215 protein-coding genes and 12 pseudogenes (2 of these 227 cut by a window edge) are annotated in these 228737 nt (G+C 64.2%); 141 read left to right on the plus strand and 86 right to left on the minus strand.

What is annotated here, in order from left to right:
* The 4 genes in view from AWC31_RS22005 to AWC31_RS22020 are tightly spaced (at most 4 nt apart) and all read left to right on the plus strand, a layout consistent with a single transcriptional unit that may run on beyond the window.
* On the plus strand, positions 1-207 hold the 3' portion of the coding sequence (locus tag AWC31_RS22005; RefSeq protein ID WP_234816970.1) for an MFS transporter. It extends 954 nt beyond the left edge of the window; 207 of the gene's 1161 nt are visible here — the last part of the coding sequence; its start codon lies off the left edge, out of view; the stop codon is at positions 205-207.
* Positions 204-683, plus strand: a complete 480-nt coding sequence (locus tag AWC31_RS22010) for a (2Fe-2S)-binding protein (RefSeq protein ID WP_085146347.1) — start codon at positions 204-206, stop codon at positions 681-683. The genes AWC31_RS22005 and AWC31_RS22010 overlap by 4 nt, the downstream gene beginning before the upstream one ends.
* A 4-nt stretch (positions 684-687) precedes the next feature.
* Entirely contained in the window at positions 688-1671 is a 984-nt protein-coding gene (locus AWC31_RS22015; protein WP_085146095.1) for an FAD binding domain-containing protein, read from the plus strand.
* Entirely contained in the window at positions 1668-3893 is a 2226-nt protein-coding gene (locus AWC31_RS22020) for a xanthine dehydrogenase family protein molybdopterin-binding subunit (RefSeq protein WP_085146096.1), read from the plus strand. Before AWC31_RS22015 ends, AWC31_RS22020 begins: the two co-directional genes overlap by 4 nt.
* A 36-nt stretch (positions 3894-3929) precedes the next feature.
* On the opposite strand, the gene AWC31_RS22025 is transcribed toward AWC31_RS22020, so the two are convergent.
* The gene (locus AWC31_RS22025) at positions 3930-4928 is read right to left on the minus strand and encodes an amidohydrolase family protein (RefSeq protein WP_085146097.1); all 999 of its coding nucleotides are present in this window, start codon (positions 4926-4928) and stop codon (positions 3930-3932) included.
* A 68-nt stretch (positions 4929-4996) separates the two neighbouring features.
* Here AWC31_RS22025 and AWC31_RS22030 point away from each other — a divergent pair, with 68 nt between their 5' ends.
* Positions 4997-5428 (plus strand): MarR family winged helix-turn-helix transcriptional regulator, encoded by a 432-nt coding sequence (locus AWC31_RS22030; protein ID WP_165766027.1) that lies wholly within the window; start codon positions 4997-4999, stop codon positions 5426-5428.
* A 9-nt stretch (positions 5429-5437) separates the two neighbouring features.
* Here the strand turns inward: AWC31_RS22030 and AWC31_RS22035 are convergent, their stop codons facing one another.
* On the minus strand, positions 5438-5803 hold the full coding sequence (locus tag AWC31_RS22035; RefSeq protein WP_234816948.1) for a hypothetical protein: 366 nt from the start codon (positions 5801-5803) through the stop codon (positions 5438-5440).
* A 13-nt stretch (positions 5804-5816) separates the two neighbouring features.
* Here AWC31_RS22035 and AWC31_RS37205 point away from each other — a divergent pair, with 13 nt between their 5' ends.
* The gene (locus tag AWC31_RS37205) at positions 5817-6041 is read left to right on the plus strand and encodes a hypothetical protein (RefSeq protein ID WP_133060205.1); all 225 of its coding nucleotides are present in this window, start codon (positions 5817-5819) and stop codon (positions 6039-6041) included.
* 19 nt (positions 6042-6060) lie between these two features.
* Here the strand turns inward: AWC31_RS37205 and AWC31_RS22040 are convergent, their stop codons facing one another.
* From AWC31_RS22040 to AWC31_RS22050, 3 genes are read right to left on the minus strand one after another with little or no spacing between them, the layout of a single operon-like run.
* Positions 6061-8259, minus strand: coding sequence for a xanthine dehydrogenase family protein molybdopterin-binding subunit (locus AWC31_RS22040; RefSeq protein WP_085146099.1), 2199 nt, complete (start codon positions 8257-8259; stop codon positions 6061-6063).
* Positions 8256-9233, minus strand: coding sequence for an FAD binding domain-containing protein (locus AWC31_RS22045; RefSeq protein ID WP_085146100.1), 978 nt, complete (start codon positions 9231-9233; stop codon positions 8256-8258). The genes AWC31_RS22040 and AWC31_RS22045 overlap by 4 nt, the downstream gene beginning before the upstream one ends.
* 1 nt (position 9234) lies before the next feature.
* On the minus strand, positions 9235-9888 hold the full coding sequence (locus AWC31_RS22050) for a (2Fe-2S)-binding protein (protein WP_110775206.1): 654 nt from the start codon (positions 9886-9888) through the stop codon (positions 9235-9237).
* Between the two features lie 183 nt (positions 9889-10071).
* Here AWC31_RS22050 and AWC31_RS37210 point away from each other — a divergent pair, with 183 nt between their 5' ends.
* Positions 10072-10257: a hypothetical protein gene (locus AWC31_RS37210; protein ID WP_133060206.1), complete on the plus strand. Its 186-nt coding sequence runs from the start codon at positions 10072-10074 to the stop codon at positions 10255-10257.
* 716 nt (positions 10258-10973) lie between these two features.
* Here the strand turns inward: AWC31_RS37210 and AWC31_RS37925 are convergent.
* The gene (locus AWC31_RS37925) at positions 10974-11132 is read right to left on the minus strand and encodes a TetR/AcrR family transcriptional regulator (RefSeq protein ID WP_234816949.1); all 159 of its coding nucleotides are present in this window, start codon (positions 11130-11132) and stop codon (positions 10974-10976) included.
* A 141-nt stretch (positions 11133-11273) separates the two neighbouring features.
* Between AWC31_RS37925 and AWC31_RS37215 the strand changes: the two genes are divergently transcribed.
* Positions 11274-11525, plus strand: a complete 252-nt coding sequence (locus tag AWC31_RS37215) for a hypothetical protein (protein ID WP_133060207.1) — start codon at positions 11274-11276, stop codon at positions 11523-11525.
* A 241-nt stretch (positions 11526-11766) separates the two neighbouring features.
* On the opposite strand, the gene AWC31_RS22065 is transcribed toward AWC31_RS37215, so the two are convergent.
* A complete protein-coding gene (locus AWC31_RS22065; RefSeq protein ID WP_085146103.1) occupies positions 11767-12270 on the minus strand; it encodes a lipocalin-like domain-containing protein in 504 nt (167 codons plus the stop codon).
* A 754-nt stretch (positions 12271-13024) separates the two neighbouring features.
* Here AWC31_RS22065 and AWC31_RS22070 point away from each other — a divergent pair.
* The 3 genes from AWC31_RS22070 to AWC31_RS22080 all read left to right on the plus strand — a co-directional run bounded on the left by AWC31_RS22070 (position 13025) and on the right by AWC31_RS22080 (position 15875).
* A complete protein-coding gene (locus tag AWC31_RS22070; RefSeq protein ID WP_085146104.1) occupies positions 13025-13513 on the plus strand; it encodes a nuclear transport factor 2 family protein in 489 nt (162 codons plus the stop codon).
* Positions 13514-13927: 414 nt separating this feature from the next.
* Positions 13928-14680: an SDR family NAD(P)-dependent oxidoreductase gene (locus tag AWC31_RS22075; RefSeq protein WP_085146105.1), complete on the plus strand. Its 753-nt coding sequence runs from the start codon at positions 13928-13930 to the stop codon at positions 14678-14680.
* A gap of 952 nt (positions 14681-15632) precedes the next feature.
* Positions 15633-15875, plus strand: coding sequence for a serine hydrolase (locus AWC31_RS22080; protein WP_264051777.1), 243 nt, complete (start codon positions 15633-15635; stop codon positions 15873-15875).
* On the opposite strand, the gene AWC31_RS22085 is transcribed toward AWC31_RS22080, so the two are convergent.
* Positions 15861-16598, minus strand: a complete 738-nt coding sequence (locus AWC31_RS22085; RefSeq protein WP_234816950.1) for an FMN-dependent NADH-azoreductase — start codon at positions 16596-16598, stop codon at positions 15861-15863. The genes AWC31_RS22080 and AWC31_RS22085 overlap by 15 nt on opposite strands.
* A gap of 126 nt (positions 16599-16724) precedes the next feature.
* Between AWC31_RS22085 and AWC31_RS22090 the strand changes: the two genes are divergently transcribed.
* Both AWC31_RS22090 and AWC31_RS37930 read left to right on the plus strand, forming a co-directional pair.
* Positions 16725-17204 (plus strand): MarR family winged helix-turn-helix transcriptional regulator, encoded by a 480-nt coding sequence (locus AWC31_RS22090; protein WP_234816951.1) that lies wholly within the window; start codon positions 16725-16727, stop codon positions 17202-17204.
* A 175-nt stretch (positions 17205-17379) separates the two neighbouring features.
* Positions 17380-17838: pseudogene (locus AWC31_RS37930) on the plus strand (Mu transposase domain-containing protein); the annotation flags it as partial.
* Here the strand turns inward: AWC31_RS37930 and AWC31_RS22100 are convergent.
* Positions 17732-18508: a helix-turn-helix transcriptional regulator gene (locus AWC31_RS22100; protein ID WP_085146108.1), complete on the minus strand. Its 777-nt coding sequence runs from the start codon at positions 18506-18508 to the stop codon at positions 17732-17734. The pseudogene AWC31_RS37930 and the gene AWC31_RS22100 overlap by 107 nt on opposite strands.
* Positions 18509-18529: 21 nt before the next feature.
* Entirely contained in the window at positions 18530-19285 is a 756-nt protein-coding gene (locus AWC31_RS22105; RefSeq protein ID WP_085146109.1) for an SDR family NAD(P)-dependent oxidoreductase, read from the minus strand.
* A gap of 638 nt (positions 19286-19923) precedes the next feature.
* On the opposite strand from AWC31_RS22105, the gene AWC31_RS22110 reads away from it, so the two are divergent.
* Together AWC31_RS22110 and AWC31_RS37935 are read left to right on the plus strand one after the other, a co-directional pair.
* Entirely contained in the window at positions 19924-20346 is a 423-nt protein-coding gene (locus AWC31_RS22110) for a pyridoxamine 5'-phosphate oxidase family protein (protein ID WP_085146110.1), read from the plus strand.
* A gap of 319 nt (positions 20347-20665) precedes the next feature.
* Positions 20666-20830, plus strand: coding sequence for a winged helix-turn-helix transcriptional regulator (locus AWC31_RS37935; protein ID WP_234816972.1), 165 nt, complete (start codon positions 20666-20668; stop codon positions 20828-20830).
* A gap of 13 nt (positions 20831-20843) precedes the next feature.
* Here AWC31_RS37935 and AWC31_RS38360 read toward each other — a convergent pair.
* The 15 genes and pseudogenes from AWC31_RS38360 to AWC31_RS22195 form a co-directional block, all read right to left on the minus strand.
* Positions 20844-21380, minus strand: a pseudogene (locus AWC31_RS38360) (ATP-binding protein); the annotation flags it as partial.
* 67 nt (positions 21381-21447) lie between these two features.
* Positions 21448-21597 (minus strand): annotated as a pseudogene (locus tag AWC31_RS38310) (IS21 family transposase); the annotation flags it as partial.
* Between the two features lie 57 nt (positions 21598-21654).
* Positions 21655-22080 (minus strand): annotated as a pseudogene (locus AWC31_RS22125) (transposase); the annotation flags it as partial.
* Positions 22081-22301: 221 nt separating this feature from the next.
* Positions 22302-23771 (minus strand): prolipoprotein diacylglyceryl transferase, encoded by a 1470-nt coding sequence (locus AWC31_RS22130; RefSeq protein ID WP_133060208.1) that lies wholly within the window; start codon positions 23769-23771, stop codon positions 22302-22304.
* Positions 23772-25316: 1545 nt separating this feature from the next.
* Positions 25317-25919 (minus strand): porin MspA, encoded by a 603-nt coding sequence (locus AWC31_RS22145; protein ID WP_085146113.1) that lies wholly within the window; start codon positions 25917-25919, stop codon positions 25317-25319.
* A gap of 81 nt (positions 25920-26000) precedes the next feature.
* Positions 26001-26657, minus strand: a complete 657-nt coding sequence (locus tag AWC31_RS22150; RefSeq protein ID WP_085146114.1) for an MspA family porin — start codon at positions 26655-26657, stop codon at positions 26001-26003.
* 35 nt (positions 26658-26692) lie between these two features.
* Positions 26693-27358, minus strand: coding sequence for a porin MspA (locus AWC31_RS22155; RefSeq protein WP_085146115.1), 666 nt, complete (start codon positions 27356-27358; stop codon positions 26693-26695).
* A gap of 182 nt (positions 27359-27540) precedes the next feature.
* Positions 27541-28413: an NAD(P)-dependent oxidoreductase gene (locus AWC31_RS22160; protein ID WP_085146116.1), complete on the minus strand. Its 873-nt coding sequence runs from the start codon at positions 28411-28413 to the stop codon at positions 27541-27543.
* Between the two features lie 872 nt (positions 28414-29285).
* Positions 29286-30242: an alpha/beta hydrolase gene (locus AWC31_RS22165; RefSeq protein WP_165766028.1), complete on the minus strand. Its 957-nt coding sequence runs from the start codon at positions 30240-30242 to the stop codon at positions 29286-29288.
* 202 nt (positions 30243-30444) lie between these two features.
* Entirely contained in the window at positions 30445-31929 is a 1485-nt protein-coding gene (locus tag AWC31_RS22170; RefSeq protein WP_110775209.1) for a flavin-containing monooxygenase, read from the minus strand.
* Positions 31930-32024: 95 nt separating this feature from the next.
* Positions 32025-33299 carry an aspartate aminotransferase family protein gene (locus AWC31_RS22175; RefSeq protein WP_234816952.1) on the minus strand — a complete coding sequence of 425 codons (1275 nt, stop codon included), beginning with the start codon at positions 33297-33299 and terminating at the stop codon, positions 32025-32027.
* Positions 33300-33336: 37 nt separating this feature from the next.
* The gene (locus AWC31_RS22180; RefSeq protein WP_085146119.1) at positions 33337-33966 is read right to left on the minus strand and encodes a 3-oxoacid CoA-transferase subunit B; all 630 of its coding nucleotides are present in this window, start codon (positions 33964-33966) and stop codon (positions 33337-33339) included.
* Entirely contained in the window at positions 33963-34754 is a 792-nt protein-coding gene (locus AWC31_RS22185; protein WP_085146120.1) for a CoA transferase subunit A, read from the minus strand. Before AWC31_RS22185 ends, AWC31_RS22180 begins: the two co-directional genes overlap by 4 nt.
* Before the next feature lie 509 nt (positions 34755-35263).
* The gene (locus tag AWC31_RS22190) at positions 35264-35887 is read right to left on the minus strand and encodes a TetR/AcrR family transcriptional regulator (RefSeq protein ID WP_085146121.1); all 624 of its coding nucleotides are present in this window, start codon (positions 35885-35887) and stop codon (positions 35264-35266) included.
* Positions 35888-36171: 284 nt separating this feature from the next.
* Positions 36172-37629 (minus strand): APC family permease, encoded by a 1458-nt coding sequence (locus tag AWC31_RS22195; RefSeq protein WP_085146122.1) that lies wholly within the window; start codon positions 37627-37629, stop codon positions 36172-36174.
* A 421-nt stretch (positions 37630-38050) separates the two neighbouring features.
* Between AWC31_RS22195 and AWC31_RS22200 the strand changes: the two genes are divergently transcribed.
* The 13 genes from AWC31_RS22200 to AWC31_RS22260 all read left to right on the plus strand — a co-directional run bounded on the left by AWC31_RS22200 (position 38051) and on the right by AWC31_RS22260 (position 52207).
* Positions 38051-38950, plus strand: coding sequence for a phytanoyl-CoA dioxygenase family protein (locus tag AWC31_RS22200; protein WP_085146123.1), 900 nt, complete (start codon positions 38051-38053; stop codon positions 38948-38950).
* Between the two features lie 37 nt (positions 38951-38987).
* Entirely contained in the window at positions 38988-40523 is a 1536-nt protein-coding gene (locus tag AWC31_RS22205) for a flavin-containing monooxygenase (protein WP_085146124.1), read from the plus strand.
* Positions 40520-41152, plus strand: coding sequence for a hypothetical protein (locus AWC31_RS22210; protein WP_085146125.1), 633 nt, complete (start codon positions 40520-40522; stop codon positions 41150-41152). The genes AWC31_RS22205 and AWC31_RS22210 overlap by 4 nt, the downstream gene beginning before the upstream one ends.
* Positions 41145-42509 (plus strand): glutamine synthetase family protein, encoded by a 1365-nt coding sequence (locus AWC31_RS22215; protein ID WP_085146126.1) that lies wholly within the window; start codon positions 41145-41147, stop codon positions 42507-42509. Before AWC31_RS22210 ends, AWC31_RS22215 begins: the two co-directional genes overlap by 8 nt.
* The gene (locus AWC31_RS22220) at positions 42509-43612 is read left to right on the plus strand and encodes a Zn-dependent alcohol dehydrogenase (protein WP_110775210.1); all 1104 of its coding nucleotides are present in this window, start codon (positions 42509-42511) and stop codon (positions 43610-43612) included. Before AWC31_RS22215 ends, AWC31_RS22220 begins: the two co-directional genes overlap by 1 nt.
* On the plus strand, positions 43609-44370 hold the full coding sequence (locus AWC31_RS22225) for a gamma-glutamyl-gamma-aminobutyrate hydrolase family protein (protein ID WP_085146127.1): 762 nt from the start codon (positions 43609-43611) through the stop codon (positions 44368-44370). The genes AWC31_RS22220 and AWC31_RS22225 overlap by 4 nt, the downstream gene beginning before the upstream one ends.
* A gap of 54 nt (positions 44371-44424) precedes the next feature.
* Positions 44425-45912: an aldehyde dehydrogenase family protein gene (locus AWC31_RS22230; RefSeq protein WP_085146128.1), complete on the plus strand. Its 1488-nt coding sequence runs from the start codon at positions 44425-44427 to the stop codon at positions 45910-45912.
* Positions 45913-45930: 18 nt separating this feature from the next.
* Positions 45931-46959: an NAD(P)H-dependent amine dehydrogenase family protein gene (locus AWC31_RS22235; protein ID WP_085146129.1), complete on the plus strand. Its 1029-nt coding sequence runs from the start codon at positions 45931-45933 to the stop codon at positions 46957-46959.
* A 230-nt stretch (positions 46960-47189) separates the two neighbouring features.
* On the plus strand, positions 47190-48071 hold the full coding sequence (locus AWC31_RS22240; protein ID WP_085146130.1) for a phytanoyl-CoA dioxygenase family protein: 882 nt from the start codon (positions 47190-47192) through the stop codon (positions 48069-48071).
* A 198-nt stretch (positions 48072-48269) separates the two neighbouring features.
* The gene (locus AWC31_RS22245) at positions 48270-49490 is read left to right on the plus strand and encodes an acyl-CoA dehydrogenase family protein (protein WP_085146131.1); all 1221 of its coding nucleotides are present in this window, start codon (positions 48270-48272) and stop codon (positions 49488-49490) included.
* Between the two features lie 26 nt (positions 49491-49516).
* Positions 49517-50521 (plus strand): phosphotransferase family protein, encoded by a 1005-nt coding sequence (locus tag AWC31_RS22250; protein ID WP_085146353.1) that lies wholly within the window; start codon positions 49517-49519, stop codon positions 50519-50521.
* Complete coding sequence (locus AWC31_RS22255; protein WP_085146132.1) at positions 50521-51258, plus strand: SDR family oxidoreductase; 738 nt, start codon at positions 50521-50523, stop codon at positions 51256-51258. Before AWC31_RS22250 ends, AWC31_RS22255 begins: the two co-directional genes overlap by 1 nt.
* A gap of 79 nt (positions 51259-51337) precedes the next feature.
* Positions 51338-52207, plus strand: coding sequence for an FAD-dependent oxidoreductase (locus tag AWC31_RS22260; protein WP_165766029.1), 870 nt, complete (start codon positions 51338-51340; stop codon positions 52205-52207).
* Here the strand turns inward: AWC31_RS22260 and AWC31_RS22265 are convergent.
* The 4 genes from AWC31_RS22265 to AWC31_RS22280 all read right to left on the minus strand — a co-directional run bounded on the left by AWC31_RS22265 (position 52204) and on the right by AWC31_RS22280 (position 55592).
* On the minus strand, positions 52204-53172 hold the full coding sequence (locus AWC31_RS22265; RefSeq protein ID WP_085146134.1) for an aldo/keto reductase: 969 nt from the start codon (positions 53170-53172) through the stop codon (positions 52204-52206). The two genes, AWC31_RS22260 and AWC31_RS22265, sit on opposite strands and share 4 nt — an antisense overlap.
* A gap of 29 nt (positions 53173-53201) precedes the next feature.
* Positions 53202-53864 carry a nitroreductase family protein gene (locus tag AWC31_RS22270; protein WP_085146135.1) on the minus strand — a complete coding sequence of 221 codons (663 nt, stop codon included), beginning with the start codon at positions 53862-53864 and terminating at the stop codon, positions 53202-53204.
* Positions 53865-53996: 132 nt separating this feature from the next.
* Positions 53997-54824 (minus strand): dienelactone hydrolase family protein, encoded by an 828-nt coding sequence (locus AWC31_RS22275; RefSeq protein ID WP_085146136.1) that lies wholly within the window; start codon positions 54822-54824, stop codon positions 53997-53999.
* A 90-nt stretch (positions 54825-54914) separates the two neighbouring features.
* Complete coding sequence (locus tag AWC31_RS22280) at positions 54915-55592, minus strand: TetR/AcrR family transcriptional regulator (protein ID WP_085146137.1); 678 nt, start codon at positions 55590-55592, stop codon at positions 54915-54917.
* A gap of 120 nt (positions 55593-55712) precedes the next feature.
* Here AWC31_RS22280 and AWC31_RS22285 point away from each other — a divergent pair, with 120 nt between their 5' ends.
* From AWC31_RS22285 to AWC31_RS22305, 4 genes are all read left to right on the plus strand, one after another.
* Complete coding sequence (locus AWC31_RS22285; RefSeq protein WP_085146138.1) at positions 55713-56393, plus strand: SDR family NAD(P)-dependent oxidoreductase; 681 nt, start codon at positions 55713-55715, stop codon at positions 56391-56393.
* Between the two features lie 56 nt (positions 56394-56449).
* Entirely contained in the window at positions 56450-56821 is a 372-nt protein-coding gene (locus AWC31_RS22290; RefSeq protein ID WP_085146139.1) for a DoxX family protein, read from the plus strand.
* 547 nt (positions 56822-57368) lie between these two features.
* Positions 57369-58223: an alpha/beta fold hydrolase gene (locus tag AWC31_RS22295; protein WP_085146140.1), complete on the plus strand. Its 855-nt coding sequence runs from the start codon at positions 57369-57371 to the stop codon at positions 58221-58223.
* A 303-nt stretch (positions 58224-58526) separates the two neighbouring features.
* Positions 58527-59210, plus strand: coding sequence for an HAD family hydrolase (locus tag AWC31_RS22305; RefSeq protein ID WP_085146142.1), 684 nt, complete (start codon positions 58527-58529; stop codon positions 59208-59210).
* Positions 59211-59221: 11 nt separating this feature from the next.
* Here the strand turns inward: AWC31_RS22305 and AWC31_RS22310 are convergent, their stop codons facing one another.
* The gene (locus AWC31_RS22310) at positions 59222-60289 is read right to left on the minus strand and encodes a diaminopropionate ammonia-lyase (protein ID WP_234816953.1); all 1068 of its coding nucleotides are present in this window, start codon (positions 60287-60289) and stop codon (positions 59222-59224) included.
* A 106-nt stretch (positions 60290-60395) separates the two neighbouring features.
* Between AWC31_RS22310 and AWC31_RS22315 the strand changes: the two genes are divergently transcribed.
* The 11 genes from AWC31_RS22315 (at position 60396) to AWC31_RS22365 (ending at position 70893) form a co-directional block, all read left to right on the plus strand.
* Entirely contained in the window at positions 60396-61310 is a 915-nt protein-coding gene (locus tag AWC31_RS22315; RefSeq protein ID WP_133060209.1) for a LysR family transcriptional regulator, read from the plus strand.
* A gap of 76 nt (positions 61311-61386) precedes the next feature.
* Positions 61387-62148, plus strand: a complete 762-nt coding sequence (locus AWC31_RS22320) for a LamB/YcsF family protein (protein WP_067848038.1) — start codon at positions 61387-61389, stop codon at positions 62146-62148.
* Entirely contained in the window at positions 62145-62780 is a 636-nt protein-coding gene (locus tag AWC31_RS22325; protein ID WP_264051757.1) for a 5-oxoprolinase subunit B family protein, read from the plus strand. Before AWC31_RS22320 ends, AWC31_RS22325 begins: the two co-directional genes overlap by 4 nt.
* Positions 62780-63655 (plus strand): 5-oxoprolinase subunit C family protein, encoded by an 876-nt coding sequence (locus AWC31_RS22330; RefSeq protein WP_085146144.1) that lies wholly within the window; start codon positions 62780-62782, stop codon positions 63653-63655. The genes AWC31_RS22325 and AWC31_RS22330 overlap by 1 nt, the downstream gene beginning before the upstream one ends.
* 104 nt (positions 63656-63759) lie before the next feature.
* Positions 63760-64713, plus strand: coding sequence for an LLM class flavin-dependent oxidoreductase (locus AWC31_RS22335; RefSeq protein ID WP_084356568.1), 954 nt, complete (start codon positions 63760-63762; stop codon positions 64711-64713).
* A complete protein-coding gene (locus tag AWC31_RS22340; RefSeq protein ID WP_207626403.1) occupies positions 64710-65675 on the plus strand; it encodes a CoA transferase subunit A in 966 nt (321 codons plus the stop codon). Before AWC31_RS22335 ends, AWC31_RS22340 begins: the two co-directional genes overlap by 4 nt.
* Positions 65672-66487: a CoA-transferase subunit beta gene (locus AWC31_RS22345; protein WP_207626404.1), complete on the plus strand. Its 816-nt coding sequence runs from the start codon at positions 65672-65674 to the stop codon at positions 66485-66487. Before AWC31_RS22340 ends, AWC31_RS22345 begins: the two co-directional genes overlap by 4 nt.
* Positions 66484-67380: an FAD binding domain-containing protein gene (locus AWC31_RS22350; protein WP_110775211.1), complete on the plus strand. Its 897-nt coding sequence runs from the start codon at positions 66484-66486 to the stop codon at positions 67378-67380. The genes AWC31_RS22345 and AWC31_RS22350 overlap by 4 nt, the downstream gene beginning before the upstream one ends.
* A complete protein-coding gene (locus AWC31_RS22355) occupies positions 67377-67871 on the plus strand; it encodes a (2Fe-2S)-binding protein (RefSeq protein WP_085146145.1) in 495 nt (164 codons plus the stop codon). The genes AWC31_RS22350 and AWC31_RS22355 overlap by 4 nt, the downstream gene beginning before the upstream one ends.
* A complete protein-coding gene (locus AWC31_RS22360; RefSeq protein WP_085146146.1) occupies positions 67868-70255 on the plus strand; it encodes a xanthine dehydrogenase family protein molybdopterin-binding subunit in 2388 nt (795 codons plus the stop codon). Before AWC31_RS22355 ends, AWC31_RS22360 begins: the two co-directional genes overlap by 4 nt.
* The gene (locus AWC31_RS22365) at positions 70252-70893 is read left to right on the plus strand and encodes an SRPBCC family protein (protein ID WP_067848025.1); all 642 of its coding nucleotides are present in this window, start codon (positions 70252-70254) and stop codon (positions 70891-70893) included. Before AWC31_RS22360 ends, AWC31_RS22365 begins: the two co-directional genes overlap by 4 nt.
* A 39-nt stretch (positions 70894-70932) precedes the next feature.
* Here the strand turns inward: AWC31_RS22365 and AWC31_RS22370 are convergent, their stop codons facing one another.
* Positions 70933-72591: a PucR family transcriptional regulator gene (locus AWC31_RS22370; protein WP_165766030.1), complete on the minus strand. Its 1659-nt coding sequence runs from the start codon at positions 72589-72591 to the stop codon at positions 70933-70935.
* A 140-nt stretch (positions 72592-72731) separates the two neighbouring features.
* Between AWC31_RS22370 and npdG the strand changes: the two genes are divergently transcribed.
* Both npdG and AWC31_RS22380 read left to right on the plus strand, forming a co-directional pair.
* Positions 72732-73472 (plus strand): NADPH-dependent F420 reductase, encoded by a 741-nt coding sequence (npdG, locus tag AWC31_RS22375; protein ID WP_207626405.1) that lies wholly within the window; start codon positions 72732-72734, stop codon positions 73470-73472.
* 199 nt (positions 73473-73671) lie between these two features.
* On the plus strand, positions 73672-74994 hold the full coding sequence (locus AWC31_RS22380) for an MFS transporter (protein ID WP_067848016.1): 1323 nt from the start codon (positions 73672-73674) through the stop codon (positions 74992-74994).
* Between the two features lie 74 nt (positions 74995-75068).
* Here the strand turns inward: AWC31_RS22380 and AWC31_RS22385 are convergent, their stop codons facing one another.
* Positions 75069-77756, minus strand: coding sequence for a molybdopterin-dependent oxidoreductase (locus tag AWC31_RS22385; RefSeq protein WP_085146149.1), 2688 nt, complete (start codon positions 77754-77756; stop codon positions 75069-75071).
* Positions 77753-78586, minus strand: a complete 834-nt coding sequence (locus AWC31_RS22390) for an FAD binding domain-containing protein (RefSeq protein WP_085146150.1) — start codon at positions 78584-78586, stop codon at positions 77753-77755. Before AWC31_RS22390 ends, AWC31_RS22385 begins: the two co-directional genes overlap by 4 nt.
* 121 nt (positions 78587-78707) lie before the next feature.
* Between AWC31_RS22390 and AWC31_RS22395 the strand changes: the two genes are divergently transcribed.
* From AWC31_RS22395 to AWC31_RS22415, 5 genes are read left to right on the plus strand one after another with little or no spacing between them, the layout of a single operon-like run.
* Positions 78708-80612 carry a PbuX/PucJ/PucK family nucleobase permease gene (locus AWC31_RS22395; protein ID WP_085146151.1) on the plus strand — a complete coding sequence of 635 codons (1905 nt, stop codon included), beginning with the start codon at positions 78708-78710 and terminating at the stop codon, positions 80610-80612.
* 5 nt (positions 80613-80617) lie between these two features.
* On the plus strand, positions 80618-81130 hold the full coding sequence (uraD, locus tag AWC31_RS22400; RefSeq protein WP_085146152.1) for a 2-oxo-4-hydroxy-4-carboxy-5-ureidoimidazoline decarboxylase: 513 nt from the start codon (positions 80618-80620) through the stop codon (positions 81128-81130).
* The gene (gene uraH, locus AWC31_RS22405; RefSeq protein WP_085146153.1) at positions 81127-81450 is read left to right on the plus strand and encodes a hydroxyisourate hydrolase; all 324 of its coding nucleotides are present in this window, start codon (positions 81127-81129) and stop codon (positions 81448-81450) included. The genes uraD and uraH overlap by 4 nt, the downstream gene beginning before the upstream one ends.
* 3 nt (positions 81451-81453) lie before the next feature.
* Positions 81454-82353 carry a factor-independent urate hydroxylase gene (gene pucL, locus AWC31_RS22410; protein ID WP_085146154.1) on the plus strand — a complete coding sequence of 300 codons (900 nt, stop codon included), beginning with the start codon at positions 81454-81456 and terminating at the stop codon, positions 82351-82353.
* Positions 82354-82372: 19 nt separating this feature from the next.
* Positions 82373-83737: a guanine deaminase gene (locus AWC31_RS22415; protein ID WP_085146155.1), complete on the plus strand. Its 1365-nt coding sequence runs from the start codon at positions 82373-82375 to the stop codon at positions 83735-83737.
* Positions 83738-83743: 6 nt separating this feature from the next.
* Here the strand turns inward: AWC31_RS22415 and AWC31_RS22420 are convergent, their stop codons facing one another.
* Positions 83744-85138 (minus strand): serine hydrolase domain-containing protein, encoded by a 1395-nt coding sequence (locus AWC31_RS22420; RefSeq protein WP_085146359.1) that lies wholly within the window; start codon positions 85136-85138, stop codon positions 83744-83746.
* Positions 85139-85463: 325 nt separating this feature from the next.
* Here AWC31_RS22420 and AWC31_RS37490 point away from each other — a divergent pair, with 325 nt between their 5' ends.
* Complete coding sequence (locus AWC31_RS37490; protein WP_165766031.1) at positions 85464-85631, plus strand: hypothetical protein; 168 nt, start codon at positions 85464-85466, stop codon at positions 85629-85631.
* A gap of 54 nt (positions 85632-85685) precedes the next feature.
* On the opposite strand, the gene lysE is transcribed toward AWC31_RS37490, so the two are convergent.
* The 4 genes and pseudogenes from lysE to AWC31_RS22440 form a co-directional block, all read right to left on the minus strand.
* On the minus strand, positions 85686-86285 hold the full coding sequence (gene lysE / locus AWC31_RS22425; RefSeq protein ID WP_085146156.1) for an L-lysine exporter: 600 nt from the start codon (positions 86283-86285) through the stop codon (positions 85686-85688).
* 37 nt (positions 86286-86322) lie between these two features.
* The gene (locus AWC31_RS38315) at positions 86323-86817 is read right to left on the minus strand and encodes a class I SAM-dependent methyltransferase (RefSeq protein ID WP_133060210.1); all 495 of its coding nucleotides are present in this window, start codon (positions 86815-86817) and stop codon (positions 86323-86325) included.
* 84 nt (positions 86818-86901) lie between these two features.
* Positions 86902-87120, minus strand: a pseudogene (locus tag AWC31_RS22435) (integrase core domain-containing protein); the annotation flags it as partial.
* 77 nt (positions 87121-87197) lie between these two features.
* Positions 87198-88109, minus strand: a complete 912-nt coding sequence (locus AWC31_RS22440; RefSeq protein WP_085146158.1) for a LysR family transcriptional regulator — start codon at positions 88107-88109, stop codon at positions 87198-87200.
* Between the two features lie 120 nt (positions 88110-88229).
* Here AWC31_RS22440 and AWC31_RS22445 point away from each other — a divergent pair, with 120 nt between their 5' ends.
* On the plus strand, positions 88230-89069 hold the full coding sequence (locus AWC31_RS22445; RefSeq protein WP_085146159.1) for an SDR family oxidoreductase: 840 nt from the start codon (positions 88230-88232) through the stop codon (positions 89067-89069).
* A 1023-nt stretch (positions 89070-90092) separates the two neighbouring features.
* Positions 90093-90212, plus strand: a complete 120-nt coding sequence (locus AWC31_RS38320) for a ClpX C4-type zinc finger protein (RefSeq protein ID WP_085146160.1) — start codon at positions 90093-90095, stop codon at positions 90210-90212.
* A 747-nt stretch (positions 90213-90959) separates the two neighbouring features.
* Here the strand turns inward: AWC31_RS38320 and AWC31_RS22455 are convergent.
* On the minus strand, positions 90960-91538 hold the full coding sequence (locus tag AWC31_RS22455; protein WP_133060211.1) for a TetR family transcriptional regulator: 579 nt from the start codon (positions 91536-91538) through the stop codon (positions 90960-90962).
* 151 nt (positions 91539-91689) lie between these two features.
* Between AWC31_RS22455 and AWC31_RS22460 the strand changes: the two genes are divergently transcribed.
* A complete protein-coding gene (locus AWC31_RS22460) occupies positions 91690-92712 on the plus strand; it encodes an amidohydrolase family protein (RefSeq protein ID WP_165766033.1) in 1023 nt (340 codons plus the stop codon).
* Between the two features lie 252 nt (positions 92713-92964).
* On the opposite strand, the gene AWC31_RS37495 is transcribed toward AWC31_RS22460, so the two are convergent.
* Together AWC31_RS37495 and AWC31_RS22465 are read right to left on the minus strand one after the other, a co-directional pair.
* On the minus strand, positions 92965-93129 hold the full coding sequence (locus AWC31_RS37495; protein ID WP_165766034.1) for a hypothetical protein: 165 nt from the start codon (positions 93127-93129) through the stop codon (positions 92965-92967).
* Between the two features lie 81 nt (positions 93130-93210).
* The gene (locus AWC31_RS22465; protein WP_085146163.1) at positions 93211-93660 is read right to left on the minus strand and encodes a MerR family transcriptional regulator; all 450 of its coding nucleotides are present in this window, start codon (positions 93658-93660) and stop codon (positions 93211-93213) included.
* A 135-nt stretch (positions 93661-93795) separates the two neighbouring features.
* On the opposite strand from AWC31_RS22465, the gene AWC31_RS22470 reads away from it, so the two are divergent.
* The 4 genes and pseudogenes from AWC31_RS22470 to AWC31_RS22485 all read left to right on the plus strand — a co-directional run bounded on the left by AWC31_RS22470 (position 93796) and on the right by AWC31_RS22485 (position 97382).
* Positions 93796-94836, plus strand: coding sequence for an amidohydrolase family protein (locus AWC31_RS22470; protein ID WP_110775212.1), 1041 nt, complete (start codon positions 93796-93798; stop codon positions 94834-94836).
* 35 nt (positions 94837-94871) lie between these two features.
* Positions 94872-95819: an alpha/beta hydrolase family protein gene (locus AWC31_RS22475; protein WP_085146164.1), complete on the plus strand. Its 948-nt coding sequence runs from the start codon at positions 94872-94874 to the stop codon at positions 95817-95819.
* 351 nt (positions 95820-96170) lie between these two features.
* Positions 96171-96356, plus strand: a pseudogene (locus AWC31_RS22480) (IS3-like element ISAar45 family transposase); the annotation flags it as partial.
* A 192-nt stretch (positions 96357-96548) separates the two neighbouring features.
* Positions 96549-97382 carry a DUF1932 domain-containing protein gene (locus tag AWC31_RS22485; RefSeq protein ID WP_085146166.1) on the plus strand — a complete coding sequence of 278 codons (834 nt, stop codon included), beginning with the start codon at positions 96549-96551 and terminating at the stop codon, positions 97380-97382.
* A gap of 106 nt (positions 97383-97488) precedes the next feature.
* Here the strand turns inward: AWC31_RS22485 and AWC31_RS22490 are convergent.
* Positions 97489-97842 (minus strand): annotated as a pseudogene (locus AWC31_RS22490) (Mu transposase domain-containing protein); the annotation flags it as partial.
* A 399-nt stretch (positions 97843-98241) separates the two neighbouring features.
* Here AWC31_RS22490 and AWC31_RS22500 point away from each other — a divergent pair.
* Complete coding sequence (locus AWC31_RS22500) at positions 98242-98619, plus strand: hypothetical protein (RefSeq protein ID WP_133060212.1); 378 nt, start codon at positions 98242-98244, stop codon at positions 98617-98619.
* 13 nt (positions 98620-98632) lie between these two features.
* On the plus strand, positions 98633-100534 hold the full coding sequence (locus AWC31_RS22505) for a hypothetical protein (RefSeq protein ID WP_085146169.1): 1902 nt from the start codon (positions 98633-98635) through the stop codon (positions 100532-100534).
* Between the two features lie 147 nt (positions 100535-100681).
* On the opposite strand, the pseudogene AWC31_RS22510 reads toward AWC31_RS22505, so the two are convergent.
* Both AWC31_RS22510 and AWC31_RS36925 read right to left on the minus strand, forming a co-directional pair.
* Positions 100682-101008, minus strand: a pseudogene (locus tag AWC31_RS22510) (Imm61 family immunity protein); the annotation flags it as partial.
* A 223-nt stretch (positions 101009-101231) separates the two neighbouring features.
* Positions 101232-101360: pseudogene (locus tag AWC31_RS36925) on the minus strand (IS3-like element ISMyma3 family transposase); the annotation flags it as partial.
* A 343-nt stretch (positions 101361-101703) separates the two neighbouring features.
* On the opposite strand from AWC31_RS36925, the gene AWC31_RS22520 reads away from it, so the two are divergent.
* From AWC31_RS22520 to AWC31_RS22530, 3 genes are all read left to right on the plus strand, one after another.
* Positions 101704-102477 (plus strand): SDR family NAD(P)-dependent oxidoreductase, encoded by a 774-nt coding sequence (locus AWC31_RS22520; protein WP_085146172.1) that lies wholly within the window; start codon positions 101704-101706, stop codon positions 102475-102477.
* Between the two features lie 58 nt (positions 102478-102535).
* Positions 102536-103291 carry an SDR family NAD(P)-dependent oxidoreductase gene (locus AWC31_RS22525; RefSeq protein ID WP_085146173.1) on the plus strand — a complete coding sequence of 252 codons (756 nt, stop codon included), beginning with the start codon at positions 102536-102538 and terminating at the stop codon, positions 103289-103291.
* An 83-nt stretch (positions 103292-103374) separates the two neighbouring features.
* The gene (locus AWC31_RS22530) at positions 103375-104208 is read left to right on the plus strand and encodes an SDR family NAD(P)-dependent oxidoreductase (RefSeq protein WP_085146174.1); all 834 of its coding nucleotides are present in this window, start codon (positions 103375-103377) and stop codon (positions 104206-104208) included.
* A 650-nt stretch (positions 104209-104858) separates the two neighbouring features.
* Here AWC31_RS22530 and istB read toward each other — a convergent pair.
* Positions 104859-105656, minus strand: coding sequence for an IS21-like element helper ATPase IstB (gene istB, locus AWC31_RS22535; protein ID WP_085146175.1), 798 nt, complete (start codon positions 105654-105656; stop codon positions 104859-104861).
* Positions 105653-106891 (minus strand): IS21 family transposase, encoded by a 1239-nt coding sequence (istA, locus tag AWC31_RS22540; RefSeq protein WP_085146176.1) that lies wholly within the window; start codon positions 106889-106891, stop codon positions 105653-105655. Before istA ends, istB begins: the two co-directional genes overlap by 4 nt.
* A gap of 294 nt (positions 106892-107185) precedes the next feature.
* Here istA and AWC31_RS22545 point away from each other — a divergent pair, with 294 nt between their 5' ends.
* The 5 genes and pseudogenes from AWC31_RS22545 to AWC31_RS37945 all read left to right on the plus strand — a co-directional run.
* The gene (locus AWC31_RS22545; protein WP_085146177.1) at positions 107186-108034 is read left to right on the plus strand and encodes a helix-turn-helix transcriptional regulator; all 849 of its coding nucleotides are present in this window, start codon (positions 107186-107188) and stop codon (positions 108032-108034) included.
* A gap of 251 nt (positions 108035-108285) precedes the next feature.
* Positions 108286-108603: pseudogene (locus AWC31_RS22550) on the plus strand (transposase); the annotation flags it as partial.
* A 90-nt stretch (positions 108604-108693) separates the two neighbouring features.
* Complete coding sequence (locus tag AWC31_RS36930; RefSeq protein ID WP_165766035.1) at positions 108694-108942, plus strand: IS3 family transposase; 249 nt, start codon at positions 108694-108696, stop codon at positions 108940-108942.
* A gap of 9 nt (positions 108943-108951) precedes the next feature.
* Positions 108952-109437 (plus strand): DDE-type integrase/transposase/recombinase, encoded by a 486-nt coding sequence (locus tag AWC31_RS22555; protein WP_110775214.1) that lies wholly within the window; start codon positions 108952-108954, stop codon positions 109435-109437.
* A gap of 85 nt (positions 109438-109522) precedes the next feature.
* Positions 109523-110084, plus strand: a pseudogene (locus AWC31_RS37945) (integrase core domain-containing protein); the annotation flags it as partial.
* A gap of 266 nt (positions 110085-110350) precedes the next feature.
* Here AWC31_RS37945 and AWC31_RS22565 read toward each other — a convergent pair.
* Positions 110351-111541, minus strand: a complete 1191-nt coding sequence (locus AWC31_RS22565; protein WP_085146179.1) for a 2-methylaconitate cis-trans isomerase PrpF family protein — start codon at positions 111539-111541, stop codon at positions 110351-110353.
* A 46-nt stretch (positions 111542-111587) separates the two neighbouring features.
* On the minus strand, positions 111588-112490 hold the full coding sequence (locus tag AWC31_RS22570; RefSeq protein WP_085146180.1) for a LysR family transcriptional regulator: 903 nt from the start codon (positions 112488-112490) through the stop codon (positions 111588-111590).
* A gap of 116 nt (positions 112491-112606) precedes the next feature.
* On the opposite strand from AWC31_RS22570, the gene AWC31_RS22575 reads away from it, so the two are divergent.
* Genes AWC31_RS22575 through AWC31_RS22585 form a run of 3 tightly spaced genes read left to right on the plus strand, consistent with a single transcriptional unit; the run spans position 112607 to position 116262 of the window.
* Positions 112607-113992, plus strand: coding sequence for an MmgE/PrpD family protein (locus tag AWC31_RS22575; RefSeq protein ID WP_085146361.1), 1386 nt, complete (start codon positions 112607-112609; stop codon positions 113990-113992).
* A gap of 4 nt (positions 113993-113996) precedes the next feature.
* Positions 113997-115364, plus strand: coding sequence for an SLC13 family permease (locus AWC31_RS22580; protein WP_207626406.1), 1368 nt, complete (start codon positions 113997-113999; stop codon positions 115362-115364).
* Between the two features lie 28 nt (positions 115365-115392).
* Positions 115393-116262, plus strand: a complete 870-nt coding sequence (locus AWC31_RS22585) for an isocitrate lyase/PEP mutase family protein (RefSeq protein WP_085146181.1) — start codon at positions 115393-115395, stop codon at positions 116260-116262.
* Here the strand turns inward: AWC31_RS22585 and AWC31_RS22590 are convergent.
* From AWC31_RS22590 to AWC31_RS22605, 4 genes are read right to left on the minus strand one after another with little or no spacing between them, the layout of a single operon-like run.
* Positions 116250-117080: an HpcH/HpaI aldolase/citrate lyase family protein gene (locus AWC31_RS22590; protein WP_165766037.1), complete on the minus strand. Its 831-nt coding sequence runs from the start codon at positions 117078-117080 to the stop codon at positions 116250-116252. The two genes, AWC31_RS22585 and AWC31_RS22590, sit on opposite strands and share 13 nt — an antisense overlap.
* Entirely contained in the window at positions 117077-117664 is a 588-nt protein-coding gene (locus tag AWC31_RS22595) for a MaoC family dehydratase (protein ID WP_085146183.1), read from the minus strand. Before AWC31_RS22595 ends, AWC31_RS22590 begins: the two co-directional genes overlap by 4 nt.
* Positions 117665-117687: 23 nt before the next feature.
* Complete coding sequence (locus tag AWC31_RS22600; protein ID WP_085146184.1) at positions 117688-119016, minus strand: SLC13 family permease; 1329 nt, start codon at positions 119014-119016, stop codon at positions 117688-117690.
* The gene (locus AWC31_RS22605; protein WP_085146185.1) at positions 119006-120196 is read right to left on the minus strand and encodes a CaiB/BaiF CoA transferase family protein; all 1191 of its coding nucleotides are present in this window, start codon (positions 120194-120196) and stop codon (positions 119006-119008) included. The genes AWC31_RS22600 and AWC31_RS22605 overlap by 11 nt, the downstream gene beginning before the upstream one ends.
* A 147-nt stretch (positions 120197-120343) precedes the next feature.
* Between AWC31_RS22605 and AWC31_RS22610 the strand changes: the two genes are divergently transcribed.
* From AWC31_RS22610 to AWC31_RS22620, 3 genes are all read left to right on the plus strand, one after another.
* Positions 120344-121234: a LysR family transcriptional regulator gene (locus AWC31_RS22610; RefSeq protein WP_085146186.1), complete on the plus strand. Its 891-nt coding sequence runs from the start codon at positions 120344-120346 to the stop codon at positions 121232-121234.
* 868 nt (positions 121235-122102) lie between these two features.
* Positions 122103-122510 carry an IS30 family transposase gene (locus AWC31_RS37950; protein WP_234816955.1) on the plus strand — a complete coding sequence of 136 codons (408 nt, stop codon included), beginning with the start codon at positions 122103-122105 and terminating at the stop codon, positions 122508-122510.
* Between the two features lie 545 nt (positions 122511-123055).
* Positions 123056-124375 carry a hypothetical protein gene (locus tag AWC31_RS22620; RefSeq protein ID WP_085146187.1) on the plus strand — a complete coding sequence of 440 codons (1320 nt, stop codon included), beginning with the start codon at positions 123056-123058 and terminating at the stop codon, positions 124373-124375.
* A 74-nt stretch (positions 124376-124449) separates the two neighbouring features.
* Here the strand turns inward: AWC31_RS22620 and AWC31_RS22625 are convergent, their stop codons facing one another.
* Together AWC31_RS22625 and AWC31_RS22630 are read right to left on the minus strand one after the other, a co-directional pair.
* Positions 124450-125670: an MCE family protein gene (locus AWC31_RS22625; protein WP_085146363.1), complete on the minus strand. Its 1221-nt coding sequence runs from the start codon at positions 125668-125670 to the stop codon at positions 124450-124452.
* A gap of 488 nt (positions 125671-126158) precedes the next feature.
* Entirely contained in the window at positions 126159-126758 is a 600-nt protein-coding gene (locus AWC31_RS22630) for a VOC family protein (protein WP_085146188.1), read from the minus strand.
* Positions 126759-127136: 378 nt separating this feature from the next.
* On the opposite strand from AWC31_RS22630, the gene AWC31_RS22635 reads away from it, so the two are divergent.
* The 8 genes from AWC31_RS22635 (at position 127137) to AWC31_RS22670 (ending at position 135270) form a co-directional block, all read left to right on the plus strand.
* A complete protein-coding gene (locus AWC31_RS22635) occupies positions 127137-129071 on the plus strand; it encodes an acyl-CoA synthetase (protein ID WP_085146364.1) in 1935 nt (644 codons plus the stop codon).
* Positions 129072-129130: 59 nt separating this feature from the next.
* Positions 129131-130762: an FAD-dependent monooxygenase gene (locus AWC31_RS22640; RefSeq protein ID WP_085146189.1), complete on the plus strand. Its 1632-nt coding sequence runs from the start codon at positions 129131-129133 to the stop codon at positions 130760-130762.
* Positions 130759-131619 carry an alpha/beta fold hydrolase gene (locus tag AWC31_RS22645; protein WP_085146190.1) on the plus strand — a complete coding sequence of 287 codons (861 nt, stop codon included), beginning with the start codon at positions 130759-130761 and terminating at the stop codon, positions 131617-131619. Before AWC31_RS22640 ends, AWC31_RS22645 begins: the two co-directional genes overlap by 4 nt.
* Positions 131620-131700: 81 nt before the next feature.
* Positions 131701-132276, plus strand: coding sequence for a TetR/AcrR family transcriptional regulator (locus AWC31_RS22650; protein ID WP_085146191.1), 576 nt, complete (start codon positions 131701-131703; stop codon positions 132274-132276).
* Positions 132277-132630: 354 nt separating this feature from the next.
* Positions 132631-133134, plus strand: coding sequence for a VOC family protein (locus AWC31_RS22655; protein WP_085146192.1), 504 nt, complete (start codon positions 132631-132633; stop codon positions 133132-133134).
* Positions 133135-133329: 195 nt separating this feature from the next.
* Positions 133330-134208, plus strand: coding sequence for a fumarylacetoacetate hydrolase family protein (locus AWC31_RS22660; protein WP_085146193.1), 879 nt, complete (start codon positions 133330-133332; stop codon positions 134206-134208).
* 43 nt (positions 134209-134251) lie between these two features.
* A complete protein-coding gene (locus tag AWC31_RS22665) occupies positions 134252-134845 on the plus strand; it encodes a chromate resistance protein ChrB domain-containing protein (RefSeq protein ID WP_085146194.1) in 594 nt (197 codons plus the stop codon).
* Positions 134842-135270 carry a cytochrome P450 family protein gene (locus AWC31_RS22670; RefSeq protein WP_085146195.1) on the plus strand — a complete coding sequence of 143 codons (429 nt, stop codon included), beginning with the start codon at positions 134842-134844 and terminating at the stop codon, positions 135268-135270. Before AWC31_RS22665 ends, AWC31_RS22670 begins: the two co-directional genes overlap by 4 nt.
* A gap of 314 nt (positions 135271-135584) precedes the next feature.
* Here AWC31_RS22670 and AWC31_RS22680 read toward each other — a convergent pair whose 3' ends face one another.
* Positions 135585-136760 (minus strand): RsbRD N-terminal domain-containing protein, encoded by a 1176-nt coding sequence (locus AWC31_RS22680; protein ID WP_133060213.1) that lies wholly within the window; start codon positions 136758-136760, stop codon positions 135585-135587.
* A gap of 104 nt (positions 136761-136864) precedes the next feature.
* Between AWC31_RS22680 and AWC31_RS22685 the strand changes: the two genes are divergently transcribed.
* Positions 136865-140347: an indolepyruvate ferredoxin oxidoreductase family protein gene (locus AWC31_RS22685; protein WP_085146198.1), complete on the plus strand. Its 3483-nt coding sequence runs from the start codon at positions 136865-136867 to the stop codon at positions 140345-140347.
* A 28-nt stretch (positions 140348-140375) separates the two neighbouring features.
* Here AWC31_RS22685 and AWC31_RS22690 read toward each other — a convergent pair whose 3' ends face one another.
* The 6 genes from AWC31_RS22690 to AWC31_RS22715 all read right to left on the minus strand — a co-directional run bounded on the left by AWC31_RS22690 (position 140376) and on the right by AWC31_RS22715 (position 147561).
* Entirely contained in the window at positions 140376-141569 is a 1194-nt protein-coding gene (locus AWC31_RS22690) for a helix-turn-helix domain-containing protein (protein WP_085146365.1), read from the minus strand.
* A 39-nt stretch (positions 141570-141608) separates the two neighbouring features.
* Entirely contained in the window at positions 141609-143003 is a 1395-nt protein-coding gene (gene lpdA / locus AWC31_RS22695) for a dihydrolipoyl dehydrogenase (protein WP_085146366.1), read from the minus strand.
* Between the two features lie 11 nt (positions 143004-143014).
* On the minus strand, positions 143015-144535 hold the full coding sequence (locus AWC31_RS22700) for a dihydrolipoamide acetyltransferase family protein (protein ID WP_085146199.1): 1521 nt from the start codon (positions 144533-144535) through the stop codon (positions 143015-143017).
* Entirely contained in the window at positions 144532-145563 is a 1032-nt protein-coding gene (locus AWC31_RS22705; RefSeq protein ID WP_085146200.1) for an alpha-ketoacid dehydrogenase subunit beta, read from the minus strand. The genes AWC31_RS22700 and AWC31_RS22705 overlap by 4 nt, the downstream gene beginning before the upstream one ends.
* Before the next feature lie 12 nt (positions 145564-145575).
* A complete protein-coding gene (locus AWC31_RS22710) occupies positions 145576-146538 on the minus strand; it encodes a thiamine pyrophosphate-dependent dehydrogenase E1 component subunit alpha (protein ID WP_085146201.1) in 963 nt (320 codons plus the stop codon).
* Between the two features lie 423 nt (positions 146539-146961).
* On the minus strand, positions 146962-147561 hold the full coding sequence (locus AWC31_RS22715; RefSeq protein ID WP_085146367.1) for a TetR/AcrR family transcriptional regulator: 600 nt from the start codon (positions 147559-147561) through the stop codon (positions 146962-146964).
* Positions 147562-147892: 331 nt separating this feature from the next.
* Here AWC31_RS22715 and AWC31_RS22720 point away from each other — a divergent pair, with 331 nt between their 5' ends.
* The 15 genes from AWC31_RS22720 to AWC31_RS22790 all read left to right on the plus strand — a co-directional run bounded on the left by AWC31_RS22720 (position 147893) and on the right by AWC31_RS22790 (position 162724).
* Positions 147893-149092 carry an LLM class flavin-dependent oxidoreductase gene (locus AWC31_RS22720; protein ID WP_085146202.1) on the plus strand — a complete coding sequence of 400 codons (1200 nt, stop codon included), beginning with the start codon at positions 147893-147895 and terminating at the stop codon, positions 149090-149092.
* Positions 149089-149952 (plus strand): enoyl-CoA hydratase/isomerase family protein, encoded by an 864-nt coding sequence (locus tag AWC31_RS22725; RefSeq protein WP_085146203.1) that lies wholly within the window; start codon positions 149089-149091, stop codon positions 149950-149952. Before AWC31_RS22720 ends, AWC31_RS22725 begins: the two co-directional genes overlap by 4 nt.
* Positions 149953-149955: 3 nt before the next feature.
* Positions 149956-150762 (plus strand): enoyl-CoA hydratase/isomerase family protein, encoded by an 807-nt coding sequence (locus AWC31_RS22730; RefSeq protein WP_085146204.1) that lies wholly within the window; start codon positions 149956-149958, stop codon positions 150760-150762.
* On the plus strand, positions 150717-151622 hold the full coding sequence (locus AWC31_RS22735; RefSeq protein WP_085146205.1) for a branched-chain amino acid ABC transporter permease: 906 nt from the start codon (positions 150717-150719) through the stop codon (positions 151620-151622). The genes AWC31_RS22730 and AWC31_RS22735 overlap by 46 nt, the downstream gene beginning before the upstream one ends.
* A complete protein-coding gene (locus tag AWC31_RS22740) occupies positions 151619-152608 on the plus strand; it encodes a branched-chain amino acid ABC transporter permease (RefSeq protein ID WP_085146206.1) in 990 nt (329 codons plus the stop codon). The genes AWC31_RS22735 and AWC31_RS22740 overlap by 4 nt, the downstream gene beginning before the upstream one ends.
* Positions 152608-153393 carry an ABC transporter ATP-binding protein gene (locus AWC31_RS22745; RefSeq protein ID WP_165766038.1) on the plus strand — a complete coding sequence of 262 codons (786 nt, stop codon included), beginning with the start codon at positions 152608-152610 and terminating at the stop codon, positions 153391-153393. Before AWC31_RS22740 ends, AWC31_RS22745 begins: the two co-directional genes overlap by 1 nt.
* On the plus strand, positions 153380-154099 hold the full coding sequence (locus AWC31_RS22750) for an ABC transporter ATP-binding protein (protein ID WP_067859899.1): 720 nt from the start codon (positions 153380-153382) through the stop codon (positions 154097-154099). The genes AWC31_RS22745 and AWC31_RS22750 overlap by 14 nt, the downstream gene beginning before the upstream one ends.
* 28 nt (positions 154100-154127) lie before the next feature.
* Complete coding sequence (locus AWC31_RS22755; RefSeq protein WP_085146209.1) at positions 154128-155387, plus strand: ABC transporter substrate-binding protein; 1260 nt, start codon at positions 154128-154130, stop codon at positions 155385-155387.
* 2 nt (positions 155388-155389) lie between these two features.
* Positions 155390-157297: an AMP-dependent synthetase/ligase gene (locus AWC31_RS22760; RefSeq protein ID WP_234816956.1), complete on the plus strand. Its 1908-nt coding sequence runs from the start codon at positions 155390-155392 to the stop codon at positions 157295-157297.
* An 8-nt stretch (positions 157298-157305) separates the two neighbouring features.
* Positions 157306-158061: a creatininase family protein gene (locus AWC31_RS22765; RefSeq protein WP_067859906.1), complete on the plus strand. Its 756-nt coding sequence runs from the start codon at positions 157306-157308 to the stop codon at positions 158059-158061.
* A gap of 25 nt (positions 158062-158086) precedes the next feature.
* Positions 158087-158608 (plus strand): flavin reductase family protein, encoded by a 522-nt coding sequence (locus AWC31_RS22770; RefSeq protein WP_085146210.1) that lies wholly within the window; start codon positions 158087-158089, stop codon positions 158606-158608.
* A complete protein-coding gene (locus AWC31_RS22775) occupies positions 158605-159717 on the plus strand; it encodes a 3,4-dihydroxy-2-butanone-4-phosphate synthase (RefSeq protein ID WP_085146211.1) in 1113 nt (370 codons plus the stop codon). Before AWC31_RS22770 ends, AWC31_RS22775 begins: the two co-directional genes overlap by 4 nt.
* 39 nt (positions 159718-159756) lie before the next feature.
* Positions 159757-160113 carry a VOC family protein gene (locus AWC31_RS22780; protein ID WP_207626407.1) on the plus strand — a complete coding sequence of 119 codons (357 nt, stop codon included), beginning with the start codon at positions 159757-159759 and terminating at the stop codon, positions 160111-160113.
* A gap of 93 nt (positions 160114-160206) precedes the next feature.
* Positions 160207-161868 carry a long-chain fatty acid--CoA ligase gene (locus AWC31_RS22785; RefSeq protein WP_085146369.1) on the plus strand — a complete coding sequence of 554 codons (1662 nt, stop codon included), beginning with the start codon at positions 160207-160209 and terminating at the stop codon, positions 161866-161868.
* Between the two features lie 40 nt (positions 161869-161908).
* The gene (locus tag AWC31_RS22790; RefSeq protein ID WP_085146213.1) at positions 161909-162724 is read left to right on the plus strand and encodes an SDR family oxidoreductase; all 816 of its coding nucleotides are present in this window, start codon (positions 161909-161911) and stop codon (positions 162722-162724) included.
* Positions 162725-163285: 561 nt separating this feature from the next.
* On the opposite strand, the gene AWC31_RS22795 is transcribed toward AWC31_RS22790, so the two are convergent.
* From AWC31_RS22795 to AWC31_RS22805, 3 genes are all read right to left on the minus strand, one after another.
* Positions 163286-164032 (minus strand): IclR family transcriptional regulator, encoded by a 747-nt coding sequence (locus AWC31_RS22795; protein ID WP_165766039.1) that lies wholly within the window; start codon positions 164030-164032, stop codon positions 163286-163288.
* A 361-nt stretch (positions 164033-164393) separates the two neighbouring features.
* On the minus strand, positions 164394-165455 hold the full coding sequence (locus AWC31_RS22800; RefSeq protein WP_085146215.1) for a 2-oxo acid dehydrogenase subunit E2: 1062 nt from the start codon (positions 165453-165455) through the stop codon (positions 164394-164396).
* Positions 165452-167803, minus strand: coding sequence for a thiamine pyrophosphate-binding protein (locus AWC31_RS22805; protein ID WP_085146216.1), 2352 nt, complete (start codon positions 167801-167803; stop codon positions 165452-165454). Before AWC31_RS22805 ends, AWC31_RS22800 begins: the two co-directional genes overlap by 4 nt.
* 267 nt (positions 167804-168070) lie before the next feature.
* Between AWC31_RS22805 and AWC31_RS22810 the strand changes: the two genes are divergently transcribed.
* The 10 genes from AWC31_RS22810 to AWC31_RS22850 all read left to right on the plus strand — a co-directional run bounded on the left by AWC31_RS22810 (position 168071) and on the right by AWC31_RS22850 (position 176896).
* Entirely contained in the window at positions 168071-168556 is a 486-nt protein-coding gene (locus AWC31_RS22810; protein ID WP_085146370.1) for an Lrp/AsnC family transcriptional regulator, read from the plus strand.
* Between the two features lie 189 nt (positions 168557-168745).
* Positions 168746-168913, plus strand: coding sequence for a hypothetical protein (locus AWC31_RS37500; RefSeq protein WP_165766040.1), 168 nt, complete (start codon positions 168746-168748; stop codon positions 168911-168913).
* Between the two features lie 139 nt (positions 168914-169052).
* Positions 169053-170243: an FAD-dependent oxidoreductase gene (locus tag AWC31_RS22815; protein ID WP_085146371.1), complete on the plus strand. Its 1191-nt coding sequence runs from the start codon at positions 169053-169055 to the stop codon at positions 170241-170243.
* A 257-nt stretch (positions 170244-170500) separates the two neighbouring features.
* Complete coding sequence (locus AWC31_RS22820) at positions 170501-171088, plus strand: type II toxin-antitoxin system RelB family anti-toxin (protein ID WP_067857935.1); 588 nt, start codon at positions 170501-170503, stop codon at positions 171086-171088.
* A gap of 10 nt (positions 171089-171098) precedes the next feature.
* The gene (locus tag AWC31_RS22825; RefSeq protein ID WP_234816957.1) at positions 171099-172232 is read left to right on the plus strand and encodes an ABC transporter substrate-binding protein; all 1134 of its coding nucleotides are present in this window, start codon (positions 171099-171101) and stop codon (positions 172230-172232) included.
* Between the two features lie 14 nt (positions 172233-172246).
* Positions 172247-173146 (plus strand): ABC transporter permease, encoded by a 900-nt coding sequence (locus tag AWC31_RS22830; protein WP_085146217.1) that lies wholly within the window; start codon positions 172247-172249, stop codon positions 173144-173146.
* A 17-nt stretch (positions 173147-173163) separates the two neighbouring features.
* Entirely contained in the window at positions 173164-173943 is a 780-nt protein-coding gene (locus AWC31_RS22835) for an ABC transporter permease (RefSeq protein WP_234816958.1), read from the plus strand.
* Complete coding sequence (locus AWC31_RS22840; RefSeq protein ID WP_085146218.1) at positions 173933-175066, plus strand: ABC transporter ATP-binding protein; 1134 nt, start codon at positions 173933-173935, stop codon at positions 175064-175066. Before AWC31_RS22835 ends, AWC31_RS22840 begins: the two co-directional genes overlap by 11 nt.
* Before the next feature lie 30 nt (positions 175067-175096).
* Positions 175097-176512, plus strand: coding sequence for an NAD(P)/FAD-dependent oxidoreductase (locus tag AWC31_RS22845; protein ID WP_085146219.1), 1416 nt, complete (start codon positions 175097-175099; stop codon positions 176510-176512).
* A gap of 27 nt (positions 176513-176539) precedes the next feature.
* Positions 176540-176896: a cupin domain-containing protein gene (locus tag AWC31_RS22850; RefSeq protein ID WP_234816959.1), complete on the plus strand. Its 357-nt coding sequence runs from the start codon at positions 176540-176542 to the stop codon at positions 176894-176896.
* 27 nt (positions 176897-176923) lie between these two features.
* On the opposite strand, the gene AWC31_RS22855 is transcribed toward AWC31_RS22850, so the two are convergent.
* The 3 genes from AWC31_RS22855 to AWC31_RS22865 form a co-directional block, all read right to left on the minus strand.
* The gene (locus AWC31_RS22855) at positions 176924-177496 is read right to left on the minus strand and encodes a Uma2 family endonuclease (RefSeq protein WP_067857920.1); all 573 of its coding nucleotides are present in this window, start codon (positions 177494-177496) and stop codon (positions 176924-176926) included.
* A gap of 90 nt (positions 177497-177586) precedes the next feature.
* Positions 177587-178387 carry a bifunctional hydroxymethylpyrimidine kinase/phosphomethylpyrimidine kinase gene (thiD, locus tag AWC31_RS22860; protein ID WP_085146220.1) on the minus strand — a complete coding sequence of 267 codons (801 nt, stop codon included), beginning with the start codon at positions 178385-178387 and terminating at the stop codon, positions 177587-177589.
* 45 nt (positions 178388-178432) lie between these two features.
* On the minus strand, positions 178433-179281 hold the full coding sequence (locus AWC31_RS22865) for an alpha/beta fold hydrolase (protein WP_085146221.1): 849 nt from the start codon (positions 179279-179281) through the stop codon (positions 178433-178435).
* Positions 179282-179378: 97 nt separating this feature from the next.
* On the opposite strand from AWC31_RS22865, the gene AWC31_RS22870 reads away from it, so the two are divergent.
* Together AWC31_RS22870 and AWC31_RS37955 are read left to right on the plus strand one after the other, a co-directional pair.
* Complete coding sequence (locus AWC31_RS22870; protein WP_085146222.1) at positions 179379-179801, plus strand: winged helix-turn-helix transcriptional regulator; 423 nt, start codon at positions 179379-179381, stop codon at positions 179799-179801.
* Positions 179786-179923: pseudogene (locus AWC31_RS37955) on the plus strand (IMP dehydrogenase); the annotation flags it as partial. The gene AWC31_RS22870 and the pseudogene AWC31_RS37955, both read left to right, overlap by 16 nt.
* On the opposite strand, the gene AWC31_RS22875 reads toward AWC31_RS37955, so the two are convergent.
* The 5 genes from AWC31_RS22875 to AWC31_RS22895 form a co-directional block, all read right to left on the minus strand.
* A complete protein-coding gene (locus AWC31_RS22875; RefSeq protein WP_234816960.1) occupies positions 179909-181549 on the minus strand; it encodes a glycosyltransferase family protein in 1641 nt (546 codons plus the stop codon). The pseudogene AWC31_RS37955 and the gene AWC31_RS22875 sit on opposite strands and share 15 nt — an antisense overlap.
* Positions 181546-183465 (minus strand): cellulose biosynthesis cyclic di-GMP-binding regulatory protein BcsB, encoded by a 1920-nt coding sequence (locus AWC31_RS22880; protein WP_085146224.1) that lies wholly within the window; start codon positions 183463-183465, stop codon positions 181546-181548. The genes AWC31_RS22875 and AWC31_RS22880 overlap by 4 nt, the downstream gene beginning before the upstream one ends.
* A gap of 20 nt (positions 183466-183485) precedes the next feature.
* Positions 183486-184832, minus strand: coding sequence for a glycosyltransferase family 2 protein (locus AWC31_RS22885; protein ID WP_374214036.1), 1347 nt, complete (start codon positions 184830-184832; stop codon positions 183486-183488).
* A 98-nt stretch (positions 184833-184930) separates the two neighbouring features.
* A complete protein-coding gene (locus AWC31_RS22890; protein ID WP_133060214.1) occupies positions 184931-186376 on the minus strand; it encodes a hypothetical protein in 1446 nt (481 codons plus the stop codon).
* A 573-nt stretch (positions 186377-186949) separates the two neighbouring features.
* The gene (locus AWC31_RS22895) at positions 186950-187234 is read right to left on the minus strand and encodes a hypothetical protein (protein WP_374214033.1); all 285 of its coding nucleotides are present in this window, start codon (positions 187232-187234) and stop codon (positions 186950-186952) included.
* 271 nt (positions 187235-187505) lie between these two features.
* Between AWC31_RS22895 and ripB the strand changes: the two genes are divergently transcribed.
* A complete protein-coding gene (gene ripB, locus AWC31_RS22900; protein WP_234816975.1) occupies positions 187506-188159 on the plus strand; it encodes an NlpC/P60 family peptidoglycan endopeptidase RipB in 654 nt (217 codons plus the stop codon).
* On the opposite strand, the gene AWC31_RS22905 is transcribed toward ripB, so the two are convergent.
* Positions 188160-189131 carry a L,D-transpeptidase gene (locus AWC31_RS22905; RefSeq protein WP_234816961.1) on the minus strand — a complete coding sequence of 324 codons (972 nt, stop codon included), beginning with the start codon at positions 189129-189131 and terminating at the stop codon, positions 188160-188162. It abuts the gene before it with no gap.
* A 128-nt stretch (positions 189132-189259) separates the two neighbouring features.
* On the opposite strand from AWC31_RS22905, the gene AWC31_RS22910 reads away from it, so the two are divergent.
* The 4 genes from AWC31_RS22910 to AWC31_RS22925 are packed head-to-tail and all read left to right on the plus strand — an operon-like array spanning position 189260 to position 192223.
* Complete coding sequence (locus AWC31_RS22910; protein ID WP_085146227.1) at positions 189260-190003, plus strand: DsbA family protein; 744 nt, start codon at positions 189260-189262, stop codon at positions 190001-190003.
* Positions 190000-190887: a cytochrome c biogenesis CcdA family protein gene (locus tag AWC31_RS22915; RefSeq protein ID WP_067857888.1), complete on the plus strand. Its 888-nt coding sequence runs from the start codon at positions 190000-190002 to the stop codon at positions 190885-190887. Before AWC31_RS22910 ends, AWC31_RS22915 begins: the two co-directional genes overlap by 4 nt.
* Before the next feature lie 32 nt (positions 190888-190919).
* Positions 190920-191294 (plus strand): BlaI/MecI/CopY family transcriptional regulator, encoded by a 375-nt coding sequence (locus tag AWC31_RS22920; protein ID WP_067857885.1) that lies wholly within the window; start codon positions 190920-190922, stop codon positions 191292-191294.
* Positions 191291-192223, plus strand: a complete 933-nt coding sequence (locus tag AWC31_RS22925; protein WP_085146228.1) for a M56 family metallopeptidase — start codon at positions 191291-191293, stop codon at positions 192221-192223. The genes AWC31_RS22920 and AWC31_RS22925 overlap by 4 nt, the downstream gene beginning before the upstream one ends.
* A gap of 9 nt (positions 192224-192232) precedes the next feature.
* On the opposite strand, the gene AWC31_RS22930 is transcribed toward AWC31_RS22925, so the two are convergent.
* Entirely contained in the window at positions 192233-192640 is a 408-nt protein-coding gene (locus AWC31_RS22930; protein WP_067857967.1) for a pyridoxamine 5'-phosphate oxidase family protein, read from the minus strand.
* A 191-nt stretch (positions 192641-192831) separates the two neighbouring features.
* Here AWC31_RS22930 and AWC31_RS22935 point away from each other — a divergent pair, with 191 nt between their 5' ends.
* The 9 genes from AWC31_RS22935 (at position 192832) to AWC31_RS22975 (ending at position 200891) form a co-directional block, all read left to right on the plus strand.
* The gene (locus AWC31_RS22935) at positions 192832-193608 is read left to right on the plus strand and encodes an IclR family transcriptional regulator (protein WP_085146229.1); all 777 of its coding nucleotides are present in this window, start codon (positions 192832-192834) and stop codon (positions 193606-193608) included.
* A gap of 205 nt (positions 193609-193813) precedes the next feature.
* Positions 193814-194356 (plus strand): tripartite tricarboxylate transporter TctB family protein, encoded by a 543-nt coding sequence (locus AWC31_RS22940; protein WP_085146230.1) that lies wholly within the window; start codon positions 193814-193816, stop codon positions 194354-194356.
* A 1-nt stretch (position 194357) separates the two neighbouring features.
* Positions 194358-195857 carry a tripartite tricarboxylate transporter permease gene (locus AWC31_RS22945; protein WP_085146231.1) on the plus strand — a complete coding sequence of 500 codons (1500 nt, stop codon included), beginning with the start codon at positions 194358-194360 and terminating at the stop codon, positions 195855-195857.
* A gap of 26 nt (positions 195858-195883) precedes the next feature.
* The gene (locus AWC31_RS22950) at positions 195884-196891 is read left to right on the plus strand and encodes a tripartite tricarboxylate transporter substrate binding protein (RefSeq protein WP_085146232.1); all 1008 of its coding nucleotides are present in this window, start codon (positions 195884-195886) and stop codon (positions 196889-196891) included.
* Positions 196891-197493 (plus strand): RraA family protein, encoded by a 603-nt coding sequence (locus AWC31_RS22955; protein WP_085146233.1) that lies wholly within the window; start codon positions 196891-196893, stop codon positions 197491-197493. Before AWC31_RS22950 ends, AWC31_RS22955 begins: the two co-directional genes overlap by 1 nt.
* Positions 197490-198302 carry an NAD(P)-dependent oxidoreductase gene (locus AWC31_RS22960; RefSeq protein WP_085146234.1) on the plus strand — a complete coding sequence of 271 codons (813 nt, stop codon included), beginning with the start codon at positions 197490-197492 and terminating at the stop codon, positions 198300-198302. The genes AWC31_RS22955 and AWC31_RS22960 overlap by 4 nt, the downstream gene beginning before the upstream one ends.
* A gap of 9 nt (positions 198303-198311) precedes the next feature.
* Entirely contained in the window at positions 198312-199649 is a 1338-nt protein-coding gene (locus tag AWC31_RS22965) for a TRAP transporter large permease subunit (protein ID WP_085146235.1), read from the plus strand.
* Positions 199650-199662: 13 nt separating this feature from the next.
* Positions 199663-199911, plus strand: a complete 249-nt coding sequence (locus tag AWC31_RS22970) for a hypothetical protein (RefSeq protein WP_085146236.1) — start codon at positions 199663-199665, stop codon at positions 199909-199911.
* A 56-nt stretch (positions 199912-199967) separates the two neighbouring features.
* Positions 199968-200891 (plus strand): cyclase family protein, encoded by a 924-nt coding sequence (locus AWC31_RS22975; protein ID WP_234816962.1) that lies wholly within the window; start codon positions 199968-199970, stop codon positions 200889-200891.
* Between the two features lie 94 nt (positions 200892-200985).
* Here the strand turns inward: AWC31_RS22975 and AWC31_RS22980 are convergent, their stop codons facing one another.
* From AWC31_RS22980 to AWC31_RS23000, 5 genes are all read right to left on the minus strand, one after another.
* Positions 200986-204441, minus strand: coding sequence for a serine/threonine-protein kinase (locus AWC31_RS22980; RefSeq protein ID WP_085146238.1), 3456 nt, complete (start codon positions 204439-204441; stop codon positions 200986-200988).
* A gap of 93 nt (positions 204442-204534) precedes the next feature.
* A complete protein-coding gene (locus tag AWC31_RS22985) occupies positions 204535-205278 on the minus strand; it encodes an SDR family oxidoreductase (protein WP_085146239.1) in 744 nt (247 codons plus the stop codon).
* 180 nt (positions 205279-205458) lie between these two features.
* Entirely contained in the window at positions 205459-205659 is a 201-nt protein-coding gene (locus AWC31_RS22990) for a hypothetical protein (RefSeq protein WP_085146240.1), read from the minus strand.
* A 17-nt stretch (positions 205660-205676) separates the two neighbouring features.
* Entirely contained in the window at positions 205677-206888 is a 1212-nt protein-coding gene (locus tag AWC31_RS22995) for an acyl-CoA dehydrogenase family protein (RefSeq protein WP_085146241.1), read from the minus strand.
* Positions 206889-206915: 27 nt separating this feature from the next.
* A complete protein-coding gene (locus tag AWC31_RS23000) occupies positions 206916-207521 on the minus strand; it encodes a TetR/AcrR family transcriptional regulator (RefSeq protein WP_085146376.1) in 606 nt (201 codons plus the stop codon).
* Positions 207522-207825: 304 nt separating this feature from the next.
* Here AWC31_RS23000 and AWC31_RS23005 point away from each other — a divergent pair, with 304 nt between their 5' ends.
* From AWC31_RS23005 to AWC31_RS23070, 14 genes are read left to right on the plus strand one after another with little or no spacing between them, the layout of a single operon-like run.
* Positions 207826-209208: an MFS transporter gene (locus AWC31_RS23005; protein ID WP_085146242.1), complete on the plus strand. Its 1383-nt coding sequence runs from the start codon at positions 207826-207828 to the stop codon at positions 209206-209208.
* A gap of 29 nt (positions 209209-209237) precedes the next feature.
* Positions 209238-210464, plus strand: a complete 1227-nt coding sequence (locus AWC31_RS23010) for a CaiB/BaiF CoA transferase family protein (protein ID WP_085146243.1) — start codon at positions 209238-209240, stop codon at positions 210462-210464.
* A complete protein-coding gene (locus AWC31_RS23015) occupies positions 210461-211252 on the plus strand; it encodes an enoyl-CoA hydratase/isomerase family protein (RefSeq protein WP_085146244.1) in 792 nt (263 codons plus the stop codon). Before AWC31_RS23010 ends, AWC31_RS23015 begins: the two co-directional genes overlap by 4 nt.
* Positions 211249-212472 carry an acyl-CoA dehydrogenase family protein gene (locus AWC31_RS23020; protein ID WP_085146245.1) on the plus strand — a complete coding sequence of 408 codons (1224 nt, stop codon included), beginning with the start codon at positions 211249-211251 and terminating at the stop codon, positions 212470-212472. The genes AWC31_RS23015 and AWC31_RS23020 overlap by 4 nt, the downstream gene beginning before the upstream one ends.
* Positions 212469-213221, plus strand: coding sequence for an SDR family NAD(P)-dependent oxidoreductase (locus tag AWC31_RS23025; RefSeq protein ID WP_085146246.1), 753 nt, complete (start codon positions 212469-212471; stop codon positions 213219-213221). Before AWC31_RS23020 ends, AWC31_RS23025 begins: the two co-directional genes overlap by 4 nt.
* Before the next feature lie 18 nt (positions 213222-213239).
* On the plus strand, positions 213240-214118 hold the full coding sequence (locus AWC31_RS23030) for a 3-hydroxyacyl-CoA dehydrogenase family protein (RefSeq protein WP_085146247.1): 879 nt from the start codon (positions 213240-213242) through the stop codon (positions 214116-214118).
* A gap of 8 nt (positions 214119-214126) precedes the next feature.
* Positions 214127-215008 carry a 3-hydroxyacyl-CoA dehydrogenase family protein gene (locus tag AWC31_RS23035; protein ID WP_085146248.1) on the plus strand — a complete coding sequence of 294 codons (882 nt, stop codon included), beginning with the start codon at positions 214127-214129 and terminating at the stop codon, positions 215006-215008.
* A 1-nt stretch (position 215009) separates the two neighbouring features.
* Entirely contained in the window at positions 215010-215786 is a 777-nt protein-coding gene (locus AWC31_RS23040) for an enoyl-CoA hydratase-related protein (protein WP_085146249.1), read from the plus strand.
* A complete protein-coding gene (locus AWC31_RS23045; protein ID WP_085146250.1) occupies positions 215783-216838 on the plus strand; it encodes an acyl-CoA dehydrogenase family protein in 1056 nt (351 codons plus the stop codon). The genes AWC31_RS23040 and AWC31_RS23045 overlap by 4 nt, the downstream gene beginning before the upstream one ends.
* A 9-nt stretch (positions 216839-216847) precedes the next feature.
* Entirely contained in the window at positions 216848-218515 is a 1668-nt protein-coding gene (locus tag AWC31_RS23050; RefSeq protein WP_085146377.1) for an AMP-binding protein, read from the plus strand.
* Positions 218512-219639: a CaiB/BaiF CoA transferase family protein gene (locus tag AWC31_RS23055; RefSeq protein ID WP_085146251.1), complete on the plus strand. Its 1128-nt coding sequence runs from the start codon at positions 218512-218514 to the stop codon at positions 219637-219639. Before AWC31_RS23050 ends, AWC31_RS23055 begins: the two co-directional genes overlap by 4 nt.
* Positions 219640-219669: 30 nt before the next feature.
* Positions 219670-220653, plus strand: coding sequence for an NADPH:quinone oxidoreductase family protein (locus AWC31_RS23060; RefSeq protein ID WP_085146252.1), 984 nt, complete (start codon positions 219670-219672; stop codon positions 220651-220653).
* Complete coding sequence (locus tag AWC31_RS23065; protein ID WP_067857834.1) at positions 220653-221105, plus strand: MaoC/PaaZ C-terminal domain-containing protein; 453 nt, start codon at positions 220653-220655, stop codon at positions 221103-221105. Before AWC31_RS23060 ends, AWC31_RS23065 begins: the two co-directional genes overlap by 1 nt.
* Positions 221102-221944: a 3-hydroxyacyl-CoA dehydrogenase family protein gene (locus tag AWC31_RS23070; protein WP_067857831.1), complete on the plus strand. Its 843-nt coding sequence runs from the start codon at positions 221102-221104 to the stop codon at positions 221942-221944. Before AWC31_RS23065 ends, AWC31_RS23070 begins: the two co-directional genes overlap by 4 nt.
* 4 nt (positions 221945-221948) lie before the next feature.
* Here the strand turns inward: AWC31_RS23070 and AWC31_RS23075 are convergent, their stop codons facing one another.
* Positions 221949-222638, minus strand: coding sequence for a histidine phosphatase family protein (locus tag AWC31_RS23075; RefSeq protein ID WP_067857827.1), 690 nt, complete (start codon positions 222636-222638; stop codon positions 221949-221951).
* A 96-nt stretch (positions 222639-222734) separates the two neighbouring features.
* Between AWC31_RS23075 and AWC31_RS23080 the strand changes: the two genes are divergently transcribed.
* Entirely contained in the window at positions 222735-223481 is a 747-nt protein-coding gene (locus AWC31_RS23080) for a FadR/GntR family transcriptional regulator (protein ID WP_067857824.1), read from the plus strand.
* A 13-nt stretch (positions 223482-223494) separates the two neighbouring features.
* Here AWC31_RS23080 and AWC31_RS23085 read toward each other — a convergent pair whose 3' ends face one another.
* Genes AWC31_RS23085 through AWC31_RS23105 form a run of 5 tightly spaced genes read right to left on the minus strand, consistent with a single transcriptional unit; the run spans position 223495 to position 226924 of the window.
* The gene (locus AWC31_RS23085; protein ID WP_085146253.1) at positions 223495-224709 is read right to left on the minus strand and encodes an MFS transporter; all 1215 of its coding nucleotides are present in this window, start codon (positions 224707-224709) and stop codon (positions 223495-223497) included.
* Positions 224706-225335, minus strand: a complete 630-nt coding sequence (locus tag AWC31_RS23090) for a GntR family transcriptional regulator (protein ID WP_085146254.1) — start codon at positions 225333-225335, stop codon at positions 224706-224708. Before AWC31_RS23090 ends, AWC31_RS23085 begins: the two co-directional genes overlap by 4 nt.
* Positions 225336-225380: 45 nt before the next feature.
* On the minus strand, positions 225381-225941 hold the full coding sequence (locus tag AWC31_RS23095; protein ID WP_085146255.1) for a type 1 glutamine amidotransferase domain-containing protein: 561 nt from the start codon (positions 225939-225941) through the stop codon (positions 225381-225383).
* 55 nt (positions 225942-225996) lie between these two features.
* Positions 225997-226413, minus strand: a complete 417-nt coding sequence (locus AWC31_RS23100; RefSeq protein ID WP_067857813.1) for a DUF5313 domain-containing protein — start codon at positions 226411-226413, stop codon at positions 225997-225999.
* A gap of 19 nt (positions 226414-226432) precedes the next feature.
* Positions 226433-226924, minus strand: coding sequence for a MarR family winged helix-turn-helix transcriptional regulator (locus tag AWC31_RS23105; protein ID WP_067857811.1), 492 nt, complete (start codon positions 226922-226924; stop codon positions 226433-226435).
* 105 nt (positions 226925-227029) lie between these two features.
* On the opposite strand from AWC31_RS23105, the gene AWC31_RS23110 reads away from it, so the two are divergent.
* Positions 227030-227878, plus strand: a complete 849-nt coding sequence (locus AWC31_RS23110; protein WP_085146256.1) for a class I SAM-dependent methyltransferase — start codon at positions 227030-227032, stop codon at positions 227876-227878.
* An 81-nt stretch (positions 227879-227959) separates the two neighbouring features.
* Positions 227960-228433, plus strand: a complete 474-nt coding sequence (locus AWC31_RS23115) for a DUF4442 domain-containing protein (protein WP_085146257.1) — start codon at positions 227960-227962, stop codon at positions 228431-228433.
* On the opposite strand, the gene crp is transcribed toward AWC31_RS23115, so the two are convergent.
* Positions 228430-228737, minus strand: the 3' portion of a protein-coding gene (crp, locus tag AWC31_RS23120; protein WP_067857802.1) for a cAMP-activated global transcriptional regulator CRP. Its footprint extends 367 nt past the window's final position; 308 of the gene's 675 nt are visible here — the last part of the coding sequence; its start codon lies beyond the right edge, outside the window; its stop codon occupies positions 228430-228432. The genes AWC31_RS23115 and crp overlap by 4 nt on opposite strands.

The following is a 228737-nucleotide window of genomic DNA, read 5'->3' on the forward strand; positions in this document are numbered from 1 at the left end:
GTGAACGTCTCGGCTGCCAACGCCGGTGCCGGTCTCGGCGCGCTGGTTGGCGGTGTGACGATCGATCTGTGGGGAATTCAAAGCCTCGGCTTCGTGGCAGCGGCGATCGCATTGGTTGCCACGCTGTGCGTTCTGGTGGTCGCAATATGCCAGAGGCGACCAGCGCGTTCCGCTGGCATGGCCCCCTCCGGCGGGGTGCCCGCGTGACAACCGGACCTCAGCACGACATCACGGTAGAGGTGAACGGAGTGGCCGCACGGGGTCATGTCGACAGCCGCACCACGTTGGCCGACTTCCTCCGAGACCACCTCGACCTGACGGGAACCAAGATCGGCTGCAACCACGGAACCTGCGGGGCCTGCACGGTCCTGCTCGACGGTAGGCCCGCGTTGTCGTGCCTTCTACTGGCGGTTTCGGTGAGAGATCGCGTGACGACCGTCGAGGGGTTGGCTGCTGCAGGGGAGCCGCATCCGCTGCAGACGGCGTTCGTTGAGCACGACGCACTGCAGTGCGGATTCTGCACCCCCGGCCAGCTCGTCAGTGCCGTCGCATGCGTCCGCGACGGCCACGCGGGCGATTCTGCGAAGATCAAGGAGTTCATGAGCGGTAACCTCTGTCGTTGCGCCGCATATCCGATGATCGTCGAGGCGATCAGATCCGTTGCTGGCGAAGCGGAGGCCTGATCCGATGCGGCCCTTCACCTACCACCGACCGCGGTCGCTGACCGAGGCTCTGACATTCGCCGGTCGTTCGAGCACCGTCGTGCTCGCGGGTGGCACGACGGTCGTCGACCTGATGCGCCAGGACGTGCTCGCCCCAGACGACATCGTTGACATCAGCGGTCTCGGCGAGTTGACGGGCATCGATGTGCACGGCGACCGCATCCGGATCGGTGCCCTCACGACGATGGCGGACGTGGCCAATCACGACATCGTGCGCTCCGACTTTCCGGCGCTGGCGCAGAGCCTCACTCAGGCCGCCTCGCAGCAGTTGCGCAACGTCGCCACCGCGGGTGGCAACGTCCTGCAGCGGACGCGCTGTCCCTACTTTCGCGACGGGCATTCGGCGTGCAACAAGCGTGCACCGGGAACGGGTTGTAGCGCACAGGAAGTGGGTCATCCCAGAAACCGGGCAGTCCTGGGGGCATCACCGCACTGTGCTGCGATATACGCAGGCGACTGGGCGATTGCCCTCGCCGCATTCGATGCCGAGCTCGAACTCCTGTCGATGCGCGGGTCGCGCCGGGTGACCGTGGAGTCGTTCCACCACGAACCGGGTTCGACGCCGGCGATCGAAAACGCTCTGGAACCGGACGAACTTATCGGATCGATCATCGTACCCAGATGTGCGGCCGCCAAGCACTCGTGCTACCGGAAAGTCCGCGACAGAGCGAGTTTCGCGTTCGCCATCGCATCCGCAGCGGTGGGTATCGACATCGACGGCGACACCGTGACTGCGGCGAACATCGCGGTGGGCGGCAGCGCCACGCGACCCTGGCGCTGCCGAGACGCCGAACGCTCTCTCGTCGGTCGGCCATTGACCGACTCCGGAATCCGACATGCGGCCGAACTCGCGTATCTCACCGCACGTGGTCCACGGGTACGAATCGAAATCGGAGTGCGGACCGTCGTGGCGGCCCTGCGCGACCTACAACCGACGGGGACGCCATGAACTACATCGGAACGGCGGTGCCCCGGCGCGGCGGTGGTGAGAAGGCCTCCGGTGACACGCGTTACGCGGCCGACGGGCGTCATTCCGATCTCGCCCATGCGGTGCTGGTGACCAGCACGATCAGCAAAGGGCGGATCACCGCCATGGATCTGACTGCGGCGGAGGCGGTACCGGGGCTGCTGGGCATCATCACGCACCGCAGCGAGGTATCGACGCTTACCGGGCGATTCGTCGGTGAAGGTGGCCAGTTTCACACCAGCCGCAACCCGCTTGGCGGCCCGCTCGTGCACTACCACGGCCAGGTCATCGCGGTGGTGGTGGCCGAAACGCGGGAAGCCGCCGAGGAAGCCGCGAGCCGGATCGCCACGACGTACGTGCAAACGCCCGCGAGGGCGTCCTTGATTGAGAGCATCGATCTTGCGCGTCAGGTTTCGTCAGCGGGTCTGAATATCGGTGACGTCGATCGTGCGATGGCGGACGCTGCGCATGTGGTCACCACCGTGATTGATACGCCGGCGATGCACCATCATCCGATCGAGCCCTACACCACGACGGCACAGTGGTGCGGCGGCCGACTCCGTGTGGAGCTTCCCTCCCAATGGGTCACGGGCGCGCGGACCGGCCTCGCCGAGACGTTCGGCCTGCATCTTGATCAGGTCGAGGTGAGCAGTCCCCACGTCGGAGGGGCGTTCGGTTCGAAGGCATGGCTGATGTGGCACACCGTCTTCGCCGCCGCGGCGGCGCGCTCGCTGCGTCGGCCGGTTCGGCTCAGCGTCTCACGCAGCCAGATGTTCACCGTAGGCCCATTCCGGCCGCAGAGTCGTCAGTTCGTCCGCGTGGGGGCCACCGCCGAAGGGAAGCTGGTCGGATACGAGCACGTGGAACACGTGCAGACCTCGCATGCCGACGACAATCATCTGTCAGGCGCCCGCATCACCAGCGCGCTCTACGACGTCGAGAACATCCGCGTCAGTGCGTATTTGGTGCCGACTGATGTCAACACCCCCGGCTCGATGCGGGGACCACACGAGTACGGTCCGGTGTTCGCGCTCGAATGCGCTGTCGACGAGTTGGCAGAGCGCTGCGGGATGGATCCCGTCGAATTCCGACTGCACAACGACACGCCGGTGAACAGGGCCGACGGACTGCCCTTCAGTAGCCGCTCGTTGGACCGATGTCTGCGTCGCGCATCAGCACTGTTCGGCTGGGGTGACCGGTCGATGGAGCCCGGGACGATGTCTGACGGTGACGCGCTCATCGGATGGGGTTGCGCGACTTCGATTTATCCGGTGCTGCGGACCCCGGTTCAGGTGACCGTCAGGCTGGAACCAGGCGGCACCGTGCGGGTGTCGGCCGGCGGTCACGAACTGGGTACCGGCGCGTCCACGGTTCTGGCCCAGATCCTCGCTGACGCAGTGGGGTGCACGCTGGATGACACCACGGTCGAGCTCGGTGACAGCCGCCTGCCACCGGGGCCGATGACGGCCGGCTCGTCGAACACGGGCTCGATCGGTCCCGCGGTATGGCACGCCGGAGTGAAGGCGCGCACCATGCTGTTGACCGCCTTGGCCCTACGTCTCGGCGTCACCGCGGATCTGCTGAACGCACGGGAAGGGACGATCACCTGTCCCGCGCGGTCGTTCACCTTCGCCGAGGCGATAGCCGAGGCCGGTCTCGGCACGATCTGCGCCGACCACGTCTGGGCCCCACCCGAACTCGACACCGAGAGCGTGGTGTCGGGACTCGGAGGGCGTGAGGTCTTCGCCCCGCCGGCATCGCGCGGTCATGCGCTGTACGCATTTGGCGCGCAGTTCGCCGAGGTGGCCGTCGACCGCGTGACGCGTGTACCGCAAGTTCGAAGGATGGTGGGTGTCTACGACTGCGGCCGTATCGTCAACCCGCGCACCGCGCGGGCGCAGTTGGTCGGGGGCATGATCTGGGGGGCGAGCCACGCGCTGTTCGAGGAGTCTGTACTCGACGCGGCCGGGCGCTTCGCGGGCGCCGACTTGGGTGCCTACCACTTCGCCGTGAACGCCGACGTGGGAGACGTGCATATCGAGACGATGGACAGTCCCGATGAGTTCGCCAACGAACTCGGGGTCAAAGGCGTCGGCGAGATCGGCGTGCTGGGCGCGGCGGCGTCCGTGGCGAACGCGGTGTACCACGCCACCGGGACAAGGGTGCGCAAGACACCGATCCTCGTGGACGACCTCATTCCGTGAAAGGCGTTGCGGTGAGATTGCGCAGCGCGGTCGACCTTAGTTCGGCGCAGCCCGCGAAAGCAGCTCGCGCGCATTGCCTTCCATTACCGCGGCCAGTGTGTCGGGTCGGTCGGCGAAGTAAGCGTCAACGTTGCGTGTGTACCAGGCCGCAGCTGGGGGGCTGACTGCCGGGAAGTCCGTGCCGAACAGGATCTGATTCATCGGTACGAAGTTCTCCAGGGCGACGAGGTTCGTTTCGAATCCCGAGAGCGCGGTCTCGTAGTAGAAGGTGCGAAAGTCGGCGATGATCTCGTCGGCGGTGAGGTCACAGTCGGTGTGGAACGCACACAGTCCGGCCACCCGCGATGCGAGGAACGGCGTGCTTCCGCCGGAGTGCGACAAGATGATTCGCACATTCGGGAACTGACGCTTGCGCCCGCTCGTGACGAGGTCGGCCGCGGCCTTGTACGTCTCGTTGGGAACCTCCACCACCGGAACCGGCAGGAACTCGTTCGGTGCGGGGTTGCGTCCCGGTGTCTGTTCGCCATGGAGGAATACCACCGCGTTTCTGCGGTCGAGTTCGGCCCACAGGGGTTCGAACACGGGGTCACCGAGCGATCGGGCGTTCTCGCCGGTTCCGTAGACGTTGGTCACGGTGACGCCGTCCGCGCCGAGCACGTCCAGCGCATAAGCCACCTCCTCGAGTGCCGCATCCGGGTCGGTCGGTGTCGGCAGATGGGCGAAGAAGCCGAAGCGTCCGGGATTCTCTTCGGCGACCTGGCTGCAGAATGTGTTGATCTCGCGAGCGAACCCACGTCGGGTTGCTGCCGGTAGGTAGGGCTCGATGTCGTTGGGAAGGGACAGGATTGCCGTGGAGATGCCCATGGCGTCCATGAAGGCGAGGCTCGCAGCGGGGGTCCAGGCCGGCGCATCCGCGGTGAACTTCCACCCCGAATTCGCGCCCAACGCACCCGCGACATCTTCGCCGAACAGTTGCGGCGGGAAGGCGTGGTGATGGAGATCTACCCGGGAAGTGGTCGGTGGTGTCACAGACATGCCATCAGAGTGCACATTTAGTTGACAAATGTCAATAGTTGACCAATAGCATTGATATGGTGATGTCGGTGACCAGGGATCAACGTGCCGTCGAGATGCGACTTCTCGATGCGCTGTATCGACTGAACAAATCGGTCCTGGGTGCTGCTCGGACGCACGTTGCGGCAGTGGCGAAACTGGACCTCGTCGACTTCCTGATACTCCGGTCGATCGAACTCGGCGTCGATGGACCTGGCGATCTCGTTCGAGATCTGGGCCTGCACGCATCCGTGGTCAGCCGCGCGGTGACCAAGTTGGCCAAGGCCGGTTTGGTGGTGCGGACGGTAGACGCTGTCGACTCGAGGCGGTCCTACCTCACTCTCACGCCGGCGGCCGAGGTAGCCATCTCCGAGGTGGAGGGGCGTGTGCAACCCATGTTGCAAGATCGACTCGGGCGGCTGACCGCTCAACAGATCACCACCCTGCTGGAGTGCTTCGACATCCTCAACGGCGTCGAGTAGCCACCCGGGTCACATGGCCGGGATGGTCGGCTGCAGTACGGCGCGCGCGACTGCCTCGGTTCGTAAGTGCTCGAAGGCCACGTATTCCGGGTCGTTGACCATGTCGACGAAGCTCTGCCGAGTCGGGTAACTGACCAGCAGCACCATGTCCCAGTCCCCGACTTCCGTTGCCACCAGTGCGGGGTGGCCGGCGCCGGCGTAGATGATCGTGACCCCGTAGCGCTCGTTGAGCCCCGAGGTTGTGAACCGCGCGATGTACTGCAGGTACCGGGCGGTGCCATCCGGTACGAATTGCAACAGGTTCAGCATCACCACCGGGCCGTCGGGATCGGCGGCGACAAAACGCTCGAGATCGGATGCATCGAGAACCGACACGGGAACTCCTCCTTTGGACATCAGCGATGGGTTGACCGACAAGTCGATCCGCCCGGAGACCAACCCGACCGTCACGGCGGTGGCGATCATCGGTCTGTTGCGGGGTACCGCGATGATGGCGTTCTCGACGGCCCGCGATATCGCGGTCGACGAACTCGCTTCGGACGTCGCCAGGGGCGTCGGACGTCGTCTGGCGGCGCAACCGGGGCGCGCTGGTGGTCCCGAATCGAGTTCGTAGCCGCGTTTGGGTGAGGTCATCAGCGCAGCAGGACCTCCGGGTGAATGGGCAAGTCACGGATGCGGATTCCGGTGGCGTTGAATACGGCATTGGCTATTGCCGCGGCCGATCCCACGGCACCGAGTTCGCCGACGCCTCGCGCTCCGACCTCGCTGAAATCGGGGTCGTCGCCGTCGAGGCAGACCGCGTCGATGAACGGAACATCGGCGTTGACCGGAACGACGTAGTCGGCCAGGTTGGTGGCGGCCAAGCGGCCGGAGGGGTCGATCGGATCGGCTTCCAGTAAGGCGTGCCCGATGCCGAAGATGACGCCTCCGACCACCTGGCTGCGGGCCGCCTTGGCGTTGATCACCCGACCGATGTCCACGACGGTGGTGAATCTGGAGACGCGCGTTTCCCCCGTCAGCGAGTTGACCCGCACCTCGCAGAAGTGCGCACCGAAGCCATGTGCCGCGAAACGGGGAGAAATGGTGTCGGCGCTGCTGTGGATGCCGTCGATTCGCGGGATTTGCACCCTCTGTAGCAGATCGGCGAAACCGATGCGCGCGTTGCCCGCTCGCAGCGTGCCGGCAGCGTAAGACACCGGTGTGCCCGAATCTGCCAGCGGCGAAGCAGGATTCGTCGAGGCGGCCTTGACCAGATTGTCGATCGCAGCCCGTGCGGCGGTTCGGGCCGTGGGAGCCATGCTGCCGGTTGCGCGGGAGCCGACGGCGCCGGGCCCGGGCGGCAGGATGGTGTCTCCCACCTCGGTGACGATACGGTCCATCGGCAGGCCCACCGCGTCGGCGATGACGATCGCCAACGCGGTCGCGGCGCCCGTGCCGATGTCCATGATGCTCGTCGAGGCCAGTACGGTGCCGTCGTCGCGAAACCGCACCTGAACCGCGTTCGCGGAACGGCCGGCGGCCGGGTAGATCGCGGTAGCCATCCCCATGCCGATCAGCCACTGGCCGTCGCGGGTGGTTGCGGGGGTGGCGGCGCGGTGTTCCCAGCCGAATCGATTGGCGCCGAGTCGGTAACATTCATCGAGTCTTTTGCTGGTCCAACGGCGATTGGTGCCGGGCAGCGTCGTCGCGTAGTTGCGAAGCCGCAACTGCACGGGGTCGACGCCGGTCGCCACCGCCAGTTCATCCATCGCGGTTTCGATCGCGAACGCTCCGGGCGCCTCATTGGGCGCCCGCATCGCCCAGCTCGGCGGAGTGTCCAGAGTGACCTGGCGTTGGTCCACATGCAGATTCGGGGTGCGGTACAGCGCCGCGGTGGTCTCGGCGGCGGTGCGCATGGGCCAGCCGCCCACCGCCGGAGCCTCGGCGTCGGATTCGTGGCTGACCGCGGTTAGTGTCCCGTCGGCGCGCGCACCCAAGCGCACTCGCTGACGAACCGCGGAGCGGTGCCCGACGATGGTGAAGACCTGGCTGCGGGTCAAGACCAACTTGACCGGACGGTTCAGCTCACGAGCCGCCGCTGCGCCCAGGATGACGTCCGACCACGGGAGCACGCGGCTGCCGAAGCCGCCACCGACGTACGTCGAGATGATCCGCAGCTGCTCGGGCGTCAGCCCGAGCGCACCGGTGATACCGGAGATGGCCCGGCCGGGAAACTGCGTGCCTGTGTAGAGCGTCAGGACGTTCTGGCGCCAGACCGCCACGGACGCATGCGGTTCCATCGCCGCAGCATGCTGAGCCGGTTGGGTGACGGTGGTCTCGACGGTGATCTCACTGTCGCGTAGCGCGGCATCGATCGAGGCGATCCCCGGCGCCAGGATGGTCTTGTTGCCCGATTCCGGCACGCCGATGCTGACCCCTTGCCCGGCATCGGCGAGAGATGTTCTGGGAGTTCGGGACTGATAGTCGACGGTGATCATGGCTGCGGCGTCGCGCGCATGTTCGAAGGTATCGGCAACCACCACACCGATAGCCTGGCCGTGAAAGCGCACTTCACGGTCTTGTAGCGGACGGTACTTCTCGCCGAGCGCATCTTCGGCGACAGGCTGCAGTCGCAGCGGAGCGAACGGGGTGTACACCGCGAGGACACCCGGTGCATGCGTTGCCCCGTCGGTGTCCATCGCGGTGATGGTGCCCAACCCGGTGGTGGCTGACACCAGCACGGCGTGGACCAGATCCGGTTCCCGGTAGTCCGCCGAGTACCGCGCCGCACCGGTTGTCTTGGCCCGCCCGTCGACGCGGGAGATTTCGCCGCCCAGCGGTGACGGAGTCATGCGATGCCCGTGACGTCGGTAAGGGCTCGGACGATCGCCCGGCGCAGCAGATGAGGCTTGAAACCGTTGTGGCTCAGCGGTCGCGCGTCGGCGGCTGCTGCTTCGGCTGCGGCGCCGATGGTGGCTGCGGTCGCGGGCCGGTTCGTCAGCAGCTTCTCCACTTCAGGCAGCCGCCATGGCACCGTGGCCACACCGCCGGCGGCCAGGCGAGCGCGGGTGATGATGTTGTCACGCAGGGTGATTGCGACGGCCACGGAGGTCAGCGCGAATTCGTAGGACTGGCGATCGCGCACCTTGAGGTAGCCCGTCCTGGTGCCCGCGGGAAACCGGGGCGCGGTGATGGCGGTGATCAGTTCTCCCGGCTTCAAATCACTTTCCACCTCCGGCGTCGCACCGGGCGTTCGGTAGAACTGTTCGAGGGCAACGCTGCGCTCACCATCGGAACTGCTCAGTTCCACCGCTGCCTCGGAGGCCACCAGTGCGACGGCGACGTCACTGGCGTGGGTGGCTACGCAGGCGTCACTGGTACCGAGCACGGCGTGGGCGCGGTTGTAGCCGTCGATGGCTGGGCAGCCGGTCCCGGGGTCGCGCTTGTTGCACGGCATCGATACATCGCGGAAGTAGCTGCATCGAGTGCGCTGCAACAAGTTTCCGCCCATGCTGGCCATGTTGCGTAATTGTGGCGAGGCGCTCAGTTCCAGCGCTCGGCTGACCAGGCTGAAATCGCTTCGCACTGACGGATGTTCGGCGACGTCGCTCATGCGCTCCAGCGCACCGATACGCAGGCCGGCGGTGCCGACCGTGATGCCGGTCAAGGGCAAGCCGTTGATGTCGACCACCTGCTCGGGCGTCAGCACCTCCAACTTCATCAGGTCGACCAGGGTCGTGCCACCAGCGAGGTACGCCTTGGTCGAGCCGCCGTGGGTGGTGGCCGCCGCCACCGAATCGACCGCGGTGTAGCCATAGGGTCGCATATCAGGACATCCGATCGCTGGCTGCCTTGACGGCTTCGACAATGAATGGGTAAGCGCTGCAACGGCAAATGTTGCCCGACATCTGCTCGCGGATCTCTTCGTCGGTGGCGGTGTGTCCGCCCTCGATGACGGCGACGGCGGACATGATTTGGCCCGGTGTGCAGAAACCGCACTGAAAGGCGTCGTTGTCGATGAATGCCTGCTGTACGGGATGCAACTCATCGCCGTCGGCGAGGCCTTCGATGGTCATCACCGCGCGGCGTTGTACGGTCGGGGCCAAGGTCAGACACGAAAGTACGCGCCGTCCGTCGACGTGCACCGTGCAAGCACCGCATTGCCCGTGATCGCATCCCTTCTTGGTACCGGTCAGCCCAATGTGATCACGCAGTGCGTCCAGTAACGTCGTTCGCGGGTCGAGGTTGAGCGTGTGCTCGGTACCGTTGACGCGCAACGTCACCGGAATACCGATCGCAGACGTATCGGAATCCGGGCCGCGGTCGACGAGCCGCGAGACTAGGGCGGTGCCGCCGACCGTCACCACGACAGCGGTGCCGGTCCATCCGATGAAGCTGCGGCGCGACACGCCAGATGACTCGTCGGGCGTAGGTGAGTCGGGTCCAAGCTCCGGCGGAACATCAATAGGCTTGTCTGGCATTCCTTCTCCGTCTTTGGCTGCAGCTCGTCGAACTGCTACCCACGATTCCTGCCTGTCGAGCTGTCGTTCAGAGGCGGGTTATCCGCGGATAGCTGATCCTGTGATTGGGCTTCGGCGACGGCCGTCGCCGTCGACACGTATCGATGGGCTGCTGCATCGGCGTCGACTGCAGCAGGTGCCAGGTTGATCTGGCTGGACAGTGGCATTGAATGCCGTCAGGTGTTGAGCCTGGATGGGGTCACGCCGGATTGCCGGCAGTGGGGCGGCCGCCTCGACAAGTTCGTCGGCTTCGGTTCGTCAACCCACATCGTGCGCTCGACAATTGCCGGCCGGGTTCTGACAACGCATCGCGCGAGAGCGGCGACGTAAAGCAGTTGAGTATCGATGCTGCACTGTTGCAATCGCACATGAGAAGACATTGACGACGTGGTGATACCTCCGCTCGGTCTGAGCTGTCACAGTCTGTACGGTATGCGCAGCGTTGCCATGGGGGATGGAATGCATATCGAATTCATATCTACCGACGCTGGACAACACGGATACCCTGCCGATACCGCATTTCACTGTCCGTGAGACTGGCGCATCGTTGGCGTGCAACACTTCTGACAGGCGGTCGGCCGAAATCTGCCTCGCTGTCATGTCAATAGCCGTATCCGGTGCGCAATCTCCACTCATCCGAACTTGGCCTTGGCCCTGCGTTCAGAGACCAGTCCTTGGAGGACGCCGGCCCTTCAATGCACCGTTAGATCCGCTGCCCATCAAAAGCTCTCGAAAGCCCTACCAACGCCACCCCGATGGCATCCATCTTCTTCCGCGACGCGCCCGCGGCGGCGTGCACTGCGAGCCCTAGTCCCACCGTAACGGTGTACCCGGCGAGCGTCGCCGTGTCGACGTCTGCGCCTTGGGTAGCGTGCCCCGCATTCGACAGTGCTTGCGCCACTCGCTCTTCGAGGCCCTCTCGATCGGTTGTGAGAAGTTGCGAAATGCGAGCATTGCTCGGTGCACGGGACAGCCCACCGTGGACAGGCATCCCGGTACGTGCCCGTTTATCGATGACTCCACAACGGAGCGCAAATAGGATTCGATCATCTCCTAATGGTCGGTCTATCCAGCACCGCATCGAGGTGTTCGCTGGCAAGCACCTCGTAACGCTCCAGCGCACGCGCAAACAGGTGTTGTTTACTGCCGAAAACGGCGTACAGACTCGGCTTGTTGATTTCCATCGCCTCGGTCAGTTCGGCCATCGATGCCCCTGGTATCCGAGGCGCCAGAACACGTCGATGGCTTGTCCTTCGATGCCAGCACAAATGCAGGACTCCTCGGCGACCGAGAGTTTTTCGTGCTGCACAGCCGCGGCGGCGGCTATGTTCCTGGCACTTCGCGCCATGGCTGGGGGCCACGCCGAAAGTTGGCTCACGCATGGTGTTTCGCTGACCGGGCTGACACCGCGCTTCATCACCGCCGAACTGACGATGGCGCCGCTGAATCTGGCCATGGCCGAGCTGATCCCGATCTACGAGAAGAGTCTTGCCGACGCTCTGGCCGAGATCGATTCGCTCTGGGCGCAGGCGCAGTCGACACCTGATCGGGCTCACCCGTGGCCGCCCAACCCGCGACGTCCAGAAGAAGTACGCTAACCCCGTGATGGCGACGCCGTAGTGTGCATCGATGCTGAAGCTTGGTTCAGCGTCGTTGCGAACGATGACTTGCGCGCCCGCCGGAGCGGCGCCTTCCCAGTCTCAGTCTGAGACTTTGCCTCCACAGTTGAGCACAACCGCTTTAGTAAGTACGGATTTCAGTGGGCGGCGCGCGCATCGTGCACGTGTCCGACCTGGGCGTCGGCGCAGTCGTAATCTCGCAATCGATGTCGATGACTACTTAGCCGTTCCTGACGCGTTCGAAGATGATCTGGATCGCCGTGCCGTCCGGTCGGGTGAAGTTCTCCGTCATGCGATCACCGTCGACGGTGATGCGCAATTCATCTCGTGTTCGCACGTCTCCGATCCAATTGGGAAACGTCGCCCCTTCCACCCGGTTGGTGCTGAATTCGCCGTTCTCGTCGACGGTGTATGTGCCGAACATTCCTATGCTTCCTGCCATGGCGGCTCGGTTCTCGGCGTCGGTGCCCTCACCGCGAGCCTCGGACGCGAAGGGTGCGATGGTGGAATCTGTGAGGACCTCGACGTAGCGCATCTCTGGAGTGAAAGTGAGCAGACCGCTGGGCCGCTCACCATACGCCGGTCGGGTGGTTCCGCCTCGTTCGATCGTCGCGGAGACCATCTGCCAGGTTCCGACTACCCGATTGGGCGGTGGCGAAGCGGTTGAACAACTTGACAACGTCATTGCTGACAACACTGCAAGAATGGCGGCGAGCGCTTTCATTGGGTGAGCTCCTCTGGCATTGGTGTTGGGAGAGTGTATGTTTGATGATGTTGAGAGGGAGAGCGGTAGTGTAGGATCCATCGGCGGCGCGCGACCTCCTCGACGAGATGTGCCCTACGGTCGACTGTGAACTCTGATTCGAGTGAAGGGCATTTCGCTATCAGGTCAGGTCTGCCAGCCGCTACTGCTGGAAGTTTCGGATAAACAACCTCCTATGTCGGGTTCGTCGGGCCGCAGTTGCAAAAGCCGCGCAATGCTTCTGTCTAGCTGTGGGGTCAACACTTCAACGGTGATCCAAAGGCCGGAGGGAACGATGAATCCCACTGTGTTGCAGTGTATGCCGCACAACTTCGCACGCAACATCGCCGCCGATCAACGTCTGCAAGATCCTGGCTGGGGGAGTGCGACAGGATGATTCGCACACTCGGAAGGGGACGGTTGCGCCCGCTCGCGACGAGGTCGGCCGCCGCCTTGTAGGGACTGCCCGGGTTTGGAAGCCTCCGAGGGGCGCCACGATGAAGGCTCCGGGGAGGGAACCAGCGCGGTGGCTCCGTTCCGCCGGTAAGTCGATCTACGGGCGCGGTGTATCGCGGCGCACGCAAGTGTGCAGTACCTCGGATATCTCCTGTTCCGCCTCGGGCAGGAGTGAAGAATGCGCCTTGTTCCTAGGAGCACTGCGTCCTGGCTGACGCGCAACCGCAGTTATACGGTCGTTGCTATGGCAGATTACGACCGGCGATGGAGCTCGAGGGCGATGATCGCGATCGTCACCGCATTGTTGGCGGTATCGATGACGGTTGGTTTCGGCGCGACGAGTAACGCCGAAGACGGCAGCCGAACCGAACAGGAACAGCGCAACGTCGAAGTCGTGCGCGACGCTTTTGCCCGGGGCGTCGGTGATGAGGCCAGTTTCTTTTCGATCTTGGCCCAGGACGTGCAGTGGACGGTTGCCAGGGCGGTAGACCCGACGACATACACCAGCCGATCCGAATTTCTGCGTGAAGGCGCGGGCCCTGTCCAGTCCAGGCTCAACGGTCCGATACAGGCGAACGTGCGCCAACTGATAGCCGATAACGATGTGGTGGTTGCGGTATGGGAAGGTACCGCGACTGCGCGCGACGGGCTTCCTTATGTCAACAGCTACACGTGGGTGATGACGATGCGCCACGAACGAGTGGTGCGCGTGACGGCCTACCTGGACTTGGTCGCACTCAACGAGTTAACGGAACGGGTAACGCTGTGATGATCGTGGTTGGCAACCGCGGCGTGAAATTCACATTCCGGCGGGGGTGGGTTGCGTGGAGTCGGTTTGCTTGACTTTTGGTCACGATGCCCCGTGAAGGAGCAGTGTCCATGCGCAGCGTTATCCCCAAGAGCTTCGACGCAAAATGCTCGATCTGGTGGTCGCCGCCCCCACGGCCGCTGATAGCGCTGCTAGGACTAGAAGCAGACGATCATGACTTGCACAACCGTGCGGTTGTCGCATCCGCCATCGGGAGATGGAACTTGGCGTCCGCCATCTTCGCCGGAATTCTCTGGAAAGGCTTTGGCGCGGAAAGGCGGCATCTGCCGGGCGAACGCGGACCTACACCAAGTCAACCCCTGAGGGTCGTAGGTTCCCAGTAAGGTGAGCGCATTCCCAGGAAGAGGAAAGAACGTGTCTGACAAGGCATTGCCATTCGCCGGAAAGGTAGCGCTCATCACCGGCGCATCCGGTGGGATCGGCGGCGCGATCGCCGGTTTGCTGGCCGCAGCCGGGGCCGACCTACTGCTAGCCCACGGCACCCACGTCGAGGATGCAGAACATGTTGCCGAAGGGGCCCGTCAGCTCGGGCGTCGCGTCGTACTCGCGCCCGGGGACCTCGCTGACCCCACAGTCCCGGCAACGTTGGTGCACGCCGCCGCCGAATTGGGTGGCGTGGATATACTTGTCGCCAACGCGGGGGCCGGCGCCCAGACCGCCTGGGCAGACGTCACGTTGGAGCAGTGGAACACCACGTTCGCGATCAACACGACCGCGCCGTTCCTTCTGGCGCAACAAGTTCTGCCAACGATGATCGAACGGAACTTCGGACGCGTTCTGTTCATCTCGTCCACGGCGGCCCTCACCGGCGGTATCGTGGGTCCGCATTATGCGGCCAGCAAAGCGGCCCTACACGGGCTCACCCATTTTCTCGCCGCCCGCGTTGCCGCCGACGGAGTCACTGTCAATACGCTGGCCCCGGCGTTGATCGGCAATACGCGCATCCTTCCCTTGAACGCCAAGGGCGACGGCTCCCTACCTCTGCCGATACCAGTAGGCCGCCTCGGGGAGGTCACCGAAGTCGCCGACATGGCGCTGAGCATCTTGCGTAATGGCTACCTGACCAACAAAGTGATCACTCTCGACGGCGGTCTGCTACCGCGATGAGAACACACATTGATCTCGCTTCGGCGCTCGACGTACGCGAATCCGCTGCTGCGCAGTCGAAATCGGTAAACCAGTCGCTCACCACACAGGGAATGCGATGACACAATCAGCAGCAGCGCCGAGCGTGGCCCCTGCCGACGACGTTCTGATGCCGCACCCTGGCTAAGGGAGCTCTCCGACGACCTGAACGACTGCGGAGGAACCGCTGTGCGACAGGATCTTTCGCGCGGGTGCCGCTCCGTGGCCACTGCCGAGGCCACGACAACGAAGACGCCATAGGACTTCCGCGTTATTGGCCAGCACATCAATGCGTTCGTGGGCGCTGCTGAGATCGGCGGCCAGTTGACGGACGTCGTCTAGCGGTGCGAAGTCGGCCAGGTAGTACTTCACCCCGAGTTCGCGCCGCCTTCGCATGCCTGTTAGCCGCGCAGCGAACCTCGCTCGGCGCCAAGGGATCGGACTCCTTCACCCCCATCCTCGACCGCGCCATGACCGCAATCCCGATCCCCTCAGGACCGAATCCAATGTGAGACCGAACCTAAGCCGTCGTCATCCTCTAGAAGTGAGAAAACTGGCCACGTACGTCTGTCGCGGTTCGGTCGCCGAGGAAACGGGTGAGCGATCAAGATCTGGACAACCGTCCCCTATTATCCGCCATGGAAAGATGGGACTTCGCGTCCGCTATCCTCACCGGAATTTCGGGCGAGCCGGAGGCTTTCGGTTTCAAGGTGTCTCCACCGGCGGTGCCGGGCCATCGGGCGCCACACCAGGTACGCGCGCTACCGGCGCTCTGCGTAGCATGCATGAGTATGAGCGGAGCGGTGTGTTCGGTGTCGTTCGATCCAGTCTCCTCGGCCACCTCGATGTGTTCGAGCGCGTCGCCGCAACTGGGGTACTGAATCTGGCCGCAGAGGTTGCAGTTACACAATATTCATTGTTTTAGATCGGCTCGATCACCAAAATGTGGACCGCGACCCTGATCATGCAGCTCGCCGAGAACGCGCTGCTGGACCCGGACACACCGGTGACTCGCTACATCCCAGAATTCCGTGTGGGCAACATCGCCGACAATGGAGCCAGCGCAATGACCGTTCGCCACCTGTTGACCCATATGTCGGGAATCTGTGACGAGTGGACTTCGTTCTCACCGGTGTGTCGCGGTTGGAAGCCCAATGCCAAGTCACCGGCTGGCTGACGGGGCGGTCAGCCAGCGTCCGAGTTCACGTGCCTGGTTGTCGGCGTCGGAGCGCAGTGTGGCAGCGAGTTCTTTGAACTCGTCGAGTGCAGGATTGACGCCAACAAGGCTAAATTCGGATACCACGGTGTTGAGGTCGAGGCCCCAGACATCAGCGAGAATGCGTTGCATCCAGGCCGTGGCGTGGTCCCAGCCGTGCCGCGGGGTCCCCTCGGCGTAGTAACCGCCGTGAACGGTGACCAGGATTGCGGGCTTCCCCGCAATGGCGGGCGGTTCGGACGGATTGAATCGGGGATCGGTGATGGTCATGTCCACCCACGACTTGAAGTGTTGTGAGACCCCGTAGTTGTAGAGCGGGACAGCGAACACGAAGGCGTCGGCGACGAGGAGTTCGTCAGCGAGCTCCGCTGCCAAGCGGACGGCCTCGCGCTGGTCGGGAGTTCGGTCAGTTTCCGGCGCGTAGCCGGCGAATGCTGCTGTACCCCAGGCAGTGGACGGAATGGGTTCGGTGCCGACGCTGCGGCGAATGATGCCGGCGTCGGGATTGGTTGAGAGCCATTCCCGTTCCACGATGTCGGCGAGCTCTCGGCTGCGGGAACCTTCGACGCGGATGCTCGCGTCGAGGCGGAACAGTGTCATCTCTTTGATCTCCTTGGTCGTGGTGCGGCCGATGGCCTCGCTGATCGACGAGGAATCGACGCTATGCCGATACAGGTTGAACATTCAATATACCCGACAAGAAATGCTACTTGAATCTTCAATACACAGTAAGATGAGAAGATGGGAAATGGCCAAGAGCCCGTGGACCAGTGGTTGACACCTGAGCAGCTTCGCGAGTGGGCGTCCCTAATGGGCCTGGTGGTGATGTTGCCCGCCCGGCTGGACGTGCAGCTGAGCCGAGACGCGGGGCTTAATTTGTTCGAGTATCACGTGTTGGTGGAGCTGTCCGAGGCGCCTGAGCGCAGGCGTGCGATGAGCGAGTTGGCCCTTTATGCACATGGGTCCTTGTCGCGGTTGTCCCACGCGGTATCTCGTCTTGAGGCTGCCGGATGGTTGCAGCGCCATTCCCGCCGGGGAGCCGGCCGCCGGACCGAAGTCGAGCTCACCAACGCCGGTATGGCGAAGCTCGAGCAGAGCGCTCCCGGCCATGTCGGTGAAGCTCGTCGTTTGGTTGTCGATGTGCTCTCCGACGCGGAACTCGCTGGCCTGGGCCGTGCGGCACGCCGCATCATCGCCGCGATCGATCCGGCGGCAGCCGCGATTCTGGAGCCGAACGGGCACCACGCAGATTCCTTCGTCCCGGCGGCCGGCGTTGAGGATCGCCCGTGAAGGTCACCGGATTCACCGCCCCGGAGGCCTGAAGTGTTGCGGGCGTTCGACATCACCGAGCCGGCCTGCCGACATGGATCGGTGGGTTGCGTGCGTGATCGCACCGGAACCTGTCAAGTTTTCTGTGTCGATCGCTTGCCTGATTGTTTGTATGCGGCTTAGAGATAGCGTCACCCACGCAACGACGGGCCTGGTCCCGGCCGATGCACTCGCAGCGGACCGGGTGGCGATGGTCGCGCTGCCTCCAGTGGCGCCGAAGACCGGCACGACAGTGGTGACGCGGTTGGGTCGCGACTACTACGTCAGTTCCGGTGGTAACGCCTACTCGGTGCATCCGGAGGTGATCGGCCGGATGATCACTGTGACCACCGGCCTGGATCGGATCACCGCCCACTGCGCTGGCCGCCTGGTCGCCGATCGCGAAGGACTCTGGGGCACAGCCGGTTTGGTCATTGATCCGGATCACTTAGGTGCTGCGGCGGTATTGCTCAGGATTCAACCGGAGCCGACATTTGCAAGCCTCCCGGTTACGGGATGGTCGAAAACATCACGATGCTTTGGTCGCGGTGCGGATCTCGCAACATGTCGCAGGCCAGGGCGAGGGGGCCGAGCGTGTGGTGGTCGACATACTTGATCATGTGCGTGCCGGCCACAGTCGTTGCGTCGTTCCACAATTTGACGAACTCGGTGCTGCCGTTGCACAGGTCGTTGATTAACTTCTGCGTCTGTTCGGCGCGCGGGTACCGGGCGAGTGTGGCGCGCAGTTGGCCGGCCACCATGCGGGAGAACTCCTCGGCGTGCGACATCCCGTAGTGCGGTGTGATGTCGCCCGGCGGCAGGAAGTGTCGCCTCGCCACATTGCGCTGGGTGGGATCGAGTGCACCGAAATCCTCCATCAGCAACTCTGCCTGCGGATTCCAGGCCAGCACGTCGAAGCGCGCGCTCAATACGATGGCCGCCGTGGAACCCAGGCCCTGGACCAGCTTCGCGACACTCGGGGTGACCTCCGTGCTTGGCTCGCTGCCCCAGGGCACAGCACGCCCGATCAGTTCGAACAGGTGCCGTCGCTCGTCATCGTCCATCCGCAGCGCGTCGGAGATGGCACTGACCACCTGATCCGACGGTCCCGCCCCGCGGCCGCGCTCCAGGTTCGTGTAATGCTCCAACGAGATGTGCGCCAACTGCGCCACCTCTTCGCGCCGCAGCCCCGGTGTGCGGCGTCCACGGTCGCTGAACCCGAAGGCGCGTGGATCGCGGCTGTCACGAACTGCCCGCAGGTACCGGCCTGCCGCACGTCCGTCCATGCCTCGATACTGGCACGCTCCTCACCAGGGCACGAGTTCTGCCTGGTCACTGTAGAATCGGCCGGTCTCCAGCTGGTCTGAGAGCGCAACCCTGACGATGCCTGCAGCACCGTCGGCCGGATCACCCGCGCCCTCCATCGGTTCACCGTTGCTGAGCCCGGTGGCCCGGTAGCCGGGGCTCACCGACACCACCGCAATGTTGTGGCCGGCAAGCTCTTTGGCGTAGAGAACGGTCAGCATGTCCAGCGCGCTCTTGGAGGCCTGGTACGCGGCGGCAGCCACGCCACTGAACGGCCAGTCCGGGTCGTTCACCAGCCGGGTGGACCCGAGTTCACTCGACACGTTCAACACCCGGGGCCGAGAGGAAGCGCGCAGCAGCGGCAGGAATCCGTTGGTGACAGCGGCCACGCCGGCCACATTGGTGTCGTAGGTCTGCAGCAGGGACTCGCGGCCGACGCCTGAAGCGGGCCGGAGATCACCGGCGATGGCCGCGTTGTTGATCAGCACATCCAGTCGGCCGTAGGTCTGGCCAACTCTGTGCACTGCCTCGGTGATCGTATGGTCGTCGGTGACGTCGAGGGTTAGCTGCTCCACCTGCAGTCCCTCGGCGGCGAGCTTCTCTGCAGCTTCGGAGCCGCGGCCTGGATCGCGGGATCCGAGCAGCACCCGGACGCCGACTTGGGTGAGCTGGCGTGCGAGGTGGAATCCGATGCCGGTATTGGCTCCGGTCACCAGGGCGATGGTGTTCTGCGTGGTCGTGCTGGGTGGTGTGGTCATGCTTCCAGCACAGCGGGAACCTGGCCGGCGGGACAGGCACACGCTGTACCCTCGTCTGGCGGAATAATCCACGGGAACAGCTGCGGCACGCGAGTCGCACCGATGGGCAGCGCCGAGTGGCCGCCAGTGACGCCCATTTCAGCTGTTGTCGTCGACGGGCGGCGGCCAGCTTGGCGACGCGTGGCGAAGAAGAGATAGCGCCCAGAGAACGATCGCCTTCGCCGACGTGACAGAGGGGCGCTCGACGGCGGGCCGTCTCGGCGACGATCCTGGCCGCCGACAGTGGCCCGTATTCGGGCACCCGCCTACAGGCGAGGTGCGGCACGCGTAATGCGATCCCGCATGCCCTTCTCCTTACTCCGACTCTCAAAGCGGCTTTGGCGGTCAGGGCCCAGGAGTTCCTGGCCGAGCGTGGGATCGATGAGCCGGTGGTCTGGCGAGTTCCACTCGACCTCCTCAGCGGACTAGCTGTGCTGACCTGTGAGGTAGACGTGGCTTTCGACGCACCGACTAACGTTCGATTGAGTACCCACTGATAGTGTGCGCACCGTGCTGGGGCGGGATCCCAGGCCTTTCGAAGACTACGTACTGCGGACCGCGGCCTACGGCGCGTGGGACGTCGAACCGGGAGGGCGAGCATGAGCGCCGATTCGCTGACCACCGAAGATCTCCAATTCCTGTCCCGCCCGCTCCACGGCTTCGTGTCCGTCGCCGCTGGCCCGACTCCGCCGCAACCGCGGCCGGTCTGGTTCGAGGCCGCCGGCGACGGCACTGTCCAGTTGTTCACCGCACCGGATAGCGCGAAAGTCCGCCGCTTGCAGCAGGATCCGCGAGCCTCCATCGTCGTCGCTGCTCCCGTCGGCGAGCGCGAGCGCTGGGTCTCGGTCACCGGCCGCACCACTGTGGTGTCCGATGGCGCCGACGAACTGCTCCGCCGCCTCGCCAGCAGGTACTGGGATCTGACCGATCCGGACCGCTCGCGCGATCTGGCCGAGATGTTGACCCATGAGTGGGTTCGCGTAATGATCCACGCGGACAAGGTGAGTCGCTACACGGCGTGAGCCGCGGTGCGCTCGGACAAGCCGTCGTCGCCGCTCGTCGCGTTCTGGCATTCGGACGTCAACCGACCTCGTAAGCGGATTTGCACCACACCCAAGGTGAGAACCGTTCCGGAAGCCGCCCTTCCTTCCGTACCGGTTGTGCCCCGCAGCGACTGTGACTCGGTGAATTTTGGTTCTGGCCTCGACGAACCGGAACCTGGACGTGTTCCACGGTTGTTTCGATTCCAGGCCGGTGGACTGTGCTCATCGTGGGAGTCCTTGCCGAGGGAGATGCTCGCTTTCCGAGCTGCGTCGTCGGAACGAAGGCGTGTCGCACAAGATGCTGACCCAGACGCTGCGCGGTCTCGAACGCGACGGCCTGGTGCGCCGAACTGTGTACCCGGAAGTGCCCGTGCGCGTCGAGTACGCCCTTACCGAACCTGGACGCGCCCTCCAAGGCCCACTGCGCGCACTACAGGATTGGTCGATTGAACACCTTGCTTGACGGGCGATTTCGGATCGACTCGTAGTAGGGATTCGATGGTCTTGCCGACGGTGTTGTCCGCCAGGCCGCGGTAGAGCGTTTCGACGAGGTCGGCGGCAGTGACGTGGCGGACCTTGTGTCCGGCGTGGATTGCCGCGGTTCCCGGTGCGATGACGGTGTGACTCTTGTTGGTGCCGCCGGTGCGATGATGGCTAGCTTCTGTTGTCCGCGTATCTATTCCTGAACAGGTAATCGAACACTTTGGCGCTGGATGGAGGACGAGGCGACGTCGAAGGCCTCCAAGGTCTTCGGGACGGGGAATGCCTTGGCCTTGACTCGGTTGACGACGTTGGAGGCATCGCGGGCCGCCGACTCGGTCTCGACCAGCGTCCGCTAGACCCCTTCGGGGGTCTAGCGTTGGGTCTTGGCGGTGATCAGAACTCTGGGTGCTGCGCGCCGCACCGCAGCCAACTTCAACCGACGCAGCCCGGCATCCAGCTCAGCTGCTAGCTGCGGAATCGATGGTCGGGCCTCGTGTTTCGGCTGTGGTGACGGGTGGTGTTGTGGTCATCGGGTCCCCTCGCCATCGGCGAGGGGTGTGATCTTGTAGGGGGTCCAGGGAGCGGCTCGGGTGCCACGGGCAGGTCCAGGATCAACGCATCCCCGGGCGGGTGGGGATGCGGGGTTGCGGTCGCGGCGGGCAGGACGGAACGCACGTCAGCAGCCCGGAATCGGCGGAACGCGACTGAGCGATGCAATGCGGCGACGAGGGCGTCTGGTCCCGTTGCTCGAAGCCGCGCGGGCGATGAGACCCTACCCTCCTCGCGCCAATCCCCACGACCACTGACGGTGACGTACTTGTCGCCGCGCGGGTGTACCGCCACACGTGCTCATCGACGCCAATCACCGCGACGCCGTCGAAGCTGGCCGGATCGGCGATCAGCACCCGCCGGTCTTCGGCCAGCACGGCGTTGTTGGCGGTGTTTCACGACACCGCGAGCGCTTCGGCGACCCGGGCCACCGACAGGTGCCGGCACATCAGGGGTTCCAGTGGCCCACCGCAGCGCACGCCGGGACAGCTTGGCGCGTTGCTCGGCTGCGCTGTCGGTGTCCTGGCGCCACTCATGAGCGCATCCCGCACACCGGTAACGCCGGATCGTGACCAACAAGGTCGTAGGCCGCCACCCGAACGGTTTATGAGCAAGCTGACGGGTGATGCTGTCGCGCGGACTGCGTTCCTCACCGCAGCGGCGGCACCAGCGGTCGTCGTCAGCCCATCCCGTCCGCCGGCGGGCGTAGCGCGGCGGTCAGAGTGGTCGGGCTCGTCCGTCGATGCACTGCTTGATGATCGATAGCGGTGATGTGGGCGCGAAAGGACCGCACAAGGTGATCGCATCGACATTTTCGTGACCGTCCCCCGATCTTGGTGAGGATCCGCCGCGCACATCGGCCCCCTCATAACTGAGGGGGCCGATAGCTCAGAAGTGGTCAGTCACTTGTCTTTGGAGTCCGAGTCCGACTTGGACTGCGTCGACTCTTTCTTCGGCGAAGCGTCCGACTGTTTCGACTCTTTCTTCGGCGACGTGTCCGTGGAGCCGGAGTCCTTTGCGTTGGAACCGGCGTCGCTGCTTTTGGGCTCGGGCTTGCCGGCGTTCGAGGTGCCCTCCGGTCTCGCTTCATCGTCTTTCTCGGAACGCTTCTGTGCCGTTGGCTCAGAGTGGTTCTTCGCACCCTTCGTGGAGCTTTTCGGCTCAGCTCCCGGCTCAGCCCCCTTCTCGGCTTCCTTGTCAGTTGCGGGCGTGGCTGCATCCGTCCCGACCTCGGCAGTCTTCGTGTTGGTCGGGGTCACTGCGCCGGGTGTTTCGCCATCGGCATCGGTGGCAGGCGTCAACGACTCGACGGTCTTCTCGACCTGTTCGGTGACCTGGTTGAGATTGTCGGCCACGGTGTCACGGACTTTCTCGACCACCGTGTCAGCAGTCGCGCTGTCGCCGGATTGAGCATCCTCAACAGCCGTCTGTTGTGCCGCGGATTCATCGACTGAGCCCGTCAGCTTTTCGGTCATTGCCTTGATCGCCCCTTGAATGCTCGGCGTCTCGCCCGATGAGATCGATGAGGTCGAGGGCTGCAGCGAGACGGCGCCTGTCGTCGACTGTGTCGGTGGGAACACTGACTGTGTGATCGCATCGATCACCGAGTCGATGACGTAGCGGGTCACACCGGCAACGCCAATAGGGGCGTCGTCGTCATCCTCCGGGTATCCGAGGAAGTACGCCTGTGTGAGCCCGGACGGGATCGAGTCTTCGCCGAACACCTGGTCGCTCACGTCGACGATCGCGTTGCCGATCACCTCGTTAATGCCGCCGGTAAGCAAGTCCCCGATTACCTGTGACGGCACCGAGTCCGGTCCGAAGATGGCATCACTGGCGGCTACCAGGGCAAGCCCCGCTAGGCCAGGCACCCCATGCGTGACGTAGGTGTCAAGCAGCACTGACGGCAGGGAATCCTCGCCGAACACCTCGTCGCTGACGGCAAGAGCGACGTAGGCCACCGCTTTGGGGGGTCCGCCCGTGATGTATGCCTGGAGCAGGCCGCCGATGAAGTCCAACGGATCCTCGACGACAAGCGCAGTGTTGTCGGCAGCGGCGGGCCGGGTTTGCACCGGAATCGCTTGCGGCAGCGTTGTCGTGCCCGCGTCGATCTGATTGACGAGCGTCAGACCTTGCAGCAGGCTCGCCGGATCAACGACGAACGGCTGGGTCGATGCGGTGAGGTCGACATCGGTTGTCGACAATCTAGTGCTTGTCTGCGTGACGACCTGTTGGTCTCGAGCCGACAACGGTGGCGTAATCGCCGGTACGGCAACGAGAACGCTGGCCGCAGCCAACGTCACTCCAGCGGATAAGTACGGTTGTATGGCCATATCTATGTTCCCCCGTCTCAAAGTGTCGATCTGTGACAAAGGGAACATAAGGCAAAGTCGCGCAAAGTGCGCTGCTCCGTTAAGTATTCAGCTTCCCGTCACGCGGATTTCTAGCAGGTTCGCGATGGCGGCGGGCAGCTGAATGGCGCCAAGAGGCCTATCAGAAAACACGATTCGTTGGCCGACGCGTGGCAATGTGAAACCGCAGTTGTTATCGATTCGGGTGATGACAGACCAATTACCTTGGGCGACATGCGCGGTTGCAAAGAACGCAACAACTAGCCAGAGAGCAAGGTGTGGCGATCCGCGTCGGTTGCTTGGCCTCTACGATAAGTGGTTGATACCCGCCGACCATACAATTTGTTGCCTAACCCACGGTCGCCGCCGGTCGTGACCTGCGTTACGGTCCAGTGCTGGCCATGTGTTTGTCGTAGTTCTGGCGGGCAATACCGAGGGCTTTGCAGCAGCGGTCTGCCGGTTCCCCGGCATCGACGAGTTGGTCGATCACCGGGTAAGCCTTTTGGGCGGAGTTTGTCCGCCCCGAGGAAGGTTGCGGTTTGGCACACGATGGCCAGCTCGGGTCTCCGGCTCCCGGATCCGGCGGCGAGCCGCACGCAACTGAGTCGATTCACATGAGGGCACGCCAGGTCGTTCACCGCGGTCGATGTCATCTCGTTCGATCCACTTGGAAAGGGTGACGGGATGGATACCGAGGTCATTGGCGGTCTGCTTCTGGGGTTTCACTTAGTCGCCGAATCCGGAACCCAAAGGCGGGTCAGGTGTCGGGGATGATCAACGTCAACCGGCAGCAACTGTGCTCCTCAACGGACGACGAGTCGAAAGACTTCATCAACCGGTTGGCTCAGCGGCAGATGGACTTTCAGCGGCAGCGGCGCTTCGCCCCTCGGGACTGGCCGCAGAGTTGCCGGGAGTACCGGGGGAGGCGAGGGCGGCGTTACAGTTCAGCGTCACGAGCGTCTGTGACACGGCGACTCCGCCATTCCATTGGCTGTTTGGCGGGGGTTGCACTGTCCGGTCTCGCTGGTTGGACACGACGCATTCGTCCCATGGCAGCGCGGCACCGACCGTCGTCGATACGACTGGACTGAAGCCCGCTTCGCTGAGCGCCGCTTTGGCATCGCTGTACTTCTTGCCCACAACACTGGGCGACGTGCTCGCGTGGGCGGTCTGGCTCCCAAGTAGGACTGCAGCGGCTGCCGCGCCGGTGGCTAGGAAAGCGATATGCCCTGTATTCACTGCGTGTCTCATCCTGCTGAATCGGTCGGCGCCTCGGCTACGGGGGGTGGTGGAGTATCGGGGGTCGTTGCGCCGCCGAGATTGATGGGATCGACCACTGGCTGCTGGTAGGTCGTGTGGGGTGGCGCCATTCCGGATCCCGCGGACGGCATATTGCTGTTGTCGAGTCCGCCCCCGGCGCTCCTGATGGCGATGGCCGTAGCGCCAACGACTGCGCAGCCGGCAAAGAGCAGACCGACCCTGTTCAGCGAGAAAGATCGGCGGGTGTGCCGTTGCGTGCGATGTTCGGACATGATGCGAATTCCGTTCTGTTTGAATGGACGGCTGCTACTGCATATTCCACGGTGCCCCGTATGTGGTGACGCTGTCGCCGTCCCTCGAAACCAATCGGGCGAACGGCCGAAGGAGGACGCCGCCAGCTGCTCCGGTGACTGTGCCGTGAGCGTTGTCGACCACCAACCCTCCTGCGGGGCCGGAGACATCGAGCGTGTATGTGGCGATCTCCTGAATGCCGGGCCCGTTGCCAAGATTGGAGCTGAACGAGACGCTCGGGAAGAGATTCGGCGTGAGTACCGAACCGAGTGGAGAGAAACTGGTCCCAAGCGGTGGAGGTGCGATGGATGCGTCGTCAAGCAAGACGTTCGGTGTTGTGTAGCTGAAGGTGACGTCTATGCCCAGCGACCACGGGAAACCGACCTGATAGCCGAGCACAAGGGAGCCGGCGAACTCGTCGGACTTCGGACCAGTGACCGTGTATCTGGCACGGCCGGAGTAAAACCATTGGCGTGTCAGTCTATTGCGGTCGAGAGGGGAAACGCCGTCGATGAAGGTATCCCACTGTTGGACAGTTAACGTTCTGCCAGTACCGTCGATCAGGGAAAGTTGGTTGTCCAACTCTGCGTTCGCGCTGCCGATGTTTGAGAATGGCATTGCAGCGCAAACGATCACAGACAGCAGTCCTCGCACCAGGGTCTTCACGGTCGCATCACCGTGGATATCGTGACTATTGGATTAATCGACATTCGTGAGGTCTCCGTAGGTTGTGATGCTCGCGTGGTCAGGCCATGTCAGTCGGGCAAACGGTCGCACCTGTATGCCGCCGGCCACCCCTGTTACTGTTCCGTGGGCTTTGGCGACTGCGACGGCACCGCCGTGGCCTGACACGGGAACGGCGAATGTGACCAGCTCCTGCACGCCAGGGCTGTTGCCGATATCCGTCGAAATTGATGCCCCTGGAAAGAGATTCGGAGTAAGTACGGCTTGGGATAGATCGGCGGCCGGTGCGTCGTAAGCCTGCACGTTCGGCGTGGTGTAGGTGAAGTTGAGACCGACCCCGACGGTCCACGGAATTCCGATCTGATATCCGAACTCGAGCGTTCCGGAGAACGTTTCGGCACCCGCGCCGGTGACCCGATAGGCGGCCTTGCCGGAGTAGAACCATTCCCGCGTCAACCGATTCTTGTCCATGGGCGGGACAGCATGTACGGCGGTGTCCCACTGCTGGACGGTCAGCTGGTGTCCAGAGCGGTCACTCGCGCTCTTCTCGTTGTCAAGTCCGGCGTGTGCAGTCCCAGTAGACGCGACCATGGCGACAACGGCGACGATGACTAGCAGCGCAACTGAGACGAGTTTAGGGAACTGGACCCGTCCGCGGATTGTGGCAAACATCCTGCTGGGACGAAGAATAACTACAGCTGCACTGCTCAGTTCACGTTCCACGGTTCCCCATAGGTGGTGATGGTGGCGCCGCTTTTGGAGGTCAGTCGTGCGTAGGGGCGAAGGAGTACCCCGCCTGCGGCACCGGTCACGGTGCCGTGTGCGTCTGACACCACGACATCGCCCCGTTCGCCAGAGACGTTGGCCGTAAAAGTATTTACTTCAACGACGCCTGGCCCATTACCGAGCTCCGTTGAAATCGACAGGCCAGGAATGAGATTCGGGGTGATCACGTAAGCCAGGGGTGCGAAACCTGGACCGGGGGAGAAGTTGGTGCCATCAAGCAGAATGTTGGGTGTGGTGTAGCTGAAGTTGATGCCCACCCCCATCGACCAGGGGAATCCAATCTGATAGCCAAGTATCAGCTGTCCCTCGAACTTGTCGGCGTCGGGACCGGTCACCTGATAGACCCCATTCGCCGAATGAAACCATTCACGGCTCAGACGATTTCGATCGATCGGGTAGATGGCCTGCAACGCTGTATCCCACTGTTGAATCGTCAATGTACGGCCTTGCTCATCGACAACGCTCCGCTCGTTGTCCAGCCCTGCATGCGCTGGCGAAACGCATATCAGTAGCAGCGCCAGGGTGCAGGCCACTGTGATACCAGGCTTGAGCCACGCCCAGTAGCGGTTTCGGAGTTTGGCGATCATGGCCTCGGCCGTAGTCATGGCCGGTGTACGAAAGCCGCCGGCATCTCTCGGGGACGCGCTCATGGCGTTCATATGGACGTGAGCCGTTGACCAACGTATTTCGGGCGGTTTGGGCGGCGGTACGACTCGGACGCGGCGGCGAAGCGTCCAGTCACTTCGACCCCACTCATCATCGGGCACATTCACTCCGTCCGGTCGTCGAGCAGCGGAACGATGGCGGCCGGAACATGGTCGCCGTGCCCGGCTTCGACGGCACGGGCATATAGCTGGCGCGCAGCTGGCACCATGACGCCCCGCATACCCACCTCGGCCTGGGAACGGGTGGCGAGCTCCATGCACGCAAGGAAAGTGTGGTTCGTGGCCTCGGAGGTGCTGAAGTCGCCGCTTTTCACCGCCTCGACTGATTCGGCGAGGACGCGTCCGAGGATCGAGTGCGTCGGCAGGACATGCTCGAGCAACCGGTCAGCCGAAACGCCGTATGCCTGGGCGAACGCCAGGGCTTCCTGGAAGGCGGCTTCGGCGGCCATGTAGTAGGTGAGCATTGCCAGATCAAGCGTGCACGCGTCCGAGACACGTGCCCCGGCGTAGCGCGACTCCCCGCCCAGCAAACGCAGTGTGGCCTCGTGCTGCCGCCAGATCTCCTCGGGCCCCGAGTAGACGATGCCTCCCTCCGGGGTGCCGATGTCCTTCGGATAAGCCGCGATGGTGCCGTCCAAATAACGCCCGCCTCGGGTGGCAACCCAGGCGGCGGTCTCGTCAGCATCCTGAGGTGTCCCTGTCGAGAGGTTGACGAAGGTTCGTCGGCTGAGGTTGACGTCATCCCCCAAACTGCTCCGGAGTGCAGCGCTGTCAACGAGGACCGAGACGGTGAGGTCGGACGCGGCGATGGCCTCCCGGCAGGAGTCGGCGACGGTCGTGCCGTCGCCGGCCAGTGCGGCCGCCCTGTCATGGGTCCGGTTCCAGACGGTGACGGGGTGGCCGGCGATGGCGAACGTTCGGGCGATTGCGGAACCCATCAACCCGGTGCCAAGCACCGTGACTCTCTCCCTGTTCATAGGCTCTCCTCTGAGCTAAGGACGTGCAGGCGGCTTGTTGAACCTCGCCTCCGGCGCGACATGACGCGGTGTCCGAGCGATCGTACGACGTGTTGGTCACTCGATTTAGTCATTTGACTAAAAATTTGTCCCTCAACCGCGTGTCATCGCCGCGCGCCAACTACCCACGGGGCGGCGACGCGCTACCCCTATGCGCGCAGGTCCGAAAGAGGCAGTCGCCCGACTGTCTGGCGCCCCGTGTCGGCGATGAAGATCGTGACGAGGGGATGGGGGAGCGATGTTCTCTCGATGCGGCGCACAGGGCCAATGACTCGGAAACATCGTCGCCCTCTTAGCAACGAGGTCCTGCGCAGCCGCTCGACTACCGAAGCCCTTGCACGCCGACGCGTCGGCGGATGATGGCGCCAGTGCGTGTTTGGCTAGTCTTCATTCGGCGTTGGGCCCAGCGGCGGCGGTGGTGATCTCGCGCGAAGGTGATCGTGCGACCGCCTCTGCTCCGCCGACATCGGCGACACGAGATCCGCCCGTGTCATGGTCACTTGACCAACGCGTTGAAAATAAAATATTGTGGCCCGCGGGCAACTGGGCCACGGGGAGGTGTCGCCGAGACGCCCTTACTGCGATGTGTGCGCGGCACGAAGCACGGCGGGGTTCCGCGGCCGAATTTCTGATGCCGTGAGGGCATGCGCTGTGCGAGTGACGTGATTTGCGATGTATCTGTAGCTCATCGAGCGGTCCATATCGACGACGGCGATCACTCCCGGGTGCACTTCGGCCCGCCCGTCCGAGAAACCGCAGTGGTGTCAGCGGGATGTCAAGCCGGTCATGGGTGTTCCTTCGTCGTCGGTTATAGAGCAGGACGAGACGGACGGTTATGACTGCTCGCTGGCGATGAGAACCGACCGCGCGTAGTCCGCTGCCACGTCGATGGCCCGATCAGCCGCGCGCAGGGTCCCCGGTTCGGTGAAGAAGCCATGGAAGACACCAGGTACGCACCGGTGGTCCACATTGACTCCCTCCGCCACCATCCGCGCTGCAAACTGTGCACCGTCATCACGTAATGGGTCGTTGTAGGCGGTGAACATCAGCGTGGGCGGTAACAGTCGTAGGTTGCTCGAGGTGGATGGAACGGCCAGCGGATTCGACCGATCGGCTGGTCCGGCCAGGTACTGGTCCCAGAACCACTCGATGTCACGCGCCGTCAACAGCGGGCCATCGGCGTGGCGAACGAACGACTCTCGCTGCACGCAGTACTCGGTCACCGGGTAGGCCAGAATCAGTGCCGCCGGCGCCGCGGCCTCCTCCTCGGCCAGGAGCAAGGTCGACGTGATGGCAAGGTTCGCCCCCGCGCTGTCTCCTGCGATGACGAATCGTTCGGCATTAAGGCTTAGTTCGCCGCCATGATCGTTCAACCAGCGCGCCACGTCGACGCATTGCTGCAGTGCGGTCGGGAACTTGTTCTCCGGCGCCAGCCCGTACGCCACCGACACCACAGTGCAATCGCTCTTGTGTGCGAGCAGTCTGCACATGGCGTCGACACCGTCGAGCGTGCCCAAAGTGAACCCGCCACCGTGCAGGTAGATCACCACGGACCGTCCTAGACCCGGACGGTACGCACGGACTCGGACGCCGCCATGGCGTGTGGGGATGTCGTGTTCGGTGACCGACCAAACGTGTTGGTAGGGGCCGGTGGGACGGAGCGACGACACCAGCTCTCGGGCCCGATCCACTCCGATCTCGTGGAATGGACGCGGAAGAACTGCATTGAGGGCGCGGCCGAGAGCGAGAGCATCGGCATCGAGTTCGAGCGTGTCGAAATCATAAGTCATGGTGGTGGCCTGTTCTAGTCCGATGCGCCCTGCGACGTCGGCGGGTGAGAAAACGGAAGAGGGTCTGCGGTCAGCGATTTGGGGGCGCGAAGACGCGCCCGCGGTCGAAGTAGCCATCAAAGCAACCTTTCGCCCCAAACAACTGGCAATTGTGCAGTTTCGGCGCTCGCAGGATCGGACCGCCGAGCGGACGGAGTCTGCGTCAGCCGATCCTTGATCGAGAACGACTGTGCTCGAAGTGAAGAACCCCGTCCTCGATGGATTCGGTGAGTAGCTTTTTGGTTGCCGCGTGGTTCTGAGGATTGATCCACGGTGCCCGGTCTCCTTGACGTGGGAGGACGTCGTTTGCGCGTTTGAAGTACCCCGAGGTGAACCCCTCCACGAAGGCGTTCATCGGCATCGCGCTGTCCTCCGGCCGTAGAGTAGGAGTGACGCTCGTTGCCCCTGTCTTCGCCATGTGGTCGACGAGTCGCGCCACGAACCTGGCCACGAGTTCTGCGCGAACTGTCCAGGATGTGTTGACGTACCCGAACGTCGACGCCAGATTGGGAACACCCGAATATGCCAGGCCCTTGTACGTCCACCGTTTGGAGAAGTCGACCGGCTCTCCGTCGACGATGAAGTCGACCTCGCCGAGGGAAACGAGTTCGAGACCGGTTGCGGTCACGATGATGTCGGCGTCGAGATGCTCGCCGGACTCGAGTGCGATGCCCGTTTCGGTGAAGGTGTGGATCCGGCCCGTTGCGACGTCCGCCTTCCCGAACTTGATGGCTTGGAAGAAGTCCCCGTCGGGAACCAAGCAGACTCGCTGATCCCATGGGTTGTACGTCGGTGTGAAATGCTTGCACAGGTATGCGTCGCCGACGAGGTTCCGAATATCGTTGTGCAGAGCCGCTTTAAACTGATTCGGGCGTGCCCGAGCAAATCTGTACATCTTCTGCTGACGCCGGGTGTTCCGTCGCCGGATCAGTCGGTATCCGATTCTGTCTCCGAAATATTTCCTCATCTTGAGCGCTTGCTGGTCGACCGCAGTGTCTATCGCTACGTACGAAGGGGACCTCTGTAGCATCGTGACCTTCCTCGCCGTCGGGGCGAGGTTGGGGATGAGGGTGATGGCCGTGGCTCCCGAGCCGATGACGACGATGCGCTTGTCCGTGTAGTCCAGGTCCTGCGGCCATTGCTGCGGATGGACTACGGTCCCCCTGAAACGTGCACGGCCTGGAAACTCTGGAGAGAATCCGTTCCGGTAGTTGTAGTAACCCGAGCACATGAACAAGAAGGCGCAGGTGAGCTCAACCATCTCGCCTTGGTGCTCGATCGTCACAGTCCAGACCTGTTCCGCGCTGCGCCATTCTGCGCGACGGACATGATGACCGAACCTGATGTGGCGTTCGAGGTCATGCTCCGTCACCGTTTCCCACAGGTATTCGAGAATCGATGCCCCGCTTGCTATCGACTTTTCCTGCTTCCACGGCTTGAACTCGTAACCGAGCGTGTACATGTCGCTGTCCGACCGAATTCCGGGGTAGCGAAACAGATCCCAGGTTCCCCCGATGTTGTCGCGGGCCTCGATCACCGCGAAACTTTGACCTGGCGCCTCATTCTGAAGGTGCACCGCGGCGCCGATACCGGACAGGCCGGCACCAACAATGAGCACGTCGAAGTGTTCGATCTCGGAGTTGGGCATAGTGGGTCCTCAGTGTCACTGCAGATCGCCGGGTCGGTCGCGATCCACGTTGCGGGCGAATGTGGGGTCGTTGGCTTGTGGGCCGCCGGATCGGATCAGCGCAGTGGCATCGATGAGACGTGCTTCGATGTCTCTTCGAGAGCGCGCACAGTGACGTCGACGTCGTCCGAGGTGTGGGCGGTGGAGAGAAAGATCTTGCCGGAGGGCAGGAGCACCACGCCGCGGGTGAGCATATCGGCGATGATCGCGTCCCACAGTTGCCGTCGACAGTCAGCGTCGAGGTGATCGGGCGCGACAAAACTGAGCAGCGAACCAATCCTGCTGAGTTGTGGACGGCCCGGCATCTGATCAAAGACCTGTTGCACGCGGTCATGGAAGAGGGCGGAGACGGCCTCCAACCTCTCGTACGTCCCGGGTTCGGCGAGTAGCTCCTGAGTTGCCTTCACCGCAGCAAGACTCACCGGGTTCCCGTTGTAGGTGCCGGCGTGTGTGACTCCCGACGTCACCAGGTCGATGATGGAGGCCTTGCCCGCCACGGCACTCTGCGAGAAGCCACCGGCGATGGCCTTGCCGAAGACGGAGAGATCGGGTGTTACGCCATACCGTTCGGTGGCGCCGCCACGTGCGATGCGGAAACCTGCGATGACTTGATCGAAGATGAGCACTACACCCTGCTGTTCGCACAATCGGCGAAGGAGTTCCAGGAACCCCGGTGCAGGCGCGACGACGCCCGCATTGCTCATGATGGGATCGACGAGAACTGCCGCGATTCCTCGTTCACGCGCGTTCCCGAGAATGCGCTCGACACCGGACAGATCGTTGAACTGGGCGATGATCAAATCTGTTATGGCGTTGGGGTTCTGGCCGAGACTGCCCACGATAGCTACTTCGCTCGTGTGGTCGACATCGAGACTCGCATACACCGAATCGTGCCAGCCGTGGTAACTCTTGGTGAACTTCACGACGCGGTTGCGCCCGGTGGCCGCGCGCGCCAGACGAAGTGCGATCTGAACGGCTTCGGTGCCGGAGTTGGTCCACAGGAGCCGCTCGGTACCAGGGACCGCGTCCAATACGAGCTCCGCGGCTTCGTATTCCAACGCATGTCCCATGCCGACCATCTGCATGCGGGGAACCATGGCCTGCACGGCCTCGATGATGTGGGGGTGGCTGTGCCCCACGATGGTTGGGCCCCATCCCATCACGTAGTCGACGTACTCAATGCCGGATAGGTCCCACACTCGCGAGCCGGCCGCGTGGTCGACGAATAGGGGGTGTGGCTTCATCGCTGCGCGAAGCCCCGAGCTGACGCCACCGCCGACGCTGCGAGTGGTGCGACGGAATGCCTCGAGCGAGCTGTCGAGTGTGCTCATGAGAGGTCCTTGTACGGGAGGAGCTGGACGGGGTGCTTCACGAGAGCAGTGCACAACCGGTGACCGCCGTAAGGTGTTCACGTTCAACACCCGGCGCAAGTTCCACGACTCGGAGTCCTTCGGGCGTGACGTCCATGACCGCGAGATCGGTGATGATGCGATCGACGACTCCGCGACCGGTGTACGGAAGTGTGCACTCGTTGAGGATCTTCGGCGAACCATCCTTGGCTACGTGGTCCATGAGGACGATCACCCGCTTGGCGCCGTGAACGAGATCCATCGCGCCGCCCATGCCCTTGACCATCTTGCCTGGGATGACCCAATTGGAGATATCGCCGGTCCTGGATACCTGCATCGCTCCGAGGATCGTCGCGTCGATCTTGCCGCCTCGTATCATTCCGAACGATGTCGAGGAGTCAACGATGGATGCCCCGGTCTGCAGGGTGACGGTCTCCTTGCCTGCATTGACCAGATCGGGGTGTTCGTCGCCTTCGAACGGCGGACCGCCCATTCCCAGCAGGCCATTCTCGGACTGCAGGACGATGTGGAACTCCGGCGGGACGTGGGCGGGAACCAGAGTCGGCATTCCGATACCCAGGTTGACGTACCAACCGTCTGCCAACTCGGCGGCCGCGCGCGCCGCCATCTCGTTGCGCGTCCAGCTCATCGCTGTTCTCCTGCATACGGTCTGGGTTGTGTGACCAGACGTTCGATGCGCTTGTCCTGTGCCTGCTCGGGCGTAAGAGCCACCACTCGATGAACGTAGACGCCCGGGGTGTGGACGAAGTTCGGGTCGAGATCACCGGGCTCGACGAGCTCCTCGACTTCGGCGATCGTGATGGCGCCACACATCGCTGCGACCGGGTTGAAATTGCGGGCTGAATCGCGGTAGACGAGGTTGCCGTGACGGTCGCCCTTCCACGCCCGTACTAAACCAAAATCGGCGGTGATCGCATTCTCCAATACGAATTCTCGCGGCCCCGAAGGCGTTTCGAACGTTTGTGTGTGCTTGGGCGGTGAGGCCACGGCGACGTCACCGCCGGCCCCGTAGCGCCAGGGCAGCCCGCCCTCGGCAACGTAGGTGCCGACACCCGTACGCGTGAAGAATGCCGCGATGCCGGAGCCTCCGGCGCGCATGCGTTCGGCGAGAGTTCCCTGTGGAGTCAGCTCGACCTCGATCTCACCCGTCAGATACTGGCGCGCGAATTCCTTGTTCTCACCCACGTAGGACGAGATCATTCGCCGAATGCGATGTGCGGACAGGAGGCGGCCCAATCCCCAGTCGTCGACACCGCAGTTGTTGGACACGATTTCGAGATCGCGTACGCCGGCACGCAGAAGTGCGTCGATCAGGACAGACGGGATCCCGCACAGACCGAATCCGCCCACCGAGATGGTGTCCCCGTCTCTGATATCGGATATCGCGTCCTCGGCCGAGGTCGCTAGCTTGTCCATGGCTGCCCTTCGTGTTATGCCGTTTCGGCCCTGCCGCAGTGTGTATCGGCCCTCGGGCCAGTGGACATGCGTCCGAGACACTTCCGCGCCCGCCTGGGGAACGCCGCTGATCACGGCGAGGGTGCCGTCCCAGGGCCGACGGGGACGACATGGTCATATGACTAAGTCGACGGACTCAATGAGACACTTTCGGCACCCGGGCTGTCAACCCTGAATCAGCCCGAACTGTGCGAAATTGTGCGGTCGCGGGCGTTCAGGCGGTAAGGCGACGTACATCTGCGGAACTTCGCCACGCGCCTTGACATGATGCAGACCGTAAGTCTCGGCCGGCCTCAACCTGGTCGAGTGACTCACTCGACCTCACTGTCAATCCGAATCGGAGAGCAGCCAGCTTGACCACCACAGAATCAAACGCCAGCCCGACTCGAGCTCGCACTCGGCCTGGCCGCACGACCTTGTCGAGAAGAGTGCGACAGCGCGCCGACTCCGCCGGATACCTAGTCAGTGTGTCAAGTGAGCGTCGGTGTGGTTTTCGAGCCGCGAACGAACAGTCGGTGGGAATCGGCCAGTTGGCGGAACGATTCGCAGATGGCTTCCGTCATGTTCTCCAGATAGCCTTCATCGTCGAAAACCATGAGTTGCGGAAGTATCCCATCGGCATTGATGGCGATCATCCGGCTCAGCGGATCGATGAGAGAGGGGTCGTCGTCGTCCCTCATGCCTTCCCGCAGTTTCTTCGCCAGCAAGTCGATATGCACTTGGTAGGCGCGCCGAGCTGCGTCCTTGTCGTGGCGTTTGATCCAGAAGTACAACTCGAGTTGTGCGTTTGAGAGGTTGAAGTCGCTTGCATACCAGGTCACCAGCTGTCGATACAGGCTGGCTGCACTGGCCCCTAAGCCGGCCCCGGGGCGGACGTGCCATACCGAGTCGCCGAGCACACTGATCATGTGCTCGTAAATTCCTTTGAACAGTTCTTCTTTCGAGCTGAAGCAGTAGTGCAGCGTCGCCAGCGGCGCTTCAGCGCGCTCCGCGATCCGCCGAGTGGTGGCTCCGTTGACGCCATGCTCTGCGATAATTTGGACGGCAGCTTCGATGAACTCGACACGACGGTCCTCGGCTTTGACCCTACCCATCCGTCAGGACACCCCTTTCCGTCAGTGAGTCCAGCGTACTTATGACCTTCTTGACTTGGTCATCGGACCCATTCGCGATGCGCGAGACTGTTGACGCAAAAGGCGGCTGTAGCCGAGAAGCGGACAGGGTTTCCTAGATTTTCCTTCGGTGCATGGCACGCAAGTGTCCAGCAGCGCAGCGGGTTTGGCGCTTGCGTCGCAAACAGGTAATGCTGGGACAGGTGGTCGGGTACAGAACCCGGTGCCTCCTCACCCGGTAGCGCGAGGAGGCACCGGCGAGCAGGTCAGGCTCGACTGCTCGTACCGTGCGGGTCGACCTGCGTCGGGTGTGCTTGAGAGCTTCGACGGGCAGTCGCGGCGCTGATGCTCAGGACTATGAATAGAACGACCAATACGACCAGTGCCACCCATGACATGGCGTCGTTGGGCGATGCCGGTGGGTTGACGATGCCGTTGACGTACACCCACAACATCGACACGAAGCCGATGAACGACCCGAGAAGCAACGCGGGCTGCCAGTCGCGTTCACGTATCGAGAGTGCGATGGCGCCTGCAGTGATCATCAGGTAGGCCGGCACCCAGAGGTAGACCAGCAGCGTCGCCATAGCGTTGTACGCGGTGGTGACGTCGCCGACAATGAAAACCAGAACGGCCATGGTGAGGAAGCCCAGTATGGAGAGAATGGCGATCGAGACGTGGGGGCTGCGGTGCCGGTGATGAACGGCCGCAAGTGTTTTGGGTAAAAGGCCGTCCTCACTCATGGTGAGCAGGAATCGTGCACCGTAGTTGGTGAACCCGATCAAGGCGGCAAATGCTGCCACTGCCAGTACCAGATCACTCACTTCGCTCACCCAGGTCCACATCCCGGCTTGGCTGGCCAGCGCTGTAGTCGGAGACATGCCGGCGGCGAGAGACTCGGTGGCACGCGAGAGCCCGGGAACCTGCAGGATCGTGCACACCAAGTAGAGCGCGCCGAGGATCACCGGCACCGCCATCACCGCGAGGGGGACATTACGTTTGGGATCCCTGGTCTCGGCAGCCAACGAGGTGCAACTTTCGAAGGCGACCAAGAACGCCGCGCCGGCGGCGACGCCCTGGAATGTCCCGTTGAAGGTGAAGGACGCGAAAGCAAACTGCTGTGAAAGGTCAAGCCCGGTGTGCAATGCGCTGCCGACCGTGATGCACGCCACCACCGGCACGGAAATCGCTGCGAGTGTCACGGCAATCCGAACCGAGGTGTCGAGGCCACGAAATGCGACCCATGCGGCGATGCCCACCGCAAGGGCGTAGATCGTCGCCTGGACTCCCACGCCCAGTGCGCTTTCGACGCCATGGGTCACGAGGAAGCTGCCGAGGAAGATCCCCACGATGCCGGCGACCGTTGCCACCTGGAGTATGAAACCAGCCAGCAGAGAGGCGGCGGTGAGGTAGCGCGCCCAGGGACCAAACACTTCGCCCACATACGAATACAGCGATCCCGTCGAGATGTACCTGCGAGCGAAGTGTGTAACCGCCAGGCCGACACTGATGACCGACACCATGGCCAGCAGTGACGAGGGCCATGCGGTGATACCTGCCGCGGTGAACATCAGCATGGGCACAAGGGCCATGCCGACTGCCGGGACGAACGAGGACAACGACAGGGCGATGAGCTGGCTGCGACCTAGGTGGCCGCTGTCAAGGTCCCCACTCGATTCCGAAGGCGCACGGCGTGCGGAGTCGGGGGTGTGCAGTTCTGACATGGCGCGAACTCCTGCTCGGTGTGATGTGGCTGGAGCAGCTGGGACTGCCCACGCCCGGTGAAGGGTGACCCCAAAACTATTGGTCAAGCGTCTATGACAGGCGCCCGTTAAACAGAAGCAGATCCACGCACTGTGGTCAATGCCACGTCGTTAAGTGATTGCTAAATGTGTAACCGGTGGGTAAACGAATCGCCTGGATGCAAGTACGCAACACCAGAGCTGCGCGGCGTCCTGGGTAAAACTGCAGCTCAGCAGGCCGCTTCTAGCCCGGGGCTACCAAAGCGCCGGTTTGCCCCGGTAACGCACCGCCTCCTCTTGACAACGAGGTCGTGATGCACTTCACTCATCACATATAGTTAGTCATATGACCAAGTAACTGCCTTGCTCGGCACATACAGAGCAATCGAGGAGACCAGATCTCGTGCCACTCGTGACCCTTGATTCGACCGCAACCGTCGATGAAGCGATCGCCGTCATCGAACGGGACGGTGGAGTGATCATCCGTGACTTCGTCGACTCTCAGACCCTCGCCGGTCTGAAGTCCGATCTACATCCCGTGCTGGAGAATCTTGGTTGGGGTGACGACGACTTCTTCGCCGGCAAGAAGACTCGCCGCCTGGGCGGACTGTTCAAGCACACAGAACATGGCACGGCGATCGTGCGTCAGCCGCACTTTCGTGCTGCCGCAGACCATTTCCTGGCACGTCCTGTCTACCGCTGGGTGGGCGACGAGAAGGTCGAGCTCACCCCCACATACCAAGTCGGAGCCACGCAGGTCATCGATATTCACCCGGGCGAAGGTGCGCAGCCTCTCCATCGCGACGACATGGTCTGGTCGTGGCGTCACGGCGAGGGCGAGCATCAAGCACGCGTGCAGGTCATGGTCGCCGTCACCGATTTCACCGCCGACAACGGAGGAACACTCGTCGTGCCGGGCAGCCACCTGTGGGACGACGAGCGCGCGCCTCTGCGCGAGGAAGCTGTGCCTACCGAAATGAACGCCGGCTCGGCACTTGTGTGGATCGGCGGCACCTACCACGCCGGCGGTACCAACAACACGGAGTCCGCCAGGACCGGGATCACTGTGACGCTCGATCTGGCATACCTCAGACAAGAGGAGAACCAGTACCTCGCCATGAATCTCGAGGAAGTCAAGGCCCTGCCTGACGACGTCGCGCGGCTGATCGGATACCAGGCCTGCCCGCCACTGCTGGGGTGGGTCGAGCGCGACGGCATCATGCGCGACCCCCACATGTTCCTCGAGGATCCCGCCGACCTCGGAACCAGCCAGGCCACGATCGGCAAGCGTCAGGCCGTCTGACACCCGCCGGACCGACAAGACTTTTACGAGGAGAGAAGTGAATTCACCGAAGACCCCCCCGATCCGCGGCAAACGTGCTGCGCCCTCGGTGATCATTGTCGGCGCCGGCATGGGAGGCTTGGCTGCGGCGTTCTACCTCAAGCGTGCTGGGGTAACGAATCTGACGATGCTCGAGCGCGGACCCGAGGTCGGAGGAACTTGGAGAGCGAACACCTATCCAGGCATTGCAGTCGATACGTCGATCCTGCAGTACTCGCTGTCCTTCGACCCGAACCCAGGCTGGACCCGACTGTACGCGAACGGCGCCGAGCTGCATTCCTACCTGATCAGCATCAGTCATCGCCACGACATCCGCCGCCACATCAAGTTCAACGAAACAGTCGACGAGTGCCGCTACGACGTCCGAAACCAGCAGTGGATCGTCCAGACCTCCACAGGTGCCAGGTACACCGCCGACATCCTGATTTCTGCGACGGGAGCCCTGAGCACACCGGCGACGCCTGACATCCCCGGACTGCAGAACTTCCGCGGCCGAGTTCTGCATTCGGCACAGTGGGACCCTGCCTTCGACGCCACCGGTACCCGCATCGCGCAGATCGGAAGTGGGGCCACTGCAGCTCAACTCGTTCCCGAGATTGCCAAGTCCGCCGATCACGTGTACGTGTATCAACGCTCGCCGGCGTGGGTCTTCCCTCGCAACGATCGCCCCATCGGTCGACGAGAGGGAAGACTGTACGAAAAGTTCCCGGTGATCCTCAGAGCGCGCCGCTGGAAGCGGTTCTGGGACAACGACCGCATCGCGTACGGATTCGAGAAACAGAACGGCACCGTTGCCAAGCAGACCGCGTACGCTCTCGATTTCATCGACAGGTCGATTTCGGACCCCTCTCTTCGTGAGGCGGTGATTCCGGATTACGAGGTGGGTTGCAAACGCCGTGTCATGTCCGACGACTGGTACCCGGCCTTGCAACGGGACAACGTCGATCTCGTCCCCCACGCGCTCGAACGCATCACCGAGCGCTCCGTCATAGGTAAGGACGGTATCGAACGCGAGGTCGACACCATCATTTTCAGTACCGGCTTCGCCGTCGCGGACTTCATGCCGATGAAGGTTTTCGGGGCGACCGGGCAGGAACTGCACGACACCTGGTCCGACGGCGCCGCCACCCATCTGGGCATCTCCGTCGCGGACTACCCCAACTTGTTCCTCGTCGCCGGACCCAACACCGGTATCGGCGCAGGATCGTCCTCCTTCATGATCGAGTGCCAGGCCAAATACATCGCTCGCGCCGTCCGCTACATGACCCGGCACGGGATCTGCTCGCTGAACCTCCGGCCGGAGGTGCAGAGCAGGTCGTACGCGAAGGTGCAGCAGCGGCTGGCCGGCAGTGTGTTCGGGTCGGGATGCGTCGGCTGGTATCAGAGTGCCAACGGGCGGATCGACACGGTCTGGCCTGGACTCAACGCCGGTTACTGGGCGCGAACAAAACTGTTCTCTCCGAGACACTTTCGCCGCCAGCCTATCAACCGCACCGGCAGGTCCGCCCAACCATTGGAAAGAGCCTCACAATGACCACCACGGCACTTGAGGTGCGCCTAGACGACGACCCCACTCCGCTCGTCTACGCCATCGGTCACCGACTTCGGCTGAGCATGCGGGATCCGGCCATTGTGGCTATAGCAGAGACTTTCGCGCTCCGCGGTCTGCGAGTCGTGGTGATCGCCGACGGTACACCCGCCACGGCCACGATCTCGTTCGCCGACGGAACCATCGGCGTGCAGCACGCGCAGATATCGGCACCGGACTTGACAGTGCACGTCGACGTCGCATCCCCCTACGCCGTGACATCCTGCGCGCCAGAGGAAGTGGGGGACGACGTCGCATTCGGCGTCTCACGTCTGCTCAACCCGGTGGTGTCGGACTGGACGGAAGCCGCGCGAGAGTTCTGGGAGCTCACCTCGAGGGACGTCGGTATGCCCGGACGTCTGATCGCCATGTGCGACGACGGTCAGAAGGTCGTACTCGGTGACGGTCCGGTCGAGTACGAATTGCACGGATCAGCGACGAATCTGGGTCGGGTGTTCGCCGGACTTGACTCACTGTTCGAACAGGTACTGGGCGGTGCCCTCTACATGCGCGGAACGATGCCTCAGCTCTCGGTGATGGCAGGCGCCTCCTGGAAGGTTCAATTTCATGGCTGAACACATCGACGTCAACACGTGGCTCAACACTCACGACATCGCCACCGTGCGCATCGAAGGAACAAACCTCGATTCGGCCCTGATGGGCAAGATCATCACAGCACAGAAATTCCGCGGTGGAGTCGAGACTGGCTTCGGCTTCGCGGATCTGGCATTCGGTGTCGATCTCGGCAACATCCCGCATTGGGGCTTCGCCTGGCCCAGCTGGCGCGGAGACATGCCCGACATCTTCCTCAAACCCGACCCCGCCACCCTGGTCGAGTGGCGCCGTGGACATGCAGCAGTCATCGGTGACTACTACGACCGGCACGGCGCCCCGCTACCGGTATGCCCTCGCAACCTCCTGAAGAAGGTGACCAACCGCCTGGCAGACCAGGGATTCACAGCCAAGGTCGCGATCGAGATCGAGGCGACCGTGTTCGAGGAATCGATCTACGAAGCACGCGCCAAGGGATTCAAGAACCTCACCCCCCTCGGAGGCAAAGCCGGCTTCGCCTACCACCTGCCGAAAGATCAGCAGTGGCACGCGTACATGACGGCGGTCTCGAACCGTCTCGACGACCTCGGCATCGCATGGGAAGCGTGGAACGACGAAGCGGCTTGGGGTCAGGTCGAACTGAACCTGGGCGTGACCGACCCAATTCAGGCCTGCGACAACTGGACCCGCACCCGGCAGGTCATGCGCGAGGTCGGCTTCCAGCTCGGCCGGACGGTCACGTTCATGGCCAAGTGGTGCGACGAGTACGGTCAGGCGTCACACCTGAACGTGTCCCTCGCCCGCGACGGCGACAACGCCTTCTACGCGCCCGACGGACCGTCAGAAACGATGACGCACTTTATCGGCGGCGTCATGGACAGCATCACGGCGGCGACCTCGCTGGCGCTTCCCTGGATCACCTCGTATCGGCGACTGAACGACCTCGATGGACCACCCACCACCGCGACCTGGGGTATCTCCAACAAGACCACCGCACTGCGCGCTGTCGTCGGTGACCGCAAACAGTCACGCATCGAGTACAGGGTGCCCGGAGCGGACTCCAACGCCTACCTGGTGCTCGCGACCCTACTGGCGGCGGGCGCGCACGGGGTCGCCGAACATATCACCCCGCCCCCAGCATTCGACGGTATGGCCTACTGCTTCCCCCCAGGCGCGGCCGACCGACTCCCGGACACCATCAGCAAGGCCTTCAACGAACTCGACCGAGCCACGACGCTGCGGCAACTGCTGGGAGACGAACTGATCGACTACTGGATCGGTATGCGCCGCTGGGAATGGATGCGGTACCACGGTGACGGCGGCACACCCGAATCCGACATCACCGACTGGGAAATCAACCGATACTTCGAGTTGGTGTGATGACATCTTCCATCACCGCCGCGGTCCTCAATTCCGCCCCAGGCACACTCGACGTCGAACGGGTCACCCTGGCGCACCCGAATTCACGCGAGGTGCTCGTCCGAGTCGCCTACGCGGGTCTGTGCCACTCGGACCTTCACGAGATGGACGGCACATTCGCCACCACACCTCCCATCCTGCTCGGGCACGAAGCATCAGGTGTCGTCGAAGCAATCGGCGACGAGGTGACCGACATCAACGTCGGGGACCACGTCGTCACATGCCTCTCGGTGTTCTGCGGGTCGTGCAAGTACTGCATCTCGGGTCGATTGACGCTCTGTATAAACAGGACCCGGCTCGCCCTGGGTTCCACCGACCGGCTGCGCAACGCCGCAGGGGCGACCATCCGGCCCACCGCCGGCATCGGCGCCTTCGCCGAGAAGATCGTGGTGCACCGCAACGCGCTCGCGGTGCTGCCTACCGACATGCCGTTGGCACCCGCCAGCATCCTGGGCTGCGCCCTGGTCACCGGCATGGGGGCGGTGCTGCACCGCGCCCGCGTCAAGGCAGGCACCTCCGTCGTGGTCATCGGAACCGGCGGCGTCGGCATGTCTGCCATCCAAGCGGCCGTCATCGCCGGAGCATCGCATGTGATCGCCGTCGACGTCGTCCCCGAAAAGCTCGAAGCCGCCAAGCGGTTCGGTGCCACCGATGTCATCAACGGCCGACAGACAGATCCAGTCGCGGCAGTTCGTGAAATTACCAGGGGCGGAGCAGATTACAGCTTCGAGGCAGTCGGTCATGCGTCGACCACCGAACAGGCGGTGGCCATGCTGGCCGCCGGCGGAACGGCCACGGTGATCGGCATGGTCCCACCGGATCCTCCCATCCGGATCGATGGCGCAGACCTGTTCCTATCCGAGAAGCGATTGCAGGGCTCATTCATGGGCAGCAATCACTTTCCCACCGACATCGCCAGCTACGTCCGGTTCTACCGGCAGGGGCGTCTGCTGCTGGACGACATGATCAGCGACCAGGTGACATTGAGCGCCATCAACGACGGCTTCTCCGCTCTCGCCTCGGGAACAAGCATGCGCGTGGTCGCCGAGATCGGACCGCAATGACCACATCGAAGAACTCGCCACCTCTTGTTGGAATCACCGGTCGTCGATCGAGCGGAACGGTGTTCGCCGGCCGCGACCCCCGCTTCATGGGCGTGGACGTCGACAACTTCTTCGCCGACTACGCGATCCACATCGCTCGCGCCGGCGGTCTCCCGGTCTATCTTCCGTACGACGCGGCCGGACCTGCGATCATCGACCGCCTGGACGCGGTGCTCGTCACCGGCGGGCAAGACGTCCACCCGTCCCGCTGGGGTGGCGACGAGCACGTCGACGACCGCATGGCTGCAGACCCCACCAATCCGGTGAGTTACGACCCGGCGCGGGATCACCACGAGATCGAGCTCATCAGGACGGCGATCGAGCAGTCACTGCCTGTGCTGGGTGTCTGCCGCGGCCATCAGGTGCTGAACGTGGCGCTCGGCGGCACGTTGATCCCTGATCTCGAGCCGTCGGCGATCGAGCACTACTCCACGCAAGCTGCACCGTTCGCCGGAGACGCTGACCACACGATCACCTTCGAGATGGGGTCAATGGCCGAGTCGATCTTCGGATCGCGCATAGCGCGAAACTCTTGGCACCATCAGGCCGTCGACGAGCCCGGCGCCGGTGTCGTGATCGCCGGGCGCGCTTCCGACGGTGTCGTGGAAGCGATCGAGATGCCGGGCAAGCCGGTGCTCGGAGTGCAATGGCACCCGGAATGGCAGCCCGACAACGACCCGGTGTTCGCCTGGATCGTGGCCGCCGCCCGCGATCGCTGACCGGTCCCACCCTTCCCATCGTCTAGACCAAAGAGGTACGCAGTGACTGCAACCATGTCCACATCATCGAACTACTGGTCCGAACTCGCAGCCAAAATCGCGCCGCCCCAGGGCATGTGGATCGACGGGAGACCGGTCGCGGCCGACGGAGAGGCAAGCTACGCGCTCGTGTCCCCGCGCAACGGTGAGGTCCTCACCCGAGTGCCGTCGGCGACGAGCACCGACGTCGATCGCGCAGTCGCCGGCGCCGCAGCAGTGTTCGCCGCTGGATCCTGGTCGCGCATCTCGCCACGGGAACGCGGTGGGATTCTGGTCCGTTGGGCCGACCTGCTCGAGGCGCATCGCGACGAACTTGCGATTCTCCTGAGCCTCGAAATGGGCAAGCCGATCGCGCATTCGTGGTCGGTCGAACTGCGCACCAGCATCGCGGTGATCCGTTGGTACGGGGAACTCGCCGACAAGTTGCTTGACGAGTCGCCGCGCGGACGACAGGACTCCTTCGCCGTCGTCGCCCGAGAACCCCTCGGGGTGGTGGCGGTGATCACGCCCTGGAACTTCCCAATGACGCTGTCCAGCTTCAAGATTCCGGCCGCGCTCGTGTCGGGAAACTCGATCGTGCTCAAGCCCGCCAGCCAGAGTCCGTTGGCATTGTTACGTATGGCTGAACTCGGCAGCGCAGCGGGACTGCCGGACGGAGTGTTCCAGGTCATCACCGGTGGTGGAGGTGTCACAGGACGCGCTCTGGGCACGCACAACGACATCGCTGCCCTGACCTTCACCGGCTCCACCGGAGTGGGTAAGAAATTGCTTACCTACGCGGGCGAATCGAACGCCAAGGCGGTGTCGCTCGAACTCGGAGGGAAGTCGCCGAACATCATCTTTCCTGACGCGCCCGATCTCGATGACGCGATCAGCACAGCGGCGTGGGCGATTTGGTTCAACTCCGGTCAGATGTGTACCGCCGGAAGCCGACTCATCGTCCACGAGTCTCTCCGGGAAGAGGTGGTGACCGGAGTGATCGATCGATTGAGCGCGCTGCGGATCGGTGATCCGCTCGACCCAGAAACCGATTACGGTCCCATGGTCAGTGAACAACACCGCGCTGACGTGCTCACCGAGATCCGCGCAGGCGTGGACGCCGGTGCCACCCTGGCCCACGGCAGCACCGACCTCCCCGACGGTCCCGGTTACTTCCTGCCGCCGGCCGTGTTCACCGACGTCGACCAGAACAGTCGGCTGGCACAGCACGAAATCTTCGGGTCGGTGCTGTCCGTGCTGACCTTCCGCGACGAAGCCGAAGCTGTCGCCATCGCCAACAACACGCAATACGGACTCGGCGCGTCGGTGTGGACCTCCGATGTACGCCGAGTGCACCGAGTGTCGAGAGAACTGCAGGCCGGACTGGTGTGGGTGAACTGTTTCGAAGAAGGCGACGCGTCGGTGCCGTTCGGCGGTCGCAAGCTTTCCGGCCACGGCTCCGACAAAAGCATCCACGGCGTCGACAAATTCACCACGTTCAAGACGACGTGGATCAACCTCTGAGAAGACAGGCGACACACAGTGAAGACGTACACCATCGTGCTCATCGGTCTGGGAGCGACAGGGGTGGCCATGGGCACGTCGCTCGCACGCCGTCCTGACTGCAAAATCGTCGGCGCCGCCGACGTCGACCCCAGCAAGGCAGGACAGCGTCTTGGTGCTCTGATCAGTGACGAGTCGAGCGACGTGGTGGTCGTCGACTCGATCCGAGCACTCCCCGATGCGGACATCGCCTTCGTGGCGACAACCTCGTTTGTGCGCGACCTCGAGGCCACACTCACCGACCTCGCTCGTCGAAAGATGAACGTGGTCAGCATCTGCGAAGAACTCGGCCACCCCTTCCGTAGCCATCCTGATCTTTCCGAGCGTCTCGACAAGGTGGCCAGGGATAACGGCGTCTCGATCCTCGGCACCGGCTGCAACCCGGGCATGCTCATGGACAGTCTGCCAACGGTGCTCAGCAGCCTCACCCAGCGTGTCTCCCGTGTCGAGATACGCCGAACGGCAGACATGTCCGGTTACGGGGCGATCCTGCGGAAGTTTGGTCTCGGTCTCGACACGGAGGCGTTCCAAGAGGCGCAGTCCGCGGGCCACGTGGTCGGACACGTCGGATTCGAACAGTCCGTCCAGGCTTTGGCGGCCGCGCTGGGCTGGGAGCTGGACGAGATCGTCGTCGATGATCCGGAGCCCGCGTTCATCAGTGAGCGCGCCCGACACGGAGATCACTTCACGATCGAGCCAGGGACCATCGCGGCTGTGCGGCATGCAGTCCAGGGGCGTCGTGACGGTGTGGTCATGATCGATGCCGCGATTCACTTTGGGTTCTTCGAGGAGTATGACCCGGTGGATCCGGGCGATCACTGGCTCATCCACGGTGAAGAGCAGATGCTCGAATTACGGGCTTCGAGCGGCTTCGACAGCTTCCTGTCGACCATTGCAGTCGCGAGCAACTCGATCACCGCGGTCGCGGATGCCCCCGCAGGACTGCGGACGATGGCCGACCTCCCGATCGGCGCGGTGGCCAGCAAGGGCGCGCTCCGCACCCTCTGATCGCTCAACATCCAGGGCGCCGCACTCGCCGGCGGCGCGCAGCTCAGCTACACGAGGAGGTGACGCTGATGACCGTCGTTCTCGACGTACTCGATCTTGACTTCTGACGCACCGGCACTCGGATGTGCCGTCATCAGCCTGGTGCAGCCACCCCGCAAATGTACTGGGCCTAGCGAACCTCTTTTCATCCATCAGATTAGTTCTCCATCCAACACAAGGATTTCAGCACCATGTCCACCATCGCATCGGGCGTTCTACCCCGTATCAGCCTCCGCGACAGCAGCGCGGCAACCGCCGAGAACGTTGCCGCGATCGTCAAGAGCGACGGGGGAGTCGTCATCGAAGGCCTGCTCAGCGCAGACCAGGTCCGACGCTTCAACGCCGACATCGACCCGCACCTGGCTGCGTTGCACGCCGGCTCCAGTCATGTAGACGCGAGTATTCAGGACTTCCACGGCGCGCAGACCAAACGCCTCACCAACCTGATCACACTGAGCAAGACCTTCCGTGAGGAAATCATCGACAACGATGTCGTGCTGGCCATCGCGGATCAGATGATGCATCCGTCGTACGATTCGTACTGGATGGGGACTGCCCAGGTCATCGAGATCGGACCGGGCAACAAGGCTCAGCCCCATCACCGGGACCTCGAAAACTATCCGGGCTACCTGGAAATGGGTCCTTCCGGTCCGGAGGTCATGATCAATTTTCTCATCGCCCTCACCGATTTCACGGAGGAGAACGGTGCCACCCGAGTGGTGCCAGGAAGCCACACGTGGCCCGATTTCACTGACCGCGGCACACCCGAGCAGACCGTCCCGGCTCTGATGAAAGCGGGCGACGCACTCTTCTTCAGCGGAAAACTCGCCCACGGCGGTGGCGCCAACGTCACGAAGGACGAACGACGCCGCGGAGTCGCGTTCACCTTCAACCCCGGCTACCTTGTGCCCGAGGAAGCGTACCCGTTCACGGTCGACATCGATCTTGCCCGATCACTGTCCCCCAGGGTGCAACAGCTAATCGGATTTCGCTCGTTCTACGACACCACTCACGGATACCCGGGTCTCTGGCAGAACAACTACGACGAGATCGCCGACTACATCGGACTCTGATCACCCCGTCCCGAGAACTCGCCACCTTGTGTTCGCTGGAGGTGGGCGAGTTCCAGGGAGTCGGAGCCGACCCGGGCGCCGGTGGCGAAAACACTCGCGGCAGCAACTGTGCGATAACACTGCGACGTCATGTCAGCCCAGCTGCGCTACCCGCCCGAGCGCGTGCTCGACGTCGAACAACCAAGAGAGCTTCCATCCATGACGATAGATCTGAGCTACCCACCCGAAGTCCGGTCCTTGATCGACAAGACCCGCTCGTTCGTACGCAACGACATTCTGCCCCTTGAGGATCGGTACCTGGGAAACATCGCCGACGCGGGTGGCGACACCATCCGGGTGACGATGCAGGATGCCGCCAGGAGCGCCGGCGTGTTCGCGCCCCACGCCCCAGTTGAGTACGGCGGGGCAGGGCTGAACATGAGCGACCGCGCGCCGGTGTTCGAGGAAGCTGGATACTCACTGTTCGGCCCGATCGCGTTGAACATCGCAGCGCCGGACGAAGGCAACGTGCACCTGCTCGTCCACGTCGCCTCAGCGCAGCAGAAAGAACAATTCCTCGCCCCTCTCGCCGCGGGGGAGATGCGCTCGGCGTTCGCGATGACCGAACCCGCACCCGGCGCGGGCTCGGATCCCTCGGCACTCACGACGGCCGCGTCCAGAGTCCAGGGTGGCTGGAGGATCAGCGGCCGCAAATGGTTCATCACCGGAGCCGACGGCGCCGGGTTTTTCATCATCATGGCGCGCACGTCCGGAAAGCCCGGTGATCGAGGAGGTGCAACGATGTTCCTCGCCCCCGCCGACACACGGGGGATCACCCTCAGTCGCCATATCGGCACGTTGGACAGGGCGATGATCGGCGGGCACTGCGAGGTTCTCTTCGACGACGTCTTCGTCCCGGACGAGAACGTGCTCGGTGCGGTGGACGAAGGTTTCGCCTACGCGCAAGCGCGTCTGGGGCCGGCACGGATGACGCATGTGATGCGTTGGCTCGGTGCCGCGCGCCGCGGACACGACATCGCCGTGGCGCATGTCGCACGCCGCCAGGGTTTCGGCAGTGTCCTGGGTGATCTCGGGATGACACAAAAAATGGTCGCGGACAACGAGATCGACATCGCGGCGACACGAGCATTGCTCGTGCAGGCCTGTTACGCCCTCGATCAGGGTTCACCCGCGGCCGACGAGACGTCGATCGCGAAGACCTTCGCGGCAGAAGCGATCTTCCGCATCGTCGACCGCAGCATCCAGATGTGCGGTGGGCTCGGTGTCTCCGATGACCTGCCCCTGGCGCGACTGTCCCGCGAAGTACGTCCCTTTCGTGTCTATGACGGGCCGTCGGAGGTACATCGCTGGGCGATCGCGAAACGCGTTGTCGGTGCCGCGAAGAAAGCGGCCCCCACGGCAGAGCGGGTGCTGGCGTGACCGCGGAGCAGCGGACGCTGCCCGGGATGGACGTACCGGCACTGACGGCTTTACTACGCCAATACGGTGTCGAACTGAACGGCGATCTACAGGTCGAACTCATCAGCGGCGGACGATCGAACCTGACGTTCAAAGCGTTCGATGCCCGCTCTGCCTGGGTCGTACGCCGCCCTCCGACCCGTGGACTGACACCGTCCGCGCACGACATGGCCCGCGAGTGGGCTGTGACGGACGCCCTGCAGTCCACCGAGGTGCCTGTCGCCCGAACAGTTGCGTTCGATGTGGAGGGGGTGGCACTCGGAGCTCCCACCACCGTCGTCGAATTCAATCCGGGCAGGGTGATTCGAACACGTGAGGACTTGGCTGACCTGACCGACGCCGACATCACCGCCAACACCGAGGAACTGATCAGGGTGCTTGCCGTCCTGCACAACGTGGACTACGAGGCGGTGGGGCTGGGTTCGTTCGGGAGACCGATCGGCTTCGTGGCCAGACAGGTGCGTAGGTGGGCGCGGCAGTGGGAGGCAGTGAAGACACGTGAGTTGCCCGACGTGGACAGGCTGAGAGACAAACTTGAGGCGTCGATCCCGTCGAGCTCGTCCTCATCGATCGTGCATGGTGATTACCGCATCGACAACGTCATCCTGAGTCCGCGGAACACGGCGTCGATCACCGCAGTCGTCGATTGGGAGATGTCCACTCTCGGTGACCCGCTCACCGATGTCGCACTGATGTGCGTCTACCGGCAACCGATCTTCGATGCAGTACTGGGGGTGAGTGCCGCGTGGACCAGCGACCGGTACCCGTCGGCTGAGGACTTGGCGGAGATGTACAGCCGCGAAACGGGAAACGCGTTGCCCGAGTGGAACTTCTATCTCGCCTTGGCGAACTTCAAGCTCGGTGTCATCGGCGAGGGAATAACGCACCGCGCTCTGGCTGGATCCGACGCTGGTGCAGGTGCAGCCGCCGCTGCCGAAGTGACTCACGAGTTCATGGCAGCCGGCCTGCGGGCGATCGAAGGAAAACGTTGATGAGCGACAGATCCGCACTGATCACCGGAGCCAGCAGAGGCATCGGTCTCGGAATCGCGACCCGTATGGCCGAATTGGGATACTCCCTGACGATTACGGCGCGCGATCAAGCCGCGCTCGACAACGCAGTGACCACGTTGAGGAGCGGCGGCGCACCGCAGGTGATCGCGATCGCGGCGGATCTTGCCGACCGCGACGCGGCGGATCGCGTTATCGACGCGCACGCCGAGCGATACACCACCATGAACGCGCTCGTTCTGAACGCCGGCGTGGGCACCGCCGGATCGATCGCCGACTACCCGATGCGTAGGTTCGACAAAACGCTCGACGTCAACTTCCGAACCCCGTTCCAGATACTGCAGAGGGCCATGCCGCTGCTCCGGTCCGGTGTGGCGACGGACCCGGAGCGAGGTGCCAGAGTGATCGCTCTGGCATCGATAACGGGTGTCTACGCCGAGGCGAACCTCGCTGTGTACGGCGCAGCCAAGTCCGCGATGATCTCACTGATCGAGACGCTCAACGCAGAGGAGAGCAGCAACGGCATCTCCGGCACCTCCATCGCCCCGGGATACGTCGACACGGACATGAGCGACTGGACCAAGGACAAGATCCCTGCTGATTCGATGATCCGCGTCGACGACATCGTCGCTCTCGCCGCCTCGCTGCTCGAATTGTCGTCGCGCGCAGTCGTTCCACGCATCGTGGTCAACCGAGCAGGCGCGGGACTCGGCGCCTGATCGCTCGCTGAGTCGGAACGCCCGCTGGAGTCCACGAACAAGCAACGTCGCGATGCGGCGACAAGAAAGGAGGGTCCCCATGGTCGAAGCGGATGTGGCGGTACTTGGTTGCGGCTTGATGGGGTCAGCACTGGCCCGAGCCCTGGCGCGCGCGGGGCGTGAAGTCGTTGTCTGGAATAGATCTTTCGGCAAAGCTACCGCCCTGCAGGGCGTAGGCATTACGGCAGTCGAGTCCGTACACGCGGCAGTGTCTACTGCACCGCTGATCATCACGTGTCTCAATACCTACGACACGGTCGTCGCCACCTTGGACGACGTGGCGTGGCCGCCGCGAGGGAAGACTCTGCTCAACCTCAGCACAGGGACCCCGCCACAAGCCGAAGCGCTCGATCGTTGGGCGGCCGACCGATCCGTACTCTTCCTGGACGGAGCGATTCTCGCGTACCCCGCAGACATCGGGGAGCCGCACTGTCAGCTGTTGATCTCTGGACCCACGCGGGTGTGGACCCAAAACCGTGATGTGATCATGGATCTCGGCGGATCTACGAAACACATCACCGAGACGATAGTCGGTGCCAACGTGATGGATGTCGGTGTCATCGGCGCGTTCTACATCTCCGCGTTGACCGCCTTCATCGAGTCCGCTGCCTACGTCACCGACTACGGCATCTCGACCGAGTCCTTGCTGGAAGTGTCCAAGCCTGTGCTTCGGTTGCTCGACGACACCGTGGCCCAAGCAGTTTCGGCGATCGGTGAGCAGGATTACCGGACGGACCAGGCAACCCTCGGCGTGTACGCGGAAGCCGTCAGAACTTTCAGTGCCGAGATCTCGAACCGGGGCAACCGCTCGTTCATGGTGGCTGCCGCCGCTGCTTCTCTCTCCGCTGCTGAGGAAGCGGGTCTCGGTGCGCTCGGAATATTCTCAGTGCATCAGATCGCTCGCCGCTAGTGCCGCAGGTGCTTTGAAAGTTCGTCGAGGCGGTGGGTCTCCTCAGCGGTCAGCTGCACGTTGAGGGCGCCAGCGGAGTCGCTGGCGTGGTGGGGTTTGGACGCCCCGGCGATGGGGATGACGGTGCCCCGGTAGAAGTCGACCAGCCAGGCCAGCGCGATCTGCCCGACGGTGGCCCGATGGCTGACGGCGATCTCCGTCATGGCGTCGATCAGTGGCTGGGTACGGTCGAGGCTCTTGCCGTTGAGGCCCATGATCTTTCGGCGTAGTGGGTGCACATTGGCGACCAGCGTGCGGTCGGCGTGATATTTGCCGGTCAGGATGCCCTGGGCTTGGGCGGAGTAGGCCAGCAGCGACACCCCGAGGCGTTCGGCGGCGGCGAGCATGCCGTTGGACTCGATGTTGCGGTGCAGCATGTTGACTTGCACCTCGTTGCTGGCCAACGGGATTCCGTGCTTGGCGAGTTCGTCATGGGCGGCTTCCATCTGGGCGGTGGTGAAGTTGCTGACACCGACAGCGCGGATTTTGCCGGCCTCGACCAGTCTCGCCATAGCACGCATCTGGGCCCGCACCGAGGAGAAGCTGCCCCGGTTGAGGTGGATCTGGTGCAGGTCGATCGGGAACGGGTCTAACGCTTCCAGACGCGTGTTGATGGTCCGTTCGATGTTGGCCGCGGTGCGCCCAATCGGCATCCACTTGGTGGCCACCACCACTTCCCCGGGGGCGATGCCGGCCGCGACGAGTCCAGCGGCCACGGCTCGTTCTGCGTTGCCGCCACCGTAGCCCTCCGAACTGTCAAACCACGTGATGCCGCCGCCAAGGGCGGTCTTGATGATTTCGGTGACATGCTCCTGCGGGATCGTCTGCGTCAACGCCGAGATCCAGCCTTTGCCCGCGAACTGGGCAGTACCTAGCCCGATCGGGGACAGTCGAAGATCGGTGCGTCCGAGCTGAATAGTGGTCATGGGTCTCCATAGATCGTTGGGTTACATTGTCAGACAAAAGGATTGCCATCGAAAGTCTCGCGGGTGACGAATTCTGGTACCGGCTTGCGACGCAGTTTCGACACCTGTCGCACCGGTGTGCCGAGTGGTACGACCGCTGTGATGGCGTACCGGTCGGGCACTGAGAGAAGGCGTTTCACCTCAGGTTCCTCGGATACGGCAGCGGTCGTCAGGACGCCGCCGTATCCTTCGTTGCGCGCTGCGAGCAGCACGTTCCACACGAATGGGTACACGGATGCGCCTGGTACCACGCTGATGCGGTCAAGTTCCTGATCGGTCGCAGCAACGACGGCGAGGTCCAGGCAGATGACGAGCACCACCGGCGCCGACCGGAAGGCAGATGACGCCTCCGGAGGCACCTCCGTCTTCGCGATCGTGGACGCGTCTACAGACGACGGGTAGAGGGGATTCCATGGCGATTCACCGTTAGCTATCTGGGCGGCGGTCCGCCGAGCACTGGGAAGTGCTAGGTCAGCCAGTGTCGACTTGGTCCGCTCGTCGCGGACCACAATGACTTGTACGCCTTGGCGATTCCCCCCGTTTGGCGCGAAACGGGCGTTGTCGAGAATGCGTGAGAGCACCGTGTCAGGCAGCGGATCGTCGGTGAACTCGCGCACCGCGGGCGTCGTCCGCATGACCTCGTACAGGTCCATCAAGTTCACCTTCCATCAAAGTTGTCGAAGACAGCTGCGCTCACCTTCGGTATTGCCTCCACGGCCAACCAGTGCGGCCCACTTGCCGGCTGAGCGGCCGATGTGACGAATCACGCTCGGCCACAACGGCTGCTAGAACTTCAACCGTTCGTGCAGAAAGTCGACGATGCGCCGACGCGCCTCGAATGCCGGGTGGCCCTCACGTTCGCGCACTTCGCGGGTGGCCACCGAATGCGCCGACCTTTTCAAGCTGTAATCGTTGCCCTCGTGTGATGCGATCTCGATCACCTCAAACGCCTCTCCCAGTTGGTCCTTGAGGGTTTTGAACCGTTCGGCCGGCACCCACCAATCGTTGGTGAAACGTAATCCCAACGCGCACAGCCCCTCCTCGGCAACGCGTCTCTTAACAGCCGACAATTCGTTGTCGGACAGCCCCGGATCGCGGCGTCGGGAGGCCGTGATCGGTATGGGAAGCGATGGCTGGGCCAGCACCGGGGCGAGAACACTGTCGTCCACGGCAGCCGCCAGTGCGAACCCGCCGGTGAAGCACTGGCCGATCACACCCACACCGGGACCAGGAGTGTTGTCGTTGAGATCGCGGGCGAGCGCCCGCAGGTATTGCGCTATCGGACGATTGGCATTGGTCGCGAACGCGGCGAACTCTCGGGCGACGCACGCGCGTACCATCGTCGCCACGGCGTTGCCGCGGGCCGAGTGAACGCCAGGCTTGCCGAACAGCGACGGCGCGGCGACAGTAAACCCGTTGTCCACCAGATGATTACCGAGTCCCAGCGAAGCTGGATCCAGTCCGGGCATTTCCGGGATGAGGACGACGCCTGGGCCAGTGCCCTTGCGATAGACGTCATAGGTGAACCCGGACGCGGTAAAAGGTGCACACACCCATCCGGACAAGTCCGCCTCGGGTGCAGGTGGATCACCCAGTTGCCGGGAATCGCTCATTTCGCCTCTCTCTAACTCCGGGGCGTTGGCCCCCATCACCCCAACGAGAATGCGAAGAGCTATCGACGCATCGCGGGAGTGCCCGTGCTCTCAGTTCGTGGTTTGCCTGCTCGGTGCTACGGATGCCGCACGCAGCATGGCCTGGTAGAGGTCGGAGGGTTCGGGTGCGGTCGGCAGTGCTCCGCGCGCGGGGGCTTGCAGACCCTGGACAATCAACGCCACTATCCGACTCCAGGCGGTAGGGGCTGCCTCTGCTGTAGCGGCGACGACTCCGGCGTTGGCCATCAGCAGCAGGACCATATCTTCGGCAGTGAAGTCGTCGCGAAGCCGCCCGGCGGCCTTGGCGCGCTCAATCAGTCGCACCAGGCCGTCGTACGCCTCACGACGCCGGGATTCCAGGGTGGTCGCCATCGGGAAGGTCATCGTCAGCACGCCGGCGAAGCCACGGTCGGCGGCCTGCATCCCGCAGACGGTCTCGACATAGCCGGCAAATGCATGCCACGGGTCGGGGTCGGCAAGTGCGGTCACCACCGCATCGACATAGGCATCCATACGGTCGGCAAACACCGCTTCTATCAGCTCATCCTTGGTGGGAAACCGGCGAAACAGGGTCGCGATGCCCACATCAGCATGGCGCGCCACCGAAGCCATCGACGCGGTCAGCCCCTCGCGAGCGAACACACTGCGCGCCGCCGCCACTATGCGGTCGCGATTGCGGCCGGCATCGCTGCGTAGCGGTTTCCCGTCATCGGCACCGTCGTCGTTCATAACCCTGATCCTAACTGGAAAGACCTATCCACTTGTGCTATCACTATAGCGGGGAGTGATCCGGATAGGCCGCTCCACTTACGCTGCGGCGTAGAACCCAACGCACTAAGGAGACGAACAATGCCGACAATTGTCATCGTGGGAGCCGGTTCAGGCTTGGGCCTGGCCATCGCCGAACTGTTTGGGTCGAAGGGCTTTCAGATCGCGCTATTGGCACGCAACCCGAACAACTTGGACAAGCTGGTCGGCGCGCTGTCGGGGGCCGGCGTCACCGCCGCCGGCTTCCCCGCTGACGTCATGGACCGCGATGGCCTCACCCAGGCCCTCCACGATGCTGCGGCGCACTTCGGCGGGATCGACGTCCTCGAGTACTCGCCAGCGGTACACACACCGGCCGCCGGGTTCAACCCCGTCAGCCCGTCGGCGAGCACCGTGGCCGACCTGCAGCCACAGATCGACTACAACCTCCACGGCGCGGTGACCGCCACCCACGCAGTCCTGCCAGCGATGCGCGACGCCGGAACCGGCACGTTGCTATTCACCACCGGCGCCGGATCGATCAACCCGACACCGATGCTTGGCAACATCAACCCCGCCCAGGCGGCCCTACGCAACTGGGCAATCAACCTGCACAGCGAACTGGCCGGCACCGGCGTGTACGCCGGACACGTCGCGATCGGTGTCTGGATAGGAGACGGCGCCCCAGAGGGCGTCCCGACAGCCACCGCCCATCAGATCGCCCCCGTCTACTGGAACCTGCACAGCTCCCGAGACGCCGCCGAACACCTTTTCACCGCCTAACGGCGCACTCCTGTGCGCCCCCAATCCCTCTCATACGCCACGAAAGTCACTGCCCCATGAATGTCGTCTTATGGATCCTGCAAGGCTTACTCGCCGCCATGTTTCTCCTGGCGGGAATCATGAAATCCACCCAGCCGCGAGAAAAGCTCATCAAACGACTCCCCTGGGTCGACGACGTATCCACCCCTCTGGTGCGCTTCATCGGTATCGCCGAACTAGCCGGTGGCATCGGGTTGATCCTTCCCGCCGTGACCGGTATCGCGACAGTGCTCACACCACTAGCTGCCGTTGGCCTTGCGGTGGTCATGGCGCTGGCCATGACCCTCCACGCCCGCCGCAGAGAACCTCAGGCCATCGCGTTCAACGCCCTGCTGCTCATCGCCGCGGTCGTCATCGCCTGGGGCCGCGTGGGCTCCTACGCCTTATGACCTCTATTGGGCCGGGGAAACCTAGCGAGGCACCCATGGGAACGCAGGCATTAGCTAGAGATGGTGCTGGAATTTTGGGCCACAGCTACAAGCTCACGTCTCGACGACGCCGAATCGTCCTTGCACTCACCGAATCTGCATTGGACGCTTTCTCGGCGGAGTCAGTGAGCGCGGTCAACCAGCGGGTACCTTCGCGAGAATGACACGGATTTGAGACAGAAGCCAATCACATGGCGTGAGACGCGCCGCATCATTGCAGTTCAGAGCACTGGTACATGACACCGAGAATGGGAACCGACACTGGGATGAAAGCGGGCGTTTATTGGGCGATCGACTTCGTGGAAGTGTTGACCTTGCCGTTGCGGCAGCTTCTAGCGTGGGAAGTCGATCGGAGTCAGGCGTCGGCGAGTTGAGTCGGATTAGCAGGTGACATGTATGTCGCGAGTGGCGGCACGTTATGTGCGATTTCGCGAGGCGGTGATCAGCTGCGTCCTGCCCGTCCCACTCCGAGTGCTATCGATGGTCGAACAGACCCTCGGAGCGGTTCATGGACATCGCTGAATACGATCAACTGCCGTCGCGACGCGTTGCGGTTGATGGCGGCGAGATGTTTTCGATCGATGCCGGCACCGGCCCCGTCGTTGTGCTGGTGCATGGCAGTCCGCTCTTCTCGCTGGAGTTCCGAGGGACCATCTCACGACTGCTGCCGGATTTTCGTGTTCTCGCACCCGACCTGTTGTCATTCGGTCAGTCGTCGGGACCGGCGCACGGGGCCGACTTCGCCCAACAGGCTCGTGCGCTGCGAGGCTTCCTTGACGCGCTCACACTCGATCGCTTTCATTTCGTGGGCCATGATTGGGGTGGGCCTATCGGCCTTGCAGCGGCGGCCCGGCGGCCCACGCAGATCGACCGGTTGGTGCTGTTGAACACCACTGTCCGCGCGGACTTCCGATCACCGATGTACTGGCGGCCCCTCACCGCTCCGTACCTTGGTGAGGCGGCATTGGTGCGCGCCAACCTCTACTCCCGCGCTTTGCCGCTGTTCTTGCGAGCGGCGCACCGTGACAATGTTCTTCAAGCACGTTATCGGCAGCCGCTTGATGAGTTGGCCACCCGCCGAACGATTCTCAGGCTCGAGCGCCTCGAGGGTTATGTATCCGAATGTCGGCTGATCAAGCGGAGATTGCCGGAGATCGCTGGCCCAAAGTTGATCATCTGGGGCAAGCCGGAGCCCTACTTTCGCCGTGAGGGTCCGCGATTGCGCGCGTTCTTGCCAGAAGCACAGTTCATCTCCTTGCCTGGCGCCGGTCACTTCGCGGCTGAAGACGCGTCGGATCGAGTCGCTGAGGAGATCCATGGGTTCCTCAAGTCACCGGATCACCAATCGTTGTGCGGCCAGTGACGAAGTTCTGCCGAAAATCGTGTCGATCGTCATCTGCCGGCCTGACAGGATGAGCGGCACCATGGACCTTCCCCGTATCTTCACCATCCGCGAGAGCAGCCACCGCATTCACAACCCCATGACTACCGCTAAGTTCGCCGCCTTGGGTGACGCGCTCCGGCAGGTTCTCAGACTCGGTGTCATATGCTCCTTTGAGATGCACGTCGATGCGCTACATGACTCGAAGTTGAGACGACTCGGTTCGTCGCGGTATGACATGCGTACGATCGCTCGCCGTAGGGCCGTGTTACGCCGAGGATCGCGATGATCAATTACGTATTCTTCGACTTCTTCGGCACACTCGTCGACTACAACCCGTCGATCCATCCGGACTACAACGCGCCGTTGGCATTTGCGCGGCGTGCCGGGTCGGAAATCTCCGAGAGTGCTTCCGATGCACACTGGCAGACGGCTTGGGACGATCTCGATGCCGAGGCCGTCAGGTCAGGGCGAGAATTCTCGATGTACGAAGTGTCGCAAAGGTATTGGCGTTCGATCGGATCGCCACCGCTCGTCGCGGGGGCCATCGACACGCTCATCGCCGAGTACCTCGACGCATGGACGGTGAATGTCTTGCCGGCGCCGCATGCGCTCGAGTGTGTCACCGATCTGTCGTCTGATCATGCGCTGGCGATCGTCAGCAACACCCATCATCCGGATCTGGTTCCGCGCCTGGTGCGACAGTTCGGCCTACACACGTCCATCGACCGCGTCGTCGCGTCGGTGAACATTGGCTGGCGCAAGCCTCACCCGCTCATCTTCGAGGCTGCTCTGCGTGAAGTTGGTGCTGCTGCGCAAGAAGTCGCGTTTGTCGGCGACAATTGGGATGCCGACATCGAGGGTCCTCGACAGGCGGGAATGGCTGCCGTGTACGTGGGTCGTGCCACCGAACACCGGCCCAGCGCAACTCTCAAGGAACTGCCGGGCATTGTCAGGTCACTGACATGACGGCCCGACACTCAAAACGAAGCTGACTGTCCGGCCGCACTGGAGCCTTCGGTGTTGAGCAACAGGACCGTTGCATCAGTGCCCAGGCCAAGTCGCGAACGGGCTGGTTCGGCTGCCAAGATCCGTAGCGCGGCCAGGCTGGCGGCACCACACGGGCCGGCGTCGACACCGAGTTCGGCGAGCGTTGCCATGGCCTGTTCGGCTTGTCGGTCGTCGATCGCCACGGCACCGGCCAGACCCTTCTGGAGATCGGGCCACGCCAGGTAGGACGGTGTGCCGCAATTGAGTCCGGCCATGCTGGTCTGGCCGGTCGGCACGGTCGTGAGCGCGCCCGCGGCCAGGCTGGCGCGCAGGCAGTCGGCGACCACGGGTTCGACAGCGACAACCCGGCAGTGAGGGCGCGAACGGCCGAAGGTCACCGCGGCATGGGCGAGGGATCCGACACCGGCGGGCACGACGATGAGATCGACATCCGCGCCGACTGCTGCCACTTGATCAGCCGCTTCATCGAACAGAGTCGAATAGCCGTCGACGATCCACTGCGGGATGTCCTCGTAGCCGGGCCATGAGGTGTCTTGTACGAGCAGCGCGTCGGGGTCGGCGTCGGCCAGCGCGGCGGCCTGCCGGACGGCGTCGTCATAGGCCACCTCGAGCACCCGGACATCGGCGCCCTCCGAACGGATCAGCTCGATGGCCCGCTCCGAAACACCTTGAGGCACCACGATTGTGGCCGGAATGTTCAAGAGCGCGCCCATCCGGGCCACCGCGCGGCCGTGGTTCCCGTCGGTCGCGGTGATCAGGCGGGGTCGCGCGCGATCGGCCGACCGCAGCGCTCGATGGACGGCCCAGGACGCGCCGAGCATCTTGAACGCCGGAAGCCCGAGCCGCAGCGACTCGTCCTTGACCATCACCGCTGCCAGGCCGAGCGCACCCGCGACCGTCGGCAGCGGAACCAGCGGGGTCACCGTGTAGCCCGGCAGGGTCTCGTGGAACCGCCGGATCTCGTCGGTCTGCCGAGGTTCGACAGCGTGGCCGGGGGACCAGCCGGGGTTGAGCAAGAACGATTCGGTCGTCAGCACGGAACACCTCCTGACCGGAACATTAGGCACTGCGGCGGCACAACAACATCACCGATTCCTGCCGTCGATCCGGCAGCAGAACTGAAGTGTTTCCTACAATCGGGTGATGTTGGACGTCCGGCGGTTGCGCTTCCTCGTGGAGCTGAGCCAACGCGGCACGATCGCTGCGGTGGCCGATGCCCTGCACATGAGCCCATCGGGGATCTCTCAGCAACTGTCCCTGCTCGAGCGTGAGGCCGGGGCGTCGCTGCTGGAGCGGATCGGTCGCGGGGTACGCCTCACCGAGGCGGGCAGGCGGCTGGCAGAGCGTGGCGCCGACATCCTGGCAGCGCTCGAAGTGGCGCACGCCGAGCTGCGCTCCGGTGAGGAGCCGCCGACAGGCACGTGCCGGGTGGCCGCGTTCGGGAGCGCGGCCCGCGCACTGGTCCCGGCTCTGTTGGAATGTCAGAAACGGCATGAGGGTCTGCGGGTCGAGCTCGTCGAGTCGGAGCCGGAGGTCGCGGTTCCGGCGCTGCTCAGCGGTGAATTCGATCTGGTGGTCAGCGAGGAGTACCCCGGCGGCGCCCCGTCGCTGCCCCGGCACGTGCACCGTGAAGTGCTGGCCGAGGACGCGCTGGAGATCGTGGTCGCGGCCGATCTGCTGAGGGGTCGCGACGTCGTGCAGGCGGGTGGCACCCTGCCGTGGGCGCTGGAACCCGTCGGCGCCGCCTCCCGGGCCTGGTCGGTCCAGCACTGCCTTGGGCTCGGCTTTGCGCCGACCGTGCAGTTCGAGTCCTACGACCTCGACCTGCTCCTGCTGGTGGTTCGCCAGGGTGCTGCCGCGAGCATCCTGCCGCGTCTCGTCCTGCCGCCGCGGCGGGAGGGCACGGCCCTGGCCCGGCTCGAAACCGGATGGTCGCGCACCCTCGTCACGTTGGCCAGGCAGGCTCGAGCCGGAGACCCCTCGGTGCGAGCCGTCCGGCGGTCGCTACACGGCCGATTCCATGAATCGGCAGTGTCGCTGACGAATGAGCGTCAGTGACCGAAGCTGTTCCTCACTCCGCGCTGCGGGAATACTCGGACCGAGACGGTCGAGTCGAAGCAGGCAGGAGGAGCCCATGGCGCCACGAGTAGCGTTGACAACCGACATCGGTGAGGGACTGGGCCGATGGAGCCTCGGCGACGACGATGCGTTGCTCGAGATCGTCACGAGCGCCAACATCGCGTGCGGATTTCACGGCGGTGATCCGGGCATCATGCGACGCACCTGTGCGATCTCGGTCAAGAACAACGTCGCGATCGGTGCGCAGGTGAGCTACCGCGACCTCCACGGCTTCGGTCGTCGCTACATCGCTGTCCCTGGCCCGGAGTTGCGTGACGATCTGCTGTACCAGATGGGCGCGTTGGAAGTCTTCGCCCGATTGGCCGGCGGCAAGGTCGACTACGTACGGGCCCACGGTGCACTCTGGAACGTCGCCACCAAGAACACCGAGCACGCGCAGGCCCTCGTCGACGCGACACTCGAATTCAACAGGGACCTACCGCTTCTCGCCGCCGTGGACACCGAGGTGTGGCGGCTCGGTACGGACGCCGGACTCCGGATGGTCGCGGAAGCGTTCGTAGACCGCGCCTATACGCCCGAGGGGTTGCTTCAGTCCCGCAGCGAGCCGAATGCACTGTTGACCGATGCCGACGCCGCCGCGGCGCGCGCCGTGCAGATGGTCACCGAGGGGCACCTGACCGCCAACGACGGCAGCGAGGTCAAGGTGACCGCCGACGCGCTGCTCGTGCACTGCGACACTCCCGGTGCCGTCGACATCGCGCGCAAGACCCGCGCCGCACTGGAGGCCGCGGGTGTCGAGCTGTATCCCATTCGGTGACAGCCGGTTCGGTGTCCGTGCCCCAATTGCGGCCGTGCGGTGAGGAGGCCTGGCTGCTCGACCTCGACGACAACCGGATGGTTCATCGGTGGGCGGCAGCCGTGCGACAGGCCGACCTGCCGGGCGTGCGAGAGGTCGTCCCGGGCCTGACCACGCTGCTCGTGACACTCGACCCCGAGTCGACGAACGCAACCGTGCTGCGGGCGGCGCTGGAAAATCTGCGACCCAGCCCCGAACAGGCCGATGACCAAGGGCATCACGTCATCGAAGTGCGTTATGACGGTGAGGATCTCGCCGAGGTGTCCCGCCTCACCGGGCTCACCGTCGCCGAGGTGGTGGAAGCGCACACCGGCACGCCGTGGCGCGTGGCGTTCTGCGGTTTCGCCCCCGGATTCTCCTACCTGGTCGGCGGTGACGCGCGTTTGCGGGTACCGCGTCGTGGCGAGGCACGTATCAGGGTGCCGGCAGGCGCGGTCGCGATCGCCGGCGCGTTCTCGTCGGTCTATCCCCGGGTGTCGCCCGGTGGGTGGCAACTGTTGGGGCACACCGATGCGGTTCTCTGGGACACCGCCGCCGAGCCGCCCGCAGTGCTGCGTCCCGGTGCGACCGTGCAGTTCCGCGACGTGGGCTGATGAGCCGGCTCACCGTCACATCCGTCGGCGTGCAGGCGCTGTTGCAGGACCGCGGGCGAAGCGGTTTCGCCCACCTCGGCGTGGGACAGTCGGGGGCTGCGGACCGCACCTCGTACGACCTCGCGAACCGCCTTGTCGGGAATCGGCCAGGCGCGCCCTGCATCGAGGTCACGCTGGGGCGCATGGCGTTCACCGTCGACGCGCCCGTGTTGATCGCGGTGACGGGCGCACACGTCGCCGTTGCCTGCGGCAATCGGCAGCACGGGCCGAACGCCGCATTCGCGGCGCGCCCCGGGGACACCATCACGCTCGGACCGGCCACCAAAGGGCTTCGCACGTACGTCGCCGTGCGCGGGGGGCTCGTCGGCCGGTGCGTGCTGGGATCGATGTCGTGGGACACCATGGCAAAACTCGGCACCCCGCCGCTGCGGGCGGGCGATGCCTTGCGCATCGGAGGTGCCGAGGACCGCTGGCCAGCAACGGATTCAGCGCCGCTTCCGGCAATGGACACGCGTTCGATGACGCTTCCGCTCATGCTCGGCCCGCGTGACGACTGGTTTTGTGACGTGACCCGGCTGGGCGAGCACGAATTCACCGTCACCGCCGACGCCGATCGCGTCGGCATCCGCCTCGACGGTCCCGACATACCCAGATGCCGAAGCGGAGAACTCGCCAGCGAGGGTGTGGTGCTCGGCGCACTGCAAGTGCCGACCAAGGGCCGGCCGACGTTGTTCCTGGCGGATCGGCCGGTAACCGGCGGTTATCCGGTGCTTGGCGTCGTTCCGCGGGCGGGTGTGGACCGCGCCGCCCAAGCCGTCCCGGGGACGCGTATTCGGTTCATGCCATTCCGCGCGCAATTGAATGGCAATCGGTGACAAACATGGCTCGGTCGGTTGGCTAGCTCTGACATGGAACAGGGCAGCGGATTGGCATAACGTGGCGCCTCACAGCCCTCATCCGCAACAGAGAGGACGACGCCTTGCCCGCGACCTTCGGGTTGGCCATAGAGAACTTCACCTCGGCCGACAAAACCCCTCAGATCAACGAGTTGCTCAGTACGGCACGGCGCGCCGAACAACTCGGATTCACCTCACTGTGGGCCTGGGATCATCTGTTCCTCGGTAGCCGCCAGCCCTTTCCCCAGTTGGAAGCGCTCACGACGCTTGCGGTGCTGGCAAGTCACACGACCACCATCACGCTGGGCACCGGCGTGCTGGTGCTGCCGATCCGGGATCCGGCGCTATTGGCCAAGACCGCCGCGACCATTCAGGCGGTGTCCGACGGCCGGCTGCGGCTCGGCATGGCGGCCGGCTGGTATGAGCGCGAATTCGATGCCACCGGAACGCCGTTCAAGAATCGCGGCAAGATCTTCGAGCGCAATCTCGAAGTCTGCATGAACCTGTGGACCCAAGACGAAGTGACGGGCACCTGGGACGACCTGTCGTTTCGCCGGGTCAAGATGCTGCCACTGCCCAAACCGCGTCCCCAGGTTCTCATCGGCGGCTATGTCGACCGCGTGCTGAAGCGGGTCGCCACCCTCGGCGACGGCTGGCTGACCTACTTCTACACCGCAGAGGCGTTCGCCGAATCGTGGGCCAAGATTTCGCGGTTCGCCGAACAGGCCGGCAGAGATCCCGACCAGCTGCATTCGCTCAACCAGTTGCCGATCTGCATCGGCTCGTCGAAAGAGCAGGCCCAGGCGCTGACCGGGCCGTGGCTGGCCTCATACTTCGACACCCCGGAGTGGAGCAATGCCACGCCCGACAGCGCGATCTGCGGAACCCCCGAGGACTGCGCCGAACAGATCGCCGCCCATCTGGACGCCGGTGTGCGGGAGATCTGCCTCGTACCCCATGCCTACGACCCGGAGCAGGTCGAGCGATTCGCCGCCGAGGTGCGTCCGCTCCTGGGCAGTCTGGTGGGTGCGGCATGAGCGGCCGTCTGATGACGCCAGGAGCCGTGGAGTCGCGCCTCGAACTCGAAGCGCTCACGCGCACAAGCGATGACAAGGTCACCACGGCATCCGATGCCGTGCGGCGGCTCGTCACCAACGATGCGGTGATCGGTGTCGGCGGCACCAACCACGCCCGCACCCCCATGGCACTGCTGATCGAGATACTCCGCCAGGGACGTTCAGGCCTGACGATGACCCGCCCGCTGTCGTGTTTCGAGGCCGAGCTCATGCTGGCCACAGGCACCGCCGAGCGCATAATGACCAGCTGGGTCGGTATCGGCCACGGGTGGGGCCTCGCGCCGGTCGTGCGTAACCTCGTCGAGCAGGGTCGCCAGGTCTTCGAGGAATGGAGCCATCTCGGTATCGGGTTGCGCTACAAGGCCGGAGCCATGGGTGTGCCGTATCTGCCCACCCTGAGCATGCTGGGCTCCGACATCGACGCACGGCTCGGCCTCGCGAAGGTCGACTGCCCCTACACCGGGCAGGTTCTCAACGCGGTGCCCAGCCTCAACCCTGATGTGGCGCTGATCCACGTCCAGCGCGCCGACGCGGCGGGCAACGCCCAGATCGACGGCTATCAACTGATGGACGCAGATCTGGCACTGGCCGCACGCCGAGTCATCATCACCGCCGAGGAGATCGTCGCGACCGACGAGTTCCGCTGCGACCCCGGCCGCACGGTGATTCCCGGGTTCGCTGTCGACGCGGTCGTGCATCAGCCGATGGGTGCCTATCCGCATGAGTGCTACGGGCACTACGAGGCCGACCTCGACGAATTCACCGCGTATATGCAAGCTGTGAAGAGCGGCGGCATCGAGGGTGCCCGGGCTTACGTCGAGGCACTGACCGCCCACGCCGACCACGACGCGTATCTGGCCTCGATCGACCCTGATCGGCTCGCGGCCGCGCGACGCACCGCTGAGGAGATGCTGCCCCGATGACCGACTCCTTGACCCGCCCGGCCACCGGCGAACTGCGAGCCGAACAGCACCCCGACGCCCGGCCCGACGAGATCATGACGATCGCCGCGAGCCGGTTGCTCGAGGACGGCAAGGTGCTGTTCGCCGGGATCGGCCAGCCGCTCGTCGCCGCGGCGATCGCCAAGCGGCGCCAGGCACCCCACCTCACGGTGCTCCTCGAAGGCGGCATGATCGGCATCGAGCTGCTGGCCGGCGAACTGCCCGCGTCCACCAACGAGGTCCGCGCCGCGGTCGGCGCCCAGATGCTCACGACCGCGACGGACATCTTCCTGATGGCTCAGCGCGGATTCTTCGACTACGGCTTCATCGGCGTCGCGCAGGTCGACCGGTTCGGCAACGTCAACACCAGCATCGTCGGTGACCCCGAGAACCCGTCGGTGCGGCTACCCGGTCCCGGCGGTGCCAACGACATCGCATCGATGTGCAACCAGGTCGTGGTCGTGACCCAGCACGAGCCACGCCGCTTCGTCGAGAAGGTCGACTTTGTCACCAGTCCGGGCTTCCTGGCCGGTGGAACCAGCAGGCGCGACAGCGGATTGCTGTACGGCGGGCCGCGCTGGGTGGTCACCGACCTGGCACTTCTGGACTTCGAGCCGGATTCCCGTCGCATGAGGGTATGCGGCCTGCAGGCCGGCGTCACGCTCGAGCAAGTGCGCGCCGCAACGGGTTTCGAGTTGCTCGTCCACGACGAGATCGACGAGCTGCCGCCGGTAGACGATGCCGAACTCGCACTGCTGCGTCACCTCGTCAACGGTGGGGAGGCAGGCCGATGACGGTGCAGGAGACGATGCCGACAACCGCCGGGCGCACCCCGGCGAGCTGCTTCGAATACCAGCGGGCCGAATCATGGTCCGACGCAATCGAACTGCTCGACCTTTGGGACGGCGAGGCCAAGATCCTGGCCGGCGGGCAGAGTCTGATCCCGATGCTGAACCTGCGCCTTGCCGCGCCCGGCGCGCTCATCGACGTCAACCCCATCCCGGCCGCCGCGCCCCGGATCGACGGTGAGCACATGGTGATCGACGCCAACACCCGTCATCGCGAGCTGACGACCTCCGATGTCGTGCGCACGCACGCGCCACTGCTGGCGCACGCCGTGCAGTTCGTGGGCAATGTCCGGGTCCGCAACCGGGGCACGTTCGGCGGCACACTCGCTCACGCGGATCCGACCGGGGAGATCGCCGCGGTCACGATCGCCATGGGGGGTGAGATCGTCGTGCAGGGGCCGGCGGGCATCCGGACCATCCCGGCGGACGAGTTCTTCCTCACGTACCTGACCACCGCGATGGAACCGAACGAGGTGATCGTCGGCGGGCGCATCCCGGTCGGGGGCGCCAGCCGTTGGGGTTTTCACGAAGTCGTCCGTCGCTATTCGGATTTCGCGACCGTCAGCGTCACGGTCATGGCACGCGCCGCCACCGACGTCCGCGTGGTGCTGGGCGGCGTCGCGGTCCGGCCGTTGCTGGTCGACCGGGAATACCTCGCACCGGCGCTGTCGGACCCCGGCAACCCGGACCGGGCTCGCGAGAGTGCCGACGCGATCGCGGCCTCGCTCGACCCGGACACCGATCTGCATGCCACGGCCGATTACCGACGCCGGCTTGTCGCCGTGCACACTCGCAGGCTCTTGGAACAGGTGCTCGCAGAGGAGGGCCGCACAGCATGATCCGTACGCAGGTGGTGCTCCGCGTGAACGACCGCGACCACGAGGTGTGGGTGCGCAACGACCGAACCCTGCTCGACGTCCTGCACGACGACCTCGGGATGCCCGACGTGCGGTACGGCTGTGCCGAAGGTGTCTGCGGCACCTGCACGGTGCTGATGGACGGCGATCCGGTCAGCGCGTGCTGTGTCTATGCGGTCCAGGCGGAGGGCCACGACATCGTCACGTTGCGGGGATGGTCGGATCCCCAGGACGAACCGCATCCGCTGCAGAAGTGCTTCCTGGAGCGCGGGGCCTCGCAGTGCGGGTTCTGCACCCCGGGCATGTTGCTGACCGCGGCTACCTTGGCCGAACGCAAGCCGGACGCATCGCGTGAGGAAATCCGCCACGAGCTGGTCGGCAATCTGTGCCGCTGCACCGGCTACCAGGCCATCGTCGACGCGGTCGAGGACTACCTGCACGCACCGGCAGTAGAGAGGGGAGGCGCCCAGTGACGACCGTAGAACCGGGAACCACGCCGGACACGACCGAACCGCCCAGCGCCCCAGCCGAATTCGACCCGGACGCCGATTCGGGTCCGGAGCCCCGCGAGCGCGACTTCCGGGTCGTTGGACAGTCGCCCGCCCACCACGACTTCGTCAACAAGGTTCGCGGCACGCTGCTGTACGCCGCGGACTGGAACCTTCCCGGCATGATCCACGGCAAGGTCGTCCGATCCGATGTCGCACCGGCGAAGATCGTCAGAATCGACACCTCGGCCGCCGAGCGGCTCGAAGGGGTGGTGGCGGTGCTCACCGCTGCCGACGTGCCGCACAACGCCGTCGTCGAGCATGCCAGCGGCGGACTCGGTGAACTGACCGTCGAGCAGCCCGTACTCGCGCGCGATCGGGTCCGGTACGTCGGAGAGCCGGTCGCGGTGGTGGCCGCGACGGATCCGGAGACCGCGGCCGAGGCGGCCGACCTCGTGGAGGTCGAATACGAACCGCTACCTGGCGTCTACCGCCCCGAAGACGCACTGGCCGACGGCGCACCACTCGTGCACGACGAAGGCAACGTCCTGGTCAACTGGCACCTGGACCGCGGCGACGTCGATGCGGCGTTCGCCGAGGCCGACGTCGTCGTCGACCACACCTACCGCAGCCAGCACGTCGAGCACGCGTACCTCGAAACCGAGGCAGGCGTCGGGTGGATCGAGAACGACGTTGTCACCCTGCGGATCTCGACACAGGTCATCGAGCATGCGGTCGAGATCGCGACGATCCTAGGGCTGCCCCAGAGTCAGGTCCGCGTGATCGCCTCTTACATGGGTGGCGGCTTCGGCGGCAAAGAGGACATGACCGTCGAGCCCTACATCGCCCTGTTGGTCTGGCGGACCCGCAGGCCGGTGCGGATGATCTGGTCGCGCCAGGAATCGATCCTGGCCAGCACCAAGCGCCATCCGTTCACCATGCACTACCGCACCGCGGCCACGAAGGACGGAAAGATCCTCGCGGTCGACGCCGACATCGTCGGTGATGCGGGCGCCTACCCGTGCCTGAGCGCCCGCGTCCTGTTCGCCGGCGCGGCCCTGTCGCCCGGCCCGTACAAGGTTCCCGCGGTTCGCATCCGGTCGCGGGCCGTGTTCACGAACAACGTGCCCACAAGCGCTTTCCGCGGCTTCGGCGCCATGCAGGTGACCCTCGGCTATGAATCGCAGATGGACGCCCTCGCGGCCGAGCTGGGGCTCAGCCGCGAGGAGATCCGCGACCGAAACTACATCGAGAAAGGCGATCTCCTGGCCGGCGGCGAACCGATCACAACGGCCGTCGCGGTTCGCGAGACCCGGGACGCCGCCCTCGAAATGCTGGGTGCGCCAAGCAGTCCCAGCGGACCCAACAAAGTCGTGGGCCAGGGCTTCGCATGCGGCATGCAACCGTACGGCCGCTCCATCTGGTTCCGCGATCATGCCGCCGCGTGGGTGACGCTGCAGGCCGACGGCACCTTGCTGATCCGCAGCGGCGTCACCGATCTCGGTGCCGGACAGGCCGCGAGCCTGTGCCAGATAGCCTCGGAGATCCTCGGTGTCGCGCTGTCCGACATCAGCGTCTACATCGGCGACACGGCGCTGACTCCGCCCGCCGGTGGCACCTACGCCACCCGCCAGCTGTACATGTCGGGCAACGCGATCCTGCGGGCCGCCCGCAAGCTGCGCGACCAGTTGACTCCAGTCGCCGCAAAGGAACTCGGCGTTCCCGAAGACGCCCTGGTGTGGGTCGACGGCATGGTGCGCACCGAAGACGGAGCCACTGGTCTGAGCCTGCCGGAACTGGTACGCGCCGCCAACGAAGCACGCGTCGACACCGCCGTCCTCAACACCTGGCGGGCCCGCTCCGGTGGTTTCGATCCGCAGAAGGGTCAGGGACACACCTACCCCGACTACACATTCGGCACCCACGCGGCCGAGGTGGAAGTCGATCTGGAAACCGGTGACGTTCGATTGCTCAAGTACGCCGCCTGTCACGATGTCGGACGAGCGATCAACCCGACCCGGGTCGAAGGCCAGATCATCGGCGGAGCCGCGCAAGGTATCGGCTATGCGCTCACCGAAGACTGCGTGACCGATGCCGGCCACCCGCTGTCGTCACTGTTCGCCGACTACCTGATCCCGACAGCGATGGATCTGCCCGATATTCGGGTCGCGATCATCGAAAGTGGCGAGGGCCGTGGACCGCTCAACGCGCGCGGTATCGGAGAACCTCCGATCGGACCGCCGGCGGCCACCATCGCCGGCGCCGTCGAGGCGGCCGTCGGCATCCGGCCCACCCAACTACCGATCACCGCGGAACGGGTCCTCGCGCTGCTCGACCAGCGGGACCTCGAAAGGGGAAAGAGCGCATGAAACTTCAGCATCGGACCGAGGTCGGCGCCCCGCCCGACGAGGTGTGGGCATTCCTTCAGGACACTCCCGGCGTCGTCGAGTGCATGCCGGGCGCTGAACTCGTCGACGATCTGGGCGACGACAGATACGAGGGTGTGCTGCGCGTGGCCATCGGGCCCCTGAAGATGAACTACGCGGGACGCGCATCGGTTATCGAGCGTGACCCCGCCGCGCGCAGGATCGTGCTCGACGCGTCCGGCCGCGACAAACGCGGATCCGGTTCGGTCGTGGCGCACGTCGCATTGCAGGTCGAGCCCGCCGAGGCGGGCAGCCGCATCGACGTGGTCTCGGATATCGACCTCACCGGCCGAATCGCATCACTGGGCCGTGGAATTCGCGACGTGTCCAACCAGATGTTCGTCGACTTCGCCGGTGAGCTGGGCAGCCGTATCGAGCAACCGGGCCGGCCGGCGCCCGTATCGACCGCTGTCGGCCCGAAACACACCGCGACCGCGACGTCGGTGGCCGCACCCACGTCACCCGCAGCCGCCAAGCACGGCGGCGGCGAAATCAAAGTGCTGCCGCTCATCTGGGCTGTGACGCGGGAACGTCTCGCCGACTTCCTGGAGCGGCTCAGCGCCCGCGTACGCCCGAACTGACTCAGCGGGCGATTCACGAACGACCGAACGCCCGGTCCATCATTTCGACCGATTCGCCAGAATCTTCTGCATCTCGTTGATCTGCAATGCCACTCCGATTTGGATTGCCACCGGCGTGCTGGTGCTGAACGGACCGAGGAGCCGTTCGAGTTTCGCGAGCCGGTACCGCAGCGTGTTGTAGTGGTAGTGGAGATGCCGTGCTGCCTCGGCCATATTCATGTTGTGTTCGATGAGCGTCTCCAAGGTCTGGAACATCTCGGACCGTTCGGGTTCGCTCATGCGAAGGACAGGTCCGAGTTTTTCCTCAGCGAATGCCCGTAGGTCATCGTCACTGACCTGCGCGAGCAAGCGGAACAGGCCCAACTCACCGTAGGCAGTGACCGCGCCGGCCCCCGACACGCGCGGTCCGAGCCGCAGGGCTGTGCGTGCCTCCTGGTATGCGATCGAGACACCCGCCGGCCCAACGTAATTGCGGCTGACCCCGATTGCGTACTGACCATGTGTGAAGTGCGCGACCTCGTCTTGGATAGCGCGTGCGACGGTGATCGCGTCCTGGTCGGCGCCGATGACAGCGACCAGTTCGGAGCCAAGGCCCGCAGCGGCCGCCAATCGGTCTCTGCTGCGTACCGCGGAGGTCCAGAATTCGATGGCGCGATCGTCTGCCAGACGAGACAGGCGCTTATTTGCCCGAGATTCGTCAGTGGTGCCCTCCCTTCGGCCCACCAGGACGACGATGTCGCGTTCGAGGTCCCATCCGAAGCCAGAGCCCAACGAGGCGTATTCATCAGATTCGGATTCGCTGCCCGAGATCAGTTCGAACAGGGCGTTGGACGAGAAGCGGCGCTCGACTGCTCCCACCGCGAGGTCACGCGTGATCTCCAATGCAGCCACGATCGCTGCCTGTCCGACTGCCACCAAGGTGAATTCGCCGAACGATCGCTCCGCCTCAACGGCAACCACGAAGCCGTGGTGGAGTCGCCCGGCGCGAATCTCGCGCGACGCCCACCGCTTGCCGGTGCGCTTGTCGGTGTGCAGACCGGTCAAGCCCAGTCGTAACAAGTCGGCTGACGTCGTCTTCAGGAAGCGCAGATCCACCAGGGGGGCTTCATCCCCCGCCAGCGCGAGAACGGTGCCCTGATGATCAGTGATCACGACACTCGCTTCTCCGAGCAGACCGGACAAGCTGTTCGCCAGCTCAGCGAGACCTCCACCGGAGAGGGTGATCGCGAGAAAGGAGTGGTGGATCTCTTGTGCCTTCGCCAATGCCGAGGCTTGGCGGTTGACGATGATGGCGAACGCCCTGCTCAGGATGTCGTCGAAGCGGATGCGTTCCGGGATGACGACGAGGGGCAGGCCGAGACGGTCGGCGACGTCGATCATTCCCTGTCCTAGTTCGGGCATGTAGCGGTCGAGTTTTATGCCGATGCCTGCCAGACCCAGCTGGTGCAGGTCGGTCAACAGCTTGCCCTGATCCTCGTCGTCACGCGGAAGCGGATAGCCGGTGGCGAGCAGGAACTCGTCCTGCCGAACCCACCTGCCGATATCGGGAACCGTCATCACGTTCACGGCGCTGATCGCCCGGTCCAACCCGGAATGCCCCGCGATCAACTCGGCGCCGGCGAGTACTTCGTCGGCGAGCAACTCACCGAGAGTGAGAGTTTCGTTCGACCTCGGAGCCGCGGCATCTGGCGCGTTCATAGGCGGCAAGCGTAGCGCTGACCGACAACTATTGCGGTGATCTTTGGCATGAGTAGCCATGGGTCACTCGGGTCCCGAGTTTTTATGGTTTCCGTACCCGGGCCGGCCGGCTGTGGGCGGATCCGATGAGGAGGAGCACCGTGGCACCAAGTTCGAAATCTCCCGCAGCAACTGATGATGTGGTCAGCGAGACGGTGTCCATCCTGGGTGGCACAGGAAATCTGGGCTTCGGCCTTGCGCTACGACTCGGCGTCGCGGGGTACACGGTCTGCCTCGGCTCTCGCGATGCCGACCGCGCCCAGCGTGCTGCTGAGCTGGCCCGCGAGCGCGTCGGCGGCGGCAAGTTCATCGGGTGCCGGAACGGCGAAGCAGTGGCGCGAGCCGATCGACTCGTCGTTGCGGCGGTCCCGTTCGCCAGCCACGTCGCGATCCTCAGAAGCGTCGCCGACCAGTGGCGTCCTGGTCAGGTGTTGCTCGACACGACGGTTCCACTCGCCACCGCCGTGGGCGGACGCCCTACACATCTGATCGACCCCTGGCACGGTTCCGCTGCCCAACAGGCCCGTTCGGCGATCGATGACCAGGTTGCGCTCGCGTCGGGTCTGCACACGATAAGCGCGGCCGCGTTGCGCAACCTTGCCCGCCCCCTCGATCAGGACACACTGATCTGCGGCGAGCCGGAGGCCAAGCAGGTGGCTGCCGCGGCGCTGGAGCGTATCGCGGGACTGCGTGTCGTCGACGCGGGATCGCTTGAGATGAGCCGTCTTCTTGAGGGGCTCACGCCCGTCCTGATCGGGATCAACATCCGGCACAAGACCCACGCCGGCATTCAGGTCACCCACCTCGGCACGAGCACAAAGCAGCAGGCCGCCCTGGCTTGACGCCGACGAATCTCGGCCAGGCGCTTTGGGTGTCGGTACGTCTTCCCGGGAGGTGTCATCGACTGCCAAAGATCTCCCGTCGAACTTGTCTCCTCGGGCCGTGTGCTTCCGAGGTCGTCGCCCCTAGCGTGATTGATCTCACGCCTCAGCTCCGGTCACGTATTCCCCTCAGGTTTGAGGGCGGCAGAAAGGCTCCCCGATGCTCACGCCCGCAAAGAAGGCCACGCTCGGCAGTTTCGTCGGCACGACGATCGAATGGTACGACTTCTTCATCTACGGCACGGCCAGCGCGCTGATCTTCCGCCACGTGTTCTTTCCCTCTCATGACCCGCTGGTCGGCACCCTGCTCTCCTTCGCGACCTTCGGCGTCGCCTTCGTTGCCAGGCCGCTCGGCGGGCTCATCGTCGGCCATTTCGGCGACCGTGTCGGACGCCGGCCCATGCTTGTCATGACGCTCATCGTCATGGGCACGGCGACCGGCGCGATCGGCTTGCTGCCTACGTACGAGTCGATCGGGGTCATGGCTCCGGTGCTCCTCGTGTGTCTCCGTTTCGTGCAAGGACTTTCGGTCGGCGGTGAATACGGCGGGGCCGTTCTCATGACCGTCGAACATGCCCCTAAGCACCGACGTGGGCTGTATGGAAGCTGGGTCCAGGCGGGATCGCCGGCCGGCCAGATCATCGCCAACGGCGTCTTCCTGATCACCACGGGCATGATGTCCGAGGAACAACTTGTCGCGTGGGGCTGGCGCATCCCGTTCCTGGCGAGTTTTGCACTGGTCATCGTGGGTCTCGTCATTCGTCTACGCGTCGAAGAGAGCCCCGAGTTCAAGCGGCTGGAACGGCGTAACGAGAAGGAAGCCAGCCCGCTGATGAGCGTGCTGCGCCAATACCGCAAGCAAGTAATTCTGATGGCCGGTGCCTACCTTGTGCATGGCGTCGTGATCTACGGTGCCGCGGTCTACAGCCTCAGCTACGGAACAACCACCCTCGACTTCAGTTACAGCCAGATGCTGTTGCTGATCCTGCTGTGCCAAGTCGTCACGCTGATCCTGATTCCAACCTTCGCTCATTTGGCCGACCGCGTGGGCATCAAGAAGGTGTTCTTGATCGGGAACATCGGCATGGGTCTCATGGGCGTTCCGTGGGTTCTGCTACTGGATACCGGCAGTTTCGCCCTCGCACTGCTGGGCTACTTGCTGATCTTCACTCCGTACGCCGCGACTTACGGGACCATGGCGGCCTTTTTCGCCAGCATCTACGACAGCCGGGTCGGATACTCGGGGATCTCCATGGGCTACCAGCTCGGCTCCATCTTCGGTAGCGGTCTCACCCCTCTGGCGGCAGCTGCGCTGATCGCCTCCACGGGAACTGTGCTCGCCTTCGCCGGATACATCGCAGTGGCCGCAGCACTGTCAGTCGCTGCAACGATCTGGCTCACCGCATTCGAGGACGAGGAGTCGGACGAGACCCCGAGGCCCGCCACTCCCGCGGGCGAAGCGGCAGTGACGCACAGCAAGTGATCCACGGACTGCCGAAACTACCGACGGTTGGTTGAAATGGAATGCATGGCAGTCAGATCCCCCGCATCTGAATCTCAGGCATGGCCAGAGGCGCAGTGCAATGCGCGCCAGATTCTTGCGGGTGTCATCGGCAGTTCCCGAGGGCGGATTCGGCAGGCGCGCGCGATCGCGTTCGCGAGTGCCGCGGCGACGGGGTTGTACGGCGATTCACTCATCGACTTGGCCCCGAGCGGTCCTAGCTCGTCGTACGTGTCGGCGAAGTAGACCTCGGTGCGCGGTACGTCAGCCAATTGGGGAATATGGTAGTTACGCAGCGTTCGAGTGAGGACGGTGCCATCAGCCCCGATGTGCATCTGCTCGTACAATGCTGAGCCGATAGCCTGTGCCACACCACCTTCCACCTGGCCTCGGCACTGTTCGGGGTTGAGCACGACGCCGGCGTCGGCGGCCTGAACGGACTGCAGTATCCGCACTTCCCCGGTGTCGGGGTTGACCGCCACGCGGAAGGCGTGAACGTTGAACGCCACCGAGCGGGGCGTGCCGTCGTGGTGACCGGTCGCGGTCATCGGCAGCGCGAGCTCGCCGAACGTGACGAATCGGGTGGCGCACTGCACACCGTGTGGGCCCACCACGCACATTCTTGGGTCGGTTCCGGTGAGTTCAGCAGCCGCATACGTGATCTCAGCGCGCAGCGTTTCGCAGGCAGCCAGCACCGCGCGGCCGGCCACGACGATGCCCGCCGAACCGAATGCTCCGGTGTCATAACCACATACGTCAGTGTCGGATTGCCGGATGTGGATCCGGTCGGTGGTGGAGTTCATCACGGTGGCGATCAGCTGTTGGTGCACCGTGGTGGTCCCATTGCCGAATTCTGCAGTGCCGACCGATAACTCGTACCGCCCTTCGGCGCGCAACGACAGTGCGGCTTCGGCGAAGTGCCCGCGTGGCGGAATGGTGGCGATCATGGCGATGGCCATACCCTCGCCGACCTGCCAGCCGACTGGTGCGCAGGCCTCGTTGCCGGCGGCAAGCGCGGCCTGGGCCAGATCGAGGCATTGGTCCAAGCCGTAGCTGCCGAATATCAGATCGTCGGATACATGCGCGTCCACCAGAACGTCGCCGGGCTTGACCACATTGCGGCGGCGCAGATCGAAGGGGTCGATGCCCAAGCGCTGCGCGAGCTCGTCCAGTGCGGATTCGACTGCGAAGATGACCTGTCCCAGGCCGTATCCGCGGAACGCACCGGATGGCAGGTTGTTGGTGTAGACCGCTTGCGCGTCGACACGCTTGTTCGGGCAGCGGTACACCGAGATCGACTCGGCGCAGCCGTGAAACATGACGCCAGGACTGTGATTGCCGTACGCGCCCGCATCGACCAGTACGTCGATCGCCAACGCCGTCAGTATGCCGGCGTCATCGGCCGCCGCGGTCACGTCCACCCGGAATGGGTGACGGCACGGTGCGACCGTGAACTCGTCGGACCTGCTGAATTCGTAGCGCACCGGCAGGCCGAGTCGCAGCACGGCAAGCCCGACGAGGTCTTCGGTCAGCATCTCTTGTTTGCCGCCAAAGCCACCGCCGACACGTGTGGCGAACACGTGCACCGCGTCGCGTTCCAGGCCGAAGATGCGGCACAGTTCATCGCGGACCAGGAACGGCACCTGAGTGCTGGTGCGAATGACCAGCCGCCCGTCGTCGTCGCGCCATCCGGTACAGCCGTGGGTTTCCAAGTGCGCGTGCTGTACCCGTTGGGTGTGGTAACGGCCGCGCACGACGGTATGTGCGGCGGCCAGGGCGCCTTCGACTTCGCCGACGCCGCCGTGCAGTTCGGCGACGATGTTGCGCGACACGTCGGCGACGCGGGCCTCGGGTCCCTTGTCGGCGTGCAGCAGCGGAGCCCCGGCGGAACGAGCCAGCTCGGGATCGAACACCGCCGGTAGCGGCTCGTAGTCGACAATGATTGCGCGGCAAGCTTGTTCGGCGATTGCGAGGCTGTCAGCGACGACGGCGGCCACCCGCTGCCCGACGAACCGGACCGTGCTGTCGAGAATGTAGGTGTCGTCAGGGTCGTCGTCGCGGATTTCGTGGCGGGCGGTGGAGAACGCGATGCGGGGCACATCGAGGTGGGTCAGTACGAGGCGTACGCCGGGAATCGCCGCGGCGGCACCGGTGTCGATGGCGGCGATGCGCGCGTGCGCCACCGGACTGCCCAGCACCGCCATGTGCAGCAAGCCGTTCGGCAGGTGGTCCATGGTGTACTGCTCGGTGCCGGTCACGACTCTCACGGCTGCCGGCGCGGCCACTGAATGTCCTGCACCGCCTGACTTTTCGACGTTGTTGGCGCCGGACAGCGCGTCGGTGATCGCGCGGTAGCCGGTGCAGCGGCACAGATTTCCCTTGAGGTGCTCGGGCAGGTCGTCATGCTGTTGTTCGGTGAGAGTCGAGGCGGTGGTGATCATTCCGGCCGTGCAGAAGCCGCACTGGAACCCGGCCGCTTCGACGAATCGGCGCTGGAGGGGATGCAGGTCAAGTGCGGTGCCCAAACCGGCGACGGTGGTCACGCTGTGGCCGTCGGCGCGAAAAGCCGGGACAACACAGGAATGGACCGCAACGCCGTCGATCAGGACCGAGCATGCCCCACAGTCTCCGGCGTCGCATCCCTTTTTGACTTCGAAGTGGCCGTGGTCTCTCAGAAAAGTTCGCAGACACTGGCCCGCCCTGGGTACACCGGGCATCACCTCGCCGTTGACCGTGATGCTCACGCCAGCTCCGAGCGGACCTGCTCGGCCAGCACCAGCGTCACTGCCCGCCGCCAGTCCGGATCTCCGTGTGCGTCCTCGGTCCACGCGTCGACCGGGATCGACGCGTGCGCGTCGTGCACCGAACGCAGGTCGGGTACCTCGGAAAACGTGAACACGTAGGGGCGCACGGTCGCCCCGGTCACCGAGAGCACGAACCGGCCACCGTCGGGTGCGGTGTCGCGGCGACCGATCACCACCACGCCGGAGCGGCCCAACGGAGACGGGGCGAGCTTGCGGTAGGCGGTGCGGCCACGCAACGCTGGGGCCGGCAGGTGCACGCAGCGCAGCACGTCCGCCGTGGCCAGTACGTTGGTGCCGACACCGGTGACGAGATCTGCTACTGGCAGTCGGTAGTCGCTACCGTCGGCCCGCCACACCGTGGCCTCACCGTCCAGCGCGACGGCCAGCGAGATCATCGCCCCCGCCGGCAACGAAAGGCAGATGTTTCCACCGAACGTGGCGTGGTGCCAGATCTTGAACGACGCGAGCAACGCAGTGCAACACTGACGTAACAACGGCGCGGCCGCCCAATTCGGCCGATGGGCGCTCAGGCTGTACGAAAGCCGCGACACCTCGGCCACGGTGCATGTCGCGGACAGCTCGATCCCGGTGTCGTGCAATGTGATCGGAGCCCAACCGAGCCCGGTGATGTCGATCAGCCGACGTAAATGCGGCTGGGGTTCGGAGAACAGCCAGGTGCCGCCGGCCAGTATGGCGTCACCCGTTGCGAGCGGCCACAACTCGTCGCGACGGGTCGGTCGGTCGACCACCTCGACGGTGTTGAGGTCCATTCCCGGACGGTAATCAATGCGACCGTACCGTGCAGCGTGAACAGCGAACTCGCCAAGCGGTACTGCGACCGGCTCGGCCACTCGGCGTGCGAACTGCCACAAACTGTCCCATCCTTGGACGATGGCGGGACCGATCACCCAGAAGCGCAAGAAGCGTGTGCATCCGGTCGACGAGGTGCCACCGGTTCCCAAGCTCGCCACCTACGGCTTCCAACACGTCGTTGCCTTCTACGCGGGCGCCGTGCTGGTGCCGATCCTCATCGCCAACGCCATCGACCTACCTACCGAAGACCTCGTCAAGCTGATCACGGCCGACCTGTTCACCTGCGGTATCGCTTCGATCATCCAGGCGGTCGGGTTCTGGAAGATCGGCGTGCGACTGCCGTTGTTGCAGGGCGTGACGTTCGCCGGGGTGTCGCCCATCATCGCCATCGGGCTGGCCCACGGCGGGGGCTCGGCGAGCCTGCTCTACGTCTACGGCGCTGTGATCGTCGCCGGGATCTTCACCTTCCTGATCGCGCCGGTCTTCATAAGGTTGCTGCGCTTCTTTCCACCCGTGGTCACGGGAACGTTGATCACCATCATCGGCCTCTGCCTGGTTCCGGTCGGCGCGCATGACGCCGTCACCAACCCGCACACCGGTGAGGTGGATCCTGGAAACCTGCGGTGGCTGCTGTACGCGCTGGGCACCATTGCCGTCATCGTCGCGATCCAGCGGGTGTTCCGTGGATTCCTGGCGACGATCGCCGTGCTGCTAGGCCTGATCGCCGGCTGCGTGGTGACATTCGTCCTGGGGGATATGAACTTCGACGACGTCAGACAGGCGTCGGCGGTGGGCTTTACCCAGCCGTTCTTGTTCGGATTGCCCAAATTCGACGTCGTTGCCTGTCTGACGATGATCATCGTGCTGATGATCACCGCCGTGGAGTCCACCGGAAGTACCTATGCCACGGGTGAAATCGTCGGCAAGCGCATCAAAGCGTCCGACATCGGCAATGTGCTGCGAGCCGACGGTCTGGCCACCGCGATCGGCGGGATCTTCAATTCCTTTCCTTACACCGCGTTTTCGGAGAATGTCGGCCTGGTGCGGCTGACGGGGGTCAAGAGCCGCTGGGTGGTGGCCGCCGCCGGCGCGATCATGATCCTGCTGGGCTTTCTGCCGAAGGTCGCCGCAGTGGTGTCCTCGATACCCCAACCCGTGTTGGGCGGGGCGGCGCTGACGCTGTTCGCGACGGTAGCGGTCGTCGGTATCCAGACGCTGGGCAAGGTGGACTTCACCGACCACCGCAACCTCATCATCGTGACAACCAGCCTGGCGCTGGCGCTGTGGGTGACGTCGTATCCCGATGTGGCCCAAGCACTGCCGACCGGCATCGATCTGCTGTTCGGCAGCGGCATCAGCATCGGCGCAATCGCCGCGATCCTGCTCAACGTCGTGTTCTTCCACCTCGGTGGGCGCGGCGCCCCGGTGGCCGGCGGCGGCACGATAACCCTCGACGAAGTCAACACCATGACCGAGCACCGTTTCACCGACGTTTTCGGCGGTGTGGTGCAGAACGTGGAGTGGGTGCTCGACCGGGTATTCGAGCGCCGGCCGTTCACCGACACCAACGCGCTGCGAGAAGCTTTCCAAGACGCCCTGCTCACCGGCTCCTCCGAACAACAACTGCAATTGATCCGGGCGTTTCCCGACCTCGGCGCAGAAGACGAGACCGGCCGGGCGCTGGCCGTCGACCACGTTGCGCTGTCAAATCTCGATGAGGATGACCACAACGACGTCGTCGCACTGGCCACCGCCTACCGCGAACACTTCGGATTCCCGCTGATCATCTGCGCCCGCGAGACTGAGCACTTCGACCGTGTCCTGCAGAACGGGTGGGCGCGGATGGACAACTCTCCGGGTGCGGAGAAGGCGTTCGCGCTGATCGAGATCGCCAAGATCGTCAACTACCGGTTCGGTGACCTGGTTGCCGACGCCAACCCGATCGCGGCGGCACGGTTCGGCCGCCTCGGCGATCTACGCTGACGGGCATGCCCACCCACCGTGCGCTCGGCATCGCCGGATTCAACCAGCTCAGCGACCGGCAACGCATGCATATGCTGTTCGAGGTGTGCTCGTCGCCGATCTGGGCGCGACGAGTGCTGGCGGGTACGCCGTTCCGGAACGTCGATGCGCTGCTGGACCGAGCCGATCGGATCCTCGCCGAACTTCCCGACGCCGAGATCGACGCCGCGCTCGACGGTCATCCGCGTATCGGCGGCCGGGTCGACAACGCGTCGTCGGCGCGTGAACAGGCCGGGGTGGCAGACGCCGACGACGCAGTCCGCGCCGAACTGGCGGCGAAAAACCAGGCCTACGAAGACAAATTCGGTTACGTGTACCTGGTGTGCGCCAGCGGGCGCTCCGCCGAGGAACTTCTCGCCATCCTGACCGAGCGGTTGTGCAACGATCCGGAGACCGAACGCCGGGTGATGCGCAGCGAGCTGGCCAAGATCAACCGACTCCGTCTACAACGTCTGTTCACCGAGGAGGCGACGACGTGACCCACATCAGCACCCACGTTCTCGACGCCGTCACCGGCCGACCGGCCGTCGGGGTGGCGGTGACACTGATTGGAGCCGACGGCGCCGTGCTGGCGCAGTCCGCCACCGACAGCGACGGAAGGATCGCCGACCTGTACAGCGGTCCGGTGCCGGAAGTATGCCGGTTATGTTTCGACACCGCCGCCTATTTCGCCGCGCACGGAGTCGACGCCCTCTACCCGGAAGTCGTGGTCGCCGTGTCTATCACCGGCACCTCAGACAGATATCACGTGCCACTGTTGTTGGCGCCCTTCGCCTATTCGACGTACCGAGGGAGCTGAATCATGTCGAACATCATTCTGGGCAAACACCAGTACGGTAAGGCGGAGAACCGCGTGGTGCGGATCTACCGCGACAGCCCCCGCCACGAGATCCACGACCTCAACGTGTCGACCTGTCTGCGCGGCGATTTCAGCGCCGCCCACCTCACCGGCGATCAATCCCGGGTGCTACCCACCGACACACAGAAACAGACTGTGTACGCCTATGCCAAACAACCGGGGATATCGACCATCGAGGACTACGGCCTGGCGCTGGCCCGCCACTTCGTGAATGACGTCGAACCCGTCGATGCCGCCCGTATCGAGATCGACGAATACGCCTGGCAGCGAGTGGTTGTCAACGGCTCCGAGCACGACCACACCTGGATCCGCCGGGGGCAGGAGACGCGCACCGCAGCGGTGACCGTCGACGGTGACGGCGAATGGGTGATCGGCGGACTGAAAGATCTGGTCATCCTGAAGTCGACCGGCTCGGAGTTCGCCGGCTTCCTCACCGACGAGTACACGGTGCTCGAACCCACCCATGACCGCGTCATGGCGACTTCGCTGATCGCGCAATGGCGCTTCACCACAACCGATGTGGCCTGGGACGAGATGTATGACGGCGTCAAGGCTCGGCTGACCGAACAGTTCGCCGTCGTACACTCGCTGGCGTTGCAGCAGAGCCTCTTTCACATGGGGAAGGCAGTGCTGGAGAGCTGTCCCGAGATCGCCGAAGTGCGGTTGTCGGCGCCCAACAAACACCACTTCGTCTACGACCTGACACCGTTCGGGCTGCAGAACCACAATGAGGTGTTCCACGCCGACGACCGCCCATACGGGCTCATCCAGGCCACCGTCACGCGCGACGACGCCCCGCCACCCGGTCCGGCCTGGGATCTGCAGCAGGGCTGGCTGGCGTGACCAATACCGGGTGAACGGGATGACGCGGGCGTATCGCGGGCACCTGATGCACATCGGCGGCAACCCTGAGCTGGCCGACGTACGCGATTGCCTGGTCAGCGAGCCCGACGGCGTGGTGGTGGTCGACGACACCGGACGCATCACCTACAGCGGTGCCTACGCAGACCGGCCCGGCGATGACGCCGAAACTGTAGATTTCCGGCCCGCCTTCCTGCTACCCGGGTTCGTCGACACGCACATACACTTCCCGCAGACCTACTGCACCGACGCCTACGGCGGCGGCCGGCTCCTGGATTGGTTGGCGCGCTGCGTATTTCCAGCCGAAGCCAAACTGGCCGACCCCGCCTACGCACAGCAGGCGGCGCGAGACTTCTGCCGCCGCCGAATCAGCGTGGGTACGACGACGGCACTGGTGTTCGGATCTGCTTTTCCCCACGCTCAGGATGCTCTGTTCAGCGAGTCGATCCGGACCGGGTTGCGCACCATCTCGGGCCGTGGCATCCAGACCGTGGGACCGCCGTCGGCCGGGCCGTTGCTCACCGACGAGACGACGGCGATCTCGTTGGCGGTGGCCGAAATCGACCGGTGGCACGGTGCCGACACCGGTGATCCGGCGACTGCACTCGTGCACGCCGCGGTGGTGCCGCGGTTCGCCCTGTCGGTGACGGCGCACACCCTCCACGCGCTCGGCGAGGTCTACGATTCGGTCCGCGATCGGGGCGTGTACTTCCACACTCACCTCAACGAGAACGTCGACGAGGTGGCGGCGGTACACGAAACCTACGGTGTACGAACCTATCTGGACACCTACGACGGCAGATTCGGTGGAGGCTCAACACCGGCGGGCAAGACGCTGCTGGGCCCACGCAGCGTGCTGGCACACGCGGTGCACTGCACCGCCGACGAATTGGCCCGCATGGCCGAAACCGCGACGTCGATCGCGCACTGTCCAACCTCCCAGCTGTTCCTCGGCAGCGGCGTCATGCCGTGGCGCTCCACGGTGCGCAGCCGGGTGAACGTGTCGCTGGGCACCGATGTGAGCGCCGGCGACGAGTGGCTGATGCCCCGTGTGCTCAACGACTGCTTCAAAGTGCACATGTCCGAGCCGGGAGACCATGCGGTTGCGCTGCATCCGGCCGAACTGTTGTTCACCGCGACGCTCGCCGGTGCGCGTGCGCTCGACCTGGAAGCGCGGATCGGCAACCTCGACGTAGGCAAGGAAGCCGACTTCGTGGTGGTCGACCCCCACCACCAGGAACTGCTGGCCGAAACACTGGCCCAGATCGAGAACGGCGACCGCGACCGACTGCTGTTCACACTGCTGATGGGCATGAGAGACGACGCTGTTGTGCAGGTGTACGTCAAGGGCCGCAAGCTCGGTTGAGGTTGGCTACGCCCCGTACAAATGCAGGGCCCGTGCGGTCACTGTCGCGATCTCGCCGCTCAGCCCCGCGATCGGTGGGCCGCCACGTTGGTGGATCACGTTCGCGAGGACAACAACGTAGGTGTTCGAGCCCGGGTCGATCCACAGCGTCACGCCGGTGAATCCGGTATGCCCGAAGCTGCCGATCGGGAAGATCAGACCACGTGGCCGGGAATGTGCGGTGTCGATGTCCCAGCCGAAGCCGCGCAGGTCTTGTCCGGCGATTGCGGGATAGTGCGGGGCAAGCAAGGGATCGGTTGAGTTGGGCGAGGTTTCGATGGCTTCGCGGGCGGCGTTGTTCGCGGCTTCCAATTGCGCGGCGGTGTGTCCAGGTTGCTGTGGCGTCGTCATCAGTTCCAGGGTCGAGCGCGTCAGCGGAAACGCGCTCGGCCGGCCGGCGAGGCGATCGAGTAGAGCCTGCGCGAACAGACCGACATCGTGGACAGTCGAAAACACCCCGGCGCTTCCTGATATGCCACCCATGCGCCGGGCCGTCGGGTCATGGACCGTACCGCGCAACAGGTGACCGAAATCGGGGTTGAGGCCCGGAGTGTCCCCGTCCACCGCGGTGGGGGCGACACGCGTCAAGAGCTCGGTATTCCAAGTGCCCGGCGGGCACTCGTCAACTTCGGGCGCGCCTGGATCGAGAGCGATCGCGGTTCCCCGGACCTGGTGTGGGCCACATGCTTTGGCCGCGGGCAGATAGTAGGTGTCGTTCATGCCAAGGGGCTCAAAGACGTTGTGCCGTATGTAATCTTCCAACGGCTCGCCGGTGATCTTCTCGATCAGTGCGCCGAGAATGATGAAGTTGATGTCGGAGTAGTGGAACAGTTCGCCAGGGCTGAACACCACCCACGCGCCGAGTGCACGGCGAATGCCATCGACCTTGTCGGCCTTGTCCAGCCCCCACGGCCCGTCGAGGCTCAGATCTCCTGCAATGCCCGACGTGTGAGTGAGCAACATGCGCAGCGTCACCTGTGCCCGGCGCGGATCGTCAGCCGGGTTGAAGTCGGGAAGGTAGGTCTGCGCGGGTTCGTCGATCTGAACCTTGCCCTGTTCGTAGAGCTGCATGATGGCGGTGGCCGTCGTGAGGCTTTTCGTCAACGAGGCCAGATCGAAGATCGTGTCCTCGATCATCGGCTCGGCGGGCGCGGGCGCCCCGTCCAGTCCTGGTTCGTCGGCGAGCTTGCGCGAGCCGAAGGCCTGACGGAAGACGATGTTGCCGGCGTGCCCAACCTGTACCACCGCACCCGGCAACCGATGTGCCGCAATCGCATCGTTCATCAGTTTGGCGACCGGCGCGAAGTCACCCATGGGAACGACGGGCGGCGTCGTCGTCACCGGTGCGGCCGGTGCGGTCATCGCCGGCGTCGTGGGGTCGGGCTGTGGCTGCGCGCCCTGTCCGCACGCGGCGAGCGTGAGAATGACGGTCGCAGCCGCGTACACATGGGCAGCAGCACGTGATCGAGACACCGTCACCACCTAAACGTTAGCCGGGGCCCCCGAAGGTCGCGCCCAGAATGTGCGGTTTCTGCCAGGTGGCGGTCAATTTCTGCCAGTGGAATTAACCGTGTTGGGTGGGCTGTTGTGGGTGTCAGACCGGGTAGGAATCCCCCGAACCGGTGGAGGAGACATCCGAACCGCGACATCTGCCACGGCTCGAATCTGAGACAGAAGGGGCTTTGCCATGAAGAAGTTTGGATTTGCCGGCGCCATTATTACCGGTTTTGCTGCCGCCCTGGTTGGTTTGGCTGCGCCGGCTCAGGCCGATGTGACGCATCATCAGTGGGTGCATGACATTCAGCATCAGGCCACGGTCGGCGATATCACGCCGACGTTCGGCAACGGCCGCTGACGCACGACGACACAGATGCGGGGCACCCTTGATCGGGTGCCCCGCCTTTGTCGTTCAGGAGAGGGCCATGCCGACGCCGAGGGCGATCATCATGACGGCGATGATGGCGTCGAGGATGCGCCATGTCATGGGGGTGGCGAAGAGGCCGGCGAGGCGACGGGCACCGAGGCCGAGGCCGGTGAACCACAGTGCGCTTGCCGCGACCGCGCCGGCGCCGAAAAGCCAACGCTGGCTGTGGTGTTCGTTGGCCAGGGTGCCGAGCAGTACGACGGTGTCGAGGTAGACGTGGGGGTTGAGCCAGGTGAGGGCCAGGCAGGTGACGAGGACTTCGGCGAGTCGGGCGGGGGAGCGTTCGGAGGGGTTGAGTGTCGAGGGGCGCCAGGCGCGGCGGGCGGCGAGCACGCCGTAGCCGATGAGGAATGCCGCGCCGCCGAACTTCGCGACCGTCACGGCGTCGGGGTGGGCGGTGATGAGTGCGCCGACGCCGGCGATGCCGGCCGCGATGAGGATGAGGTCAGAGATCGTGCAAACCGCGATGACCGGGACCACGTGCTCACGGCGAATGCCTTGGCGCAGCACGAAGGCGTTCTGAGCGCCGATCGCGGCGATCAGCGCCATGGTCGTGAGGAAGCCGAGCAGCACAGGGGAGTTCACCCCTCCGACGGTAAGGAAGCAGTCTGATCAAGTACAGCTAATGTTTCTTCATAAGCATTAGCAGCGCTAATGAGCAAGAGCTCATCCATACTGTCACGTTTGCCCGCCGGACCTTGTCAGGTGCGCCTCCGAGTGTTGTCACCTCGGACTGGCGTTCGATCCGGTAGGCCGAAGCCGGCGGAAGATTACGTGGCGTCCAGCCGATTCGGGTAGCACGCAAGCGCAGTGCGGTAAGCAGATTCGGCCGGACAGGGCACGTCGGCCCGTAGGTGAGTTGGTAGAAGCGTCCCTGTGGTCGAAGTACCGACACCGCCGTTGCGACTACGTCGGTGACCGCGCCGGCAGACATGGACAACAGCGGCAGGCCGCTGATGACGGCATCGATCTCCGGGCGATCGGTCAGCTGCCAGGAGTCGGTGGCGGCATCGGCGCACACTGGTCGATCGATTCGTGTCAGACCGCAGCCTTGGTCACCAACGCGCTGGGGATGGCCCTCACCAATCGTGACCCGCAGGCCGGTGGGATCATTCATTCGGATCACGGAGTGCAATTCACCTCCTGGGCGTTCACCGATCGTGTCCATCTTCAACGACTGATGCGGGCGGGCGGTGTTTTACTCCAGCACCCACGCATCCAATGCCTGCTGCGCTGCCTTCAACGACGGGAAAGGAGCTGCCGCTGCAAGGAATTCGGCGCGCAGGCTGCGATGGAATCGATCGATCTTGCCGGTGCTGGTCGGTGAGCGCAACCGGGTCAGCAGGTGCTCGATGCCGTGTTCGCAGCAGATCGCATCAAAGAGCACTTCCACCGGCGGGTGGTTGAACCGTCCGGTGAAGGCCGATGCAGTCAATCAGGTGGTGCTTGTGGCGGAAACCGCATCAAGGTCAATGATGTTGGGCGCCAAAAAGGCCCTCACCCCTGCACAAGTTGCAGTTCCTCGGCGGTCGTCCGGAGTGCGGCCACCACGGCGCGCGCACCGTCGCTGACCGACTTCTCAGTGAGGGCCAGGGCCGCGCGGCCCGACCAACTCGGATCGTCGACGATGACGGTAGTCACCCCGCGGGGTACCGACCGGGCCGCCAAGCCTGGGACCAGACAGATACCGAGTCCGGCCGCCACCAGCCCGAGCCGGGCCGGCCACCCGGTGACCCGGTGGCCGATAACGGGATCGGTCAGTGTCGGCCATGCCCCGAACTGCGGATCTCCGGCTGATCCGGCGCCCACGATCCACGTCTCGCCGATGAGTTCCCTGACGTCGACGCGGCCCGCGCCGTCGAGTCGGTGGCCGGTCGGCACGGCGACGCACAGATCACCGCTGTGCAGGCGGTATCGGGCGAACTCGTCGAGGTCGTAGTCGGGCAGCTCCTGTCCCGTTGCGATCACTGCAACGTGGAGCCGGCCGCTGCGCAGATCGTGCAGCAGCGTCGGGGTGGCCGCCTCGGTTGGCGCCACGACCAGACCGGGGTGCTCGGTGGACAACCGCGCGACGGCGCGCGGGATGAGTACGGCCATCGAGGCGGGAAAAGCACCGACGGTGACCCGGCCTGCGAGGCGATCGCCGAGAGCGTCGATTTCGCGGTGCAGCCCTGACACCGCGCCCAGAATGCGCGCCGCATGGGCCACGACCGCGGCGCCGGCGGGAGTGACACTGACCCCGCGCACCTCCCGGGCGAACAGCCGGTATCCCACCGCTGCCTCCATGGCCGCGACCTGACGGGAGATCGCCGGTTGCGAGTAGCCCAAACTTCTGGCCGCCGCGGAGAAGGACCCGGTCAGCGCGATCTCCCGGCACACTCGCAGCCCGTCCAGCGTCACGTCCGCCACCGGCCCACCCTATCCATGCGTGATGCGTATGGGTAGGCATCGGAATGCTCATCGCAAACATGGACTGCAGGGACCCGCCCCCGCTGTTGAGACGAACGAACCCAACGGAAGGACAGACACATGACCACCTGGTTCGTCACCGGCGCTTCCCGTGGAATGGGCCGCGAGCTCGTCGAGCAGCTGTTGGCGCGCGGGGACACCGTGGCCGCGACAGCGCGCCGCCCGGAGCAGCTCGACGACCTCGCCGACCGCCACGGCAACCGCCTGTGGCGCCGTGCGCTCGACGTCACCGACACCCATGCCGTCCGAGGTGTCGTCACCGAGGCATTCGCCGCTCACCCGCGCATCGACGTCGTCGTCTCGAACGCCGGCTACGGGGTGTTCGGCGTCGCCGAGGACCTCGACGACGGGCACGTCGAAACGTTGATCGCCACCAACCTGACCGCATCGATCCAGCTGACCCGCGCCGCGCTGCCTCATCTGCGGGCGCAGGGCGGCGGCCTGCTCATGCAGATGTCGAGCATGGGTGGCCACCTGACGTTTCCCGGATTCTCGCTGTATCACGCCACGAAGTGGGGTATCGAAGGCTTCTTCGACGCGTTGGCGACCGAGGTCGCGCCCTTCGGCATCCGCACCATCCTGATCGAGCCAGGGGTGGTGCGCACCGGTTTCTTCGACGCGGCGCCACGGGTGCCGCTCAGCGCGCCCTACGTCGGCGGACCCGCCGATCGGCCGCCCTTGACTGCCGAGGAGATGACCGACGACCCGGTCCGCACCGTCGCCGCCATCATTCGTGCCGCCGGCGCCTGCCCGCCGCCGCGGCGCCTGGTGCTGGGCTCGGACGCGTGGACACTCATGACCGCTGCGCTACAGCAGCGGCTCGACGACGTGGCGGCCCAGCGCGACAACGCTGCCACCGCAGACTTCGCCGCCGACTCGACCGCGCATGCGACGGATTGACCGCCGCGCTGGCACACGGGTAGCCAACCTCGCGATCAAGCTGCTACTAGCTTCGCCGAGCGTGTCGAACATCTGGCCGTCCCCGTTCGCTCGGAATCGTCATTGCGGCCCACCTCATGGCCATAGCGCTGGCGGCCGCCTGGCTGCCGCGGGGGGTCAGAGTGCTGGACCGCTGTGGCTGGCTACGCTGATCGCAGATGCTGGTGACGGCTGATCTTCTCCTTCAGCCGGGCCTTGCAGAACTCCAGCGTCTACGACGAGTACTAGAGCCTGGCTCTCCTGCGAATGCCTGCACTACGGGTGGTATTGCACGGGTTTGAAGGCAGATTCGTTGCGGTGTTGGGTGCTGGCCACCGTTGTGGCGCTATGGCCGATCCGATTGACCGCGAACGGGGCATACGCCTTCCCGGGGTTACACCATGAGCACTGGCACTACCCGTTGTTAAAGCAGCGAAGCGGGCCGGTGGAATTCGTGGCCTAACTGTTCGCCATTCACCTGATTTACAGACTGCAGGTCTTTCTGGCCATGGTCGCGGTTTACGTTGCGGTGACCCCGCCCGGTCCGGGCTAGGTGTAGCGGGCCTGGATCGGCCTTGCGCTGGGCTTGGCGGTGTTGCGCTCGATGTTGAATCGATGACTGGTTGCGGACGGCAGGTGGGGGTGCCATGAGGCTGCTTGTCGTGGCCGCCGGATTGCTGCTGGTGGCGGCCTGTTCGACCGGTTTATCCGCGGAGTGGTAGTCCGCCCGCTGGTGCAGTCAGCGCGCCCGTCGTGCCGCCGGCGATTTCTGGTATCGATGACACCGTTTCGGTGACGATTGCCCTTGCCGATTCGTTCGATGTGCTCTCCGGCGGGAAGTGCGCTGGTCGGTCGGTTAACACCGGGATGCGCGATAGCGCCCGTGTGCAGCTTCGCGGCGACACTATGGGCGGCACCCTGACGGGTTGTGAATCATGGGCAATGCGGTGTCGGCAATGATGTACTGCGCGTTCTGCGGGGCTCGAATCGCGTTAGGTCAACAAGCTGATCAGCGGTCACGGGGTGTACATCTGCGGCGATTGCGTCACCAAATGTGTTGCGATTATGGCGGATCGACAAATCGAGACAAACTCGCGTTGCGGGACCGGGGGAGTACTCGGATGATGAATTGCTCGACGAGATCCCGCGCGTTGCCGCGACGACGGCCAACGTCGAGGCAGACTTACGCGCCCGTGTCGCCGAGCTTCGCCAGCGCGGGGTCGCCTAGTCCCGGATCGCCGCCGCGTTGGGTGTTGCACGACCGTCGGCCCGGGGGCGCTTCACTCACGATTAGCCGCCGTTCCCAGCCTCTCGAGAGACAAGTTCTTACCGAGCAGCGAAGGGAAAGCAATCCAGTGCCCACGACGCCTCAACCAAGGCGTCCCGTCGGCAACCAACGGCATTTTCGGACAACCGTGTGGTTCTAGGATCCGCCACCAAAAACGGAAATTGGCGTCCGCCATCTTGAGCGGAATTCGGGAGAAGCTCTGGTAGAGAAGGCGGCATCCGTCATCTGAAACCGGAACCTACAGCTGCTTTGTAAGTTCTCATTTTCGGTGGCGGATTCTCATTTGAAATGGCGGAAGGTGGGCGGCGGTGGCGGTCGCATTCCTCTACGAGCAGTTTGAGGCATTCGTTCTTTGTCGGAATGGAGTCTCGTGGGAAATACATGTGGCCGCCGCGGCTGCGGACGACCTGGGGGAGTAGATCGGCGGACACCGACACAGCCCGATAACACCGTTGCGGGACGCGTCGAGCGTGCGGGTGACAATCCGCAAGGTAGACGGCGGTGGCTGGTTTCGCAGTTCGAGCCCATATGAATGGTTTCACGAGGTGTTGGTGTTGATGGAGGACTGCTAGTTTGGGCAACACTCAACTCGGAGCGGCGATACCGGCGTTGATGAACGCCAAGAGGCTGTTGAGAGCCCGTCCCGGCCGCAAGCCGTTCTCTTCCTTGCTCCATGCGGTAACCGACAGTGCTGTGCCGACGGCGTGGCGAATGCGCTCCACCCGGTCTTTCGCAGGCAACTTGCTCAGAGCCTGTGCGAGAAGTTCGTCGAACTGCGCAATGCCTGGGTCGCGTAGCAGTCGGTCGATCGGCGCGGTATCGGGATCTGTGACGAGTAAACGAAGGAGCGCTGAAGTGGCGGACCCGTCCTCTGGATTCACCACGGCGAGGGGTTCGAAGAAGGCACGGGTGATGTCCGAGACGCAGGGCTGACCTCCGAGCGCGGCATAGCGGCGAGCGCGTTCGTCATTGATTGGTTTCATCAATCGCGCGAAGAGAGCGTCGATCAGTGCGCTACGCCCACCGAATGCCGTGGTGACTGCCGCGACGTTGACCGAGGCGGCCGCGGTCACGGCACGAACGGAGAACCCCTCTGACCCAGCGCTTCTCAGCATCTCCTCCGCAGTGTCAAGAAGAAGCTCTTGCATCAGCTCTCGTCGCAAAGTCGATAGCTCCCGTGGTTACGTGCGGCTTGACGTACGCCTCTCAGCACCTAGTCTAAACACTGTTTAGATCGGGAGGGCGATCATGAACAATTTCGTTGTCGAGAACGTGCGGGTTTTCACCGGTGCTGGGCTGAGCGTGCCGACAAGTGTGGCCGTCGTTGACGGACGCATCGCTGGCATGCCTTTGCCGGATATGGCCTCGATCGATGGGTGCGGAGCCGCGCTGCTTCCCGGTTTGATCGATACGCACGTGCACGTCCACAACCGCCGACAACTCATGGCCTATGGCCGGTGGGGCGTCACCACCGTGCTGGACATGGGGACTGCGAATTGGCCTGCCACCGACGATCTCCGACGCGAATCGATGGTTGCGGACCTCAAGAGTGCTGGCAACGTCGCCTGCGCCGTGAACGGCAGAGCAGTGAGAAAGATGCACTTTCCGTCCTCGAGCGCAGTATCGGGTCCGGCCGATGCTGCCCGGTTCGTCGCCGACCGCGCAGCGCAGGGCGTCGACTACATCAAGATCGTTCTGGAGGAGAAGCTTCCGTTCCAGCCCAAGCCGCTGGACACTCGGACGGTCGAGGCTGTCGTCGCCGAGGCGCACAAAGCCGGTTTCCGGGTGTGCGTGCACGCCGCGTCGGTGAAGAGCTTCAAGATCGCTTCCGACGCCGGGGCGGACGTTCTGACCCACGCGCCGTTGGCGTCGGCCCTCGACGGCTCGCAGGCCCGCGATATCGCACAACGCGGGCATGCCGTTTCGCCCACCCTGGTCATGATGAAAAAGCTCGTCGAGCGTTTTCCAGCCCCCATCAAGCCGAAGAGAATCACGTACCAGAACGTGGTGCAATCCGTACAGGCGCTGCACCGCGCCGGAGCCACGATCCTCGTTGGCACTGACGCCAACAGCGACCCGACGGCACCGAACACGATCGAGCACGGGGCTTCTCTGCATGAGGAACTCGAACTGCTCGTCCAGGCCGGGTTGAGCCCGGTCGAAGCGCTCAACGGTGCTACGCAGACGGCGGCAGATGTTTTCGGGCTGACCGATCGGGGCAGAATCAGTCCCGGCCAGCGTGCCGACATGCTGCTGGTAGAGGGCGACCCGACTACCGACATCCTCGCTACTCAGAACATCAAACAGGTCTGGATAGCAGGGGAGGTGGTTCGCTGACCAACGATGACGCCGAAAGGCGTTCTGCGCCACGCGCCCTCAGCCCCGTGGCTGTATTGCTCCTATGTCAATCGGCGACGAGTCGCCGATGCGGTCTCTGGGTAATCGCGATGCGGTGCAGTACGGTGCGGAGTGGACGATTACTTCGAGCGATTGGGCCGCGCGTCGGCGGTACTGCCCGACCAGACCGGGGTCGGCGCGGTATGCGGGTGATCATTTCTAGTGCTTCTCCACTGAGCGCCTTACGCTACGTCACGAGCCGTGGTCATCGACAATCGCTGAAAGCCTTTGAAACGCAGCAGTTCCCAGCCCATGGGCCGTCCGCAAATCTCCGCAGCTAAAATGGCCGGTGCTGAGTTCGATCTGCAACATGGCCTGGCTATAGGCCGCCGCCTCACCGCCGCCGATGGTAGTCATTCCAGCTTCCGAGCCCGGGTGCCCACAGCTCCAACAGGGGCGCCGCACACCGTGCCTGCGGTGGCCGCATAGAAACGGCCCTCACCATCGCCCAAGGCCACGCCGCACCGGCCACGAATCGCCAGTCTGATGGCCGGTAGGTTCGGTGTGTCGACGGGCGAGCTGGGCTGGGCACGGCTGCCCCGTAAGCAGATTCGCGGTCGCTCCGGAGATGACGGTGTCGAGGCGGTCGCGGGTGGCAGCCAGCCCGGTCAGGAGCTCATCGATGCGATTTCGTTCACCAGCCAGACGGTCCAGGAGTGCGGGGGTGGCTTGTCCGTCGATGACACAGGGCGTGAGTTCAGCGATGACCTTGCTGGACAAGCCCGCGGCGTAAAGCTGCTGGATCAGTCGGACCCGCTCAACAGCGTCGTAATCGTAGTGGCGCTGTCCCCTTGCGCTGCGCTCAGACATAAGCAGGCCCTGCTCCTCGTAATAGCGCAGCGCCCGGGTGGTCACGCCCGTTCGACGTGCGAGTTCACCGATACGCATGCTGAACTCCTGTTATCTGGGTCACTGCGGCTTGCCTTTCACGTCGATGTCAAGTTTTAGCGTACTTGCGTCGACGGCAGCCGGTTGAGAACTCCGGTGGCCCGGTCGATTGCACGGTGGGATCGGAGGAAGACGGTGGTCGAGCAAAACGTGTCGATACGGCGATTGATCGGGCTCGAAGAACATACGTGGACGCCGGCGCTGCGCCAGGCTCTGCTGACGTGGGGCGGCGACGAGACCGTCAACCAGATGAGCAGCCAGGGAGTGATCAACGAACGCCTGCTTGACGTTGGCGACGAGCGCCTGGCGAGGATGGACGCCAACGGCGTGGACATGCAGGTTCTCTCGGTGACCTCACCGGGCACTCAGCCATTGCCGGCACAGGTGGCCATCCCCTTGGCGCGGGAGGCCAACGACGTTCTCGCCGAGGCGGCTCGTGCTCACCCCAACCGATTCGCGGCATTCGCCACTCTGCCGACCGCTGCCCCTGCTGCGGCCGCCGCGGAGCTGCAGCGCGCCGTCACCGAACTCGGTCATGTGGGAGCGATGCTTTTCCCACGCACCGGTGCGACTTTTCTGGATCACGACCGCTTCCGGCCCATCTTCGAGGCGGCTGACCAGTTGGACGTGCCGCTGTACATCCATCCCGGGATGCCACCGAAGAAACTCATCGACGCCGCCTACACCGGGTTCGACGAGTGGACCAGCCTGCAGTTGGCCACCGGAGGCTGGGGCTGGCACTCAGAGGCGGGACTCGCCGCGCTGCGTCTGATCTTGGCCGGTACCTTCGACCGTCACCCCGACCTACAGGTCATCTTGGGCCACTGGGGCGAAATGCTTGTGCTCTTCGCTGACCGCGCCGACGTCCTCAGCTCGGCTCATCTGGACCGGCGTGTCCTGGAATACATCACCGGCAACCTTTCGGTCACCGCGGGTGGGGTCTACAGCCACCGCATGCTGAAGGCAGCCGTGGACGTGCTTGGCCCGGACCGTGTGATGTTCGGGGCCGACGATCCGTACGGTGCCCACGGCAAGATCGGGTCCGATTCCCGTGGCTCATTCGGCGGGCCCGGCGGCGCACGTGCCTTCGTCGAGAACGCACCGCTCAACGAGCTCGACCGCCGCAAATTCGGACACCTCAACGCCGAACGGATCCTGGGCCTTACAGCCGCGTGATCTGCCATCACCCCTTCCAATAAGGACGTCCACGCATGCCTTTGAACCAGAACACCGGTCTCACCAGCCCTGAAGCCACCCCGATCCTGTCGGTCAAACCCCTGACCTTGTCCGCACCCGAACGAGGTGAGGATCTGCAGGTCCACGTCTGTGCGCCCATCAGCGGCACCAACCTGCCGATCGTGTTGTTTTCGCACGGATTTGGCTCCAACCTCGACGGCTACGCGCCCCTGGTCGACTACTGGGCATCCCATGGTTTCGTCGTCATCCGGGCCACACACTTGGATTCCCGCCGGTACGGGGTCGCGTCTGACGGTGCGCACAAGCCCGGCGTGTGGCGGCAGCGGGTGCAGGATATGACACGCATCCTCGACGAACTCGACGGGATCGAGGCCTGGGTTCCCGGTCTGCCCGGCCGGGCGGATCACAGTCGTATCGTCGCGGCGGGTCACTCCTTTGGTGGCCAGACCGCGGGCATTCTCGTCGGCTTACGGGTCGTGGATCCAGAGACCGGCGACGCACAGGATCTGTCCGACCCCAGGGTGATGGCCACCATCCAATTAGCCACCGCCGGTTCGGGCGGTGACGACCTAACCCCCTACGCCCGCGACCACCTTCCATGGCTGCGCGGCCAGGACTTCTCCCACATCACCGCGCCCGGGCTCGTCATCGCCGGTGACGCCGACGAACTCCCGCTATCCACGCGGGGACCGGCATGGTGTGTCGACCCCTACACCCTCAGCACTAACCGCGAGAGCAGGAGTCTGCTCACCGTCTATGGTGGCGAGCACTCCCTCGGCGGCATCGCCGGCTACGAGGTAGCGGAGACGACCGACGAGAACCCTGACCGCGTGGCCCTTATCCAACAGGTCACCCTGGCCTATCTGCGGCACGTCACCGGTATCGACCAAACCGACTGGGAGACGGCCAAAACCGTCCTTGGCGGCAACTCCTACCCGTTGGGCCGTCTAGAGTCCCAGTAGCCGTCAGCGGCGGCCATGTGCAGCGTTGACGGCACGAAAAAGCCGAGAGAACTGTGTCTCGTGATCCGGCGAGAGTGGAATTTGCCGCCGGATCAGTCATGAACACTCTCCAGGTCCCCGATCACCTCGCTGATACTGATCTCGTCGATGTGCCGCCACCACAACTTCCGGCAATGACGCCGTCAGATATGGGCATCGAATCCGCTTCGAGATCCCCGTTGGACGAAGCTACGCCCGGGTGATGAACAGCGTGAAAAACGGCATCACCCCGAACGACGAGTTCGCGTCCAACTACCTCGTGTCCAACGCTGTCAACTTGCCGGCCGCCGCTTTACGATGACGGTGTCGAGCCGGAACTTCACCGCGGATGAGCCAAATTGGTTGTGGCTCATAGGCATCACCGAGCATCGCACCAGCGAGCGCAAGGCCCACCTCTGCGTGATCGAAGACGTGTTCTCCAACCGCATCGTCAGGTACTCGATCGACTCCCGAATGAAGTCCCGATTGGCCACCACCGCCGTTCATAGCCGCGGCCACGCGCTACGGGTGCTTTAACGATGTGCGCAGCAGCATCGAGCATGCCCCAGGGCGCTCGGCACCGCAGATTGGTGTCAAGAACGCCGATCGCCGTCTCAAAAGCCATCCTGCCGTTAATGATTCATCATCGAGCGCTCCGCAAACCTGGAGCTGGCAGACAGCGCACCCCCTCGGTGCCACTATCATTGCGCCATGACCGTCGTCACCGTGTTGCACCCCGGGACCATGGGCGCGGAGGTTGCCCGTCTTGGGGTGCAGGGCGGGGCTACGGTGCGGTGGGTGTCCTCGGGACGAAGCAAGGCGAGCCGGCAGCGAGCGGCCGACGCCGGCCTGCAGGAGTGCGCGGACCTGCATGACGCCTTACATGATTGTGATGTCGTGCTGTCGATTTGCCCGCCGGCGCACGCCGAAGACATCGCGCGTCAAGCCGCCGGTTACCGCGGGATATATGTCGATGCCAACGCGATCGCACCTGAGCGTGTTCACCGGATCGCAGAGCTGCTGCCCGATGCCAGGGTGGTCGACGGCGCAATCATCGGTCCGCCACCCAAGCGGCCGGCAACGACGCGGTTGTACCTCTCTGGTGACACTGAGGCCGTCGCGAACCTGTTTGAGGGCACCGCGCTGGAGGTCGTCGTGATTTCCGATCAGCTGGGACAGGCCTCAGCCCTGAAGATGGCATACGCCTCCTACCAGAAGGCGTCGCGTGTGTTGGCCGCGACTGCTCATGCGCTGGCCAACCAACACGGGGTCGGTGAGCATCTGGCCCGCGAAGCAGTGCTTTTGGAAGGCCGGCCGCTAGCCGAATCTGACGCGTTCACCGGTGCAGCGGCGCGTGCGTGGCGATGGGCACCCGAAATGCTCGAGATTGCCACCACATTGATGGCCGCCGGGCTGCCTGCCGACATGGCAGCCGGTGCAGCGCGAACCCTGGATCGGTGGGTTGCGGTGCGTGATCGTACCGACCTGTCCCTGGCAGAAGTGCTCGCGATGCTCGCCGTGGCACCCCCCGAAGCGCCCGCGTAGTGCCCCGCGAAACGCCTGACAATCGCGGGTCAGCTCGGAATTGCCGGACCGCTACCAGCGCTGACGAGAGTTATTGAGGCTCTTTGGGATTGCCGCTATGAGGTGAGTAATGGTCGAGCGCCACGCTGGTCCCGGTGCGGGTGGCGATGCGCGGATGGGCCGCGACCGGGGTGCGCCCGTCGAATACCGTCACCTCGTTGGCCCGCAGTGAGACTCGGACTTTGCGGCCAATGAACCGCACAGGCACTGAGTACTTCACCATCCGCACGGTGATCCGCGACGAGCGATCCACCCGCGGGGTGAGTACCAGCCCGGGATCGAACGGTTCGACCGGCAGCGGCGCCAACAGGGGCTGTTCTGCGGCGAAATCCTCACCGACGGTGCGGATCCGATCAGCGATGCGGCGGTGATCGTCCTCGGCTTCCCAGCCACGGATGCGGTTGTTGAGTTCGGCCAGTGAAACCGTACGGCGATGCACCCGATACTTCGTCGCCAACTCCCGGATCGATAACCCCTCGACCCGGGCGTCCCGGCGAATCGCTGCGAACTGCTCCACCCGATCCTCCACCCCTGGCTCCTCTCCATCGCAACTGTGTTCGATGAATCAACAGTGGAGTGGGCCAGATCAAACCGTTACAACCGCACCGGCGAGTCGGCAAATGGGGCCAGTTCAAACCGTCCTACCGGAGCCAAATCAACCTGTCACAGTCAATGCAGATCGATTGGGCGGTCGCCAGGGGACAGCACCAGCTCCACCTGCTCAGCTACACAACGCGGTACGGCAGGCGGCTGGCTGCACGCTCATAGTGACGAATTTGGGATAGGCTTGTTCCATTTCCGGAACGCGCGGGAGAGGCCCATGGTGAACGATGCGTTGGACCGCCTGAGTGACGATGACGTCCATCGACGTATTGCTGCGATGCGGGAACTGCTCGAACGGACGGAATCCACCCTGACGAAAGTCCCTGCCGCGACCGACAATTCGATGACAAGCCGCGGGGATGCCGCGGCGATCCGGGCTGACTGCCTGGCGAAATTGCAGCGGTTGTCAGGCTGGGCGTTGCGCGACGCGGTGACCGATGGTTTACAGCACGGCATGACGTGGCGGTGGATGGGAACAGCGTGTCAACTGCCGGTCGGCACGCTGCATCGCCAGTACCACGCTGCCGGCCGGATCGTCGTTCGGGACAACGTCAGCCAGGAGCTGGTTTACACAGATCCGCAAGAGGACTCGTAGAGAGAGTCGCGTCATGGAGGCGCAGCGGTGGGCGCAACGACAGGAGTCCGCGTTCGAGGAATGGGTAGCCCAGTACGGCAGCGATGACACCCAACTGTGGGACTTCGGACTCGACTCGCTCGATCGGTTGACCTACATCCTGTTCAACTACTTTCCGACCCAGGCGCATCTCGACGATGCACGCAACGCCGAATTCGTCGACGGGGCCGTGTGGTATCTCGGCGAAATCGTACGGCGCAGCGAGCCGAAGAAACGGCGCTGGAGCAATCGCCACACCGGCACAACATCGGGTGAGTACATCGTCGAGCACACCGCCAAAAGCCGCAGCAGCGAGTATGTCGTGCCCGGCTCACACTTGCGGTCCGCAATCAGAAGTGGCAACCCGCAGTTCCTGCGCACCTGGTATGGCGACTACATCGCGCCGCTGTGGACTAAACCGTGGCCGGCCTGGATTCACCAGACCAATACCGGGACATGGACATTCGACGACGACAACGCGCGGTGGGTGAGCCAGCGAGACCAGTGGCGCGACAGCATCACCGGAATGCTGGCGACGCTCGACGCTGCGCTGCCGACAGTGACGTTGGATTACTCGCCAGCCTCACTCCATCAGCTCGAACGGCACCTCATCGGCGATCCAGCGGGGCAGGACCCGGCGCTACGCACAGCCCTCGCCGCCTACCTGGGTGAAAGCCTGTTGCGCGCGGCGGGCGGAAAGTGGATCTGGGATGACCGACGTGACCGCGCCACCAACGGCTTTCCCGTAATCGACACCGGCAGCGTCGCTAACATTATCTCGCCGGCACACGTCCTCGAGTACGCACTCGCCTGGCGCGACGGTCATACACTGCCGCGACTGCATCGTGCAGCGATCGCGCGCCGCGAGACCCTCCAGAAGCGTGGCCGAAGGTTATTCCGGGAGACCACCCCGGGGCTCGACGGCCCGACCGAGCCGAGCGCGGCGGTGATCTGGGCACACGGCGCGGCACAGCGGTTCGGCGACTGGGCGGCCCAATACGGGGCCGACCACACTTGGGATTACTCAGCCGCGTCGCTGCACGCTCTGGCCAGCGTGCTTCTGCAGCACTGCCCGGCACGAACCCATCTGCTCAGCGGTCCCGCCAGCAACGACTTCTACGAAGGGGCGGTGTGGTACTTCGGAGAGACATTGCGCCGCGCCAAACCCTCACACTGGGACATGAATCCGCCCACGCACCTTCACGGCAAGGCGCTGGCCGGCGCTGCAGGCCCGGCGCTCGCGGGCATGCGCGTCGTTAGCGACGTCGCCCACGACACCAGCTTGGCTGTCTACCTGGTCCAAGAACTCAACCGTGTGGTGTGTCGCACGCGTTGGTCACCAACACTCCCGGCGCCCGACACCGATCCGGAGGCGCTGGTCTCGGAATTCAACCACTGGGCGACAAGTCCGGTCCGTGGCCGCATCAAGGAGTCGTTGACACGACGACAACGGGTCAGACGTCGGGTTTGGCGCCATCTGTCCGACGAGCAGTTCCTGGCGCGGTGGATCAGCGAGCAGCAACAGACCCACCCCGGCTGGGTGCAGCGATACGGCGACGCCGAAGCCTGGGATTTTCGTGTCGATAGTCTCGATGCACTGGAGGAGCTCATATGGCGAATCGCCAGCGAACCCGAGGCACTGTTGGAAGACCCGATCAATCACGACTTCCTCACCGGTGCCACGTGGTATCTCGGCGAAACCCTTCGGCGGACAACACACAATCTGCATTGGTCCTACCGCCGAGACGACATCGCCGACCCAGTCCTGATTGCAGGAAGCATCACCGCCGAGCCGGTCGAGCGACTTGTCCGGGTCTACACCGATTTCCAACGCACCGGCGGCACCCTGCGCACCTGGCACGGCACGGTCACATCGGCACTCACCCGCAACGCATAGAAGTGCCCGACCACCCTCGACGGGAGGCGTTTACGCGTCGACTCATCGATGACGCGCCACAGCACAAGCATTCAACCGAAAACCACGTCCCCACAACAGGACACCGGGTTGCCGATGTGCGGCGCGGCGGCCCAAGAGGCGTCACCGCTAGCGCGCGTAGCGGCCATCCCGCAGCAACAGCGGTGCACCATCTTCACAGAGATAGCTGCGTTTGATGGATGCGACCGGAAGGCCGAGCAGATGGGACAACGGGACCAACGTCACCAGACTCAGCTGCGGGTCGGGCGCGGCCGGGACTGGCCCGTGGTCGACCTGGATCAGGATCCGGTACCAGCGTTGCATCTCAGTGAGCCTATAGCCGAAGGCGAGTTCCTCAGGAGACCACGGCAATTCACGGTAATCCAGCGACAGTTCTTCACGGATCTCGTCACCGAGCACCCCATATAGGTAATGCTCGAGAACATCGCTCGTGGCGCCGAAAAGTTCAGGCCGGGGATCCTCGCCAGCAGTCCCTCAACGCGTCCAACATCGGCGCCCGGCGAATGCACGTGGTCGCCCAACGAACAGAAGTGGGTGGAATCGAACCGCTCCGAGACCTTGTCTGCCGGACCGGACCGGCGCAGGTGGCCAGGCTCGACGCGGTCGATGGCGGTGCCAAGTCCGATCGGGCGCCTTGTTGGCGTCTGACGGCCGGGGTGCCGATACCTAGTTTCGATGCCACCGACTCGATCGTCGCCCACTCCGACCCATACTGATCGCGAACCTCGGCGACCATCCGCACTGCGCGCTCACGCAGCTCAGCCGGATACTTCCTCGAACCCGCCACGACTCCATCCTTCACAAGAGATGAAGTCTCCGGACTCACCGGGGCGATTCACACCGCCGTCAGTTAGCCACCGGGACTGGAACCCAACAGGTAGGGCAGGTCAAGATGTCACCTATCGTGCAGCAGACCCAAGCGGGGCGCAGACGTTCCTAGGTGTGCGACTCCTAGGCAACCGGCGTCCTGGCAGGAGATTTGACTCTCGCCCAGAATCAGTACTGGGAATTCCCAGCCGGCTCCGCGACTTCGACACGGTCGGCTTGGGCAGGCGGAGGCAGGTCACAGTCACCCGAAGTTGCAGACAACATCTTTCAACGCGCCTGAAATGCACGGAAGGAGAACGCGTATGGTCGGCGACACCACGCATCCTCTCGAATCAGGGGATGGTCTTGACGGTGCGGTCGCTATCGTTACCGGTGCAGCGCGAGGGGTCGGCGCGGCAACAGTGCACTGGCTACACGCCAGAGGAGTGAAGGTACTCGCCGAGGACATTCGGCCCGAGGTGCATCACCTCGCTGATCAGTATGACCACGTCATCGCCCTAGAGGCGGACGTTGCGGTTGAAGATTCGGCTATTCGCGCGGTCGAGTTGGCGGAACAACATTTCGGTCGTCTCGACATTCTTGTCAACAACGCTGGTCGCACGTTGAACAAGCCGTTAACCGAAACCACCATCGAGGAATGGGACGAATTGATGTCGATCAACGTCCGTGGAGCCTTCTTGCACGCGCGTGAAGCCTTCAAGGTCATGCGCGATCAGGGCCGGGGCGCCATCGTCAGTGTCGGTTCTTACGCCTGCACTGTGGGACTGCCTGAGGGATCCGCATACTCCGCGTCGAAGGGAGCCCTCGCCCAGCTGACGAAGGTCATCGCACTCGAAGGCGGTGCTCACAACGTCCGGGCCAACCTTGTGGCCCCCGGAGTGATCGAGACCGACATGCTGGACAACTTCCGAGACGACAGCCGCGAGTACCTTCGGTCTTTCGCCGGCGCACACCCGCTTGGTCGCGTCGTCCAACCAGAAGAAATCGCTGAGGTGATTGGTTTCCTTGCCTCCGAGCGGTCCAGCTTCATGACCGGTGCCGTGGTCGCAGCCGACGGCGGCTTCACGGCCGCCTGATGGCCGCATGGCGCTGGCCCACATATACGGCCAAAACCATTGACAGGAGGACAGATTGATGACGGGGCGTCTGGACGGAAAAGTGGCTTTGCTCACCGGTGCTACCGGAGGGATCGGCACAGCGACGGCGGAGAGTTTCCTGCGCGAGGGTGCCCGAGTGGTGGTGACCGACACGCGCGCCGACTCACTGTCAGCGCTTACAGAGCGGCTCTCTAGTTACGGCTCAGCAGTCCACGGTGCTGTCGTGGATGTATCGAGGGCCGGCGACTGGAACAACGCAGTTGCGCTGGTTGAAGAACGCTTCGGCCGCCTCGATGTGCTAGTCAACATCGCCGGGATCGTGGCGTGGGAGGGCGTAGAAGACGCCGATGAACCTTCGTGGGACCGCGTGATTGCGGTGAACCAGAAGGGCACCTGGCTCGGCATGAAGTCGTTCATGCCGCTTCTGCGCGCCAGCGGCAATGCCTCGGTGATCAACACGTCGTCGGTCCTCGGTCTGATCGGTGGTGGCGGTGCTGCGGCATATCATGCGTCAAAAGGTGCAGTGAGACTGTTGACGAAGACTGCCGCCGTCGAGTACGCCACACGCGGCGTGCGGGTCAACTCTGTCCATCCCGGCGTCATCGCAACGCCGATGATCGAAGATATCCTCGACGAGCAGGGCGATCAGCAACCCGACATCGTGCGCACTCCGATGCGGCGGGCCGGTCGTCCCGATGAGATCGCGCCCGTCATGGTGTTTCTCGCCAGCGACGAATCGTCATTTGTCACGGGAGCTGAGTTCGTCGTCGACGGTGGGCTGACCGCCCACTGACACCGGTCGTCGCAGTGCCCAGAGCTGGATGCGGGCGTGCGCATGCTCGATGAGGCGCAACGCTAGAGAAAGGAATCTCGTCCATGTCGGTTTGGTTCATCACCGGAATCTCGCGCGGGCTAGGCCGGGCGCTGACCAAAGCGGCCCTGGGCCGCGGCCATACAGTGGTCGGAACCACTCGATCCGGGACAGTTGACCTCGACGCGCCCAGGGATCGCCTGCACGTCCTGCCTTTTGATCTCGCTCACCTGGACGAGGTCGGCGCGGTGATCGACCGAGCGTGCGCTGTGACGGGTGGCCTGGACGTCGCGGTCAACAACGCCGGATATGGCCTCCTCGGCGCCATCGAGGAAGCCTCTGCAGAACAGGTCAGGCACCTGTTCGACGTCGACTTGTTTGGGCCACTGCGCGTCATCCAGGCGGCGTTGCCGCATTTGCGGTCACAAGGACGCGGTCATCTGGTCAATGTGTCCTCGATCGCTGCGCTCGACCCACTAGCCGGTTCGGGACTGTACGCTGCGGCGAAGTCCGCCCTGAGCGCGTTGTCGGAGTCCTTGTACGAAGAACTGAGTCCGCTCGGCATCAAAGTCACAGTGGTGGAGCCAGGGTCGTTCCGTACTGATTTCCTGTCAACAAAGTGGATACGTTTCACGACGACACACGTCGGCGACTATGCCGCGGCCGTCAGACCAGTACCCGAGCACTTCGCTGACCATGCCGGCCGTCAGGTCGGTGACCCCGACCGCGCCGCTACGGTCATCATCGACGCGGTGGAATCCGACACCCCGCCACTACACCTGGTGCTCGGTGCTGACGCGTTACGTCGCTGCCGTGGCCGCCTGCAGCGGTTGAGCGCTGATCTTGACGCATGGGAGAATCGTTCTACGGCAACATCATTCGTGCCCGGCAGTCGATGACCCGTGGGTGCATCGACCGTCATCCGGAACCGGTGGGAGGAACTACGTTGGGAGCGGTCTGCGGGCGTCGCTCGACCTCTGATCGCCAGCCAGTCCTTCCGTCACCTGTCGTGAAGCCACGAATTCCCGCCCCAGTACCGTTGTGTAGTAGACGAATTGACCGCTGTATGTGCGCACCCAAGTCGGTGGGAAGACCGACGGGGCGTCACCGTGACCGCTCTCGGACGTCGCGGGACCAGTCGCACACGGTGCCCTAGCTCCCGCGAGAGCGTCCTGATAGGGCGCGAATCCTCACGCTGCTATCGAATACGCGTCGTGGACGGCGCACGGCCTCTTAGCCGCCACGCGGATCGACTTGGTGAGCCACTCGATCACCGCCGAAGGCTTATCGCGAGCCCGTCTACGCGCTAACTTGCGCAGTTTCGTCGAACGAGTCATCGCGTGATGAACCACTCCGCGCCAGCACGCCCTCATCTGTTTCAGCTGCTTCAGCGTTCGCTACCCCCGTACGGACCACCTTGGGCGCCGATCATCGAGCACCCCAGCCCGGTGAACGCCACGACAAGTCCGCCGTCAACGACACCTTGCGCATGTCAACGGCAATTGAAATCTGATCAGTTGTCGGCAAGTGAATTTTGACCAGCTGGGGTTCATTGGTCGTCGGCCGTGACGTTGGGGACGCGGCCGAGGTCTCGGTCTTTGATGCGGTAGCTGTCTCCTTTGAGTGAGATGACCTCGGCGTGGTGCACGAGGCGGTCGATCATGGCGGCGGCGACCACGTCGTCACCGAACACTTCACCCCACCGACCGAACGGCTTGTTCGAGGTGACGATGAGACTGGCCCGTTCGTAGCGGGAGGACACCAGTTGGAAGAACAGGTTGGCGGCTTCGGGTTCGAAGGGGATGTAGCCGACTTCGTCGACGACGAGCAGCGGGTACCGCGCCAGACGGATGAGCTCGGTTTGCAGCGTGCCGCTGTGATGGGCCGCGGCGAGCCGGTCGACCCATTGACTGGCGGTGGCGAACAAGACCCGGTGGCCGGCTTGGCAGGCTCGGATCGCCATGCCGGTCGCCAGGTGTGTCTTGCCGGTCCCCGGCGGCCCAAGGAACACGACATTGTCTTTGGCGGTGACGAAATCCAGGGTGCCCAGATGGGCGATGGTGTCACGTTTGAGACCGCGAGCGTGGTCGAAGTCGAACTCCTCCAACGATTTCCGGGACGGAAACCGGGCAGCGCGGATACGTCCCTCACCGCCATGAGACTCGCGGGCAGACACCTCTCGCTGCAGGCAGGCAGCCAGGAACTCTTCGTAGCTCCAGGTCTCGGACCGTGCTCGCTCGGCGAGGCGATCGACGGCTTCACGCAAGGTGGGCGCTTTCAATGCGCGGGTGAGATAGGCCAGCTCGGCGGTCACGTCGCGGCAGGCGGCAGCGGTCTTGGCAGTCATTGCGCCACCGGCCCGTCGATGTCGACCAGAGCGTCATAGTCGGTCAGCGGGCGCTGCTCGACATCGACCTGGGTGGGGAGCGTGACGATGTCGAAGCGGTTGCGGCGCATAGCCTTAGCCGCGGCGAGGTGTTCGGGGTCGCTGATCGTCTGGTGTTTGGCCCAGGCTCGGTCATGCTCAGCAACCAACCGTCCAGCACACCACACCCGGACCCGGTTCAGGTCCGCGATGACCTCAATACGCCGACCCACCACGGCCGGATGTACCGAGTAGTCGTTGGTGTCCAGGCGCACGTAGTGATCACGCGGTAACCGGGCATGGGTTCGCCATCCGGTGGCTGGTGCGACCGGCGGCAGTGCCACCATGGCGGCCCTGTCGGCCTCGATCCGGTCCGCCGGTCGGCAGCCCAGCACGCGATGGCGGCGGTGATTGGCGATGACCAGCCACTGGCCAAGTTGGGTATTGAAATCCGCTGGTGAAGCGAACACCCGGCCCGGCAGAAATGCTCGCTCCAGGTAGTCGTGGAAACGCTCCACCAGGCCTTTGGCTTCGGGGTCAGCGGGTTTGCAAATCACCACTTTGGCGGCCACCGTCCCGCGGAACGCCTGACACGACGCGGTCAATTCCGGTGCCCGCGCCCGCCACCGCCCGACCGCGCCCTCGCCGTCCCAGACGAACACTCGCGACACTGCACCCAACACCGAAAGGTGTTGCCACCACGCGGCATACAAATCTTCAGCGCAACGGCTGGGGATCAGCAACGCTGAGGCCCAGCGCGAATACCCACAGACCATCGTCATCACCGGCAGCGCAGTAGCCGTGCGCGTCTGACGATGACCTACAGGGATCTGTATGTCGGGGAACCACAAGTCGCACTGCGCGATCTCGCCGGCCTGATAGGTCGTGCGGGAGGCCGGGTCCGGCGGCAGATACACCGGCCGCAACTCACGCACCCGCTCACTGAGCGTGCGGATCGAATACTGCCAGTCGATCCGCTCGGCGATCACCGTCGATGGCATCCGTGGATACGCCGCCAGTAGCTCGCGAATCCTCGGTTCGGCCTCATCGACCACCGACCCCGCCGACACCCTCTGATACTTCGGCGGCCGATCACTGGCCAACGCCGCCTTCACAGTGTTGCGGGCCACCCCCATCACCCGCGCGACCTCAGAAATCGATAACTGCTCCGAACGGCGCAACCGCCGGATCTCTGCCCAGTCCTCCACACTCAACACTCGCTTCCTCCCTGGCTTGCCCAAGCCAAGGGTCTCCAGGAAGCTGGTCAAAATTCAGTTGCCGCGCTCTGGTCAGTATTCAGTTGCCGCCGACAGCGCACACGGCATCGCTCTCTAGGTCAATTGGTGTCCTGCGGAGGAGACCTCACCGGAGAAAACGAGCAAATGAGTGGTCGTTGATGCGGGGTGAACTTCCCAAAGTCACCGTAGTGGCCACCGTAATGGGGAAGCCGGCATACTTCCTGGATGTATCACGCCCGCCAAGGCTTGGGTATGTGCCGGTAATGTCGCGATATGGCTACCAGCGAACTCGGCGACTATCTCCGCGGCCGGCGGGCCGCGATGGGTCCCGACGCGGTCGGGCTTCCCGTGAGCAGGCACCGCCGGGTCGCTGGCTTGCGACGGGAGGAGGTCGCGCTGCTGGCGGGTCTCAGCGTCGACTACTACAGCCGTTTAGAGCAGGGCCGCGAGCGTAGTCCCTCTGCGCAGGTCGTGGATTCGCTCGCTGACGCGTTGCGGCTGGATACCGATGGTCGGCGACACCTTTACCGACTGGCCGGCTACATACCCAGCGACACTGGTGCAGTCGACGACCGTGTCGACCCGGCGCTGTTGCAGCTGATGTCGGCATGGCCGGACAATCCGGCGATCGTCTTCAACATCGCCTATGACGTGTTGGCGTCCAATGGGATCGCCGATGTTCTCTTCCACAAATGGACGCATTCGCGAAACCTGATGCAGATCGTCTTCACCGATCCCCACGCACGTACCTTCTATTGTGATTGGCAGAAAGTGGCAAGAAATTCGGTGGCTGGCTTCCGTCTCAACCACGGGCGATCTCCCGGTCATCCGCGTATCCAAAGAGTCCTCGAAGGATTGTTGGCAACGAGCCCCGAGTTCACGGAGCTATGGGAGCGCCATGACGCGCGTGGAAAGACGCGGGAGCAGAAACTGTTCCATCACGACGACGTCGGAGAACTAACCCTGTCGATGCAGACGTTCGACGTGCGATCCAGCCCTGGCCAAGAATTGGTTGTGTACCAAGCCGAGCCCGGTTCGAGCAGTGCTGATGCGCTCAAGCTGCTGGGGTCCTTGGCTGAAACGGTTGGCACCGCGAACCATGGTCAAGCTGGCCAACGATGACCGCTGGTGCCCTGAGTTTTGGCCTGCGGTGGATTCTTCCCGGCCTTGCCTCGGCGTGCCGCGGTGATGGCTGACTGTTGGACCGTGCCCTGCTGCCCTGCAGTCACTGTCGCTGGGGTGTGCGTTGGTTGGCTGATCTCGTGTGTCCCTATTCTGAGACCATCAGATCCGTACCCGTGTTGTTGGTCCACGGTTGTGAGAGTTGAGGGCAGAGTGATCCTTGGGAGGTCACATGCTCCCGTCAGTATTCGTCGTCGGTGCGCCGGCAAATCGTCGCCCGGCTGCGCACAGGTGAACCGGTAGCCGCCGTGGCGGCCGAGACCGGAATCTGCCAGGCGACCCTGTTCCGCTGGAAGCGCCAGGCCCTCATCGACGCCGGCGTCATCGAGGGCATCCCGAGCGTGGAGGCCGACGAACTGACAGCCGTCCACAAACGCATCGCCCAACTCGAGGCCGAGCTGGCTTTGACCCGTGATGCGTGCGCCTTATTCGATGAACAGGCGGTGGTGCCCCCAAAACACCGACGCGCGATCACTGAAGGGCTGATCGCGCGAGGGCACTCCGCCTGATCTTCCTGTCGCATAACGGGATTAGCCCGATCATTGCTGCAATACCACCGACGCCGCCCCATCCCGGATCGTGAGGTTCGAAGGCTCATTGTGGCCGACACGATCGCGGAGATACACCAGCGTTCTCGTGGCACGTATGGCCGCCGCCGGGTGCGCGCGGCGCTGCTGGATGACTACGACATGAACGTTAACCACAAGCTCGTCAACTCGATCATGTCCGAACACGGGCTCTACGGGTTGCCGCGGCCGGGACGGCGGAAACCGAACCTGATCGGCGTCGACACCCCGGTTGACCTGGTAAACCGGCAGTTCGCTGCCACGATGCCCAACGAACTGTGATGCACCGACATCACCGAACACCCCGCCCGCGACGGCAAGGTGTATTGCTGTGCGATCATGGACTGCTTCTCGCGAATGATTGTGGCCCGCACCTTCTCCACCACCGCTGACACCGCCTTGGTCAACAACGCGGTCAACATGGCCGTAGAGTACCGAACGCGTAGTGGGCCAACGATTCTGCACGCCGACCACGGCACGCAGTCCACGTCCTGGAGCTTTGGGGCGAACATGCGGCGATGGGGTCTGCTCGGCTCGTTCGGCACCGTAGGCGACTGCTTCGATAACGCCGCCATGGAGTCCTTCTGGGCACGGATGCAAGTCGAACTACTCAACACCCGCCGATGGGCCACCACTATCGAACTGGCCGCCGCCATGGCCGATTACATCGACAACTTCTACAACGGCGAACGCCGCCACAGCTACCTCGGTAACATGAGCCCCGCAGAGTTCGAAACACTCTTGGACATCCACCTATTAGATCCCCAACTCGCATGATGACGGCTCGAAACGGCGGGGACAGATCAGCTGGACTCATTCAACGGGAACACGCCAAGTCCGCTGAGCTGTGGGACGCATGGCTCGGATCAAGTTATTGGAGCAGGAGAATGAAGTTCTGCGCCGGGCCACGGCCCATCTTTCGCAGGCCAACCTTCCGGGAAAGGGATCTACCCGCTCGTAAGTGAGCTCGCCGCCGACGGGATCCCCGTTGCGGTGACGTGCCGGGTACTACAGCTCGTCCGCCAGCCCTACTACCGCTGGGGGCCCATCCCATCATCGACGCGGCCGGTTGCATCCTGCACTCCGATCGTGGATCTCAGTTCAGGTCAAGAAGATTCGTGCACGCACTCACCCGTTACGAGATGGTCGGATCGATGAGGCGCCGTCGGCGACAATGCGTCGATGGAGAGCTTCCTTGGGGCCTGCTGCAGAACAACGTGCTGGATTGGCGCCGCTCGGGCACACGAGAAGAGTTGCGGATCGTGATCGTTACCTGGATCGAACGGACCTATCACCGTCGTCGGCGCCAGTCCGGACTTGGACGGTTGACCCCGATCGAGTTGGAAGCGATCATGACTCGCGGGCCAGTCAGGCCGCGTGACCGAAACTGTCACCTGATCGTGCGGCAGACTCCCCAGCGTTGACCGCTGTCGTCTGCCATGAGCTTGGGACCATTGTGCCGTACGACCGGATCCACCGCGGTGTGCAGACCTCAACACACGGTGGACAAGCCAACAGGTGGTGACGACAGACGTCGACCAACCGCCCCCACACGCCTACGTGTGTAGGACGGGCCCAGCCCTCGCTTCGATTGCGTCACCCCAGGCCTACTTCATGGCCCTAAGGCGGCGACATCGATCACATTCATCACCTGGGCAACGGAGGCGTCATCGAATCAGCTGCTCGTCACCTAAATGCCCGAACCGGGCTCCCCTTCGGAGGAGGCGCTGCGTCTCCTCGGATCGATGGCCGCCTTGTGGTTCTCCCCGGGCATCGACGGTATGTAGGCCTCACCCCGCATCAGACGGCGGGCTGAGCGGCTCAGCCCGAGAAGATCGAATGCGATGAAGGGTTTGGCATCCACCCGGCGATGAACGACACGGACGGCGGTGACGCCCGATGGGTGGCCGATCAACAAGTGGTCGGGTTTGCGATTCACGGCAACGTCTTTGACGATCGAACCTTCTATTCGGGACGCTGCGGCAAGATTGATCGCACCTGTCCCGGCGACGCTCTCATGCAGCCGATTCATGAACATCAGCCGTAGCCGCAGATCCATATCGGCATCGTCGACAGCAGCCCCGTTGAGCGTTGCATAGCGTTGTGGTGCAGCGACAAACCCGATCATTGGGAACGCCGCCGCTTCGATGTCGGCGTTCTTCCAGTCGTCACACAGTCCCATCAGCACGCACGCCTTGCCTCGTATCTCGCGGACGAGATCGAGTGGATATTCGATGCTGTCGGTGCGCACCCACACCACGGGGTTGGCGACGTCAACAAGCGACACGGCGATCTGTTCGCCGTTCTCTAAACCCATGATGTCGCGCGGACTTCCGGTCGGTAGCAGCCGGCCGCTCTTGGCGCCGATGGTGTTCGACCAGTCCATCACGATCTCGGCAGCTGTTCCCGGAACGCCCGGCAACGTGAAATCGCCTTCGACACAGGCTGTTCCGTTGCTGACCGGCACATGTGCGATCAGCATTTTGTTGGTGTTCGTGTTGTGGATGCGGACGCGGGTGACGCCCTCGGCAACGGGCACCAAACCTTCGTCGACGGCGAAAGGGCCCACTCCGGCGGAGATGTTGCCGCAGTTGCCGGTGTAGCTCACTTGATCGGATTCGATGTCGACCTGCGCGAAGGTGTAGTCCACGTCGGCGTCCGGTCTCGACGCAGGCCCGATGATGGCGATCTTGGAGGTGATGGGGCGTGAACCGCCCAAGCCGTCGATCTGTAGGACGTCAGGCGATCCCATGATCCGGCGTAGGAACGCGTCGCGGTGCGGTCCGGCAGGGGGGACATCGCGCGCGTGGAAGTACACACCCTTGCTGGTTCCGCCTCGCATCAGAACAGCGGGCACGGCGATCTGGGATGTTTGGGCCATGACGGCAGTGTGCCGCGACGCGCCCCGGCCGTGAAATGACAGAAGTTCAGCCAGACAATGCGGTAGACGCATCGAAGGCATCGACGATATGGCTGCAAAACCTGCGCGCCACCGGTGCGATGGACCGGTCACCAGGGGTGATCATGCCGATGGTCCGACGTGCGTTGTCGCCGGTGATGGGAATCTCGACCCAATCGGCCCCGAGATCGGTCGGGCCGCGCGTCTCGGGAATGATCGCCACGCCGATCCCCGCCCCGACCAATGCCCGCACGGTCGTCAACTCGGTACCCTCCGCCACGACTTTCGGGCTGAAGCCGGCTTCGGCGCAGATCCGGTCGCCCAGCTGTCGGGTACCGAACACCGGCGGGAACACCACGAAACCCTCGTCTGCCAGTTCGTCGGGTTCGACGGCCGATCGGTCGGCGAATCGGTGTGTGGCCGGCACCGCGACCATGAGTCGCTCATCGAGCAGGGGCACCCAATGTACGTCGTCGCCGGCCGGCTGCGGGCTGGTCAAGCCGACATCGAGCCGGCCTTTGCGCAGTTCATCGACCACGACGTCGGCGGGACACCCGCGCAGTTGGAACGTGACGGCAGGAACGACGGCCTGGTAGGTACTCAACAACTGCGGGACGAGCCAACCGCCGAACGAGTGCAAGAACCCCAATGCGACGGTGCCTTCGTCAGGGTCGATGAGGGCGGCGATGCGCTCTTCCGCGGTCGATATCTCGGCAATGGCTCGCAAGACATGCGCTCGGAACACCTCGCCGTAGCGGTTGAGTCGCAGACGGTTCTGCTGCCGGTCGAACAGCGGCACTCCAAGTCGGCGCTCAAGCCGGGCCACACCGCGCGACAGTGTCGGCTGGGAGATGTTCAGCTGGCCGGCCGCGTCGGTGACGTGGGGATGTTCGGCAAGGGTGGCAAACCAATCCAGCTCGCGAAGGTCCATGGTCACAGTATGCACAAAACGCATGGATCAGCGGCCAAACGGTCATTTCACATTCCCCGCACCGGGGCCGATGCTGGGTGAGCGCTACGCCACACAACAGCTACGAGGTGACCACCATGACAGTTTCGAAGTTCCTCGCGGAACGGGTCGGCGAGTTCGTTGCCGGTACGACGGTGCGAGACGTCCCCGACGAGGTTCTCGACCGTGCCCGCCACCTGATTCTTGACGCCGTCGGAATCGCATTCGCCTCGACCGGCTATCCGTTCTCAGGTGTTGCGCGCGAAGCCCTCGTCCCGTTCGGTCGCGGCGAACACGCTGTGATCGGCATGAGCGACCGCCTGTCGGCACGGGATGCGGCCACTCTCAACGGCATCCTCATCCACGGCATGGATTTCGATGACACTCACCTTGAATCCGTGGCACACACGACGTCAGCTGTCCTGCCCGCCGTCATGAGCGCCGCCGTCGAGACAGGGGCTTCTACGCGGGAGCTTCTGCTCGCTTATGTGCTCGGAGTGGAGGTGACCGCACGCGTCGGCATCGGAGCCGTCGGAGGCATGCACGCCGTCGGTTTCCACCCAACCGCCATCGGTGGTGCGTTCGGTGCCGCAGTCGCCGTCGGCCGGCTCAGCGGTTTGGATACGACCCGTTTGGCCACCGCGCAGGGCGTGGTCGGCTCGATGGCAGCGGGCCTGATGGAATTCCTGGAGGACGGGTCGTGGACCAAGCGTCTGCACCCCGGCTGGGCCGCCGCGTGCGGGATCACGGCAGCGAGCTTCGCGCGCGCGGGCTGGGTGGGGCCACCGGCGGTCTACGAGGGTCGGTTCGGTTTGTACAAAACACATTTGGCGACCGTCGCGACTCGACCAGATGCGGTGGCCGAGGATCTCGGTGCCACGTGGGAGCTGCTGCGCAGCGCGGTCAAGCCCTACCCCGTCTGCCACCTCAACCATGCATTCATCGATTCGGGGCTGGCCTTGCGTGCTGAGTACCAGATTCGGACTCAGGACATCGAAGAGATCACTGCGGCCATTCACCCGGTGTCGCGGAAAATAGTCTGCGAACCCGCTGAAGCCAAGTGGGAGCCGCGCAGTGAGTACGACGCCAAGTTCAGCCTTCCGTATGAAGTCGCCGCGGCACTGGTGCGTGGGCGATTCACCCTCGCCGAACTCGAGGAAGACGCCCTGCAGGACCGCGAGATACTCGCGCTCGCTAGGAAGGTCCGCGTGATCGACGATGCGGAGAGCGCCTATCCGGACGCCTATTCCGGCGCACTCGAGATCAGGCTGGCCGACGGCCGGGTGGTACACCATCGCGAGCAGATCAACCGTGGTCACGAACTACGCCCGCTGTCCAATGACGAGATCGTCGCCAAGTTTCGCGAAAACATCGGCCGGGTCGCCGACACGGTGACAGCCGACCGTGTGCAGCGAGCCGTGCTGTCACTCGGGGACGACGGCCCGGCCGTCGCATTCGTCGACGCCTGCCGGGCGTTGGGGTAACGCCGTGGAGTTGCACTGGATCGGTGTGCTCATCCTCGTCGTGATCTTCGCGCTGTCTGGGTTGCGGGGGCTCAACCTCGGGGTTCTGGCGCTCGTGGCGTCCTTCCTGCTTGGCTGTGTGGTATTGGGACTGCCGGCCAAAGAGCTGCTGGAGGGTTTTCCCGGCGACCTTTTCCTCGTGTTGGTGGCGGTGACTTTCCTGTTCGGGATCGCGCGGGTGAACGGCACGGTCGATCTGCTTGTCGGGTACGCGATGGCCGCGTCCCGCAACCGTCGCGCGGTGATTCCGTGGGTGCTGTTCGTCGTGACCGCCGGCCTGTGCGCGGCCGGTGCGGCCTCACCGGCCGCGATCGCCATCGTCGCGCCCATTGGCATGACCTTCGCGATTCGGCAGGGCATCAACCCGCTCTATGCCGGTCTCATGACGGCCAACGGTGCGGCCGCCGGAGCGTTTGCGCCCAGCGGAATTCTGGGCGGGATAGTGCTGTCGACCGTGCACGGTCAGCATCTTGATGTCAATTCCGGTGCGTTGTTCGCCGGCACCTTCGTCTTCAACGTCGCTGTGGCGGTACTCAGCTGGGCGGTCTTCGGTCGATCGACGGTACCTGTCGATGCCGCCGGGGCGAAGGGGACGTCGACCGGCGATGGGCACGGGACCTCGGCAACAGTCGTCACGACGGCAGCCGCAGGGGATGGCTCGGCGACTGCGACGGCAACGAGTCGCCCCGCGGTCGCCGTCGCTGATGGGGTGGATACCGGTTCGGCCGATGTGCGGACCACGCCGAGTGCCGAGCAAATCGCCACAGGAATCGGTATTGCTTCGCTCGTCGTCGGCGCCACGGTGTTCGGATTGGACACCGGCTTCACGGCGTTGACCATCGCGGCGGTTCTCGCCCTGTTCTTCCGCGAGACGGCCACGAGTGCGATGAATGAAATCGCTTGGCCAGTGGTGCTTCTCGTCTGTGGCATTGTCACCTACGTCGCACTTCTCACCCATATCGGTGTGGTCGACTCGCTCGGCGAGCTGATCGCTGCGATCGGCGCACCGCTGGTCGCCCTGCTGGCGATGTGTTACATCGCCGGAGTCGTCTCGGCATTCGCATCGACGACCGCGATACTCGGCGCACTGATCCCGCTGTCACTGCCGTTCCTGCAGACCGGTGCATTACCGGTGACGGTTGTGGTCATCGCATTGTGCGCAGCGGCCACCGTGGTCGATGCCAGCCCGTTCTCAACGGGAGGTGCGCTCGTGGTCGCAAGTGCTCCGCCACATCTGCGAGCTCAAACGTACCGCGGACTACTGCTGTGGGGAGCCGCGATGTGCGTACTCGCACCGGCGGCGGCCTGGTCGGTCGCCGCGATCCTCTCCTGATCTCCACCGCCGAAAATGACGGAGTGAAATGAGCACGAAGACAACGGCATTGCGCGACCGGATCGCCGCTGCAGCCACAAGAGGTCCGCTGATCGCGCCCGGTGCATTTGACGGGTTGAGCGCCCGGCTGGTCGAACTGGCACGATTCGAAGCTGTCTATATGACGGGTTTCGGTGCAGCCGCGTCATTACTTGGCGGCCCGGACGTCGGATTGCTGACGGCCACTGAGATGGCCGGCCAGGCGGAGCGACTCGCGACAGCTACCCGACTGCCGCTCATCGCCGATGCCGACACCGGTTACGGCAATGCACTCAACGTCAGCAGGACCGTGGCCGGATACGAGCGCGCAGGTGTTGCCGCGATCCAGCTCGAAGACCAGGTGAGCCCCAAACGATGCGGGCACATGAGCGGCAAAGCGGTTGTGTCAGTGGCGGAAATGGTCGCAAAGCTCCGGGCCGCCGCTGACACGAGGGATGATCTTCTGATCATCGCTCGGACTGACGCGGCGGCTGTCGAGGGCATACCCGCAGCGATCGACAGAGCGCGCCGATACCGCGATGCGGGCGCCGACGTCCTCTTCGTCGAGGCTCCGGAAACGGAACGCGACGTCGAGATGATCGCGGCAGCGCTGGCGACCGAGTGCCCCCTGTTATTCAACTGGGTCGAGGGCGGGCGAAGCCCGCAGCTTCCCATGTCGCGAATCGCCGAGTTCGGCTTCGCCGTCGTGCTGTATCCGATCGGGGCGCTTCTGGCGGCAACGGCAGGAATTCGAACGTTTCTTGCCGAGCTGAGCTGCGCAGGCACTCCGCCACTGTCGGCGCTGCCCGCATTCGACGAGTTCACGACGCTGGTCGGACTGCCCGAGGTGCGTGACCGTGAGGCGTGCTACGCGTGCTGAGCGAGAATTCGGTGCGCAAGGGCGAACCGGGGGCGGTCGACCATCTCGCCGTCGACACGCACGGCCGCGCCATCGACGTCCTGGGCGCCTGACAGCACACGACGGGCCCAGTCACGCTGCTCATCGGTGTAGCCCATGGCGGCGTTGATCGAGTTCACCTGAGCGGGATGCACCGCGAATTTGGCTCCCATCCCGAGGGCGCGCGCGGCGCGAGCCGAGCGGGTAGTGCCCGCGATATCGTCCAGCCCCATCTCCGGACCGTCGATCGGCGGATGAAGCCCGGCCGCGCGGCAGGCGTAGGCGAGGCGGCTGCGGGGATAGGCCAACACGGTGTCGTCCGGGCCGAGGCCGACGTCGAGGCGTAGATCGGCCGTACCCAGCGCCAGGGTGAAAACGCCAGGCGCTGCGGCGATGAGCGGAGCATTTTGCACGCCGATCCCGGTCTCGATCAAGGCGACGATGGCGAGGCCGTGATCTCCGAGATATGCGCGGGTGTCGGCCACGTCATCGGCTGACTCGGTTTTCGGCAGCACCACGCCGGCGACGCCGGCGTGGGTGACATCACCGAGCCACGCGAGGTCGGTTGCCCATTCCTGGCTGCGACGATCATTGACACGTACCCAGATCGACGGAACCACGATCGATTGAGCAGCAAGCCATGAGGAGGTCGCTTCGCGCGCCAAGGGCTTGTCGGCCGCTGCGACGGCGTCCTCCCAGTCCAGGATGACGGCCTCGGCTCCGCTCGCGGCGGCCTTGGGGAAGCGGTCGGGACGGTTGCCGGGCGTGAAAAGCCAGCTGCGCGCCAAAGGTTCAGTCACGGCCGCGACCCATCGCTCTCCGGGTCGAGTCCGGCTGCTCGCCGTGCCCGGGCATCCCAGATCGGTTGCACCCCCGCCGTTTGGGGGCCCTTGTTACGGCGGTACACCAACAACGTGCGCTCGAAGGCGATGACGATGACACCTTCCTGGTTGTAACCGATCGTGCGGACCTTGACGATCCCGACGTCGTCGCGCGACTTGGACTCCCGCGACTCGAGAACCTCGGACTCGGAGTAGATGGTGTCGCCTTCGAAGACCGGGTTGGGGAGGCGGACGTGGTCCCAACCAAGATTGGCGAACACGTGCTGCGAGATATCGCTGACGCTTTGGCCGGTCACCAACGCCAGGGTGAAGGTCGAGTCGACAAGTGGGCGGCCCCAGCTGGTCTGGCTTGCGTAGTGTGCGTCGAAGTGGATCGGGGCGGTGTTCTGGGTGAGTAGTGTCATCCACGAGTTGTCGGTGGGTAACACAGTGCGCCCCAGCGGATGCCGGTAGATGTCGCCGACGACGAAGTCTTCGAAGTACCGGCCTTGCCATCCGACAACGGGTGCACTCGACGGGGCTGCGGTCTGCTGTTCGGTCATGGATGCTTCCTTCGGTTGGGGGATCAGAGAACGACGAAGATGAGCCAGGCGGTCACTGGGGCGATGGCCGTCATCACGGCACCCCAGATGAGTAGGCCACGGTAGGCGGAGTCGCGCTGGCACTCTGGTGAGTTCGCGATGATCAGCGCACCGTTGGTGGAGAACGGGCTGGCATCGACCACGGTGGCCGCCGCGCACAGCGCTACCATCAGACCGGTGATGCTTACGGCGCCCGAGTCGAGGAACGGGATGGACAGCGGAACCAGCGCTCCCAGAATCGCTGTGGTCGAGGCAAATGCTGACACGACGCCACCGATGTAGACGATCACCAGCGCGGCGGCCAGGGGTGCACCGATGAGGGTGACGGACTCGCCGAGGGAACGCACGATTCCCTGGCTCTCCAGCAGCGACACATAGGTGACGATGCCGCAGACCATCAAGATAACCGGCCAGGCAACGTCTTTGGCGGCCTCAATAGCGCTCGTGGGATATGTCAGGGCCAGTGTGCCCGCGACGAGCAGGGCGGCGAAGCCGGTATCGAGGTCGAATACCGTGGAGCTGAGCACGAGCACACCGATACCCGCGAGGGTGACGGCCTGCGGGACAGTCACCCGCGGCCGGCCGGATGCAGTCGGCAGCGTGGTCGTCAACCGTGGCTGTACCGCCACGCCGCCACCGGTGTCGCCTTCCGGGCTCGGCCCGCTGAACGATTCTCCTGCCGCGGAAGTGAGTTGTGGGGCCTCCGAGCTGGACTGTCGCTTACGGCCCAGGACCAACCACACCACCACACTGAGGGCCGCGTTGAAAGCGAAGGTGCCTGCGAACAGGGCCATGGTGTCAACGCTCAACCCGTTCTTGGCGAGCGTGGTTCGTACGATCCCGCCCAGGATACCGATGGGCGAAAAACTGCCCGCGGCAGCGCCGTTGACGGCGAGCAACCCGGCATACAGCGGGTTGATGTGGTGGCGGACGGCGAACGTGATGCCGACGGGTGCCACGATCGCGACGGCGGCCGGTGACGCGGCGCCGATCGCGGCCAGCACCGCCGCCAGGCCGAACAGCATCCACGGGACCGCCTGCGCGCGTTCGCGTACCAACGCCATCGACGCTGCGACCAGCCAATCGACGGTTCCGTTGGCGCGTGCGATGCCGAAGAGGAACGTCACGCCGAGAAGTACGACGAAGAGCCCACCGGGAAAACCCTTGAGAACGTCGCCGACCGGAAGCCCCAGATGCAGCACCCCGAGTATATAGGCCGCGGCGAGCGCGAGCAGGCCCATATTCAGTCCCCGCAGGATCGACAGGCCGAAAACGACAGCGAGAATCGCGATTCCGACAACCTCAACCGACATGGCCGGTCTCCTTCAGCCATGCCAGCACACTGGCGGTGTGTTCGCCTAGCGCAGGCACCGCACCCATGATCGGCTCCACGCCGTGCACGGTGACGGGTGGCCGTAGGCCCACGAGCTCGCCGACGGGCGAGTCGAAGCGGCGCCATCGGTCTCGGGCGACCAACTGCGGATGCGCAGAGAACTCGTCCATCGTGCGCTGGACGGCATAGGCGATGCCGGCGGACTCGAGGCGTCCGATGAGTTCGGCGACCGGCAGAGCCGATGTCACGCCAGTGATCAACGCATCGAGTTCGGCGCGGTTCGCCACGCGGTCGGCGTTGGTGGAGAATCGCGAATCCTTGCTCAGCTCGGGCAGTTCGAGAACCTTGCCGCAGAACGTCGACCACTCCCGGTCATTCTGCAGGCCGAGGTTGACGACCTCGCCATCGCAGGCCGTGAACGGCCCGTACGGAGCGATCGTCGCATGGCTTGCTCCCGCCCTGGCCGGGCTCGCACCCCCGTACCGGGCGTAATACTCGGCGTAGCCCATCCATTCCCCAAGAGCTTCCAGCATCGAGACCTCGATGTTGGAGCCGCGGCCCGTCTGCTCACGTTCGAGCAGAGCGGTCAGGATGCCCGAGAACCCGTACATGCCCGCACAGATGTCGGCGATCGAAATGCCGACCTTGCTGGGGCTTTCAGGGGTTCCGGTAATCGAAACCAGACCCGCCTCACACTGGATCAGCAGATCGTAGGCCTTGCGGTCCGAGTATGGCCCGCCCGCGCCGTATCCACTGATGTCACACGTGATCAGCCGGGGATGGGTGATGCGAAGCTCATCCGCAGCGAGGCCGAGCCGGGACGCGGCTCCCGGCGCCAGGTTCTGGACCAGCACATCGGCGCGGTCCACCAGCTCGTGCAGCGTCCGGTTGCCCTCAGGAGACCGGATGTCGAGTTCGACGCTCTCCTTGCCTCGATTGGTCCATACGAAGTGACTGGCCATGCCGGCCACGGTGCGGTCGTAACCGCGGGCCAGGTCCCCGACGGCGGGCCGTTCGATCTTGATCACCCGGGCGCCGAGATCGGCGAGCTGGCGCGTCGCGAACGGTGCGGCGATCGCCTGTTCCAGGGATACGACGACGATCCCCGCGAGCGGCCGACCGCGACGCGGCGAGTCGGGGCTTGAGCGCGGTGCCGACATGGCATGTCTCCTAACGTGTAGGTCCTTTTTCGGTCTCGCCGGCCGGTGGGCTGTGGCGTCGATATCAACGAATGTGATGCACGGCACCGCTGTTGTGAAATGACGCATTGCCTGACAGACCATTCAGGTCGCGTATAAGGTCAGCTTGTGGAGGTCCGCGAGCTGTTCTGGTTCCTGAAACTGGCCGAGACGGACCATGTGACCGATGCGGCAGCCCAACTGAACATCACGCAACCGACACTCTCGCGAGCGATCGCGCGCCTCGAGCGTCGTCTCGGTGTTCCGCTCTTCGATCGCAAGCAGAACCGGTTGCGGCTCAACAAGTACGGTGAGGTGTACCGCGCGCACGTGATCCGGGCCATTGCCGAACTAGATGGCGCTGAGGAGCGCATCGCCACCCTCATCGACCCGAGCAGCGGCACCGTGGCCGTCGGTTTTCTGCATTCATTCGGCGGCTGGCTCATCCCGACATTGCTTGCCGCGTATAAAGACGTGGCACCGGCGACGAGTTTCGAACTACGCGGTGCCGCAGCCGATGTCGTGATCGATGAACTGCGTAACGGCCGCGTCGACGTGGCGTTCGTCAGCCCGGAACCAATTGCCGACGACCTGGCATGGGTGCCGATCGGTGAAGAAGACCTCTATCTGATCGTGTCACGTGATCATCGCCTCGCCCGCCGCAAGACAGTCCGGCTGGACGATGTGAAGGACGAGGATTTCGTCGGGCTCACCCCGCAGTACGGGCTACGCCAGGTGACCGATCGAATCTGCGCTGACGCCGGCTTCACGCCGCACTGGGTGTTGGTGTGCACCGAGGTCAGCACCCTGCGTGCGCTGGTGGGCTCCGGGCTCGGTGTCGGCGTCGTCCCGTCCGCGCACGGGGCTCCCAGCGAGTCCGAAGCGACCGTGTTGCTCAAGATCCGGGACCAGAGGGCGACGCGACCCATCGGAATGGTCGTCGATGTCACCCGGGCACATGCTCCCGCGGTGCGGCGTTTCATCGACTTTGCCCGTGCGAAGCAAGATCCACAGTCATAACTGCAGCGGATGCGGTGTCCTGAAAAGGAGGCACCTTTATCGCTCGCCGAGCTTCCTTCCCTGAGCCGCCGTGATGAGCAGCGAATTTGTCGCAGTTCCTTGCTGGATACCGGGGGCCACCTGTTTACAGCGATAGGCTTTGGATTTGCGGAAGGAACATGTAAAGAAGTTTGCAGAGATCGATACGCTGGTTGTTATCGAGGAAGCCGGCTGGACAGGGCACGTCGACGACTTGGACTTCCTGTGTGTCTATTCGGGTTGTGTGAGTCGACCGTTCACGATTGTTGCGGCGACGTCGGCACTGCGTGCGGCAAGAGGCAGGCTGGGAAGCTTGAGCGCCGCGTGTCCGCGCGGTCGTCGGGTTGATCTCGACCGCGTCGAACTGCTTACCGACAGTGAATCGGGTAGGTGTCGGCTGCTGCCCCCCAATAAGGCGGGGCGCGTTGACCGCCGTGGACGCCGGCATGCCACAGCTCGTTTGGGGTCAAAACGCCGCGGCGCTGCAACTCAAGCCGAGTTCCTCCCATGGACTACTCGGCCAGCGTTGGGAGGCCGCAGCAGATCAGCCGCCATCTGCGTCGGCGTTTCCCGACGATCCATCGATGCGGTTGTACCATGAGAGTATTTATAGGGCTGTTTACCAACCGAATTCGCGGTTCCTGCGACCGTCGCGGCTAGCGCCGCACCGACGTTCACCGCTGCGCACCGGCCAAGACCATCGCCGCGCCCACCAGTGCCAGCGACCGCGGTTCCAACAGCCGATGCTGACCATTTACGACCGGCCCTTCCCGCCCTTCGACCGGTCAGAAGCCGGGCACCGGGGGGCGACCTCATCATCGGCGACAACCACCTGTCAGCGATCGCCACAATGGTCGAGCGCCAGACCCGGATGCTGCGACTGGTACACCTGCCGCACGCTGACTCCGACTCATTGCACGCGGCGTTAGTGGCCCGCATGCAGGATCTGCCGCCGGCGCTGATGCGGTCGATCACCTGGGATCAGGGCACCGAGATGGCCCGCCACCTCGCCACCGCTGAAAAGCTCGGCGCGCCGGTCTATTTCTGTGACTCCCGATCGCCCTGGCAACGCGGCAGCAATGAGAACACCAACGGGCTGCTGCGCGACTATTTCCCCAAGGGCGTCACCCTCGCCAACTATTCGCTAGGGCACCTGATGGCAGTCGAGGACGACCGCATGGTCCTGCAAGACCGTTGTCCCGCCGACCTATTCGCGGCCCTGCTAGCCTCGCGGAATCCCTCGGTGTTGCGACGTTGACTGGAACCCAACCCGGAACTACCTGCTCACTTTTCGCCCGGAACCGACACGGCGAGCCACATGAAACGGATCTAGTTATGGAGTTCGGCAAGTCACAACGTACCGCCACGTAGGTGTCGAAATCGCCATCCAAAAATGCAAAATCGGCCCGAAAAGTCGCTGCAGCGCAGGAAACGGTAGGGTCTAGAGGCTCAGGAGACGACACGAAGGATTGCAAACTGTACGTCTGGCGGAACGAGCGTGACAGCCTGCGTGTTAGACCTGAAACGATGTCACGCATATTGTTTCGTGGACGACCGTCTGGTTTTCGGATCCGCCAGATCGATGGCAAGATTTATGCGCCAACTCCGTGGCAACGCGAGGAAAGATGTAGGTCGGGTGCCAGTCGTCCGCCATCGCGAGTGGCAACCTACAGCTCCTCCGAGGAACAACGCCGCCGTCAGTCAGCGCCACCCTGCCCGTCGTCCTCGTCGGGCGCTGCTGTCGTGCCGGGCGTCGGCTGATTGCCGCGCCGAGGCAGCTTGCCGCTGATCGATAATCAGTGCGTGACTGGAACACTGCGATCGGGTCGTCTGCTCGCCTCGGTGGTGGCGCTCGTGCTGGCAGCCAGCGGATGCCAGGCGCGTGGCGAACCGGTCGGTCCAGCAACCCAGAGCGCTTCACCGCAGATTCACGGCCCGCTGATCGCCTACACCGTTCCGAGAACCACCCCGTGGTGGGATTCCGGGGAGGTGAGTTTCGTGCTGGCACAAGGCTCGACGCCCGTTGCGACCTGGAAGACACAGGTTGGCCCGTCGAGGTTCGTAGGTATGGGCGCACCGGGCTTCACCACCGACGGAAAGTACGCGTACGCGCAGTACATCGACGAACAGGCCGGGCGGTACCCCTATGACGGTGCCGATATGCACGCCCGGCTGGTGTGGATAGATGTGGTGAGCGGTCAGACACATGAGGTGGACATCCCGGCCCAATCCCGCACCAATTCTCAACGACCGAGCCGACCCGGCACCCCCTATCCGTTACAGGGCAGCACGGTCGTATGGCAGGCCACGTCGTCATCGAAGGCTCCCGACGGGCAGGTGACGCTGATGCAGCTGGATCTGAGCCAGCCGGATCCGGCGCCGAGCATCTTGCGCACGGTCGAGTTGCCGCCGCGCAGTCCCGATCAACAAACAGTCCCGGCCGAACCCGGCGACTTCACCGGAAATGTGATCGGCGCCGGCCATGGACGTGTGGCTATCGTCAAGAAGTACGGAGACGACAGATTTACCCAGGCCGACCGCCTTTTCCTCGTCGACTCCGACGGCACCGTCCGCGCCGTTGCCCACCAACCCACCCGGCAGTGGGTATCCGCGATCTTCAGTCCCGACGGAACCCGGCTCGCATTTGAGACCGGCAACACCGCCAGGCCCGACATCTGCGACCAACACCAAATCACAGTGTTCGACACTGCGACGGGTCGCCAAGCTGCCGGATTTCCGCCGGGCCCTTTCGATGCGACTCCCAGGCCCTACTTCTACGGCAACCAGAGCGGCGCCGTTTGGTGGACGCCCGACGGGCAGCTGCGGGCCACCGCCAGCGCCGAGTTGTGCCCGACGAATCGGTCCGTGTCGACACGCGACGGCGGGGTGTGGGAGCTCAACGGCACGAGCTGGAAACAGATCGCCCCGGACGGAACCTACCGCGAGTACCCGCTTCCCCACGGGGACGCGGTGGTTATCACCCGAGCACCCCGGCCGCCCGACGATCAGCAGCGCAATCAATCACCCAGTATCACAAGCGTGTTCATACGCCGGGGCGGTCAACGCACCCACATCACAGACGTGGAAGCCACCTCCGTGGCTGTAGCTCCGACCCAGCTCTGACAGCACGCTGAGCTCGTGGCTCGACTCGATGCGTGGCACCCCAAATACACGGTGAGTGACGAGCGCTCGTTCGTTCACGGGTTGATGGTCGGTTCGCCGACCTGCCGACCCCAGACGTATTCGGTCAGCATCGGTTGTCCGAGTTCGAGGTGGTTGTAAGGTGCGATCGAAGCGCCGGTATCCATGACCAGGTACGGCATCGGCCAAAGGTCACGAGTGATCGATTGCCAGCATCCTGGTCGGCCTTCCGGCCCTCCTTTGGCGTTGACCCGAGGCAAGTTATCCGGATACACATAGGGGTTGCCCACGCCGACCAGCAGTGAGTTGGTTTGGCCCGAATAGCCGTTGCCGCCGAGCATGTCGCCCAGTTTCGGCGCGGCGTCATGGTAGTTGCGGATGGTGCAGTACAGGGCCGGGCTGTGGCGGTCGAATGTCGCGCTGACCGGCAGCAGGTCCTGGTTGCCGCGGACCAGGTAGGGGCCGCTGCGCTCGAAAATGTCGCCACCGGTGTTGCCGAAGCCGACCGCGGCGACCAGCGCCTGGTCCAGGTTGCCGCGCTGCTGGTTGACGGTGCGGGCGGTTGTGACGGCGTTGGTCAGGCCGTCGAACAGATCGGGGGCCGCGTTGGCGTAGACCTCGCCGAGATCGGCCAAACCGGCGATGTCACGACGGCTCTGCGACATCCGCGGGTTGAGGTCGGTCAGGATGTCGTTGCCGTTGACGATGGACTGGCCGAACTTGTCACCCAGCCCGTCGAGGGCCTGCGCGGTGGCGGTCAGGGTTTCGTTGAGCTTGATCGGATCGATCTGCTGTGAAATCGCGGTGATGGCCTCGAACAGCGTGTTGAACTCCGTCGTTACGCCTTGGGCGTGAATCGGTGTCCCGGGCGTCAACCGTTGCGGCGACGGGTTATCCGGCGACAGGAACGAGACGTACTTGTTGCCGAACACCGTGGTGGCCTTCAGTTCAGCGGTTACGTTCTCCGGGATCAGTTTCAGGTACTTGGGTTTGATGTCCAGGGTCAGCTTGGCGTGCAGCTTACCGTCGACCTCTGCCGCGTTCACGGCGGTGAGCCGGCCGATTGGCACCCCGTTGAACGCCACTTTGGACCCGGGGTCCATTGCGAGGCCTGCCCTACCGGAGTAGACAACCAGTTCGACGTTGTCGGCGAACGCACCACGGAACTGCATCCACACCAGTGCGAGGACCAGTGCAACAACAAGACATAGAGCGAAGCCGGCCAGCTTGTAGGGAGGCGTGTTTGACGCACTACCGATGTTTCGGGATTTTCGCATCATGCTGCATCCTTTGAACACGCTCGTGCCGCCGCCTCAGGTAGGTCCAGGCACCAGGCATTGGCGTTGCCAGCGCTCTCGGTGCTCGTGTTTTCTGCGTTGCCGCAGCAGCTCTCGATGGCATGGCGCAAACGAGAAGTTGAACGCCTTGCCTTGAAGGGACGGTTGTTATCGGCGGGTGCGCCGGGGGTCCCGGCTGCCGTGATGTAGTAGGGCTACTCGAGGCGCGCGTAGCTGCTCATGCTTGTTCCGAAGCCGAAGAGGTAGTAGTTCGAAGCTGTTGATCGTCATCGTGTTCCGTCTCGGGGGAAGCACCCGTGGGCCACGTCGGCATCCGCTCGAACGTCTCGGACTTCTTCAGGCCGACCACTAATGCTAACGTCGAGATCTGCTTAGCAGCGGTCTGTTCCACAGTGCCGGATCCTGTTTCCATTCATAGCGGTCGCGAGGATGGCAGTGCACTGCGAGTGCCGATGTGTCCTGTCGATTCACAACGTCCGGCTTGCTTCGAGAATATCGATCGGGCCGATATCGGGACGCTTTCGGAGTTCGGCTTCGGGTACGCCGTCGCGAAACATGCTCACGAATTCGTCGGGATCGAATTCAACGCCGATCGGGTTCTTTGGAAACTCAGCCGCCAAGAATTCGTTGACGTCGTCATTCGTGGCGAAGTTGTCAACCTGCAGCTCGATCTGGTTGTTGTCCGGATCGCGGTAGTAGAAAGAGATCGTAGGTCCGTGATTGATCGACCAATATGGCTTCACCGAAGCGGCTTTCAACCTTTCGTAGGTGTCGACGAGGTCGCCCAGACTGTCGTACGCGAAGGCGATGTGGTCGACACCGATTGCCATCGGGGGGCGGTCCGCCAACATAGGAGCGTTGACGACCGCGATTCGGTGGTGTTCGTCGTCGTAGGTGAGAAAGCAAATCTTCCCCGACGCGTCGAATTGCACGCGCGCGCCTAACACGAGCTTGTACCACGCGACTACAGCGTCGTACTGAGTCGTCCTGAGGACGACGTGGGCGAGGCGTGCCGGACTAGCTACGACGGCGGGCTCGCCGGCGCCGGGCGTTACGTGTTGTTCCATTGTGGCCCCACTCCTGGTCCTTGACCTTTACCGACCGTGCCGATGAACGATCGTGGTAGTTGATCTCTTGACTCGCTTGGTCTGCCGGCGAACGTAGACAGCAGACGGCTCTGATCAGTTAGGGCATCGACGAACCCAACAACAGCTGTTGTGAGATATAAGCACAACAATTGTTGTCAAGGCAAGGCTCCTTTCGGGAAGGGCTTGAGCCTCGGGGGCGGTGTTCACTCGGGCTGGTTCGCCGCCTGGTGAAGGCTTGCAAAAACAACAGGTGTTGTGATTGTGTTGAACAACACGCGTTGTTCCGGTGTCGATGTCCCGGTCAGGTAAAGGAGCCCAGCGATGTCCAAGACTGCCGGCAGTGCCGAGAGTCGCGGGATGGCAACCACGTCGGTCGACACGTCTGCGGTTGAGGAAAGCAAGTTGTGGCCAAGGTATGCAAGCCCCGACGACCTCGCCGATATCGAGGCCGTTCCGTTTACCGAGCGGGGTCTGCCTGATTCGACTTACTCGCTTCTGGTGCGGGCTGCCGCGCTCTGGCCGCATCGGAATGCACTGACGGTCATTCCTGATGCCGGCCGGTGGCGCGATCCCCTGCAGTGCAGCTACTCTCTGCTACTCAGTGAAGTGCACAGATACGCCAATCTCTTGCACTCGGTGGGCATCCGACGCGACGATGCGGTGGCGCTGATCGCGCCTAACTGCGCTGAACTGATCCCCGCAACACTTGCCGCTCAGGTGGCCGGAATCGCGGCACCGATCAACGGGGGTTTGTCCCGGACTCACATCAAGGAGCTCCTACGTCGGTCGGGTGCTCGCGTTCTCATTGTGGCTGGTCCTGACTTGTCCGATTCGACGTGGCAGCTCGCCAGCGGGCTCGCCAGCGACGGCTTGCTGGATACCGTGCTGGTACTACGGCACACTCGGAGCAACTTTGGGGGCGACTCGATGCCCGTCATCGACGACGTACGCTTCGGATATCTGCATGAGCTTGCAGAAGAGCAGGATCCGTCCGCATTCGTCGGGGAACCGCCCGTGGGGGCGGATCTGGCTGCTTTGATTCACACCGGTGGAACCACCGGTGTCCCAAAGTTGGCGGCTCAACGGCATTCAGCTCAAGTCGCGAACGCGTGGATGATCGCGGCGGCTCCGCTCTTTGGCGAATACGCGACCTTGTTCTCTGCGTTGCCGCTCTTCCATGTGAACGCGCTTGTGGTCAGCGTTCTCGCGCCAATGTTCAAGGGGCACACCGTAGTATGGGCGGGGCCACTCGGTTACCGGGACCCGTTGCTGTACCCAGTATTTTGGAAGCTTGTCGAGCGGTACCAGATCTCTCTGATGAGCGCGGTTCCAACGGTATACGCGGCACTCGCCGAACACCCGGTCAACGCCGATATCAGCTCCCTTCGCCATGGAATCGTCGGGGCATCGCCACTGCCTCGCGCCGTCCGGCAGCGGTTCGAGCGCGGCATCGGGGTTACCTTGGTGGAAGGCTACGGGCTTACCGAAGCAACATGCGCCAGTGCGCTCAGCTTTCCCCGAATGCTCCGGGAAGGTTCGGTCGGACAGCGGTTTCCGTACCAGAACGCCAAGATCGTTGGGATCGATGAAGACGGTCGTTGGCATGATTTGCCGACTGGCGCAATGGGGGTGTTGGCGCTCAGCGGACCAACGCTGTTCGCGGGATACGTGACGGGCCAGGATGATACGGGTGCTCATCAGCTCGACGGCCTGAACACTGTCATCGACGGATGGCTCAACACCGGTGACCTGGCACATCTTGACGCTGAGGGATTCATCTATCTCCATGGCCGGGCGAAGGACCTGATCATTCGCGGCGGACACAACATCGACCCCGCCGTTATCGAGGAAGCCTTGATGACCTGCCCGGGGGTCACCGCAGCTGCCGCAGTCGGCCGACCCGACGCCCATGCCGGCGAGGTTCCGGTCGCCTACGTCACGTTGGCGGCGGGGGAGTCCATCACCGAAGACGACATATTGGCATGGGCGGCCGGCCGGGTCCCAGAACCAGTTGCCATACCAAAGTCTGTGACGGTACTGGAGGCGCTTCCTCTCACCGCCGTTGGCAAACCTTATAAGCCCGCGCTGAGGGCTGATGCCGTCCGACAGGTACTCGTCGATGCACTCGTGGGCATACCTGGTGTCGAGTCCGTCGCCACCACCGTCGACGAAGGCGCGATCCACTCGGTCATCGAGTTGAGCGAGGCTGCCGACGAGACAAAAGTAGCTGAGATCCTCGATCGATACCCGTTGCAGTGGAGAGTAATTCGTACTGCCGAGCGGCTGGCGTGACTCATGACGGAATTCCACCCCTAGAAACGACTCAGCACGTTGCAGCGAAAGGTACATCTATGACTCAGAGCAATGATCCGGTGATCATCGCCGGCGGTGGCCCCGTCGGTATCGGCACAGCACTGGAATTAGCCCGCCACGGCGTGCGCACGGTGCTACTTGAGGCCCGGAATCAAGGTGAGTACAACCTTGCCCGTACGAACCTGACCAATATGCGGTCCATGGAACACTTCCGCCGGTGGGGTATCGCCGATGATCTGCGGAGCAACGACCCGGTGGAACAAGAGTTCGCCCGCAGCGTCACGTACGTGACCGCACTCAACGGTCACATCGTGCTCGACCTTGCGCAGATGGTGGCCTTCGACTTTCGAATTCCGTTCTCGTCGGATCGCCCGGTATGGGCGCCCAACGATGCTATCGAGAAGACGTTCCAGGACGCAGCCGTTGGCAACTCACTGATCGACATCCGATTCGGTTGTAAAGTAACGGCATTCGAGCAGTTCGCGGACGGCGTTCGCGTGGACTATGAGGACGGCAGCGGTGCAACGGTGACAGCTTCCGCGGATTACCTCATTGCGGCCGACGGCAGCCGCAGCTCTATCCGTAAGTCACTTGGTGTGCGAATGGAAGGCATCCCTGACCTCGCTCAGTTCAGCATCTGGAACATCCATGCACCGACGCTGAAGGATCAGATCGAGGTCGGGAAGTCCTCGTTCGTCCTCTTCGTCAACGAGCACCGCGACTACGCGATGTTGATTCCGCAGGGCAATGGTCACTACGAATTTGGTTTCGCCGTTGAGGCCGCTGACGGGGACAGCTGGCCTCTCGCGCAACAAGCGCTGTACCGCAATGTGGGGTTCGAGTTCGACGCTGACCCGGTGTCCGGTGGCGCTGTGACGATACGTTCCCTGCTCGCACCGAACTTCCGGTATGGAAGAGTCCTGTTGGCCGGCGACGCCGCCCATCTCATCTCTCCCATGGGCGGATTCGGGATGAACCTTGGTATCGGGGATGCGGCGGATCTCGGCTGGAAGCTGGCGGGCGTGCTCCAGGGGTGGGGTGGCCCGGCATTGCTGGACTCCTATGCCGAGGAACGCCGACCCGTCATCGCCTGGATTCAAGACGCTTGCCTTGTCAACACGGAGAGAAGCCCAGCGTCGTTCGCACGTGACAATATCTCGGCGAGTACCCCAGAGGGCGCGGCGCTGAGAGAAGCGGTCGGCGACGAAATCAGGCTTGTCAAGCAAGCGGAATTCCAGAGCTTTGGAGCACAACTCGGATCGCACTACCACGGGTCTTCGATTGTGGTCTCGGACGGTACGGAGCCGCCGGCACTGACACAGGGGATCTACGAGCCGAGTGCGACCCCGGGGTGCCGAGCCCCGCATGTCTGGCTCGACGACGAGACGTCACTCTACGACCGGTTTGGAGTCGGGTTCACGCTCCTAGTCACCGGCGATCAGCCGATCGATACGTCGTCGTTCGAGACCGCTGCCAAGGAGCGTGAGATGCCACTGGATATTCTGGCTCTCAGTGCGCCGTCCATCCGCGAGCTGTACGGGAAAGCGCTAGTGCTGATCCGCCCCGACCAGCACATCGCGTGGCGGGGCGATAGCCTGCCCGCCGACGTCGGCGCGGTGCTCGACGCTGTGCGAGGTGCGGGGGCACTCCTGACCAGGGAGTCAGCGTGAACGCGGCCTACGATCACGCTTCGGAGGGTAGCGCCGAGATCGGTGGAATCCGTTGGGCTTACACCGACCGGGGGAACGGTCCGCTGGTGGTGTTCCTACACGGAACCTTTGCCAGCGGTGCCATGTATCAGGATGTGATACTCACACTGCAGGACCGATACCGTTGTGTAGCAGTGGATCTGCCCGGTCATGGGCGCAGTGGCTTCAATCCTGATGGTTGGACTCTGGAGGACGTTGTGGAGGGCGTCGGCGCACTGATCTCCACGTTCGATGCAGGCCCGGCCACACTCGTCGGACTATCGCAGGGCGGGGCGGTCGCGATGCGGGTCGCACTCAGGTACCCGACTCTCGTCGGTGCATTGGTGACTCAAGGGGCAGGACCTGATGGGCCGGCCCGAGAGGCGGTGGACGCGATGGCAGCTTTCGGCCGCGCCCTCGCGGAAGCCGATGGCGAGCGGCGCCGTGCCGCGGCGGTCCAGATACAGCCAGCGTTCCACGCATCGGGCTGGGTTCAGGCGCATCCGCAAGCGGCCGAGCAGGAGCTGTCGGTGATATTGCGGCACGATCGACGGGCCGTGGCACTCGTCGCTCAGGTGCCCGGCACTGCCGACAGCATCGAAGAGCAGCTCAATCAGATCACCTGCCCGTCATTGATCATGTGGGGAGACGAAGATCCCCGCGCGTTCTGGGGCCCGAAAATGGTTGCCGCGATGCCTGCGGCCCAACTCGTCATCGTCGAACACGCTGGACATCATCTGAACTCAGACGCACCTGAGGTGTGTGCACGTGAGATTGGCCGGTTTCTGGATGAAGTCCATGCGGGACATGCCGCCCCGCAGAGCTCCGAACGTGCGTGATGTCTAACACAACACCTGTTGTGAGGGATTAGATCACAACGCTGTTGTTCCGGCGAGCGGGCATTGCGTAACCTGGGCGTTATGGACGTGGACACCCCCGCCCCAGCGGCGAGGCGTACCGCGATCGTCGACGCCGCGATCGAAGTCCTGGCGACCGAAGGGGGCCGCGGGCTAACGCATCGGGCCATTGATCGTCGACTCGACTTGCCGCTGGGGTCGACGGCGAACTATTTCAGCACACGCACGGCGCTGTTGCGCGCGGTGACTCAACGTCTGCTCGAACTTGACATCGTGTCCTTGGAGGACCTTCCCGACCGGCGGATGAGCAAAGATCGGACCGCGAGCTTTTATGCCGAACGCCTGGCGAGTTCATTCTTGCCCGACATGCGACACCATTACATCGCCCATCATGAGGTGTTGTTGCAATCGGCACGTGATCATCAGCTGCGCCGCGAAATCGCCGAGGCGCGACAACGTTTCGTAAACGCCACTGCACAGATTCTGACTGCCATCGGATGCGCGGATCCTAAGTGCCATGCGCCGGGGCTCGTCGCGATGATCGATGGTCTGCTGATCGACCAACTTCTCTACTCCGACAAGCCCTTCGATGTGAAGCACCTGACTGCGCAGATCAAGCGCTTACTGATGCAGTGCTGAGGCCTGGCCACTTGCCCGCCGCCGATAGCGGCCCGTTCCTGTCGGCGCCGCATAGCCGATCGTAGGTCCGAGCCGCAGAGAGCTACGACCGCCGGAAGCTGTCCGCGGTCACAGCCCAACCTTGCGAGGCCTCCTATCCCGGGAGGTGGTGCGGCACAAGCGTTCCTGGGTTGAGGCCGCTACGACCCAAAGCGTCTGCGAACGGGCTTGACGTTCACAGGAACCTCGATGTTTCCAACGCCGCCGCGGTCGACAATCATGGCCTTGCCTCCACAACATCTGTTGTGATTCACTACGAACAACAATTGTTGTTCAGATCTAGTGTGAAATCGCAGCGGCGAAGGGAACCCACATATGTCCGCACAAGGCCCGCGGCTAGCGCATGTCGTGCTGCAGACCGGTCAGCCCGAAGCGCTGGCGCAGTTCTACGCGGAAATCCTCAATGGGCACGTGGTATTCGCTGGTAGCGGCTTGATATTCCTGACCTGCGACGAGGAGCACCATCGCATCGCCATCGCTCGGCTGCCCGGCGGAGCGGAACCAAAGAATCCGAAGGCTGCCGGAATGAACCACATGGCCTTCACCTTCGACACGCTCGATGAACTCCTCGACCAATACCAGCGCCTTGCCAAAGTAGGGATCCGCCCCGCCACCCCCGATGAAGCCACAGCATTTCTCCAGGGACCGGACTTTGAAGCCGACTCCTGGGGACCACAGTTCGACGTGGAGAAAATGGTCGAGGCGCGAGCCAACGGAGCCAGTGTCGCCGAACTGACAAGTCGAACATGGGCGCTATCCGGGCCGAAACTTCCCCACCCCTCTCTGGTGCTCGCCAGTCTCGAACCCGCAACTCACTGACGGCAACGTTGTAAAGCGAAGGGCTCGTGGTGACAGATCGCGAGCGCAGGGACGACGAGGTCCACGGCATGGAACAGGGCACATGGGGGCTAGGCCGACCTCCGTTCCCAATGGTGGCAGCCGAATTCATGACATCTTGCGCTGGCAGCACGATGCTGGCGCGTGCTTGTAACGAAGGCATTCGAAGGAAAGACGATGCGCTTATACAACGTCGCTGGGCGTGCTGTGCTCGAAACTGACGGGGTGACCTTCGACGTCGAGCAGGCTAGTGGGGGAGCCTTCGGGTCAGATCCGCAAGACCTATATGACCGATGGGATGAGTTACGGCTCTGGGCTGCAGAGCATCTCGGTGGCGTGCAAGCGCTAACGATGTCCGACAACGCGGCAATCGGCAGTCCCGTGCCTCGCCCACGCCAGATATTCGCCATCGGCATCAACTACGCGTCCCATGTGGAGGAATCGGGCCTTGATACACCGACGATCCCCATGGTCTTCGCAAAATTTCCATCGTCGATCGCCGGACCCTACGACTGCATCGCACTGCCACAGGGTGCCGTCGACTTCGAGGCCGAACTCGTTGTGGTGATCGGCGCTCGCGCAGATCAGGTCCCTGCTCACGAGGCATGGCGGCACGTCGCCGGTATCACTGTGGGACAGGACCTCTCGGAGCGGTACACGCAGTGGGCGGGTTCGGCTCCGCAGCAGATGAGCCTGGGAAAGTCCTTCCCGGGATTCAGCCCGATAGGCCCCGTGGTGGTGACCCCGGATGAGTTCGATGACCCTGACGACATCGAATTGGGGTGCGCCGTCAACGGAGTGCCGATGCAGAAGGGCCGGACCAGCGACATGATCTTCTCCGTTCCCGCGATCATCAAATTCCTATCCGGCATCGTCCCCTTACTTCCCGGCGACCTCATCTTCACGGGAACTCCCAGTGGTGTGGGTTTCACCCGCACACCGCAGGTCCTGTTGAAGGCCGGTGACGAGCTCACGACTTATGCCGAGTCGATTGGCGAGATGCGGCACATGTTCACCGATCGCGCCGGCGCCCCTCCCTTGGCAGGCAACCCCTGACGCTTCCACCCGCCAACATAGATTTCGGTAAGGAGCAAACGACGTGCTGTGGGTAACGAGTAGCCGCATTCATCTGGACCGGGTGGCGTCACCGTGGCTGATCCGGAGGTTCGTCGACCGTGAGGCCACATTCGAATTCCTCGACCCCGACACGGCAGTGCCGCCCAACGCGACGCCCTTCGCGCTGAGCGGCGCCAAACTCGGGCCGCACGACGAGGAGGGGAGTACCTTCCGAAATATTCTGAACGCCTACGCGATCAGTGCGCCGGAACTGCATCGGATGGCCGGGGTCATCGAGGCTGGCATTGCTTTTGCCCAAGGCAAGAACTACCCAAGCCTCGACGGCGAGCTGCTTCACCTGGCGGTATCCTTGGCAGCCTTTTCGGAGGCCATGACCATTCTGCGACCTGACGACCACGAGAATCTGCGTGACTCAGTCATCTATTACGACACGCTCTATCAAACCTTATGGGCTGAGTATGGTCCCGCACCCGCGGTTCCATCCGACGACCTCGTCTCGCGGATTCTCACCTATCGGCAGGCCGCCGACTGGGCCGAGGTTCTCCCTCGATGGGATGGGGCGGGTCCCGCGCCAACTGCCCACCCTGTCGCGTCCCCAGCGGAAGGCGCTCGATGAGTCACTACCAGGTTCCCGATGCCATTCCGGCCCTCGACTACTTCGACGCAGACTTCCAGGGTGCGGACCGCGACCGGTTCCTTGCCGACCTTCGTGAGGCGAACACGCCGTTGGCGGTCGACCAGTTCGGTCGGATCAACCTCCTGCGGTACGACGATGTCCGCGATGCTTTCGTCGCTAACGACCGCTATCGGTCGGTCGAAGCCAGCGTTGCTGAGGCGATGGCAGGAGGCGAAGGACCGCTCGTCGACAGGCAACGCAACACGCTCATCAACATGAATCCGCCCCGCCACACGCGACTGCGCAAGTCCGTACGTCACCTCAACGCGCGATTCGCACGACGACTCGAACCGACGATCCGGTCGCAATGTCACCGCCAGCGATCTCGACTTCCATTCCCACCTGGACAACTATCTATCGCATAAGCCGGTGGCTGAACTTCTGCGTGCAAACTCGTCTGCAGCCGACGACACCCGCGTGCGGAATGCACATTTGCAAGCGGGGTACTTCCTACTCGTTGCGCGTGGACTTGACCTCGACATCGGGCCCATGTCGGGTTTCGACCGAGATCGGGTCGACAGCGAATTCTTCGCCGAGACAAGTTGGCGTACCGACATGCTGTGCGCGCTCGGCCGAGGCCGGCGGGAGAGCGTGATGCCCCGCTTGCCGCGTCTATCATTCGAGACGGCATACCAAATCCTCTGATCTGCAACCGGTTACGTTGTCTCAGCTGGGCATGTTAAGTCTGGCTGGCCAGGCGGCAGGCGAGTACCGACTGTGACAATCCGACGAACGAACGCGCTTCTAGCCCGGTCAGCCGCGACCAGCGTTCGAGCCGGTAGGTGACGCTATTGGCGTGCGCGTGGACCGCGCTGGCCGTTGCTGCGATAGACATGTCCGCCGCCGCGAAGGCCAGAACCGTCTCGGCCAGATGGGGATTGGCTTGAGCCACCTCGACCGTAGTGGCCAGCAGCAAATCGAGGCGCGCTTGTTCGGCCAGCAGGATCGCCTCATGCCAGTCGTGTTCAAAGGTGCAGACTGGCTCGTGGGCGGAGGTGGCATTGAATGCCAGGCGGGCGTCGCCAAGACTGTCGCGCGCGCCGTCTAATCCCTTCCGCACCAATCCGATTCCCCAGCGCCCCGCGAGCGTTCCGTCAGCCTGGCCGCGGGTCACCGCCTCCGCAAGCCGCACGGACTGAGTGATCATATCCAGCCGACCACCCGCCACCGTGCGACTGACCACGTCGTTGGAGAGGTGTGGTGGCAGCGTCAGCACGCTCCGAGGTGCTGAGAACTCCGTGACGTCCGGGGCGGGCAGCCAAACCAACCCAAGAAATTCACCGCCTGGATCCAGCCGTAGCCGCGCGGCGATGACGGAAGCGGCCGACTGTTGCCTGGGGTCCTCCACGCACTCCAAGAACTGGTGAGCCAGCGTGATTCGGTCCCCGTCGATGGCCCGGGCAACCCTGCTGTGTGCTCCCGCCATCGCGGTGGTGGTCTCGCGGATCGCCTCGAACATAAGGGTGCCGACGCGGGTCAGGAGGGGAACCATCGGGGGAGTCGCGCGCTCGACCAAGATCCGCCAGATTTCGGCGTCGGCCACCTGGTAGGCCGCGATCAACGCATCGATGGGGACTCCTCCCGCTGCCCGCTTGGCAGCTAAATCGGTGGCCGCCGCGAGTTCGGATGAGTTCAGCCCGCGCTGTTCAGAGAGGGCGGTGAGTCGATTGAGCACCTGCAGCGTCACCGCGGAGCGGTGCTCAGCTTCCGGAATGACCGCGTACACGGGTTGGGCGTGGCGAATAGATGATGTCACTCTCTCGGCGATGGCGGGTACCTCGTCCACCATGCCGCTGAAGGTGCGTTCTACCGCAAGCCAACCTTCCGATTCGGTTTCGTGATTATCACGAATCAATTCGTTGTCCTCACCCCGAGAACTCGGTATTTCCCCGTATCTTCTCCCGCCCTTGTTCGTCGATAGTAGGGATAAGCCCGAAAGTTGCGTAGCAGAGGATTCCCATGACGACGCACCCCACCGCCACCGACCTCCCCGCGGTCAGCCGCAACCCACTCGACGATCGCTATGACCTCCTCGATGGAGATGTTCACCTTTCCGGGATCCAAGCCCTTGCCCGACTTCCCCTGGACCAGCGGCGCCTGGACCAGGGGAAGGGTCTCGATGTCGGCATCTTCATCTCGGGCTACGAAGGCTCACCGCTGGCCGGGTTCGACCTGCAACTGTCCCGACTGAAGAAGCGTCTGGTCGAGCATCGCGTCGTCTTCCAACCCGGGCTCAACGAGGAGCTGGCGGCCAATGCGGTCCAGGGGTCGCAGATAGCGTCCGCCTCAGCAGACCGGATCGGCGACGGGGTGGTCGGCATCTGGTACGGCAAAGCGCCGGGTCTCGACCGGGCGACCGATGCCATCCGGCACAGCAACCTCGCCGGAACGCATCGCACCGGCGGTGTCCTGGCCCTGGTCGGCGATGACTCGATAGCGAAATCGTCGACGGTGCCGAGCAGTTCGGAATCTGCTATCGCCGAACTGGGGATGCCCTGCCTGTCACCCGCAGATCCCCAGGACATCCTCGACCTTGGCCTGCACGGCATCGCGATGTCTCGGGTATCGGGGCTGTGGGTAGCAATGAAATTGGCCACGAACGTTGTTGACGGTTCCGGCACGGTGCACCTGGCCCCGGCCCGCAGAAAACCGGTAGTTCCCGACACCTCGTTCGACGGTGAAGCGTTCGAGCACCGACCGACTGGTCAGCTCTTGCAGCCGACCCTCAGCAGACTCGAGGCAACACAGGTTCGCCAGCGTCTGGAACTCGCGCGACGCTACGCTGCCGTGAACGATCTCAATCACATTACCGGCGACCCGGCGGCGACGCTCGGAATCGTCTGTGCCGGAGCCACTTATCTCGACGTCCGGCAGGCACTGTCCGAGATCGGCATCACCGACGTCGACCGCGCTGGCAGCGGCGTGAAGCTCCTCAAGTTGGGGATGATCCACCCCCTCGAGCCCGGCATCATCGACGCGTTCACTTCGGACCTACGTGAAATCGTCGTGATCGAGGAGAAGAAGGCGTTCATCGAGCTCGCCCTGAAGGACTTGCTCTATGGCCGGCCCGGGGCACCGTGCATCGTCGGCAAGCGCGACGGACAAGGCTGTGAACTCTTCAAAGCCGACGGCGACCTCCCCGCCGACTACATTGCGACGCGATTGGCTCCGCGGATCCGCGACCATGGTGGACCTGCCGTGGTGAGCGAGTGGCTCGAGCAACAATCCGCGCGGCGAATACCCACGCTGCTGCCGATCCTGCCGCGCCGCCCCTCCTTCTGTTCGGGCTGCCCGCACAACAGCTCCACCAGGGTTCCTGACGGTTCGCTCGTGGGTGCCGGAATCGGTTGCCATGGCCTGGTCGCTTTCATGTCCGAGGACCGCATCGGTGAATCGATCGGCCTCTGTCAGATGGGCGGTGAAGGAGCCACGTGGATCGGCATGTCCCCGTTCGTCACGCGGGATCATCTATTTCAGAACCTTGGCGACGGCACCTACCACCATTCGGGGTCACTGGCCATTCGTGCGGCGCTTGCCAGTGGCGCCCACATCACCTACAAGCTCCTCTACAACGACGCCGTCGCCATGACCGGCGGTCAGCAGGCAATCGGCAAGATGGCCGTGCCGCAGATCGTCGCCGAACTCCTGGCCGAAGGTGTCACTCGCATCGTGATCACGAGCGACAAGCCGAAGCGCAGCCGTCGAGCGTTCGGTCGTCGCCTGCCTGGACAAGTGTCGATCCGTCACCGCGACGAGATGATCACGGTGCAGGAAGAGCTGGCTCAAACCCCCGGCGTGACGGTACTGATCCACCAGCAGGAGTGCGCCACGGAGCTGCGTCGCAAACGTAAGCGCGGGCTTGTCGAGTCGCCCAACCGTCGAATCTTCATCAACGAGCGGGTCTGCGAAGGGTGCGGCGACTGCGGCGACAAGTCGGGCTGCCTGTCGGTGCGCCCGATCGACACCGAATTCGGCCGAAAGACCGAAATCCACCAGGCCTCTTGCAATTTGGACTTCTCCTGTCTGAAAGGAGACTGTCCGTCGTTTATCGAGGTGACACCGCGAAAAACACCGAGGCAGCGCCCCGGCCGCCGGCCAGAGATGGGAGAACTGCCGACCCCGCGGCCACTCGTCACCGCCGAGGACTTCTCGATCCGCATCACGGGCGTGGGCGGCACCGGTGTGGTCACCGTGGCACAGGTAATCGCTGCCGCGGCGTCCCACGCCGGCCTCCAAGTCAAGGGGCTCGACCAGCTCGGCCTGGCGCAGAAGGGTGGGGCTGTCGTCTCCGATATCCGACTATCAAGCTCAAAGATCTTGGGCACCAACAAGATCGGTCCCGGAGGATGCGATCTCTATCTCGGCTGCGACATTCTGGTGGCCGCGACCGAGACGAACCTGGCGGTGATCGCTCCGGGGCGGACATATGCCGTGGTCTCGACGTCAGTCACGCCGACCGGCCAAATGGTGACCGATACGACCACGCACTTTCCTGCGATCGGTGATCTGGTCGCTCGAATCCAGTGGTCGGGTGTGCGCTCCGAAAACGTCTTCGTGGACGCCCATGCTGTGACCGCGGCGGCGGCGTTGGACGAGGACCAGTACGACAACATATTTCTTCTCGGAGTTGCCGTGCAGGCGGGAGTACTCCCGCTGTCCCCCGAGAACGTGGAGTGGGCGCTGAACCTCAACGGGGTCCAAGTCGAACGGAACCTCGCAGCATTCCGGCTCGGTCGCCGGCACGTCGTGGATGGTGGTGCGAAGGCGAACTCGGCTCCGACTGAGTCTGAACTCGATGCAGTCATCCAGCACCGGGTTGACGAGCTGACGGCCTATCAAGATGGTAAGTGGGCTGGACGTTATGCCAAGTCGGTTGAAGCCATCCGCAGATCGGAGGCAGCAGCCCTCGGCGACAGCACTGCGATCACCGAAGCGTTCGCACGCCATCTCTTCAAGGTCATGGCCTATAAGGACGAGTACGAGGTGGCTCGACTCCACCTTGACCCCGAGCTGGAAAAGCAGATCCACGATGAGTTCGGCGACCGGGCACGCTACTCGATCCTGCTTCATCCGCCGCTGCTGCGAGCCATGGGAATGACGAAGAAGGTCCGCCTTCAATCATGGTGGGCAAAACCAATTTTGCGGGCTCTGTATGGGATGCGAGCGCTTCGCGGCACCCGCTTGGATTTCTTCGGATACGGCCACGTCAGGGGCGAGGAGCGTCGACTCATCGATGATTACACAACATCGATGACCACTGCGGTGATGGCGCTCTCGCCTGCCACGCGCGAGGCGGTTCTCGAGCTGGCCGGGCTGCCTGACCTCGTCCGAGGTTACGAGGGCATCAAGCTGGCGTCGCTCGAGACGTACCGCTCCCGCCGCGCAGAGATCTTGGAGGAGTTGACTAAAGAGCTCACCTACGCCGAGGGCGCGCCGAGATGACGACCGACATGAGCGCCGGGTCTGGGCCTCAGGCCGGCTCGAGGCCGGTGAGTACACGTACGACGACCTGGTCGGCGAATCGGTAGGGCTGGCCGGTGATGATGGCACCGAGACGTTTTCTCAGGCGTGAGATCTCCGAGCGAACGGCCACGGTGTGTTCGGTGTTGCCGTACAGCGCGATGCTGAGGTCGGTTGCGTTGACGCCCTGCCCAGTGTTTTGGGCGAGCATCCGCAGGATCTCGGCGTGGCGGGGGGAAAGTCCGCGTGTCCAGGTCACGTCGCCACGAATAGTGGCTCGAGGTGTGTCGCCGAGGTCGAGTTCGAGTTCTACGTGCGCGTCGACCTGCTGCGGACGAAGGATCCAGCCGTGGCCAAGCGGTTCCGGGACCGTCAAGCCGAGCCCAGGAACGAATACGGCGGTGCCGGGTGACGGGGCTGCGATGCGCCCGGGATTCTCCAAACCTCGCGCGCAGGCGACCCAGCCGTGTTCGTCGACGACCAGGGCCGGGGCTGCGCCGGCGAGCAGGGCGGCGCTCTGCTCGCACAGGCGGTCCAGGCTTTCTCGATGCAGCCGCCACAAGGTGGCTTCGGCGAGCCTGGCGGCTGATTGCGCCAGCCCGGCCGTCGACGGATGCAACGTCATCGCGGGCCCACTGATGTCGATCACGCCGAGGATGTCTCCGGAGCGCGGATCGCGTACCGGTTCACCGATGCAGTACCAGCTGTGCTGGCGGCGGGCGTAATGCTCGGCGGAGAACAGCGTGATTCCGGTGTTCTCGATGAGGGCGGTGCCGATCGCGTTGGTACCGACGTCATTTTCTGCCCAGCTGGCGCCTTCCACGAATCCGAGTTGATCGGCGGTGCGACGGATGGTCTGTGCTCCGTCGCGCCAGAGCACGACGCCGTCGTTGTCCGCGATGACCACCACGAAGTCGGCAGAGGCGGCCGCGGACCCGAGGACCGCCCGCAGGTCGGGCAGCACCTTCCGCAAGTCGCTTCGGCTCCGCCGGTTCTCGACCTCGGACAAACTCACCGAGGTCGACCGCGCGCAGTCGTCAGGAGAAATGCCGTGTGTGCATAGCCGCTCCCAGGATCGGGCGACCAGCGGGCGCGGCTGCCGGGATGGCTGTTGGCCGGACAGCACCGCTTCGCGGATTTCACTCAGCAATCGAGCGTGCCGGACCAGATCGACGGACGCTCCTGTCGCTGCAGGGCGAGTCATGGTGTTCACAGTAGCTTGAACCTCCAGCAGTCCTCGCCCTCAGCTGTTGAGCGGTTTGCCGAGGGCCGCGAGCACGGATTCGTGCATGGCTTCCGAAAGCGTCGGATGGGCGAAAATCACGTCCGCGAGATCATCAGCGGTGGCTTCGAGCGACGCGGTGATCCCAAAGCCCTGGATCAGCTCGGTGACGTCTGGGCCCACCATGTGTGCGCCGAGCAGGGCTCCGCTGTCGGCATCGAAGATCGTCTTGACGAAACCGTCGGCTTCCGCGATGGCCAGGGCCTTGCCCGAAGCCTGCAAGTCGAAGGTGCCGACCTGCAGGCGGCGTCCGGTTGCTCTTGCCTGTTCTTCTGTCATCCCCAGGCTCGCCACCTGTGGGCGGGCATAGGTGCAGGCGGGAACCAGGTCGGTGTCGAGCGGTCTCGTATGGGACATGCCCGCGATGTGCTCGATGCACAGGACTGCTTCGTGGCTCGCCTTGTGTGCCAGGCACGGCCCGCCCGCGACGTCGCCGATCGCGTACGTGCCGAATGCCGTTGTGCGACACCATTCATCGGTGACGATCGTGCCGCCTGACGTCTCGACGCCGATATCCTCGAGTCCCAGCCCTTCGATGTTGCCCTGGATTCCCGCCGCCACGAGAACCCGCTCGGCAGTCACATTCTCGGGACCGCCGGGTGCGTCGATGGTGAGATCGACTCCGGTGTCGTGGATTGTCGCGGCCGTCACGCGAGATCCAGCGTAGATACCGATTCCGCGCTTCTCGAAGCGCCGTCTGACGAATTCGGATACGGCCGTATCCTCCGCGGGCATGATCCGCGGCGCCATCTCCACGATTCTGACGTCGGTGCCGAGATCTCGGTAGAGACTGGCGAACTCGACTCCGATGGCGCCAGAGCCGACCACGACGAGCGAGCGCGGCAAGGTGGACGGCTGTAACGCATCGAAGTATGTCCAGATTCGTTCGCCGTCGGGAGTGAGTCCGGGCACGGTACGCGGCCTGGCGCCCGTTGCCACGATCACATGATCGGCACGGAAGCGTTGGACGCCGCCCTCGGAGCTGACGTCGACGAGTCCCTTGCCTGTCAACCGCGCGGTGCCGGCGATGACAGTGACGGCGTTCTTGCGCATCAGGTACTCGACTCCGCCTGAGAGTCGCGCCGAAACGTTGCGGCTGAACTGCACGAGCTTCGAGATGTCGAATTCGACTGCACCGATGGTGAATCCCACCTCGTGGGCATTGGCCAGGGCATGGGCGACATCGGCGCCGTGCAGCAACGCTTTGGTAGGAATGCAGCCCCAGTTCAGACAGATTCCGCCGAGACGGTCACGTTCGACAAGCGCGGTGTTCAGGCCGAGCTGTGCGGCCCGGATGGCGGCCACATACCCGCCGGGGCCGCCACCGATCACCAGGACGTCGAAGTTGTCGGTCATCACTGCATCTCCTAAACCAACATCAGGGCGGGGGATTCGACGTAAGCCCGCAACTGCTGGAGGAACCTCGCTCCCGTGGCGCCGTCGATGACCCGGTGATCGCACGACAAGGTCACGGACATAATGGTTGTCGAAACAAGTTCGCCGCCGGCGATCTCGGGCCGCTCGGTGGCGGTTCCGACGGCCAGGATCGCGCCCTGGGGCGGGTTGATGATCGCATCGAACTGCCTGACACCGAACATCCCCAAGTTCGACACAGTGAATGTGCCCCCTTGGAATTCGTCGGGTTGTAAGGTGCCGGCTTTCGCCTTCGTCACCAATGTGGCTATCTCGGAGGATATTTGGGCAAGCGACCGTCCGTCGGCGCCGCGCACGATCGGTGTGATGAGCCCAGCGGGAAGAGCGACGGCGACGGAGACGTCCGCGGACGTGTAGCGCAGTACCGACTGCGCCTGCTCGTCGTACTGGATGTTGACATCGGGCACCTTGACCAGCGCCATGGCGCAGGCTTTGACGATGAAGTCGTTGACCGACAGTTTCACACCCGCGACGGTCGCGTTGATCTCGTCGCGCAGCCGCAGCAGGTCATCGATCTTGAGATCCACGGTCAGCCGGAAATGAGGAGCGTTGCGTTTCGATTCCTGCAGACGTGAAGCTATCGCCCGCCGCATGGCAGACAGCGGAATCGTCTCGTGGTCGACGGCAGCGGTGGATGACGGCGCGTTCGGCGAGGCAGCGGGTTCGGGGCTGAATCGCCGCGCCGCGTCGCGTACGTCTGCTTCGCAGACCCGGCCCCGCGAACCCGTTGCGCGGCAGTCGTGCAGGTTGACCCCGAGTTTCCCGGCCAGCCGACGCGCGACGGGAGTGGCGGCGACACCACGGTCGTCGCGGGTCGATCTACCCGGGATGCCGCTGCGCACGGCCGGGGCCTTGGCGGCGACCGTCCCGCCCGCGTCGAGGATGGCCTGCTCGACGTCGGTGACCGAGATACGGCCGCCCCGCCCGGTGGGAGTGACGCGTGCCAGATCGATCGACAGCTCGTCGGCCAGGCGCAGGGCGTGACGGGTGGCGAACACGTCACCTTGGGTCGTGCCGTGCAGCACGTCGGGGACGACGGTGGCGCGACCAGCCGGCGTGGCCGGCGACGTCACCGGGGTTGCGACCGGTAGCGACTGCACGACAGGAGAAGTGGCGGTTGGGGCGGGCGCGGGTTGCGGTGCGGGTGACGCCACGCCTGTCGTCTTTGCGAGGTCGGCGGCGAAGCTGTCAACCTCGGCATCGCTGACCGACATGGGGGCACAGATCGCGATGGGCGCGCTCACGGGGAGAGTGTCACCAGGTTTGGCGAGGATCCTTCGCAGCAGCCCGTCGAACGGGGCTTCAAGTTGATTGGTGATCTTGCTGGTCTCGATCTCGCACAACAAATCACCCTTGGTGAATGCGGTGCCCTCAGTGACGAGCCACTCCACGACGGTGCCTTCTTCCATCGAGAGTCCCCATTTCGGGATCTCGACGACGGCCAGGTCACTCATGCCGACACCGCCCGGCGGATGGCGTCCTCGACTCGGCTGACCGAGGGCAGCCACTCTTTCTCGAGCGCCGGTGAGAACGGCACAGGCGTATGCGGTGGTGTGACGAGCTCGATCGGCGCCTTGAGCGACCAAAAGGCCTTCGTTGTGATGAGTGCGGCCACATCGTGCCCAAACCCGCACCGCGCCGCGGACTCGTCGACGATGACCGCTCGGCCGGTCGACGCCACCGATTCCAGGATGCTCTCCTCGTCGAGCGGTGACACCGTGCGAGGATCGACCACCTCGACGGAGATGCCCTCGGCGGCAAGGGCATCGGCAGCATTGTTGGCGACGTTCACCATCGCCGACAGGGCGATCACGGTGACGTCACTGCCCTCCCGGGTGTAGTTGGCGACACCGAGTGGGATGGTGTAGGACTCTTGCGGTACTTCGCCTTTCATGTCGTACAGCGTTTTGTGTTCGCAGAAGACGACCGGATCGTCATCACGAATCGACTGAATCAGAAGTCCTTTGGCGTCATAGGGATTCGAAGGCGCCACCACCTTGAGGCCCGGCACGGCGGCGAATACGTTGTAGGGCGACTGGGAGTGCTGCGCGGCTGCGGAGAATCCGGCACCGATCATGCCGCGCACCACCAGCGGTGTACGGGCCTTGCCGCCGAACATGTATCGGAACTTCGCGGCCTGGTTGTAGAGCGCGTCGTAGCAGACGCCGAAGAAGTCCATGAACATCAGTTCGGCAACCGGCCGCAGGCCTGTCAACGCCGCACCAGCCGCCATGCCGATGATGGCCGATTCAGTGATGGGGGTGTCGATGACGCGTTCTGACCCGAACTCGCTCCACAGACCCTTGGTGACACCGAGAACGCCGCCGAACGCTTCGACCTTCTCGGTGGCCAGTGCCGGATTGCTGCCACCCTGGCCGCCGCGCAGATCCTCGCCGATCTGCACGACCGTCGGGTCACGTCGCATCTCCAGCGCCAGCGCGTCCTTGACTGCCTCGCGGTAGGTGATCTTCGAAAGGCTCATCGTGTTTCTCCCTCAGTACGCGACGTAGACGTCGGTGAGCAGGCTGGATACCGGCGGATAGGCGGCGGCGCGGGCCTCGGCCACGGCTGTGTCGACAAGCTCACGAGCTGCCCGGTCGATCTCGTCGAGTTCGTCAGCATCTATGGTCTTCGCGACCGATGCGCGGAACTTCTGTAGTGGGTCGTCGGTGGTGCGTAGCTCGGCGACTTGCTCGGGCGTCCGGTACAACTGGGCGTCGCCCTCGAAGTGGCCGTGGAATCGGTGCGCTACGGCCTCGATCGTGGAGGGGCCTCCGCCGCTTCGGGCACGCTGCACCGCCTCGCGGGTGGCGTCGTACACGGCGAAGAAGTCGGTCCCGTCCACGGTGGTTGCGGGCATGCCGAAGGACGCGGACCGCTGGGCGATGCTGGTCGTCCCGACGGCGTAATCGCGTCCGGTGGCCTCACCGTAGCCGTTGTTCTCGATCACGAAGACGATCGGCAGGTCCAGCACGACCGCCATGTTCATGGCTTCGAACACAGTTCCCTGATTCGACCCGCCATCGCCGGTGAAACTTGCTGCCACACCGCCGTTTCCAAGATTTTTGGCGGTCAACGCGGCGCCGATCGCAAGAGACGGGGCGCCGCCGACGATCGCGTTCGCTCCCAGCATGCCGACGGACAGATCGGCGATGTGCATCGAGCCGCCCTTACCGTGACACAAGCCATCGTCTTTGCCGAAGATCTCGGCCATCATTGCCCGGATGTCGCAGCCCTTGGCGATACAGTGCCCGTGCCAGCGGTGCGTCGAGCCGATGTAGTCACGATCACCGAGGTTCTCGCATACACCGACCGCGATCGCCTCTTGACCCGAGTACAGGTGGATGAACCCCGGAATATCGCCCGTTGCGTTCTCTTCGTGCAAGCGATCCTCGAATGCCCTGATCTCGGCCATCTTGCGATATGCGTGTAGCAACTCCGGCTTGGTCAACGCCATGTCTCTCCTTCGCAATTCGGCCAGAGCTGCTCTGGCCGGTGCCTCGATACCGACGCCGCGCGGTGGATCTCGCCGGCGCCGGTCGCGGTCACAGATGCTATGGAGATGAGAGCGCGGTCACTACCGTTGCAAGAGATTGCAACGCGCGACCAGAACCCATAGGTACTGGCTGGATGGTCGAGCTGTCACGTCGGGCCACCCCGCGAGCACGGACATCGACGCGGCCATCGCGCGCCGTCCCGGCAGCCGAGGGGCATTGATCGCCGCGATGAACGTCGTGGGCAGAGCAGCGCAAACCCCATGAAATGGAACTGAGCTTAGGCGTATGGGGTACCACGCCACCGTGCCACGGCGAAAAGTGGAGCGCTATGAGGAATTCCGGCAGCGAAATCTCTTAACACGAGCGCTTGGCTGGCCGGTATGTCATTCTTCGCTGGGTGAGGTGAGCGCCTTGATCGCTGCGGTCGACATCGTTTTGACGATCGATTCCTGGTCCAGGCCCTTGTTCAGCGTTGCCACCACATTGAGCATCGAGAACACTGCCTGGGTGAGCAGTCTCACTTCTGGTTCGGACAGATCGGGCCGCAATATGGAAACTATCGAAATCCATTCCTCGGCATAGAGATTCATCTCGCGTCGGATACGGCGCCGATCCTTCTCCGGCAGGGCATGTTCGTTCTTCATGAAGATCAGCGTCGTCGGAGCTGCGCCGATGACGCTTCTGATGTGGAAGTCGACGAGGATCTCCAGTGCGGCGCGTGGATCGGGCTCCGACTCCGCGGTTTCCCTGGCGAACTGATGCAGGGCGGCCAGGGGGCTCTCCACTACGGCGATCAATAGAGCCTGTTTGTTCTCGAAGTGGTTGTAGAGACCCGGCCCGGAAATTCCGGCCGCGGTGCAGATCATGTCCACGGTGACTCCGTCGTAGGAGTTTCGCAGGAACAAGTCGGCGGCCACCTTGAGCAACACATCTCGGCGTGAGGTGCCGGTGGACGGCTCGTGCGCCGCATCGTCAGTGGTCATGGCCAACAACATAACCACGGTGGGTAGACGCTGCCGCAACCAGGAAGCGGTGGAGCAGTGCAGACCATGTAATAGCGGCGTTAGAGCCGCTATGGCAGACGAAGCGAGGCAGCCACATTAATGATCATTAATCTCTCCAAGAGTCCACCTTCTGCTGGAGAGGTGTCGGAGAGATGACGAATCGGTCGGGCGGTGGCCGGTTAACAATGCGTTAAACAGCGTATATGCATCATCTGGACTGGGCTGATGGCTGGTTCGTTGGCTGGCGTTGACAACCGACGTGATGCGCCTTACGTTAAGAAGCGTTCACCTAGTGGAAAGTGGTGTGAATATGCGGTTCATATTCATGAGCGAAGGCGAGACGGTCCCGGGGCATACCCATGAGCACCGCTACCGGGAGCTCGTGGACGAAGTCCTACTTGCCGAGGAGGTGGGGTTCGACGCGTTCGGGACATCCGAGCAGCACGTCGCGATCGGTACGGCGACCACCTCCGCACCCGAGGTCATCTACCCCTACCTGATGGCGCTGACCAAGCGCATCCGGTTCATGCACTTGGTCACTCTCTTGCCCACGCGCATCAACCATGCCCTTCGCGTCGCCGAGAGGTTGGCAACAGAAGACATCCTGTCCAGCGGCCGAGTCGAACTCGGAGTTGGGCGCGGGAACACGACACTCGCGCTGCGCGCCTTCGAAGTTGAGCCAAGCGAGAACAAGGCACAGCTCATCGAAGGCTTGGAGGTTATTCGCCGGGCCCTGCACAATGACGTGTTCTCCTACGTCGGCGAGCATTACAAGATCCCGCCGCGAAGCCTCGTACCCAAGGCAATTCAACATCCGTATCCCCCCATCTCGATGGCTGCCGGTAGTCCCGAGTCGGTTCGCAAGGCCGCCGAGCTCGGCATCGGAGCGATCGTGGGTGGCTTCTACTTGGGCTTCGAGTTTGTCGAGAGCATGTTGCGCATCTACGACGAGGCCCTCGACGGCGCTACGCACTCCTATCCGCTCCAAGCGCAGAAGCTCGTCGCGGTCGGAGGCGGGATGCACTGTGCCGAGACGCGTGCGGAAGCCCTCAAGTGGGCACGGAATCTCAAGGAGACGGTGGCTCTTTCGACCGACGCGTATGAGCGCCTGTCCAAGTTGTCGGCCGACTACCAGTACATGGGTGCGGTGCGAAACGTCGACTTCGACGATGAGCGGTACATGTTCGAGGACTCGTCCGGGTTCATCGTGGGCGACCCGGATGACTGTGCGGCACAGGTGCAGCGGTTCGCCGACCTTGGCGCAGACGCGATCGTCATGAGAATCGACGGCCTCCCGCACAAGGAACTGATGAAGTCGATCGAGCTCTTCGGCAAGTACGTCATCCCCAGGTTCAAGAACCCGCGGGCGGTGGTGCGGCCCGCTGACGCGATTCTGGCCGACATCCGCACGGCCCGGCCCGCTCATTATGCGGAGCTCGAAGCGTTCGAAGAGTCGAAATCCCAATCGAATTCCCACAAAAGTGTTGTCACAGTAGGAGAGACCCGATGAGCAAATTGGCCGCTGACGACATCTTCAGCCGCTACCCCGAGGAAATCCTGATCGAGCGCAAGCCCAACGGCGTACTGCTCATCACGATCAACCGACCCGACCGGCTCAACGCCTTGACGATGCCGATGTTCGATCATCTGTCGGACATCTGGGTGGATGTCGACCGAGACCCGGACACTCGGGTTGCCGTCATCACGGGCGCGGGCCGTGGCTTCTGCACCGGCATGGACGTGCGCCAGCCGGAGCCCTCGCTGGACGAAGCGGTGGCGCTCATGGAGGGCGAGCGCAGGCGGATCACGGCCATCCTCAACATGGACAAGCCGCTCATCTCGGCGATCAACGGCCCGGCCGTTGGCTGGGGTTTGTCGATGGCGCTTCTGGCCGACATCAGCGTGGCTGCCGAGGATGCACTGCTTCGAGACGGACACACCCGCGTCGGTGTGGTCGCCGGCGACCATAGTTCGCTCATCTGGCCGTTGCTCGTGGGGATGGCCAAGACGAAGTACTACCAGTTGACTTCGGCGAGCATGACCGGCATCGAGGCCGAACGAATCGGCTTGGTGAGTCTCGCCGTGCCGAAGGAGAATGTGCTGGATCGCGCACTGGAGATCGCTGACGAACTCGCGCAGGGCTCGCAGCAGGCGATTCGCTGGACCAAGCGGTCGCTGAACACCGGATGGCTCACCAACGCCCTTCCGCAGCACGAGCTTTCCGCTGCTCTGGAGGTCATCGGATTCGCGAGCGCAGACTATTTCGAGGCCCGGCAGGCCTTCCGCGAAGGCCGCCCGCCGGAGTTTCCGTCCGCACGCGGCGAAGGGCGTTCTGTGCTCGGACCGCAACCGGCGAACGCAGCCAGGTGACCGATGAGCACACTCGCGACAGGCCAGTCCGCCACCCTCCGCGCCACTGACCACGATGGCGTTCTGGTGGTCACGCTGGACAGGCCTCCGGCAAATGCGATGAACCGCGAGCTCATCCACGATCTCGCCGGCCTGTTCGCGGAACTCGGCGCCGGGCCCGACGCGCCACCGATCGTGCTCACCGGTCAGGGTGAGCGGTTTTTCAGCGGCGGAGGCGACATCAAAGAGCTCGAAGGTGCGCATGCCGACGAAATCGCTTTCCGCATGCGGGAATTCCACGCATTGCTCGTCGCGATGGACCGCTACCCGCGGCCGATGGTCAGCGCGATCAACGGACATTGTGTTGGTGGCGGTATGGAGGTCGCGCTCTTCTCGGACAGTGTGTTGGCGGTCGACTCGGCGCGCTTCGGGTTTCCGGAGATCAATCACGGACTGCTGCCGGCGGACAAGGGAATCCAACGAGCCAACAAGGTGCTCGGTGTGCGCGTCACCCGGCGAATCATCCTGTCCGGTGAGCTCTTCGACGCGGCCCACGCTCAAGACATCGGCCTCGTCGACGAACTTGTCGCCGATCACAAGGCGCTGATTACTAGGGCCGTCTCAACGGCGCGCGCCGCCGGCTCGAAGGCGCCCGTGCTTTATGGTGCCTTGAAGAGCAGCGTCAACGATCCGGACGATGTAACTGACGATGCGTCCCTTCAACGGACGCTGAAGGCTGCCGCCGACTACTTCGACGATCCGCTCGCACGCGAGCTGCGGCAACGATGGAGTGGCCGAAGGGCTTCCGCAGACAAGGCACAGTCGTGTTGATCGTCGTCGTTGCCGGACTGGTCAGCGGCGCGGTTCTGCTGCTGGCCACGGTGGGCTTCGAACTTTTGCGCCGGGTCGAGGGTTTCCTGAACATCGCGCATCCTCAGCTCATCGTGCTCAGTGGCTTCAGCGCGTACGGATTCAACGTCTTGGTCGGGTTGCACTGGATCGTGTCGTGCATCCTGGCGATCATCGTCACGACATTGGTGGGCGTGGTGACTGCGAGAGCGATCTTTTGGCCGATGCGTCAACGCCCGCACTATATTCCGATGATTGCCTCGGTGGGTCTCGCATTCTTCCTGCACGCGATGATCGAGCTCTTCACCGGATTCGGCGTGAAGACGCTGGATGTGCCACTGCAGAAGACCATCAGTGTCGGTGGTGTCGCGGTCGCAGGCGCCGACCAGATCGCTGTCATCGGCACCGCTGCATTAGTCGTTGTGGCATTGCACTTCTGGCTCTCGAAGTCCTACAGCGGCCGGGCGTTGCGGGCGATGGCGAACAATCAGGCGCTTGCACAGATTCGGGGGGTGAACACCTCGTATCTGCAGTACCTCACCTGGGCAGTCGCCAGCGCACTTGCGGCGCTGGCCGGGACTCTGATTGCGCTCACGGCACGCATCTATCCCGAACTCGGCTGGGATCAGGTGCTGGTCATCTCCGCTGCCGCGATCATCGGCGGGCTCGGCAGCATTTACGGTGTGATGCTTGCCGCCATTCTGGTCGGTCTCACCTCAAGCTTGGCGACCTTGGCAATTCCCTCGGAGTACACCCAGATGGTGGTCTTCGCCGCCATAGCCCTGGTTGTCTTCGTCCGGCCCGAGGGCCTTTTCAGCGGTCCGAAGGAGCGTGTCGCGTGAGCACTCTGCTGATTGTCGGCGGGCTGGCCATCCTGATCGGCATCTATGCGGTCGCAGCTCTCGCGTTGAACTTGCAGTTCGGTTTCGGCGGAATGGTCAACTTCGGCGTGGCAGCGTTCTTCGGAATCGGGGCGTACGCCTACGCGCTCACAGTGATGCCTACCCAATCCGGTTCGTATACCTACATTCTCGGCCTGGGCCTGCCTTGGTGGGCCGGCACCATCATCGGTGGTCTGGCAGCCGCGCTTCTCGCTCTCGTCGTGGGATGCGGCCTGCTGAGGATCGGCGGCGAGTATCTCGCGGTAGTAGCCCTGGCACTGGCCGAGGTGATGCGTCAGCTCTTCATCAACCAGCCGGCGATCGCAAATGGTGCGCGCGGTCTCCTGGATGCACCTGTGCCCAGTCTTGACAGCATTCCGGGCCGAGCCCAGTCACTGTATGTCGCGGCACTTGTGTTGGTGATACTGGGAATTAGTTTCCTTGTCTTCCGGCGTGTGACGCAATCCGCGTACGGTCGGAGCCTGCTCGCCGTCAACCAAAACGAAGCCGTTGCGCGCTCGCTCGGAGTGAACGTCTACGCGGTCAAACTCAAGGCCTTCGTGTTCGCCTCATTTTTTATGGGCCTGGCCGGAGTCATGTACGTCTGGTACTTGTCGATCCTCACGCCGACCTTCTTCAACGTGAACATCACCTTCACCGTCTTCATCGCATTGATCATCGGCGGGATCGGCAGCAACGCGGGTGCGGTGCTCGGCGCGGTGGTGCTTCTCGGCCTACGAGAGGGGCTCACCTACATCGAGGCCGGCTTCCTCACCTCTGAAGTCATGGCCAGTCTGCAGGATGCCCTGCAGGGACTGGTCCTAATCCTGATCCTGCTGTTCTGGCCGGGTGGTCTGTTCCGGCCGCGTTTGGCCAACTACCCGAGACCCGGCACCACCAACCTGTCGGCACCTGTGCTGGCCACCACCGCGGCGGGAGGCCGATGATGCCCACCCCGGATCCCTTACTCGAAGTGTCCGGTCTGGTAAAGACTTTCGGCCAGTTACGGGCGCTCGACGGTGTCGCGATGAAGATCAGCCCGGGCGTGGTTACCGGCCTGATCGGCCCGAATGGCTCCGGGAAAACAACGCTGTTCAACGCGATCTCCGGGTTTCTCCGGCCTGACATGGGCGCGGTTATCTTCAACGGCCGTGACATCACGGGTGCGCCGACGCATCGGCTTGCGCGGATGGGCCTCAAGCGGACATTCCAGAACACCGCCGATTTCACCGACATGTCGGTTCTGCAGAATCTGCTCACCTCGGCGCGCTCGGCGCCAGGTGAGCGTCTCTGGCGCCTCTTCGCGTCACCACGCGGTGTGGCTGCCGGTGAACGCATCCTGGTCGGACGTGCCTGGGATCTCCTGGACCGCATGGGACTGACCGAGCTGGCGAACACTCGCGCAGGCGATCTGTCGATTGGGCAAGGGCGTCTGCTCCAGATCGCCCGTCTGCTCATGGAGCCGCCGTCGTTGCTGATGCTGGATGAGCCGTCATCTGGGCTCAACCCCGACGACCAGCATCGGCTGTCGATGACCGTGCGGGATCTGTGCACCGACGACAATATGACGGTCCTGGTGATCGAGCACAACATGTCGTTCATAAACGCGATCTCCGATGCGCTGTATGTCATGTACGACGGCCGGGTCATCGCGAACGGTCCGCCGGCCGAGGTCATCAGCAATCCCGTCGTTGTCGAGACCTATCTGGGAGCGCGCCATGCCACTGCTTGATGTCGAGAATCTGACCAGCGGATATGGTCGCAACAACATCATCCGGGGCGTCACCCTCAGCGCCGAACACGGGTCCATCACCGCCATCATCGGCCCCAACGGGGCGGGTAAGACGACACTCGTCCAGACCATCGCCGGAGTGGTCGATGCTCGCGGCGGGTCTGTAACGCTCGACGGGGAGAATCTCGAAGGGATGTCCGCGCGCGAGCGGGCACGCCGCGGCCTTGGCTATACCCCTCAGTTACGCAACGTCTTTGGGGCACTGTCGGTTGAGGACAATCTCGAGGTTGTCACGCGCGCGATGCGCCTGCCACGTGAGCGGCTCGACGAGGTCTTCGAGACCTTTCCGATCCTTGCCGAGCGGCGCAAGCAACGAGCGGGAACACTCTCCGGAGGCCAGCGTCAGCAGCTCGCGATCGCCTCATCCTTGCTGATGCGACCACAACTGTTGATCCTCGATGAACCAACGACGGGTCTCGCTCCCCAGATTGTCGATTCGCTGATCGAACAGATTTGTCGCATCGAGCGCGGTGGGACCGGTGTCCTCTGGGTGATCGAGGAACACCCGAGCCAGATTCTCCCCTTGTGCAAGCGAGTGTTCCTGATGGATTCAGGTCAGATCCGGCACGAGGCGAGCGGGCCGGAGCTGTTGGCCGACCCGAACTTCGCCGAGATTTTCTTGGGCGCCCGAATTCCGACCGCCTGATTTTGTTCTGGTACAGGAGATTTGAGAGATGGACAGACTCGGTACGGCAGTGCGCAAGCTGTCGGCGATGGCCGTCGCAGTGGCTACGGGGGCAGCGCTCGTCGGATGTGGTGACGGCGACGGCACGGCAGTGATCGGTGTCGCCGCGCCGCTGTCCGGAGAAGCGGCGGTTTGGGGCGGCCCTGTCGATTCGTTGACCCGCGCGGTCGTGAACCGTGTCAACGATCTCGGTGGCATCAACGGCACCAAACTGAAAGTGGTGAGCGAGGACGAGAAGTTCAACGCCGAGGATGGAGTCCGTGCGGTCACCAAGCTCATCAACAGTGACAACGCTCAATTCATCATCGGGCCGACATCGGGGACCTTCATGGCAACGCTCAATCAGGCGGAGCGAAGCGAAGTGGTGATCGCATCGCCGTATGCAGGTATGGTCGAATTCGACGCCCGAGCCAATCCATACACCTTCCGCACTGTCGGACCGGACACCTTCGACGGTCTGACGGTGGCGAAGAACATCTGGGATCAGGGTTTCAAGACTTTGTCGATTCTGTACGAGAACGTGGACTCTGCGCGTAGTACATCTAATTGGGTCGAGGACTTCTACACGAAGCTCGGCGGCAAGGTCGTCGCGAAGGTCGCGTTCAACGGTGGTCAAAGCTCGTACCTCCCAGAGGTCCGCAGCGCGTTCGAGCCCAAGCCCGACATGGTGTTCCTCGCGGGCTCTGTCGAACCTGCCGTGCCGATCTTGCGTGAGTGGGCACGGTTGCGCCTTCCCGGCAATTGGTCGTTCATCTCCGAGCTGACCTACCCGGTCCTGATCAAGGAGGTCGGTGCTCAATACTTGGAAGGCGCGTTCGGTCAGACGCCCATGGCCGCCGATTCCCCGGCCATCGCGGGAATGCGGGAGCTGCTGACCGAAGAGTACGGACAGCAAGAAGGCAACGAGATTGCCGAACAACCGACGGCCGGCCTCACCTACGACGCAATCGTCTCGGCGATCTTGGCGATGGCGGCCGGGGGAGAAGCCACCGGGGTCGCGATCGCCGAAAACTTGCACAAAGTCACCGATTCGGGCGGTAAGCCGGTTTACACAGTCGATGAGGGGCTCGAACTACTGGCCAAAGGCGAGAAAATCGACTACCAGGGCGCATCCGGTCCGGTGGACTTCACTTCGACCAACACCGCGGCCCCCGATTACGGCATTTTCCAGGTCATCGACGGCCAGTGGCAGGTCACCCGCCGCTATACCGGCACCGAACTCTATGACCTGGCTGAGGAATTGGGCTGAATATGAAGATGCAGAACTCGAGTGCGCCGGCGTCCTCGTCGACCGGACCCGACGAGGTGCCAGTGCTGAAAACACTGGCGGGTTTCGAGGCAGTGAATCGAACTTTCGCTCAGATGCTCTGCGACCGCGCCGAGCGTGAACCGGACGTGGTTGCCTATTGCAGCTGGGTGGACGGCGTCGCCCGCCCGACCACCTGGAGCGAGTATCTCCAGCAGGTACGCGAGGTCGCGCTTGGTCTACATGGCCTCGGCGCTGCGCCCGGTGACCGGGTTGCCATCGCGTCGGCGACCCGGCAGGAGTGGGTCATCGCCGCGCTGGGGATCCTCAGTCTTGGTGCGGTACCCGTGGGTGTGTACCCCACCAGCTCAGTCGCGGAAGTCAAACAGGCGCTGGAGAGTTCCGAGGCCACCGTTGTTTTCGCAGAAACCGCAGCAGACGCCGCGAAGGTGGCCGCTGTAGCGCACGACTTGCCTCGACTGCGTGCGACGGTCGGTCTCGACACCGAACCCCAGGGGTTACCGGCGTCCGTACGGTCCGTGCACTGGAGCGAACTATGCGATCGCGGCCAATCCCTCGCCCTGGCAGAGCCGGAATTGTTTGCAACGCTGGTCGGGGCGGGCGACATCGACCAGCCGGCGGCTCTGTTCTATACATCAGGATCTACCGGTGCGCCGAAGGGTGTGATCCACACACATCGGACTCTGCAGTACTCCGTGCTGGCCTTCGCCATGTCGTACCCGGAGGTCGGCAGGGTCAGGCACGACCTCGTCGCGTTCCTTGGCCTCTCACACGTTGCGCCCGCGTTGATCGGGGTGTTCACCCCGATCATGACTCGCCTCGTCATTACCTATTGCACCATGGATCAACGGCTGGACGCGCTCGTCGGCGTGCGGCCGACAGCGGTCCTGTGGCCACCTCGGATGCACGAGAAGCTCGCCGGAGAACTGCTCCAGCAGCTCTCGGAGTCTGGTTTTGCCTTCCGCATGCAGTACGCGATAGCGATGCAGGTCTCCCGCAGAGTAAGCGACATGCGCTGGAAGAATCGTTATGTCCCTTGGTATATGAGGCGTCTCTACAACGTCTGTCTCCGTTGCGTGTTCATTCCCCTGCGTGCCAAGGTCGGTATGGACCGCATCAGGGTCGGCTGGACTGCCTCGGGCAGCATGTCTCCCGAGGTGACAGCGTTGTGGCAGACATGGGGGCTTGACCTTCGCGAGCTTTTCGGCACAACAGAGACTTGCGGATCGGTTATCGCCCAGTGGGATCGGGCGTTCCCGGCGCCCGGAACGATCGGGAAATGCATGCCCGATCCACGGTGGGAAGCGCGGGTTTCCGGCGAGGGGGAGCTGCAGCTGCGCAGCCCATGCCTCTTCCGTGGTTACCTGAACGATCCCGAGGCGACCGCCGCTGCGATGGATGACGGCTGGTATCGCACAGGTGATCTGGTGGAGATGGCCCCCGACGGGGAAGTGCGGATCATCGGCAGGATCAAAGACATCATCAAGACCAGCGGAGGAAAAACCGTCAGCCCACAGCCAATCGAGCTTCGCCTCAAGGCCAGCCCGCACATCGATGAGGCGATCGTCGTGGGTGAGGGACGCAAGTATCTGACGGTGCTGGTCGGCCCGAGCGAAGAGGCACGGGCCATGACTACCGCTGAGCGGGATGCCGTGTTGACCGCGTGGATCGACGAAGTCAACTCCGAACTCTCAAGACCGTTGCAGTTGAAGAAGTTCCGCGTACTGCCACGACTGCTGTCGGCTGCCGAGGGTGAGTTGACGCTCAAAGGGACCATACGACGCTCCGCAATCCTCGCGTCGTTCAGTGACCTCGTCGACGATATGTACGACGTTGGCGAACAGGGGGAGATTGCCCGCCAGGCGCGCTTCACCGGCGGGAATCCGAGCTAGGGGAATCGATGGACGAGATTCGGTTCGAGTTCATGACAAGCGCCGAGATCACCGCGGCGGTCGCGGACGGGGCACGCACAGCAGTCCTCCCACTGGGCGCGGTGGAACAGCACGGTCAGCACCTACCGCTGTCGATGGATGCCGACCATGCTGACGAGCTCGCGGTGCGGGTCGCGCGCCGTCTTGGGGGCGCGTTGGTTCTGCCGACGGTTCGCGTGGGATATTCACCGCACCACCTCGGCTTCACCGGCACCCTGTCGCTTCGCGCGTCCACGCTGGAGGCGGTCTGTCACGACTACTGCAGCCACCTCGCCGAACATGGATTCGAGCGAATCGTCATGTTCTCCGGGCACATCGGCAACCATCCCGTAATGCGCGACTTCGAGGTGCGACTCGCGGCAGCACTCGCGCCGCTGACGGTCATCGTCTTCTCCGATACCGAGGCCATATTGAACGCATGGCAATTGGCGGCGGACAGCGTGGCGTCTCTGGGCGCCAACGTGGGCGGGCATGCCGACGTCGCGGAAACATCGGTGATGCTCGCATTGCATCCGCAGAGAGTCCGCCTCGACCGGTTCGCCCGCGGCTACGCCGGCAAGGTGGACCAGCAGCTACTCGATCGCGCATTTCAAGACGGAATTGGAGCAGTGTCTCCCAACGGCGTTCTGGGAGATCCGGAAGGCGCGTCGGAATGGATTGGGGCGGCGTGCCTCGACGCGGTGACGTCCCTCATCGCGGATTACGCCCGCGCCCGCGGCGCGTGACATCCACGAGAACGGAGTACAAGCGATGACTACCCTCGATCCCGTTTTGTCTGGGGATTCTGACCGGGATGTGTCGAAACTACGCAGACTTTACGGTCGCTATCCGACCGGCGTCGCCGCGGTGTGCGCACTGCGCGATGGACAACCGGTCGGGATTGTTGCCACTTCGTTCACACCGGTCTCCATCGATCCGGCGTTGGTGTCCATCTGCGTACAGCACACGTCAACGACCTGGCCGCTACTGGCTGAGGGACGCCATCTCGGTGTCCCCGTCCTGGCGTCGCGGCACGAAGCCGCGTGTCGCCAGATTGCGTCCAAGAATGTGGATCGATTCGCCGGGGTCTCCTGGTTCGCCACGGAAACCGATGCGGTGCTGCTGAGGGACGCCGCGGCGCACCTCGATTGCGAGATCTCCACGTCCATTTCTGCCGGCGACCACGACGTGGTCCTGCTCGAAGTCAAGGCGGCCGCGACGAACGAGGGCGTGCCGCCGCTGGTGTTTCATGACAGCGGTTTTCGAATGCTCGCAATTGGCCATGACTCATGACAGCGCGTAGTTGTGCAGCACAGCGATCTATCGATCGAGCCGTTGACGCCTTACACGGTGGGACTCCGGTTCTCGTTCTCAGCGGTACCGACGATCGAGTCGTGGCCGATGTCTTGATCGCCGCTGCTCACGCCACGCCGCATTGGACGGCATGGCTGGTGCGGTTCACGTCGGGGCTCGTCTGCGCGGCGCTACCCGAACGTCGCGCAGACGAACTCGACCTGCCAACCATGGCCCGCGGTGGCGACTCCGACGATGAAGCGCCGATGTTTGCGGTCGCGGTAGATGCCGCGCACGGGATCAGTACCGGTATCAGCGCGACAGACCGCGCCCGTACCGCGCGCGTGCTGGCAAGCAAAAGCTCCCGTCCCAGTGATTTAGTGCGGCCCGGTCATGTCCTCCCGGTGAAGACGGCCTGCTGCGGAGTTCTCACGCGCCAAAGGAGTGCCGAAGCGGCGGTGGATCTTTGCGTCATCGCAGGGCTCCCGCCAGTGGGCCTAACCGCTGCGCTGTTGGACGAGGACGGCGAGTTACCGCGGGAGTCCGCCATCCGTGCGTTCGCTCAGAGACACAATTTGCCGATGGTGCACATTGACAGTGTCGTTCACCACCGCCTTCATCACGGTGATGGCCGTCGTAAACGGGTTCTGCTCGTTCAGAATCGGGTGGATCAGTCGGCTGGCCAGCCCGTCCGGGCGGTCGATTTCGAAGACCAACTGACGGGCGCTCGGCATACGGTTTTCATCGGTGGCTCGACACCCGGAGCGGATCCAGTGGTGTCTGTTGTAGTCGAATGTGTACATCACGACCCACAACTCGCCGCTGGTTGCAGTTGCAGACTCGAATTCGACAGGTGGCGTGAGGGTCTCGCAACAGACGGCGGAGTTGTCGTGTATCTGCGGCCCCCCATCACGTCTGCCCCGCGGTTGTCCGTGTCGGAATCAGAGCTGATTCACGGTTGCGTTACGGCAATGCTCATCGAGCTCGGTTTCACCGCAGTGACTTTGGCCGGCGCGGAGAATGTGCGCCTGGCCTCCACGTGCGGCCTGACCGTGTCCGCGCTTCCCGCCGTACCGGAACCACGCGGCCTCTCTGCTGTAGCGCATTGATTTCATTGGCCCCTGACGGATTCGAAGGAACCTATGCAAATGGCACATGTCACCCGCGCGTCGATCGGCAACGTGATGTACCCGGTCGCTGATGTCGTGGCCGCAGCTGAGTTTTACCATCGGGCTTTGACGCTGCCCGTCAAGTTCGTCGATGGGGTGCGGTTTGCGATGCTCGATGCCGGGACCCCCCTCGCGCTCGCCGGTCCGGGCGAGGATCTCGCGGGAACTTCAATTGTCGCTTCTTTCAATGTAATTGATGTGAACGCCTCCTTAGAAGCGATGCTGGACGCCGGCGGCACATTGCGTGTCGCGCCCAGTGCGGGTCCGCACGAAACTCGAGCGGTGGCCGAGGATCCATGGGGCAATGCGTTCGTGCTCTACACCTCCCGGAGTTGAGAACGGGTCCTTATATCCGTGTGATTCACAACCTGACTGTTTACTTCGCGCGTACGGGCGCGACAGATGATCGGAAAAACCACACCCATGACCATGCGCGCCACCATGCAGAACGTCCCGCTGACGCTGACCGCGATCCTGGACGGGATCGATGGAACCTTCGGTGATTCCGAGGTCATCACCTACACAGGCCCGAACACCGACGCACGCGTCGCCACATACGCTCAAGTCGCCACGCGTGCGGCTCAGCTGGCCAACGGGCTGGCCGCTCTCGGCATCGGTGCCGGTGACCGGGTTGCGACTTTCATGTGGAACAACCAGCAGCACCTCGAGGCATACCTCGCCGCGCCGTGCTCCGGCGCGGTCCTGCACACTCTCAACATTCGTCTCACCGCTGAGCAACTTGGCTACATCGCGGCCCATGCCGATGACAGGATCATCATCGTCGATGCCAGTCTGCTCGACACGCTGCGGCCGGCGTTGCCGCTCATGCCGGAGTTGGTCGCTCTTGTCGTCGCCGGTGATCCGACCGACGCTCAACTGGCTGAGGTATCAGGTCTGGTACCCAACGTGGTCACCTACGAGCAACTCGTGGACAGTCAGTCCGCCAGCTTCGCGTGGCCGGCGCTCGACGAACACGGCGCAGCGGCAATGTGCTACACCAGTGGAACCACGGGGGATCCCAAAGGTGTTGTCTACAGTCATCGGTCGGTCTACTTGCACGCCCTTGCCGTCTGCACGGCCAACGTTGCGGGTATCTCCTCTCATGACCGGGTGCTTCCCATTGTGCCCATGTTTCACGTCAACGCGTGGGGCATTCCGTACGCATCGCTGATGGCCGGCGCAACACTGATATTGCCGCACCGCCACCTCAAACCCGACACGCTCGTAGACATGATCACAAGGCACGGTGCCACGCTGTCTGGAGGTGTGCCGACGGTTTTCAACGATATGCTGCAGTGGTTGCGCGACAACCCTGGCCATCGAATCGACTCGTTGCGTCGGGTGTTGTGTGGCGGCGCCGCGGTGCCGGCATCCCTGGTCGCCGCGTACCGTGACGAGTTCGCCGTACCACTGGTCCAAGCGTGGGGCATGACTGAGACCAGCCCGATCGTCACCATCGCCGATACTCCCGACGGTGTGCCGACTGCCGATCAGCAGCGAAAGCTCAACAGCACCGGCCGATTCTTGTTCGGCACCAAAGGACGCATCGTCGACGACGCGGGTACTGTTCTGCCCCGCGACGGCCAATCGGTCGGCGAAGTGCAAGTGCGTGGCCCATGGATCACCGGTAGCTACCACCGTGGCATCGATGCCGAGAACTTCTCTACCGACTCCGACCGGCAACTCTGGCTACACACGGGCGACATCGGACACATCAGCGCGGACGGATACCTGACGCTCACGGACCGAGCCAAAGACGTCATCAAGTCCGGTGGCGAATGGATCAGTTCCGTTCACCTTGAGACCACTCTTGTCGGACATCCCGATGTGGTCGAAGCTGCCGTCATCGGTGTACCTGACACCCGTTGGGATGAGCGACCACTCGCATTGGTGACACTCCGCCCAGGCTCCGACACGCGGGTCGAAGACCTCAAGACCTGGCTCGGCGAGCGGGTGCAGCGATGGTGGCTGCCCGAACGGTGGGCCGTGGTCGACACCATCGCGCGCACAGGCGTTGGCAAGTACGACAAAAAGCTGATGAGGCAGCGCTACCACTCCGGCGATATCTCCGTCACCGTGCTGCCCCGCTAGATAGCGAACACATGCCTGGTGTGACGGGAACGGGATCAGAATGCAGATCGAGAACAAGGTTGCCGTCGTCACCGGCGGCGGATCAGGAATCGGCCGCGCACTGGCGATCGAACTAGCCAGGAATGGAGCGCAGGTGGTGATCGGCGACCTCGATGAGCATAAGGCCACGGACGCTGCGAAGCGCATCGGTGACGCCGCAACGAGTGTTCAGGCGGATGCGTCCACCGTTGACGGCATCACAAGCTTGATCGCTGGCGCCGAACGGCACTTCGGGTCCGTCGACCTCTTCGTCGCCAATGCCGGCATCATGGGTGCTACAGGGCTCGGCGACACCGGTGACTGGGACAAGATCCTTGCGATCAATCTGCGCGCTCATATCAATGCAGCGGAGCTGCTGCTGCCGGGATGGCTCACCCGGGGCAGTGGCTACTTCGTGTCGGTCGCATCGGCAGCCGGCCTGCTGACTCAGCTCGGTTCGGCTGGGTATGCCGTCACCAAGCACGCCGCGGTCGGATTCGCCGAATGGCTCGCAATCACACACAGCGAGGACGGAATAGGCGTGAGCTGTGTGTGTCCACTGGGAGTCGATACGCCCCTCCTTGACGCGGTGCGTTCCTCTCAGGGGCCCTCGAGTCAAATCAGCGCGCGATCGATCATCAAGTCCGGCAGGGTCATCAGCGCAGCGGAGGTTGCGGCGGAAACGATCGACGCCATACGAGAAGACCGCTTCATGGTTCTACCGCACCGGGAGGTCCTGGACATGTTTCGCGGCAAGGGTGCGGACTATGACGATTGGGTCGCGCGAATGCGTCGTGTGCAGCGTTCCCTGCGCCGCGATGTCACCGAACCCCAGTGACGGTTAGCGAAGACGAAGTCCTCCTTGCCAGTTAATTCGGCACGGCAACAGTGAATTCGTTGCGGTGGGCACCTCGACCATCTGCGTTGTGCCGATGCTGCGGCCAGACATGTTGGCATACAAAGCACTCCAACCGGCCTCCGCGGAGACGGCGACGAAAACGGATCCGAAATAGTCGGACAACTGATGACCTGCATCATATTTCACGGGCATTGTGGCTCCCGTCACTATCAATGGCCTTCCGGAGTGCCGGCGGGCCGGTACCTCGATGGGAGAACACTATGGGAGCGAACACTATTCGGCGCGTCATCGGAAGCGTCAAGACGCTGTCGGCTGTGATGGGTGCGGCAGCGGCTGTAGCGATGGGTGGGATGTCCTTCACTCATGGAAGTGACGTCACCGGCAGCAATGTCGCGCGCAACGATGATGCGCCGGTGAGCACGGTGACGCGGTCAACGGGTCCGAGGGAGCTGGCAACCCCATTTGCCCGGCCGACCCACACCGCCACACCGTGTCCCGCGAGAGCCACCATGCCGTGCTGACAAGCGGTCTATGAGCGTTTCAGCCTGGCGGAACCTCGTTCTGTATGACGAGGCTACGGGCTGTCCGCCGGGCGATACGGCAGTATTCTTCACTCCGACTCAGCAGTCGTTCCGTCGGCACGCTGATCGACAAGGCCGCAATCGCCCGGTGGTCACGTTGATAAATGCCTACGGCAACGCACGACTGGCCCGGGAAGGTCTCACCGTACTCCATCGCAACGCCGTCGCGTCGAGCGGAGATAAGCTGGGCCCGAAAGATATTCACGTCATCCACCGATTTCTCCGTGAACTTTGGCAATCCGCTTCGTTCGATCCGTTCTTCTACCGTCGGCCACGGTAGCTGCGCCATGAGCAGTTTTCCGAGTGCCGAGGTGTGACCGGAGATATGGACTGCGTCAGTGACTATCGGCTCCGTGCCGTCCGTTGACGCGTTTGCGATACAGACGACACCTTGGCCGTCCCATGCACCGATGGTGACCACAGCTGACAGCTGGTGGGCGAGCACCGCCACGCGGCGATTCGCGTTTGCGTCAAGGCAGCTGGAACTCATGAGCCGACGACTGATGTGCAGAACGCGCCAGCCGAGTCGATAGCGGTCGCCTGAAGTCTGTTGCAGCATACCAATCGCTGCGAGACTGGCCATGACGTCGAAGGTCGTCGACTTCGGCAGCTGCAGTCTTGCGGCAACCGCCGTCACACCCCACTCAGGTGTCTCAGCCGTGAAGAGATCGAGCACCTTTCCCGCGCGGTCGATAGTGTTCAGCACGTATGCGGCCTCTCGTGCGACGGGGCATTGGGTTCCCGTTGTCAGGAGTTCGGCGGGTGACCGGCCGAACGAGTGCGAGTTCGATCGGGAACGCTCAGAGCGGCGAGTTTGGCTAAGCACAGCCCGATCACACGTTGTCGATCAGATTCGCCCATCGCCGGGGGTGGTGCGTCCCGGACGAGCACCAGCACTCGACGATAGAAAATCGCCGGGGCCATGCCGAACTCCGGCAGAATGTACTCATCACCGTGATCGAATGGTCCCCACCGGACCACAAACGACACCATACGGCTGTCTTCAGTACGCGAGTTGCCGTTCGTAGCTCGTGACAGTGGAGGCCTTGAAGTTGAGGGCTCGTTAATCATCGAAGATCCGCGTCGTCGAAGCCTCGTTCGAGTCGCTCGCGCACCGTGGCGAGGTACCGCGCGGCGTCGGCGCCGTCGATGATCCGATGGTCATAGGACAACGAAAGATAGGCCATTGAACTGGTTTTGACCAGGAGGTTGCCGAGCTCATCGCGTGCAGGTACGAGTCGTTCGACCACTGTGCCGACACCCAGGATGGCCGACTGGGGTTGGTTGATGATCGGGGTGTCGAACAGCGCGCCGCGGCTGCCGGTGTTGGTGATGGTGAAGGTTCCTCCGGACAGATCGTCCGGTCGTATCGAGCCGGATCTCACCGCCAGGGCCGACGCTGCGATGGCCTCTGCCAAGTCGGCCAACGTCATTGATTCGGCATTGCGGATCACCGGCACCATCAGGCCCTTGTCGCTGTCTACGGCGAGTCCGAGATGGACGGCACTGTGGTAGGTGACTTCGGTGCAGTCGGCGTTCAGTGAGGAGTTGATAACCGGATGTGCGGCAAGGCCTTCCACGGCAGCGCGGACGACGAACGGCAGATACGACAGCTTATGACCGGTTCGGACGTGGAATTCCGCCTTGTTGCGGTTGCGCACCGCTGCGACATTGGTCAGGTCGACTTCGATCACTGTCGTCAACTGCGCCGATGTCTGCAGTGACGCCAGCATGCGTTGGGCGATTGTGCGCCGGATCCTCGGGAGCTTTTCGACTCGGTCCGTTGGTGTTTCGGCTGGCTGGGGCGCCGGTACCGGCTCGGCGGCTGCCGGAACGTTCTCCGGCTCAGGGGGCCCGGCCTCGATGGAAGCTGGTGCGGCCGCACTGATCACCGCGATGACGGCGCCGACTTCGACCACGGCGTCCTCCGGCTCGATGATCTGAGCCAGGATCCCGGCTGCGGGCGAACAGACTTCGGTGTCGACCTTGTCGGTGGCAACTTCGAGCAGGGGTTCGTCGTGCTCGACCTCATCGCCTACTGCCTTGAGCCACCGGGTGATGGTGGCCTCGGTCACCGCCTCGCCGAGTGCAGGTAGCTCGACGTTGGTAGTGCTTGTGGTGGTGGTCATTTCACGTTCCGTTCGGTCAGGTCGAGCGCTGCGCTGACAATGCTGTCGGTGTCGATGCCGTGATACCGGTAGACGTCATCGAGCGAGCCGACCTGTCCGAAGCGGCTCACCCCGAGAGCGGCTCCCGTCACATTGTTGATACCGGTGAGGAACGCCAACGTATGCGGGTGCCCGTCGAGCACTGTCACCATGGGGGCGGCTCGATCGGCCGGGAAAACCTGATCGAGAATCCACGATGGGCTCTCGGAAAGCCCTCGGCGAGCTTGCAATCCGTCGAACAGTAGTCCGGGGCTGGTCACGCAGATGACGTCGGCGGCGATGCCTTGCTCGGCCAGTCGATCGGCGGCCTGCAGGGATTCGGTGATCATTGCTCCCATGCCGACCACAGTGACTTGGGGTGTGCCACCTGCGCGGCGCAGCAGGTATGCACCGGCGACAACTTGTTTTCTCCGGCGTTCCCGGGCGGCGGGATCGTTGGGAACCGACGCCAAAGTTTGATCCACCGGTCGGGTGGACAGCCGCACATACGACGACGAACCGTCCGGCCGACCCAGCCGGCCGATGCATGAGAGCAACGTCCACTCGACATCGATGGCGAATGCCGGCTCGTAACTGATGCAGCCGGGTTGCTCGAGTCCGATCGATGGTGTCTTGATGGATTGATGCGCACCACCCTCGGCTGCGAGCGACACCCCAGATGGCGTCCCGACCAGAATCGATTGCCCTCCTGCATAAATGCCGTAGGACCACGGCTCGAGGGCGCGCTCCACAAACGGGTCATAGACCACACCGATCGGGAAAAGGGGCTGGCCCCATCGGCTCCACGTCGCGCCGAGCTCACCGATCAGGCCGACGAGATTGGTCTCGGCGATGCCGAGTTCCATGTGCTGTCCCGTCGGTTTCTCCCGCCAGTGCATGATCGTCTCCGGGTCGTCGTCGAACCAGTTCCGCCGTTCATTCGGTGACCACACGCCGACCTTGTTGAGCCAACCCGCCAGGTTCGTCGTCGAACTGACGTCGGGGCTCACAGTGACCACGCGCTTGGCTGCGTCAGGAGCTTGACGGCTCAGGTCGAGCAGAACCCGTCCGAGCGCGGCCTGGGTCGACGACGTGCCCGAGGGCGTCCGACCGGTGTCGACGGGCACTGCCGGGGGAGTAGACAGGGCCACCGGCTCGCGCCGCAGCCTCTCGGTGGTCTTGGCGCAGAGCTCTGCGGGTGCGCTACCGGTGTCGAAGCGTAACCAAGGATTGTTCGGGTCCATTCCGAGTTCGGTGGCGAACTGCTCGTACTGCTCGATCGTGAGCAGTGACGAGTGGTTCTGGGGATGGCCCTGGGTGGGCAGTCGGTGGCCTTTGATGGTGTAGGCGATGATCACCGTCGGCCGGGTGTCGTCGATTTGGGCGTAGGCGGCTCGCAGTGCACCGAGATCGTGACCGCCCAGATTGCGGATCGCGGCCAGCAACGCGTCGTCCCCCAGGTCGCCGATCAGTGCGGAGATCTCGTCGGCACCTATTCTGTTGCCGGGCAGCCTGTCCCGTAGTTCCTCGGCTGAGCAGCGCAGCAGACGTTGGTATTCGGGGTTGGGCATCTCCAGGATGCGGGTGCGCAGTGCCGGCCCACCGCTCTGTGCGAACAACGCCTCGAGCTGGGCACCGAACTTCACATTGATCACTTGCCACCCGGCGGCCGAGAACATCGACTCCAGCCTTCCGGCCGCGATGTTGGGCACGACGCGGTCGAGTGACTGGCGGTTGAGGTCGACGATCCAGACGATCTCCCCGAGTTCGGTAACGGAGTTGTCCAAGATGGCTTCCCACACCGCCCCTTCGTCAAGTTCGGCGTCGCCTACCAACGAGTACTGACGACCTTTGCCCGCGGCGCCGATTTGTGTGTCGACGTAACGGCGCGCGATCGTGCCCCAGATCGGGGCAGTCGCGCCAATTCCCACCGAACCGGTCGAATAGTCAACGGGGTCAGGGTCTTTCGATCGACTTGGATAAGACTGCAGACCGCCGAATTCCCGCAACGTGGTCAGGTACTTCTGATCGAGTTCGCCCAGCAGATAGTTGATGCTGTGCAGTACGGGGGAAGCATGCGGCTTCACCGAAACCCGATCGCCCGGTTGGAGCTGTTCGAACCACAGCGACGTCATGATCGATGTCATAGAGGCACACGAGGCCTGATGGCCACCCACCTTCAGGCCCGTCGGGTTGGGCCGAACACGGTTGGCGTGGTGGACGATCGACGTCGACAGCCACAGCACGCGGTCCTCGATTTCGCGGAGGGAGGCGTCTGCTGACGTGTCGGCGACATGAGTCCATGCATCGACTGATTGCGAGCGGTCCATCGGTGGCTTCCTTGCTTGCGAGTTCTGAGATTGTTCGACCGGCCTTCGCCGTGCTCAGGTCGTGAACACGGCGAAGACCCGTCGCGGTACACGGGCTCGGGTGAGAGCACAGGCGCTGCGGGGCGGGCTGACACGGCCGTCGGAGCTCTAAGGGGTGCAGAACTCGCTATTAAGTCGAGCATCGAACTACACTTTGGACAAGTTCGAGCCGCTAGATTGGGCATTTTGCTCAGATGGCGGTCGGTCCATCGGTTGGAGGTTGTCATTTTGTCCACGGAAACCAGGGTCGACACCCTTGATGCTCGGATCCTCAAGGCGCTCAACGCCGATCCCCGGGCCACGGTGATCGCATTGGCCGACAAGACGCAGTTATCGCGAAATACCGTCCAGGCGCGCATCAACAAACTGGAACAGCTCGGCGTGCTGCGCTCGTTCGAGCGGCGCATCGACCCAGCCACCCTGGGCTACCCGTTGACCGCGTTCATCCTGACCCGCGTCACGCAGCGCAAGCTAGCGGCTATAGCCCAGGCGCTGGAGCAGGTTCCCGAGGTCATCGAAGTACAAGGGCTTGCAGGCGCGACCGATCTGCTGATCCACGTCGTCGCCCGCGAGGCCGATGATCTCTACCGAGTAGCAGGCCAGATACTCGACATCGACGGCGTCGAGCAGACGAACACATCGCTGGTGATGCGCAAGCTCGTCGACTTCCGGCTGACGCCGCTTCTGGAGAAGCTCGCTGAGACAGAAAAATAGGTACGTCTGGCCGACGTTTAAGTGTTCGGGTTTCTGCCAGGTGGCGGTCAATTTCTGCCAGTGGAATTAACCGGGTTGGGCGGGCTGTTGTGGGTGTCAGACCGGGTAGGAATCCCCCGAACCGGTGGAGGAGACATCCGAACCGCGACATCTGCCACGGCTCGAATCTGAGACAGAAGGGGCTTTGCCATGAAGAAGTTTGGATTTGCCGGCGCCATTGTCACCGGTTTTGCTGCCGCCCTGGTTGGTTTGGCTGCGCCGGCTCAGGCCGATGTGACCCATCATCAGTGGGTGCATGACATTCAGCATCAGGCCACGGTCGGTGATATCACGCCGACGTTCGGCAACGGCCGCTGACACGCGACGACACAGAGGCGGGGCACCTTGATCGGGTGCCCCGCCTCTGTCGTTGTTTAGGAGAGGGCCGTACCGATGCGCAGGCTGAACCCTTGCAACACAACCGGTTCAGCGAGTGCCCGACCAACCCTCGTTGCCGATGACAACCGAGGTAGTGCAGTATCGCGGTGTGCGGTCTGCGATGAAATGTGTGGTGATCGGTGCCGGAGCATGGGGTCTACCCACTGCCGCCGAGCTGGTGAGGCGGGGCCATCGGGTCACGCTCGTCGACCGGTATGAGCCGCTCAACGCGGAGTCGTCTTCGTCTGGCCCGACCCGGCTGTGGCGGATCGCCGACCCCGATCCGGTGCGGGTGCGCATGGCGTTGCGGGGTATCGATGCCATGGAACGTCTTGCGGAGCGGTCGCAGTCAACGGTGTTTCTGAAGCGCGGATTGCTTTGGCGTGATGACGAATCCCTGCCGGATCTGGTCAACATGATGCAGCGATTCGACGTCGACCACACCGTGGTCGACGATCGCGACGTCGCGACGTTCTTTCCCGGTCTGCGGCCGGATGGGCGAGCCGCGGTCTGGCAGCCGGCGGCCGGTGTCGTTCTCGCCGAAGAATCGCTGCGCGCTCAGGAGCGGCTGTTCCTCGCCGGCGGGGGTATGGAGTCGTTCGGTCGCACGGTGACGGGCATCGACGCGGGCGGTCACGGTGTCCGGGTGCAGTTCGACGATCACACCGCAGAGGACGCCGACGTAGTGGTCGTCGCGGCCGGCCCGGGAACGCCTCGATTGCTCGAGACGATCGGTGTGGATCTACCCCTGCATCCCTATCTCGAACAAACCGTGCACTTCGGTGATCCGGAAAGCCCCACTGCGACAGACGATCACCCGTGTCTGTTCGACGGTCCGCGCGGTGACATCGCGGGCATCTATGCCATGCCGTCTCCAGGTATCGGCTACAAGATCGGCCTCGACCTGCCGTTGCGGTCCTACGATGACGCAGACCTCGATCGCACTCCGGATGTCATGCGCACGGCACTGCTGAGAGACCGCGTCGAGCGGGATTTGACGTCGGTGAAGCCCACAGTGCTTGGCGCACATGTCTGTTCGTGGACCGATTCGCCCGACGGCAAGTTCGTCATCGACGCGTTGCCAGACGGCGTCGTACTCGCCTGTGGCGATTCGGGGGAGGGGTTCAAGTACTCGGCCCTCATGGGCGAGGTGCTGGCCGATCTCGCCGAGGGCCGCACCGCTGATCCCGACGTCGCGGCGATGTCGATGGCTCGCTTCGAAGCCGGGCTGCCCGTGCATACCGGCCCGCACGCCCTCGGTAGGCACTGACGCGGTACGCGTTCGACGCGCGCGCGTTCGCGCGTTGACGTACATTTCTCTCACCACACGTCAGCCGGTCAGCCGCTGACCATTCGCCGTTCGGCGCATTACTTACCTGGGCGTTTCGCGCTGCCCATGAGATCCCGGTCACAACCCGCGCAAGCGTAGGGGTTGCGTCACAGCAAGCAATCCCCTACGTTCAACGAACAACTTGTTTAGTGAGACAGAAACTCCGATCTACTCACACGAACGGACGTTCCATATCCATGCAATCTGAGAACGCGGATGCGGCGACAAAGCCCGCGGCGGCAGAGTCCGACCTGGGTGCCCGCATTCGGGAGTTCCGCCTGGCGCGCAAGCTGACCCTGCGTGATCTCGCCACGCGTGCGGCGACATCTCCCGGATTCCTCAGCCAATTGGAACGCGGGCAGGTAAATGCCAGCGTGGGCACGCTGCGCCGATTGTGCGAGGAACTCGGAGTCACCCTGCCCGACCTGTTCACCGACCATCACGCGAACGGCGCGCGCATTCTGCGCAAGCGGGACCGGCCCGAGATCCACGTCTCGGATACAAGCGCGAAATACCTTCTCTCCCAGAAGCCATTGCGCAATCTCGAGGTGTACGTCGCCGAGTTCGCGCCCGGAGGCACCGCCGGAGAGGCCTACGTTCACGACGACTCGCAGGAGATCTTGCTGGTCATCGCCGGCAGCATCGTGCTCGAGCTCGACGGCGTGATGCATCACCTGGAGGCCGGCGACAGCGCCGAATACCGGACATCTGTGCCGCACACCGTTCACAACCAAAGCACGGAGCCTGCCGAACTGCTCTGGATCGTCAGCCCGCCCACAATATAAGGAGTGATCCGTGGCCGCTTTCTCACCACGCCGACACCTGCCCCTGACCGCCGCGTCGTTGTTCGTCACGACGGTCATCGCCGCCGGATGTACCCCGGCCGGTCCGGGCAGCGCCGCAGACGTTGATCTGGGCAGCGGTCCGCCGCAGGCCGGCACCGTGAAAGCCGATGCGCTCAAAGGCGTTACGCTCACCTTCGTCTCGTACGGCGGCATCTACCAAGACGGCCAGATGAAAGCCGCGGTCGATCCCTTCGCGCAGGAGTCCGGCGCGCGCATCCTTCAAGACGGCCCGACGGACAACTCGAAGATCAAGAGCCAGGTGGAGTCCGGAAACGTCACCTGGGACGTCATCGACTCGACCAACGTGTTCACCGCGCGCAACTGCGGCGACCTGTTCGTACCGATCGACACGAGCATCGTTGATGTCAGCAAGATTCCGGCTGGCGCCAAGACCGACGACTGTTCGGTGCCCGCCATGCAGTACGGGCTGATCGTCATCTACAACACCGAAAAGTACGGTGCCAACCCGCCGAAGAGCTGGGCCGATTTCTACGACACGGCCAAGTTCCCCGGAAAGCGCGCCGTGCAAGGCATTTCCGGCGAAGTAGACCCGGGCGTGTTCGAAGGCGCCTTGCTGGCCGACGGTGTCGCACCCGATCAGATGTATCCGCTCGACGTGGATCGCGCGCTGCGCAAGATGTCGAGTATTCGCGACGACAGCGTGTTCTGGACCACCGGAGCTCAAGCCCAGCAGCTCGTCGAGTCGGGGCAGGTCGACATGGCCGTGCTGTGGAGTGGCCGCGCGTACGCGGCCGTTAAGAACGGCGCACCGTTCGCTCCGATGTGGAACCAGTGGATGCCCGAGGCAGACACCATCGCGGTGCCGAAGAATGCCAAGAACCCGAAGGCGTCCATGGCGCTCATCAACTTCTATCTCGGTGCCCAGCAGCAGGCGAAGCTCGCCGAGCTCACCTCGTACAGCCCGGTCAACGTCGACTCCAAGCCTCAACTCGACGATCTGGCCAAGTCGTATTTGACGACGACACCAGAACGGGAGAAGGACAAGTTCCCGATCGACCTGCCCTACTGGGCTGAGAACCACGACAAGCTCGTCACCGCATACACGGACTGGCTTGCCGGCTAACAGGATTCGACGCTATGACCGTAATCGATGCATTGTCGGGACCGAGCACGTCCCGCCAAGCACCCGATGAACTGCCGGTCGGTGCCAAACGACGACGCGGCGGCACCGTCGGATTGCTCCTCCCCGCAGTGGTTCTCGTCCTCGGCGTGTTCGTCGTGCCACTCGGCATCATGCTGTGGCGAGCCCTCAGCGAACCCGAACTGGGTTTGGGCAATTTCGCGTGGTACCTGACCGATCCCGTGCAACGTGACGTGCTGGCCAGGACGTTCACCACGGGGCTGATCGTCACCATCGTCTGCCTGGTGATCGGGTATCCCTACGCGTACGCGATGGTCGCGTTCGGGCCCAAGGTGCGCGCGTTGCTGACGATGCTTGTGCTGGTGCCGTTCTGGACCAGCCTCATGGTCCGAACGTTCTCCTGGGTGATCCTGTTGGCGGACAACGGTCCGTTGCACTCGGTGCTGACCGCGATCGGGCTGGGCGACGTGCATCTCATTCGCACCAACCTCGGTGTGGTGATCGGCATGAGCCAGATCTTGTTGCCGTTCATGGTGTTACCGCTCTACGCGGTGATGGCCGGCATCGATCGCCGGCTCGTCCTGGCGTCGTCGAGCCTGGGGGCGCGGCCCATCGTCTCGTTCCTGCGGGTGTGGGTGCCACTGACCCTTCCGGGCGTCGGTGCGGGTTGTTTGATGGTGTTCATCAGCAGTCTCGGCTTCTACGTGACCCCGGCGTTGTTGGGCTCGCCCGACAACGCGCTCATCAGTCAGCAGATCTACGCGCAGGTCAGCAGCCTGTTGCAGTGGGGCAAGGGCGGAGCGATGGGTGTGGTGCTGCTGGTCCTGACGTTTCTGGTGCTCGCAGTGCTCGCGCTGGCGCTGCGTCGGGCGAACCGGCAGGGGCTGCGAGCATGAACAGTCGACTGAACACCGTGTGGCGGACCCTACTGTTGCTGTTCTGCGGCATTGTCGCGCTCTGGCTCGTCGCGCCGTCGCTCGTCGTGATCCCGCTGAGCTTCACCGATCGTCCGACGTTCACGTTCCCGCCCGAGGGCTGGTCGACGCAGTGGTACGCCAACTTCTTCTCCGATCCCTCCTGGATGGCAGCCCTGCAGGCCAGCATCCAGGTCGGCGTGCTGGTCGCCATCGTGGCGACGGTGTGCGGTACCGCAGCGGCCCTCGCGCTGAGTCGTACCCGCTTCTTCGGCCAGCAAGGCCTCAGGGCGCTCCTGCTGGCGCCGATGTTGGTGCCGGTCATCGTGATCGCGATCGGGCTCTACGCGTTGTTCCTGCGGCTGAACCTGCTCGGTACCACCTTCGGATTCGTTGTGGCGCACAGCGTTCTGGCCCTGCCGTTCGTCATCATCCCGGTGATGGCCAGCCTGCAAGGATTCGATCGGCGCCTGGAAGACGCCGCGGCGATCTGCGGGGCCGGGCGATGGACCGCGTTCCGTACCGTGACCTTGCCGCTCGTGGCGCCCGGAGTGTTGTCCGGGGCGGTGTTCGCATTCGCCACCAGCTTCGACGAGGTCGTGCTGTCGCTGTTCATCCAAAGCCCGTACCTGCAGACGTTGCCCGTGCGGATGTACTCGTCGGTGACTCGCGACACCGACCCGACCATCGCGGCCGCGGCAACGCTCATCCTTGCCCTCACGACCGTCGTCACGGTCCTTGCGAGCATCTATGCGACGAGGAGACGAAATGTCGGATGACCGCTCACCCCAGGGCGCTTCGATCACCATGCGTAACCTGACGAAGCGTTACGGGGACTTCACCGCGGTGGACTCCATCGATCTGGAGGCCCGCCCGGGAGAGTTCTTGACCCTGCTGGGGCCCAGTGGCTCCGGTAAGACCACGACGCTGAACATGATCGCGGGATTCGCCGACGTCACGTCGGGGGAGCTACTCATCGACGGCCGTGCGGTCACGAATCTCCCGCCGTACAAACGGAATATCGGCATGGTGTTCCAGCACTACGCACTGTTTCCACACATGACGGTGGCGCAGAACGTCGAATATCCCCTGCGGCAGCGCAAGATCCCCGCGGCCGAGCGGCGCACGCTGGTCGCACAAGCGCTGGAGATGGTCGGCCTCGGCCACCTCGGCAAGCGCAGGCCCAAGGAGCTGTCGGGCGGTCAACAGCAGCGCGTCGCGCTCGCCAGAGCGATGGTTTACAGCCCCCGTGTGCTGCTGATGGACGAACCGCTCGGCGCCCTCGACAAGAAGCTGCGTGACTCGTTGCAGCTGGAGATCAAGCGCATCCACTCAGATCTCGGCACGACGTTCGTCTACGTCACCCATGACCAGGACGAGGCGCTGATCCTCTCGGATCGCATCGCGGTGTTCAACAACGCGCGTATCGAACAAATCGGTTCCCCCACAGAGCTCTACGAGTATCCGAACACCCTGTTCGTGGCGCAGTTCCTCGGCGAGTCGTCACTGTTCCACGGGGTGTCCGATGGTGGGCGCGAGGCCGACTCCAACGGCCATCACCTCTCCGCGGTCCGTGGCCCCGAGCACACCCGCGGGGCGGGTGTCGCGGTCGTGGTGCGGCCCGAACGCATCCGTATCGAGCCCGACGGGCCACGGCCTAGCTCGGTCAACGCGGTGCCGGGCACCGTCGTGCAGCACATCTACCTCGGAAACTCCCGCAAGGTCGAGGTCCGTCTCGATGACGACACGATCGTGCTGGTGCGCGAAAGTGCCGGTGCCATCAGCTCGGCCAGTGCCGGCGACCGCATCTGGCTCACCTTCCACCCCGACGATTCCGCGATTCTCGCGTCCGGTGACCCGCAGCCGGCGGCGCCGAAGCAGGCCGCGACCGCGTCCCTCTGACGACCACGCATGACGAACAGGAGCACACCCATGCCCACCGGCGGCAGCACAGTCGGCGATCCGACGAAGTTCATCAACGGCGACGTGTCGTTCTGGTACCGCTCGATCGGCCTGCCGAAGCGGCGACCGGCGCTTCCGGGAGACCAGGAGGCCGACGTCTGCATCGTCGGCGCCGGTCTGACGGGTCTGTGGACTGCCTACTACCTCAAGCGAGAGCAGCCGGATCTCCGGATCGTCCTGCTGGAGCGCGAATTCGCCGGCTTCGGCGCGTCCGGGCGCAACGGCGGATGGCTGTCGGCGGAGCTGGCCGGTAGTCGCGACGCCTACGCCTCGACCCATGGCCGCGAGGGCGTCGTCGACCTCATGCGGGCGATGCGCGGCGCGGTCGACGAGGTCATCTCGGTCGCCAAGGCCGAGGGTATCGACGCCGACATCGCCAAGGACGGGCTTCTGCACGTCGCCCGGACACGCGCACAATTGGGCCGCCTCTACGAGTCGGTGCGCTATGAACAGCAATGGGGCGCAGCGCCGGAGGATTTCGTCGCGCTGAGCCGCGACGAGATGGACGACCGGATCCGCGTCGCAGGCGCGTTGGGCGGAATGTTCAGTCCGCACTGCGCACGTGTACAACCCGCGAAGCTGGTGCTCGGTCTGGCCCGGGCCGTGGAAGCGGCCGGCGTCACGATCTATGAGGGCACCACGGTCACCGGGATCGAGCAGGGCCGCGCAATCACCGACCGTGGTGTCGTGCGTGCGCCGATCGTCCTGCGGTGCTTGGAAGGTTTCACGGCCACCCTCGAAGGACAGCGCCGTGATTGGCTTCCGATGAACTCGTCGATGATCGTCACCGCACCGCTGACGCCGGAAGCGGCCGACCAGATCGGTTGGCGCGGCGCCGAACTGCTCGGCGACTACGCACACGGCTACATGTACGCCCAGCGCACCGCTGACAATCGAATCGCGCTGGGCGGTCGCGGAATTCCGTACCGCTTCGGCTCGAAGACCGACACAAATGGGGCCACGCAACAGTGGACCATCAATGCGCTGACCGAGCTCATGCACGACATGTTCCCGGCGACGGCGTCGATTCCGATCGTGCACGCCTGGTGTGGTGTTCTCGGCGTGCCGCGAGACTGGACGGCCACCGTCGACCTCGACCCGGTGACCGGTCTGGGAACGGCAGGCGGCTATGTCGGTAGCGGCTTGACCACGACCAACCTTGCCGGGCGCACACTCGCCGACCTGGTCCTCAAACGCGACACACCCGTGACCCGGCTGCCGTGGGTCGGGCGCCGAGTGCGCCGGTGGGAGCCGGAGCCACTCAGATGGCTTGGCGTGCAGAGTATGTATGTGCTCTACCGGATGGCCGACCGTCGAGAAACTGAACGTGACCTGCCCAAGACCAGCCGGATCGCCCGGATCGCCAACATGATCACCGGTCGCTGACCACGGCGAGAATACGAGGAGGGAACTGTGTCAGTCGATTTCAGCGTCAGCCTGCGTCATGCCCCCGCGGAAGGGACCGATCTTCCCGCAGCGCAACCCAAGCCGACGAGCAAGAGCAACCAGATGGAGTCGTCGCTGGACCTGTGGGGCGACGGTGAGACCTCGGTCGGGATCTGGGAGTGTGGGCCGGGCGAATTCACGGCCGACCGCAGCAAGGCGACCGAGGTGTGCCACATCGTGTCCGGGCACGGCACCGTCACCGGCGAAGATGGCTCATCCGCTGACATTGGCCCGGGGTCACTGCTGGTCCTACCCCGCGGATGGCGCGGTACGTGGGTTGTCCACGAGACGATCCGGAAGTCGTTCGTCTTGATCGACGCGTAGCAAGCGCGTTTTCTGCGACGTCGGGCGTCAGGGTCGGGTCAGGTCCTCAAGCGTGAAGTCCAGTGCGAGAGGCTCTTCCGTTCGTACTCGATCCTCGTCGAGGGATCCGACTCGGTGATAGGCGTCGCCCCGCAGAACGTGGGCGAGGAACCGCTCGTCCGGGTCGGTGTCGAGATCGACGATCCAGTAGTGCTCGATGCCGGCCTTCGCGTACTCGTAGGCCTTCATCACCCGGTCAGTTCGACGCGAACCGGGTGAAACGATCTCGACTACCAGAACGACGTCTGACGCGTCGATGCGGACCGGATTGCGATCTACCACACTGCGTTTGACCACAACCAAGTCGGGGTCGCGCACGGTTGGCGGGAAGCGCGCCTCGACCGTAACCTCGACCTCGAGCAGCACCGCCAGCGAAGCAGGCAGCGCCGCCCGGATCACTTGCGCAAGATTGAACGACACCACTTGATGTAGCGGACGCGGCCGCGGTGTCATGACGATGCCCCCCTCGACGAGCTCCCAGCGACGCGCCTCGTCCAGCTCAAGCGCATCCCACTCTTCGAGCGTCACCAGGTCACGCGGAAACTCGGCCAATCCCGCCACCGTGCACCTCCACATCCCTTCAGAGCAGGCTACGCCTGCTCACGGCTTCGCTCGAAACGAAGCATCCCAGCTGGCACCGACAAGAAACACCTACCTCCCGCCGGCGCCCTGCCACACCGCGTCGAACGGCGTATTGCCGCTCACCCGCTCGACGATCCCGGCGGTGGTGAATTCTTTGGCCCGAGACACGGCGTCGCCGACGTCGGTGCCCTTGGCGAGTTCGGCGGTGATGGCAGCCGCGAGTGTGCATCCCGCTCCGGCGACGCGTGCGTGGCCGACCTTGGGCGCACGCAGGATTTCGGCGTCGCTGCCGTCGAAGAAGACATCGACGGCGTCGTCGCCGGGGAACTCGACTCCGCCTTTCACGACGACGTAACGCGGACCGAGGTCGGCGATGCGTCGAGCGGCTTCGACGAGATCATCGACCGTCGAGATCTCGTCCATACCGGCCAGCGTGCGAGCCTCGAACAGATTCGGCGTGGTGACGGTCGCGAGCGGCAGGATCTGCCGACGGAGCGCGGTGTCGGTGTCGAGGGCGGCGCCCGGTTCCTGGCCTTTGCAGATCAGGACGGGGTCCACGACGACGTGCTGCCAGGACTGACCCGCGAGCGCCTGTGCGACGACGTCGATGGTGGCCGGCGTGCCCAACATGCCGATCTTGACGACATCGAGGTCGTAGGCCGATGTCGCCGCTTCGATCTGGTCGGCGATGACCTGCGGGTCGACGGGCACGAACCGATGTCCCCAGTTCGCCTTGGGATCGAACGACACGATGCACGTCACCGTGCCGACGCCGTACGTACCTAACTGCTGGAACGTCCGCAGGTCAGCTTGGAGTCCGGCACCGCCGGTCGCTTCGGATCCGGCGATGACATATGCCTGGTCAACCACGTCTTCGAGCCTACGACACCGTTCAGCCGAGCCGTGTCGGCAGAGCTAGGTGCCCGACAAAAAACGCAGCAACAGCGGAATGAGAAGGTCGGGCCGGTCGAGCGGGATGATGTGGCCGCAGTCGGCGATCACGTGCTCGGTGAGATCGTCGGCAAGGGGCCGCAGTTGACGTGCGAGCGCGTCGCCCACGGGATGTGAACCGATGGCAAGGGTCGGCACGGTCAGACGACTCTTCGCTGTCGCTGCGGCGATCTGGCGCGCGGTCGTCGGCATCGCGCGGTAGTGGGCGAAGGCGCTGCGGAGCGCGCCACGGCCCGTGTATGCATTCACGAAATGGCGATGGATGTCTGGCGGGACTCCACGCCCGAGGGTTCCGGCGGACAGAAACCAGCCGATGTAGGACTCTTCGTTGCCGGTCAGGACAGTCTCGGCGAGGTCCGGTGCCTGATGGAAACCGAACCACCAGGGTGGCCCGCCGGCCAGGAAGTCCTCGGCGCCGGGCAACGTCCCCAGCACGGATTCCATCACGACGAGCCGCCTGACTCGGCTTGGGCGGCGCATCGCCAGGAGAAATGCCGGCGACGTGCCCAGATCAATTCCGACGACGTCGGCCTGCGGTTCGCCGAGCGCTTCGAGCAGTCCTTCAGCGTCGGTTGCCAAGCTGGCGGCGTCGTAGCCGTCGACCGGGTGGGTACTCGCGCCCAACCCCCTAAGGTCAGGGGCGATGACGCGATGATGGCGGGCCAGCGCCGGAATGACGTCCGTCCAGAGCCGCCAGGTGTGGGGAAACCCGTGCAGCAATAGGATTGCCGGCCCTTCGCCGACGATCGCCGTGTTGGCGACGATGCCGTTCGTTTCGATCTGCTGCAAAGGCCACTCAGTGATTGCCGGCACCAGCCCTCCATGTGGTTACCATTGGTTACCAGATAACCGTAAGAAACGAGCGGGCTGCCGAGAAGACGGCACTTTGACGACAGGTGGTGAGCTTCAGGTGACCTCCCCAGCGACCCGGCAGGCGAAGCATGCTCGCGGGGACCTGTTCGATCCCGACTGCCCGACGCGCCGCCTGCTCGATCGCATCGGCAGCAAGTGGACGTCAATGGTGATCAAGGTCCTTGCCGATGCCGGTGACGGTGAAGTGAGATTCGCGGACTTACGGCGCCGAACTCCAGGGGTCTCGCAAAAGATGCTGTCGGTAACCCTGCAGAGCCTGACCCGCGACGGTTTGATCGCACGTCGCGTCGAACCGACCGTTCCGCCCAAAGTGCATTACCGCCTTACCGATTTGGGGCGCTCCCTCAACGTTCCACTGACCGCGCTGCGGGACTGGGCCGAAGCCCACATGGTCGAGATCGATCGAGCCAATGCCGTGCAATCAGCCGAGAGCACTCGAGGTGCGAACCGATCGACCTGATCTGGAACCGAAAGATCGACCCCGGCAAGGTGTTCGACATGACCCTGCCCCTACCGGAGGCGGCAGACGGCTACCGGGCGATGGACGAACGGCGAGCCGTGAAGGTGCTACTCACCACCTAGAGCGTCGGTCGGTATGGGCCGCGGCGGACCGAGCACCTCGTAAACACGTCGGCGCTCGTCTCCGCCGGGACCTTTGACCGAGTAGACGAGTCGGGCGAATCCAGCCCCGGTGTCCCACATACTCGGGTGACGGACGTGCACCGCATCGGCGTCGGACAGCGCCGGGTTGCTGACCACGATGTACCGAATTCCGAAATCCCACGGGCGATTCAACGCCGCGGTGAAGTCGTAGTCACTGGTGACGACGAATTGCTTGGGGCTGTCGGACGCGAGCCAGATGCCCCAGCCGAAGAACGTGTCCATCAGTACCGATCCGTCAGGGAGGTGCTTGCGGTCGAGAAACTCCGCGAGCAGGCGATCGTCGACGAGTTCTCTGCGATACCACTGTTGTTCGGCCGGGTACTTCTCCGGGTTGAGGAGCGACTTGAGCCCGAACTGCAACGGCTGATTGCCGATGTTCTCGTTCAGCATGGACACCGCGGTCACGGGTATCGCGACCACGACCGACAGTGACAGCAATGCCGCACCGAACCGCAACCCGACGGCGCGCGCCGCACCCCATCCGGTGACCGCGATGACGATCACCATCGGGATCGCCGGGAGGTAATACCGGAACAACCCGAATGTGGTGCCCGAATAATGGCCCCAGACGGCGAAAGTCAGCACGGAACCGAACACCATCACCGGGACGAGGGCGTCGACCTTCCTGGCCAACACGGCCACGAGCGCGGCCAGGCCAACCGCGATGCCGACCAGCGGCTGCATCGCCAGGACCCGCGCGGCGACGAGCCACCCGTCTGCGGTACCGGAATGCGCGGTGCCACCGCGCGCCAGCGCCGCCGCTACCTGGCCTTCGTTGCCGTAGCGGGATGACAGTTGGGCGAACAATTCGCCGCTGACGATCCACCCGGTGACGGCCCAGGTGACGAATGCCACGGCGATGGGGAACATGACGATGAGCACGCTGAGGATCGTCGTCTGGATGCGATCGGCTCGGTCGGCCCGTGTGAAGGCCACCACGGCGACCAGCACGGCGACACCGACGGCGGCCGGAATCATCTCGTAGCGGGCGAGATAGCCGACCCCCAATGCGATGCCGGCCCAAGCCAAATCGCTCACTCGTCGCGTATCGAGCCATCGCAGTAGGTATCTGGTGCACCACACGAGGCAGAAAATCTCTGCCGCCTCGCTCATCCCCGATCCGCCGTAGATGACGATGACCGGGTTGAGGGCGAATCCGCCGACGGCGGCCCAACGCCACCGGCTGGGCAGACCACGGTCGAGGGCGATTCGCCGCACCATCAGCGCCGCGCCGGCCATGAAGAGCGCGCTCTGAATCACGCCTGCCAGACCATGCGTCTTCAGTTCGGGCCACCAGGGGTGCAACGACACCAGTGGGATCTCCACCAGACTGGGCAGCGGATTCCAGACGAATCCGATTGCCGACAGGTGGGGATCTCGACTCATCACGGTGTAACCGGCGTTGGCGACGCGACTCGGTGCGTCCGGGTCGAACAGGTTGTACCGCACGAGCAGGATCGCGCCGACGGCGAAGTAGATCCCCGACAATGCTGTGAAGATCGCCGCCGCCCGCCAACGCGGTGGCGACGACGTCTGCTCGGTCACGCCCGGGTGCGTCGGCGCCGAACCACCAGGATGGCGGTGGCCGCGGCGACGATGAGGACCGCCGCACCGGCACTCAGCGTTGCCCACCATTTCCAGGTGTCGTCGACGTGCGGTTCGTACGGCATCGGACCGCCTGAGCGCATAACGAGGTTCACGGTGTCGCCGTCAGCACCGGTCGCCACGACATCGCCGGTCAGCGACGCCCACCGGCGATCGAGTCCGCGGATGTAGTCGAAGCTGCGGTCCACCAGCGACCAGTCACCCGTCGCGCTGATCGCCAGCACGCTGCGATCCTGAGCGGTGAACGCCTGGACGATGCCCACCGGCCCACCCAAATCGATATCGGTGGCAGGCTTTCCGTTGACGCCGATGGTCGTGCCAGCGCCGGGCAGGAGCGGTGGCGACATGCCCGCGTCACGCAATTGCTCGCCGGTGGCCACCGTGATCAGCGGCGTGCGCGAGGCGGCCGCGTCATCGAAGGTCACGAGATGCGGCAACAGCGCCACCACAGACTGCTGTCCCATCAAGTTGATGGCCTGTGCCGCATAGCGAATCTGGTCGGGACTGCTCACAGCCACGTCGACGTCGGGCGTGAATGCCATCGGCAGCACTGGGAATCCGCCTCGATTGTGTGTTCCCGGCGTGACGGTGAGCGTCGAGCGAGGGTCGAGCGCGAAGGTCATCCGGTCCGACAGCGGGGCGCATTCGTGGCGAGGAACGTAACGCAGCTCCAGTCCGAGACCGATGTTCGAGGCCACGGCTTCGGCCGGGATGTCAGCCGTCAGATCGACCGTGCCGGAGCCGTCGAGTGACCGTGAGGCAAGAATCGTGGAGCCGGCACGGATGAGCAGCGAGCCTTCACCTTCGGTGACCGGAGTGTAGTTAGCGAGTAGATGCAGCCGAGCGTGTTGGATTTGGCCCGTGCCGAACTCGCCGATGTCGAACCCGGTGTACAGGGTTGTGGTGCCCAAGACCGAAGCCTCACCGGCCACCCCGAGTTGAGCAAACGTCAGGGTGTTCGACGACTGCGGGCGGTCAGAGGTCGCCGAAACCACTGAGGCGGAATCGGATTGAGCCAGTTTCGCGCGGCGATCGGCGAACAGGTCGACCTGTCGCACCAGATCCTCGCCGTTGCCCGAGATCACCAATGCCGCCGCGGGGGTGCCGCCATTTTCCACTGACAGCCCGGGCTTGCCGCCGTCGCGAATCTCGATGACCCGGCTGGAACCGGCGCCCGGGTCGGCCGGGGTGCCCGACGTATCGACGTCCACCCGTACCGGTATCGGGCGGTACAGATCGGTGAGGCGTGCCACCAGATTGAGCGCCGCCTGTTGTTGAGACGGTGAGGGGTTCGCTCCGACCCGGACGTTGACGCGGTCCAGGTAGCCCGGCAGAAAGTCGGACACCGTTCTCGGGTTGGGTGACGCGCCCGAGTAGCTCGTGGACAGTTGGCTCAGCGTGATCGACGGCACCTGTGCGCAGCTGTTGGCAGGTGCGTCCGCGTTTCGCAAGACGAAGCTCAGCCGCGCCGTGTTGTCGGTGACTTCGGCCGCGGAGATGTTGACCGTGAAGGGTTCGCTCGCCAGCGCGGTGGGTGCGTTGATGGCGCCGAGGAAGGTACCCCGTGAGTCGAGCACATCGACACGCCCTTCGGCCGCGTCGACGACCGACCCGATCTGGCCACTCAGGGTCGTTGGTGTAACTCCTTGCGGGACAGGAACCTCCACGTAGTTTCGCTGGTTGTCCCCTAAGAGCACCAGTTCATCGGACAGCCCGAGCTGTCCCCAACCGACGGCCGGTGTGCTCGAAGGGTTGATCTGGTTCTGTAGCGGGTCGGCCGAAGCCGCGGGCGCAGCGAGCGTCCCGATGAGTATGGTCGGCACGGCGAGCAGTGCCAGCTTGCGCAGGCGGTTCATGGCGTCCTTGTCCTGGAGATCTATGTGACGGGATTGTCGAATGTGTGGTTGGTCGATGTGGTGGCCCGGGCAGGAACATGGGCAAGGCCATGCACGGTCTTCTCCCAGAAGAAGGGCCGAAATATCAACTGGTAGATGGCTTTGACGGCAGCAACGGACTGCAGCAGCCAGTACATCGGCGCCAGTAGCGCCGCCCACCAGAGATGAGGCTTGCCGAGCGCGGAGGTGACGATGAGGCCGATGAACACCGACAGTGGTGCTCCGACGAGAAACAGCGCCAAACACGTGTAGTAGGTGAGTGGCGGGAACAACGCGTTGACGACCGCGGGCCTGCCGATCACCCAGGTCAGCATCGTGAACCAGAACAGCAGGTTGAGCGCATTGGTGAGCGGGATGGCGCCGGTCATGTTGACGAGTCTGAGCACTGCGGCGGTACCGATCTCGCGCCGTAGCCCCACAGGACGCCGCAAGTGCACAAGCATGGTCTGCAGGTAGCCCTTGTACCAGCGCGACCGTTGCCTAATCCAGTTCACCACATCGGAGTTCGCCTCTTCGAGCGTGAGGGAGTCGAGGATGAGGGTGCGGTATCGATGCCTTGCCAACCGGACACCGAGATCGGCGTCCTCGGTGACGTTGAACTCGTCCCATCCGCCGACTTCGCGCCACACCCGGGTACGAATGTGGTTGGACGTGCCGCCGAGCGGCACCACCCCACCGGACGCCTCCACCGCGGGCAGGACGACGCCGAACCACTGGTCGTATTCGAGCGCAAACCAACGGGTCAGCAGATTCTGCTTTTCGTTGTAGTAGCCCAATCGTGCTTGCAGGCAACCGACGTCATCCGGTAATCGCCGGAACGCCGCCACCGCCTTGCGTAGCTGCAGCGGATCGGGAATGTCCTCGGCGTCGTAGATGGTCATCAGCTCGCCTTTGAGGTCAGGCAGCGCCATTCCGTAGTTGCAGGCTTTCGGTTTGGTCTTCGGCAGGCTGTGGGGGACCACCACGATGCGGATGCTCTGCAGCGACAAGCCCTTGACCGCGGCTTGGGTTGCGGTGTCGTCCTCCTCGACCAGTAGGAGCACTTCGAGTTTGTCGCTGGGATAGTTCAGCTGTCCCACGCCGTTGACCAGATTCTGCACGATCGCCGGCTCGTGGTACACGGGCAACAGGACGGTGTAGACCGGTAAGTCGGCATCGGGGATCGCAAGGGCCTCTCGCTCATCGACACGTACCAGCGCCGACGAACGAAGACCGTTGAGCAATAGGTAGTTCCGGTCGATCGTGGAGACTAGGTAGAACACCGCCACCAGCGTGGTGAGCGTCGCCGGAATGTGGTGGGGCAGCGCGATGATCAGTGCGGTCACCATGGCGACGAACAGTCCGATACGGCTCAGCGATCTGCGTCCCAGCGCGCTGCGGGCCGACATATGGGCGGGCAGCGCCGGCAGTAAGCCGACGTCCGTCGTCATCGCGGTTGTGCCGCAGTGGTCAGCACGCGAGCCACCTGTGCGGCCCGCTGGAGCACCGTTTCGTCGACACCACCTGCGGCGGAAGGTTGTTGGCGGGTCAGCCACAACGTCGGCGACACGATACTGTCGTTTAGTGTCAGCGGCCGTGGTTCCGCAGGGCTGTCGGGAGAGTTCGAGTTCTGATTGATCACGATCGTGACCTGTTGGTAGCGCGCCTGCGAACGCCATACCCAGGTCACCGCATACCACTGCCGGCTTGCGTCGCTGATGGCCGAGTCCGAATTGCTGTAGACGATCCTCGCGTCGATGGGCAACTGGAGGTGGTCAGCGGCTGTGTAGCTCGTGGGTTCTTCGGAGGGATACCAGACTGCGTCCGAGAAGTCCTGCAGCGCAGCCAGGTTGGAGGTTGTGATGACGTCGACAGCCGCACTGGGCATGCCGGGCGCCGGTGGCACGGTATACCGCGTCAGGGTCGCATCAGGTCCCAGGAACCGGGAGGCGAACGTCATCGGTGTCGCGTCGAGCAATCCGGCGCGTTGGACCCAGTCCGCGTTGACCTCCGGCGGATCGGGGATTCGAGTCGCGGCCGGATATCCCATAGCGAGGGCTGCGGCGAGAACCAGGAGGATGGCGATCTGTCTGGGTGAGCGCCGCGGCACCACCTCCGGGCCGCCCGATATCCCGAGGTTTGTTGTGCGTAGGTGCAGCACCGTCAACGCGAAGACGACGGGTATGACCCCACCCGCTACGACGACCATGAGCAAGAGCCCGACGGGCTGCTCCAGCCAGGCTATGACGATCAATGCGGTCGCCAGGCAGCCGATTGCGCTACCCAGTCGCCACCACACCGGTACCGCATGCGCAGCCAGAAACACCGCAACGGCTCCGACGCCGGCCGCGACGCAAGCCGCCGCAGTGTCCGAGCCACCCAATGTGGCCACGGCCAGCAGATACGGCAGCGGGGACACGGTGCACACCAGGAAGATCCACAACGGCCACATCCGTAGCGCGTAGCGCACGCCCAGCAAGATCGCAGTACAGCTGGCGGCCCAGATCACCGCGCCCTGTAATTGCACATGCCACAAGCCGGCCAACGTCGGCATGCGCTGCGCTACCAGATGCACACCACACAGGCCGGCGGCGCCGACAAGGCAGGCAATGATCCAGTCGGATTCATCATCACCCACGCCGCCGGGAGCCCGCCGGTACCCGGCGATGATCACCACGGTCAGAACTGGCAGCACCAGCAGGTAAGCGGCGCGTGACTGGGCGACAACGTGCTCGACAGTGGCGGCGAAAACCGTCAGGTACGCCACTCCGGTCAACAACCCGACAAGAGCAATCCGCAGCCAGAAACCGAACCGGATGAAGGTCGGCACCTTGATGTCGGGACGGGGGAGAGAACGTGGGGCGACATCGCCACGGACGTAAGTCTCTGACACGAGTCCTGCCTGACAGGTAATGGTGTCTAATTACATCGCTGTGACAACACTGGCAACGTCACTTTGAGAAGTCGACAACCCCGGTAACTGAAGTTATGGCCAGATCGTACGAGGTAATCGGCGTCTCCACAAATTGACGCCGGATGAAAATGTCAGCTGCAGACAATTTCTCTACCGTTGCTGTATCAACACAATCGGGATTTTGTGCGAGTAGCCGAGAAGCTGCTTACCGCGCATGGCTGTGCCCATTGCGCATTCGGGTTACCGCGACGAGTTTGCTGACTGAGGGGCGTCCCCGCGGTGAAAAGTCACGCGGGATGAAAGCGCCCAGCGCTACCGAAGCGGGTGGACATACGGTAATCGACGATGCACATCGTCCGCCCGCTCGACGGGAGTCGGCGGTTACTGCCCCAACTGATCTGGGATCGAAAGATGAATCGCAGCAAGGTCTTCGGTGTGAAGCCTGACGGGAGGCGAAGGAAAGCAACCGGCCGTGAATGAATAGACGGTCGTGAAAGTCGTTCTCAAGAAATCAATCTGATAGGCCTCACGGCCGTCAGCGCTCGTTGGCTATCACGGCGCCTGGTTGGTAGGGCTGTCGGTGTTATGGAGATACCAGAGCCCATCGTCGTGCTGCTCGCAATACCAGTACTTCAGAAACTCGTCGTCATCCGGATTGTCCAAATGCATATCGGGGCCGTCTTTGAGGCAAGCGGCCTGGTCTGGCCAGCTCCAGGGAATGCCATTGGCGGGATCGCGAACCACCACGTCATCGGCGTGTGCGATGCCCGTGGAAGTCGCCAATGCGCCAACCACCGCCAGCGCCGCGGCGGTAACCAATCTCACCCTCACAGCCATCTCCTCAAATGTCGTATCCGTCCACCGTCAGGAGTTGCACAGACCGTACGTCGGAGGCCTCCACGCCGCTTTCGAAAAACCAAAGGCGCTTTCAAGATTCGATGAGAGGGCCGGTGTGACGGGTTACCGAAGCGCGACATATTCGTTATGGCTGATCGCGTCGACATAACCTACTGTCTAACTACGTACGTAATAATTACGTAGAAAGCCGATCGGGGGAGGTCCGCCCGTGCGTCGCAGGGATGCAATTTCGGCCGGGGGCCTTGTCGCGCTGTCGCTGGCCGTCGGGTTCTCACCCGGAGTCGCCGAAGCGGACTCAGAGCAATGGGATCCGACGCTGCCTCGACGGGTCAGCGCCGGGGCGCCCGGTGATCCGGTGGCGATTGCCAATGCGTCGCTGGCGGCGACGCGGCTGGCGGCGGACACGACTCTCGGCCTGGGGCGCCAATTCCTCGGCAGCCTAGGGATTTTGGATGATCCCACGCCGAGTCCGGCCGCGTTGCGCACCGGTCGGGTCCGCGGTCCGCAGGCGATCGAGTATGTGATAAGGCGAGCCGGTTCGCAGTTGGGTGTGCCGTATTCATGGGGTGGGGGCAGTCTCACCGGTCCCAGCAAGGGTGTGGACTCGGGTGCCGACACGGTGGGGTTCGACTGTTCGGGATTGACACGATTCGCGTTCTCCGGTGTGGGCGTGCTGCTCCCGCGTTGGTCGGGCGATCAGTACACGGCCGGCCGGCAGGTGTCGCGTTCGCAGGCCAGACGTGGCGACCTGTTGTTCTGGGGGCCGGGCGGAAGTCAGCACGAGGCGATTTATCTGGGCGGCGGCCGGATGATCGAGGCGCAGCAAACTGGTGTGCCAGTGAAGGTTTCGCCGGTCCGCCTTTCGGGGATGACGCAGTATGTCACTCGGGTGATCGAGACCTGACTAGTGCAATGCGCTACCGGCGAGCCATTGGTCCCATGGCACGCTCCAATCGCCGTTCTGCCAGATCGGCAACGGGTCGCCGCCGGTGTTGCGCACCTCGAACACGTCTCCGGGTTGTGAGAAGTCGTAGAACCAGCGGGCGTTGTCGGCGTTGACATTGAGGCAGCCGTGGCTCGTGTTGGTGTTTCCCTGCGCCCATACCGTGCTGTCGAGTTGGTGCACGTAGATTCCGCTGTTGGTAAGGCGCACGGCGTAGTTGACTGTCAGCTTGTAGCCCAGCCGGGACTCGACGGGCAACCCATAGGTCGACGAATCCATGACGACGGGGTTGGCCTTGTCCATCACCGTGTAGACCCCAGGCTGCGTCCAGAATGAAATCGTTTTGCCGCCAATGCTTTCTGATCCGCCCATGCCCATGGACGTGGGTATCGTCCGGAGCAGTTCGCCGTTGCGGTACACGCTGATCTGTTTGGTGGTGTCGTCGGCAATCGACACATGAGAGTCCCCGATACGGAACGAGACCTGGCTGTCCTGCCCGGGGTCGACGATGACCTGGGTGCCTGGACGGTAGTAATCCTGTGGCCGCCAATGGGCGCGCTGATTGTCCATCCAGTACCAGGAGCCGGCCACTGGTGGAACGGTTTTGACCGAGAGTTGCCGCTCGGCGGCGACGCGGTCGGAAACAGGGCGGTCGAACTTCGCGACGACAACCGTTCCGACGCCGTATGTTCCACCCTCGGTGAGCTCGGCGCCTGAGGTCGTCGTGAATGTCACCGGTATCTGTCGACGCGGCATGGGGGTGGAGGACATCTGCGGCGGCGGGGGCGGTGTCGTGACTGCTGCGGGCGCCGCCGGCGGTGGTGGCGTCAGCGGCTGAACCTCGGCGTGCCCGGTGCCCGGCCTGGCGAGCAGCCAGGCCGTGGCGGCTCCGAAGGTGATAACCAGCACCAGGCCGACTGTCGCTGAGCGCATTTGGTGTGGCTTGGTCGACACGGTCTCCGTTCCCCTCTGTCGTTCGCGGTCTGGTTGCTGGGTGTGCTACAACGGAGCTACGTATCTACGCCGTAGGTACGTAACCGAGGTTAGCATGGAGGTGGCCGGTGAGTGCTCGGCGAGACAGTGTCAGCAAGGACCTCATCTTCATCGGAGGCCTCGTTGTCATTGCCGTCGCGCTGATCCTCTATCTGGTCTTGGGATCTGACCACGATGCGGAGGCCGGAGCCGGCGCAGCGGCGTCGGGAACCTCGGCGGTGACGGATTCGGGCAAGGTCGCGCCGTCGGAACAGAACGCGAAGACGGGAGTCGAACGTCGACAGCCGGGCGACCCGTTCGCCTTGGGTGACCCCGATGCGCCGGTTGCGTTGGTGATGTTCTCCGACTATCGATGTCCGTTCTGCGCCAAGTTCAGTCGTGACACCGAACCCGAGCTGATCGAGCGCTTCGTCGACTCGGGCAAGCTCCGCATCGAGTGGCGTGACTTTCCCATCTTCGGCGAGCAGTCGATGCTCGCCGCTCGAGCCGGACGCGCGGCCGCCGCGCAGGGCCGGTTCTGGGAATTCAACCGCGCCGTCTATGCCGCCGCGCCGGAACGAACGAAGTCCGAACTGACCGAACCGGCGCTGATCGACTTCGCCGGGAAAGCCGGTGTCCCCGATATCGACAAGTTCATCAACGGGATGCGGGGGAGCACATTCGACGCGGCCATCAACGCTGACCTCGCGCAGGGCACGAGCATTGGCGTACCGAGCACTCCGGCGTTCTTGATCAACAACGTTCCACTGCTCGGCGCTCAGCCCACCGACGAGTTCGTGCGTGCCATCGAGAACGCGATGACCGAACCGTGACCGGCGTCGGCCTCCTCGGCGCCTTCCTCGGCGGATTGGCGTCGCTGCTGAGCCCATGCTCGGCGCTGCTGTTGCCCTCGTTCTTCGCGTACGCCTTCGACCGCGTACATCAACTGATCGGTCGCACGGCGGCGTTCTGGGCCGGCCTGTGCGCCGTGTTGGTGCCTTTGGGCGCCGGTGTCGGAGTGCTGGGCAACGTCGTCACCCGCTACCGCGGCGAAGTCACCGTCATCGGCGGTCTCGTGTTGATCGGCTTCGGCCTCATGGCCTTGCTCGGCAAAGGGTTCGGGCTCCCCGCCGTGCAACGAGCCACAGCCCGGATCAACATCTCCAGCACCGCGTCGGTGATCGCCCTCGGGGCGGTGTACGGGCTCGCCGGCTTCTGCGCGGGTCCGCTGCTGGGAGCGGTCCTCACCATGTCGGCGATGGGCGCCGATCCGTTCTACGGGGCACTGCTCATGGCGGTCTACGCACTGGGCATGGCGGCCCCGCTGTTTCTCCTCGCCTGGCTGTGGGACCGGTTCGATCTCGCCAAGCGGTCGTGGTTGCGGGGGCGGCCGATACGGCTCGGGCCGCTGCAGACGCACACGACATCGCTGCTCACCGGGGCGGTGTTCATCCTTCTGGGCGGGGTCTTTCTGTTCACGGACGGCACCGCGAACCTTGGCGGCGTCTTGACCGTCGACGCGCAGTATGACCTGCAGGTGTGGATGAGCCGGCTCTCGTCACACGCGAGCGATCCCTGGGTGATCCTGGGTGTCGTCGTCGCTCTCATCGGGTGGCGGCTATATCGGCTGTGGCGCCGGCGCACGCGATCGAGCACCGACACCGACGATGCGGAGCCGTCACCGAACGGTCCGACGAGCTACTATCGCGCTACATAGGTTTGAGCAGGCCTTGACGGACGGTAATGGGCATGGGAATTAAGGGCTTTGGCGACCTCGAAGCCGTCGTGATGGACGTGCTGTGGTCCCGCTCGGAGCCGTCGACGGTGCGTAGCGTCCACGATGAGCTCGTCACCCAACGTCAGATCGCCTACACGACGGTGATGTCCACCATGGACAATCTGTTTCGCAAAGGGTGGCTCCTGCGCGACAAGGTGGGCCTGGCGTACCAATACCGTCCGGTGATGAGCCGTGAGGAGCACTCGGCGAAACTGATGCGCACGGTTTTCGAATCCGGGGGCGACAGCGAACTGATCCTCAACTTCTTCCTGGAACAGATCGCCGACGACGACTCCGTGAAGCTTCGGCAGGCGCTTCAGCGGTTCAGCAAGGGCAAGGCACGATGAACGCGGTCACGTTCCTGCTCGTCTATGCCGTGGCTCTGAGCTGGCTGGCGCCGGCGGTGCTCACGAGCCCGATGCTGACCGACGTGCATCCGCGACTGTCCATGTCGGGGTGGTTGGTTGCGGTCGCCTCGGCATTGTTCGCGTGGAGTGCGGCCTTGGTGATCCTGGTCGTGGGGGCCGTCCACAGCTTGGCCACTCACACCGCGCTGACGTTCTGCGTCGAAACCCTCGGAATCACCGACGCCGTGCACTTGTCGTCAACGGTCGCCACCGTCTTGGTCGTGGTCTTACTGACACTCACTGCCGGGGTCGCGCTCTACACCGCACGGCGGGTGATCGTGGCGTTGCTCAAGACTCGGCGCTCGAATTGCCAACACGCGGAGGCCGTTCGCATCGTCGGCCGCCCCACCGAGGACGCCGACGTCGTCGTGATCACCGCCGATCAGCCGACGGCATATTGCGTCTCCAGCGGTCGGCGAAGCGCCATCGTCCTCACGACCGGTGCCCTTGACCTCCTGAATCCGGCCCAATTGGCAGCGGTTCTCGCTCATGAGCGGGCGCACTTGCGCGGGCGGCATCACCACATTGTCGCGACGCTCAATGCCCTGTCCGCCGCGCTGCCGCGCCTACCCCTCATGCGTGCCGCCGCGCGGTCCGTGCCGGCATTGCTGGAGATGTGCGCCGACGATGCGTCGACCCGGAGCTATGGCCGTGCGCCACTGCTGGCCAGTCTCGTCGCGCTGAGCACGCGACACCGTCTGCCCGACGGCGTGCTGGCAGCAGCAGGCACCGCGGTGATGGACCGTGCGCTGCGGCTCATGCAACCTCCGCGCACGACGTTCTGGCACCCTCAGGTGTTGGCGATGTCCGTCGTGGTGCTTGTGACACTCACCGCACCCGGCCTCGCATTCATGCTCTGCACGCTGTGATCGACTGGCTCACTTCGAATAATCGGTGCTCAACCACCGACTGGGCTTCATCCGGATGATGACCGAGGTCTCGGTGAAGTTCTCGTCGGTGAACTTGTTGCCCTCATCCTCACCGAAATAGCGGACCGCAATCGCGCGTACCTCGGCGTCCTTGGCGGGCTCGATCGCGGTCACGTCACCTTCGGCCGTGACGTAGCGGTACGGCGGTTGCTCGTCTTGGACGGTGATCGAGAACCGGCCCGCGGCCCGGATCAACTTCTCCTTCACCGACCCGGCCTCGGTCCACAACAGAACATCACCGCCCGGTTGGTACCCGTACCAGATCGGCACGGCCAGCGGCGCCCGGTCAGGGCGTTCGACCGCGATCACCCCGACATGAAGAGCGGCCAGATAATCCTCACGTTCCGCTTCTGACATCTTCGGCACAAGCGTCCTCCGTTCGTTTCTCATACCGAACCCGTCGGGTGGCCGTGTTATTTCGCGGAATGTCACAGAGCTGCCGACGGCCGTCTACGGAATCGCTCCTGCTGGTTCCGGAACGCTCCGGCAGCAATCTATTTCGTAGGGTGATAACTTCGATCACGAGTATGTTCACGCTTGGAGACGGGATGGCGACGCAGACCAGCAAGTCGACGAGCAACATGCGGTCGCTAGAGCGCGCCTTCGACGTCCTCGGTGTACTACAGGAAGCCAAACAGCCGTTGCGGCTCAGTGAGGTTGCCCGGCACTGCGGCCTGCACATCGCCACCGTGCAACGGATCTTGAACGTCTTGCTGGACCGGGGATACGCCGCGCGCAGCGGCGACAGCTATACCGCCGGGCCGGCGGCATTGGCGGTGGCACACGCCTTTATGGTGACCAGCCCGCTGAACCTGCTGGCACAGACCACTCTTCAGCAGCTCGCTGCCACCACGGGCCTGACCGCTTCCCTGTATGTGCGGGTCGAGAATTCACGCGTGCTCGTCGCGCGCGTGGAAAGCAGTAGCCCGCTCAGTTATGTGCTGCCGGTCGGTGAGCGCCTGCCGCTCTACCTGGGCAGTGCGGGCAAGATCTTCCTCGCCGAGCTGGCGACCGAAGAGATCGATGCGATCCTGCCGCGCTCCGGACGCATCGACCTGGCGTCGGGCAGTTCGGTGACCAAGGACGAGCTGCTTGCCCAACTCGAGAAGATCCGTAGTGACGGCCACGCCGTCTCGATCAGCGAACGCACGTACGGCATCGCGTCGATCACCGCTCCGGTCCGCGCCGTCGACGGCACCCTGGCCGCCGTCCTGGGGGTCACCGGGCCCGCCGACGAACTCGCCGACCCGCAAATCGCCCGCTTGGTCACCGAGGTACGTCGGGCTGCGAACGCACTCGGTGCCCGCATTCCGACGACCGGTTAACTCCACGGCTAAACCGCTGCAGTAGAACAGCTTTCGCTCCGCGCTTGACGCCGCTCTCGCGCGGCGCCGATTTCCGGCCGCCGTCGCCGGCTCTCCGATCCCGGTAACCCCGACGCAAACGCACGCTTGACAACAAACCTGCGGTGTGACCACGATTACTACATCAACTGATAGTAGCTATCACACAATGAGAGAGCAGTTGTAGATGGTGACTCACCGCGACTCCGATACGCCGCCCGCGGAAACCAGGAAGCCTGGCCTCGCGCAGCGCATGCTCGTCCCTGCCGGCCAGCTGACGCTGGCCGCGGTGGGTCTCTATGTCGCCGTCGAAGCGACTTCGCTCGGTCTGTGGACCGCACTCGGTCCCGGCCCCGGGCTGTTGCCGCTGATCCTCGGGATCGCGCTCATCGGGCTGACCGCGATCTGGGTTGTGCAGACTGTGGCGGAACGTCGGCGCGGCGAGGGCAGCGCGGAAGCGCAAAGCGCCGAGCCGCTCGACCGGCCCTACATCCTCGGGGTGGTCGGCGGACTGATCTTGCTTGCCGCGTTGATGGACGTGCTGGGCTACCAGATCTCGATGGCGGTGTTCCTGTTCGCCGAGCTGATGGTGCTGGGCCGGCAGCGGTGGTGGATCGCCGCCGCGGTCGCCGCAGTCGGCGGGTTCGGCGTCTTCGTGCTGTTCGACCGCGTCCTGGGCGTTCTCCTGCCGATGTCCTCGCTGCCGTTCCTGGCCGGATTGGGGCTGTGACATGGACGTGTTACTCGACCTGGCCAACGGTTTCGCGACGGCACTCACCCTGGAGAATCTCGCCTTCGCACTGATCGGATGCCTGCTCGGCACGCTGATCGGCGTCCTGCCGGGGATCGGACCGGTCGCCGGCGTGGCGCTGCTGATCCCGCTCACCATGAACTTGAACCCGGCCAGCGCGATCATCATGCTCGCCGCGATCTTCTACGGCACCACTTACGGCGGCACGATCACCAGCGTCTTGCTGAATACGCCCGGGGAAGCCGCGTCAGCCATCACCACGATCGACGGCTACGAGATGACAAAGCAGGGCCGTGCCGGTTCGGCGTTGACCATCGCGGCACTGGGATCGTTCGTCGGCGGAACCGTGGCCACCATCCTCCTGGTGATCGCCGCGCGTCCTCTCGGCTCGCTCGGCCTGAAGATCGGACCTCCCGAGTTCTTCGCGCTCGTCTTGGTCGGCCTCTCCCTGCTGGTGGCGTTGTCCGGACGGTCCATGGTGCGTGCGCTGATCTCCGGCGTGCTGGGCCTGCTGATCGCGATGATCGGCATCGACCCGGTCGCCGGCGCCCCGCGATTCACGTTCGGCGCCGAGCGCCTGCTCGACGGGGTCAGCTTCGTCGCGATCGTGGTCGGACTGTTCGGCTTGTCCGAGCTGCTGATGGCGGGACGTTCCAAGATCGCCGCCGCCAGGGCACCGGGCTTCCGCTCGCTGCTGCCTACCCGCGATGATCTGCGGCGCAGCGCCCCCGCCATCGGTCGGGGGACGGTCATCGGTTCGGCGCTGGGGCTGGTCCCCGGCATGACCGGATCGGTGTCCTCATTGCTGTCCTATGGTGCGGAGAAACGGTTCTCGCGCTACCGCGATCAACTGGGCCGCGGCGCGATCGAGGGCGTTGCTGGTCCGGAGACGGCGAACAACGCCCACGCCAACGGTGCGTTGATTCCGCTGTTCACGCTCGGTTTACCGGCGTCGCCGACCATCGCGGTGCTGATGGGCGCGTTCCTGCAGCAGGGGCTGACGCCAGGCCCGACGTTGTTCGCCGAGGACGCGACCGTTGCCTGGGCGATCATCGCCAGCCTGTTCATCGGCAATGTCATCCTGCTGGCGCTCAACGTGCCGCTGGTGAGGGTGTGGACGTCGATCTTGCGGATCCCGTACCCGATCTTGGCGGCGTTCATCCTGATGTTCCTGGTCGTGGGGTCCTACACCATCAATCTGACCGTGTTCGACGTGTACATCATGATCGGGGCCGGCCTTCTCGGTCTGGTGATGCGTCAGCTCGACATTCCTTTGGCGCCACTGGTTCTCACCCTCGTGCTCGGTCCGCTGATGGAGCGCTCGCTGCGCGAATCGCTGGAGCTGTCGCTGGGCGATCCCACGGTGTTTATCACGCGGCCGATCAGCGCGGTGCTGCTGGTGGTCGCCGGCCTGATCGTGCTCAGCCCGCTGCTGAAGCTGAAGAAACCGCGCGTGCTGCAAGACGACCCCGAAACCTGAGCCCTTCTACCAACAAGGAGAAAACCATGTCCCGCAAACGACTTCGCGTCGCGGCCACGGCCGCGGTGATCGCGTCGCTGGCACTGGCCGGTTGCGGCCGTCCCGCCACCGAAGGCGCCGAGGCCGGCGACGGGTGGCCCGGTAACAAGCCGATCGAGCTTGTGGTGGCGTTCGCCCCCGGCGGCGCCGTCGACACGGCCGCACGTCTGGTCGCACCCGAACTGGAAAAGGAACTCGGCACCAACGTGGAGGTGGTCAACCGGCCCGGCGCCGGCGGCCAGATCGGCTACACCGAACTGACCAGCGCCAAACCTGATGGCTACACCATCGGCGCGACCGGATCGCCGTCGGTGGTCGTCTCCCCGCTGGATCCGGCGCGTGGCGCCAAGTTCAGCCGCGAGAGTTTCCAACCGCTGGGCATGCAGGTGGTCGACCCCGCCATCATCGGTGTCGCACCCAACAGCCCGTACACCTCGCTGACCGCGCTCATAGACGCAGCCAAGGCCGAGCCCGGCAAGATCACCGCGACCACCACCGGAATCCAGACCGGTGAGCACTTCGCCATCGCGCAGATCAAGCAGGCGACCGGGGCCGACTCGGCGCCCGTGCACTTCTCCGAAGGCCAATCACAAGCCGCCGCAGCCTTTCTCGGCAACCACGTCCCCGTCTATGTTGGCAGTGCGAGCGACGTGATCGATCTGGTCAAGCAGAACAAGATCCGGGTGCTCGGCGTGATGGACTCCCAGCGCAGCACCTTCCTGCCTGACGTGCCGACGTTCCAGGAGTCCGGCTACGACGTCGTATCCACCACGGCGCGTGGGTATTCCGCACCGGCGGGGATGCCCGAGGCCGTATCGGACAAGCTGCAAGCCGCCCTCAAGGCCGCGATCGAAAACGAAAGCGTGCGATCGAAGATGACTGATCTCGGTCTGGAAACGCGCTATCTGGATTCTCAGAAGTACGAAGAACTGTGGACGGAGCAGGAGACCACTTACAAGGACCTCATGCCCGCAGTGAGCAAGGAAAGTGCCTGATGACCATCTCTGTTACTGATCACGCCGAACTGCTCGAACGGTTCGCCAAACTGCCGACCGCCAACGTCGCCGACGCGATGGACCGCCTCGGTGCCTTGGATTCGCGCATCAAGCCGGTCTGGAACGGCGCCACCATCGCCGGCCCCGCCTATACGGTGTGGACCCGAGCCGGGGATAACAAGCTGCTGCACGAGGCACTGCGGTTGGCCGGGCCCGGTGACGTCCTCGTCGTCAACGGCGAAGGCGACGAAACACGTGCGCTCATTGGTGAACTCATGGCCGAACGCGCCAAGGCGAGCGGCATCGCCGGGTTCGTGATCGACGGGGCGGTGCGTGACGCCGAGACCATCGGCGAGATCGAGGTGCCGGTCTTCGCACGTGCTGTCACGCCTGCCGGTCCGTTCAAGCACGGGCCGGGACGGCTGGGCTGCACCGTGGCGGTCGGCGGCGTGGCCGTCGCGCCCGGTGACATCGTGCTCGGCGACTCCGACGGCGTGGTCATCGTGCCGCAGGCCGAGGCCGAGAAGGTGCTGGAGCGTGCCGAGGCGAAGTTCGAGGACGAGACCGCGCGGCGCGCCGACATCAAAGCAGGACGAAAATGAGCGATCACAACGGTTCTGCGGTGCGGTGCGCAATCATCGGGCTCGGTGAGGCGGGTGCAAAGTACGCCGCCGCGCTCGTCGACGCCGGGTACAGCGTCGCCGGGTTCGACCCAGGGCCGGTTCCGACTCCGCCCGGAGTGCAGCGGACCGACAGTGCCGCAGACGCCGTCCGCGGTGCGAAGATCGTTCTTGTGCTCACCGCCGCCAAGGCTGCCCGACGCGTCGCTGAATCCTGCGTGGCGGCGCTCAGCCCCGGCGTCTGCTACGCCGACTTCACGTCCTCCTCACCGGGAGCGATGCGCGACATCGCCGAGATGGTCGAGCAGGCCGGTGCAGAGTTCTGTGACGTCGCGATTCTCGGGCCGGTCTCCTGGCACGGGGCGCAGACGCCGCTGATGCTCGCCGGTAAGGGGGCGCCGCGAGTCGCTGAATTGGCGAGCAGCTGGCATGCTGCGGCCGAGGTCGTCGACGGTCCGCCTGGGTCTGCGATGGCCCACAAGCTCCTGCGCAGCGTCCTGATGAAAGGCCTCGCCGGCGTGGTCACCGAGGCGGTGACGGCCGGTGCGGCCGCTGGCTACGAGACGTGGATCCGCGGTCAGATCGCTGCGCAACTCGCCGGTGACGGACACGCCGTGGTCGACCGGTTGCTGACCGGCACTCGCACGCACGCCGAACGGCGGGCGCAGGAAATGCACGATACCGCAGAGTATCTCGACCAGTTGGGCGCTCCTGCCGAGCTGACCCGGGCGACCGAGACCGCGCTGCGCCGCATCGCTACCGAGCGCCGGCTGTCGGAACGAACAGCGTAGAGGCAGAGCATGATCGGACTCTGGGCCCTGGGCACCTATCTCGCCACCATCCTGATCTGGACGACGATCCTGCGGCGCAACGTCGGCGAAGCCATGGTGCTCGGCTTCCTCGTTGCGGCGGCATTCAGCGGCGGCTCGGCGCTCACGATCGGGTGGGACGCGCTCTACAAGGCCCTGACGGACGAGATCGTCTATGCCACCGTGGTGTTCGTGTTCATGGGTTTCCTCCTGGAGCGCAGCGGCGTCACCTACCGGATGATCAATCTGTTGGACGCACTGATCGGCCGACGTCGCGGGGGTCCGGCCTACGTCTCCACCCTCGCATCCGCGGGTCTCGGCAGCATCGTCCACAACCAGGCGGCGATCGCCGCGACGGTCGGCTCGGTGACCATCCCGTGGATGGAACGCGAGAAGGTCGACCGGGCGACCGCCGCGACGATCGTTGCCGGCAACGCCGGGATGGGCATCACCTTCCCGTTCAGCGCCTCGATGTTCGTGCTCGTCGGCGCGTCCGCGGGTGGTGCCGCCCTCGAATTGAACTCGCTCATCATGCCTTTGGTGATCGGCGGGCTATGGTGCGTCTTGCACCGCCTCATCGTCACCGCAATCTTCGTGCGACGGTCGAAGGTCGCCGACGCCGGGCGGCCAGAGCGGATTCGACCCGGCGAGGCCTTCCGCAACGGGTGGTCGACGCTGCTGCTGTTCGTGGTGATCGCGATCCCGATCATCCTGACAACGGGCGCCGTCGCCGAGATTCTCAGCAATCACGTCGGACTCGACATCACCGATTCGGTGAGCCTGATCTTCTGGATGCCGGTGCTGCTGATCGCCACCGGGTTACTGCTCGGCCGTGGGCAGCTGCCGAATACGGTGACGAAATGGATGGCGCTGCTGAGTGATTCGGCCCCACGCTTCGGCCTGGTGGGCATGACGGTGATTTTCGCCTTTGCCGGGGCCAATGCTCTGGCGACCACGGGTCTCCCGGACCAACTTGGGGGTCTCCTGGACGGCCTCGACCTCCCGGTGCCGGTTCTCGCCTTGGTCATCGGCGTCATCGTGATCGCTGTCGCCGCGCCGTTGTCGTCGACCGCGACCATGGCCGCCGTCGGCGTCATCGGCGTCGCCGCGCTGGTTGCCGCCGGGGTCCCGGCCACCACCGCCGCAGTGGCTGTGTTGATCTTCTCGTCCTGCGAGGCCGCCGTCCCGCCGGGCGGGGCACCGCTGTACGTGTCCTGCGGCATCGCGGGGGTGGACCCGTTTCAAACCTTCCGCCCGATGTTCGTCTATTACGCCCTACCGCTGCTCGGGATCGGCATCCTCGTGGCGTCCGGAATCCTTCCCGTCTGATAGGAGTACAGCGATGGCTTACTCGATCACCCGATCCATCTTCGTCATTTCGGCTGCGCTCGCACTGCTGGGCGGCCTTGTCTTCGTGGGATGCCAGGCGATCGGACTGGTCTTCGGAGCCCAATCGTTGGTCGAGGGTCCCAATGGCATCTTCAAAACGATGCTGTGCATCGCTGGATCCGTCGGAGCCATCGCCGCGTTCCTTCTCGGCTACTTGAAACGCGACGTGCCGGCCGAATCGGAGAACGGCGTGGCGCGATGACCGGCCCGCGCCACTCCCTCCCGACGCGAGATGAACTGAAACGTCGACCAGGTTCGTTGGGCGGCACTTCCTGGGGGTTGTTCGCCGACCCGTGGCGCGGCGCACCGTCGTTCATCGACGACGCCGCCGTCTTGGGCGCGGTCCGATCCGTCACGCACGGTGAGGTGTTCGGCCTGGACTACCCGATCGACGCGTTCATGCCGGGCATGTCGAAGGCCAGAAAGCCGGTCCGCCACGTCATCTACGCCAACCACCCCGCCCATCGCGACGACTACCTGGACGGGTACTACCTCCAGTCCTCGAGCCAGATCGACGGGCTGCGCCACCGCAGAGCAGACGACGTGGGCTTCTACGGCGGAGTGCCCGACGAGCGCATCACCGAAGACACCGAAGACCTGGGCATCCAGGTATGGGCCGATGCGCCGATCGTCAGTCGAGGACTACTCGTCGACCTCGCCGGCCACCTCGAATCCAACGGAATGAGCATCGACCATCGCGAGGGGCAGCCGCTCGGTCATGAGCTCATTGTCGAGGCGCTCGTCGCACAATCGATCGAGCCTCGGTGCGGCGACATCATCATGCTCCACACCGGTTGGAGTGAATGGTTTCTCGGTCTCTCACCCGACGAGCGTCGCCAACAACAGGCCAGTGGGCGCGCGTCCGGAATCGCCCAGGGCGAGGAACTTCTCGACTGGGCCTGGGACACGGGCGTGGCGCTCCTCGCAACCGACAACTTTGCCGTCGAATGCCTTCCACCGCGGGGGGATTCGCCTTTCATCCAGACCGCGCCGCACGACAAGGGCATGATGCACCAGGAGTTCCTCGCGAAGCTCGGCATCCCCCTCGGCGAACTGTGGCGGCTCGGACCGCTTGCCCGGCGTATGCGTGCGCTCGGCCGGTGGGAAGCCCTGGTCATCGTCAAGCCATTGAACGTGCCCGGCGGCGCCGGCTCCCCGGCCAATGCGACGGCGATCCTCTGACAAACGTGACTGGTGCGCCACCGCCGCGCCTGAGTCGTTGTGGCCGCTTCCTGGCATGGTTCTCGCCGGAAACCCGTAGTGCCGGCACACCGCCTCAGATGCGCTGTGGCACCGCCGCCGCGAGGGCTTGGTCGAGGAACTCGCCCGGTACTTCGGGCCAGTCGAGCGACCACCGCCCGGCCTGCTGGTCGGCCCGGAGTTCGGCCAGGGTGGCAACGACATGCGGACCACCGTCGACGAGGTAGCGCAGCATCCGCAATTGTGCGCATTGGGCGGCGACGCCGGCGAGCGTGGCTTTCGCTTCGGCGGTTTGGCTGTCGGCGGCGAGACATGCCCCGAGCAGGCGCCGGGCCCGCAACAGTGCCTGCGGGTGATTGCGCGTCGCGAGTCGGTCGACCCATTCGCGGGCCCAGCGGCAGGCGAGGGCACGCTTGTCCGGATCGTCTTCGGCGATCAGCATGCGGATCGCCGAGGCCTCCTCGAATTGCACGGCGATCTCGTCCATCGCATCGACCGGTTGCCTGCGTGCGTCGTAGGACGTCAGCGGCATCGGGCCGAACTCCGGATGGGGCGGCAGGCCGAGCCGGATCCGCTCGTGCTCGGCGAGTGCCCGCAGCCGGTTCAGTGACAGGGTGCGCGCGACGCGCGTCGCCTCGTCCAGCCGTTGCGCTGCCGCCAGCCGGTCCCCCTGGAGCGCTTTGATCCTGGCGTTGATGACGTAGCGGGCGATCTTGAAGTCGACGGAGCCGCCTTCCGGGCCGAGCTTGTAACCCTCGTCGAGCAGGCGCTCGGCTTCGGTGAGATCGCCGCGCTCGTAGAGCAATTCACCGAGAAGCGAGCTCGCCAGCCGCGCGGTGTAGGAATGAATGCCGCTGGATCGCTTGGCCGTTCGCAGGGCCCGGCGGAAGTACTTTTCCGCCGCGACGTTGTCGAGCATGAGATGGTGTGCCAACCCGGTGAAGCACAATCCGTTGACGATGCTGAACGCATCCCCGCTGCGTTCGTAGTACGGTGCGGCCCACGTCTGGATCCGCTCGACCTCGTCCAGGTCGTATCGATAGGCGGCTGCGAACGTCGCCACGTTCGCCGCCGACGCAACGGTGAACGGCCGCAGGCGGTCCCGGCGTTGTAGGCACGGCGCGATGTGCTCGTCGATACCCGCCAGCCGGTCCGCGCGCAGGTCAACCACACCACGCACGACACCGACATCGGCACGTACATCCTCGATCTCGTCCGCGGACAGCCCCGAGGTAGCCAGCGTGGCATCCACCTGGGCCAGCGCCTGTTCGGCGGCCGGTATCCGATGCAGGACGATGTTGGCCCAGGCCAGGGCCAGTTGCAGCCGCGGATGGGATTGCACTGCCGCAGAAGGCAACTTGGCGGCCAAGCCGATCAGGGTGGCCATCTGGGAGTTGGCGACGAGGGAGATGCCGTCGTTCTCGACCAGGGTCACCGCACGCTGCTCGTCGCCTGCGGCGAGGGCATGATCGACGGCCTCCCGCACCAGGTGGTGTTCGGCGAACCACTCCGACGCCGTGCAGTGAAGCGCGACCACCCGTTCGGGCGAGTCCCGGCTCAGTCGGTGCCGCAGGAAGTCGCGGAACAGTTGGTGGTAGCGGAACCACTGCTCGTCGACACGGTGCAGGAACAAGTCTCGCTCCTCGACCTGTTCGAGCATGGCCAGCCCGTCCGGTACGCCGCTCAACGCCGAGGCCAGCTCGCCGGAGACGCGTTCGGGAATCGACGTGGTCAGCAGGAAATCGAGGATGGACGGTTCGAGGGTGTCGAGCACATTCTCGGCGAGAAACTCGCTGATCGCGTGGTGGCGTCCGGTCATCGTCCCGATCAGCCGGACCGGATCCTCGCGGTCACGCAGCGAGAGCGATGCCAACTGCAGCGCGGCCACCCAGCCGTCGGTCTTGGCGGTGAGCTCCTCGACGTCGTTGTGGTCGAGGTCGAGGCCGCCGAGCTCGACGAGAAACGACTCGGACTCGCTGACGTCGAAACGCAGTGCGGTGGCGTCGATTTCGATCAGCTCGTCCTGCATCCGCATCCGGCTCATCGGTAACCCGGTCTGATTGCGGCTGGTCACCACGATGGTCAGGCCCGATGCGACGTTGTCCAGCAGGTAGCGCAGGGCCGCGATGGTCGCCGGATCGGTCACCCGCTGCCAGTCGTCGATCACGAGCGTCATCCGCGTATCGGTGGCGTGAATCTCGTTGATGAGTGAGGTCAGAACGTAACGCTCGGCCTCGTCGCCGTGTTCTTCCAGTACTTCGCCGAGGTCGGACGCGAGCGCGGGTGTCACGGCGCGGATGGCCTCGATGAGATGCGCCAGGAACCAGACGACGTTGTTGTCGTCGTGGTCGACGGTCAGCCAGGCCACGGCCACGCCGTCGGCCCGCAGGAGTTTCGCCCACTGTGCGGCCAGCGTGCTCTTCCCGAAGCCGGTCGGGCCGTGGATCACCGTGAGTTTCTTGTTCCGTTGCGCCCGTAGGACATCGATCAGCCGGGCACGCTCCACGAGCGCCTTAGCCGGCATCGGCAGTTGGAAGCGACTGGCGGGCGCGGGCGGCGTCATCGTCCGCACCCGGTAGCCGGTGGACGGTGTGCCTGGCGTTGCCGGGTCGTAGCGGACGGCCGGGGCCGGAATGGGGACCGGCATGTCGTCGACCGGTAAGCCGTGACGACGTTGCAATTCGCGCAACTGTTCGCCGAACGCTTCCGCGCTCGCGGGGCGGTCCTTGACGTCGCGGGACATCGCCTGCTCGATCACGCCGCAGATGTCGGCCGGCAGGCCCGATTCCCGCAGATTCGGCATGGGGTGCTGGGTTATCCGCAGGAACTGCGCGACCATCTGCTCACCCTTGCGACGCTCGAACACCGCGTGCCCGGTGCCGGCACTGAACAGTGTCGACGCGAGGCTGTACACGTCGGAGGTGACGCCGGGCGGCTGACCGAGCAGGACTTCGGGAGCGGTGTAGGCGGGGGAGCCCATGACCGCGCCGTCCCCGGTTTCGAAACCACCGATGATGCGGGCGATACCGAAATCGGTCAGCTGGGGTTCGCCGTATTCGGTGAGCAGGATGTTCGCCGGTTTGACGTCGCGGTGCAGCATGCCCCGACGGTGGGCGGTCTCCAGCGCGCCCGCCATCTTCACTCCGATGCGTAGCGCGTCGCGCCAGCCGATGGGTCCGCTGTCGGCGATCTTCGTGCCGAGCGAACCGTGCGGGTGGTACTGCATGACGATGTAGGGCCGGCCGCTCGCTGTTGTGCCGACCTGAAAGATGTTGACGATGTTCGGATGGCCGGACAGTTTGCCCATGGCGACCTGCTCGCGCATGAACCGCTCGAGATTGTCCGGCTCCAGATCGGCGGTGAGAACCTTGACCGCGACGGTGCGGTCCAGCGTGCGCTGGATGCAGCGGTAGACGACGCCGAATCCGCCCTGCCCGATCTCCGCCGGATCCTGGAAACCGGCTGCCTCCAACTCCGCCGGAATCCCGGCGGGCAGGTCCCGTTGCGTGGGCAACGGGTCGTTGCGCCCCATCGTTCGCCTCGAAACTCCAGTGGCGTCATGGCAGCAGCACAGCCGCCTAACCGAGCATAACGCTGGATTTGCCAGCAGGCGGGCGAAACTGGGCTACGCCGACATCCGGTCCAGGTAGTCGGGGCCGCCGACGTAGACGATCCCCGACGGATGGGGCGTCGTCGCTGCGTTGGCGATCGCGGCCGCGAATTCGCTCACGGTCGGCAGCGGTGACTTGCTGCGGCGTTCTTCGACGGCCGATGGATCGCGACGCTCCAGGAGCTTGATGATGATCGTGCCGTCGATCATGTCGCCGGAGACCACGGTGAAATGGATTCCTCGCCGGTCGAATTCGTGGCGCATCGTATAGAGCGCGGTCTCGCCGGCTCGTTTGCTCGCCGCGATGGGTGCATAGCCCTTCGGCACCGCTTTGTGCGGGAAGAAGTGGGCTTGGTGGCTCGTGACGAACACGATGTGCGCGCCCGCAGGCATCAGCGGCATGGCCAGTTGTGCAAGCCGACGCTGCGCGTCGCGGTTGAGGCGCATGGCATAGCCCGGGTCGGCGCCCAGCTCGAGCCCGCCGGAGGCGTTGAGCACCAACACATCCAGCTTGCCGAACCGGTGGGCGACGTCATCGATCATCGCGGCGGCAGCGGCCTCGTCGGAGATGTCGGCGCCGAGCGTGGAGGCGTGGCCTCCGGCGCTGCGGATGGTGTCGGCAATCGTGTCCGCGCGTTTGGCCTTCTCGCGGTAGTTGACGATGACGTGGGTGTCGGGGCCGGCGAGCTGCTGGGCGACTTCGGCGCCGATGCCTCGCGATGCTCCGGTCACCAGGGCGATCCGTGCGTTCTCGTGCATGTCGGGTTCCTTCCGTCACTGCCGATGCGGTCTGCGCTCTGACGAGAGGCCACGACCGCTATGAGGACCCACCGTACACGCTCTTTAAGAAAAATAAGAGCAACTTAAGGTCACGGTAAGGCAGAGGAAGGGCGGCGTCCACCGCTACCTTGACGTCGAGAAACCGCGGTAAGGACTACGTCACGACCGGTGGAAACGCCATGCGGCGTACGCGATGGCGGCGCCCACCACCAGGATGATCGGCCCGAGGACCGACCACGTGGTGGTGTTGCTCATCGGGCTGCCGCCGACGACACCGAAGCCCTGCAGTGCAAAGAGCAGACCGCACAGCGCGATGAACACACCGACAATGCCGAACACGACGACGAGAGCCCTGCGCACACCGCCGACAGTACTCGCTACCGGATCGACAATCCGGTCAGCGCGCGCGAGATCACCAGGCGCTGAATCTCGCTCGTCCCTTCGAAGATCGTGAAGATCTTGGCGTCGCGGTGCATGCGCTCGACCGGATAGTCGCGGGTGTAGCCGTTGCCGCCGAGGATCTGGATGGCCTCGTCGGTCACGTAAACGGCGGTCTCGCTGGCCACGAGCTTGGCCATCGACCCTTCGGCGGAGTCGAAGTTCTGGTTGTTGCGGGCCATCCAGCCGGCTCGCCACACCAGCAGCCGCGCGGCGTCGATCCGGCTCTTCATGTCGGCGAGCTTGAACGCGACAGCCTGGAACTCGCCGATCTTACGGCCGAATTGCTCACGCTGGCAGGCGTAGTCGAGGGCGTACTCGTAGGCCGCGCGCGCCACGCCGACCGCCATGGCGCCGACGCTCGGCCGGGTGCGTTCGAAGGTCCTCATCGCGGCCTGCCCGCGGGCCGACGAACCGGACTTGACGCGGGCGATCCGCTCCTCGAACTTCTCCCGGCCGCCGAGGATGAGATCTTCCGACAACCGGACGTTGTCGAGCACCACCTCGGCCGTGTGCGATGCCCGGATGCCGTGCTTCTTGAATTTCTGTCCTTGCACGAGGCCGTGCGTGCCGGGCGGGATGATGAACGTCGCCTGGCCGCGGGAGCCGAGTTCGGGGTAGACCGACGCAACCACGATGTGGACGTTGGCGATGCCGCCGTTGGTGGCCCAGGTCTTGGTGCCGTTGAGTACCCACTCACGCGTTGCCTCGTCCCACCGGGCCCGGGTGCGAATGGCGCCGACGTCGGATCCCGCATCGGGTTCCGACGAACAGAACGCGCCGAGCTTCGGTTCGTCGGCGGTGCCGAACATCTCCGGCAGCCAGCGGCCGAGTTGTTCGGGAGTTCCGTTGCCCGCCAAGGCCGCTGCCGCCAGTCCCGTGCCCAGAATCGACAGTGCGATGCCCGCGTCGCCCCAGAACAACTCCTCGAAGACCGTGAGCATGCCGAGGCCCGACGGCTCGGCCGCCTGCTGGGCGAACAGTTCGGGGGAGTAGAGGCCGACCTTGGCGGCCTCCTGGATCACCGGCCACGGCGTCTCTTCGCGCTCATCCCATTCCGCGGCGGCGGGCCGGACGACGTCGGCCGCGAACCGGTGCACCCAGTCTCGGACCTCGATCACGTCGTCGCTGAGTTGTAGTGAGAACGTCACGGCTTTACTCCTGAATATGGTTGGGGTTCAACGGTTGTGCAGTCGGTGTTGTTCGATAAGGCTGACCGTCTGGACCACCCACGCCTCGAAGTAGCGGTCGTGGTCGACGTTGCCGGGGGAACGCCCGGTCAGCGCCCGCAGTGTCGCGGCGTAGGAAAGTGATGCGATCGCGACCGCCGCACTGGCCTCGGGGTCGGGAATGTTCGTGCGGCCGGCGCGGTTGGACGCCGTCAGCTCGTCGGCGAATCGTTGGTAGGCGTTGTCGGTGATGACCTGCCACGTCTTCTGATCGAGTTCGCCGAGTTCGTGCGGCTCGCGCAACATGACCCTGAGCAGTTCCTCGCTCTGGGTCAGATTGGTCCAGATCAGCTCGCCGGCGCTGCGCACGGCGTCCTCGACTGACCTGGGCTTTCCGGCATCGAACTCTTCGCGCGCGGCGACGATGCTGTCGATGCGGTGCGTGACGGCGGCCTCGAGAAGCTCGCGCTTGGAGCCGAAATGCTTGTACAGCGCACCCGACCCCGGCGCCAAGCCGGACTCCTGCTGGATCTCGGCCACCGACGTCGCCGCGTAACCCTTGGCGGCGAACAGCTTGAGCGCCGCGGCCAAGAGCCGGTCTCGTCCCGTGGGCATGGTGAGAGAGTACTCACTCACCTTTGTGCGCGCACGGCGGGTGGCCGGTAGCAGCCTCCGCAGTCGATGAATGTTGGACATTACGCTGACCTCACATTCGACCGGATCGTATTTGTGCAGGTAAGGGCTATTTAGTCGGATGCTCCGATGAGCACAAGGCGCATTGGCCGACGAACTGCAATGTAAATGTTGGACCTTGCACCAAATGTCCAACAGAAGTTATGGTGTCGAATGTAGACGTAGTCCGCGTTACACCGGTGCCGAATTCCGCACCGGGTCATACTTCGTCAAGAGAGGAAGCGGCGTGGCAAACGCAACGAAGCGTCCGGACACCTCGATCTCCCGTGTCGCCGCCGCCAGCCTGGTCGGCACGACCATCGAGTTCTTCGACTTCTTCATCTTCGGGACAGCTGCGGCCCTGGTCTTCAGCAAGCTGTTCTTCCTGGATCTGAGCCCGCTCATCGGAACGCTGTCGTCGTTCGCGACCTTCGGCGTCGCATTCGCTGCCCGGCCGCTCGGCGCCTTGATCTTCGGACACTTCGGTGACCGGATCGGCCGCAAACACATGCTCGTCATCAGCCTGCTGATGATGGGTGTCGGCACCGTCGCCGTCGGGCTGCTACCCACCTACGAGCAGGTCGGCATCCTGGCGCCGATCCTGCTCGTGGTGTGCCGGCTCCTGCAGGGCCTCGCGCTCGGCGGGGAATGGGGCGGTGCGGTCCTGATGGCAGTCGAGCACGCGCCCAAGGGCAAGCGGGCCTTCTACGGCAGCTGGCCCCAGGTCGGCGTGCCGTTCGGCCTCGTACTCGCGACCGCGATGTTCTTCCTCGTCCAGTTACTCCCCGAGGACGCCATGATGGCGTGGGGCTGGCGAATTCCGCTCATCTTCAGCGCCGTTCTCGTCCTGACCGGCCTCTACATCCGGCTCAAGCTCGAAGATTCGCCCGCGTTCCGTTCCCTCAAGGAGAACCGGCAGGAGGAGCGATTCCCGGCGGGCGTGGTGTTCCGCAGAGCATGGAAGGGTGTCGTCCTCGGTGCCCTCTCGATCGCGGCAGCCAACATCCCGTTCTACATGGCCACGGTGTTCGCGCTGACCTACGGCGTGGGTGACGGCATCGGCCGCAACACGGTACTCGGCGCGGTGTGCGTGGCATCGGTCCTGCAGATGGCGACGATTCCGATGGCTGGGATGCTGTGCGACCGGTTCGGCAGGCGACCGCTGCTCATGGTCGGCGCGGCCGCGACGATCGCGTTGGGATTCCCGTTCTTCTGGCTCATCGACACGCACAACACTGCCGCAATCTTCTTGGCACTGGTGCTCGCCCTGCCGATCTGCCACACCCTCACCTACGCGCCGATGGCGAGCTTCCTGCCAGAGATCTTCCCGACGCAGCTGCGCTACAGCGGTGCGGGCATCGCCTACACGATCGGCGGCCTGATGTTCAGTGCGCCGGTGCCGTTCGTGGCCACCGCACTGTTCGGCACTTTCGAGGCCGCGTGGCCATTGTCGGTCTACATCATGATCGGCGGCGTGCTGACCTTGTTCGCCGTGTGGGTGTCGCGGGAAACCGTCAACGACGACATCGACTGGGTGACCCGTCCGAATGTGAAAGACGTTCTGCGCACGAACGATTCACTGCAAGACGAGATCACCGGCGAGCCGGTGCCGAGCGTGCGGGCGAAATGACAGCGAAACCGTCAGGAAGAAACAGCACCATGACCTCCACAACCGCCGGACCGCTGAACGGCGTCAAGGTCGTCGACATGACGACCTCGTACGCCGGACCCACCGCCGCGATGTATCTGGCAGACCTCGGCGCCACGGTCGTCAAGGCGGAGCGTCCCGGACATGGTGACGACGCCCGCGGTTGGGGTCCGCCGTTCGTCGACGGAACCTCGGCCTGGTTCGCATCGGCCAATCGCAACAAGCAGTCACTCGTGCTCGACCTGCGCACCGACGGCGGCCGCGATGTGCTTTTGCGCCTGCTCGACACCGCCGACGTCTTCCTGCAGAACATGAACCCGGCCAAGCTGGTGCGCATGGGCATCGACGCCGACACGCTGCACGCGCGCAACCCCCGCCTCGTCTACTGCGCGATGTCGGGGTTCGGCCTGGACGGCCCGGACAGTGACCTTCCCGGTTACGACCTTGTGGCTCAAGCACGTTCGGGCCTGATGTCGGTCACCGGGGAGAAGGGCCGCAGTCCGCAGCGAGTGTCGACCGCACTGTCGGACGTCGTGACGGGCATGTGTGCCGCGATCGCGATCAGCGCCGCGCTGGTGCGCCAGACTCGATCGGGTGAGGGCGAGACGATCGACGTCTCGTTGCTCGACACCGACCTGGCCCTGATGGCCCCGCGGATCGCGGCCTTCCACGCGGGCGAGCCCGAGCCGGCACCTAGCGGCGGCACGGACTCGGTGCTGGCGGTGTATCAGCCGTTCGAAGCGGCCGACCGCACGATCGTGGTCGCGATCGGCAACGATGCCATGTGGCAGCGGTTCTGCGCGGCCGTCGACCTGCCTGACCTGGCGGCCGATCCGGCACTGGCCGACAACGCCGGCCGACGCGCGCACCGGCCCAGGATCACCGCGGTGATCGCCGAGCGGCTCGCGACGCGCACCGCCGCGGACTGGGTCCGCATCCTCGGTGAGGTCGATGTGCCGGTCTCGCTGGTCCAAACTCTCTCGGAAGTGGTCAAGGATCCACAAGTGGTATCGCGGGGTTCACTGATGCCGGTGCCCGAATCCGCCGAACGCCTGGTCACCGTCCGCAGCCCGTTCCGGCTCGGAGGCGTCGCCGTTCGCAATGAGCGATTCCCGGACCTCGGTGCCGACTCGCGCCGAATACTGGAAGAACTCGGCTACGGTTCCGACGACATAGCCGGGCTCCTCGCCGCGGGTGCTGTCGCGGAGCCCGACCTCACCCGGGAGGCGGTCTCGTGAGCACGCTGAACATCGATCGCGTCGGCGACATCACGACGCTGACCATCAACCGTCCCGAAGCGTTCAACGCCCTCAACAGCGAGGTCGTCTCGGGTCTCGCGGCCGCGGTGCGCGACGCCGCCGACGATCCAGGGGTGCGTGCTGTCATCGTCACCGGGGCGGGGGAGAAGGCGTTCAGCGCGGGCGCCGACCTCAAAGAACTCGCGGGTATGGGACCCGATCTGGCACACGAGACGATGAGCCGCGGTCAGCAGGCGTTCCGCGCCATCGAGCGGGCCGCCATCCCGGTGATCGCGGCGGTCAACGGCGTCGCGCTGGGCGGCGGCTTCGAGCTGGTCCTGGCATGCACGATTCCGGTGCTGTCGACGAAGGCCTCCATGGGCCTGCCCGAGTCGGGGCTCGGCCTCATTCCCGGTTACGGTGGTACTCAGCGGCTTCCGCGGGTGGTTGGGGAGAAAGTGGCCGCTCATTTCATGCTCACCGGGACCAGGCTCGACGCCGACCGCGCCTATGCATTGGGGTTGACCCCGGTGCCGCCGGTCGAGCCGGCGGAACTACTGTCGACCGCGACGGCTGTCGCGGAGAACATTGCCGGGCAGGGGCCACTGGCGGTGCGCGCGATCCTGCATGCGCTGGACGTGGGCCGCGACGGGCCGATCGATGCCGGACTCGGTGTGGAGACCGGCCTGGCCGCCCTGGCAATCTCGGGTGAGGAGTCCACCGAGGGCATCGCAGCGTTTCTCGAACGCCGGCCGGCGAAGTTCGCCAATCCGGAAGGACGGATGTGATCATCGAGCCACTCGATCTCGATACCGACCCCAAGGCCTACATCGCCCTGCACACGCTGCTGGACGAGCCGGCCGCCGATGCTGGCCTCAGCGAGCGTGAACTACAGGTGCGCACGCTCGCGCGTGATGTCGTCGCCCGCGAGATCGCCCCGCGTGCGGCTCATCTCGACCGCACCCACGAATTCGCGCACGACAGCGTCCAGGCACTCGCCGCAGAAGGATTGTGCGGCTTGATCTTCCCCGAACATCTCGGCGGTACCGGCGATACGAATGTCGCGTACGCGGTGGCGATGGAGGAGATCACCGCCGGATGTGCGGCGACGAGCCTGGTGTTCATGACACAGATGCACGTCGCCTACCCGATCATGCTCGCGGGCTCGGAAGACCTGCAGCAGCGCTACATCCCGGGACTGCTCGACGGGTCCCGCTACGGTTCGTTGGGCATCACCGAACCCGATGCCGGCTCCGACGTCTCGAGCCTGACGACCACCGCGACCCCAACCGCTGACGGCTGGTCGATCAGCGGCCAGAAGACCTTCATCACCACCGGTGACCGCGGAGACGTCATCATCTGCTTCGCCACCGTAGACCGGACCGCGGGCCGTAACGGCATCACGGCCTTCGTGGTCGACGGCGGCTGGGACGGGGTCGGCCACGGCCGGCCGTTCGAGAAGATGGGCATGCACGGGTCCAGCACTGCGGAACTGTTTTTCGATCAGGTGGCGGTGCCCCGAGACCATCTGCTCGGCGAGGAGGGCCGGGGCTGGTCGGTCGTGATGAGCTCGGTCGTGAAGTCCCGGATCAGCGCCGCCGCGCAGGGCGTGGGGCTCGCCCGCGCGGCGTATGCCCGGACCCTGGCAGCCTTGATCCGCATGCACGGAACACGCCTGCCGGATGAAGACACCTTCGCACTGGCGGACCTGCGCGGCCGAATCCTACAGGGCCGCTTGTTGTTACACGCGGTCGCCCGTCAGGTCGACATCAATCCGGACGTCACGCCGGGCCAGATCGGCATCATGAAACAGAGCTGCACCGACCTGGGCTTCACGGCCGCGGTACAGGCCTGCCGGATCCTCGGTCCGTACGGCGACCTCGAAGTACTCGGCGTCGAGCGGTGCCTGCGTGACGCCAAGGTCACCCAGATCTACGACGGCACCAACGAGATCCAGCGACTGCTCGTCGGACGCGAGATCACCCGCGCGATAGGGGAATTGGCATGACCGATCTGACCGGAAAAGTAGCGATCGTGACAGGTGCCGGACGTGGCCTCGGCCGGGCGATGGCCCACGGGCTGGCGCGGGCCGGCGCTGCGGTCACGGTCGCGGCTCGGACGGCAAGCGAACTCGACAGCTTCGTCGACGAGGTGAAAGCGGCCGGCGGCCAGGCCCTGGCCTGCCCGACCGACATCACCGACGAGGCGTCGGTCGAGCGCATGGCCGACGCGACCGTCGAGACCTTCGGCCGCATCGACGTTCTCGTGAACAACTCGGGCATCGTCGCATCGACACCGCTGATCGACCAATCCGCCGACGAATGGGACCGTGTGGTCGCCACCAACCTGCGCGGCACCTTCCTCGCCACCAAGGCCGCCGGGCGCCACCTCGTCGCCCAGGGATCCGGCAAGGTCGTCAACATCGCCTCCAACTTCGCCCTGCAGGGCGTGGCCAACCACGCGGCATACTCGGCGTCCAAGGCCGGTGTCATCGCCTTCACCCGATCGATGGCCATCGAATGGTCCCGGCACAACATCCAGGTGAATGCGCTCGCGCCCGGCTACTTCGCGACACCCCTCAACGCGGAGATGCGTGCCGACGCCGACACGCTGGCCAAGGTGGTGCGGGCGATCCCGGCCCGCCGGATGGGCGAACCGGACGAACTCACGTCATGGCTGCTGCTACTGGCAAGCCGCGCATCGGACTTCATGACCGGCGAAGTGATCGTGATCGACGGCGGCCAGAGCGTCCGCTGAGACAACCAGGAGACAATCGTGACCAACGACACGAAGACCGTCGCGGTCCTCGGCGCGGGAACCATGGGCTCCGGCATCGCCACGGTGATGGCCCGCGCCGGACATTGCACCATCCTCTACGACATCGACGAGACCAACCTCAAGCGCGGCATCGATACCGTGCACGGCTTCTTCGACAAGAGCGTGCGCATCGGCAAGCTGGACGAGGCGGCAGGCCGTGCAGCCAAAGAAACCCTGTCCGGCAGCACCGATCTCAACGACCTGGCACCGTGTGACGTCGTCGTGGAGGCAGTGTTCGAAGATCTCGCCCTCAAGAAGGAGACGTTCGGCAGGCTCGACGGCATCGTGTCGGCGTCCACGCTCTTCCATACGAACACCTCCACGCTGCCGGTGACCGGAATCGCCTCGGGCTCAAGGCTGCCCGAACGGGTGGTCGGCACGCACTACTGCAATCCGGCGCCCTTGATGAAGCTCGTCGAGGTGGCCGACGGCAGGCACACCGCCAACTGGGCGCACAAGGCGACGGTCGAGTTCCTCGCGTCGCTGGGCAAGACGAGCGTCGTGACCAAGGACCGGCCCGGCTTCATCGTCAACCGGTTCCTCATCCCGTGGGAGAACTCCTGCATTCACGCACTGGAGGCCGGCTGGGGTACCAAGGAGTCGATCGACGCCGCGGTGCTCGGTGCCCTCGGCCACCCGATGGGTCCGTTCCGGCTGCTCGACATCGTCGGCATGGACATCCACCAGCAGGTCGCCACCCGGCTGTACGAGCAACTGCGTGATCCGCGTTTCTTCCCGCCGCCGATGGTCGAACGGATGGTCGCAGCAGGCGATCTGGGCCGCAAGACCGGTCGCGGATTCTATGAGTACGACGACACCCGGCTGTTCGGGTCGTGAGGAGTGAGATGAATACCGCCGCTGCAGAATTCACCACCGTCGGGCTGCTGGGGCTCGGCACCATGGGCGCGGGCATCGCCCAGGTGTTCGCCGCCTCGGGTCGCGACGTCGTCGTTCTGGAAACGGATCAGGACCGCATCGCCGCGGGGCTGGCTGTCATCGAGCGATTCCTCGACGGCGGTATCGCGAAAGGCAAGATCACCGAAGCCGACAAGGCCGCTGTCCTCGCCCGGATCAGCGCCACCACCGAGGCGGCCGATCTGGCCTCCGTCGACCTCGTGGTGGAGTCGGTCACCGAGGACCCCGACATCAAGAAGGCACTGCTCGGAAAGGTCGCCGAAGTCGTCGGCGATCAAACACCGATCTGCACCAACACCTCGGCGCTGTCGGTCACCGATCTGGCTGCCGCACTGCCGAATCCGGCGCGCGTGGCGGGTTTGCACTTCTTCAACCCGGCACCGCTCATGCGCACGGTCGAGGTGGTTCGGGCTCTGCAGACCGACGATGCACTCATCGACCGTCTCGTCGCGCTCGTCGACACATTCGGTGACAAGGACGCCATCGTGGTGAAGGACCGGCCGGGCTTCCTCGTCAACGCCCTGCTGCTGCCCTACCTCAACGACGTCATCACCGAACTCGACGACGGGCTGGCCACCGCCGAGGACATCGACACCGCGATCAAGCTCGGGCTCGGCTACAAGGCCGGCCCACTGGAACTGCTCGACATGATCGGCCTCGACGTGCAGCTGCATGCGACCGAGGCTGCCTACGCCGCGACACGCGATCCGCGCTACGCACCGCCGCCGCTGCTGCACCAGATGGTGGCCGCGGGCCGGCTCGGGAACAAGACCAACAACGGATTCCGCACCCACGATTCGGAGAACAGCTGACATGAGCTACGACGACATCCTGACTCAGACCGACGGCCCGGTGCTCACCATCACCATCAACCGGCCGGAGGCGGGCAACAAGTTCCGGCGTCAGACGTGCCTCGAGTTGTTCGACGCGCTGCAGAAGTTCCGCCTCGACCGTGACCTGCGCGCGGCGGTACTGACGGGTGCCGGCGAGAAGTTCTTCTGCATCGGCGGCGAACACGATCCGGTGACGTCGCTCGACCAATCGCAGGTGTTGCCGATCATCGACGTGTACCAGGCGATCGACACCATCCCGAAGCCGATCATCGCGGCGGTCAACGGTTTTGCCGTCGGCGGCGGCAACGTGCTCCACACCGTGTGCGATCTGTCGATCGCCTCGAGCAACGCGGTGTTCCGGCAGGTCGGCCCGATGGTCGGGAGCTTCGATGCCGGTTACGGAACCTGGTACCTCGAAGACACGATCGGCCGTAAACGGGCCAAGGAGATGTGGTACCTCAACAACAAATACACCGCCGCACAGGCAGCGGCCATGGGGTTGGTCAACGAGGTTGTCGAGCCGGGCGAACTGGCCGCCCGGGCCACCGAAGTCGCGCGGGAGATCTCGACCCGCAGCCCGCTGGCGATCGGCGCGCTGAAAGGCGCGTTCTCGGCGCGCCACAACGGCGTATCGGGCCAGGCCCGGATGGCCCACGACCAACAGCTCACCCTGTACCTGCAGACGCAGGAGGCGCATGAGGTCAGTGCCTCGTTCGGCGAACGCAGGCAACCCAAGACCGAGAGCTTCTGGTCGTGAGCTCTTCGGCGCGATGGTGGGGCCCCGCGGTCGACGACGATGGCCGCGGCCTGCAGACCATGCTCGACGAATTCATCGCCGCGCACGCACCCGTGCTCGACGACGATTCCGCGGCGGTCGCCGCGCTCGTGGGAGAGCTGGCCGAACTCGGGGTCTGGACCCTGGGCACTGCCGAATCGGCCGGCGGCGGCGGAGCCGACCGCACCCTGACAACGGTGGCGTTCGAACGCCTCGGCCGGTCCTGGCCCGCACTGGGTTGGGCTGCGGTGCAGGCACATACCGCGGTCGACGTGCTCGCGACCGATCCCCGGTTCAGCAGTCTGGTCGCCAAACTGCACGCCGGCACCACCGCGGTGGCGGTGGTCGACACCGAATCACCCCATGTCCGCCTGGAGTTCAGTGGCGATGCGATCAGCGGGACGGTGGACCGGGTCGACGCCGCGGCCGACGCGCCGCACCTACTCGTGCTGCTCGACGCCACCAGTGCCGCGCTCATCGAGCCTGCGGCGTTCACCCCGAAGGCGTTGCGCCGCACCGGTTTGAGTGGTGCCCTCACTCGATCCCTGGAGGTCGATGCGAACGGCACGCACGTGCACCGACTCGGCGCGGTGGATGTCGACGCGGCCCGGGTGCGGCTGCGCCTCGGGGTCGCCGCGGTTGCCGCGGGCATCGCCGGGGTGGCAGCCGATGCGGCGGCCTCCTACTCGGCGGACCGCCGCCAGTTCGGCGACACGCTCACGGCGATCTCGACCGTGCGCCAGTCGTTGATGGAACAAACCGCGCGTGCCGTTCTCATCCTCGGCGCGGTGCTTGGCGCCGGCGAAGACCCCGTGCAGGCCGCCGCGGTCGCCATGCACGCACTCGACGCCGCGATCGATGTCGCGGCCGGAGCACTCCAATCCCACGGTGGTTACGGCTATCTCGCCGAATACAGCGCCGAGCGGCATCTTCGCGATGCCGTGTCGTTGCGGGCCGCGGCCGCCATCGGAGGACAGGTCACCGCGGCCGCCCGAACACTGGTCGGCGCCACTGCGAAAACCCTCGCGAAGTAAGGACACATGATGACAGCACCGACCCAGCGCCGGTTGGCCGACGTGCTCGACGGGCAGTACACGCCCATCGACGACACCACTGCCGCGCGGTGGCGCGCCGAAGGCTGGTGGGAGGACCGCACGATCCGGTCACTGCTCAGCGACGCCGCGGCCGCGCACCCCGACCGCGTGGCGTTGGTGGGCCACCGCACGGATGGCGACAAGGTCACCCGCACCTACCGTGAGTTCGACCGCAACGCCAATCATGTCGCGAGCGTCTTGGCGTCGCTGGGCGTGCAGACCGGTGACGCGGTCGTGGTCATGCTCCCCAACTGGGTCGAATACCCGGAGTTCATCTTCGGTATCAACGAGATCGGCGCCATCTACGCGGGCATCCCCGTCGCCTACGGCGAACAGCAGGCGGCCGCGATCCTGCGGCGCAGCAAGGCCAAGGTGCTGGTGATACCGCGGCGCTGGCGCAGCAACGAGCATCTGGAACTGTCCCGCCGCTTGCGTGCCGAGATCCCAACCCTGCGCCACGTGATCGTGCTCGACGACGACGGATCCGATCTGCAGGCCGGGGAATCGCGGTGGGCCGATCACTCTGACGTACCCGCGCGAGAATTCCCGGCGCCGGACCCGGACCGAATCTGCTACCTGGGCTTCACCTCGGGCACCACGGGAGAACCCAAGGGCGCCATGCACAGTCACAACACGCTGGTGTACGCCGTGCGCAGACAGGCCGAGCACGTCGGACCGAAACTTTTCGGCGATCCGATGGTGCACCTCGTGGCATCACCGATGGGACACCACACCGGATTCGCATGGGGAGGCGTACTGACCGTTCTCCTCGCGGGCACGGCAGTGCACGTCGACCGGTGGGAGCCGGAGTGGGGAACCCGGGTCATCCGCGAGGAAGGTGTCACGGCATTCTTCGGCGCACCGACGTTCCTGCAGGACATGGTGCGCACCGACCTGGCCGGTGATCCGGATTGCCCGCTGCGGTGCCTCGTGATTGCCGGTGCCCCGGTGCCGCGCAATCTGCCCGTGCAGGCGGGAGAGGCGTTGGGCGCCTACATCTGTCCGGCCTGGGGTCTGACCGAGTGCAGCATCATGAGCTCGTGCACACCGCACGAGCCGGAGGCGATTCAGCGCACCGACGGATCCATCTTCGCCGGCTCGGAGGTCAAGGTCGTCGATGAGAACGGCGACAGTCTGCCCGCAGGCGTGGTGGGCGACCTGCTGATGCGAGGTCCTGGTGTCGTGTACGGCTACTACGACCGGCCCGATGCCACGCGCGACGCCTACCTGCCCGACCTGTGGTTCAAGACCGGTGATCGTGCCGACCTCGACGAGAATGGCTGGCTGCGCCTGCGTGGCCGCAGTAAGGACATCATCATCCGCGGCGGCGAGAACATCCCGGTCACCGATGTCGAATCGGTCATCTTCGATCATCCCGACGTCCTCAACGCCGCAGTCATCGGAATACCCGACGACCGACTGGGTGAGCGGGTCTGTGCGGTGCTGGTGGTCAAACCGGGCCGCCCAGAACTCTCGGTTCAGGCGCTGTCCGATTACCTTCTCGCGCAGGGTTTGTCGAAGCACTACCTGCCCGAGAAGGTCGTGCACCTCGACGAGCTGCCGATGACGCCGAGCGGAAAGATCCAGAAGTTCAAGTTGAGGGAGACCTACTCGTGAGCGCCACGTTGCCGCTGGCGGGAGTGAAGGTACTCGATCTGTCCACGTTGTTGCCCGGACCGCTGGCCACCCTGATGCTCGCCGAGGCCGGAGCCGACGTGGTCAAGCTCGAACGGCCCGGGCGCGGTGACGAGATGCGCAGTTACGAACCGAAGTTCGGTGAGGTGAGTGCCAACTACGCGGTGCTGAACCGCGGCAAGCGAGCCTTCGCGGTCGACTTCAAGGATCCGGTTCAACGGGATCGCGTGCTCGAACTGGCGGCCGAAGCCGACGTCGTGATGGAGCAGTTCCGGCCGGGCGTGGCCGATCGCCTCGGTCTCGGTTATGAGGCGATGAGGGCACGTAATCCGAGCGTGGTGTACTGCTCGATCACCGGCTACGGTCCCACCGGCCCGAAGGCCTCGCATGCCGGCCACGATCTGAATTACCTTGCCTCCTCAGGTCTGCTCGGCGTGGTCACCGACAGCACGGGCTCGCCCAACCTTCCGGTCAGCGTTCTCGCCGACATCGCGGCGGGGACTTATCCCGCGGTCGTCAACGTTCTGCTCGCCCTGCGGACGGCCGAGCGGACCGGCAGCGGAACTCATCTGCAGATCTCGATGACCCACAACCTGCAGACACTGGCCTACGGCTACATCGCCGCCCATCAGGCCGGTGGCTCCTGGCCACGACCGGGAGCCGAGCAGCTCACCGGCGGCAGTCCGCGCTACCAGATCTACCCCACGGCCGACGGCCGACATGTCGCCTGCGCGGCGCTGGAGCAGAAGTTCTGGGACCGTCTCGTCGAAATCGTGGGCCTGGAGGACAAGTTCCACGACGACGCCGGCCAGGAACAGGCCGTGATCGCCGCGCTCGGTTCGGTTTTCGAGGCCCACCCGGCTCAGCACTGGCGCGACCTGCTGGACGGTGAGGATGTCTGCACCGTCGTCGTCAACACGTGGGACGAGGCGGTGGGCGCGGGTCTGGTCGACGTCGACGCACCCGAACGGGTGTCGCAACCCGGCAACCCCGCGGTGTCGGTCCCCACCCTGCCGAGCTCGTTGGCTCCCGACCTGCGGAGCGCGGGGACCACCAAGGCGTATCCGGCGCTCAACCCGTTGCCCGCGACATCCCTCTGGGCCTGAGCCCACAATCGTTCGCCGAAAGGACATTTCATGCGTGCTGCACTGGTCAAGGAATTCGGGCCACCCTCCAGCATCGTGGTCGAGGACGTCGCCGACTTGCAGCCCGGTGCCGGCGAGGTCTTGATCGAGGTCGGCGCCGTCAGCATCAATTTCCCGGACATCCTCGTCGTCGAAGGCACCTATCAGAACCTGCCGGCGCGGCCGTTCAGCCCCGGTAAAGAGGCCGCGGGCCGCGTGATAGCGGTCGGTGACGGCGTCAGCCGCGTGCGCGTGGGTCAGCGCGTACTCGCCCTCGTGGAGTACGGCGGCTACGCCGAACAGCTCGTGGTGCCAGAGGATCTGGTGATGGAGTTACCCGACGGCATGTCGTATGAAGCCGCTGCCGCGTTCGGGTTGGTGTACTCCACGGCCTACTTCGGCCTGCTGCGCCGCGGACAACTCAAACCCGGTGAGACCGTGCTCATCACCGGCGCGGGCGGCGGCGTGGGTTCGGCGGCCGTGCAACTCGCGAAGGCCTCGGGTGCACGCGTCATCGCCCTGGCCCAAGACGAGGCCAAAGCCGAGCTCGCGCGCAGCCAAGGCGCTGACGTCGCGCTGACATCGAAACCGGATACTCTGCGCGACGATCTGTTGGCCGCCACCGACGGTAAGGGCGTCGACGTCGTCATGGACATGCTCGGCGGTGACTTCTTGACCCAGATCATCCGGGCCACGGCATGGGAGGGCCGCATCGTCATCGTCGGATTCGCCTCCGGCAGCCAGAATCCCATCAAGCCGGGTCATATCCTGGTCAAGAGCATCAGTGTGATCGGGCTGCAGAGCAGCGACTATCGCGATCGAACCCCCGAGTTGATGCGGTCATCGATGGCCGAGATGTTCGCGCTCTACGAGCAGGGCAAGCTCGATGCCGCCGTCGACACCACGTTTCCGTTGGACAAGGTCGGGGATGCGCTGCAGTACGTGAAGGACGGACGCGTGCGGGGCAAGGTCGTCGTCACGACCGGCCGCGGCTGATGACGCTCTGGTTCGACGACCTGACGGTCGGCCGTGCGTGGTCGGGTGCCTCACGCACCGTGACCGAGGCGGATGTCGACGGGTTCGCCGAGTTGACCTGGGACCGTTTCCCGCTACACACCAGTGAGGAATTCGCCAAGCGGACAGCCTTCGGCACCCGCATCGCGCACGGTCTGCTGGGGTTGGCCTTCGCGCACGGCCTGATGTGGGCGAACACCCATGAACTCGATGACTCGGTGATCGCCTTCATCGGCATCCGGGACTGGAAATTCCTGGGTCCCATCTACTTCGGTGACACCATGCGCGTCGAGTACGAGGTCGTCGAACAGCGGCGGTCCACCACCAAGCCGGACCGCGGTGTGATCGAGTTCGCGGTACGGGTCATCAATCAGCACGGAGATGTTGTCCAGCAGGGCGTCAAGACGATGCTCATCGGATCGGAGAAGCAATGAATCTGCCCGCGCAAGTGGGGGTGTTCGGCGGGGGGCGAATGGGTGCCGGTATCGCGCACGCATTCCTGGTCGCCGGTGCCGCGGTGACGGTGATCGAAGCCGACGACGAAGCCGCGGCGGCAAGCGGTGCGCGTGTACGGGCCGGCCTTGCGAAGGCGGCTGAGCGGCATACGCTTTCGGAACCGCTCGACGGCGTCGCGGCACGCCTGACGGTCACGCCTGATGTGGCTGCCTTGGCCGGTGCGGCCCTGGTGGTGGAGGCCGTTCCGGAGAACGTGGACCTGAAGACGACGATACTGGCCAAGGTGGAGGAGGTGGCGCCCGAGGCTGCCCTGGCGACCAACACCAGTTCACTGTCGGTCGACCGGTTGGCATCCAATCTCAAACGCCCTGAGCGTTTCATCGGCCTGCACTTTTTCAACCCGGTGCCGGTCAGCGAGCTTGTCGAGATCGTCGTGGGTTCCAAGACTGCGTCCGATCTGGTTACCGCAGCGCAGTCCTGGGTGTCGTCGCTCGGCAAGACCGCGATCACGGTGACCGATTCGCCGGGCTTCGCCTCGTCGCGGTTGGGCGTCGCGATCGCGCTGGAAGCCATGCGGATGCTCGAGGACGGCGTCGCGACCGCCGAGGACATCGATACCGCGATGACGCTGGGTTACAAGCATCCGATGGGTCCGCTTCGCACCACCGACGTCGTGGGGCTCGATGTGCGCCTGGCCATCGCCGAGCATCTCGCCCGCGAGGTGGGACCGCGGTTCGAACCCCCGGCGATCCTCCGGGAGAAGGTCGCTGCGGGTCACCTGGGACGCAAGTCGGGTCAAGGCTTCTATTCGTGGTGATGCGCTAGCGGAACGTCATCATCGCCCGCGCGCCCGTGGCATCGGGAATGTCGAGGTGCGCGTGCTCGTTCACCGACACCACGGACACCCCCGTCGATCCCACGATCAACTTGGTGATCGACGCGTTGATCATGGTGCGGGACAAGCGGATCCAACTACTGGCAGGCAGATCCCAGATCTGGGCGAGGATCTGGGCGATCGTGCCGGACGAGGACACCGCGACGACTGTCTGGCCTGGCCCGGCGAGCTCGCTGACCGACTGCAGTGCGAGAGCGCACCGCCGCTGGTAGTCCTCGTAGGACTCGGCCACGGAGTACGGCAGTCCTTGCGGCGTGGTCCAATCATGCAGGGCCGCATCGACACTGGATTGCAGCTCGCGTCCGGCGCCCGTGGTGGCCAACTGCCCGCCGCCCAGGATCGCATCCATGTCGTACTCGTTCCAGTGCGGATTGCTCACCGGAGTTCCTTCGTGGGCGGCGGCGCGCAGGACGCATTCGAGTGTCTCCTCCTGTCGGGCAAGGTCACCCGAGATCGCGGCGGTGATCGAATCCACGCGGGCGGCGAGGGCTTTGCCGGTCGACGTGGCCTGCGCACGGCCCAGGTCGGTGAGCCCGCCGTCGGCGCGGGACCGGGCGGCGGCGCCGTAGGCCTGTGCGCGCGCCTGGCCGTGTCGCACGAGATAGACGACGCCCACCGTGGTCCTCCTTCTGTACAAACGTAGGCCGCTGAACGGCCCTCATGCTAATGTCGAACATTAAGTGATATTGCTGTGACGTTCAAAGGGTGGGCTATGGTCAGCGGGGCAACCAACGGGTCCAAGCAACGAATGATCGGGCAGGCTGTGCTGCGTCCGCGGCAGCAGGTCGAGGAAACCATCAGGGCCGCGATCCTGTCCGGCGAGCTACAGAGCGGTGAGATGCTGCCGCCCGAGGCGGAGTTGGCTCGGCAGTTCAACGTCAGTCGCACCACGTTGCGCGAGGCGTTGCGGGTCCTTACCTCCCAGCATCTGATCACCAAGATCCCGGGTGCGCGTGGCGGCAATTTCGTGCAATCCGTCGACTATCACTCGCTGGGGACGGTCATGACGGAGGCGGTCGACAACCTGCTCACGCTCGGCAGCATCCGCTTCGACGAGGTCGCCGACGTCCGCCAGTATCTCGAGGTGCCCGCGGTCCGGCTGGCTGCGATCCATCGGTCCGAGGACGATCTGGCCGGACTCACCGAGATCGTGGAACGGCAGAAAACGGCGTCGGTCGATGATCCCGAGATCCCCGACCTCGACCGCAAATTCCACACCTTGATCGCACGAGCGTCGGGCAACCGGGTTTTGGCGTCGTGCGTCGCCGCCCTGCATCACGCCACCGAACCCGTTCACTATCTCGATCTTTCGCCGGAAGTCGGAAAGCAGACGGTCCGCCAGCACGCCGCGATCCTGCGGGCGATCGACAAGCGCGACGCCGATGCCGCGGAGGCCGCCATCGTCGACCACCTCACCTACCTGCGCAAGCACATCGTCGCGCACCAGGCCGCGGAGTGACCTGAGTTCGCGGTCATGCGGTGACCGTGCGCGGTTCGAGGTGCTTGGACCATCCCGATGCGCACAGTGCCGCGCACACGGCCGCCAGCAGTCCGAGTGCGGTCAGCATGACGGGGTAGCTGAAGAAGTGGGCGAGCGCGGCCAGTGCTGCCGGCAGGAGGAAGCCGACGTAGGCCAGTGAGTAGTAGACGCCCGAGATCCCGGCGAGTTCGTCGGGTTCGGCGATGCGCTGGATCTCCAAAAGTCCGGAGACGATGGCGATTCCGTATGCACTGCCGAGGAGCATCGCGACGAGCACGGCCACCAGTGCCGACCGCGTGATCGCGGTGGCGACTGCGGCGAACACCCCGAGGGCCATCAGGACCATCGATACCACGACGGCTCGGGCGCTCGAATGGTCGTCGAGCCGGCGGGCGATCGGTTGCACCAGGACACCGCATCCGAGTGTCAGCACCGTCAGACCTGCGGTGTAAAGCAACGCCCACGAGCCGAGTTCGTCGGCCACGAGCGCGGGCACGATCGCGTAGGCGATACCGGCTGAGCCAAAGATCCACGGCGCCATGGGAACAACGACGCGCAGGAAGCGGCGGTGACCGGCGGCGGGTACCCGCAATCCGTGCAGGATGCTGCCGGCGGCGCCCTCGGTGCGTGTCTCGACGGTGCGGCGCTGCACGGCCCACAGTGCGGGCAGGCACAGGACCGCATGGACGACATAGGTCAGCACGAGCGGTAGCGGTGCGAACGCGGCGAGCAGGCCCGCGCACAGCGGGCCCACGCCGAGGCCGAGCGAGAGGCAGATCGAGGCGCGGCGCGCGCCGGTGCCGGGCGCTGTGTCGTCGAACGGCGGCCGGGACAGTTCGGCGATCCAGGCCGATCCCACGGCCATCGCGATGCCCACGGCCAGACCGCTCAACAGTCGACCGGTGAACAGCGCTGGAAAACCCCAGACGTCGCCGATGGCGATGATGACGCTGCCCAGCGCGGAACTCACCACCCCGGCCGACATCACGGGCCGGCGGCCATGGCGGTCCGACAGCGTCGACGCGATGAGCAGGCCGGGAACGAGACCGAGCACGTACGCGCCGAGCAGAACATCGACGTCGACGCGCGTGTAACCGGAATGCTCGGCATAGGCGATGAGCAACGGCGTGAACTGATTTCCGCCCCACCCGATGCAGAAGGCGGCGATCGCGACGGCCACCCATGGTTGGACGCGCGTGCGGGTCATCCGAGCACCACCCGGTACGTCGCCTCCAGATGAGCCAGCAGGGCGGCCTCGAAAGCCGCGACATCGCGTCGGCCGATCGCCTCGGCGAGCCGGCCGTGCTCGTTGACGAGTTCGGTCAACCGGGCGGAATCCGACCGTGCGGCGTCGGCCATCATGCGGCGTTGCCGATCGCTCAGCGAACCGTAGAAGCGTTGGGCGATCGAGTTGCCTGCCACCTCCACGATGCGCCGGTGAAACGCGTCGTCGGCGGCCGCGAACTGCTGGGTGTCACCCGCGACCCGGCGCTGCTCGGCCACGAGATCGGTGAGCTCGGTGAACAGCTGGTCGACCGTTTCGGGTGACCGGCACAGCCGGCGCACCGCGGCGGTCTCGAGCGCGAGGCGCATCTCGAGAAGGTCGGTGGCCTCACGCGAGGGTACGGGTATGACGACCGCGCCGCGGCGGGGCAGCAGATCCAACAGATCCTCGGCGGCCAGCCGCAGGAACGCCTCGTGTACCGGGGTTCGGCTGATGCCGAGCTGACCGGCGACCTCGACCTCACTGAGCAGCTGACCGCCGCGGACCTCGCCCGACAGAATCTGGTTCTTGGTCAGTTGGTAGGCGCGCTGGCTGCTGGAGCTCTCCATGGCGCACCACTGTACGCGCTTGCATGCAACCTTGCATGCAAGCTCTCAGGACTGCGGTGCGCGGTCCTTCGCGAAGGCCTCGACGATGGCCGCGCAGAACGCGGGCAGGTCGTCAGGGGATCGGCTGGTCATCAGATTGCCGTCGACGACGAGTTCCTGATCGACGACGTTGGCCCCGGCATTGCGCAGATCGGTGCGCAGGCTGGGATATGACGTCAGCGTGCGGCCTTTGGCGACGCCGGCCTCGACGAGTGTCCACGGGCCATGGCAGATCACGCCGACGGGCTTGCCCGATTCGACGAAGTCGCGCACGAACGACACCGCGTCCGAGTCGGACCGCAGCTTATCGGCGTTGACGGTGCCGCCGGGGATCACCAGTCCGTCGAACTCGTCGACCTTGGCCTTCGCGACCGGACGGTCGACGTCATATGTTCCGGCGGGCTGCAGGTCGTGGTCGCGCGCGTCGATCGCGTCGCTCTTGAGTGACAGCAGTTCGGTTGTTCCGCCTGCGTTGCGGACGGCGTCGCGAGGCTCGGTCAGTTCACGCCGTTCGACACCGTCGGTCGCCAGGATGGCGATCTTCTTGCCGTCGAGTACTTGGGACATAGGTGGCCTCCCTTTTTTTCGTGGTTCGCTTGAGGCCTACCCATTGCGGAGCGTTTTAGAACGGGCTGCTGTTCTGCTGGTATTTGGCTTCTTGGGGCCGGGGTCCGAAGCGCCGGATGTAGTCCTCGTGGATGTGTGCTTCCTTCTTGTACTTGATCTCGTCGACGAGGTTGGGGTCCAGATTGTGCTGGGCCAGGCGATGGCGGCGCCAGACCTTGTTGAGCGCGAGCGCCATGAGGAGCGCCCAGATGTAGATCGGCACGGTCATCTCGATGTGCACGTACAGCGAGGCAGGCAGCAACCAGAACGGAGCGAGCACGAACAGCGGCGGGATGGCCATGCGGATCATGTGCCTGCGGATCGCGCCATGGTCGGCCAGATCGTGGGCAACCCAGTCGCGCATCGAGTCGGGTAGCCGTTTTCCGTACGAATAGGCGATGTACTGAAAGAGATTGGGCTTGGTGGCGGCCATGATGCGTCCTAGTGGTTCGTCAGTGGGTGAGAGCGTTGGCGGCGAGCGCGGCGCTGTTGATGCGGGTCAGTACGCGATGGAGTTCTTCGAGTTCGGCCATGTCGACTCCGAGTCGGGCGACGACGGCGGGCGGGATGTCCAGTGCGCGGTCGCGAAGTTCGATCCCGGCCCCGGTGAGTGCGATGTCGGTTGCGCGCTCGTCACCGGTGCTTCGGGTGCGGGTGATGAGCCCGAGTGCCTCCAGGCGCTTGAGCATGGGCGACAGTGTCGCGGAGTCGAGCTGAAGTGCCGCGGCGATCTGCTTGACCGAGAGCGGGGGAGTGCCGCCGGAATTCGACCGGTGGTGGTCCCACAACGCGAGCATGACCAGGTATTGCGGATGGGTCAGGCCCAGCGGCTCGAGCAGTGGCCGGTACACCGACAGCACCGCCCGGTTGGTGACGGCCAACGCGAAACAGACCTGGCGCTCCAGGGCCAACGGATCGATGTCGACCCCGGTCGATGTGGACATGACTAAATCGTACGCCAATAGTTAGGGCACTAACAATGTCCGGGCGCTCACATCCGCGGGAAAATCATTGGCTAGCGCCGGGCCGTGGATGTGAGGGTGTCCAGCATGGGTGAGTTGGACTCGACCGGGGCCGCGATCGCGTCGAACCGGCAGAACTGGGACGACCGCGCCGAAGTTCACGTGCGCTCGAAGTTCTATGACGTGGACGGTTTTCTGGCCGACCCGACCGACATCTCCTCGGTCGTGCGCAACGACCTGTCGGTGATGACGCCACATCTGCCGGCCGCCGGCGTGCAAGGCCGCTCACTGCTACATCTGCAGTGCCACATCGGCACCGACACCGTCTCGTGGGCCAGGCTCGGCGCCGTGGACGTCCACGGGCTCGACCTGTCCCCGAACTCGCTGCGCCACGCCGAACGGATTGCCCGTGCCGACAACCGCGACATCACCTGGATCGAGGGCGACGCGCGGTTTGCGTCCAGCCTGATCGATCGCCGTTTCGACACGATCGTCACCAGTGCGGGCACGATCGTGTGGCTGCCCGAACTCCGCAACTGGGCGCGATCGATTCACGACCTACTCGAGCCCGGCGGGCTGTTCATGATCCGCGACGACCATCCCATCCTTGGCGCGATGGAGTACGGGCTCTGGGAGATCGCCGATGACTATCTGTCCGGGGGCGGGCCCCGCACGTACGAGGATGCGGGCACTTACACCGAGGATTCCGACGGGCAGATCGCGCACCGCACCAACCACGAGTGGCGCCACGACCTCGGCGAGATCGTCGGTGCGCTGTTGGCCGCCGGCCTGCGGATCGAAGCGCTCGAAGAGTTGCCGTACATGGACTGGCCGGCGTTCCCAGCCCTGCAGCCATCGCCGCAGGGCTGGGAACTGCCGTCGGGAACGCCTCGGATCCCGTTGAACTTCGCGGTCGTCGCCAAGCGCGTCGACTGAATCCCTTTCCGCGAAAGCGCCGACAACAGCTGTTGATCGGCTGTCTATTCGGTATTCACAGCCTGATGCCAGGCTGGCCAGATGGATCTGACCACGCTCGCGCGCGAGCTGCTCGAACCGCTGCCGGCGCACCGGACCGTCGGTGTCGAGGTACTGCGGGCCGCCGACGGAGAGGCCGAGATCTCCTCGCGGACAAGCAAACAACTCACGAATGTGATCGGCTCGCTGCACTCCTCGGGCCTGATCGCGCTGATCGACGCGGCAGGTCTGGCAGCGATCATCGCCGGAGCGCCGAACAAGAACGCGATGGCCGGGATCCTGCCGTTGGGGCGGACCGCGTCCGTCGAGTTCCTCGCTCCGGCGCACGGGCGTCTCCTGGCGACCGCCGCCCTCGACGACGAGGCCCGCCACGCGCTCGAGCCGCTGTGGGCCGGTGCCTCGGATCGGGCCCGATTCTCGACCGCCGCCCAGATCATGGACAGCTCGGGCACCGTGGTCAGCCGTGGCAGCTTCGACTGGAGTGTGCGGCGCGTGCCCGTCGGCGACGAAGGCTAATTGGCCCGTCGCGCCAGCCGTTCGGTGTTGTCGATGAGAATGCTCTTGCCCTGCACCCGAATCCAGCCGCGTTGCGCGAAATCGGAGAGCGCCTTGTTGACGGTCTCGCGCGACGAGCCGACGAGCTGGGCGATCTCCTCCTGCGTGAGCTCATGATCCACCCGCAGCGAACTGCCCTCGCGGCTGCCGAATCGCTGCGCGAGGTACAGCAACTGTTTGGCGACCCGGCCGGGCACGTCGGTGAAGATCAGGTCGGACAGGTTGTCGTTCGTGCGGCGCAGCCGGCGGGCCAGCACCCGCAACA

This window comes from Mycolicibacterium wolinskyi (assembly GCF_002101965.1).
GTDB lineage: Bacteria > Actinomycetota > Actinomycetes > Mycobacteriales > Mycobacteriaceae > Mycobacterium > Mycobacterium wolinskyi.

Coding starts and splice junctions, on each gene's coding strand:
- AWC31_RS22315 (WP_133060209.1), top strand. CDS start 60,396: ATGTTGGACGTCCGGCGGTTGCGCTTCCTCGTGGAGCTGAGCCAACGC.
- AWC31_RS22955 (WP_085146233.1), top strand. CDS start 196,891: ATGACCATCTCTGTTACTGATCACGCCGAACTGCTCGAACGGTTCGCC.
- AWC31_RS22245 (WP_085146131.1), top strand. CDS start 48,270: ATGACGATAGATCTGAGCTACCCACCCGAAGTCCGGTCCTTGATCGAC.
- AWC31_RS22745 (WP_165766038.1), top strand. CDS start 152,608: ATGCCCACCCCGGATCCCTTACTCGAAGTGTCCGGTCTGGTAAAGACT.
- AWC31_RS22805 (WP_085146216.1), bottom strand. CDS start 167,803: ATGGACCGCTCGCAATCAGTCGATGCATGGACTCATGTCGCCGACACG.
- AWC31_RS22630 (WP_085146188.1), bottom strand. CDS start 126,758: ATGGAACAACACGTAACGCCCGGCGCCGGCGAGCCCGCCGTCGTAGCT.
- AWC31_RS22950 (WP_085146232.1), top strand. CDS start 195,884: ATGTCCCGCAAACGACTTCGCGTCGCGGCCACGGCCGCGGTGATCGCG.
- AWC31_RS22345 (WP_207626404.1), top strand. CDS start 65,672: ATGACCGACTCCTTGACCCGCCCGGCCACCGGCGAACTGCGAGCCGAA.
- AWC31_RS22180 (WP_085146119.1), bottom strand. CDS start 33,966: ATGAGCTGGACGCGCAACGAGATGGCGGCGCGCGCGGCCGCCGAGTTG.
- AWC31_RS22365 (WP_067848025.1), top strand. CDS start 70,252: ATGAAACTTCAGCATCGGACCGAGGTCGGCGCCCCGCCCGACGAGGTG.
- AWC31_RS22800 (WP_085146215.1), bottom strand. CDS start 165,455: ATGACCACCACCACAAGCACTACCAACGTCGAGCTACCTGCACTCGGC.
- AWC31_RS22150 (WP_085146114.1), bottom strand. CDS start 26,657: ATGTTTGCCACAATCCGCGGACGGGTCCAGTTCCCTAAACTCGTCTCA.
- AWC31_RS22720 (WP_085146202.1), top strand. CDS start 147,893: ATGCGGTTCATATTCATGAGCGAAGGCGAGACGGTCCCGGGGCATACC.
- AWC31_RS22070 (WP_085146104.1), top strand. CDS start 13,025: ATGATCGCGATCGTCACCGCATTGTTGGCGGTATCGATGACGGTTGGT.
- AWC31_RS22105 (WP_085146109.1), bottom strand. CDS start 19,285: ATGACCACACCACCCAGCACGACCACGCAGAACACCATCGCCCTGGTG.
- AWC31_RS22930 (WP_067857967.1), bottom strand. CDS start 192,640: ATGTCAGAAGCGGAACGTGAGGATTATCTGGCCGCTCTTCATGTCGGG.
- AWC31_RS23025 (WP_085146246.1), top strand. CDS start 212,469: ATGACCGATCTGACCGGAAAAGTAGCGATCGTGACAGGTGCCGGACGT.
- AWC31_RS22350 (WP_110775211.1), top strand. CDS start 66,484: ATGACGGTGCAGGAGACGATGCCGACAACCGCCGGGCGCACCCCGGCG.
- AWC31_RS23095 (WP_085146255.1), bottom strand. CDS start 225,941: ATGTCCCAAGTACTCGACGGCAAGAAGATCGCCATCCTGGCGACCGAC.
- AWC31_RS22545 (WP_085146177.1), top strand. CDS start 107,186: ATGGCTACCAGCGAACTCGGCGACTATCTCCGCGGCCGGCGGGCCGCG.
- AWC31_RS23010 (WP_085146243.1), top strand. CDS start 209,238: ATGACCTCCACAACCGCCGGACCGCTGAACGGCGTCAAGGTCGTCGAC.
- AWC31_RS22895 (WP_374214033.1), bottom strand. CDS start 187,234: ATGGCTGTGAGGGTGAGATTGGTTACCGCCGCGGCGCTGGCGGTGGTT.
- AWC31_RS22705 (WP_085146200.1), bottom strand. CDS start 145,563: ATGAGCCTTTCGAAGATCACCTACCGCGAGGCAGTCAAGGACGCGCTG.
- AWC31_RS23090 (WP_085146254.1), bottom strand. CDS start 225,335: ATGGAGAGCTCCAGCAGCCAGCGCGCCTACCAACTGACCAAGAACCAG.
- AWC31_RS22025 (WP_085146097.1), bottom strand. CDS start 4,928: ATGTCTGTGACACCACCGACCACTTCCCGGGTAGATCTCCATCACCAC.
- AWC31_RS22905 (WP_234816961.1), bottom strand. CDS start 189,131: ATGCGCTCAGCGACAGTCGGCCTGGTGCTGGTTATCACCTTCGGAGCC.
- AWC31_RS22565 (WP_085146179.1), bottom strand. CDS start 111,541: ATGGCCCAAACATCCCAGATCGCCGTGCCCGCTGTTCTGATGCGAGGC.
- AWC31_RS22635 (WP_085146364.1), top strand. CDS start 127,137: ATGGCAACCACGTCGGTCGACACGTCTGCGGTTGAGGAAAGCAAGTTG.
- AWC31_RS22190 (WP_085146121.1), bottom strand. CDS start 35,887: ATGGGTAGGGTCAAAGCCGAGGACCGTCGTGTCGAGTTCATCGAAGCT.
- AWC31_RS22525 (WP_085146173.1), top strand. CDS start 102,536: ATGACGGGGCGTCTGGACGGAAAAGTGGCTTTGCTCACCGGTGCTACC.
- AWC31_RS37925 (WP_234816949.1), bottom strand. CDS start 11,132: ATGGCCGAACTGACCGAGGCGATGGAAATCAACAAGCCGAGTCTGTAC.
- AWC31_RS22715 (WP_085146367.1), bottom strand. CDS start 147,561: ATGACCACTGACGATGCGGCGCACGAGCCGTCCACCGGCACCTCACGC.
- AWC31_RS37215 (WP_133060207.1), top strand. CDS start 11,274: ATGGCTGGGGGCCACGCCGAAAGTTGGCTCACGCATGGTGTTTCGCTG.
- AWC31_RS22530 (WP_085146174.1), top strand. CDS start 103,375: ATGTCGGTTTGGTTCATCACCGGAATCTCGCGCGGGCTAGGCCGGGCG.
- AWC31_RS22770 (WP_085146210.1), top strand. CDS start 158,087: ATGACTACCCTCGATCCCGTTTTGTCTGGGGATTCTGACCGGGATGTG.
- AWC31_RS37500 (WP_165766040.1), top strand. CDS start 168,746: ATGAAGAAGTTTGGATTTGCCGGCGCCATTGTCACCGGTTTTGCTGCC.
- AWC31_RS22100 (WP_085146108.1), bottom strand. CDS start 18,508: ATGGACGGACGTGCGGCAGGCCGGTACCTGCGGGCAGTTCGTGACAGC.
- AWC31_RS22625 (WP_085146363.1), bottom strand. CDS start 125,670: ATGCGAAAATCCCGAAACATCGGTAGTGCGTCAAACACGCCTCCCTAC.
- AWC31_RS22985 (WP_085146239.1), bottom strand. CDS start 205,278: ATGCACGAGAACGCACGGATCGCCCTGGTGACCGGAGCATCGCGAGGC.
- AWC31_RS37490 (WP_165766031.1), top strand. CDS start 85,464: ATGAAGAAGTTTGGATTTGCCGGCGCCATTATTACCGGTTTTGCTGCC.
- AWC31_RS22230 (WP_085146128.1), top strand. CDS start 44,425: ATGTCCACATCATCGAACTACTGGTCCGAACTCGCAGCCAAAATCGCG.
- AWC31_RS22320 (WP_067848038.1), top strand. CDS start 61,387: ATGGCGCCACGAGTAGCGTTGACAACCGACATCGGTGAGGGACTGGGC.
- AWC31_RS37495 (WP_165766034.1), bottom strand. CDS start 93,129: ATGACTACCATCGGCGGCGGTGAGGCGGCGGCCTATAGCCAGGCCATG.
- AWC31_RS22505 (WP_085146169.1), top strand. CDS start 98,633: ATGGAGGCGCAGCGGTGGGCGCAACGACAGGAGTCCGCGTTCGAGGAA.
- AWC31_RS22085 (WP_234816950.1), bottom strand. CDS start 16,598: ATGTTCAACCTGTATCGGCATAGCGTCGATTCCTCGTCGATCAGCGAG.
- AWC31_RS22195 (WP_085146122.1), bottom strand. CDS start 37,629: ATGTCAGAACTGCACACCCCCGACTCCGCACGCCGTGCGCCTTCGGAA.
- AWC31_RS22790 (WP_085146213.1), top strand. CDS start 161,909: ATGCAGATCGAGAACAAGGTTGCCGTCGTCACCGGCGGCGGATCAGGA.
- AWC31_RS23050 (WP_085146377.1), top strand. CDS start 216,848: ATGACAGCACCGACCCAGCGCCGGTTGGCCGACGTGCTCGACGGGCAG.
- AWC31_RS22600 (WP_085146184.1), bottom strand. CDS start 119,016: ATGTCGGTTGAGGTTGTCGGAATCGCGATTCTCGCTGTCGTTTTCGGC.
- lpdA (WP_085146366.1), bottom strand. CDS start 143,003: ATGACCGACAACTTCGACGTCCTGGTGATCGGTGGCGGCCCCGGCGGG.
- AWC31_RS22970 (WP_085146236.1), top strand. CDS start 199,663: ATGGCTTACTCGATCACCCGATCCATCTTCGTCATTTCGGCTGCGCTC.
- AWC31_RS22845 (WP_085146219.1), top strand. CDS start 175,097: ATGCCCACCGGCGGCAGCACAGTCGGCGATCCGACGAAGTTCATCAAC.
- AWC31_RS22305 (WP_085146142.1), top strand. CDS start 58,527: ATGATCAATTACGTATTCTTCGACTTCTTCGGCACACTCGTCGACTAC.
- AWC31_RS22390 (WP_085146150.1), bottom strand. CDS start 78,586: ATGGACCTCAACACCGTCGAGGTGGTCGACCGACCGACCCGTCGCGAC.
- AWC31_RS22815 (WP_085146371.1), top strand. CDS start 169,053: ATGACAACCGAGGTAGTGCAGTATCGCGGTGTGCGGTCTGCGATGAAA.
- AWC31_RS22755 (WP_085146209.1), top strand. CDS start 154,128: ATGGACAGACTCGGTACGGCAGTGCGCAAGCTGTCGGCGATGGCCGTC.
- AWC31_RS22595 (WP_085146183.1), bottom strand. CDS start 117,664: ATGACCGAACAGCAGACCGCAGCCCCGTCGAGTGCACCCGTTGTCGGA.
- AWC31_RS37950 (WP_234816955.1), top strand. CDS start 122,103: ATGGTCGAGCGCCAGACCCGGATGCTGCGACTGGTACACCTGCCGCAC.
- AWC31_RS22270 (WP_085146135.1), bottom strand. CDS start 53,864: ATGGACCTGTACGAGGTCATGCGGACGACGCCCGCGGTGCGCGAGTTC.
- AWC31_RS22040 (WP_085146099.1), bottom strand. CDS start 8,259: ATGACTCCGTCACCGCTGGGCGGCGAAATCTCCCGCGTCGACGGGCGG.
- AWC31_RS22700 (WP_085146199.1), bottom strand. CDS start 144,535: ATGAGTGACCTGGCCGTCGTCGAGATCCCGAAATGGGGACTCTCGATG.
- AWC31_RS22725 (WP_085146203.1), top strand. CDS start 149,089: ATGAGCAAATTGGCCGCTGACGACATCTTCAGCCGCTACCCCGAGGAA.
- AWC31_RS22210 (WP_085146125.1), top strand. CDS start 40,520: ATGACCACCACGGCACTTGAGGTGCGCCTAGACGACGACCCCACTCCG.
- AWC31_RS22760 (WP_234816956.1), top strand. CDS start 155,390: ATGAAGATGCAGAACTCGAGTGCGCCGGCGTCCTCGTCGACCGGACCC.
- AWC31_RS22285 (WP_085146138.1), top strand. CDS start 55,713: ATGCCGACAATTGTCATCGTGGGAGCCGGTTCAGGCTTGGGCCTGGCC.
- AWC31_RS22160 (WP_085146116.1), bottom strand. CDS start 28,413: ATGAACAGGGAGAGAGTCACGGTGCTTGGCACCGGGTTGATGGGTTCC.
- AWC31_RS22090 (WP_234816951.1), top strand. CDS start 16,725: ATGGGCCTGGTGGTGATGTTGCCCGCCCGGCTGGACGTGCAGCTGAGC.
- AWC31_RS22670 (WP_085146195.1), top strand. CDS start 134,842: ATGAGTCACTACCAGGTTCCCGATGCCATTCCGGCCCTCGACTACTTC.
- AWC31_RS22220 (WP_110775210.1), top strand. CDS start 42,509: ATGACATCTTCCATCACCGCCGCGGTCCTCAATTCCGCCCCAGGCACA.
- AWC31_RS22730 (WP_085146204.1), top strand. CDS start 149,956: ATGAGCACACTCGCGACAGGCCAGTCCGCCACCCTCCGCGCCACTGAC.
- AWC31_RS22475 (WP_085146164.1), top strand. CDS start 94,872: ATGCCTTTGAACCAGAACACCGGTCTCACCAGCCCTGAAGCCACCCCG.
- AWC31_RS22395 (WP_085146151.1), top strand. CDS start 78,708: ATGGCGGGACCGATCACCCAGAAGCGCAAGAAGCGTGTGCATCCGGTC.
- AWC31_RS22780 (WP_207626407.1), top strand. CDS start 159,757: ATGGCACATGTCACCCGCGCGTCGATCGGCAACGTGATGTACCCGGTC.
- AWC31_RS22380 (WP_067848016.1), top strand. CDS start 73,672: ATGCTCACGCCCGCAAAGAAGGCCACGCTCGGCAGTTTCGTCGGCACG.
- AWC31_RS22370 (WP_165766030.1), bottom strand. CDS start 72,591: ATGAACGCGCCAGATGCCGCGGCTCCGAGGTCGAACGAAACTCTCACT.
- AWC31_RS38315 (WP_133060210.1), bottom strand. CDS start 86,817: ATGAATGATCCCACCGGCCTGCGGGTCACGATTGGTGAGGGCCATCCC.
- AWC31_RS22175 (WP_234816952.1), bottom strand. CDS start 33,299: ATGAGCACACTCGACAGCTCGCTCGAGGCATTCCGTCGCACCACTCGC.
- AWC31_RS22290 (WP_085146139.1), top strand. CDS start 56,450: ATGAATGTCGTCTTATGGATCCTGCAAGGCTTACTCGCCGCCATGTTT.
- AWC31_RS23115 (WP_085146257.1), top strand. CDS start 227,960: ATGGATCTGACCACGCTCGCGCGCGAGCTGCTCGAACCGCTGCCGGCG.
- AWC31_RS22785 (WP_085146369.1), top strand. CDS start 160,207: ATGCGCGCCACCATGCAGAACGTCCCGCTGACGCTGACCGCGATCCTG.
- AWC31_RS37935 (WP_234816972.1), top strand. CDS start 20,666: ATGCTGACCCAGACGCTGCGCGGTCTCGAACGCGACGGCCTGGTGCGC.
- AWC31_RS22275 (WP_085146136.1), bottom strand. CDS start 54,824: ATGAGCGATTCCCGGCAACTGGGTGATCCACCTGCACCCGAGGCGGAC.
- pucL (WP_085146154.1), top strand. CDS start 81,454: ATGTCGAACATCATTCTGGGCAAACACCAGTACGGTAAGGCGGAGAAC.
- AWC31_RS22775 (WP_085146211.1), top strand. CDS start 158,605: ATGACAGCGCGTAGTTGTGCAGCACAGCGATCTATCGATCGAGCCGTT.
- AWC31_RS22965 (WP_085146235.1), top strand. CDS start 198,312: ATGATCGGACTCTGGGCCCTGGGCACCTATCTCGCCACCATCCTGATC.
- AWC31_RS22880 (WP_085146224.1), bottom strand. CDS start 183,465: ATGAACCGCCTGCGCAAGCTGGCACTGCTCGCCGTGCCGACCATACTC.
- AWC31_RS22260 (WP_165766029.1), top strand. CDS start 51,338: ATGGTCGAAGCGGATGTGGCGGTACTTGGTTGCGGCTTGATGGGGTCA.
- AWC31_RS22145 (WP_085146113.1), bottom strand. CDS start 25,919: ATGCCATTCTCAAACATCGGCAGCGCGAACGCAGAGTTGGACAACCAA.
- AWC31_RS22640 (WP_085146189.1), top strand. CDS start 129,131: ATGACTCAGAGCAATGATCCGGTGATCATCGCCGGCGGTGGCCCCGTC.
- AWC31_RS22015 (WP_085146095.1), top strand. CDS start 688: ATGCGGCCCTTCACCTACCACCGACCGCGGTCGCTGACCGAGGCTCTG.
- AWC31_RS22710 (WP_085146201.1), bottom strand. CDS start 146,538: ATGGCGTTGACCAAGCCGGAGTTGCTACACGCATATCGCAAGATGGCC.
- AWC31_RS22215 (WP_085146126.1), top strand. CDS start 41,145: ATGGCTGAACACATCGACGTCAACACGTGGCTCAACACTCACGACATC.
- AWC31_RS22935 (WP_085146229.1), top strand. CDS start 192,832: ATGGCGACGCAGACCAGCAAGTCGACGAGCAACATGCGGTCGCTAGAG.
- AWC31_RS22940 (WP_085146230.1), top strand. CDS start 193,814: ATGGTGACTCACCGCGACTCCGATACGCCGCCCGCGGAAACCAGGAAG.
- AWC31_RS22820 (WP_067857935.1), top strand. CDS start 170,501: ATGCAATCTGAGAACGCGGATGCGGCGACAAAGCCCGCGGCGGCAGAG.
- uraD (WP_085146152.1), top strand. CDS start 80,618: ATGCCCACCCACCGTGCGCTCGGCATCGCCGGATTCAACCAGCTCAGC.
- AWC31_RS22240 (WP_085146130.1), top strand. CDS start 47,190: ATGTCCACCATCGCATCGGGCGTTCTACCCCGTATCAGCCTCCGCGAC.
- AWC31_RS22960 (WP_085146234.1), top strand. CDS start 197,490: ATGAGCGATCACAACGGTTCTGCGGTGCGGTGCGCAATCATCGGGCTC.
- AWC31_RS22225 (WP_085146127.1), top strand. CDS start 43,609: ATGACCACATCGAAGAACTCGCCACCTCTTGTTGGAATCACCGGTCGT.
- AWC31_RS22945 (WP_085146231.1), top strand. CDS start 194,358: ATGGACGTGTTACTCGACCTGGCCAACGGTTTCGCGACGGCACTCACC.
- AWC31_RS22920 (WP_067857885.1), top strand. CDS start 190,920: ATGGGAATTAAGGGCTTTGGCGACCTCGAAGCCGTCGTGATGGACGTG.
- AWC31_RS22185 (WP_085146120.1), bottom strand. CDS start 34,754: ATGGACAAGCTAGCGACCTCGGCCGAGGACGCGATATCCGATATCAGA.
- AWC31_RS22065 (WP_085146103.1), bottom strand. CDS start 12,270: ATGAAAGCGCTCGCCGCCATTCTTGCAGTGTTGTCAGCAATGACGTTG.
- AWC31_RS22295 (WP_085146140.1), top strand. CDS start 57,369: ATGGACATCGCTGAATACGATCAACTGCCGTCGCGACGCGTTGCGGTT.
- AWC31_RS22570 (WP_085146180.1), bottom strand. CDS start 112,490: ATGGACCTTCGCGAGCTGGATTGGTTTGCCACCCTTGCCGAACATCCC.
- AWC31_RS22575 (WP_085146361.1), top strand. CDS start 112,607: ATGACAGTTTCGAAGTTCCTCGCGGAACGGGTCGGCGAGTTCGTTGCC.
- AWC31_RS22585 (WP_085146181.1), top strand. CDS start 115,393: ATGAGCACGAAGACAACGGCATTGCGCGACCGGATCGCCGCTGCAGCC.
- AWC31_RS22655 (WP_085146192.1), top strand. CDS start 132,631: ATGTCCGCACAAGGCCCGCGGCTAGCGCATGTCGTGCTGCAGACCGGT.
- AWC31_RS22520 (WP_085146172.1), top strand. CDS start 101,704: ATGGTCGGCGACACCACGCATCCTCTCGAATCAGGGGATGGTCTTGAC.
- AWC31_RS22330 (WP_085146144.1), top strand. CDS start 62,780: ATGAGCCGGCTCACCGTCACATCCGTCGGCGTGCAGGCGCTGTTGCAG.
- AWC31_RS22340 (WP_207626403.1), top strand. CDS start 64,710: ATGAGCGGCCGTCTGATGACGCCAGGAGCCGTGGAGTCGCGCCTCGAA.
- AWC31_RS22485 (WP_085146166.1), top strand. CDS start 96,549: ATGACCGTCGTCACCGTGTTGCACCCCGGGACCATGGGCGCGGAGGTT.
- AWC31_RS22500 (WP_133060212.1), top strand. CDS start 98,242: ATGGTGAACGATGCGTTGGACCGCCTGAGTGACGATGACGTCCATCGA.
- AWC31_RS23035 (WP_085146248.1), top strand. CDS start 214,127: ATGAATACCGCCGCTGCAGAATTCACCACCGTCGGGCTGCTGGGGCTC.
- AWC31_RS22830 (WP_085146217.1), top strand. CDS start 172,247: ATGACCGTAATCGATGCATTGTCGGGACCGAGCACGTCCCGCCAAGCA.
- AWC31_RS22690 (WP_085146365.1), bottom strand. CDS start 141,569: ATGACTCGCCCTGCAGCGACAGGAGCGTCCGTCGATCTGGTCCGGCAC.
- AWC31_RS22020 (WP_085146096.1), top strand. CDS start 1,668: ATGAACTACATCGGAACGGCGGTGCCCCGGCGCGGCGGTGGTGAGAAG.
- AWC31_RS22840 (WP_085146218.1), top strand. CDS start 173,933: ATGTCGGATGACCGCTCACCCCAGGGCGCTTCGATCACCATGCGTAAC.
- AWC31_RS23110 (WP_085146256.1), top strand. CDS start 227,030: ATGGGTGAGTTGGACTCGACCGGGGCCGCGATCGCGTCGAACCGGCAG.
- AWC31_RS22980 (WP_085146238.1), bottom strand. CDS start 204,441: ATGGGGCGCAACGACCCGTTGCCCACGCAACGGGACCTGCCCGCCGGG.
- AWC31_RS22110 (WP_085146110.1), top strand. CDS start 19,924: ATGAGCGCCGATTCGCTGACCACCGAAGATCTCCAATTCCTGTCCCGC.
- AWC31_RS22765 (WP_067859906.1), top strand. CDS start 157,306: ATGGACGAGATTCGGTTCGAGTTCATGACAAGCGCCGAGATCACCGCG.
- AWC31_RS22265 (WP_085146134.1), bottom strand. CDS start 53,172: ATGACCACTATTCAGCTCGGACGCACCGATCTTCGACTGTCCCCGATC.
- AWC31_RS23080 (WP_067857824.1), top strand. CDS start 222,735: ATGGTCAGCGGGGCAACCAACGGGTCCAAGCAACGAATGATCGGGCAG.
- AWC31_RS22465 (WP_085146163.1), bottom strand. CDS start 93,660: ATGCGTATCGGTGAACTCGCACGTCGAACGGGCGTGACCACCCGGGCG.
- AWC31_RS23000 (WP_085146376.1), bottom strand. CDS start 207,521: ATGCCCACGGGACGAGACCGGCTCTTGGCCGCGGCGCTCAAGCTGTTC.
- AWC31_RS23085 (WP_085146253.1), bottom strand. CDS start 224,709: ATGACCCGCACGCGCGTCCAACCATGGGTGGCCGTCGCGATCGCCGCC.
- AWC31_RS22605 (WP_085146185.1), bottom strand. CDS start 120,196: ATGTCGGCACCGCGCTCAAGCCCCGACTCGCCGCGTCGCGGTCGGCCG.
- AWC31_RS22925 (WP_085146228.1), top strand. CDS start 191,291: ATGAACGCGGTCACGTTCCTGCTCGTCTATGCCGTGGCTCTGAGCTGG.
- AWC31_RS22650 (WP_085146191.1), top strand. CDS start 131,701: ATGGACGTGGACACCCCCGCCCCAGCGGCGAGGCGTACCGCGATCGTC.
- AWC31_RS23070 (WP_067857831.1), top strand. CDS start 221,102: ATGAATCTGCCCGCGCAAGTGGGGGTGTTCGGCGGGGGGCGAATGGGT.
- AWC31_RS23105 (WP_067857811.1), bottom strand. CDS start 226,924: ATGTCCACATCGACCGGGGTCGACATCGATCCGTTGGCCCTGGAGCGC.
- AWC31_RS22885 (WP_374214036.1), bottom strand. CDS start 184,832: ATGGTGACCGCACTGATCATCGCGCTGCCCCACCACATTCCGGCGACG.
- AWC31_RS23100 (WP_067857813.1), bottom strand. CDS start 226,413: ATGGCCGCCACCAAGCCCAATCTCTTTCAGTACATCGCCTATTCGTAC.
- AWC31_RS23060 (WP_085146252.1), top strand. CDS start 219,670: ATGCGTGCTGCACTGGTCAAGGAATTCGGGCCACCCTCCAGCATCGTG.
- AWC31_RS23065 (WP_067857834.1), top strand. CDS start 220,653: ATGACGCTCTGGTTCGACGACCTGACGGTCGGCCGTGCGTGGTCGGGT.
- AWC31_RS22660 (WP_085146193.1), top strand. CDS start 133,330: ATGCGCTTATACAACGTCGCTGGGCGTGCTGTGCTCGAAACTGACGGG.
- AWC31_RS22355 (WP_085146145.1), top strand. CDS start 67,377: ATGATCCGTACGCAGGTGGTGCTCCGCGTGAACGACCGCGACCACGAG.
- AWC31_RS22685 (WP_085146198.1), top strand. CDS start 136,865: ATGACGACGCACCCCACCGCCACCGACCTCCCCGCGGTCAGCCGCAAC.
- AWC31_RS22155 (WP_085146115.1), bottom strand. CDS start 27,358: ATGATCGCCAAACTCCGAAACCGCTACTGGGCGTGGCTCAAGCCTGGT.
- AWC31_RS22250 (WP_085146353.1), top strand. CDS start 49,517: ATGGACGTACCGGCACTGACGGCTTTACTACGCCAATACGGTGTCGAA.
- AWC31_RS22735 (WP_085146205.1), top strand. CDS start 150,717: ATGGAGTGGCCGAAGGGCTTCCGCAGACAAGGCACAGTCGTGTTGATC.
- AWC31_RS22045 (WP_085146100.1), bottom strand. CDS start 9,233: ATGCGACCCTATGGCTACACCGCGGTCGATTCGGTGGCGGCGGCCACC.
- AWC31_RS22165 (WP_165766028.1), bottom strand. CDS start 30,242: ATGACTTATGATTTCGACACGCTCGAACTCGATGCCGATGCTCTCGCT.
- AWC31_RS22280 (WP_085146137.1), bottom strand. CDS start 55,592: ATGAACGACGACGGTGCCGATGACGGGAAACCGCTACGCAGCGATGCC.
- AWC31_RS22170 (WP_110775209.1), bottom strand. CDS start 31,929: ATGCCCAACTCCGAGATCGAACACTTCGACGTGCTCATTGTTGGTGCC.
- AWC31_RS22420 (WP_085146359.1), bottom strand. CDS start 85,138: ATGACCGCACCGGCCGCACCGGTGACGACGACGCCGCCCGTCGTTCCC.
- AWC31_RS22445 (WP_085146159.1), top strand. CDS start 88,230: ATGACCACCTGGTTCGTCACCGGCGCTTCCCGTGGAATGGGCCGCGAG.
- AWC31_RS22750 (WP_067859899.1), top strand. CDS start 153,380: ATGCCACTGCTTGATGTCGAGAATCTGACCAGCGGATATGGTCGCAAC.
- AWC31_RS22415 (WP_085146155.1), top strand. CDS start 82,373: ATGACGCGGGCGTATCGCGGGCACCTGATGCACATCGGCGGCAACCCT.
- AWC31_RS23040 (WP_085146249.1), top strand. CDS start 215,010: ATGAGCTACGACGACATCCTGACTCAGACCGACGGCCCGGTGCTCACC.
- AWC31_RS22050 (WP_110775206.1), bottom strand. CDS start 9,888: ATGCCAGACAAGCCTATTGATGTTCCGCCGGAGCTTGGACCCGACTCA.
- istB (WP_085146175.1), bottom strand. CDS start 105,656: ATGACTGCCAAGACCGCTGCCGCCTGCCGCGACGTGACCGCCGAGCTG.
- AWC31_RS22255 (WP_085146132.1), top strand. CDS start 50,521: ATGAGCGACAGATCCGCACTGATCACCGGAGCCAGCAGAGGCATCGGT.